General features: G+C 72.0%; 226 protein-coding genes and 2 pseudogenes (2 of these 228 running past the window's edge). 110 read left to right on the plus strand and 118 right to left on the minus strand.

Annotated features, from left to right (window positions below; all coding sequences use genetic code 11):
- Positions 1-371 carry the 3' portion of an STAS domain-containing protein gene (locus F1721_RS11080; protein WP_246154664.1) on the plus strand. 88 nt of this gene lie to the left of the window's left edge, so the window shows 371 of its 459 coding nt (coding positions 89-459); its start codon lies beyond the left edge, outside the window; the stop codon is at positions 369-371.
- Here F1721_RS11080 and F1721_RS11085 read toward each other — a convergent pair.
- Entirely contained in the window at positions 352-1,545 is a 1,194-nt protein-coding gene (locus F1721_RS11085; RefSeq protein WP_150066545.1) for a glycoside hydrolase family 5 protein, read from the minus strand. The genes F1721_RS11080 and F1721_RS11085 overlap by 20 nt on opposite strands.
- Before the next feature lie 231 nt (positions 1,546-1,776).
- Between F1721_RS11085 and F1721_RS11090 the strand changes: the two genes are divergently transcribed.
- Positions 1,777-2,574, plus strand: a complete 798-nt coding sequence (locus F1721_RS11090; RefSeq protein WP_150066546.1) for a thymidylate synthase — start codon at positions 1,777-1,779, stop codon at positions 2,572-2,574.
- The gene (locus F1721_RS11095; RefSeq protein WP_150066547.1) at positions 2,571-3,032 is read left to right on the plus strand and encodes a dihydrofolate reductase; all 462 of its coding nucleotides are present in this window, start codon (positions 2,571-2,573) and stop codon (positions 3,030-3,032) included. The genes F1721_RS11090 and F1721_RS11095 overlap by 4 nt, the downstream gene beginning before the upstream one ends.
- Here the strand turns inward: F1721_RS11095 and F1721_RS11100 are convergent, their stop codons facing one another.
- Positions 3,033-3,890: an SCO6745 family protein gene (locus F1721_RS11100; protein ID WP_150066548.1), complete on the minus strand. Its 858-nt coding sequence runs from the start codon at positions 3,888-3,890 to the stop codon at positions 3,033-3,035.
- A gap of 77 nt (positions 3,891-3,967) precedes the next feature.
- On the opposite strand from F1721_RS11100, the gene F1721_RS11105 reads away from it, so the two are divergent.
- Positions 3,968-4,522, plus strand: a complete 555-nt coding sequence (locus tag F1721_RS11105) for a TetR/AcrR family transcriptional regulator (RefSeq protein ID WP_281288753.1) — start codon at positions 3,968-3,970, stop codon at positions 4,520-4,522.
- A 1-nt stretch (position 4,523) separates the two neighbouring features.
- Here the strand turns inward: F1721_RS11105 and F1721_RS11110 are convergent, their stop codons facing one another.
- The 6 genes from F1721_RS11110 to F1721_RS11135 form a co-directional block, all read right to left on the minus strand.
- Positions 4,524-5,438 carry an aminoglycoside phosphotransferase family protein gene (locus tag F1721_RS11110; RefSeq protein WP_150066550.1) on the minus strand — a complete coding sequence of 305 codons (915 nt, stop codon included), beginning with the start codon at positions 5,436-5,438 and terminating at the stop codon, positions 4,524-4,526.
- Between the two features lie 96 nt (positions 5,439-5,534).
- Complete coding sequence (locus F1721_RS11115; RefSeq protein WP_150066551.1) at positions 5,535-6,308, minus strand: enoyl-CoA hydratase/isomerase family protein; 774 nt, start codon at positions 6,306-6,308, stop codon at positions 5,535-5,537.
- On the minus strand, positions 6,298-7,800 hold the full coding sequence (locus F1721_RS11120) for a tripartite tricarboxylate transporter permease (protein WP_150066552.1): 1,503 nt from the start codon (positions 7,798-7,800) through the stop codon (positions 6,298-6,300). The genes F1721_RS11115 and F1721_RS11120 overlap by 11 nt, the downstream gene beginning before the upstream one ends.
- Positions 7,801-7,819: 19 nt before the next feature.
- Positions 7,820-8,302 (minus strand): tripartite tricarboxylate transporter TctB family protein, encoded by a 483-nt coding sequence (locus F1721_RS11125; protein WP_246154667.1) that lies wholly within the window; start codon positions 8,300-8,302, stop codon positions 7,820-7,822.
- Entirely contained in the window at positions 8,299-9,276 is a 978-nt protein-coding gene (locus F1721_RS11130) for a tripartite tricarboxylate transporter substrate binding protein (protein WP_150066553.1), read from the minus strand. Before F1721_RS11130 ends, F1721_RS11125 begins: the two co-directional genes overlap by 4 nt.
- Before the next feature lie 44 nt (positions 9,277-9,320).
- Positions 9,321-10,538 carry a CaiB/BaiF CoA transferase family protein gene (locus tag F1721_RS11135; protein WP_150066554.1) on the minus strand — a complete coding sequence of 406 codons (1,218 nt, stop codon included), beginning with the start codon at positions 10,536-10,538 and terminating at the stop codon, positions 9,321-9,323.
- A gap of 173 nt (positions 10,539-10,711) precedes the next feature.
- Between F1721_RS11135 and F1721_RS11140 the strand changes: the two genes are divergently transcribed.
- From F1721_RS11140 to F1721_RS11160, 5 genes are read left to right on the plus strand one after another with little or no spacing between them, the layout of a single operon-like run.
- Positions 10,712-11,470 carry a GntR family transcriptional regulator gene (locus tag F1721_RS11140; protein ID WP_246154669.1) on the plus strand — a complete coding sequence of 253 codons (759 nt, stop codon included), beginning with the start codon at positions 10,712-10,714 and terminating at the stop codon, positions 11,468-11,470.
- Positions 11,467-11,997, plus strand: a complete 531-nt coding sequence (locus F1721_RS11145; RefSeq protein WP_150066556.1) for a gamma carbonic anhydrase family protein — start codon at positions 11,467-11,469, stop codon at positions 11,995-11,997. Before F1721_RS11140 ends, F1721_RS11145 begins: the two co-directional genes overlap by 4 nt.
- Positions 11,998-12,055: 58 nt before the next feature.
- A complete protein-coding gene (locus tag F1721_RS11150) occupies positions 12,056-12,535 on the plus strand; it encodes a MarR family winged helix-turn-helix transcriptional regulator (protein WP_150066557.1) in 480 nt (159 codons plus the stop codon).
- Positions 12,532-13,746, plus strand: a complete 1,215-nt coding sequence (locus tag F1721_RS11155; RefSeq protein WP_150066558.1) for an MFS transporter — start codon at positions 12,532-12,534, stop codon at positions 13,744-13,746. The genes F1721_RS11150 and F1721_RS11155 overlap by 4 nt, the downstream gene beginning before the upstream one ends.
- A gap of 57 nt (positions 13,747-13,803) precedes the next feature.
- On the plus strand, positions 13,804-14,922 hold the full coding sequence (locus F1721_RS11160) for an AAA family ATPase (protein ID WP_211840425.1): 1,119 nt from the start codon (positions 13,804-13,806) through the stop codon (positions 14,920-14,922).
- 10 nt (positions 14,923-14,932) lie between these two features.
- On the opposite strand, the gene F1721_RS11165 is transcribed toward F1721_RS11160, so the two are convergent.
- Both F1721_RS11165 and F1721_RS11170 read right to left on the minus strand, forming a co-directional pair.
- Positions 14,933-15,685, minus strand: coding sequence for a putative protein N(5)-glutamine methyltransferase (locus F1721_RS11165; protein WP_150066559.1), 753 nt, complete (start codon positions 15,683-15,685; stop codon positions 14,933-14,935).
- A gap of 707 nt (positions 15,686-16,392) precedes the next feature.
- A complete protein-coding gene (locus F1721_RS11170) occupies positions 16,393-16,653 on the minus strand; it encodes a Prokaryotic metallothionein (RefSeq protein ID WP_150066560.1) in 261 nt (86 codons plus the stop codon).
- Between the two features lie 154 nt (positions 16,654-16,807).
- Between F1721_RS11170 and F1721_RS35315 the strand changes: the two genes are divergently transcribed.
- A complete protein-coding gene (locus F1721_RS35315) occupies positions 16,808-19,798 on the plus strand; it encodes an alpha-mannosidase (RefSeq protein WP_150066561.1) in 2,991 nt (996 codons plus the stop codon).
- 157 nt (positions 19,799-19,955) lie between these two features.
- Positions 19,956-20,936, plus strand: coding sequence for a TerC/Alx family metal homeostasis membrane protein (locus tag F1721_RS11180; protein ID WP_150066562.1), 981 nt, complete (start codon positions 19,956-19,958; stop codon positions 20,934-20,936).
- A gap of 134 nt (positions 20,937-21,070) precedes the next feature.
- Here F1721_RS11180 and F1721_RS11185 read toward each other — a convergent pair whose 3' ends face one another.
- Positions 21,071-22,150 carry a peptidoglycan recognition protein family protein gene (locus tag F1721_RS11185; RefSeq protein WP_246154678.1) on the minus strand — a complete coding sequence of 360 codons (1,080 nt, stop codon included), beginning with the start codon at positions 22,148-22,150 and terminating at the stop codon, positions 21,071-21,073.
- 228 nt (positions 22,151-22,378) lie between these two features.
- Between F1721_RS11185 and F1721_RS11190 the strand changes: the two genes are divergently transcribed.
- A complete protein-coding gene (locus tag F1721_RS11190; protein WP_150066564.1) occupies positions 22,379-22,687 on the plus strand; it encodes a DUF6221 family protein in 309 nt (102 codons plus the stop codon).
- Positions 22,688-22,751: 64 nt separating this feature from the next.
- Here the strand turns inward: F1721_RS11190 and F1721_RS11195 are convergent, their stop codons facing one another.
- Entirely contained in the window at positions 22,752-23,876 is a 1,125-nt protein-coding gene (locus tag F1721_RS11195; RefSeq protein WP_170301451.1) for a serine hydrolase domain-containing protein, read from the minus strand.
- Positions 23,877-24,031: 155 nt separating this feature from the next.
- Here F1721_RS11195 and F1721_RS11200 point away from each other — a divergent pair, with 155 nt between their 5' ends.
- The 7 genes from F1721_RS11200 to F1721_RS11230 all read left to right on the plus strand — a co-directional run bounded on the left by F1721_RS11200 (position 24,032) and on the right by F1721_RS11230 (position 31,671).
- On the plus strand, positions 24,032-24,694 hold the full coding sequence (locus F1721_RS11200; protein ID WP_150066566.1) for a TetR/AcrR family transcriptional regulator: 663 nt from the start codon (positions 24,032-24,034) through the stop codon (positions 24,692-24,694).
- Between the two features lie 244 nt (positions 24,695-24,938).
- Positions 24,939-25,553 (plus strand): putative immunity protein, encoded by a 615-nt coding sequence (locus F1721_RS11205; RefSeq protein WP_246154679.1) that lies wholly within the window; start codon positions 24,939-24,941, stop codon positions 25,551-25,553.
- 1,198 nt (positions 25,554-26,751) lie between these two features.
- Entirely contained in the window at positions 26,752-27,858 is a 1,107-nt protein-coding gene (locus tag F1721_RS11210) for a type III polyketide synthase (protein WP_150066567.1), read from the plus strand.
- Positions 27,858-29,063, plus strand: a complete 1,206-nt coding sequence (locus F1721_RS11215; RefSeq protein WP_150066568.1) for a cytochrome P450 — start codon at positions 27,858-27,860, stop codon at positions 29,061-29,063. The genes F1721_RS11210 and F1721_RS11215 overlap by 1 nt, the downstream gene beginning before the upstream one ends.
- Before the next feature lie 10 nt (positions 29,064-29,073).
- Positions 29,074-29,598 carry a cupin domain-containing protein gene (locus F1721_RS11220; protein ID WP_246154680.1) on the plus strand — a complete coding sequence of 175 codons (525 nt, stop codon included), beginning with the start codon at positions 29,074-29,076 and terminating at the stop codon, positions 29,596-29,598.
- 529 nt (positions 29,599-30,127) lie between these two features.
- Positions 30,128-30,799, plus strand: coding sequence for a TetR/AcrR family transcriptional regulator (locus F1721_RS11225; protein WP_170301453.1), 672 nt, complete (start codon positions 30,128-30,130; stop codon positions 30,797-30,799).
- Positions 30,796-31,671: an alpha/beta fold hydrolase gene (locus F1721_RS11230; RefSeq protein ID WP_150066570.1), complete on the plus strand. Its 876-nt coding sequence runs from the start codon at positions 30,796-30,798 to the stop codon at positions 31,669-31,671. The genes F1721_RS11225 and F1721_RS11230 overlap by 4 nt, the downstream gene beginning before the upstream one ends.
- Before the next feature lie 3 nt (positions 31,672-31,674).
- On the opposite strand, the gene F1721_RS11235 is transcribed toward F1721_RS11230, so the two are convergent.
- Together F1721_RS11235 and F1721_RS11240 are read right to left on the minus strand one after the other, a co-directional pair.
- Positions 31,675-32,070 (minus strand): PaaI family thioesterase, encoded by a 396-nt coding sequence (locus F1721_RS11235; protein WP_425474401.1) that lies wholly within the window; start codon positions 32,068-32,070, stop codon positions 31,675-31,677.
- Positions 32,067-32,789 carry a 3-keto-5-aminohexanoate cleavage protein gene (locus F1721_RS11240; RefSeq protein WP_150066571.1) on the minus strand — a complete coding sequence of 241 codons (723 nt, stop codon included), beginning with the start codon at positions 32,787-32,789 and terminating at the stop codon, positions 32,067-32,069. Before F1721_RS11240 ends, F1721_RS11235 begins: the two co-directional genes overlap by 4 nt.
- 112 nt (positions 32,790-32,901) lie before the next feature.
- Here F1721_RS11240 and F1721_RS11245 point away from each other — a divergent pair, with 112 nt between their 5' ends.
- Positions 32,902-33,471 (plus strand): hypothetical protein, encoded by a 570-nt coding sequence (locus F1721_RS11245; protein ID WP_246154681.1) that lies wholly within the window; start codon positions 32,902-32,904, stop codon positions 33,469-33,471.
- 6 nt (positions 33,472-33,477) lie between these two features.
- Here F1721_RS11245 and F1721_RS11250 read toward each other — a convergent pair whose 3' ends face one another.
- The 3 genes and pseudogenes from F1721_RS11250 to F1721_RS35625 form a co-directional block, all read right to left on the minus strand.
- Entirely contained in the window at positions 33,478-34,113 is a 636-nt protein-coding gene (locus F1721_RS11250) for a response regulator (RefSeq protein ID WP_150066573.1), read from the minus strand.
- Positions 34,110-34,466, minus strand: a complete 357-nt coding sequence (locus F1721_RS35025) for a sensor histidine kinase (RefSeq protein WP_246154682.1) — start codon at positions 34,464-34,466, stop codon at positions 34,110-34,112. The genes F1721_RS11250 and F1721_RS35025 overlap by 4 nt, the downstream gene beginning before the upstream one ends.
- Before the next feature lie 123 nt (positions 34,467-34,589).
- A pseudogene (locus F1721_RS35625) lies at positions 34,590-34,676 on the minus strand (hypothetical protein); the annotation flags it as partial.
- Positions 34,677-34,689: 13 nt separating this feature from the next.
- On the opposite strand from F1721_RS35625, the gene F1721_RS35030 reads away from it, so the two are divergent.
- From F1721_RS35030 to F1721_RS11265, 3 genes are all read left to right on the plus strand, one after another.
- The gene (locus F1721_RS35030; RefSeq protein WP_246154683.1) at positions 34,690-35,301 is read left to right on the plus strand and encodes a hypothetical protein; all 612 of its coding nucleotides are present in this window, start codon (positions 34,690-34,692) and stop codon (positions 35,299-35,301) included.
- 221 nt (positions 35,302-35,522) lie between these two features.
- The gene (locus F1721_RS11260) at positions 35,523-36,590 is read left to right on the plus strand and encodes an FtsX-like permease family protein (protein WP_150066574.1); all 1,068 of its coding nucleotides are present in this window, start codon (positions 35,523-35,525) and stop codon (positions 36,588-36,590) included.
- On the plus strand, positions 36,587-37,270 hold the full coding sequence (locus F1721_RS11265; protein ID WP_150066575.1) for an ABC transporter ATP-binding protein: 684 nt from the start codon (positions 36,587-36,589) through the stop codon (positions 37,268-37,270). Before F1721_RS11260 ends, F1721_RS11265 begins: the two co-directional genes overlap by 4 nt.
- A gap of 50 nt (positions 37,271-37,320) precedes the next feature.
- On the opposite strand, the gene trpS is transcribed toward F1721_RS11265, so the two are convergent.
- The gene (gene trpS / locus F1721_RS11270) at positions 37,321-38,373 is read right to left on the minus strand and encodes a tryptophan--tRNA ligase (RefSeq protein WP_150066576.1); all 1,053 of its coding nucleotides are present in this window, start codon (positions 38,371-38,373) and stop codon (positions 37,321-37,323) included.
- A 198-nt stretch (positions 38,374-38,571) separates the two neighbouring features.
- Positions 38,572-39,318 carry a GNAT family N-acetyltransferase gene (locus F1721_RS11275; protein ID WP_246154685.1) on the minus strand — a complete coding sequence of 249 codons (747 nt, stop codon included), beginning with the start codon at positions 39,316-39,318 and terminating at the stop codon, positions 38,572-38,574.
- Between the two features lie 161 nt (positions 39,319-39,479).
- On the opposite strand from F1721_RS11275, the gene F1721_RS11280 reads away from it, so the two are divergent.
- Complete coding sequence (locus tag F1721_RS11280; protein ID WP_150066577.1) at positions 39,480-40,145, plus strand: CatB-related O-acetyltransferase; 666 nt, start codon at positions 39,480-39,482, stop codon at positions 40,143-40,145.
- Positions 40,146-40,177: 32 nt separating this feature from the next.
- Positions 40,178-40,963, plus strand: coding sequence for an SDR family NAD(P)-dependent oxidoreductase (locus F1721_RS11285; RefSeq protein WP_150066578.1), 786 nt, complete (start codon positions 40,178-40,180; stop codon positions 40,961-40,963).
- A 13-nt stretch (positions 40,964-40,976) separates the two neighbouring features.
- On the opposite strand, the gene F1721_RS11290 is transcribed toward F1721_RS11285, so the two are convergent.
- Both F1721_RS11290 and F1721_RS11295 read right to left on the minus strand, forming a co-directional pair.
- Positions 40,977-41,687 carry a hypothetical protein gene (locus F1721_RS11290; protein WP_150066945.1) on the minus strand — a complete coding sequence of 237 codons (711 nt, stop codon included), beginning with the start codon at positions 41,685-41,687 and terminating at the stop codon, positions 40,977-40,979.
- A gap of 72 nt (positions 41,688-41,759) precedes the next feature.
- A complete protein-coding gene (locus F1721_RS11295; RefSeq protein ID WP_150066579.1) occupies positions 41,760-42,788 on the minus strand; it encodes a LacI family DNA-binding transcriptional regulator in 1,029 nt (342 codons plus the stop codon).
- Positions 42,789-42,905: 117 nt separating this feature from the next.
- On the opposite strand from F1721_RS11295, the gene F1721_RS11300 reads away from it, so the two are divergent.
- The 12 genes from F1721_RS11300 (at position 42,906) to F1721_RS11355 (ending at position 55,469) form a co-directional block, all read left to right on the plus strand.
- Positions 42,906-44,120, plus strand: coding sequence for an amino acid ABC transporter substrate-binding protein (locus tag F1721_RS11300; protein ID WP_246154686.1), 1,215 nt, complete (start codon positions 42,906-42,908; stop codon positions 44,118-44,120).
- Positions 44,121-44,127: 7 nt separating this feature from the next.
- Positions 44,128-45,012: a branched-chain amino acid ABC transporter permease gene (locus tag F1721_RS11305; RefSeq protein WP_150066580.1), complete on the plus strand. Its 885-nt coding sequence runs from the start codon at positions 44,128-44,130 to the stop codon at positions 45,010-45,012.
- Entirely contained in the window at positions 44,996-46,039 is a 1,044-nt protein-coding gene (locus F1721_RS11310; RefSeq protein ID WP_170301454.1) for a branched-chain amino acid ABC transporter permease, read from the plus strand. Before F1721_RS11305 ends, F1721_RS11310 begins: the two co-directional genes overlap by 17 nt.
- Entirely contained in the window at positions 46,036-46,764 is a 729-nt protein-coding gene (locus tag F1721_RS11315; RefSeq protein ID WP_150066581.1) for an ABC transporter ATP-binding protein, read from the plus strand. Before F1721_RS11310 ends, F1721_RS11315 begins: the two co-directional genes overlap by 4 nt.
- On the plus strand, positions 46,754-47,494 hold the full coding sequence (locus F1721_RS11320) for an ABC transporter ATP-binding protein (RefSeq protein WP_150066582.1): 741 nt from the start codon (positions 46,754-46,756) through the stop codon (positions 47,492-47,494). Before F1721_RS11315 ends, F1721_RS11320 begins: the two co-directional genes overlap by 11 nt.
- A 31-nt stretch (positions 47,495-47,525) precedes the next feature.
- Complete coding sequence (locus F1721_RS11325; RefSeq protein ID WP_246154687.1) at positions 47,526-48,680, plus strand: Gfo/Idh/MocA family protein; 1,155 nt, start codon at positions 47,526-47,528, stop codon at positions 48,678-48,680.
- 136 nt (positions 48,681-48,816) lie between these two features.
- Positions 48,817-49,974, plus strand: coding sequence for a dihydrodipicolinate synthase family protein (locus F1721_RS11330; protein ID WP_150066583.1), 1,158 nt, complete (start codon positions 48,817-48,819; stop codon positions 49,972-49,974).
- Positions 49,971-50,861 carry a sugar phosphate isomerase/epimerase family protein gene (locus F1721_RS11335; protein WP_150066584.1) on the plus strand — a complete coding sequence of 297 codons (891 nt, stop codon included), beginning with the start codon at positions 49,971-49,973 and terminating at the stop codon, positions 50,859-50,861. The genes F1721_RS11330 and F1721_RS11335 overlap by 4 nt, the downstream gene beginning before the upstream one ends.
- On the plus strand, positions 50,858-51,514 hold the full coding sequence (locus tag F1721_RS11340; protein ID WP_246154689.1) for a hypothetical protein: 657 nt from the start codon (positions 50,858-50,860) through the stop codon (positions 51,512-51,514). Before F1721_RS11335 ends, F1721_RS11340 begins: the two co-directional genes overlap by 4 nt.
- A 31-nt stretch (positions 51,515-51,545) precedes the next feature.
- Complete coding sequence (locus F1721_RS11345) at positions 51,546-53,840, plus strand: PQQ-dependent sugar dehydrogenase (RefSeq protein WP_150066585.1); 2,295 nt, start codon at positions 51,546-51,548, stop codon at positions 53,838-53,840.
- An 83-nt stretch (positions 53,841-53,923) separates the two neighbouring features.
- Positions 53,924-55,171: an MFS transporter gene (locus tag F1721_RS11350; RefSeq protein WP_150066586.1), complete on the plus strand. Its 1,248-nt coding sequence runs from the start codon at positions 53,924-53,926 to the stop codon at positions 55,169-55,171.
- A 31-nt stretch (positions 55,172-55,202) separates the two neighbouring features.
- Positions 55,203-55,469, plus strand: coding sequence for a YdeI/OmpD-associated family protein (locus F1721_RS11355; protein ID WP_150066587.1), 267 nt, complete (start codon positions 55,203-55,205; stop codon positions 55,467-55,469).
- Position 55,470: 1 nt separating this feature from the next.
- Here the strand turns inward: F1721_RS11355 and F1721_RS11360 are convergent, their stop codons facing one another.
- Both F1721_RS11360 and F1721_RS11365 read right to left on the minus strand, forming a co-directional pair.
- Positions 55,471-56,109, minus strand: coding sequence for a LysE family translocator (locus tag F1721_RS11360; protein WP_150066588.1), 639 nt, complete (start codon positions 56,107-56,109; stop codon positions 55,471-55,473).
- A gap of 77 nt (positions 56,110-56,186) precedes the next feature.
- On the minus strand, positions 56,187-56,861 hold the full coding sequence (locus tag F1721_RS11365) for a DUF899 family protein (RefSeq protein ID WP_150066589.1): 675 nt from the start codon (positions 56,859-56,861) through the stop codon (positions 56,187-56,189).
- A 258-nt stretch (positions 56,862-57,119) separates the two neighbouring features.
- Between F1721_RS11365 and F1721_RS11370 the strand changes: the two genes are divergently transcribed.
- Entirely contained in the window at positions 57,120-58,106 is a 987-nt protein-coding gene (locus tag F1721_RS11370; protein ID WP_150066590.1) for a malate dehydrogenase, read from the plus strand.
- Positions 58,107-58,161: 55 nt separating this feature from the next.
- Here F1721_RS11370 and sph read toward each other — a convergent pair whose 3' ends face one another.
- The gene (gene sph / locus F1721_RS11375) at positions 58,162-59,106 is read right to left on the minus strand and encodes a sphingomyelin phosphodiesterase (protein WP_211840428.1); all 945 of its coding nucleotides are present in this window, start codon (positions 59,104-59,106) and stop codon (positions 58,162-58,164) included.
- Between the two features lie 107 nt (positions 59,107-59,213).
- Here sph and F1721_RS11380 point away from each other — a divergent pair, with 107 nt between their 5' ends.
- The gene (locus F1721_RS11380) at positions 59,214-59,753 is read left to right on the plus strand and encodes a GNAT family N-acetyltransferase (protein WP_150066591.1); all 540 of its coding nucleotides are present in this window, start codon (positions 59,214-59,216) and stop codon (positions 59,751-59,753) included.
- Between the two features lie 6 nt (positions 59,754-59,759).
- Here the strand turns inward: F1721_RS11380 and F1721_RS11385 are convergent, their stop codons facing one another.
- The 3 genes from F1721_RS11385 to F1721_RS11395 form a co-directional block, all read right to left on the minus strand.
- On the minus strand, positions 59,760-60,152 hold the full coding sequence (locus F1721_RS11385; protein ID WP_150066592.1) for a VOC family protein: 393 nt from the start codon (positions 60,150-60,152) through the stop codon (positions 59,760-59,762).
- 28 nt (positions 60,153-60,180) lie between these two features.
- A complete protein-coding gene (locus F1721_RS11390) occupies positions 60,181-60,639 on the minus strand; it encodes a GNAT family N-acetyltransferase (RefSeq protein WP_150066593.1) in 459 nt (152 codons plus the stop codon).
- 171 nt (positions 60,640-60,810) lie between these two features.
- A complete protein-coding gene (locus tag F1721_RS11395; protein ID WP_170301455.1) occupies positions 60,811-62,088 on the minus strand; it encodes an amidohydrolase family protein in 1,278 nt (425 codons plus the stop codon).
- Positions 62,089-62,203: 115 nt separating this feature from the next.
- Between F1721_RS11395 and F1721_RS11400 the strand changes: the two genes are divergently transcribed.
- Positions 62,204-62,614: a RidA family protein gene (locus tag F1721_RS11400; protein ID WP_211840429.1), complete on the plus strand. Its 411-nt coding sequence runs from the start codon at positions 62,204-62,206 to the stop codon at positions 62,612-62,614.
- Between the two features lie 38 nt (positions 62,615-62,652).
- Here the strand turns inward: F1721_RS11400 and F1721_RS11405 are convergent, their stop codons facing one another.
- The gene (locus tag F1721_RS11405; RefSeq protein ID WP_150066595.1) at positions 62,653-63,051 is read right to left on the minus strand and encodes a hypothetical protein; all 399 of its coding nucleotides are present in this window, start codon (positions 63,049-63,051) and stop codon (positions 62,653-62,655) included.
- Positions 63,052-63,260: 209 nt separating this feature from the next.
- On the opposite strand from F1721_RS11405, the gene F1721_RS11410 reads away from it, so the two are divergent.
- Positions 63,261-64,082 (plus strand): pentapeptide repeat-containing protein, encoded by an 822-nt coding sequence (locus F1721_RS11410; RefSeq protein ID WP_150066596.1) that lies wholly within the window; start codon positions 63,261-63,263, stop codon positions 64,080-64,082.
- Here the strand turns inward: F1721_RS11410 and F1721_RS11415 are convergent.
- A pseudogene (locus F1721_RS11415) lies at positions 64,083-65,553 on the minus strand (MFS transporter).
- 114 nt (positions 65,554-65,667) lie between these two features.
- Here F1721_RS11415 and F1721_RS11420 point away from each other — a divergent pair.
- The gene (locus tag F1721_RS11420; protein ID WP_150066597.1) at positions 65,668-68,766 is read left to right on the plus strand and encodes a UvrD-helicase domain-containing protein; all 3,099 of its coding nucleotides are present in this window, start codon (positions 65,668-65,670) and stop codon (positions 68,764-68,766) included.
- A gap of 119 nt (positions 68,767-68,885) precedes the next feature.
- On the opposite strand, the gene F1721_RS11425 is transcribed toward F1721_RS11420, so the two are convergent.
- Complete coding sequence (locus F1721_RS11425) at positions 68,886-69,935, minus strand: exonuclease domain-containing protein (RefSeq protein WP_150066598.1); 1,050 nt, start codon at positions 69,933-69,935, stop codon at positions 68,886-68,888.
- A 156-nt stretch (positions 69,936-70,091) separates the two neighbouring features.
- On the opposite strand from F1721_RS11425, the gene F1721_RS11430 reads away from it, so the two are divergent.
- Together F1721_RS11430 and F1721_RS11435 are read left to right on the plus strand one after the other, a co-directional pair.
- Positions 70,092-70,835 (plus strand): SDR family oxidoreductase, encoded by a 744-nt coding sequence (locus tag F1721_RS11430; protein WP_150066599.1) that lies wholly within the window; start codon positions 70,092-70,094, stop codon positions 70,833-70,835.
- Positions 70,836-70,874: 39 nt separating this feature from the next.
- Positions 70,875-72,026, plus strand: coding sequence for a glycosyltransferase family 9 protein (locus F1721_RS11435; RefSeq protein ID WP_211840431.1), 1,152 nt, complete (start codon positions 70,875-70,877; stop codon positions 72,024-72,026).
- Between the two features lie 6 nt (positions 72,027-72,032).
- Here F1721_RS11435 and F1721_RS11440 read toward each other — a convergent pair whose 3' ends face one another.
- The 3 genes from F1721_RS11440 to F1721_RS11450 all read right to left on the minus strand — a co-directional run bounded on the left by F1721_RS11440 (position 72,033) and on the right by F1721_RS11450 (position 74,695).
- Positions 72,033-72,722, minus strand: coding sequence for a GNAT family N-acetyltransferase (locus F1721_RS11440; protein WP_150066601.1), 690 nt, complete (start codon positions 72,720-72,722; stop codon positions 72,033-72,035).
- Between the two features lie 151 nt (positions 72,723-72,873).
- On the minus strand, positions 72,874-73,641 hold the full coding sequence (locus F1721_RS11445; protein ID WP_150066602.1) for a glucose 1-dehydrogenase: 768 nt from the start codon (positions 73,639-73,641) through the stop codon (positions 72,874-72,876).
- A 31-nt stretch (positions 73,642-73,672) separates the two neighbouring features.
- Positions 73,673-74,695 carry a zinc-dependent alcohol dehydrogenase family protein gene (locus tag F1721_RS11450; RefSeq protein WP_150066603.1) on the minus strand — a complete coding sequence of 341 codons (1,023 nt, stop codon included), beginning with the start codon at positions 74,693-74,695 and terminating at the stop codon, positions 73,673-73,675.
- Positions 74,696-74,817: 122 nt separating this feature from the next.
- On the opposite strand from F1721_RS11450, the gene F1721_RS11455 reads away from it, so the two are divergent.
- Complete coding sequence (locus F1721_RS11455) at positions 74,818-75,699, plus strand: helix-turn-helix transcriptional regulator (protein WP_150066604.1); 882 nt, start codon at positions 74,818-74,820, stop codon at positions 75,697-75,699.
- Here the strand turns inward: F1721_RS11455 and F1721_RS11460 are convergent.
- Entirely contained in the window at positions 75,696-76,730 is a 1,035-nt protein-coding gene (locus tag F1721_RS11460) for an AraC family transcriptional regulator (RefSeq protein ID WP_150066605.1), read from the minus strand. The two genes, F1721_RS11455 and F1721_RS11460, sit on opposite strands and share 4 nt — an antisense overlap.
- 128 nt (positions 76,731-76,858) lie before the next feature.
- Between F1721_RS11460 and F1721_RS11465 the strand changes: the two genes are divergently transcribed.
- From F1721_RS11465 to F1721_RS34780, 3 genes are all read left to right on the plus strand, one after another.
- A complete protein-coding gene (locus F1721_RS11465; protein ID WP_150066606.1) occupies positions 76,859-77,461 on the plus strand; it encodes an NAD(P)H-dependent oxidoreductase in 603 nt (200 codons plus the stop codon).
- A gap of 129 nt (positions 77,462-77,590) precedes the next feature.
- Positions 77,591-78,154, plus strand: a complete 564-nt coding sequence (locus F1721_RS11470; protein WP_150066607.1) for an AAA family ATPase — start codon at positions 77,591-77,593, stop codon at positions 78,152-78,154.
- Between the two features lie 32 nt (positions 78,155-78,186).
- Positions 78,187-78,414, plus strand: a complete 228-nt coding sequence (locus F1721_RS34780) for a DUF4158 domain-containing protein (RefSeq protein ID WP_211840433.1) — start codon at positions 78,187-78,189, stop codon at positions 78,412-78,414.
- Between the two features lie 57 nt (positions 78,415-78,471).
- Here F1721_RS34780 and F1721_RS11480 read toward each other — a convergent pair whose 3' ends face one another.
- Together F1721_RS11480 and F1721_RS11485 are read right to left on the minus strand one after the other, a co-directional pair.
- Positions 78,472-79,593: an epoxide hydrolase family protein gene (locus F1721_RS11480; RefSeq protein ID WP_150066608.1), complete on the minus strand. Its 1,122-nt coding sequence runs from the start codon at positions 79,591-79,593 to the stop codon at positions 78,472-78,474.
- Between the two features lie 52 nt (positions 79,594-79,645).
- Positions 79,646-80,977 carry an MFS transporter gene (locus F1721_RS11485; RefSeq protein WP_211840434.1) on the minus strand — a complete coding sequence of 444 codons (1,332 nt, stop codon included), beginning with the start codon at positions 80,975-80,977 and terminating at the stop codon, positions 79,646-79,648.
- Between the two features lie 162 nt (positions 80,978-81,139).
- Here F1721_RS11485 and F1721_RS11490 point away from each other — a divergent pair, with 162 nt between their 5' ends.
- Positions 81,140-81,724: a CGNR zinc finger domain-containing protein gene (locus tag F1721_RS11490; protein ID WP_150066609.1), complete on the plus strand. Its 585-nt coding sequence runs from the start codon at positions 81,140-81,142 to the stop codon at positions 81,722-81,724.
- A gap of 189 nt (positions 81,725-81,913) precedes the next feature.
- On the opposite strand, the gene F1721_RS11495 is transcribed toward F1721_RS11490, so the two are convergent.
- Positions 81,914-82,546 (minus strand): MBL fold metallo-hydrolase, encoded by a 633-nt coding sequence (locus tag F1721_RS11495; protein WP_246154690.1) that lies wholly within the window; start codon positions 82,544-82,546, stop codon positions 81,914-81,916.
- 25 nt (positions 82,547-82,571) lie between these two features.
- A complete protein-coding gene (locus F1721_RS11500; protein ID WP_150066610.1) occupies positions 82,572-83,435 on the minus strand; it encodes a LysR family transcriptional regulator in 864 nt (287 codons plus the stop codon).
- A gap of 69 nt (positions 83,436-83,504) precedes the next feature.
- Here F1721_RS11500 and F1721_RS11505 point away from each other — a divergent pair, with 69 nt between their 5' ends.
- From F1721_RS11505 to F1721_RS11515, 3 genes are read left to right on the plus strand one after another with little or no spacing between them, the layout of a single operon-like run.
- A complete protein-coding gene (locus F1721_RS11505; protein WP_150066611.1) occupies positions 83,505-84,413 on the plus strand; it encodes an EamA family transporter in 909 nt (302 codons plus the stop codon).
- 11 nt (positions 84,414-84,424) lie between these two features.
- A complete protein-coding gene (locus tag F1721_RS11510; protein ID WP_150066612.1) occupies positions 84,425-85,078 on the plus strand; it encodes a TetR/AcrR family transcriptional regulator in 654 nt (217 codons plus the stop codon).
- Positions 85,066-85,365: a DUF6204 family protein gene (locus F1721_RS11515; protein WP_150066613.1), complete on the plus strand. Its 300-nt coding sequence runs from the start codon at positions 85,066-85,068 to the stop codon at positions 85,363-85,365. Before F1721_RS11510 ends, F1721_RS11515 begins: the two co-directional genes overlap by 13 nt.
- Before the next feature lie 12 nt (positions 85,366-85,377).
- On the opposite strand, the gene F1721_RS11520 is transcribed toward F1721_RS11515, so the two are convergent.
- Together F1721_RS11520 and F1721_RS11525 are read right to left on the minus strand one after the other, a co-directional pair.
- Positions 85,378-85,998, minus strand: a complete 621-nt coding sequence (locus F1721_RS11520; RefSeq protein WP_246154691.1) for a TetR/AcrR family transcriptional regulator — start codon at positions 85,996-85,998, stop codon at positions 85,378-85,380.
- Positions 85,999-86,020: 22 nt separating this feature from the next.
- Positions 86,021-86,422, minus strand: a complete 402-nt coding sequence (locus F1721_RS11525) for an SgcJ/EcaC family oxidoreductase (protein ID WP_150066615.1) — start codon at positions 86,420-86,422, stop codon at positions 86,021-86,023.
- A 30-nt stretch (positions 86,423-86,452) separates the two neighbouring features.
- Between F1721_RS11525 and F1721_RS11530 the strand changes: the two genes are divergently transcribed.
- Positions 86,453-86,701 (plus strand): hypothetical protein, encoded by a 249-nt coding sequence (locus F1721_RS11530; protein ID WP_150066616.1) that lies wholly within the window; start codon positions 86,453-86,455, stop codon positions 86,699-86,701.
- 108 nt (positions 86,702-86,809) lie between these two features.
- Here F1721_RS11530 and F1721_RS11535 read toward each other — a convergent pair whose 3' ends face one another.
- From F1721_RS11535 to F1721_RS34375, 3 genes are all read right to left on the minus strand, one after another.
- Positions 86,810-88,249 carry a carboxylesterase/lipase family protein gene (locus F1721_RS11535; protein ID WP_150066617.1) on the minus strand — a complete coding sequence of 480 codons (1,440 nt, stop codon included), beginning with the start codon at positions 88,247-88,249 and terminating at the stop codon, positions 86,810-86,812.
- Between the two features lie 11 nt (positions 88,250-88,260).
- Complete coding sequence (locus tag F1721_RS11540) at positions 88,261-89,163, minus strand: MBL fold metallo-hydrolase (protein ID WP_150066618.1); 903 nt, start codon at positions 89,161-89,163, stop codon at positions 88,261-88,263.
- 112 nt (positions 89,164-89,275) lie between these two features.
- Positions 89,276-89,443, minus strand: coding sequence for a hypothetical protein (locus F1721_RS34375; RefSeq protein ID WP_170301456.1), 168 nt, complete (start codon positions 89,441-89,443; stop codon positions 89,276-89,278).
- A gap of 93 nt (positions 89,444-89,536) precedes the next feature.
- Between F1721_RS34375 and F1721_RS11545 the strand changes: the two genes are divergently transcribed.
- Positions 89,537-90,427 (plus strand): helix-turn-helix transcriptional regulator, encoded by an 891-nt coding sequence (locus F1721_RS11545; RefSeq protein WP_150066619.1) that lies wholly within the window; start codon positions 89,537-89,539, stop codon positions 90,425-90,427.
- 6 nt (positions 90,428-90,433) lie between these two features.
- On the opposite strand, the gene F1721_RS11550 is transcribed toward F1721_RS11545, so the two are convergent.
- Positions 90,434-91,645 (minus strand): tyrosine-type recombinase/integrase, encoded by a 1,212-nt coding sequence (locus F1721_RS11550; protein WP_246154692.1) that lies wholly within the window; start codon positions 91,643-91,645, stop codon positions 90,434-90,436.
- A 382-nt stretch (positions 91,646-92,027) separates the two neighbouring features.
- Between F1721_RS11550 and F1721_RS11555 the strand changes: the two genes are divergently transcribed.
- The 3 genes from F1721_RS11555 to F1721_RS11565 all read left to right on the plus strand — a co-directional run bounded on the left by F1721_RS11555 (position 92,028) and on the right by F1721_RS11565 (position 94,620).
- A complete protein-coding gene (locus F1721_RS11555) occupies positions 92,028-93,206 on the plus strand; it encodes a coiled-coil domain-containing protein (protein WP_246154693.1) in 1,179 nt (392 codons plus the stop codon).
- A gap of 179 nt (positions 93,207-93,385) precedes the next feature.
- Positions 93,386-93,976: a G/U mismatch-specific DNA glycosylase gene (gene mug, locus F1721_RS11560; protein WP_170301457.1), complete on the plus strand. Its 591-nt coding sequence runs from the start codon at positions 93,386-93,388 to the stop codon at positions 93,974-93,976.
- 155 nt (positions 93,977-94,131) lie between these two features.
- The gene (locus F1721_RS11565) at positions 94,132-94,620 is read left to right on the plus strand and encodes a hypothetical protein (RefSeq protein ID WP_246154695.1); all 489 of its coding nucleotides are present in this window, start codon (positions 94,132-94,134) and stop codon (positions 94,618-94,620) included.
- Positions 94,621-94,647: 27 nt separating this feature from the next.
- On the opposite strand, the gene F1721_RS11570 is transcribed toward F1721_RS11565, so the two are convergent.
- Positions 94,648-94,899 (minus strand): helix-turn-helix domain-containing protein, encoded by a 252-nt coding sequence (locus F1721_RS11570; protein WP_150066622.1) that lies wholly within the window; start codon positions 94,897-94,899, stop codon positions 94,648-94,650.
- 376 nt (positions 94,900-95,275) lie between these two features.
- Between F1721_RS11570 and F1721_RS11575 the strand changes: the two genes are divergently transcribed.
- The 3 genes from F1721_RS11575 to F1721_RS11585 all read left to right on the plus strand — a co-directional run bounded on the left by F1721_RS11575 (position 95,276) and on the right by F1721_RS11585 (position 97,469).
- A complete protein-coding gene (locus tag F1721_RS11575; protein WP_170301458.1) occupies positions 95,276-95,728 on the plus strand; it encodes a hypothetical protein in 453 nt (150 codons plus the stop codon).
- A 211-nt stretch (positions 95,729-95,939) separates the two neighbouring features.
- Complete coding sequence (locus F1721_RS11580; protein ID WP_150066623.1) at positions 95,940-96,476, plus strand: DUF1697 domain-containing protein; 537 nt, start codon at positions 95,940-95,942, stop codon at positions 96,474-96,476.
- Positions 96,477-96,686: 210 nt separating this feature from the next.
- Positions 96,687-97,469 (plus strand): SDR family NAD(P)-dependent oxidoreductase, encoded by a 783-nt coding sequence (locus tag F1721_RS11585; protein ID WP_150066624.1) that lies wholly within the window; start codon positions 96,687-96,689, stop codon positions 97,467-97,469.
- A gap of 9 nt (positions 97,470-97,478) precedes the next feature.
- On the opposite strand, the gene F1721_RS11590 is transcribed toward F1721_RS11585, so the two are convergent.
- From F1721_RS11590 to F1721_RS11600, 3 genes are all read right to left on the minus strand, one after another.
- The gene (locus F1721_RS11590) at positions 97,479-97,925 is read right to left on the minus strand and encodes an SRPBCC family protein (protein ID WP_246154782.1); all 447 of its coding nucleotides are present in this window, start codon (positions 97,923-97,925) and stop codon (positions 97,479-97,481) included.
- Positions 97,922-98,803 (minus strand): sigma factor-like helix-turn-helix DNA-binding protein, encoded by an 882-nt coding sequence (locus F1721_RS35320; protein WP_211840435.1) that lies wholly within the window; start codon positions 98,801-98,803, stop codon positions 97,922-97,924. Before F1721_RS35320 ends, F1721_RS11590 begins: the two co-directional genes overlap by 4 nt.
- 118 nt (positions 98,804-98,921) lie before the next feature.
- On the minus strand, positions 98,922-99,728 hold the full coding sequence (locus F1721_RS11600; protein WP_246154699.1) for an ABC transporter ATP-binding protein: 807 nt from the start codon (positions 99,726-99,728) through the stop codon (positions 98,922-98,924).
- A gap of 215 nt (positions 99,729-99,943) precedes the next feature.
- Between F1721_RS11600 and F1721_RS11605 the strand changes: the two genes are divergently transcribed.
- The 4 genes from F1721_RS11605 to F1721_RS11620 are packed head-to-tail and all read left to right on the plus strand — an operon-like array spanning position 99,944 to position 102,886.
- Positions 99,944-100,975, plus strand: coding sequence for a s-methyl-5-thioribose-1-phosphate isomerase (locus F1721_RS11605; RefSeq protein ID WP_150066628.1), 1,032 nt, complete (start codon positions 99,944-99,946; stop codon positions 100,973-100,975).
- The gene (mtnC, locus tag F1721_RS11610; RefSeq protein WP_150066629.1) at positions 100,972-101,691 is read left to right on the plus strand and encodes an acireductone synthase; all 720 of its coding nucleotides are present in this window, start codon (positions 100,972-100,974) and stop codon (positions 101,689-101,691) included. The genes F1721_RS11605 and mtnC overlap by 4 nt, the downstream gene beginning before the upstream one ends.
- Positions 101,688-102,314: a methylthioribulose 1-phosphate dehydratase gene (gene mtnB, locus F1721_RS11615; RefSeq protein WP_150066630.1), complete on the plus strand. Its 627-nt coding sequence runs from the start codon at positions 101,688-101,690 to the stop codon at positions 102,312-102,314. Before mtnC ends, mtnB begins: the two co-directional genes overlap by 4 nt.
- On the plus strand, positions 102,311-102,886 hold the full coding sequence (locus tag F1721_RS11620; RefSeq protein ID WP_150066631.1) for a 1,2-dihydroxy-3-keto-5-methylthiopentene dioxygenase: 576 nt from the start codon (positions 102,311-102,313) through the stop codon (positions 102,884-102,886). Before mtnB ends, F1721_RS11620 begins: the two co-directional genes overlap by 4 nt.
- A gap of 338 nt (positions 102,887-103,224) precedes the next feature.
- On the opposite strand, the gene F1721_RS11625 is transcribed toward F1721_RS11620, so the two are convergent.
- Complete coding sequence (locus F1721_RS11625) at positions 103,225-103,824, minus strand: TetR/AcrR family transcriptional regulator (RefSeq protein ID WP_150066632.1); 600 nt, start codon at positions 103,822-103,824, stop codon at positions 103,225-103,227.
- 96 nt (positions 103,825-103,920) lie between these two features.
- Between F1721_RS11625 and F1721_RS11630 the strand changes: the two genes are divergently transcribed.
- On the plus strand, positions 103,921-105,411 hold the full coding sequence (locus F1721_RS11630) for a carboxylesterase/lipase family protein (protein WP_150066633.1): 1,491 nt from the start codon (positions 103,921-103,923) through the stop codon (positions 105,409-105,411).
- A 139-nt stretch (positions 105,412-105,550) separates the two neighbouring features.
- Here F1721_RS11630 and F1721_RS11635 read toward each other — a convergent pair whose 3' ends face one another.
- A complete protein-coding gene (locus F1721_RS11635) occupies positions 105,551-106,516 on the minus strand; it encodes a TetR/AcrR family transcriptional regulator C-terminal domain-containing protein (RefSeq protein ID WP_150066634.1) in 966 nt (321 codons plus the stop codon).
- 185 nt (positions 106,517-106,701) lie between these two features.
- Between F1721_RS11635 and F1721_RS11640 the strand changes: the two genes are divergently transcribed.
- Complete coding sequence (locus F1721_RS11640) at positions 106,702-107,400, plus strand: DUF2306 domain-containing protein (protein WP_150066635.1); 699 nt, start codon at positions 106,702-106,704, stop codon at positions 107,398-107,400.
- Positions 107,401-107,448: 48 nt separating this feature from the next.
- Here the strand turns inward: F1721_RS11640 and F1721_RS11645 are convergent, their stop codons facing one another.
- Both F1721_RS11645 and map read right to left on the minus strand, forming a co-directional pair.
- On the minus strand, positions 107,449-108,612 hold the full coding sequence (locus F1721_RS11645; protein WP_150066636.1) for a macrolide family glycosyltransferase: 1,164 nt from the start codon (positions 108,610-108,612) through the stop codon (positions 107,449-107,451).
- Positions 108,613-108,838: 226 nt separating this feature from the next.
- Positions 108,839-109,606, minus strand: a complete 768-nt coding sequence (gene map, locus F1721_RS11650; protein ID WP_150066637.1) for a type I methionyl aminopeptidase — start codon at positions 109,604-109,606, stop codon at positions 108,839-108,841.
- Between the two features lie 54 nt (positions 109,607-109,660).
- On the opposite strand from map, the gene F1721_RS11655 reads away from it, so the two are divergent.
- The 3 genes from F1721_RS11655 to F1721_RS11665 all read left to right on the plus strand — a co-directional run bounded on the left by F1721_RS11655 (position 109,661) and on the right by F1721_RS11665 (position 111,636).
- The gene (locus F1721_RS11655) at positions 109,661-109,939 is read left to right on the plus strand and encodes a helix-turn-helix domain-containing protein (RefSeq protein WP_150066638.1); all 279 of its coding nucleotides are present in this window, start codon (positions 109,661-109,663) and stop codon (positions 109,937-109,939) included.
- A 375-nt stretch (positions 109,940-110,314) separates the two neighbouring features.
- On the plus strand, positions 110,315-110,830 hold the full coding sequence (locus F1721_RS11660) for a hypothetical protein (protein WP_150066639.1): 516 nt from the start codon (positions 110,315-110,317) through the stop codon (positions 110,828-110,830).
- Entirely contained in the window at positions 110,824-111,636 is an 813-nt protein-coding gene (locus F1721_RS11665) for a hypothetical protein (RefSeq protein ID WP_150066640.1), read from the plus strand. Before F1721_RS11660 ends, F1721_RS11665 begins: the two co-directional genes overlap by 7 nt.
- 2 nt (positions 111,637-111,638) lie before the next feature.
- On the opposite strand, the gene F1721_RS11670 is transcribed toward F1721_RS11665, so the two are convergent.
- A complete protein-coding gene (locus tag F1721_RS11670) occupies positions 111,639-112,319 on the minus strand; it encodes an MSMEG_4193 family putative phosphomutase (RefSeq protein ID WP_150066641.1) in 681 nt (226 codons plus the stop codon).
- Positions 112,320-112,399: 80 nt separating this feature from the next.
- On the minus strand, positions 112,400-113,230 hold the full coding sequence (locus F1721_RS11675; protein WP_150066642.1) for an undecaprenyl-diphosphate phosphatase: 831 nt from the start codon (positions 113,228-113,230) through the stop codon (positions 112,400-112,402).
- Positions 113,231-113,503: 273 nt separating this feature from the next.
- Here F1721_RS11675 and F1721_RS11680 point away from each other — a divergent pair, with 273 nt between their 5' ends.
- The 3 genes from F1721_RS11680 (at position 113,504) to F1721_RS11690 (ending at position 115,758) form a co-directional block, all read left to right on the plus strand.
- The gene (locus F1721_RS11680) at positions 113,504-114,469 is read left to right on the plus strand and encodes an aldo/keto reductase (RefSeq protein ID WP_150066643.1); all 966 of its coding nucleotides are present in this window, start codon (positions 113,504-113,506) and stop codon (positions 114,467-114,469) included.
- 87 nt (positions 114,470-114,556) lie between these two features.
- Complete coding sequence (locus F1721_RS11685) at positions 114,557-115,537, plus strand: YncE family protein (RefSeq protein ID WP_150066644.1); 981 nt, start codon at positions 114,557-114,559, stop codon at positions 115,535-115,537.
- Positions 115,534-115,758: a DUF5703 family protein gene (locus F1721_RS11690; RefSeq protein ID WP_150066645.1), complete on the plus strand. Its 225-nt coding sequence runs from the start codon at positions 115,534-115,536 to the stop codon at positions 115,756-115,758. Before F1721_RS11685 ends, F1721_RS11690 begins: the two co-directional genes overlap by 4 nt.
- A 3-nt stretch (positions 115,759-115,761) precedes the next feature.
- On the opposite strand, the gene lplAB is transcribed toward F1721_RS11690, so the two are convergent.
- Positions 115,762-116,811 (minus strand): lipoate-protein ligase LplAB, encoded by a 1,050-nt coding sequence (gene lplAB / locus F1721_RS11695; protein WP_150066646.1) that lies wholly within the window; start codon positions 116,809-116,811, stop codon positions 115,762-115,764.
- An 83-nt stretch (positions 116,812-116,894) separates the two neighbouring features.
- Between lplAB and F1721_RS11700 the strand changes: the two genes are divergently transcribed.
- The 3 genes from F1721_RS11700 to F1721_RS11705 all read left to right on the plus strand — a co-directional run bounded on the left by F1721_RS11700 (position 116,895) and on the right by F1721_RS11705 (position 119,349).
- A complete protein-coding gene (locus F1721_RS11700; protein WP_150066647.1) occupies positions 116,895-118,400 on the plus strand; it encodes an N-acyl-D-amino-acid deacylase family protein in 1,506 nt (501 codons plus the stop codon).
- Between the two features lie 222 nt (positions 118,401-118,622).
- Positions 118,623-118,769: a hypothetical protein gene (locus F1721_RS34380; RefSeq protein WP_170301459.1), complete on the plus strand. Its 147-nt coding sequence runs from the start codon at positions 118,623-118,625 to the stop codon at positions 118,767-118,769.
- Positions 118,770-118,860: 91 nt separating this feature from the next.
- Positions 118,861-119,349: a DUF6194 family protein gene (locus tag F1721_RS11705; protein WP_150066648.1), complete on the plus strand. Its 489-nt coding sequence runs from the start codon at positions 118,861-118,863 to the stop codon at positions 119,347-119,349.
- Positions 119,350-119,392: 43 nt separating this feature from the next.
- On the opposite strand, the gene F1721_RS11710 is transcribed toward F1721_RS11705, so the two are convergent.
- From F1721_RS11710 to F1721_RS11725, 4 genes are all read right to left on the minus strand, one after another.
- Positions 119,393-120,406, minus strand: a complete 1,014-nt coding sequence (locus F1721_RS11710; RefSeq protein WP_150066649.1) for an alpha/beta fold hydrolase — start codon at positions 120,404-120,406, stop codon at positions 119,393-119,395.
- Positions 120,407-120,524: 118 nt separating this feature from the next.
- Positions 120,525-122,687, minus strand: a complete 2,163-nt coding sequence (locus F1721_RS11715; protein WP_150066650.1) for a xanthine dehydrogenase family protein molybdopterin-binding subunit — start codon at positions 122,685-122,687, stop codon at positions 120,525-120,527.
- Positions 122,684-123,646, minus strand: a complete 963-nt coding sequence (locus F1721_RS11720) for an FAD binding domain-containing protein (RefSeq protein ID WP_150066651.1) — start codon at positions 123,644-123,646, stop codon at positions 122,684-122,686. Before F1721_RS11720 ends, F1721_RS11715 begins: the two co-directional genes overlap by 4 nt.
- A complete protein-coding gene (locus tag F1721_RS11725) occupies positions 123,633-124,085 on the minus strand; it encodes a (2Fe-2S)-binding protein (RefSeq protein WP_150066652.1) in 453 nt (150 codons plus the stop codon). Before F1721_RS11725 ends, F1721_RS11720 begins: the two co-directional genes overlap by 14 nt.
- 219 nt (positions 124,086-124,304) lie before the next feature.
- On the opposite strand from F1721_RS11725, the gene F1721_RS11730 reads away from it, so the two are divergent.
- From F1721_RS11730 to F1721_RS11740, 3 genes are all read left to right on the plus strand, one after another.
- On the plus strand, positions 124,305-124,883 hold the full coding sequence (locus F1721_RS11730) for a TetR/AcrR family transcriptional regulator (RefSeq protein WP_150066653.1): 579 nt from the start codon (positions 124,305-124,307) through the stop codon (positions 124,881-124,883).
- 152 nt (positions 124,884-125,035) lie between these two features.
- Positions 125,036-125,986, plus strand: coding sequence for an LLM class F420-dependent oxidoreductase (locus tag F1721_RS11735; RefSeq protein ID WP_150066654.1), 951 nt, complete (start codon positions 125,036-125,038; stop codon positions 125,984-125,986).
- Between the two features lie 44 nt (positions 125,987-126,030).
- Positions 126,031-127,236: a threonine synthase gene (locus F1721_RS11740; protein ID WP_150066655.1), complete on the plus strand. Its 1,206-nt coding sequence runs from the start codon at positions 126,031-126,033 to the stop codon at positions 127,234-127,236.
- On the opposite strand, the gene F1721_RS11745 is transcribed toward F1721_RS11740, so the two are convergent.
- Both F1721_RS11745 and F1721_RS11750 read right to left on the minus strand, forming a co-directional pair.
- Positions 127,237-127,746, minus strand: coding sequence for a GNAT family N-acetyltransferase (locus F1721_RS11745; RefSeq protein WP_150066656.1), 510 nt, complete (start codon positions 127,744-127,746; stop codon positions 127,237-127,239).
- Positions 127,747-127,894: 148 nt separating this feature from the next.
- Complete coding sequence (locus tag F1721_RS11750) at positions 127,895-128,638, minus strand: TetR family transcriptional regulator (protein WP_150066657.1); 744 nt, start codon at positions 128,636-128,638, stop codon at positions 127,895-127,897.
- Positions 128,639-128,778: 140 nt separating this feature from the next.
- Here F1721_RS11750 and F1721_RS11755 point away from each other — a divergent pair, with 140 nt between their 5' ends.
- The gene (locus tag F1721_RS11755) at positions 128,779-129,936 is read left to right on the plus strand and encodes an acyl-CoA dehydrogenase (protein ID WP_150066658.1); all 1,158 of its coding nucleotides are present in this window, start codon (positions 128,779-128,781) and stop codon (positions 129,934-129,936) included.
- A gap of 123 nt (positions 129,937-130,059) precedes the next feature.
- On the plus strand, positions 130,060-130,494 hold the full coding sequence (locus F1721_RS11760) for a DoxX family protein (protein ID WP_150066659.1): 435 nt from the start codon (positions 130,060-130,062) through the stop codon (positions 130,492-130,494).
- Positions 130,495-130,497: 3 nt separating this feature from the next.
- Here the strand turns inward: F1721_RS11760 and F1721_RS11765 are convergent, their stop codons facing one another.
- Positions 130,498-130,968 (minus strand): YkvA family protein, encoded by a 471-nt coding sequence (locus tag F1721_RS11765; protein WP_150066660.1) that lies wholly within the window; start codon positions 130,966-130,968, stop codon positions 130,498-130,500.
- Between the two features lie 135 nt (positions 130,969-131,103).
- Between F1721_RS11765 and murJ the strand changes: the two genes are divergently transcribed.
- Positions 131,104-132,729, plus strand: coding sequence for a murein biosynthesis integral membrane protein MurJ (gene murJ, locus F1721_RS11770; RefSeq protein ID WP_150066661.1), 1,626 nt, complete (start codon positions 131,104-131,106; stop codon positions 132,727-132,729).
- A 4-nt stretch (positions 132,730-132,733) separates the two neighbouring features.
- Here murJ and F1721_RS11775 read toward each other — a convergent pair whose 3' ends face one another.
- From F1721_RS11775 to F1721_RS11830, 12 genes are all read right to left on the minus strand, one after another.
- Positions 132,734-133,459 carry a type 1 glutamine amidotransferase gene (locus F1721_RS11775; protein ID WP_425474402.1) on the minus strand — a complete coding sequence of 242 codons (726 nt, stop codon included), beginning with the start codon at positions 133,457-133,459 and terminating at the stop codon, positions 132,734-132,736.
- Positions 133,456-134,781: a DUF1727 domain-containing protein gene (locus tag F1721_RS11780; RefSeq protein ID WP_150066662.1), complete on the minus strand. Its 1,326-nt coding sequence runs from the start codon at positions 134,779-134,781 to the stop codon at positions 133,456-133,458. Before F1721_RS11780 ends, F1721_RS11775 begins: the two co-directional genes overlap by 4 nt.
- A gap of 64 nt (positions 134,782-134,845) precedes the next feature.
- A complete protein-coding gene (locus tag F1721_RS11785; protein ID WP_150066663.1) occupies positions 134,846-135,025 on the minus strand; it encodes a hypothetical protein in 180 nt (59 codons plus the stop codon).
- A gap of 401 nt (positions 135,026-135,426) precedes the next feature.
- Positions 135,427-136,068 (minus strand): LysM peptidoglycan-binding domain-containing protein, encoded by a 642-nt coding sequence (locus F1721_RS11790; protein ID WP_150066664.1) that lies wholly within the window; start codon positions 136,066-136,068, stop codon positions 135,427-135,429.
- A 572-nt stretch (positions 136,069-136,640) separates the two neighbouring features.
- Positions 136,641-138,968 (minus strand): ABC transporter permease, encoded by a 2,328-nt coding sequence (locus F1721_RS11795; protein ID WP_150066665.1) that lies wholly within the window; start codon positions 138,966-138,968, stop codon positions 136,641-136,643.
- Positions 138,965-139,645, minus strand: coding sequence for an ABC transporter ATP-binding protein (locus tag F1721_RS11800; RefSeq protein WP_150066666.1), 681 nt, complete (start codon positions 139,643-139,645; stop codon positions 138,965-138,967). The genes F1721_RS11795 and F1721_RS11800 overlap by 4 nt, the downstream gene beginning before the upstream one ends.
- Positions 139,642-140,166, minus strand: a complete 525-nt coding sequence (locus tag F1721_RS11805) for a PadR family transcriptional regulator (RefSeq protein ID WP_150066667.1) — start codon at positions 140,164-140,166, stop codon at positions 139,642-139,644. Before F1721_RS11805 ends, F1721_RS11800 begins: the two co-directional genes overlap by 4 nt.
- A gap of 66 nt (positions 140,167-140,232) precedes the next feature.
- Positions 140,233-141,099, minus strand: a complete 867-nt coding sequence (nrfD, locus tag F1721_RS11810; RefSeq protein WP_246154701.1) for an NrfD/PsrC family molybdoenzyme membrane anchor subunit — start codon at positions 141,097-141,099, stop codon at positions 140,233-140,235.
- Positions 141,096-141,956: a 4Fe-4S dicluster domain-containing protein gene (locus F1721_RS11815; protein ID WP_150066668.1), complete on the minus strand. Its 861-nt coding sequence runs from the start codon at positions 141,954-141,956 to the stop codon at positions 141,096-141,098. Before F1721_RS11815 ends, nrfD begins: the two co-directional genes overlap by 4 nt.
- Before the next feature lie 5 nt (positions 141,957-141,961).
- Positions 141,962-145,228 (minus strand): formate dehydrogenase, encoded by a 3,267-nt coding sequence (gene fdh, locus F1721_RS11820; RefSeq protein WP_150066669.1) that lies wholly within the window; start codon positions 145,226-145,228, stop codon positions 141,962-141,964.
- Positions 145,229-145,291: 63 nt separating this feature from the next.
- Complete coding sequence (locus F1721_RS11825; protein WP_150066670.1) at positions 145,292-145,918, minus strand: pyridoxamine 5'-phosphate oxidase family protein; 627 nt, start codon at positions 145,916-145,918, stop codon at positions 145,292-145,294.
- Between the two features lie 90 nt (positions 145,919-146,008).
- On the minus strand, positions 146,009-146,545 hold the full coding sequence (locus F1721_RS11830; protein WP_150066671.1) for a PadR family transcriptional regulator: 537 nt from the start codon (positions 146,543-146,545) through the stop codon (positions 146,009-146,011).
- Positions 146,546-146,656: 111 nt separating this feature from the next.
- On the opposite strand from F1721_RS11830, the gene F1721_RS11835 reads away from it, so the two are divergent.
- Positions 146,657-147,451 carry an alpha/beta fold hydrolase gene (locus F1721_RS11835; RefSeq protein WP_150066672.1) on the plus strand — a complete coding sequence of 265 codons (795 nt, stop codon included), beginning with the start codon at positions 146,657-146,659 and terminating at the stop codon, positions 147,449-147,451.
- On the opposite strand, the gene F1721_RS11840 is transcribed toward F1721_RS11835, so the two are convergent.
- The 3 genes from F1721_RS11840 to F1721_RS11850 are packed head-to-tail and all read right to left on the minus strand — an operon-like array spanning position 147,440 to position 151,150.
- Positions 147,440-148,489 carry a PDR/VanB family oxidoreductase gene (locus tag F1721_RS11840; protein WP_150066673.1) on the minus strand — a complete coding sequence of 350 codons (1,050 nt, stop codon included), beginning with the start codon at positions 148,487-148,489 and terminating at the stop codon, positions 147,440-147,442. The two genes, F1721_RS11835 and F1721_RS11840, sit on opposite strands and share 12 nt — an antisense overlap.
- On the minus strand, positions 148,489-149,370 hold the full coding sequence (locus F1721_RS11845) for a metal-dependent hydrolase (RefSeq protein ID WP_150066674.1): 882 nt from the start codon (positions 149,368-149,370) through the stop codon (positions 148,489-148,491). The genes F1721_RS11840 and F1721_RS11845 overlap by 1 nt, the downstream gene beginning before the upstream one ends.
- A gap of 13 nt (positions 149,371-149,383) precedes the next feature.
- Positions 149,384-151,150: an SDR family oxidoreductase gene (locus tag F1721_RS11850; RefSeq protein ID WP_150066675.1), complete on the minus strand. Its 1,767-nt coding sequence runs from the start codon at positions 151,148-151,150 to the stop codon at positions 149,384-149,386.
- A gap of 100 nt (positions 151,151-151,250) precedes the next feature.
- Between F1721_RS11850 and selA the strand changes: the two genes are divergently transcribed.
- The 3 genes from selA (at position 151,251) to ku (ending at position 155,422) form a co-directional block, all read left to right on the plus strand.
- Positions 151,251-152,540 (plus strand): L-seryl-tRNA(Sec) selenium transferase, encoded by a 1,290-nt coding sequence (selA, locus tag F1721_RS11855; protein ID WP_150066676.1) that lies wholly within the window; start codon positions 151,251-151,253, stop codon positions 152,538-152,540.
- Between the two features lie 73 nt (positions 152,541-152,613).
- Positions 152,614-154,359: a selenocysteine-specific translation elongation factor gene (gene selB, locus F1721_RS11860; protein WP_150066677.1), complete on the plus strand. Its 1,746-nt coding sequence runs from the start codon at positions 152,614-152,616 to the stop codon at positions 154,357-154,359.
- A 100-nt stretch (positions 154,360-154,459) separates the two neighbouring features.
- Positions 154,460-155,422 (plus strand): non-homologous end joining protein Ku, encoded by a 963-nt coding sequence (ku, locus tag F1721_RS11865; protein WP_150066678.1) that lies wholly within the window; start codon positions 154,460-154,462, stop codon positions 155,420-155,422.
- A gap of 84 nt (positions 155,423-155,506) precedes the next feature.
- Here ku and paaE read toward each other — a convergent pair whose 3' ends face one another.
- Genes paaE through paaZ form a run of 6 tightly spaced genes read right to left on the minus strand, consistent with a single transcriptional unit; the run spans position 155,507 to position 161,355 of the window.
- A complete protein-coding gene (gene paaE / locus F1721_RS11870) occupies positions 155,507-156,616 on the minus strand; it encodes a 1,2-phenylacetyl-CoA epoxidase subunit PaaE (RefSeq protein WP_150066679.1) in 1,110 nt (369 codons plus the stop codon).
- Between the two features lies 1 nt (position 156,617).
- Positions 156,618-157,136, minus strand: a complete 519-nt coding sequence (paaD, locus tag F1721_RS11875; RefSeq protein WP_211840437.1) for a 1,2-phenylacetyl-CoA epoxidase subunit PaaD — start codon at positions 157,134-157,136, stop codon at positions 156,618-156,620.
- Positions 157,130-158,020 (minus strand): 1,2-phenylacetyl-CoA epoxidase subunit PaaC, encoded by an 891-nt coding sequence (gene paaC, locus F1721_RS11880; RefSeq protein WP_150066681.1) that lies wholly within the window; start codon positions 158,018-158,020, stop codon positions 157,130-157,132. The genes paaD and paaC overlap by 7 nt, the downstream gene beginning before the upstream one ends.
- 10 nt (positions 158,021-158,030) lie before the next feature.
- Positions 158,031-158,342: a 1,2-phenylacetyl-CoA epoxidase subunit PaaB gene (paaB, locus tag F1721_RS11885; RefSeq protein WP_093145906.1), complete on the minus strand. Its 312-nt coding sequence runs from the start codon at positions 158,340-158,342 to the stop codon at positions 158,031-158,033.
- Positions 158,339-159,310 carry a 1,2-phenylacetyl-CoA epoxidase subunit PaaA gene (paaA, locus tag F1721_RS11890; protein ID WP_150066682.1) on the minus strand — a complete coding sequence of 324 codons (972 nt, stop codon included), beginning with the start codon at positions 159,308-159,310 and terminating at the stop codon, positions 158,339-158,341. Before paaA ends, paaB begins: the two co-directional genes overlap by 4 nt.
- Positions 159,311-159,312: 2 nt before the next feature.
- A complete protein-coding gene (paaZ, locus tag F1721_RS11895; protein WP_150066683.1) occupies positions 159,313-161,355 on the minus strand; it encodes a phenylacetic acid degradation bifunctional protein PaaZ in 2,043 nt (680 codons plus the stop codon).
- Positions 161,356-161,618: 263 nt separating this feature from the next.
- Between paaZ and paaI the strand changes: the two genes are divergently transcribed.
- The 6 genes from paaI to F1721_RS11925 all read left to right on the plus strand — a co-directional run bounded on the left by paaI (position 161,619) and on the right by F1721_RS11925 (position 166,700).
- Complete coding sequence (gene paaI / locus F1721_RS11900; protein ID WP_150066684.1) at positions 161,619-162,020, plus strand: hydroxyphenylacetyl-CoA thioesterase PaaI; 402 nt, start codon at positions 161,619-161,621, stop codon at positions 162,018-162,020.
- Positions 162,017-163,357 carry a phenylacetate--CoA ligase PaaK gene (gene paaK, locus F1721_RS11905; protein ID WP_150066685.1) on the plus strand — a complete coding sequence of 447 codons (1,341 nt, stop codon included), beginning with the start codon at positions 162,017-162,019 and terminating at the stop codon, positions 163,355-163,357. The genes paaI and paaK overlap by 4 nt, the downstream gene beginning before the upstream one ends.
- 37 nt (positions 163,358-163,394) lie before the next feature.
- Positions 163,395-164,015: a TetR/AcrR family transcriptional regulator gene (locus tag F1721_RS11910; RefSeq protein ID WP_150066686.1), complete on the plus strand. Its 621-nt coding sequence runs from the start codon at positions 163,395-163,397 to the stop codon at positions 164,013-164,015.
- Positions 164,016-164,575: 560 nt separating this feature from the next.
- Positions 164,576-165,214 carry a hypothetical protein gene (locus tag F1721_RS11915; protein WP_150066687.1) on the plus strand — a complete coding sequence of 213 codons (639 nt, stop codon included), beginning with the start codon at positions 164,576-164,578 and terminating at the stop codon, positions 165,212-165,214.
- Positions 165,215-165,322: 108 nt separating this feature from the next.
- The gene (locus tag F1721_RS11920; RefSeq protein WP_150066688.1) at positions 165,323-166,276 is read left to right on the plus strand and encodes a phytoene/squalene synthase family protein; all 954 of its coding nucleotides are present in this window, start codon (positions 165,323-165,325) and stop codon (positions 166,274-166,276) included.
- A 100-nt stretch (positions 166,277-166,376) separates the two neighbouring features.
- Positions 166,377-166,700: a hypothetical protein gene (locus F1721_RS11925; RefSeq protein WP_150066689.1), complete on the plus strand. Its 324-nt coding sequence runs from the start codon at positions 166,377-166,379 to the stop codon at positions 166,698-166,700.
- A 196-nt stretch (positions 166,701-166,896) separates the two neighbouring features.
- Here F1721_RS11925 and F1721_RS11930 read toward each other — a convergent pair whose 3' ends face one another.
- Positions 166,897-168,066 (minus strand): S8 family peptidase, encoded by a 1,170-nt coding sequence (locus tag F1721_RS11930; RefSeq protein ID WP_150066690.1) that lies wholly within the window; start codon positions 168,064-168,066, stop codon positions 166,897-166,899.
- Positions 168,067-168,343: 277 nt separating this feature from the next.
- Here F1721_RS11930 and F1721_RS11935 point away from each other — a divergent pair, with 277 nt between their 5' ends.
- Together F1721_RS11935 and F1721_RS11940 are read left to right on the plus strand one after the other, a co-directional pair.
- Positions 168,344-169,168, plus strand: a complete 825-nt coding sequence (locus F1721_RS11935) for an SDR family NAD(P)-dependent oxidoreductase (protein WP_150066691.1) — start codon at positions 168,344-168,346, stop codon at positions 169,166-169,168.
- Between the two features lie 16 nt (positions 169,169-169,184).
- Complete coding sequence (locus F1721_RS11940) at positions 169,185-169,610, plus strand: universal stress protein (RefSeq protein WP_150066692.1); 426 nt, start codon at positions 169,185-169,187, stop codon at positions 169,608-169,610.
- Positions 169,611-169,613: 3 nt separating this feature from the next.
- Here F1721_RS11940 and F1721_RS11945 read toward each other — a convergent pair whose 3' ends face one another.
- A complete protein-coding gene (locus F1721_RS11945) occupies positions 169,614-170,381 on the minus strand; it encodes an IclR family transcriptional regulator (protein ID WP_150066693.1) in 768 nt (255 codons plus the stop codon).
- Positions 170,382-170,534: 153 nt separating this feature from the next.
- Here F1721_RS11945 and F1721_RS11950 point away from each other — a divergent pair, with 153 nt between their 5' ends.
- Genes F1721_RS11950 through F1721_RS11960 form a run of 3 tightly spaced genes read left to right on the plus strand, consistent with a single transcriptional unit; the run spans position 170,535 to position 174,291 of the window.
- A complete protein-coding gene (locus tag F1721_RS11950; protein ID WP_150066694.1) occupies positions 170,535-171,488 on the plus strand; it encodes a U32 family peptidase in 954 nt (317 codons plus the stop codon).
- Positions 171,489-171,545: 57 nt separating this feature from the next.
- Complete coding sequence (locus tag F1721_RS11955; protein WP_150066695.1) at positions 171,546-172,808, plus strand: cytochrome P450; 1,263 nt, start codon at positions 171,546-171,548, stop codon at positions 172,806-172,808.
- A 31-nt stretch (positions 172,809-172,839) separates the two neighbouring features.
- Positions 172,840-174,291: an MFS transporter gene (locus tag F1721_RS11960; protein ID WP_150066696.1), complete on the plus strand. Its 1,452-nt coding sequence runs from the start codon at positions 172,840-172,842 to the stop codon at positions 174,289-174,291.
- Positions 174,292-174,300: 9 nt separating this feature from the next.
- Here F1721_RS11960 and F1721_RS11965 read toward each other — a convergent pair whose 3' ends face one another.
- The 3 genes from F1721_RS11965 to F1721_RS11970 all read right to left on the minus strand — a co-directional run bounded on the left by F1721_RS11965 (position 174,301) and on the right by F1721_RS11970 (position 176,185).
- The gene (locus F1721_RS11965) at positions 174,301-174,519 is read right to left on the minus strand and encodes a tautomerase family protein (RefSeq protein ID WP_150066697.1); all 219 of its coding nucleotides are present in this window, start codon (positions 174,517-174,519) and stop codon (positions 174,301-174,303) included.
- Positions 174,520-174,568: 49 nt separating this feature from the next.
- Entirely contained in the window at positions 174,569-174,742 is a 174-nt protein-coding gene (locus tag F1721_RS34385) for a hypothetical protein (protein ID WP_170301448.1), read from the minus strand.
- Positions 174,743-175,015: 273 nt separating this feature from the next.
- Positions 175,016-176,185 (minus strand): MFS transporter, encoded by a 1,170-nt coding sequence (locus tag F1721_RS11970; protein ID WP_150066698.1) that lies wholly within the window; start codon positions 176,183-176,185, stop codon positions 175,016-175,018.
- 98 nt (positions 176,186-176,283) lie between these two features.
- Here F1721_RS11970 and F1721_RS11975 point away from each other — a divergent pair, with 98 nt between their 5' ends.
- From F1721_RS11975 to F1721_RS11990, 4 genes are all read left to right on the plus strand, one after another.
- Positions 176,284-176,766, plus strand: a complete 483-nt coding sequence (locus tag F1721_RS11975) for a GNAT family N-acetyltransferase (RefSeq protein WP_246154703.1) — start codon at positions 176,284-176,286, stop codon at positions 176,764-176,766.
- A gap of 23 nt (positions 176,767-176,789) precedes the next feature.
- Positions 176,790-177,707 carry a pseudouridine synthase gene (locus F1721_RS11980; protein ID WP_150066700.1) on the plus strand — a complete coding sequence of 306 codons (918 nt, stop codon included), beginning with the start codon at positions 176,790-176,792 and terminating at the stop codon, positions 177,705-177,707.
- A 276-nt stretch (positions 177,708-177,983) separates the two neighbouring features.
- Positions 177,984-180,617: a rifamycin-inactivating phosphotransferase gene (gene rph, locus F1721_RS11985; protein WP_246154711.1), complete on the plus strand. Its 2,634-nt coding sequence runs from the start codon at positions 177,984-177,986 to the stop codon at positions 180,615-180,617.
- Positions 180,618-180,651: 34 nt separating this feature from the next.
- The gene (locus F1721_RS11990; protein ID WP_150066702.1) at positions 180,652-181,353 is read left to right on the plus strand and encodes a class I SAM-dependent methyltransferase; all 702 of its coding nucleotides are present in this window, start codon (positions 180,652-180,654) and stop codon (positions 181,351-181,353) included.
- A 40-nt stretch (positions 181,354-181,393) separates the two neighbouring features.
- On the opposite strand, the gene F1721_RS11995 is transcribed toward F1721_RS11990, so the two are convergent.
- The 5 genes from F1721_RS11995 to F1721_RS12015 form a co-directional block, all read right to left on the minus strand.
- On the minus strand, positions 181,394-181,690 hold the full coding sequence (locus F1721_RS11995; RefSeq protein WP_150066703.1) for a YciI family protein: 297 nt from the start codon (positions 181,688-181,690) through the stop codon (positions 181,394-181,396).
- Positions 181,691-181,710: 20 nt separating this feature from the next.
- Complete coding sequence (locus F1721_RS12000) at positions 181,711-183,048, minus strand: short-chain fatty acid transporter (RefSeq protein WP_150066704.1); 1,338 nt, start codon at positions 183,046-183,048, stop codon at positions 181,711-181,713.
- A 40-nt stretch (positions 183,049-183,088) separates the two neighbouring features.
- Positions 183,089-184,138, minus strand: a complete 1,050-nt coding sequence (locus tag F1721_RS12005; protein WP_150066705.1) for a cyclase family protein — start codon at positions 184,136-184,138, stop codon at positions 183,089-183,091.
- A 61-nt stretch (positions 184,139-184,199) separates the two neighbouring features.
- Positions 184,200-185,531, minus strand: coding sequence for an MFS transporter (locus F1721_RS12010; protein ID WP_150066706.1), 1,332 nt, complete (start codon positions 185,529-185,531; stop codon positions 184,200-184,202).
- A 158-nt stretch (positions 185,532-185,689) separates the two neighbouring features.
- Entirely contained in the window at positions 185,690-186,589 is a 900-nt protein-coding gene (locus F1721_RS12015) for a LysR family transcriptional regulator (RefSeq protein ID WP_150066707.1), read from the minus strand.
- A 130-nt stretch (positions 186,590-186,719) separates the two neighbouring features.
- Here F1721_RS12015 and F1721_RS12020 point away from each other — a divergent pair, with 130 nt between their 5' ends.
- Positions 186,720-187,691 carry a CoA transferase subunit A gene (locus tag F1721_RS12020; RefSeq protein ID WP_150066708.1) on the plus strand — a complete coding sequence of 324 codons (972 nt, stop codon included), beginning with the start codon at positions 186,720-186,722 and terminating at the stop codon, positions 187,689-187,691.
- A gap of 26 nt (positions 187,692-187,717) precedes the next feature.
- Positions 187,718-188,494: a CoA-transferase subunit beta gene (locus F1721_RS12025; RefSeq protein WP_150066709.1), complete on the plus strand. Its 777-nt coding sequence runs from the start codon at positions 187,718-187,720 to the stop codon at positions 188,492-188,494.
- Here the strand turns inward: F1721_RS12025 and F1721_RS12030 are convergent.
- Together F1721_RS12030 and F1721_RS12035 are read right to left on the minus strand one after the other, a co-directional pair.
- The gene (locus F1721_RS12030) at positions 188,482-188,709 is read right to left on the minus strand and encodes a hypothetical protein (RefSeq protein ID WP_150066710.1); all 228 of its coding nucleotides are present in this window, start codon (positions 188,707-188,709) and stop codon (positions 188,482-188,484) included. The two genes, F1721_RS12025 and F1721_RS12030, sit on opposite strands and share 13 nt — an antisense overlap.
- A 1-nt stretch (position 188,710) precedes the next feature.
- Positions 188,711-188,932: a hypothetical protein gene (locus F1721_RS12035; RefSeq protein WP_150066711.1), complete on the minus strand. Its 222-nt coding sequence runs from the start codon at positions 188,930-188,932 to the stop codon at positions 188,711-188,713.
- A 203-nt stretch (positions 188,933-189,135) separates the two neighbouring features.
- On the opposite strand from F1721_RS12035, the gene F1721_RS12040 reads away from it, so the two are divergent.
- On the plus strand, positions 189,136-189,609 hold the full coding sequence (locus F1721_RS12040; RefSeq protein WP_246154713.1) for an ester cyclase: 474 nt from the start codon (positions 189,136-189,138) through the stop codon (positions 189,607-189,609).
- A gap of 4 nt (positions 189,610-189,613) precedes the next feature.
- Here the strand turns inward: F1721_RS12040 and F1721_RS12045 are convergent, their stop codons facing one another.
- The 4 genes from F1721_RS12045 to F1721_RS12060 all read right to left on the minus strand — a co-directional run bounded on the left by F1721_RS12045 (position 189,614) and on the right by F1721_RS12060 (position 195,276).
- Positions 189,614-191,923 carry an ATP-binding protein gene (locus F1721_RS12045; protein ID WP_246154715.1) on the minus strand — a complete coding sequence of 770 codons (2,310 nt, stop codon included), beginning with the start codon at positions 191,921-191,923 and terminating at the stop codon, positions 189,614-189,616.
- Positions 191,924-191,992: 69 nt separating this feature from the next.
- The gene (locus F1721_RS12050) at positions 191,993-192,793 is read right to left on the minus strand and encodes an SDR family NAD(P)-dependent oxidoreductase (RefSeq protein ID WP_150066713.1); all 801 of its coding nucleotides are present in this window, start codon (positions 192,791-192,793) and stop codon (positions 191,993-191,995) included.
- 89 nt (positions 192,794-192,882) lie between these two features.
- Positions 192,883-194,133: an SLC13 family permease gene (locus F1721_RS12055; RefSeq protein ID WP_246154716.1), complete on the minus strand. Its 1,251-nt coding sequence runs from the start codon at positions 194,131-194,133 to the stop codon at positions 192,883-192,885.
- A 33-nt stretch (positions 194,134-194,166) separates the two neighbouring features.
- Positions 194,167-195,276, minus strand: a complete 1,110-nt coding sequence (locus F1721_RS12060) for a PrpF domain-containing protein (RefSeq protein WP_150066714.1) — start codon at positions 195,274-195,276, stop codon at positions 194,167-194,169.
- 125 nt (positions 195,277-195,401) lie between these two features.
- Here F1721_RS12060 and F1721_RS12065 point away from each other — a divergent pair, with 125 nt between their 5' ends.
- Both F1721_RS12065 and F1721_RS12070 read left to right on the plus strand, forming a co-directional pair.
- On the plus strand, positions 195,402-196,364 hold the full coding sequence (locus F1721_RS12065; RefSeq protein ID WP_150066715.1) for a LysR family transcriptional regulator: 963 nt from the start codon (positions 195,402-195,404) through the stop codon (positions 196,362-196,364).
- 99 nt (positions 196,365-196,463) lie between these two features.
- Entirely contained in the window at positions 196,464-197,678 is a 1,215-nt protein-coding gene (locus F1721_RS12070) for an FAD-dependent monooxygenase (protein WP_150066716.1), read from the plus strand.
- On the opposite strand, the gene F1721_RS12075 is transcribed toward F1721_RS12070, so the two are convergent.
- Positions 197,665-198,084, minus strand: a complete 420-nt coding sequence (locus tag F1721_RS12075; protein ID WP_246154719.1) for a cupredoxin domain-containing protein — start codon at positions 198,082-198,084, stop codon at positions 197,665-197,667. The genes F1721_RS12070 and F1721_RS12075 overlap by 14 nt on opposite strands.
- Before the next feature lie 295 nt (positions 198,085-198,379).
- On the opposite strand from F1721_RS12075, the gene F1721_RS12080 reads away from it, so the two are divergent.
- Complete coding sequence (locus F1721_RS12080; protein WP_170301472.1) at positions 198,380-199,705, plus strand: MFS transporter; 1,326 nt, start codon at positions 198,380-198,382, stop codon at positions 199,703-199,705.
- Positions 199,706-199,709: 4 nt separating this feature from the next.
- Here the strand turns inward: F1721_RS12080 and F1721_RS12085 are convergent, their stop codons facing one another.
- The 3 genes from F1721_RS12085 to F1721_RS12095 form a co-directional block, all read right to left on the minus strand.
- A complete protein-coding gene (locus tag F1721_RS12085; protein ID WP_150066717.1) occupies positions 199,710-200,459 on the minus strand; it encodes a GntR family transcriptional regulator in 750 nt (249 codons plus the stop codon).
- Positions 200,460-200,582: 123 nt separating this feature from the next.
- Positions 200,583-201,740, minus strand: coding sequence for an acyl-CoA dehydrogenase family protein (locus F1721_RS12090; RefSeq protein WP_211840462.1), 1,158 nt, complete (start codon positions 201,738-201,740; stop codon positions 200,583-200,585).
- A gap of 106 nt (positions 201,741-201,846) precedes the next feature.
- Complete coding sequence (locus tag F1721_RS12095) at positions 201,847-203,037, minus strand: MmgE/PrpD family protein (protein WP_150066719.1); 1,191 nt, start codon at positions 203,035-203,037, stop codon at positions 201,847-201,849.
- Between the two features lie 213 nt (positions 203,038-203,250).
- Between F1721_RS12095 and F1721_RS12100 the strand changes: the two genes are divergently transcribed.
- Complete coding sequence (locus F1721_RS12100; RefSeq protein WP_150066720.1) at positions 203,251-204,087, plus strand: HTD2 family dehydratase; 837 nt, start codon at positions 203,251-203,253, stop codon at positions 204,085-204,087.
- On the opposite strand, the gene F1721_RS12105 is transcribed toward F1721_RS12100, so the two are convergent.
- The 10 genes from F1721_RS12105 to F1721_RS12150 all read right to left on the minus strand — a co-directional run bounded on the left by F1721_RS12105 (position 204,074) and on the right by F1721_RS12150 (position 215,069).
- On the minus strand, positions 204,074-205,093 hold the full coding sequence (locus F1721_RS12105; protein ID WP_150066721.1) for a hypothetical protein: 1,020 nt from the start codon (positions 205,091-205,093) through the stop codon (positions 204,074-204,076). The genes F1721_RS12100 and F1721_RS12105 overlap by 14 nt on opposite strands.
- A 159-nt stretch (positions 205,094-205,252) precedes the next feature.
- Positions 205,253-206,629 carry an LLM class flavin-dependent oxidoreductase gene (locus tag F1721_RS12110; protein ID WP_246154723.1) on the minus strand — a complete coding sequence of 459 codons (1,377 nt, stop codon included), beginning with the start codon at positions 206,627-206,629 and terminating at the stop codon, positions 205,253-205,255.
- On the minus strand, positions 206,626-207,294 hold the full coding sequence (locus F1721_RS12115; protein WP_211840438.1) for a methionine ABC transporter permease: 669 nt from the start codon (positions 207,292-207,294) through the stop codon (positions 206,626-206,628). The genes F1721_RS12110 and F1721_RS12115 overlap by 4 nt, the downstream gene beginning before the upstream one ends.
- On the minus strand, positions 207,284-208,063 hold the full coding sequence (locus tag F1721_RS12120; protein ID WP_150066722.1) for a methionine ABC transporter ATP-binding protein: 780 nt from the start codon (positions 208,061-208,063) through the stop codon (positions 207,284-207,286). Before F1721_RS12120 ends, F1721_RS12115 begins: the two co-directional genes overlap by 11 nt.
- A complete protein-coding gene (locus F1721_RS12125) occupies positions 208,060-208,977 on the minus strand; it encodes a MetQ/NlpA family ABC transporter substrate-binding protein (RefSeq protein ID WP_150066723.1) in 918 nt (305 codons plus the stop codon). The genes F1721_RS12120 and F1721_RS12125 overlap by 4 nt, the downstream gene beginning before the upstream one ends.
- Positions 208,978-209,002: 25 nt before the next feature.
- Positions 209,003-210,214, minus strand: a complete 1,212-nt coding sequence (locus F1721_RS12130; protein ID WP_150066724.1) for an SfnB family sulfur acquisition oxidoreductase — start codon at positions 210,212-210,214, stop codon at positions 209,003-209,005.
- Between the two features lie 96 nt (positions 210,215-210,310).
- Positions 210,311-211,528 (minus strand): acyl-CoA dehydrogenase family protein, encoded by a 1,218-nt coding sequence (locus F1721_RS12135; RefSeq protein ID WP_150066725.1) that lies wholly within the window; start codon positions 211,526-211,528, stop codon positions 210,311-210,313.
- Between the two features lie 23 nt (positions 211,529-211,551).
- Entirely contained in the window at positions 211,552-212,685 is a 1,134-nt protein-coding gene (gene sfnG, locus F1721_RS12140) for a dimethylsulfone monooxygenase SfnG (RefSeq protein ID WP_150066726.1), read from the minus strand.
- Between the two features lie 351 nt (positions 212,686-213,036).
- The gene (locus tag F1721_RS12145; RefSeq protein ID WP_150066727.1) at positions 213,037-214,209 is read right to left on the minus strand and encodes an LLM class flavin-dependent oxidoreductase; all 1,173 of its coding nucleotides are present in this window, start codon (positions 214,207-214,209) and stop codon (positions 213,037-213,039) included.
- A 218-nt stretch (positions 214,210-214,427) separates the two neighbouring features.
- Entirely contained in the window at positions 214,428-215,069 is a 642-nt protein-coding gene (locus F1721_RS12150; protein ID WP_211840439.1) for a 3,4-dihydroxy-2-butanone-4-phosphate synthase, read from the minus strand.
- Positions 215,070-215,408: 339 nt separating this feature from the next.
- Between F1721_RS12150 and F1721_RS12155 the strand changes: the two genes are divergently transcribed.
- Positions 215,409-216,737 carry an MFS transporter gene (locus F1721_RS12155; RefSeq protein ID WP_150066729.1) on the plus strand — a complete coding sequence of 443 codons (1,329 nt, stop codon included), beginning with the start codon at positions 215,409-215,411 and terminating at the stop codon, positions 216,735-216,737.
- Here F1721_RS12155 and F1721_RS12160 read toward each other — a convergent pair.
- The 3 genes from F1721_RS12160 to F1721_RS12170 form a co-directional block, all read right to left on the minus strand.
- Positions 216,734-217,900 carry an acyl-CoA dehydrogenase family protein gene (locus F1721_RS12160; RefSeq protein WP_150066730.1) on the minus strand — a complete coding sequence of 389 codons (1,167 nt, stop codon included), beginning with the start codon at positions 217,898-217,900 and terminating at the stop codon, positions 216,734-216,736. The two genes, F1721_RS12155 and F1721_RS12160, sit on opposite strands and share 4 nt — an antisense overlap.
- Positions 217,901-217,915: 15 nt before the next feature.
- Positions 217,916-219,115, minus strand: coding sequence for an SfnB family sulfur acquisition oxidoreductase (locus tag F1721_RS12165; protein WP_150066731.1), 1,200 nt, complete (start codon positions 219,113-219,115; stop codon positions 217,916-217,918).
- Positions 219,116-219,284: 169 nt separating this feature from the next.
- Positions 219,285-219,503, minus strand: coding sequence for a hypothetical protein (locus F1721_RS12170; protein ID WP_150066732.1), 219 nt, complete (start codon positions 219,501-219,503; stop codon positions 219,285-219,287).
- 112 nt (positions 219,504-219,615) lie between these two features.
- Here F1721_RS12170 and F1721_RS12175 point away from each other — a divergent pair, with 112 nt between their 5' ends.
- Complete coding sequence (locus F1721_RS12175) at positions 219,616-221,901, plus strand: molybdopterin-dependent oxidoreductase (RefSeq protein ID WP_150066733.1); 2,286 nt, start codon at positions 219,616-219,618, stop codon at positions 221,899-221,901.
- A gap of 299 nt (positions 221,902-222,200) precedes the next feature.
- Entirely contained in the window at positions 222,201-222,716 is a 516-nt protein-coding gene (locus F1721_RS12180) for a lytic polysaccharide monooxygenase auxiliary activity family 9 protein (RefSeq protein ID WP_150066734.1), read from the plus strand.
- A 79-nt stretch (positions 222,717-222,795) separates the two neighbouring features.
- Here F1721_RS12180 and F1721_RS12185 read toward each other — a convergent pair whose 3' ends face one another.
- Entirely contained in the window at positions 222,796-223,716 is a 921-nt protein-coding gene (locus F1721_RS12185; RefSeq protein WP_150066735.1) for an AEC family transporter, read from the minus strand.
- Between the two features lie 211 nt (positions 223,717-223,927).
- Positions 223,928-226,162, minus strand: the 3' portion of a protein-coding gene (locus F1721_RS12190) for an arabinosyltransferase domain-containing protein (protein WP_150066736.1). 933 nt of this gene lie beyond the right edge of the window; the window shows 2,235 of its 3,168 coding nt (coding positions 934-3,168); its start codon lies off the right edge, out of view; it ends in the stop codon at positions 223,928-223,930.

Consider the following 226,162-nt stretch of genomic DNA (forward strand, 5'->3'; position numbering starts at 1 on the left):
TGATCGGGCACGGTTGTTCGTCGGCGTTGCGGTTGGCGGTGGAGTGGCCGGCCTCGGGTGTGGTGGTGGTGCGCATCGGGGGTGAGATCGATCTGGCCACGGTGCCGAGGTTGACGGAGTTGATCCGGCAGCGGTTGACCGCGGCGGCGTTGCGGACGGTGGTGCTGGATCTGTCGGAGGTGTCGTTCGCCAGCAGTGCTGCGGTGGAGTTGTTGTTGCACGTGCAGCGGCGTGCTGAGCATCGCGGTGTGGGGTTGCTGGTGGTTCCGGGTGGTGGTGCGGTGTGGCGGTTGTTGGTGGTGGCGGGGTTGCGGGATCGGTTCGCGTGCCGGGACAGCGCGGCGGAGGCGGTCAGCGAGGCGCGCAGTTGAGGGTGCAGCGGGTGCTGGCGGCGACGTGGTCGGCCAGGGGCGCCCAGGTGCCGTCGGGGTTGTAGGGGCCCCAGGTGCCGGGGTCGTTGGACCAGTACCACCAGCCGACGCCTGCTCGGCGGGCTTCGGCGAGCACGTCGTCGACGTAGTCCAGGGCGCCGGGTTTGGTGGCGTCGAGGCCGAATTCGCCGATGACCATGGGCATGTTGAGGCGGCGTGCGGTGGCGGTGTTGTCGGCGAACCACTTGCGGAGGGTTTCGCGGGTGAGGGTGCGGGTGATGCCGGTGTAGGACTGGCCGGTGTCGAGCAGCAGCGGGTAGAGGTGCGGGGCGTAGGCGAGGCGGGGTTGGCCGGGGCGGGGGTCGGTGAGCTCGGGCAGGGCTGAGGGGATGAGTGCTTGGTTGACGCCGAAGGCCTGGGGTTCGACGAAGATCCAGCGGGTGGGGTCGACTTCGCGGATGGCGTCGATGGTGCGCTGGTAGAGCGGTGCGAGGTGGTTCTTCTCGAAGAAGGGCCAGGGGACGCTGCCGCCCCAGGGTTCGTTGAACAGGTCGTAGCCGAGGACGCGGTCGTCGGTGGCGTAGCGCTGGGCGACGTGCTGCCAGGCGGCGGTGAAGTGCTCGGCGAGTTCGGGGTGTTGTCCGGTGGTGCCCCAGAAGTGGTCGAAGGCGCGCATGACGCCGGGTTGGAGGTAGGTCAGCGGCCAGGGGTCTTGGAGGGTGGCGGGGAGTCCGTCGAAGTGGCTGGCCCAGGCGGGGGCGCCGCCGTTGCGGCCGGTGCCGGTGACGGCCGGGCCCCAGAGGTCTTGGTGCATGTCGAGGACGACGTGCATGCCGGCGCGGTCGTAGGCGGCGATGCGTTCGGTGATGTCGTCGAGGTAGGCGTCGTCGTAGCGGCCGGGTTCGGGTTCCACTTTGGACCAGTAGATGAGCAGGCGGACGGAGTTGGAGCCGATCTTGTCTGCTTCGGCGGTGATGTCGGCGGGGGTGGTCCAGGGCATGGCGTCGGGTGAGTCCTTGGAGCTGTGCCCGTTGTTGAAGCCGTGCGGGATGAGGGGGTTGCCGTCGAGGTCGGTGAGGGGTCGGGGGTTGTCGGTGGCCCAGGCGGGTGTGGCTGCGGTGAGGGTGAGGGCGAACGCGGCCAGGGTGGTGGTCCAGCGGCGGCGGTGGGTCATGGTCGGCGACGGTAGTGGAACCACCACAGAATGTGAAGATGATTCACGAATGCGGAGGAGTCGCTGACCTGCACGGCAACTCGTTCGATCGCGCGGCGGACTGAGCCCGGCCGACCGGTCGTGCTGGAGCCGCCTGGCCGCGTTGAGCGCCAACCCGGCGGCGATGATCTCGATCTCGTGGGCGGACCGGGGTCCCGGGGCCGTCGGGGCGGCTCGTCTAGGCTCGGGGGTATGCCGGACACGCAGTACGAAGACCTCCTCCGCCACGTGCTCGACGCGGGGGCCCGCAAGGACGACCGGACCGGCACGGGGACGCGGTCGATCTTCGGGCACCAGCTGCGCTACCGGCTCTCCGACGGTTTTCCGCTGATCACCACCAAGAAGGTCCACTTCCGCTCGATCGCCTACGAGCTGCTGTGGTTCCTGCGCGGGGACTCCAACGCCAGCTGGCTGCAGGAGCGCGGCGTGACCATCTGGGACGAGTGGGCCGGACCCGACGGTGACCTCGGGCCGATCTACGGGGTGCAGTGGCGGTCGTGGCCGACGCCGGACGGCGGGTACGTCGACCAGATCAGCGAGGTGCTGCGCACGCTGCGGGAGAACCCCGATTCGCGGCGGATCATCGTCTCGGCCTGGAACGTGGCCGACATCCCGCGGATGGCGCTGCCGCCGTGCCACGCGTTCTTCCAGTTCTACGTGGCCGACGGGGAGTTGTCCTGCCAGCTGTACCAGCGCAGCGCGGACCTGTTCCTGGGGGTGCCGTTCAACATCGCCAGCTACGCGCTGCTGACGCACATGATCGCCCAGCAGGTGGGGCTGGAGGTCGGTGACTTCATCTGGACCGGCGGCGACTGCCACATCTACGACAACCACGTGGAGCAGGTGCGCACGCAGCTGGCGCGCGAGGCGCGGCCGTTCCCGACGCTGCGGTTGGCACCGGCGGCGAGCCTGTTCGACTACACCTTCGAGCACTTCTCGGTGGAGGGTTACGACCCGCACCCCGGCATCAAGGCGCCGGTGGCGGTGTGATCGGGCTGATCTGGGCGCAGTCGGTCACCGGTGTGATCGGCCGGGACGGGACGATGCCCTGGCACCTGCCGGAGGACCTCAAGCACTTCCGGTCGGTGACGAGCGGGGCGACGGTGCTGATGGGACGGCGCACGTGGGAGTCGTTGCCGCCGCGGTTCCGGCCGTTGCCGGGGCGGCGCAACCTCGTGCTCTCGCGCACCCCGCAGGAGGGCGCGGAGACCTTCGCGGATCTGGAGCAGGCGCTGGCCGCGGTGTCCGGGGACGTGTGGGTGATGGGTGGTGCGGCGGTGTACCGGGCGGCGCTGCCGCTGGCGGACCGGATCGTGGTCACCGAGATCCGGGAGTCCTTCGAGGGCGACACCTACGCCCCGGAGGTGGGGCGGGCGCCGGATTCGGTCGGGCCGTGGCTGGAGTCCTCGACGGGGTTGCACTACCGGTTCCTGACCTGGGGCTGCTGATCACGGGCGGGTGAACCGCATTCCGATGCCCAGGGTGCTTCGGGGCGGCAGCACTCCGGCGCCGACGGCTTTGTCGAGCACCGGTCGCAGCAGTGCGGCGAGGGTGGCGGTGTCGGCTCCGAGGGCGCGCCAGGGGGTGGCTGCGAGTTCGTCGGTGCGGTGTTCGACGGCGGCGCGGACCTGGTGCCCGGTGTCGGTGGCCTGGCCGGATTCGTCGATCAAGCCGCGGGTGCGCAGGCGCTCGCGTGCGGCGTCCCACTGCTGCTGGCTCCAGCCGCGGCTGGTGAACACCTCGGGTGGTGCCGCCCCGACCGAGGCGAAGGAGACCAGGGATTCGACCGGGTCGAGGTCGTGGTCGCGCAGGGCGGTGAGGTGGCCGTCGCCGCGGTGCTCGCGCAGGATCGTCGCGGCCTGCCACAGCACGAGGTGCGGTTCGTCGGGCCAGGGTTGTGCGGTGTTGGCCGCGGCCAGCGGCCGGTCGTGCACGTCGGCGGCTTCGGCTGCCCGGCGGGCGAGCGCGGCGGCCTGGGGCAGCTGCGCGGGTGTGTCCCGGTAGAAGTGGTCGATCGCCGACAGTCGTGCGGTGAGGATCTGCTGCGGGGTGGCGGTGTTCCAGGCCGCGGGGATGTGTTCGGCGACCATGTGCGGGTCGAAGCTGTAGAAGGCGGTGGTGACGGTGTCGGCGTCGACCGCGCCCAGGGGTGCGGCGCGCCAGGCGAAGTAGCTGGGCCAGCGCGTCTCGACCCGGTAGCCCAGGCGCTGGGCGTGGTCGAAGGCGACGGGTGCGTAGTACAGGACCGCGTGGATGGGTTCCAGCAGCCACCACATCTGGCGGGCGGTGGCGATCTCCTGGCTCATGGGGCCTCCCGATCAGGCATCTTGTCATTGGCAAGATGCCGGTGCCGATCCGGTCTTGTCAATGGCAAGATGGGGGCGTGACGCGTCCCTACCACCACGGCGACCTGCGCGCGGCCCTGCTGTCGGCGGCCGTGGAGATGATCGCCGACCACGGCACGGCGCAGCTGAGCCTGCGCGAGCTGGCCCGCCGCGCCGGGGTCTCGCACGCCGCGCCGCGCCACCACTTCGGCGACAAGCCGGGCCTGTTCACCGCGCTGGCCGCCGAAGGCCAGCAGCTGCTCACCGAGGAACTGCTGGCCGCGGCACCCGACCTGCGCGAGATGGGGGTGCGCTACGTCGGCTTCGCCGTGCGCCACCCCGGGCACTTCGAAGTGATGCAGCGCCCCGACCTGTGGCGCGCCGACGATCCGGACCTGCTGGCGGCCAAGGCCGCCACGGCACGGGCACTGCGCGCCGGGCTACCGGCCGGTCTGGGCGAGGCCGAGGCGGAGCGGGCGGCGCTGGCCGCCTGGTCGCTCGCGCACGGCTTCGCCACGCTCACCCTGTCCGGAACCCTGCCGCCGCAGGTCCGCGACCGCGACACCGCCGAGGCGTTCCGCGAGATCGCGGGCCTGCTCGAGGTGCGGCGCTGAGTCACGGCCCCAGGGGCAGCAGGGTGTCGGCGATGGTGGTCTGCACCGGGTTGAGGCGGGGATGGCCGTCCTCGACGTCCCACAGGCAGTTCTGCAGCACTCGCGCCAGCGACCAGCCCACCGCCCGGCGCCGGTCCAGGCCCAGCACCTCGGTGAGGATCGCGAAGCGGCGGCGCAGCGCGGCGGGCAGGTCCCCGGTGGCCACCATCTGCTCCCAGCGGTTGTCCAGCGCGGGCAGCAGGTCGAAGCCGGGGTCGCCGATCAGCGGCTGCGGGTCGATGGCCAGCCACGGTTCCCGCGCACCGGCCAGGACGTTGTCGTAGTGCAGGTCCCAGTGCAGCAACCGGTCGCCGGGTTCGTCGAGCAGGTCGGTGACGATGTCGGCGCAGCGCCGCAGCAACCTGCCCTCCTCGTCGGTCAGCTGCGCGCACGCCCGCGGGGTGTCTCGCACCATCGCCGCCGCGATGGCCCCCAGGTCCCGCACGCCCGGTGGGGCGGGGGTGGCGTGCAGGCGTTGCAGCAGTCCGGCGAGGACACCCACCGCGGCATCGTCATCGTCCACACTCGACAGCGCGGTCTGGCCGAGGCGTTCCAGCAGCATGCTGCCCGAGTCCGGATCGTGGGCGAGCAACCGCACCGCGCCGCGACCGTCCCAGGCCCGCAGCCCCAGCGGTTCACCGGCGGTGTCGGGGGTGACGGGCTGCAACTTCAGCACTGCCCTGGTGCCGTCGGCGCGCAGCACCGGCAGGACCAGGGCCACCATGCCGTGCTGGGGTGCGCCGTCGGGGCGAAGATCCCACGCCGCCAGCTGCCGCTCGGCCAGCGCGGGCAGGTCGGTGAGCCAGCGGCCGTCACCGAAGATCTCGCGGTGGGTGGCGGCGTAGGACTCCGGGACCACCACAGCCGAATCAGTCACTGAAACTTTCTCCTTCGTCACCGGAAGAATCTCGTGCGGATGGCGAAGGAGCGTCGGGGGCGATCGGGGGCGTCAAAGCATGAGGCCACTGTAGCCTCAGCGGCCCTGCCAGCGGTGCGGGGTCTTGTCCAGGAACGCCCGCACCCCGTGCTGGAAGTCCTGGCTGCCGAACACCGTGCGCACCAGGTCATCACCGTCGGGCAGGTTCGCCAGCCGCAGCCGCCGGACCGCTTCCTTGGCCGCCCACATCGTCAGCGGCGCGTGCTCGGCCAGCCGCCCGGCGATCCCGGCCACGGTGGCATCCAGCTCGTCCACTTCGCACACCTCGGCGAGGAACCCGGCGGCGTGCGCCTCGGCGGCGTCGAACAGGCGGGCGCGCAGCAGCATGTCCTTGGCGCGGGCGGGCCCGAGGTGGAACACCAGCATCGAGTAGGTGTTCATCGCCAGGCAGTTGCCCAGGGTGCGGGCCACCGGCACCCCGAAGCGCCCGGTGGTGGTCGACACCCGCAGGTCGCACGCGGCGGCCAGCGCGATGCCCGCGCCCACGCAGTAACCCGAGATCGCCGCGATCGTGGGCACCCGCACCGCCTCGAGGCGCTCCAGGACGGCCTCCATGCGCTGCTCGTAGGCCACCCCGTCCTCACCGCTGGTGAACTCGGTGAACTGGGAGATGTCGGTCCCGGCCACGAACGCCTCCTGCCCGGCGCCGCGCAGCACCAGCACCCGGATGCCGGGGTCGTCCTCGGCGGTGCGGCAGGCGGCCACCAGCCCGTCGTACATCGCCCAGGTCATGGCGTTGCGCTGGGCGGGCCGGTTGAACACCACCTGCAGCACGGCACCGTCGCGGGTGGTGATCAGCTCATCGGACATGGGTCTCCTCCGGGGATGCGGTGCGCGAGCGCAGGCGTCGCGCCAGGGCGGGGCCGATGAGCAGCAGCAGCGCGGCTGCGAGGATGCTCACCGTGATCGGTTGGGTGGCCAGCAGCCACAGGTTGCCGTCCAGCAGCGCCGAGGACTGCACCAGCGCCTTCTCGAACAGCGCGCCGATGACCACGCCGACCACCAGCGGCGCCATCGGCAGGTCGAAGCGCTTCATGCCGTAGCCGAGGACGCCGAAGACCAGCACCAGCCAGACGCTGAAGAGGTTGTTGTCGATGGCGTAGGCGCCCACGAAGCTGGTGAACAGGATCAGCGGGTAGAGGTAGCCGTAGGGGATGCGCAGCAGCTGCGCGAACACCGGCGCCAGGGGCAGGTTGAGCACCAGCAGGATCACGTTGCCGATGAAGAACGACACCAGCAGGCCCCACACCAGGTCGGGTTGTTCGTCGAACAGCAGCGGCCCGGGTTGGATGCCGTAGACGGTCAGCGCGCCCAGCAGCACCGCGGTGGTGGCCCCGCCGGGGATGCCCAGCGTCAGCGTCGGGATGAAGTTGGCGTTGGCCGCGGCGTTGTTGGCGCTCTCCGGCGCGGCCACGCCCTGGATGGCGCCGTGCCCGAACTGCGCGGAGTTGCGCGAGACCCGCCGTTCGAGGCCGTAGGCCATGAACGAGGCCAGGGTGGATCCGGCGCCGGGCAGGATGCCCAGCCCGAACCCGATGGCGCTGCCGCGGGTGATGGCCCCGGCCGAGTCGCGGATGTCGCGGCCGCGGATCACCAGGTCGCGGAAGCGGGCGCGGATCGGGCGGGCCGCGCCGAGGCGGATCTGGTGCAGCACCTCGCCGACGGCGAACAGGCCGATGACCACCTCGACGTAGGGGATGCCGGAGAGCAGCTCGACGCTGCCGAAGGTGTAGCGGGCCTGCCCGGTGCCGGCGTCGATGCCCACGCAGGCCAGCAGCACCCCGGCGCAGGCCATCGCCGCGGCCCGCAGCTTCGACCCGGTGGTCAGCACCACCATCGTCACCAGCGCCAGCACCATCACCGCCAGGTTCTCCGGCGGCCCGAACTGCAGCGCCACCGACGCCAGCGGCGGCGCCACGGCGGCCAGCAGCACCAGGGAGGCGATCGCGGCGGCGAACGAGCCGATGGCCGCGATCGCCAACGCCGCGCCCGCCCGGCCCTGCCGCGCCATCTGGTAGCCGTCCAAGGTGGTCACCACGCTGGCGGCCTCACCCGGGGTGGACAGCAGCACCGAGGTGATCGTGCCGCCGTACTGCGAGCCGTAGTAGATCCCGGCGAGCATGATCAGCGCGGTCACCGGTTCCACGGTCAGCGTCAGCGGGATCAGGATCGCCACCCCGGTGCTGGACCCGAGCCCGGGCAGCAGCCCGATCACGGTGCCCAGCAGCACCCCGACGAAGCACCACAGCAGGTTCACCGGGGTCAACGCCGTCGAGACGCCCAGCAGCAGGTTGTCGAGCACCGCGATCACCTCCGAAGGGCTAGAACCCGAACACGCCGGTGGGCAGCGGCACCTGCAGCACCACCGCGAACACCCCGTACATCGCCGCCGCCGAGCAGGCGCTCAACGCCACCGCGGGCAGCGGCCGGTGCCCCTCCAGCCAGGTGGAGATCACCAGCACCAGCAGCCCGAAGGCCACCGCCATGCCCAGAAGCGGCACCAGCGCGACGGCCACCGGCAGCAGCACGAACACCCGCCGCAGGATCCACACCCGCTGCCGCGGGGTGCGGCCGAAGTCGTCGACACCGGGCTGCGGCGGCGCCGGGTGGGGCGCGCGCAGCTGCTCGGCCAGCAGCAGCGCCGAGAACACCGCCAGCAACCCACCGGCCACCAGCGGCAGGAACCCTGGGCCGATGCGCGATTCCGGTAGCAGCACGCCGTACCCGAACGACGACACCGCGAAACCCGCGCCCAGCAGCGCCAAACCGCTGAAGAGCACCACCTGCCCGCGTTGCCCGCTCATCGCCGCACCACCTGCGCCAGGGCCTTCTCGCTGTCGGCCAGGTAGGCGGCGAAGTCCTCGCCGAAAGCCACCCGCGGCTGCAGGAACTCCGACGCCACGTAGTCGCGGTAGGCGGGGGACCCGGCGAAGGCGCGGGCCGCCTCCAACCAGAACTCGGTGGCCTGCGGGGACAACCCGCCCGGGGCGATCACACCCCGGAACTGGGCGAAGGACACCGGGATGCCTTGCTCCACCGACGTCGGCACCCCCGCCAGCTGCGGGTAGTCGTAGCGCTGGTCGGCGAACACGCACAGGGCCTTGAGCTCGCCCGCGCGCAGCTGGCCCATCACCTCGCTGGGGTTGAGCGAGGCCAGCTCGACCTGCCCGCCCAGCACTGCGGCCATCGTCTCGCCACCGCCCTCGTAGGGCACGGTGTCGAAATCCGCCCCGGAGAGGCGCTCCAGCTGGGAGAACACCACCGCATCGGGTCCCACCGCGCCGGAGATCCCGGCCAGCACCCGCCGCTGGCGGGACTGGGCGACCGCGTCGGCGCAGCTGGTGATCGGCGAGGACGGCAGCGCCACCAGCAGCGTGTAGTCCTCGCCGAGCTTCATGATCGGGGTGAAGCTGCGGTGGGAGAAGGCCACGTCCACGCTCAGCGGCAGCGACAGCAGCGAGGTCTCGGTGGCCAGCAGGTAGTTCGGCGACCCGGCCTTGGACAGCAGGTAGGAGTAGCCCACCGCGCCCTGCCCGCCCTCCCGGTTGTCGACGTCGACGCGCAGCTCGGGCCGCACCGAGACCAGCCCGTCGGCCATGGCCCGCCCGGAGATGTCGCTGCCGCCGCCGGCGGCGAAGGGCACCACCATCGTCACCGCCCCCACCGGGCGCGGCGCACCGGCGGACTCCTGCCCGGCGCTGCCGAGCGCGCACCCGCCCAGCAGCGCCACCGTGCTCAACGCGGCCAGCACCTGGCGGCCGCAGGACAACGCGCGCATCGCTCCTCCTTGAGCTCGCGTCGCGGAAAAAGAAGGGGGTGGGGTCATTCGCCGGTGGCGATGATCCCGCTCTCGCGCAGCCGCCCCAGCTCCTCGGCGGCCAGGCCCGCTTCGGCGAGCACCTCCAGGGTGTGGGCGCCCAGAGCCGGTCCGGCGTTCTCGCGCCGCGGCGGGGTGTCCGACAGCCGCACCGGCGAGCCGATCTGGCGCACCGCCCCGAGCTCGGGGTGCGGGGCGTCCCAGAAGAAGTCCCGCTGCGCCAGGTGGTCGTCGGTGAACACCTCATCGGTGGTGGCGATCGGCGCGCACGGCACCCCAGCTGTGGTGAGCGCGTCGACGATCTCGGCGGTGGTGCGCTGCGCGGTGGTCTCCTCGATGGCCGGGATGAGGCTGTCTCGGTGCTGGTAGCGGTCGTAGGAGTTGCGGTAGCGGTCGTCGTCGAGCAGGCCGGTCAGCCCCAGCGCGCGGCAGAACGCGGGCCAGGTCTTGGTGGTGGTGGCCCCGACGGTCACCCACCCGTCCTTGCTGCGCAGCGCTTGGTAGGGGGCGCTGTTCTGGTGGGCCGAACCGTGCGCGCGGCCCACCTCGCCGGTGGCGAAGTAGGTGCCCGCCTCCCACACCGCGAACGACACCCCGGCTTCCAGCAGGGACACGTCGACGTGCTGGCCTTGGCCGGTGTGCTCGCGGGTGCGCAGCGCGGCCATCGCGCCCATCGCGGCGTACAGGCCGCACACCAGGTCGCACATCGGCACCCCGACCTTGGTGGGCGGTCCGCCGGGGTGGCCGGTGATGCTCATCAGCCCGGCGCGGGCCTGCGCCATGATGTCCAGGCCGGGCTGGTCGGCCAGCGGCCCGTCCTGGCCCCACCCGGAGGCCGAGACGTAGACCAGGCGGGGGTTGCGGGCGTGCACGGCTTCGTAGCCGAAGCCCAGGGCGGCCAGCGCGCCGGGCCGCAGGTTCTCCACCAGCACGTCGGTGTCGTCGAGCAGCCGCTGCAGCAGCGTGCGGCCCTCGTCGGTCTTGAGGTCCAGCGCCACCGATCGCTTGTTGCGGTTGAGCCGCAGGAACGGGGAGCTGTGCTCGGCCAGGAACGGCCCGGTCTGGCGCACCGGGTCACCCCCGGCGGGGTTTTCCACCTTGATGACGTCGGCGCCGAGGTCGGCCAGTTGCATCGTCGCGAACGGCGCGGCCATGAACGCGCCGATCTCCAGCACTCGCACCCCGTGCAGCGGGAGCGGACCGGAAGCGGGGGAGGCAGTCATGCGCGGCTCCATGAGGTCCGGGAGGAAACCGGGTACCGTGATCGGCATCACTGAATTTTGTCTACAGCAGTCAGATCGGAGCTGACAAGCTTGCTCACCGAGGTTGCTCCGGGTGGACCAGCCGCCCGCGAAGACCACCCGCTGCCCGGCGCCGGAAGGAGACACTGCCGGTCGTGACCGGATCCGTTGACAACACCCCGGCGGTGCGCGCCCCCAGCATCGTCGGCCCGCCCAGCCTGGTGGAACTGGCCGCCACGACCCTGCGCCGCATGATCATCGGCGGTGATCTGCTGTGCGGGCAGCGCATCGTGGAGAACCGGCTGACCCGCGAACTGGGCATCAGCCGCCCGCCGCTGCGCGAAGCGCTGCGGGTGCTCGAACGCGAGGGCCTGGTGCGGCAGGTGCCCCGCAAGGGCGTGATCGTGACCCCGCTGACGCTGCACGACATCTACGAGATCTGCACGCTGCGCGCGGAGTTCGAGCACCTGGCGGTGCGGCTGGGCGTGCCGGTGCGCGAGGCGGCGCGGATGCGGCGCTGCCAGCAGGCGCTGCAGCGGATGAGCGAGGCCGCCGAGATCGGCGACCAGGCGCAGTTCCTGGAGTGCTCCTTCGCCTTCCACGTCGCGGTGGTCGGCCTGTCCGGCCACCAGCGGCTGGAGGAGGCCTACCGGTCGCTGCAGCTGCAGCTGATGCTGTCCATGGCGCTCAACCGCAAGGCCCGCCAGGACCGGGAGAGCCTGGGCCAGGACGTGGCCCGCCACCAGCGGCTGCTGGAGATCATCGACGCCGGGGACCCCGAGGCGGTGCTGGCCGAGCTCGCCGCCCACGGCGACCGCACCTTCCTCGACGGCATCGAGACCAAAGTGGACGGACACACCGACGAGGCGCTGCAGTGGCTGCGGCGGCAACGACAAGCACAGGAGGACACGTGAACCCAGGCCCCACCACCCTCGCCGTCGACGGCATCAGCCCGCAGCTCGACCCGGAGGCGTTCGTGGCCCCGGGCGCGGCGCTGATCGGGCGCGTGCGGCTGGCCGCGGCATCCAGCGTCTGGTACAACGCGGTGCTGCGCGGCGACATGGAGAACATCAGCGTCGGGGAGTCCAGCAACATCCAGGACGGCTGCGTGGTGCACGCCGACCCCGGTTTCCCCGCCCAGATCGCCGCCGGGGTCACCGTCGGCCACAAGGCGGTCCTGCACGGCTGCACCGTGGAGGAGGGCTGCCTGATCGGGATGGGCGCGGTGGTGCTCAACGGCGCCCGCATCGGCGCCGGATCGCTGGTGGCCGCCGGGGCGGTGGTGCTGGAGGGAACCGAGGTGCCGCCCGGATCGATGGTCGCGGGCACCCCCGCCAAGGTCCGCCGCGAGCTGACCGCCCAGGAGCGGGACGCGCTCAAGCTCTCCGCCGAGCACTACACCCAGCTGGCCCGCAAGCACCGCACCGCCCTGGGCCAGTAGCCCAACCCGCCCCGAAAAGACGTAACAGTGCTTGTACAAGCGCTGTTACGTTGGGGCGGTGCCGCACGATCCCACCGCACAAGCCAGCGTCTGGCGGCCGCTGCGGCGACTGCTGAACGACCTCGACGACGAGATCGACCAGTTCTACGCCCAGCGCGGCATCACCGGCGTGCGACTGCGGTTCGTCGGGCCCCTGATCCGGCTCGGCCACCGCGGGGCCATGAGCATCCGCGAACTCGCCGACGCCCTGGAGGTCACCCACTCGGCGATGAGCCAGACCGTGGCCTCGCTGCGCCGCGAAGGACTGGTGCGCTCGGTGACCGGGACGGACGCGCGCACCCGCCAGATCACCCTCACCGACCGGGCCCGGCAGCTCCTGCCGCTGCTGGAAGCCGAGTGGCGGGCCACCGAACAGGCCCTGCGCGACCTCGACGCCGAAATCCCCTACGCGCTCAGCCGAGCGGTGGCCGACCTGCAGCAGGCCCTGGCCCGGCGCCGGTTCCGCGACCGCCTCACCGCCCACCTCCCGCCCTCGTGAGGCTGCTCGACACCCGGCCGCTGCGCGCCAGCCCCGCCTTCCGCCGCCTGTGGTGGGCCGGGGTGATCTCCGCGCTGGGCGGGCAGTTCACCGTGGTCGCGGTGCTGTTCCAGATGTGGCAGCTGACCGCCAGCCCGGTCGCGGTCGGCGCGGTCGGGCTGGTCCAGGCGCTGTCGATGACCGCCGTCGGGCTCATCGGCGGCACCCTGGCCGACGCGCTGGACCGGCGCACCCTGGTGCTCACCGCCACCGCCGTGCAGCTGAGTGCGGTGGTGCTGCTGGCCGTGCACGGCCTGACCGACCTCAGGTCGCAGTGGGTGCTGCTGGGGCTGGTGGCCCTCAACGCCGCCGGCAGCGGGCTGGGCGCGCCCGCCCGCCGGACCTTCGTGCCCCGCCTGCTGCCCACCGACCTGGTCCGCGCGGGCGTGGCGCTGGTCAACCTCAGCTTCCAGGTCGCCATGCTGCTGGGACCGGCGCTGGCCGGGCTGCTGGTCGCGCGGTGGGGGGTCAGCGCCTGCTACCTGCTCGACGCGGTGGCCTTCACCGCCGTGCTGCACGGGGTGGCGCGGCTGCCGTCGATGCGCCCGGACGGCCAGGCCACCCGGCCCGGACCCCGCGCGATCTGGCACGGCTGGCGGTTCATCGCCGCCACCCCGGTGCTGCGCGGGGCGCTGCTCACCGACGTGCTGGCCACCGTGCTTGCCATGCCCGTCGGCTTGTTCCCGCTGATCAACGACCAGCGCTTCGGCGGGGACCCGCGCACCCTGGGGCTGCTGTTCACCGCCGTGGCCGTCGGCGGGATCACCGCGGGCGCAGCCTCGGGCACCATCACCCGAGCCAGCACACCCGGCGTGGTCATGCTCGCCGCCGCGGCGGTGTGGGGGCTGGCGCTGGCCGGGTTCGGGCTGGTGCCCTCGCCGTGGGCGGCGCTGGCGTGCCTGGCCGTCGCCGGTGCCGCCGACACCACCTCGGTGATCACCCGCGCGGCGATCGTGCAGCTGGCCACCCCCGACTCCCACCGCGGCCGGGTCTCGGCCGTGGAGCACATCGTCGGCGCCTCCGGCCCCGAACTGGGCAACTTCCGCGCCGGGCTGATCGCCGAAGCCACCACGGCGGCGATCGCCGCCTGCGCGGGCGGCCTGCTGTGCGCGGCGGGCATCGCGTGGGTGGCGCTGCGCAACCCCGAGCTGCGCCGCTTCGGCGAGACCTGACCCGCCACCGGGAAAACCGTTCGACACCCCCGCGGCACGGGCGGAACAATCCCGCCCGTGCGCAGCGAGCAGACGATCCCCGTGCTGTGGTTGTGCGGGCCGCCCGGGGTGGGCAAGACCGCGGTCGCCTGGCAGATCCACACCCAGCTCACCCGGGCCGGGATCACCAGCGGCTACGTCGACATCGACCAGCTGGGCATGTGCTTCCCCGAACCTGCGGGCGATCCGGGGCGGCACCGGATGAAGACCGCCAACCTCCGCGCGCTGGTGGCCCACTTCCAGACCGCCGGTGCGCAGTGCGTGGTCGTCTCCGGTGTCGTCGACGCCGCGCGCGGCGTGGCGGCGCGGGACATCCCGCAGGCCGAGCTGGTCCTGTGCCGACTGCGCGCCGACCACGAGGAGCTCACCCGGCGATTCCGGCACCGCCAGGGCCACAACGCCGAGGTGGGCGAGGTGCTGCGGGAAGCCGACGCCCTCGACGAGGGCGTGCGGGCCGCGGTGTGCGTGGACACCACCGCCCGCACCGTCGCCGAGACCGCCGCCCTGGTCCGGCAGCGCTGCGGGAACTGGCCCGGCCACCTGCCCGCCCGCACCGGTGCACCGCCGCAGCGCACGAGCAGTGCCGGGGGAGAGGTGCTGTGGTTGTGCGGGCCGCCCGGGGTCGGCAAGTCGGCCACGGGCTTCGCGATCTACCTGCAGACCCTGCAGGCCGGTCGCACCGCGGCCTACGCCGACCTCGACCAGCTCGCCTTCTGCGCCCCGAACGGCGATCACCGGCTCAAGGCCGCCAACCTCGCCGCCGTCTGGGACACCTACCACGCCGCCGGTGCCCGCCACCTGGTCGTCACCGGCCCCGCCGAGGACGACACCGCGATCAAGACCTGCAGCGAGGCCCTGCCCGCGGCGACGTTCACGGTGTGCCGACTGCACGCCGGACCCGAGCAGCTCGCGCACCGGATCATGCTGCGCGGGCAGGGCGGCAGCTGGCCGCAGCCCGGCGATCCGCTCCTCGGCCTTCCCGCCGCGCAGCTGCGCCAAGCGGCTGAGGCGGCTGCCGCGCAGGCCGAGGCGCTGGAGCGAGCCGAGGTCGGGGACCTGCGCGTGGACACCGACCTCCTCACCGCCGAGCAGGCCGCCGAGGAGGTCATCGCCCGCACCGGGTGGCCCGCCCGCTGAACGGGTCCACTCAGGACGGTGCGGACCCGGACACGACGGTGGCGTCGCGCTCCTCGCAGTGCAGCACTCGCGACACCAGTCCCGCGGCGGTGAGCAGCTCGGCGGTGTGCGGGGCCTGGCGGCGGCTGGTCTCGATCAGCACGGTTCCGCCGGGGGCCAGCCACCGCGGTGCGTCGGCGGCCACGCGCTGCTGGACGGCCAGGCCGTCAGCACCGCCGTCCAGCGCCACCGCTGGTTCGTGCAGTCGGGCCTCCGGGGGCATCAGCCCGACCTCACCGGTGGGCACGTAGGGGGCGTTGGCCACCAGGACCTCGACCCGGCCCCGCAGCCGGGCGGGCAGCGCGAAGTACAGGTCGCCCCGGGCGACGCTGGCGGCACCGGGCAGGTTCGCCGCAGCACAGGCCACCGCGGCGGGGTCGACGTCAGCGGCGTGCAGCTCGACGTCCGGGCGCGCGGCCAGCACCGCTGCGGCCACCGCTCCGGCTCCGCAGCACAGCTCCACCACCACCGAACCCGGTGAGGTCAGGGCGATGGCCTGCTCGGCGAGGAACTCGGTGCGGCGGCGGGGCACGAACACCCCCGGCGCCACCGAGATCCGCAGCCCGCAGAACTGGGCCCAGCCCAGCACCTGTTCGAGCGGAAGCCCGGTGACGCGCTGGCGCACCAGCTCGGCCAGCTCGCCGCGGTCACCGGCGGCCTGCTGCAGCAGCGCGGCCTCGTCCTCGGCGAAGACGCACCCGGCCGCGCGCAACGCGGCCACCACATCGAGATCAGGGGAGAACGACGAAGAAATCGTGAGCGCCTTTCAAAGATCCGGTGGGGCGCTCCAGCGCGATCACCGACGCGCTCGGCCGGAGGGGAGCACCCGATCTGCCACAGGGGAAATGGGTCTCACCTCCTCGTCTCGCGCGGTCGGCAGCACACTAGCAACCACCCCGTCGGCGAGGCGAAAGGGCCGGAGAACGGCACTGGGGCCGTGACCTCGTGGTCACGGCCCCAGGCTTGCAAGTCCTGGCAACAGGCCCCGGTTGTCGTTCTCGGTGCCCCGGTATTGCGCTTGCGGCGCGTGCGCCGCCAGCCTGCTGCCTCGACGCCGCCCGGACAGGACCGGGCGGGGCGGGTGTCAGACCCGCGTGTTGCGCTGGCGCTGAGCGCTCGACTGCGGGTGCCGCATCACGGTGCGAGCCCGCTCCATCTCGCGCGCCATGCTGCCCAGCCAGCGAACCAGACCTGCCATCGGGGCGTCCTCCACTACTCCGAGAGGGTTAATCGACGACTCGTCGCCGGTTGTCAAATCCGGTTCCCGACAACCGACGTGAACCGGACCGGAAACGGCCGTCTCACCCGCCATGTCGTTGCAGGTAGTCCCGGTGTTTCACGCAATTCATAACGTATTGGTAACGAAGATCCGAACAGCTCGTGCATCCCCCGATGGGGTGAAGCGGGTTGGGTCGTGCGGACGCCGCGTCATCACCCCGGATGCGCGCCCACGGTGTCCCGGAGCTCCTGGGCCACCGCCACATCCGACTTGCGCGCGCAATGCGCGCAGCAGAAGAACCGGCCGCTGGCCTCCACCCCGTGCCCGAGGATCCGGCACCCGCAGTGCTCGCACACCGGCGCCAACCGCTGCGCGGCGCACTCGAAGCTGTCGAAGGTGTGCACCCCACCACCGGTGGTGCGCACCTCGAAGGTCATCCAGTAGTCGTTGCCGCAAACTTCGCAGGTCGCCATGACAGTCGCCTTTCCGTGCCAACCGGGCCGACACCCGCAGCATGCGAGCCCACCACCGGCCCGGCAACCGCGCCCGGCGCGAGCCGGTGCCACCCACCCCACCGATGTGCCACCATGATCAGCATCACACCCCGCGAACCCTCCGGGAGCAGCCATGCACGACGACCGCCGCATCGTCGAACAACGCCTCGACCGCGTCCTGGCCGAACGACTGCGCCCCGCCCAGCACCGCGACACCGCCCCCTGCGACATCGCAGTCTGGCACGTGCCCGGCGAACCCGTCGACGTCACCGAAGCCCTGCGCGCCGACTACACGCCCACCACCGTCGGCCAGCCCTGGGGACCGGCGTGGGGCACCAGCTGGTTCCGCATCACCGCCACCGTCCCCGAGCACTGGGACGGCCGCACCGCCGAACTCCTCGTCGACCTCGGCTTCGACGACGACCGCCCCGGCTTCCAGTGCGAAGGCCTCGCCCACACCCCCGACGGCACCCCCGTCAAAGGCCTGCACCCCCGCAACACCCACCTGTCGCTGGGCCGCAACAGCGCCGGCAAGACCCGCACCTACTACGTCGAAGCCGCCGCCAACCCCATCATCCTGGGCCTCCGCGGCTTCCAGCCCACCGACCTCGGCGAACGCCCCACCGAACCCGGCCCGCCGCTGTACGTGCTGCGCCGCGCCGAACTCGCCGTCCTCGACCAAGAGGTCTTCGACCTGGTCCACGACACCGAAGTCCTCGACCAGCTGATGCGGGAACTGCCCACCGACTCACCCCGCCGCCACGAGATCCTGCGCGCCCTGGAACGCATGCTCGACCGCCTCGACCTGCACCACATCTCCGCCACCGCACCCGCCGCCCGCGCCGAACTCGCCGAAGCGCTGGCCAAACCCGCCCACGCCAGCGCCCACACCCTCTCCGCCGTCGGCCACGCCCACATCGACTCCGCCTGGCTGTGGCCCCTGCGCGAAACCGTCCGCAAGGTCGCCCGCACCGTCGCCAACGTCACCACCCTGATGGCCAGCCACCCCGACTTCCACTTCGCCATGTCCCAGGCCCAGCAGCTGGCCTGGATCAAGCAGCACCACCCGCAGCTCTACGACCGCGTCCGCACCTTCGTCCACACCGGACAGTTCGTGCCGGTCGGCGGCATGTGGGTCGAATCCGACACCAACATGCCCGGCGGCGAGGCCATGGCCCGCCAGCTCATCCACGGCAAACGCTTCTACCTCGAGGAATTCGGCATCGACACCCAAGAGGTCTGGCTGCCCGACTCCTTCGGCTACTCCGCCGCGCTCCCGCAGCTCATCGCCGCCTCCGGCTCCCGCTGGTTCCTCACCCAGAAGATCTCCTGGAACCAGACCAACCGCTTCCCGCACCACACCTTCTGGTGGGAAGGCATCGACGGCACCCGCGTGTTCACCCACTTCCCGCCCGCCGACACCTACAACAGCGAGATCACCGGCGCCGAACTCGCCCACGCCCAGCGCAACTTCGCCGAACACGGCCGCGCCACCCGCTCCCTGCTGCCCTTCGGCCACGGCGACGGCGGGGGAGGACCCACCCGCGACATGCTCGCCCGCGCCGCCCGCACCGCCGACCTGGAAGGCTCACCGCGCGTCCGCCTGGACACCCCCGCCGAGTTCTTCACCGCCGCCGAAACCGACCACACCGGCCCCGCCGTCTGGTCCGGCGAGCTCTACCTGGAATTCCACCGCGGCACCTACACCTCCCAGGCCAAGACCAAGCAGGGCAACCGCCGCAGCGAACACCTCCTGCGCGAAGCCGAGCTGTGGTGCGCCACCGCCACCATCGCCACCGGCCGCGACTACCCCCACGACGCCCTGGACCGGCTGTGGAAGCAGGTCCTGCTGCACCAGTTCCACGACATCCTGCCCGGCTCGTCCATCGCCTGGGTCCACCGCGAAGCCCAGGACACCTACCGGCGAGTGGCCGCCGAACTCGAGGCCATCACCACCCAAGCCCAGCAAGCCCTGGCAGGCCCGCCCGCCCACCCCATCACCTTCAACGCCGCACCCCACCCCCGCAACGGCGTGCCCGCCCTCGGCGCGGCCACCGTCGAACACCCCACCCCGCCCAGCCCCACCCGCCACCCCGACGGCACCATCACCCTCGACAACGGGCTGCTGCGCGCCACCATCGACACCCGAGGCCTGCTGACCTCGGTCTACGACCACGCCGCCGAACGCGAAGCACTCGCCGCCCCCGGCAACCTGCTGCAACTGCACCCCGACCACCCCAACGCCTGGGACGCCTGGGACCTCGACGGCTTCTACCGCCACCAGGTCCACGACCTCACCGACGTCGACGAGATCACCACCGACGAGCACACCGTCCACATCCGCCGCAGCTTCGGCAGCTCCACCCTCACCCAGCACATCAGCCTGCCCGCCCACACCCGCCGCGTCGACATCACCACCGACATCGACTGGCACGAGACCGAGAAGATCCTCAAAGCCGCCTTCCCCCTGGACGTCCACGCCGACCGCTCCGCCGCCGAAACCCAGTTCGGCCACGTCATGCGCCCCACCCACACCAACACCTCCTGGGACGCCGCCAAGTTCGAGATCTGCGCCCACCGCTACCTGCACGTCGGCGAACCCGGCTACGGCCACGCCCTGCTCAACGACTCCACCTACGGTCACGACGTCACCCGCGACACCCGACCCGACGGCACCACCACCACCGTGCGGCTGTCCCTGCTGCGCGCACCCCGCTTCCCCGACCCGCACACCGACCACGGCCACCACCGCCTGCGCTACGCCCTGCTCGCCGGAGCCGACATCGGCGACGCCGTCCGCGAGGGCTACCAGCTCAACCTGCCCGAACGCACCACCCGCGGCTCCCGCACCGTCGCGCCCCTGATCACCGTCGACAACGACGCAGTGGTCGTCGAAGCCGTCAAGCTCGCCGACGACCGCAGCGGCGACCTCGTGGTGCGCCTGTACGAATCCCGCGGCGGCCGCGCCCACACCCGCCTGACCATCTCCTTCCCGGCCACCGCCGTCACCCGCACCGACCTGCTCGAACGCCCCCTGGCCGAACCCGACGCCACCACCGACGCCCTCGACATCCGGCTGCGCCCCTTCGAAATCCGCACCCTGCGCTTCACCCGCACCACCTGAACGGGCAGACCAGCCCGCACTGCCCGACACTCGGCCAGGAGGGGAGTACTTCACCAAGGCCCGGCCGGTCAGGACGAACAACCCCGGCAGGTGTTCCCGGTCGGCCGCCCACCCCGGGCGAAGGAGACCTCGAACCCACCCAGTTCGAGGAGACCCCGTGCCCACCCCCTCCATCGGCACCCCGTGGCTGTGGGCCACCAGCATCGCCGTCCTGCTCGCCCTGCTGACCACCGACTTCCTCGTCACCCGCAACCCGCACCGGGTGCACCTGCGCGAAGCCATCGGCTGGTCGGCGTTCTACCTCACCCTGCCGCTGCTGTTCGGCCTGCTGCTGTGGGCCACCAGCAGCGGCGAGCACGCGCTGGAGTTCATCACCGGCTTCGTCGTCGAGAAATCCCTGTCGGTGGACAACCTGTTCGTCTTCATGCTGCTGCTCGCCGGCTTCGCCGTCCCACCCGAACTCCAGCAACGCGTCCTGCTCTACGGCATCATCGGCGCACTCGTCCTGCGCGGCGTGTTCATCGCCGCCGGAGCCGCCCTGCTGCAAACCGGAACCTGGGCGTTCCTGCTCTTCGGCGCACTCCTGCTGGCCACCGCCGCCAAGATCCTCCGCGAGGCCATCACCGGAACCGGCTTCACCCACGACGTCGCCGACCTGCGCTCCGTGCGGCTGCTGCGCCGCCTCATGCCCATCACCGACGACTACCGCGGCACCCGCCTGCTGGTCCGCGACAGCGGCCGCACCACCCTGACCCCGCTGGCCGTCGTCGTGGTCGCCGTGTTCGCCACCGACATCGTCTTCGCCGTGGACTCCGTGCCCGCCGTCTACGGCGTCACCGACGACCCCTACCTGGTCTTCACCACCAACGCCTTCGCCCTGCTGGGCCTGCGCGCCCTGTACTTCGTCCTGCACACCACGCTCACCCAGCTCGAACACCTCAGCCACGGCCTGGCGATCATCCTGGCCTTCATCGGCGCCAAGCTCGTCCTGCACTGGGCCCACGGCACCTGGCCCGCCGTACCGCAGATCCCCACCGCGGCCTCCCTCGCGGTCATCGCGCTCGTGCTGGCCACCGTCACCGCCACCAGCCTCCGCGCCCGCCGCACCACCCGAGAAGGACCCGGGAACCAGCCATGATCCTCATCGACATCGCCGCCACCGCGCTGATCCTGCTCGCCCCGCTGATCACCTGCGCCGTGCTCTACGCATCCCAGTAGGGACGAGGAAGGGCCGCGAACCGGGCCCCTCCTCATCGCCCACCACAACCCCGATCAGGCCAGCAACCGCATCCAGGTCGCCCGGTCCACCACACCGCTGACCGCCAGCCCAGCCGCGGCCTGGAACTCCCGCACCGCCGAGACCATCCGGTCGGCGAACCGCGCATCCGCCGGAACGTAACGCCCACCGGAGATCAACAACGCCTGCACCGCGCGCACCGCATCACCGGAGGCACCCGGGCCCACCACCGGCACCAGACCGTCCCACCCGCGACCACCGAACAACCCCGGCTCCGGCACCCGCGTCGCCGAACACGACACACCCGCGGCACCCAGCTCACCGGCCAACCGGCCCGCCACCTGCTGCGTGCGGCCGCCGAACACCCCGTCCACCGGCACCGACTCACCCCGATCCCGCAACAACAACTGCAACGCCGTCACCCGCGGGCCCGCCGCACCCGCCTTCAGCAGCGGCCACACTGCGGGCTGCACCACCGCCCTGCCCGTGGCCGCACCCACCGCCTCCCGCAACTCCGGTAATCGCCCGTAGAGCACCTCACCCGGGCACTCGGTGGCCATGAAGTCCCGGTGCCCGTAGATCTCACCCGGCTCGATGCCGTACTGGGCCACCATGTACGAGCACAACTCCACCAGCGAATCCCACAGCGCGTCCGGCACCGCCGCATCCGTGTAGGTGCCCTCGTTCTCGATGCCCAGCGACACCGAGTTCTGCTCACCCGCGTGCGCGCCCAGCACGTGCTGATCACCCGCGGTCAACACCGGCAGGCTCTTGTGCCGCCCCTCCAACAACCAGCCGCCCCGCGAGTTGGTGAAGTTCTGCCCGGTGTCGATCCACCCGTTGGAATCCATGTGGAAGTCCTGGATCTGCCGCGCCAGCGACACCGCGTGCTCCTTCGAGGTGTCCTCGCTGTTGGGCGTCGCGGTGTGGTGCACCACGATCTTCACCGGCCGCTGGTCGAGCACCTGCACCGGAGAGCTCGGCTCCCGCGCACCCCACTCCGAGGTCGAGGCGATCTCCGGCGCCGCGCGCCGCGACGACGCCCACACCGGAACCCCCGACACCCCCACGGCCGTGGCCGCCAACCCACCGGCCAGCAACACCCGACGAGCCACCCGAACACCGCGCAACACCATGCCGAACTCCCGCAAATCCGACGATCAGATCCGCGCCGACCCTAAGAACCCGCCCCCGCGCACGGGAATTCTTGGCGACAACCCGCCACCAATCCGACAACAACCCACCACCCGGGCAAGATCACCCCGCGACCGACGTCATCATCGAGCCGCCACCACGTCCCTGCCTGTGACCGACCACCACAGCGGACACCAGGAGTGCGACAGATGGACCGGTTCGCCCAGTTCCTGCGCCGCCAGCTGGACATCGACCTCGAACTGCTGCGCCAAGCCAGGCAGGACGCCGAAACCGGCACCCACCGCGCCTGCCTGATCACCCCCATCCGCGGCTTCCGCGAATGCGAGCTCAAAACCCGCCTGCTCACCGCCCACCACCACTGCGGCACCGGCAACGGCCCCTGCGACGCACTGGGGGAGAGCTACCCACCCGAGGACGAACGCGGCTGCCCCACCCGCGCCCTGCTCGGCCTGCCCTACGCCGACCGCCCCGGCTACGCCCCCCGCTGGCGCCCCTAGCAACAACGCACTCGTCAGCGATCGAGACCAAGCACCTGCCCACCGCCGCTTCGACCACGGGCCCTCACCCCGCGCCGTACATCCCGATCCGGTACAATGCCGCGAGCGCCTCATCGATGGGATGCGGCTGCGGCCTGCCCGAGGAATCGAGCCTGCTCCACCGCTGCAGGTTCACCGCGACCGACATCTGCCGCTTCCCGTCGGCCCGGGTCATGGTCAACGTCCCCGCACCCCACACCGTGCCGCCGTGGCCCCAGAACGTGGGCCGCCCAGGCACCTCCGCCGGGTGCAGGCCCAGACCGTAGGCGATCGTCTCGCCCTCCTGGGAGATCACCGGGACGGTGCGCTGCATCTGCGCCAGCGACGACCGGCTGACGATCTCACCGGCCAGCAGCATGCCGAAGAACCGGTTGAGATCAGCCACCGTCGACACCAGCGACGCCGCCGGCCCCACCCACGACATGTCGTAGACGCTGTAATCGCGCGGCGGATCGATCATGCCGAACCACGCCTCGTAGATCCGCGAGTGCGGCCCACCGACGAACGGCCCCGAGGGCATCTCGGTGTCCCGGAGCCCAGCGCGCTCGATGACGGTGCGGGTGATGCACTCCGCGGCCCCCATCCCCGACACCAGCTCCAGGATTTCCCCCAGCAGCAGGTAGTTGGTGTTGGAGTACACCCCAGGAGCACCGCCCGGAGGACCCGCGGCGGGCGCGGCGACCCCCATCCCGATCAGCTCAGCGGAGTCGAACCGCGTGAACCGGTGGTCATCCAGGCTCTCCGGCCGGGTCTCGGCCAGGACCGGGAACGCCCTGAGCGACGGATAGGCGCGGGGGAGGTACTCGGCGAGCCCGCTGGTGTGGTTGATCAACATCCGGACGGTGATCGCATCACCCCGCTGGCCGGGCACCAACTTCGGCACGTAGCGGCCGATCGGTGCGTCGAGCCCGATCTCACCGGCCTCGACCAGCTGCAGCACCGCAGCGGCGGTGAAGGTCTTGGTGATGCTGCCGACCCGGTGCCGCATGTCCGCGGTGACCGGCCGCCCAGTCGCGACATCGGCCACCCCGGCCGCACCGCGCCAGACCTGATCACCACCGCGCACCTCGGCGAACACCCCCGGCACCCCGGCGCGGTGGACGGCCTCCACGGCCGCGTCCAGCCCGGCGAGATCCAGCGGCTCGTCCACGACATGACTCCTTTTCCGCCACACCCGCCGGGCATCACGCGGTTCCGCTGAGAGAGGGGAGAGGCCCCGGGAACCGACCAAGCGCACCCATTATGCACGCAGTGCGTGCAACAGCAAGTGCATCAGCTACGCTGACCCCGGGCGAAAGGGGCGAGATGACAGGCCGACGACGGTGGTCCACCGACGAAATCCTCGACACCGCAGCAGAACTCCTGCGCACCAGCGACGCCGAGACGTTCAGCGTCCGCAAGCTCGCCGCCGCGCTCGGAACCGATTCCTCCAGCCTCTACCGGCACTTCCGCAACAAGACCGAACTGCTGCGCGCCGTCGCCGACCGCATCCTCCTGACCGCCATGAACGGCTACCAGCCCGAAGGCGACTGGAAGCAGCGCATCACCGCCCTGGCCCTGCGCCTGCGGGAGGCCTTCGGCGAACAACCCCAGCTCGCCACCGTCTGGGGCCGCCACGCATCAAGCGGCACCGGATCCCGGATGGTCATGGAAGAAGTCCTGCAAGCCCTGCGCGCCTCAGGCCTGCCCGACGAGGAGATCCCCGCGCGCTACCACCGCATCGCGATCCTGCTCGCCGCGCTGATCGCCGCCGAAGCTGGCATCAGCACGATCACCCCTGAAGAGCACGAACAAGGCATGGAGCTCTTCCGCGTCGCCGTCCTGGGCGCCGACCCCGAACGCTTCCCGGCCCTGGCCCACTTCGCCCGCGACGTCCGCCCCCTCAAAGCAGACCGCCGAGCCGCCTTCGAAGACATCCTCGCCGCCCAGCTCGCCCAGATCGAAGCCGAAAGCGGGGCGGTCAGCTGACGACGCCCACCGGCAGCAGCGCGCCGACCGCGGCGCGGACCGGCGCCAGATCCACAGCATCGCGTGCAACCGCGCGTAGTGCTCCCGGATCGGCGAGTCGACCTCCACCGCCTCCGCGAGCAAGGTGATGAACAACCGCGTGGCAGGGGAGACCGGCCGCAAGCTCTTTGAAAGTTCTGTCCATCTTTCGCGCTGCCGTAGCGAGAAAGGCTCAACCGGATGTTCAACGATACCGTTGAACGGCGTGAACCCGGCCGATGAGAACCTCGCCATCGAACTCAGCACAACCGAGCTTCGTGCCGTCGCGGCCTACGCCGTGAGCTGCGCGGAACCCGCCCTGGCGATCTTCGAGCACGTACGCCCCGACGATCAACGACCACGAGCCGCGATCGAGGCCGCGCAGACGTTCGCGGAAGGCGCCAAGCGAACCAAGCTGATCCGCGACACCGCGTGGGCGGCCCACCGAGCGTTCCAGGAAACCCGCGACGCCGGGCAGGTCGCAGCCAGCGAAGCCGCTCGCGCTGCCGTCGCCGCAGCCAGTGCCGCGTTCCTGCACCCCCTGGCCAAAGCGACCCAAGTCCTGCACATCCTCGGCTCAGCCGCCCACGCGGCCCGCGCCTTCGAACTCCGAGCCGGCGACGAGCACATCGAGAAAGCACGAAACCTGGCCAGCCCCACCGTGGTGAGCGTCCTGACCCGCTACCCACCAGCCCCAGCCGGACGCGGCCGAGCCGGAGAACTGCTGCGAACCCTCGACACAGCACTACGACAACCGATCATTGACGCCCAGCCCGACGAACTCCACGATCAAGGAGAGGGGCCAGCATCTGTCCCTGCAGTCCGAGAAGGGGAGAGGTAGTGCGGCTTCAAAGGGGGGAGATCTTGCACAGGAGCACCAGGGGAGCTGTCGAACCTCGGCCAGCTGAACGACGTTGAGCTGGCCGTGCAAAGCACGCTGGAACCAGCGAACCTCGAGAGCAACCGGCAGCATCGAACCGGTCCGCACCGCGGCTCATCGTTTCTCCATTTGATGGATAATCAACATTATCCATCAAATGGAGAAGTGGGCGGGTTCGGAGGAGAGTCTGCTTCTCGGGGGATCGAGGAACACCCCACCCGTGCCAATCAACCGATGCCCGCGGCTGGATACACCTTCGTCTGGTGCGCGTGCAGCGTTCGTCTTCCGCCGGTCAGTGATCCATCGACGTGGGTGCGCCACGCAGGGCGAAACCAAGGGTTCAGCGGATCATCATCAGGCTAACCCCGGAGCTTGTGGATCATGATGCGCCGATCGGCCCCAACCAACGCCGCAGATGAGTGTCCCCGTTCCATCACCCTGGTTTCGTCACTGTGACGTTAATACCTGGCGGAACCGGGCTCGGCCGAGCGCATCCACCGCGGCCAACCAGGGGGTCATCCGCCGCGACCCGCCAGCGCGCCGGGATTCGGCTGAACCGAAGGACGCTGACCCAGCGCAGGCGCCACACGTGAGCGAGTCCGACGGACACCGGGCCGCATCGCCCCGAACGGTCATCGAGCCGGATGTTCGCCGCGCACATGCGGGACCGAGTCGACCCGCGGTGAAAGCCGCCAGCGAAGGCCCTTTCGGCCTCGTCTCCGCAGGTCGTCAATATGCCGATAATGTACATTATGTTAAGTAACGCGGATCGGCGGTGTTCCCACCCCTCTTCCGGTGTTGCTGTCCGCTCCTCATCGACTGAGCCATCCCGCAGATGCCGTTGTGTGTCGGAGGGTCTTCCCCGCGCCACGGCGCACGTGGCTGACGGTCATGCGTAGGGCGCGGTGGGTTCGACGAAGCTTGCAGAAACCAGGGCAGGACAAGCACGGCTCGCACCTTCGTCCCGCGCGTGATCACGGGTGCTACTCCCCTGGCGCGCCTGTCGTTCGGTCGCGTACTGGTGTCCTCCCATCAGTGGTTTTGCTGGGCGAACGGTGCTCATCCTGGTCGCCGGGGCTCATCGGGCCCCAGATGATGGGAAAGCAGGTTTCCTCTTCGCTGCAGGGCGTCCCGTTCATCCGTACCGATGGAGGTTGTGGTGGCAATTCTGTGCCGACCAGCGGTCGCGGTCCCCGAACACGTCATCACCGTTGAGGAAACCCTCGAACTCGCCGAGCGGGTCCACGCCGGTCATCCGCAGCTCCCGCTCGTGCTGCGCCTGATCAGCAACACCGGGGTGCGCAAGCGACATCTGATCCGGCCGATCGGGAAAACGTTGGAACATCCCGGGTTCGAGGTCCGGAACCGGATCTTCGAGGAGCAGGCCAAGCAGCGCGTCCCCGAGGTGGCCGCGCAGGCCCTGGCCAACGCCGGGCTGCAGGCGGGCGACATCGATCTGCTCGTGTTCGTCTCCTGCACCGGGTTCACGATGCCGTCGATGACGTCCTGGCTGATCAACTCGATGGGGTTCCGCCCGGACACCCGGCAGCTGCCCATCGCTCAGCTCGGGTGCGCGGCCGGAGGTGCGGCGATCAACCGGGCGCACGACTTCTGCACGGCCTACCCGGATCTGAACGCGCTGATCATCGCCTGCGAGTTCTGCTCGCTGTGCTACCAGCCCACCGACCACGACGTGGGATCGCTGTTGTCCAACGGGTTGTTCGGCGATGCGGTGGCCGCGGCGGTCGTGCGGGGTGCTGGAGGCAGCGGTGTGCTGCTGGAGCGCAATGCGGCCTCGCTGATCCCCGGCACCTGCAGCTGGATCTCCTACGAGGTCAAGGCCACCGGATTCCACTTCCGGTTGGACAAGCGGGTCCCCACGACGATGGGCCCGCTGGCACCCGCGCTGCGTGCACTGGTCGACACCCACGGGTGGGACGTCGCGGCGCTGGACTTCTACATCGTCCACGCCGGTGGGCCGCGGATCCTCGACGACCTCTCCCGGTTCCTCGGGGTGCCCGCGGAGGCGTTCCGGTTCAGCAGGGCGACGCTGACCGAGTGCGGCAACATCGCCAGCGCCGTGGTGCTGGATGCGTTGTCGCGGATGTTCGACGAGGGCTCGCTACCAGATCGGGCGCGTGGACTGCTCGCCGGTTTCGGGCCGGGTATCAGTGCGGAGATGGCGGTGGGCAGCTGGCTTCCGGAGGCGGACATCCCCCGGCCCCGTGCCGAGCCGGTGGCCGCGCGAGTGGCGGGAGGTCGCTGATGGGCGGTTGTCCGGCGCGGTTGTACGAGCCGCCGAACATCTCGGGTTTGGGGTTCGAACCGGAGCTGGCCGAGTTCCTGCACGACGAGCCGGTGGCCCGGATCCGGATGCGGTTCGGCGAGGGCGAGGCGTGGTTGGTCACGCGGTACGAGGACGTCAAGTTCGTGACCTCGGATCCGCGGTTCAGCCGGAAGGCGCTCGCGGGCCGGTCGTTCCCGAAGATGACCCCGCACCACATTCCGATGGATCGCGCGCTGAGCTTTGCCGATCCTCCGGAGCACGGGCGGATTCGGCGGGTGGTGGCGAAGGCGTTCGCACCGCGCTCGGTCGAGCTGTTGCGAGGTCGGGCTGAGCAGTGGGTGTCCGAGCGGGTGGATGCCTTGGTGGCGGCGGGGCGGCCCGCCGATCTGGTGGAGCACGTGACCTCGCCGTTCCCGATGGCGGTGATCGGTGAGGTGCTGGGGGTGCCGGAGGCCGATCGGCCGTGGTTCGTCGAGTGCGCGACGACGCTGATGCAGGTGGCGCAGGACCAGGGCGAAGTCGACCGGGCCTATCGGGTGCGGGCGGAGGTGTACGAGTACCTCCACGAGCTGGTCGCACGTCGTCGGGTGCAGCCCCGTGATGATCTGATGTCGGTGCTGGCCGGGGCGCGTGACCGCGGTGAGCTCGACGATGAGGAATTGGGCGCGTTGGCGACCCTGATCGCGTTGAACGGTTGGCACGCGGTTCGGTGCAACAGCTCCTGCATGGTGTACGTGCTGCTGACGGACGTGCGGTTGCGGGAGCGGTTGCTGGCGGACCGGGCGCTGATCCCTCGGGCGGTGGAGGAGTTGCTGCGCTTCATCCCGCACAAGCGGGGTGTTGGCCAGCCGCGGGTTGCGTTGGAGGACGTGGAGATCCGGGGAGTTCGGATCCGGGCCGGTGAGCTCGTGTACGTCTCCTACGTGGCGGCGAACTGGGATCCAGCGGTGTTCCCGGAGCCGGATCGGGTTGATCTCGACCGGGTGGAGGTGCCGCATCTGGCGTTCGGGCATGGTCCGCACTACTGCGTGGGTCCGCTGTTGGCCCGGATGGAGTCGCAGGTGCTGCTGGAGGTGTTGTTGTTGCGGTTGCCGACGTTGCGGTTGGCGGTGGCGCCGCAGGAGGTCGGTTGGCAGCGGGAAGCACTGATCCGGACGCCGGTGGCGCTGCCGGTGGTGTGGTGACCGGGCGGAGGTGTTGCGGGTGACCGGTTTGGTGGTTCCGCCGGGGCGGGGCAAGCGCATCGTCACCGGGGCGCAGGAGGTGACGTTCAAGGTGACGGGGGCGCATTCGCGGGCGTCGTCGAGTTTCGAGGTGGTGGTTCCGCCGGGGTTCGACGTGGGTGCGCATGTGCATGCCCGCAGCGAGGAGTTGTTCTACGTGCTGGAGGGTGAGTTGGATCTGCTGGCGTTCGAGCCGGTGGTGCGCGCTGGTGACGGTTGGCGGGATTGGGAGAGCGACGCCGGTGACCGGGTTTACCGCGCGGGTCCGGGCAGCGTGATGTTCGTGCCACCGGGCTGTCCGCACGCGTTCGCCAACCCGGGGCCCGAGCCCGCGAAGATGTTCTTCCAGTCGTCGCCGCCGTCGCACCACGAGCGGTACTTCGAGGAGTTGCTGGAGATCCTGGAGGCCCCCGGCGGGGTGGATCATGCTGCGGTGGCTGATCTGCGCCAGCGCTACGACATCGAGCAGTTGACCCCGCTGCACTTCGAGTCCTGATCTCGCGCCGAGGGAGTTGGCGGCCCACATGACCCTTCCCCTGTGCAGCACTGCGACGCTGGTTGTGCGCCACTCCCCTTGTGAGTTGGCGAAAGGCGCTGGGCTCCGGGCTTCTCGGTGGCTTGAGGTTCAGTCCGTACGATGACTGAACGTAGTCAGGATGCTGGGGTGGTTGACTCGCTGGTTGGGGTGCCTCTCCCCTGGTTCTGGGAGCGGCTCGGGGTTTCCGTCGAGGATGATTGGGTGTTTTTCGCGCGCAGCAACGGGTTCCGGGTTGCGTTCGAGGTGTGCGGGGACGGTCCTCCGCTGGTTCTGCACCCGGGGATGTTCCAGATCGGTGAGCGCTGGGATCGGGCGGGGTGCACCGCTCCCCTGGCCTCGTCGCACACGGTGATCACCATCGATCCGCTGGGGCTCGGGGCCAGTGATGCTCCGCAGGACGCTTCCGGGTCGAGGTGGGGTCGGCGGGTAGGTGTTTCGTAGTGACCAGATCTGCAATACTGGTCACTACGAGACCTCGGGAGGCGCTGTGCCCCGTTCGACCATTCCCGACCGCGCGAACGTGATCCTGGATCAGGCGCGCGAGATCGTGCTGGAGAAGGGCTACCAGCGCACCACCATCGCTGAGATCGCCCGCCGCGCCGGGGTCGGCAAGGGGGCGGTCTACCTGGACTTCCCCTCCAAGGAGGCGCTGCTGGACGCGCTGCTCGTCCGCTCGGCGCGGTCGCTGACGCAGGCGGTGCGCGATCGGGTGGACCGCAGCGCTCAGCCGGTGGCGCTGTCGGCGGTCTACCGCTTCGGGCTCGAGGCGCTGCTGGGCGATGAGCTGATGCTGGCCTGCTACCTGGCCGACGACGGTGTGCTCGGCGGCTACCTGCGGGAGAAGGGGCCGCAGCGGTACCGGCCACGGATGGACTGGTTGGCCGACTACGTCGCCGAGCTGAGCCGGGCGGGGCTGCTGCGCGCCGATCTGGATCCGGGCGCGGCGTCGCTGATGATGTCGGTGTTCGCCGTGGGGTTGGCGAACGCCTCGGCGACGGTGGGGGCGCTGACCGGGGAGCAGCTGGGACAAGCGGTGGAGTTGATGGCCGGGTTGATCGCCGCCGGGTGGGAGGTCGGTGACGGGGCCGATCCCGCGGCCGCGCACCGGGCGCACATCCGGTTGCTGGAGCTGTTGGCCGACCAGATCGGAGCGTCATGACCGCCGATGTTTTCGCCCGCTACCAGGACGTCTGGCTGCCGCAGGGGCCGTTGCGGGTGTACCGGGCCGGGCCGGAAGGTGCGCCGTGCGTGGTGTTGCTGCATGGGGCGATGCTGGACACCGCGGAGCTGACGTGGCGGCACCTGATGCCGGTGCTGGCTCGTGATCGGCAGGTGGTGGCGGTGGACATGCCGCGGCACGGCGGGTCGCGGCCGTGGGAGGGGCTGGTGGATCAGGCGCGGATGGAGCGTGTGGTCGACGAGCTGCTGGATCACTTCGGGATCTCCCGCGCCGCGCTGGTGGGGTTGTCGATGGGCGGTGGGGTCGGCATCGGGTACGCGTTGGCGCGTCCGGAGCGGGTTTCCGGGCTCGTGGCGATCAACCCGGGCGGGCTGGACGACAAGCGGCCGTGGCAGCTGCTGACGTGGTTGGGGTTGCAGTGGGGTGCGTTGTTGCGCTGGTCGGCGCGGTGGGTGGCCTCGCCTTCACTGTTACGGCGTTCGATGGTCAAGACGTTCACCCAGGGCGAGGGCACCCGGGACTTCGAGGTGCTGATGGGGTTGATCGAGGCCGAGGCGCGGCGGCGGGTGGAGCACGGTGAGCGGGCGCTGGACGACTGGCAGATCGCTGCTTTCGGGCCGTGGCGGATGCGGCTCAACCACACCCTGGTGCTGGCGGGGTTGCGGGTTCCGTCGCTGTGGGTGCACGGGAAGCTGGACACGTTGGTCAGCGAGGCGGTGATGCGGCGGGCGGCGGAGTCGGCTCCGAGGGCGTCCTACGTGGGCATCGACGGGGCCGGGCACGTGGCGTTGCTGGATCAGCCCGATGCGGTCAACGGGGCGATCGTGTCCTTCCTCGACGGGCTGGACTGAGCGCTAGGCGGTCAGGACCGCTTGGGTCTGGGTGGTGTGGCCGAGGCGGCGGCCGGTGTCGTCGAGCAGTTCGGTCTGCACGGTGATGCTGGTGCGGCCCACGTGGAGGGGGCGGCTCACCGCGTGCAGGGTGCCTTCGCGCAGGGCGCGGAAGAAGTTGGTCTTGGACTCGGTGGTGGCGGTACTGGCGCCGTCGGGCAGGTTGAGGTGGGCGCAGATCGCGCCTGCGGAGTCGGCCAGGGTCATGACCGCTCCCCCGTGCAGCACTCCTCCCGCGGTGCAGTGCTGGGGCGCCCAGTCCAGGTGGGCGCGGACCTCGTGCGGGGTGGCTTCGGTCAGGTGCACGCCGAGGGCCTGGGCGAAGGGCATCAGGGCGATCAGCTGCTGGTGGTCGGTCACCGGGCTCCCCCGGTGAGCATCCTGGTGGCGGCGGTGACGAGTTCGGCGTTGTCGGCGGCGATCTGCCCGTCGGGCAGCACGAGGGTGTCCTCCAGGCCGATGCGGGTGGCCAGGCCGCGGCGGGCGGCCACGGCCAGCACCGGCCAGGCTCCGGCGGCTTCGCCGTGCAGGAGGATCGGGGCGGGTGCGGGGTGCAGGCGGGCCAGCAGCGCTTCGGCGGTGGTGGCCGCGCCGCGGGCGGTGAGGTCGGTGACCTCGGCGAGGATGCGCAGCACGCGGTTGCGGTGCGGTGAGCGGTGGAACTGCTGGTCGGCGTCGGTGCCGGAGTAGATGCCAGCTTCCACGCCGATGCCGCGTTCGAGCAGGGTGGCGGCGACGTCGTCGGCGCCGGGTTCGTGCCAGTTGACCGAGGCGTGGTCGGGCAGCACGGTCCAGGCGCGGATGGCCCGGATGCGGGCGGCGGCGTCGGGGGCGGTCCAGGCGCCGGTGGTGACGCCGACCGGGATGCCGGGTGCGGCGGCGCGCACGGCGCGCACGGTGGCGGCCACCAGGTGCGGGTCGAGGCTGTCGGTGCCGTCGGGGGCTTTGGGGTGCAGGTGGATGTCGGTGGCTCCGGCGGCCACCGCGTCGGCGGCGGCCTTGGCCAGTTCCTCCGGGTGCACGGGCAGGTGGAAGTGCTCGCGCGGTGACCGGGCGCCGTTGAGGCAGACCTGCAGCATGGCTCGATTCTCCCCTGGTGGGAGGCTGGTGCGGAAGTTGGCGAACCCGTTTCGTGATCATCTCGCAGCGCTGCCCCACCATCGGTGGATGGCGGCGGCTAGCGTGGGTGGGGTGTTGAGCAAGCGGATCCTGCGTGGTGTGGCTGCCGGGGAGATCACCGAGGCCTACCTGCGCTGGCCCAGCCGGTTGGCCGAGCCGGGCAGCCAGTTGAGCACGGCGGTGGGGTTGATCGGCATCGGTGCGGTGGTGCGGGTCGATCCCGCCGAGCTGACCGATGCCGATGCGCGGCGGGCCGGGTTCGGTTCTGCGGCGGGGTTGCGGTCGTCGTTGGACAAGCACGGGCGGGGTGAGGTGTACCGGCTGGTGCTGAGCTTCGACGGGCCTGCGCCGCAGGTGGTGTCGCAGCCGGTGGTGCTGGGGGTGTCCGAGCGGGCTGCGATCGACCGGGAGCTGGCGCGGTTGGACGTGTCGGCGCCGCGGGGGCCGTGGACGCGTCAGGTGCTGGAGGTGTTGCGGCGGCGGCCGGGTGTTCGCGCGGCTGAGCTCGCCGCGGAGCAGAACCGGCCGGTGTCGCGGTGCAAGTCCGACGTGTGGCGGTTGCGGGAGTTGGGGCTGGTCGAGCCGGTGGCGGACGGGTTCGGGCTCTCGGCGCGGGGGCGGGCGTTCCTCGGCGGTGGCTGATGCGGGTCAGCGGGGGCGGATGATGCCGCGTTGCAGGGCGGTGGTGATGGCTGCGGTGCGGTTGTCGACTTCGAGCTTGTCGTAGATGTGCACCAGGTGGGTCTTGACGGTGGCTTCGCTGATGAACAGGGCTTTGGACAGCGCCCGGTTGGACAGGCCCTGGGCCAGCAGCTGCAGGATCTCCACCTCGCGGGGGCTCAGCGCGGGCTGGGGTCGGCGCAGGTGGCCCAGCAGGCGGGCGGCCACGCCGGGGGCCAGCGCGGTCTGGCCCTGGGCGGCCAGCTGCACGGCTTGGCAGAGCTCTTCGGGCGGGGCGTCTTTGAGCATGTAGCCGGTGGCGCCTGCTTCGACGGCGGCCAGGATGTCGGCGTCGGAGTCGTAGGTGGTCAGCACCAGCACCGGTGGGCCGCCGTCGGCGGTGATGCGGCGGGTGGCGGTGACGCCGTCCATGCCGGTGGGCATCTGCAGGTCCATCAGGACGATGTCGACGTCGGCGCTGGTCAGGGCGTCGAGGGCGGCTTGGCCGTCGGCGGCTTCGGCGACCACGGTCATGCCCGGCTGGTCGTCGAACATGGCGCGCAGGCCGCGCCGCACCACGGGGTGGTCGTCGACGAGCAGGATGCGCAGCGGATCGGCGTTCACCGGATCTCCTCGGGGGTCAGGGGCAGCCGGATGGCCACCGCGGTGCCGTCGCCGGGTGCGGATTCCACGGCCATCGATCCGCCCAGGGCGGTGATGCGTTCGCGCAGGCCGGTCAGCCCGTAGCCGCTGCCGTCCGGGGCGGGGCGGACCGCGGTGGGGTCGAATCCGGTGCCGTCGTCGTAGATGTCGAGGGTGACTTCGGTGTCGAGGTAGCCGAGGGTGACCACGGCGGTGCTGGCGCGGGCGTGGCGGGTGACGTTGGACAGGCTGGTCTGGGCGGCGCGCAGCAGCGCTACTTCGTAGCTGGAGGGCAGTGCGACGGGGGTGCCGTTGGTGTGCAGTCGGCAGTGCACGCCGGTTTCGCGGGCGGTGTTGGCGCACAGCCTTTCGAGTGCTTGCGGGAGTCCGGCGTCGCTGAGCGAGGGTGGGCGCAGGTCGTGGACGAAGCGGCGGGCTTCGTCGAGGTTGTCGGCGGCGGTGCGGTGGGCTTCGGTGATGCGGGCGCGGGCTTTGTCGGCCTCGGGTGGCAGGGCGGATTCGGCGGCGCGCAGCAGCAGGACGATGCTGGAGAGGCCTTTGGGCGAGGGTGTCGTGGATTTCGCGGGCCAGTCGTTCGCGTTCGGCGGCGACCCCGGCCTGGTGCTGGGTGGTGGCCAGTTCGGCGCGGGTGCGGGTGAGGTCGTCGATGAGGGCCTGGCGGCGTTGGGTCTCGGCGTAGATGGCGGCGTATCCCCACGTGATGACGACGGCGACACCGGCGCCGATGATCGGGCCGAGCACCATGCCCACGCTCCAGGTGCCGGTGCGCCAGCCTTGCGCGACCACGACCACGGCGGTGACGACCACGACTGCGACCAGGGCGTGGCGGCCGTGCAGCAGGTGCAGGTGCAGGAAGAACAGCGGGAAGGCCAGCCAGGCGAAGTCGGGGCTGATGGCCAGCAGGGCGGCCCAGACCGCGGTGACCGCGGCCAGCCAGGTCATCGCCAGCCACCGGCGGTGCAGCGAGTGGCGCAGCAGGGCGCCGGTGCCGTAGACGGCGGTGAGCACGAGGGCTCCGGCCACCGCGAGCCAGCCGGTGGGGTGGGTCAGGGCGACGCGGGCGGTGGCGATGGCCAGCAGCAGGAGGAAGCCGGTGTGGAAGGCCAGGCGCACCAGCCGCAGGACGGCGGCCAGGCCCGGGCTGGGTGAGGCGGTGTCGGGCACTGCGGTCACCTTAGCCGCTGGTGCGGGGGTGTTCACCAGGACCTTTCTAGCCGCTGCGGGGTCGGCCCGGCATCGTTCGTTCGGTTGAGTTCGGGCTGCACCGCGCGGCGCGGCGCAAATCAATCCGCGCTGCGATGGCGGGCGGGCCTGCGGCGGTGAGGCTGGGGTGCGGTAAATGCAGACCACGACCGGAAAGCAGAGCACTCGTGTTCCTCGCCATCCGCGACATCCGCTTCGCCAAGGGGCGGTTCGCGCTCATGGGATCCGTGGTGGGGCTGATCACGCTGCTGATCGTGCTGTTGTCGGGACTGACCGCGGGCCTGGCCCACCAGTCCACCTCAGCGATCGCGCAGCTGCCCGCCACCCGCATCGCCTTCGGGGCTCCCGCCGGGCAGGCCCCGGAGAAGTCCTTCGCCGATTCCTCGGTGACCGCCGAGCAGCTGGCCGCCTACCGGGATGCGCCCGGGGTGCGGTGGGCCGAGCCGCTGGGCATCACCCAGACCCGGCTGGACACCCCCGCCGGGGGTGCGGCGGTCACCGTGTTCGGGGTGGCGCCGGGGGCGGGCCTGTCCCCCGTCCCGGTCGTGCCGGGTGGGCTGGTGATCAGCCGCGAGCTGGCCGAGGGGGCCGGGCTCGTGGTGGGTCAGCGCGTGCAGGCCGGTGCCGCGGAGTTGACCGTTGACGGGATCGTCGAGGACGCCTTCTACAGCCACACGCCGGTGGCGTGGACGGCGTTGGAGACCTGGTCGGCGTTGCGGCCGCCGCACGCCGGTGCCGCGGTGGCCACGGTCATCGCCGCCGACGTCGAGGACCCGTCCGCCGCGGATGCCGCGGCCGGGACCGCTTCGGAGACGGTGGCGGGGAGTTTGTCGGGCATCGGCTCCTACTCCTCGGAGAACGGGTCGCTGCTGATGATGCAGGGGTTGCTGTACGCGATCTCGGCGCTGGTCATCGGCGCGTTCATGACCGTGTGGACGATCCAGCGCAGCGGTGACATCGCCGTGCTCAAGGCGCTGGGCGGGGCCACCGGGTACCTGCTGCGCGATGCGCTGGCGCAGTCGGTGATCGTGCTGCTGCTGGGCGCGGGGCTCGGTGGTGCGGTGGGTGTCGGGTTGGGGGCGGCGGCCGCGCAGGTGGTGCCGTTCCAGCTCACCGCCGCCACGACCGTGCTGCCGGTGGCGTTGATGATCGTGCTGGGCATGGTCGGTGCCGCGCTGGCGGTGCGGCGCATCACCTCCGTCGACCCCTTGACCGCGCTGGGAGCCGCCCGATGAGCCTGGAACTGACCGATGTGCGTGTGACCTATCCCGACGGGGACCGGGTGCTGACCGCGCTGGACGGGGTGAACCTGCGGGTGGCCGCCGGGCAGCTGGTGGCCGTGGCGGGCCCGTCGGGGTCGGGCAAGTCCAGCCTGCTGGCGGTGGCCGCGACGCTGCTGCGCCCCGACTCCGGCCGGGTGGTCCTCGACGGTGTGGACGCCGGGGGCTTGTCGGCGGCGCAGCGCGCCCGGTTGCGGCTGGAGAAGGTCGGCATCGTCTTCCAGCAGCCGAACCTGCTGGCGTCGTTGACCGCGGTCGAGCAGGTGCTGGCCACCCACCACATGCGGGGTGGGTCGGTGCGCCGTCAGCGGCGCGCCGCGGCTGAGCTGCTGGCCACCGTGGGGCTGGACGGCAAGCAGCACCGCCGTCCGCACCAGCTCTCCGGCGGGGAGCGGCAGCGGGTCAACATCGCCCGCGCGCTCGCCGGGCGGCCCGCGGTGCTGCTGGTCGACGAGCCCACCGCCGCGCTCGACCACGACCGCGGCCGCCAGATCGTCGAGCTGCTGGCCGAGGTCACCCGCCAGCACCAGGTCGCCACCGTCATGGTCACCCACGACACCGAGTACCTCGACCAGGTCGACGAGGTCGTGGAGATGCGCGACGGGCGGCTGGGCGCGCTGGAAACCCACCGCTGACCCGCGCCGAGGAGCCGCCGGGCTTTCGGTTCCGGCGGCCCCCCGTGGTGTCAGTAGCGGGTGTTCATCGCCTCGCGCACCTCGGCCAGGGTGGTCTCGGCCAGGGCGTTGGCCGCCGCGTTGCCCCGCCGCAGGACCTCGCGCAGGTAGGCGCGGTCACCGGCCAGCTCCGCCCGGCGGGCGCGCAGCGGCGCCAGGTGCTCGTTGACCGCTTCGGTGACCACCTTCTTGAGCAGCGCCGCTCCGCCCGCGCCGATCTCGGTGGCCAGCTCCTGCGGGTCGCGGCCGCTGCACAACCCGGCCAGCAGCAGCAGGCTGGCCACCTCGGGCCGGGTCTGCGGGTCGTAGGTGATGTGGCGCTGGGAGTCGGTCTTGGCGCCGCGGATTTGCCGGGCGGTCTCATCGGCGGTGGCCGACAGCAGGATCGCGTTGCCGCGGCTCTTGCTCATCTTGGTGCCGTCGGTGCCCAGCAGCAGCGGCGCGGGTGAGAGCAGCGCGTCGGGCTGCGGGAACAGCGGCCGGTAGCGGTCGTTGAAGCGGCGGGCGATGGTGCGGGTCAGCTCCAGGTGCGGCAGCTGGTCCTGGCCCACCGGCACCAGGTTGGCCTTGCCGAACAGGATGTCGGCGGCCTGGTGCGCGGGGTAGGTGAACATCAGGCCGCTGACGGCGGCCTGCCGAGAGTGCGCGATCTCGTCCTTGACCGTGGGGTTGCGGCTGAGCTCGGCCACCGACACCAGGCTCAGGAACGGCAGCAGCAGCTGGTTGAGCGCGGCCACCGCGCTGTGGGTGAAGATCGTGGCGCGCTGCGGGTCGATACCGGCCGCCAGGTAGTCCAGCACCAGGTCCTCGACGTGCTGCTGCAGGTGCTCGGCCACGTCGCGGTCGGTGAGCACCTGGTAGTCGGCGATGACCACCATCAGCTCCACGCCCTGCCGCTGCAGGCGCACCCGGTTGTGCAGGGTGCCGAAGTAGTGGCCCAGGTGCAGCAGGCCGGTGGGGCGGTCGCCGGTGAGCACGCGGAACTGCTGCGGCTGCTGCTGGACGAGCTCCTCCAGCTCGGCGCTGCGGCGCTCGGCTGGGGCGGTCTCGATCAGGCTGGTCATGGTTCTCCCGGAACTTGCTCGGTGGGCCTCGGCCGGACACCCCGCCGATCGTGGGAGAACACGAGAACGGGCCGTTCAACCGAACGGCCCGGGACGATGTCGTGCACGAACTGGTGGCCGCTCCTATCCGGAGCGCCACCACGCCTGGCACGAACTGCGAATCACGACAGCCACTGTACTCGCCGGGCGCAAGCGCGCTCAGTCCAGTGCCAGCTTCATCGAGGTTTCCACGGTGGTGAAGCCGAGCTTGTCGTAGGTGCGGCGGGCGGGGTTGCCGAGGGTGACCGCCAGGCCCAGCACCGGCCAGCCCTGCGCTGCGGTGTGCGCGAGCGCCCGCCGCAGCAGGAGACCGCCCAGACCGGCGTGGTCGGGGCCGGGGAGGCGGAAGAGGTCGCCGATCCAGGCGGTGCCGTTGAAGTCGTTGACCACCACCCCGGCCACCACCTCGTTGTCGGCGTCGACCACCAGGGCGCTGCAGTCCAGCAGCGGGCCCAGCACCCGCCCGCTCAGCAGCGGTTGCAGCTCTTCGCTGAGCACCTGCTGGTCGGTGCCGCCGGAGCCGTCGGGGTGTTCCGGCGGGTAGGCCTGGCGCCAGGCGGGCAGCACTGCGGTGGCCGGGCGGTCGCAGGGCACCACGCGCAGCGGTGCCGGGGGCTTCTGCTCGGCCCAGTGCGGTGGGGGTGGATCGCGGAGCAGGTCGCGGTGCATGGTGGCCGCGTGGCGTGTCACGCGTGCACCGCGCTGGGCCAGGTGCTGGCCGAGGTCTTCGGGGACGACGACCTGCCAGCCGGGCAACTCCGCGGCGAGCACCTCGAGCACCGCCGGGCCGCTGGCGGCCAGCAGCCGGGCGGTGCGGGGCACCCCGGTCACCGCCGCGTAGGAGACCGTCGTCTCGCCCCTGCGCACCACCGCGACGCCCGCAGCGGCGCCGTCCTCTCTCAGCACCCGCCCAGGTCTACACCGCTTCTCCCGGCCGGGCAATCGAATTCCGGCCGTCCGCTCCCGGCGCTAAGATCAACAACGCCGGGGCGGGGTGGTGCGGGCCCGCCGGAACGGGACCACCCTGAACCTGCACACCGGCCGCACCGCCCGAGAAGAGAACCCCGATGCCCAACACGCCCGACCCCACCCGCGTGCACCCCACCACCCGGCCGGAGCTGACCAACGTCGCGTTCCTGTCCACAGTGGTCAGCTCGCCGCTGATCGAGGTCGGCGAGTTCACCTACTACGACGACCCGCAGGGCGCCGCGGAGTTCGAAACCCGCAACGTGCTGTACAACTGCGGTCCCGCCAAGCTGCGCATCGGCCGCTTCTGCGCGCTGGCCACCGGGGTGCGGTTCATCATGCCCGCCGCCAACCACCCGATGATCGGCTGCTCGACCTACCCGTTCACGCTCTTCGGCGGGGACTGGGCCGAGGCCACCCTCGACATCGCCGCCGCGCTGCCCGGCAAGGGCGACACCGTGGTCGGCAACGACGTGTGGATCGGCCGCGACGCCACCGTCATGCCCGGGGTGCGCATCGGCGACGGCGCGGTCATCGCCACCGGTGCGGTGGTCACCAGCGACATCCCCGCCTACGGCATCGCCGGGGGCAACCCCGCCCGCGTCATCCGCCGCCGCTTCTACGACGCCGACGTCGCGCTGCTGCAACGCATCGCCTGGTGGAACTGGCCGATCCCGACCATCACCGAGCACGTGCGCACCATCATGGCCGGGGACCCCAAGCAGCTGGCCGACATCGCCCGCCGCGAGGGGCTGCTGGCCGACTGACCCCACCCCGCACAACTGGAGAGGACACGCGCTTGATCGACCCCCGACTGCGCGATCGCGTCGCGGTGATCACCGGCGCCGACAGCCCGCTGGGCATCGGTGCGGCCATCGCCCGCGCCCTGGCTCGCCAGGGCTGCAAGGTCGTGCTGGCCTCCCGGCCGCGCACGCCCCCGGACACCGCCGACCACGTGCGCGATGCGCTGCGCGCCGACGGGGCCGAGGCCGACTCCCTGGCCGTCGACCTCGCCGAACCCACCGCGGCCCGGGCGGTCTTCGACCACGCCGAGAGCTGCTTCGGGCCGGTGGAGATCCTCGTCAACAACGCCGCGCACCGCGCCCCGGACACCTTCCGGCCCGACCCGGTGCGCGGACTGGTCACCGTCGACGCCGATGTCCTGGACGCCCACCACGCGGTCAACACCCGCGCCCCGGCGCTGCTGATCGCCGAGTTCCACCGCCGCCACCTGCGCCGCAAGGCCCGCTGGGGGCGCATCATCAGCATCTCCACCGACACCGCGCCCGGCACCGCCGGGGCGATCTCCCACCTGGCCAGCAAGCACGCGCTGGAATCGCTGTCGCGGTCGGCGGCCACCGAGCTCGGGCCCGCGGGCACCACGGTCAACATCATCGCGCCCGGCCCGGTGCAGACCGGGTGGCTCTCGGAGCACGCCGCCGCCCGCGCGGCCGAGCTCAGCCCGCTGGGCCGGGTCGGGCGCCCCGACGACATCGCCGACCTGGTCGTCTTCCTCGCCTCCCACCAGGCCCGCTGGATCACCGGCCAGACCCTCTACGCGGGCGGCGGCAAGCGCATGCTCTGACCCCGCTTGCGGCTCAGGCCCGGAAGCCGGGGCGGCGCTCGGCCAGCCGGGCGCGCAGCGGCGCGTAGTCGTGGTCCGGGAACAGCCGCGGGAAGAGCTCCAGCATGATCTCCGCGAACTGCCCGGCGACGTCGAACGGGCCGTCCTCGTCCAGCGAGACGTCGGTGAACAGGAACTGCCAGCCGTAGGTGCCCTTGGTGATGCGCAGCGCCTCGAGGTAGCCGGGGTAGTCCAGATCCATCCGGTGGTAGCCCTTGGTCGTCGCGTCGAACCACAGCTCCGGATCGGTCACGCCCGGTTGGACGCGCAGCATCGACAGGTGCCCGACCCCGCCGTGCGGGGTCCCGTCGAAGCAGCGCAGCTGCGAGTACAGCCGCAGCTGCTCGGGCGTCGGGTCGGGCAGGCGCTCCACGAGCGGGCCCGACCGGATCGCCCGGTGGAGGTTGTCCAGGTGGAACTCCCCGGCGATGAGGGATTCCTCCTCGTACTCGGGGTCGGCGATGTCCCAGAACGCCGTGATCCCGGACATGCGCAGGTGGCAGGCCTTCAGCGCCGGGTCCAGCACGATGCCGTCCCGCTCGGCGAGCTCACCGAAAACCCGGTCGGCGTCACCGGACTCGTCCAGCTGCCCCCGGTCGGCGACGTCCAGCCTGATCTCCGGGCAGGTGCGCAGTTCCTCCAGCACACCGAGCCAGGTCGTCTCGTAGGTGGTCAGCTCGGTCATCATCGGTTCCCTCCGCAACGCTGGGGTTGATCAACTGCTGCGACGCGGGGCGGGAGCCGGTGGTTCCCGCGATCACGGCCGCGGTGGCGCGGTCGACTCGCGCACCACCAGGTGGTGGTCGGTGCTGCGGCGGCGGGGCCGGGCCGAGGGTTCTTTGAGGGCCAGCAGCAGCGCCTGCTCGCCCATCCCGGCCATCGGCAGCCGCACCGTGGTCAGCGCCGGGGACAGGTGCTCGGCCACCGCCACGTCGTCGAACCCGGCCACCGACATCTGCTGCGGCACCACCACGCCTTGCGAGCGCAGCGCCGCCAGCACGCCGATGGCCATGTCGTCGTTGAGCGCGACCACCGCCGTGGTCCGCGGGTGCTCGTCGAGGATCCGCAGCGCGGCGCGGGTGCCGCCGTCGCGGGTGAAGGCCTCCTCGACCACCGGCAGATCCGCCAGCCGCATCCCCGCCGCCCGCAGGGCCTGATCGGCGCCGGCGAGCCGGTCGGCGACCGTGGTCAGCGCCGCCGGGCCCGCGGCGAAGGCGATGCGGCGGTGGCCCAGCGACAGCACGTGCTCGGTGATCGACCGGCCGCCCGCGAGGTTGTCGGGCAGCACCGCGTCGGCGCCCAGGTGGTGGCGGCCGATCACCGCGACCCGGCCCCCGGCGTCCTGGAAGGCCTGCAGCTCCCGCTTGACCGGGGCCTGCACCCGGGCATCGACGAACCCCGACCCGGAGATGACGATCGCCCGCACCCGGTTGGCCACCAGGGCCCGCACCTGCGCCAGCTCGGAGTCGGGATCGCGGCCGGTGTGGCCGATCTGCACCGTCAGCCCCCGCTGCGCGGCCACCCGCAGCACCCCGCTGGCGATCTCGGTGAAGTACGGGTCGCCGATCTCGTGCACCAGCAGCCCCACGCTGGTGCTGGTGCCCCCGGCCAGCGTGCGGGCGTGCACGTCGGCGACGTAGCCCAGCTCGGCGGCCACCTCCCGCACCCGCCCGGCGATGGCGTCGCTGACACCGGCCGCGCCGGACAGCGCCCGCGACGCCGCCGCGATCGACACCCCCGCCGCCTGCGCCACATCGACCAGCCGAGGCCTGGAACGCTGCGCCATCAGGGTCTCCTCTCCCCGCCCGCCCGCAGTGACCCTTGTCACCGCGATCACCGGTACCTATTCTGCCGTAAGCGCTTACGAAAGCGCTTACGACATACCCCCGACGACGGGTGGATCATGAAAACTCCACACGGCACCCGACTCGCGGCCCTGCTGGCCGCCACCGCGCTGACCCTCACCGGCTGCCTCAGCGCCGGCTCCCGAGCCGGTCAGGACACCATCCGCATCGGCATCTCGCTGCCGCTGACCGGCGACTTCTCCGAACCCGGCAAAGGCGTGCGCCGCGGCTACGAGACCTGGGCCGACCACGTCAACTCCCGCGGCGGACTGCTCGGCCGCCAGGTCGAACTGCGCATCCTCGACGACCAGTCCAACGCCGACCGCGTCGCCGCCGACTACGAGAAGCTGATCAACCAGGACGGCGCCGACCTGATCTTCGGCCCCTTCTCCACCCGCCTGGTCATCCCCGCCGCCCAGGTCGCCGAGGACTACGGATTCCTGTTCGTCGAACCCGCCGGCGCCGCCGAAGAGGTCTTCCAGCAGGGCTTCGACAACCTCTTCTACGCCGCCCCCGCGGTGGCCGAAGACCACTACGACCACCTCGCCGAAGCGATCCTGGCCATGCCCCCGCACCAGCGGCCCGCCACCGCCGCCTACGCCGTCATGGACGACCCCTTCGCCAAAGGCACCGCGCACGGCCTCAAAACCCAGCTCGAAGCCGCCGGCGTGCGCACCCTCGTCGACGAGCAGTACCCGCCCAACACCACCGACTTCGGCTCCATCGCCGCCAAGATCGCCGACTCCCGCGCCGAACTGCTCGTCGGCGGCACCCAGTACCAGGACGCGGTCAACCTCATCGTCGCGCTGCGCCAACTCGGCCACCAACCGACCATGGCCGCCTTCTCCACCGCCCCCACCAACCCCGAATTCCCCCGCGCCATCGGCCAGCACACCGAAGGCATCCTCTCGCCCACCGGCTACACCCCGGCCGCCCCCTACCCGTCCAACCAGGAATTCGTCGCCCTGCACCAGCAGAAGTTCGGCACCGAACCCACCGAGGACGAGGCCAACGCCTACACCACCGGCCAAGTCGTGGCCGCCGCCGTGCAGGCCGTCGGCTGCGCCGACCCCGACCCCGACTGCCAGCGCCGCCTCGTCGACTGGCTGCGCACCAACCAGGTCGACACCGTCGTGGGTCCGCTGAGCTGGGACGAAACCGGAAAACCCCGCGGCGCGCACCTCATCCAGCAGTACGTCGACGGCCGCATCCAGATCGTGCTGCCCGACCACGCCGCCCAAACCCGCCTCGTGCACCCGAAACCGGCCTGGTGATGCTCCGATGACCGCATCCCTGCTGCTGCAGAGCCTCGTGCTCGGCGTGCTGCTCGGCGGCCTCTACGCCCTGCTGGCCGCCGGACTGACCCTCTACTTCGGCGTGATGCGCGTGGTGATGCTCGCGCACTCGGCGTTCCTGATCCTGGCCGCCTACCTGGCCTGGTGGTTCCACCTGCGCACCGGCCTGGACCCGCTGATCTCCCTGGTGGTCACCGTGCCGCTGTTCTTCACCCTCGGCGTGGGCCTGCAACGACTGCTGATCTCCCGGCTGCGCCCGGCCACCATGACCATGATGTCGGTGCTGCTGACCTTCTCGCTGGCGCTGATCATCGAAGGCACCCTCGGACTGGTCTTCTCCGGCACCCACCGGCGCATCCAGCTGCCCTACTCCGGCGCCGACCTCGTCGTGGCAGGAGCCAGCATCCCGGTGGTCAAGCTCATCGCCTTCGCCCTGGCCGCCCTAGCCCTGGCCGGGCTCTACGCGCTGCTCAAGCTCACCCGCTTCGGGTGGGCGCTGCGCGCCACCATCCAGCACCGCCACGCCGCGCAGCTCGTCGGCATCAACACCGACCGCACCGCCGGGCTGGGCTTCGGGCTCGGACTGGCCACCGCCGCGGTCGGCGGCACCGCGCTGGCCCTGGACTCCACCATCTACCCGTCGTTGCACTGGCACTGGATCGGCCCGCTGATGGCCATCATCGTCGTCGGCGGGCTGGGCAGCGTCGGCGGCGCGGCCATCGCCGCGATGCTGCTGGGCCTGGGGCAGAGCCTGCTGCAACTGCCGCTGGGCACCACCTGGGCGCAAACCCTGTTCTACGTCGCGCTGTTCGCGACGCTGATGCTCAAACCCCGGGGACTGTTCGGAGGCCGACTTGCGCAGCGTTTCTGACCTCCTCCGCCGCATCCGCCCGATCGGCCTGCTGGTGCTGATCGCGCTGGTGCTGGCCTTCCCGCAGCTGGCGCCGGACGCCTTCATCCTGTCGGTCGGCGTGGTGATCATGAGCTACGCGGTGCTGGCCACCTCCTGGAACTTCGTCGGCGGCTTCACCGGCTACATCTCGCTGGGCCACGCCGCCTACTCCGGCCTCGGCGGCTACGCCACCGCCCTGCTGATCACCCGAGCCGACCTCAACCCGTGGCTGGCGCTGCTGATCGGCGCCGTGCTCGTGGCCGCGCTGGCCATCCCCATCGGCATCGCCAGCCTGCGGGTGCGCGGCGCCTCGTTCGTCATCGTCTCCATCGCCCTGGTGCTGATCACCCTGCTGGTGTTCCAGAGCTGGGGATCGGTCACCGGCGGATCCCACGGCCTGCGCGTGCCCCGCCCCTTCGGCGAGGACGTCCTGCGGCCCGAACAGCACGAGCGGTTCTTCTACCTGCACGCCGCACTGCTGGCCATCGCGCTGCTGTGCTGGTGGATCACCGACCGCTCCCGCTTCGGCGCCGGGCTCAAAGCCATCCGCGAGGACGAGGACAAGGCCCAGTCCCTCGGGGTGCCGACCTTCGCCTACAAGCTGGTCGCCTTCGTCATCTCCGCGCTGTTCACCGCGCTCGGCGGCGGCCTGTACGCGCTGTGGTTCGGATTCCTCGACCCGGTCTTCCAGTTCTCCATCCTCGCCGGGTCCTACCTGGTGCTGATGAGCCTGCTCGGCGGCATCCGCAGCCTGTTCGGGCCGCTGCTGGGCGCGGTGGTGGTCGGCTACGCCGTGGAGTTCTTCAAGAACCAGTACGGCGACACCCAGCTGCACCTGGTCGCCCTCGGCGTCCTGCTGGCCGCGGTGGTGCTGTTCATGCCCGACGGCATCATCCCCGCCGTGGGCGCCCAGCTGCGCAAACTGCGGCCGCAGGCCACCTCCATCCGCGAGATCAGCCAGGCCGACCTCGCCGCGCAGCGCACCCCCGAGGAGGCCGCCCGATGAGCCTGCAGACCCACCAGCTGACCAAGTCCTTCGGCGGCGTGCGGGCCGTGGACGCCGCGACCGTGACCTTCCAGCCCGGCAAGGTCAACGCCCTCATCGGCCCCAACGGCTCCGGCAAGACCACCTTCTTCAACTGCGTCACCGGCATGGTCAAGCCCGACTCGGGCACCACCCGCTACCGCGGCCGCGACATCACCCGCACCCCCGCGCACCGCATCGCCCGCGCCGGGATCGGCCGCAGCTTCCAGCTGTGCCGCATCTTCCCGCGCCTGACCGCCCTGGAGAACCTGCTGGTGGCCGTGCGCGCCCCGAACCTGCTCGGACAGCTGGTCCCGGCCCGCCAGCGCACCGACCTCGCGCGGGCTCGCAGCCTGCTGGAACGCGTCGGCATCGAGCACCTCGCCGACGCCCAGGCCCGCGACCTGTCCTACGGGCAGCAGAAACTGCTCGAACTGGCCGGGGTGCTCATGGCCGACCCCGAAACGATCATGCTCGACGAACCCGCGGGCGGGGTCAACCCGGCCCTGCTGGAGCGCATCGGCGCGCTGGTGCGCGAGCTCAACGCCGAAGGCCGCACCTTCATCGTCGTCGAGCACAACATGGACCTGGTCATGAGCCTGTCCGACCACGTCGTCGTCTTCGACCGGGGGCGGCCCATCGCCACCGGCACCCCCGACGAGGTGCGCGCGGACCCGGCAGTGCTGGAGGCATACCTTGGCGTCTGAGCCGCTGCTCGAACTGCGCGACATCGAAGCCGGGTACGGCCGGGCCGCGCTCGTGCTGCGCGGGCTGACCGTGCAGGTGCCCGCGGCCAGCGTGGTGTGCCTGGTCGGCCCCAACGGGGCGGGCAAGTCCACAGTGCTCAAAGTGGCCAGCGGCATGCTCGCCCCGCGCTCGGGGCGGATCCTGCTCGACGGCACCGACATCACCGGCCGCCGCCCGCAGCAGATGCTGGCCGCCGGGCTCTCCCACGTGCTGCAGGGCCACAGCGTGTTCCCGGAGATGTCGGTGGCCGAGAACGTCCTGCTCGGCGCCTACACGCTGCGCGAGAAGTCCCGCGTCGCCGAGCGCGTGGAGTTCGTCAAGGACCTCTTCCCCGTGGTGGCCCAGCGCTGGCAGTCGCTGGCCGGGGCACTCTCGGGCGGGCAGCAGAAGCAGGTCGAGTTCGCCCGCTCGCTGATGGTCAGCCCCCGCGTGGTGCTGCTCGACGAACCGTCGATGGGCCTGGACCCCAAGGCCACCGAGACCGTCTTCACCCAGGTGGCCCGGATGCGCGAGGCCGGGACCGCGGTGCTGCTGGTCGAGCAGAACGCCCGCCGCGCGCTGGAAACCGCCGACCTGGGCTGCGTGCTCGACCTCGGCCGGGTGCACCTGTCCGGCCCCGCCGCCGACCTGCTCGCCGACGACCGCCTGGGCCAGCTCTACCTCGGCAACCACCGCGCCGGCACGTCATGACCCCGCCTTCCCACCCCAGGGAGCCCGCACCATGACCGAGCACACCTACCGCATCCTGATGAACGGCGTCACCGGCCGGATGGGCTACCACCAGCACCTGCTGCGCTCGGTGCTGGCCATCCGCGACTCCGGCGGCATCGCCCTCGACGACGGCGCGCGCCTGCAGGTCGAACCGGTCCTGCTGGGCCGCAACGCCGACAAGCTCGCCCGCATCGCCAAAGCCCACGACATCGCCGAATGGCACACCGACCTGCCCGCCCAGCTGGCCGGGGACGCCCAGATCTACTTCGACGCCCAGGTCACCAGCCGCCGCCACGAGGCCATCACCGCCGCGCTGGCCGCCGGCAAGCACGTCTACACCGAAAAACCCGTCGCCGAATCCGTCGCCGACGGCCAGCAGCTGGTCGAGGCCGCCCGCGCGGCCGAGGTGGTGCACGGCGTGGTCCACGACAAGATCTTCCTGCCCGGGCTGCGCAAGCTCAAACGGCTCGTCGACGCCGGGTTCTTCGGCCGGATCCTGTCGGTGCGCGGCGAGTTCGGCTACTGGGTGTTCGAAGGCGACCTGCAACCCGCGCAGCGGCCCAGCTGGAACTACCGCGCCGAGGACGGCGGCGGGCTGGTGCTGGACATGTTCTGCCACTGGAACTACGTGCTGGAGAACATCGTCGGCCGCGTCCGCGCAGTCACCGCCAAAGCCGTCACCCACATCCCGCAGCGCTGGGACGAGCACGGCCAGCCCTACCGGGCCACCGCCGACGACGCCGCCTACGCCATCTTCGAGCTCGACGGCGACGTCATCGCCCAGATCAACTCCTCCTGGGCGGTGCGCGTGGACCGGCGGGAACTGGTGGAGTTCCAGGTCGACGGCACCCACGGCTCGGCGGTGGCCGGGCTGTTCGGCTGCCGCGTGCAACCCCGCGTGCGCACCCCGCGGCCCAGGTGGAACCCCGACGAGCCCACCACCGAGGACTTCCGCTCGCACTGGGACGAAATCCCGGACAACACCGAGTTCGGCAACGGGTTCCGCGCCCAGTGGGAACAGTTCCTGCTCGACGTCCACCACGGCCGCCCGCACCCCTACGACCTGGCCGCCGGGGTCCGCGGCCTGCAACTGGCCCACGCCGGGCTGGCCTCCTCGGCCCAAGGCCGCCGCATCGAACTGCCCGATGCGGACGGTGCGGCATGAGCAACCACATGCCAACCCGAGCCCCGCTCAACAGCACCTCAGGGGACCGTGACGCAACTCAGCCACAAGAAACCGCACAACGCGAGATCACCTCGAAACGCAACCACCACTGTGAATCGCGGAGAGGCGGAACCGCATGAGCAACCACATCGACCTGCCCACCCCCGGTGGGTGGCGGCGGATCGCGCTGCGCGAACCCCGGGTGTGGGCACCGCATCCGCAGCCGTTCACCTCGCGCGTGGTCTTCGCCGCCGCGCACGTGGTCGCCGACCCCCTCGGCGACAACACCCCCGGCGCGCCCGCGGCCGTGGACTGGGACTCCACCCTGGCCTTCCGCCGCCACCTGTTCGACCACGGCATGGGCGTGGCCGAGGCGATGGACACCGCACAGCGCAACATGGGGCTGGACTGGGCCGCGGTGCAGCAGCTGGTGCGGCGCAGCGCCGAGCAGGCCCGCGCCTGCGGTGCCCGCATCGCCTCCGGCGCGGGCACCGACCACCGCAGCCAGCTGCACAGCCTCGCCGAGGTCACCGCCGCCTACGAGGAGCAGGTGGCCTTCGTGGAATCCACCGGATCCCAAGTGGTCGTGATGGCATCGAGGCAGCTGGCCGCGATCGCCCGCGGCGCCGAGGACTACCGGCAGGTCTACGACGCGGTGCTGCGGCAGGTCGCCGAACCGGTCGTGCTGCACTGGCTCGGCGAGGTCTTCGACCCGCACCTGACCGGCTACTGGGGATCGACCGACCTGACCACCGCCACCGCGGCGTTCCTGGACCTGGTGCGCGAGCACGCCGAGGTCGTCGACGGGGTGAAGGTCTCGCTGCTGTCGGCCGAGCACGAGCGCCAGCTGCGCGCCGCCCTGCCGACCGGGGTGCGGCTCTACACCGGCGACGACTTCCACTACCCGGAGCTCATCCGCGGCGACGGCACCCACCACTCCGACGCGCTGCTGGGCGCCTTCGCCGCCATCGCCCCCGCGGCCTCGGCGGCGCTGAGCGCCCTCGACGACGGCGACCTGGCCACCTACGACGCCGAGATGGCGGCCACCACCGAGCTGTCCCGGCACATCTTCAGCGCCCCGACAGCCCACTACAAGACCGGCATCGCATTCACGGCGTGGCTGGCCGGGCACCAGCCCGGGTTCACGATGCTGCACGGGATGCAGTCGGCACGCAGCCTCGTGCACCTCGCGCGGATCTTCGAGCTGGCCAATCGCGCCGGGCTGCTGCCCGACCCCGAGCTTGCCGCGCACCGCATGCGGTTGTGGCTGCAAGCGGCGGGAGCGATGCGATGAACACCGACGTGCCCACCGGAACCCCCGCGCGCATTCCCACCCCCGAACCCGGCGACCCGCGGCTGGCCCGGCTGGCGCTCAACCAGCGCACCACCGCCAGCTGGACCCTGCCCGAAGCGGTGCGCGGCTGCGCCGACGCCGGGATCGGCACCATCGGCGTCTGGCGCGAGCCCCTCGCCGAAACCGGCGTCCAGGCCGCCGCCCGGATGATCGGCGACGCCGGGCTGCGAGTGTCCTCGCTGTGCCGGGGCGGGTTCTTCACCTCCGGGGACTGGCTGGGTGAGAACATCGCCGCACTGGACGAAGCCGCGGCGCTGGACTGCCCCACCCTGGTGCTGGTGCCCGGTGGGCTGCCCGAAGGCTCCCGGGACCTGAACGGTGCGCGCCAGCGCGTGGCCGAGGCGATCGCCGAGCTCGTCCCGCACGCCCGGGCGCGCGGGGTGCGGCTGGCCATCGAACCGATGCACCCGATCTTCGCCGCCGACCGCGGCGTCATCTCCACCCTCGCCCACGCCCTCGACCTCGCCGAACAGCACCCGCCCGAGGTGGTCGGCGTCGTGGTCGACACCTTCCACCTGTGGTGGGAGCCCGGTGTGCTGGCCCAGATCGCCCGCGCCGGGGAGCGCATCGCCTGCTACCAGGTGTCGGACTGGATCACGCCGCTGCCACCGGATGCGCTGCTGGGTCGCGGCGTGGTCGGCGACGGCCACATCGACTTCACCGCCCTCACCCGCGCCGTGGTCGCCGCCGGATACCGCGGCCCGGTGGAGGTGGAGGTCTTCAACGCCGAGCTCTGGGCCGCCCCCGGCGCCCAGGTGCTGGCCACCTGCGCCCGCCGCCACGCCGAACTCATCGCGCCCCACCTGCCGAAAGGTCGGTCCACATGAGACGACGGACGTTCACCCTGCTCCCAGCCGCCGCGCTGGCGCTGACCACCACCGCGGCCACCTCCGAGGTGCGCATCCGCCCCGGCGACGACCCCGCGCACTGGGCACCGCTGACCCCGCGCAAGTGGGCCTTCGGCCACGGCCAGGTCGTGCTGACCGAACGCGGCGAGGCCCCCGACGGGCCGAGGCGGCCCTACGAGTACGCGACCGTGCGGCAAGGCCCCGCCTTCGGCCCGCTGCGCCTGACCGCCGAGGTCCGCATCGACGAACCCGTCACCCGCAACGACCGCGACGTCGTGCTGATCTTCAACTACCGCTCGCCGACCCGCTTCCACTACGCCCACCTCTCCCAGGACAACACCACCTACCCGCACAACGGGCTGTTCGTTGTCGACGACGCCGACCGGGTGCGCATCGACGACCAGTGGGACGGCACCACCGGCGCGCCACCGGCCATCGACGACACCGACTGGCACCACGTCCGGCTCGACCACGACCCGGCCACCGGCCGCATCGCGGTGCACCTCGACGGCGCACCGCAACCGCTGCTGACCGCCACCGATCGCCGCTTTTCCGGCGGCCGCGCCGGATTCGGGTCCTTCGACAACCACGGGCGCATCCGCGAGGTCACCCTCACCGGCCGCCCGGCCTGACCACCCGCCCCCTCACACCGCTGGAGCCCTCATGGGAGTGCACAGAGGACGGGTCGCCGCGATCACCGCAGCGGTGCTCGCGGCGACCCTGCTCACCCCACCGGCCGCCGCCGACGAGCCGATCACCGACCCCATCCCCGAAGACCCCGCCCCGGCCGAGTTCGGCCTGGTCCTGCAGCCCTACGCGCAGCTGCCCGCCACCGAGCCCACCCCACCGGCCACCGACCCCCGGCTGATCCGCCACAACCGCATCAACCACATCGGCGAAGTCCCCGACGGATCCGGCCGCCGCTACGTGCCCGACCTCAACGGCCCGCTGCACCTGCTCGACGACGGCCAGCAGCACCGCTACCTGGATTTCCGGGAGCGCTTCGAGCACTTCTTCTCCGGCAAGGGCATGGGCAGCGGCTTCGGGTTCGTCACCTTCCACCCCGAGTTCGCCACCAACGGCAAGTTCTACACCGTGCACTCCGAGGGCGAGGGCGCCATCGCCACCCGGCCGCCGACCTACCCCAACCAGCCCGACGCGGTCGTGCAGAGCGTGGTCACCGAGTGGACCGCCGACGACCCGGCCGCCAACACCTTCACCGGCACCCACCGCGAGCTGTTCCGCTACGGCTTCGCCACCTACATCCACGCCGTCCAGCAGATCGACTTCAACCCCACCGCCCGCCCCGGCGACCCCGACTACGGGCTGCTCTACCTGGGGGTCGGCGACGGCGGCATCGGCCTGGACACCGACATCCCGCAGGACTTGAGCACCCCGGCGGGCAAGATCCTGCGCATCGACCCCGCCGGGACCAACGGCCCCAACGGCCAGTACGGCATCCCCGCCGACAACCCCTTCGCCGGGCAACCCGGTGCGCTGGGCGAGATCTACGCGGTCGGCATGCGCGACCCGCACCGCTTCAGCTGGGACCCCGAAGGCGAGCACGCCATGTACCTCGGGCACATCGGCCAGCACGCCATCGAAGCGGTCTACGAGGTGCGCGCCGGGGACAACTTCGGCTGGAGCCAGCGCGAAGGCGACCTCACCTTCCGGCCGGAAACCCAGTGCTACCTCTACCCGCTGCCCCCCGACGACGCGACCTACGGCTACACCTACCCGGTCGCGGCCTACGACCACGACCCGCCGCCGAACTGGCCGTGCAACTCCGACAGCGGGCACGCCATCTCCGGCGGTCAGGTCTACCGCGGCCACGACCTGCCGCAGCTGCGCGGCAAGTACGTCTTCGGCGACCTCGTCGACGGGCGCGTGTTCTACACCGAGGTCGACCAGATGCGCCGCGGCGGGCCGCGCGCCCGCCTGCACGAGCTCCAGCTGTTCGACACCGCAGGCACCCGGCTGCGGATGAGCGACTTCGTCGGCGACGGGCGCGTGGACCTGCGCTTCGGCACCGATTCCCAGCGCAACCTCTACCTGCTGGCCAAGGCCAACGGCATGATCTGGAAGGTCACCGGCACCCGCCCGGCCCGCGACTCCGAGGTCACCGAGCAGGTGCGCCGCAACCTGGTGGCCCACTACGACTTCGAGCACCCCTTCGCCGCCGACGACTCCCGCGAACTGGACTCCGGCGCCTCGGGCACCCTGCTGTCGCTGCTCAACGGCGGGCAGGACATGCGGGTGCGCGACAGCGCGTTCCCCGGCAGCAACAACGCGCTGCAAACCCGGCAGATCACCCCGGACGCCGACGGCAACGACGACTGGAAGGCCGGGGTCTGGGACCCCGGCGGCGTCGCCTCGCTGGAGGCGTTCAACGGCACCGACGGCGCCACCGTGATGGGCTGGTTCAAGATGACCGGCGACAACCCCGCCCCCAACACCACCACACCCGAGCCCGGCGACCGCTACAACGCCGTGGGCCTGGCCGGGGTGCTCACCGGCGACTCCGACGGCCACGACGTGCGGGCCCTGCTGGAACTGATCGAGGTGGACGGGCAGCTGCGGCTGGTCGCGCTGGGCCGCCGCCTCGACGGCGGCGCCTCGCAGACCTTCGCCGCCCGGCCCGACTGGCGCGAACTGCTGCCACCAGGCCAGTGGGTGCACCTGGCGGCGACGTTCGACTACACCACCGGCCGGATGGCGCTGTACCGCAACGGTGCACCGGTGCCCGGCTTCTACACCGACCCCGGGGACCCGTGGCAGGTCGACGGCACCGGCACCACCGCCTCCACCCCGCGCGGCATCAAGATCGGCGGCAGCTTCCCCGGCAACGACCGGGAGCGCAACCCCTGCCACTGCCGCATGGACTCGCTGATGTTCCTCGACACCGCCGCCGACCAGCGCACCATCGCCGAGCAGTACCGCCGCTTCACCCACCGCTGAGCCCCGCGGGGGTGGGCGACAGCGCGCCCACCCCCGCGGAGAAAGCCCGTCAACTGGGAAAACGCGACTGCTAGTGTTCGATCATGACGCGCCTGGCCGATGTCGGCGACTACCGCAAGTTCTGGGCCGCATCGACCACCTCGATCTTCGGGACCTACGTCACCAGCCTCGCCCTGCAGGTGCTGGCCGCGCTCACCCTGCACGCCACCGCCACCGAGATCGGCCTGCTCAACGCCGCCCGCTGGGTGCCCTACCTGGTGCTGGGCCTGTTCGTCGGCGTGCTGGTCGACCGCTACCGCAGCAAACCCCTGCTGGTCGGCGCCGACTTCGCCCGCGCGGTCGTGCTCTGCGCGATCCCGCTGCTGCACCTCGCCGGTCTGCTCACCCTGCCGGTGCTCATCGCCGTCGCCGGGCTGCTCGGCCTGCTGTCGCTGTTCTTCGACTCCGCCGACCAGGCCTTCCTGCCGAAGCTGGTCCCGGTGCGCATGCTGACCTCGGCCAACGCGCGCCTGGAGCAGTCCCACGCCGTCGCCCAGACCACCGGCCCGCTGCTGGCCGCCGCCCTGGTCAAGACCATCGGCGCACCGCTGGCCATCCTGCTCGACGCGATCTCCTACCTGATCTCCGGTGTCCTGCTGGCCGGGATCGGCACCCGCGAGCAGTCCGCCCCGCGCGCGCAGCGGCGCAGCGTGCTCGCCGAACTGCGCGAAGGCGTCACCTGGGTCTACCGGCACCGCATGCTCGCGCCCCAAGCCGTGGCCGGGCACCTGTGGTGGCTCGCGCACAACGTGCTGACCACCGTCCAGGTCCTCTACGTGCTGCGCGCACCGGACAGCGGACTCGGGCTCGGCGAGGTGCAGCTGGGCATCACCTACGCCTGCGCCGGGGTCGGGGCGGTGGCAGGCGGAGCGCTGGCCAACCGCAGCGGCCGCCGCTTCGGAGCCGGGCGCACCGTGGTCACCACCCGCGTGCTCATGCCGCTGCCGTGGCTGCTGGTGCCCCTCACCGGCCCCGGCCCGGCGGCGACCGTGCTCCTGGGGCTCTCGCAACTGCTGTTCTGGGTGCTCATGGGCGTGGAGGGCCCCAACGAGATGGCCTACCGGCAGGCCATCACCCCCGCCCGGCTGCAGGGCCGGGTCAACACCACCATCCGCTCCCTCAACCGCGGCGCGATCGTCCTCGGCGCCCCGCTCGGCGGACTCATCGCCGACGCCACCAGCCTGCGCACCGCGCTGTGGGCGGGCATCGCCGGGCTCATCGCCTCCGCGGCGGTGCTGGCCGCCTCCCCGGCCCGCCACGCCACCCTCCCCGAACCGCAAACCACGAGGTAGACGGCATGCGGTTTCGGCTACCGTGGCGGTTGTGAACAGCCAGCCCGTACCCGGCGGACCGGTGCACGCCCTGCCCGCAGACCTGCGCCAAGCACTGCTGGCCGACGCCACCGCGCTCGCGGCGTGGCACGACATCACACCCCTGGCCCGCAACGAGTTCATCTGCTGGGTCGAGGACGCCAAGCAGGCCGCCACCCGCCAACGCCGCATCCGCCGGACGCAGGAAGAGCTGCTCGAGGGCAAACGCCGCCCCTGCTGCTGGCCGGGGTGCAAGCACCGCGAGCGCAACGGCCGCTAGCTCAGGCCGGACGGGCCCGGCTGCTCAGCAGCTGCACCGCCAAACCCGCCAGCACCGCGCCCATGAAGTAGCGCTGCACCCGCAGCCACCCCGGCCGCCGCGCCAACAACCTCGCCACCGACCCGGCGGTAAGCACGATCAGCGCGTTCACCGACACCGCCACCGCGATCTGCACCGCGCTGAGCACCAGGCTCTGCCCGGCCACCGAACCCCGCGCCGGATCGACGAACTGCGGCAACAACGACACGTAGAGCACCGCGATCTTGGGATTGAGCAGATTCGTCACCAACCCCATCCCGAACAACCGGCCCGCCGAGTGCGCGGGCACCTGCGCCGGGGCGAACACCGACACCCCGCCCGGGCGCACCGCCTGCCACGCCAGCCACAGCAGGTAACCCGCCCCGGCCACCTGCACCGCCGTGTACAGCGCGGGCACCAGCGTGAACACCGCGGCGATCCCGGCCGATGCCGCCGCAGCGTAGACCAGGAAGCCCACCGCGACCCCGGCCAGCGACACCAGACCGGCCCGGCGCCCCTGCGTCAACGACCGCGACACCAGGTAGACCATGTTCGGCCCCGGCGTGAGCACCAGGCCCAGCGCCACCACCGCGATCCCCGTCACCGCACCGAAACCGACCACGCGCCACCTCCGCTCGTCCCGGTGACGCTAAGCGCCCCGCCCGCCAGCGCGAACGGCCAATCCCGCAGGACTGGCCCTCACCCGTAGGTCGGGTACTGCGGCCAGCCCTCGGGGCTGTCCTCCCAGTCCTGCTGGCGTCCGTAGACGGTGCGGTCCATGAACTGCGCCACCGGCAGCACCGCCTCGGTGCCGCGCGCGGTGGTCGCGTAGGTCAGGTAGGGCGTGCCGTCCTTGCGCAGGTAGTACGAGTAGCCGGGCAGCGGGCCTTCGCCGCCTTGCCCGTCCGGCCGCGTCCAACCCCAGTCGTGGTGGTAGGAGGTCCCGGCCGAGGAGACCCACAGGTGCTCCCAGCCCCGCTCGCGGCGGTAGGCCTCCAGCTTGTCGATCGGTGCCTGCGAGATCATCGCGAACGCGATCCCCTCGTCCGCCAGCCGCCCCATGTCGGCGGGCAGGTTGTCCACCGCCCACGTGCAGCTCGGGCACCCCTCCTTCCAGTCCGGGGCGAACATCACGTTCTGCACCACCAGCAGGTAGTGGTCGCCGAACAACTCGGTCAACCGCACCGGGCCGCGCGGCCCGGTGAACACGTAGTCGGCGACCTCGACCATCGGCAGCCGCCGCCTGCTGGCCGCGACCCGGTCGTTGTGCCGGGTGACCTCCTTCTCCGCCGCCACCTGCTCGGCGAGCGCGGCCTCGAACCGGTCGCGGTCGACGACCTCGGGTGCGGCCTGCGGCTGCTCGTGCTTGGACACGATGGGCTCCTCTCCACGCGCTGACCTGCCGGGCCGCGGTGGCGGCCCGCCGGTTGTGACCGCACGCCCCGGTCGAACTCATCGCACCGCGCTCAACCCCTTCCGTGGTGCACCACCCCGGCTGTGGTGATCCCCCGGGAGGCTGAATCGGTCCCGCGGCCGGTCCACTGTGATCCGTGGCGGGCCCGCCGCAGCGCTTCGGCGCTGGGGATAGCATCCGGCTAGGCAATCACCCGGCGAGCAGGAGAACGAAACCTCATGACCAAAGCTCCCGTCACCGTGACCGTCACCGGTGCGGCCGGTCAGATCGGCTACGCGTTGCTGTTCCGGATCGCTTCCGGTCAGCTCATCGGGCCCGACACCCCGATCAAGCTCCGCTTGCTGGAGATCCCGCAGGCGGTCAAGGCGGCCGAGGGCACTGCGATGGAGCTCGACGACTGCGCCTTCCCGCTGCTGCAGAGCATCGACATCACCGACGACGCGCGCACCGCCTTCGACGGCACCAACGTCGCGCTGCTGGTCGGCGCCCGCCCCCGCACCAAGGGCATGGAGCGCGGTGACCTGCTGGAGGCCAACGGCGGCATCTTCAAGCCGCAGGGCGAGGCCATCAACGCCGGTGCTGCCGAGGACGTGCGCGTGCTGGTGGTCGGCAACCCCGCCAACACCAACGCCCTGATCGCCCAGGCCCACGCCCCGGACGTGCCCGCCGAGCGGTTCACCGCCATGACCCGCCTGGACCACAACCGGGCCCTGACCCAGCTGGCGCAGAAGCTGGGCGTGTCGGTCACCGAGATCAAGAAGCTGACCATCTGGGGCAACCACTCCGCCACCCAGTACCCGGACCTGTTCCACGCCGAGGTCGGCGGCAAGATCGCCGCCGAGCAGGTCGAGCAGTCCTGGCTGGCCGACGAGTTCATCCCCACCGTCGCCAAGCGCGGCGCGGCCATCATCGAGGCCCGCGGCGCCTCCTCGGCGGCCTCGGCCGCCAACGCCGCCATCGACCACGTGCACACCTGGGTCAACGGCACCCCCGAGGGTGACTGGACCTCCGCCGCAGTGGTCTCCGACGGCTCCTACGGCGTGCCGGAGGGCCTGATCTCCTCGTTCCCGGTCACCGCCCGCGACGGCAAGTTCGAGATCGTGCAGGGCCTGGAGATCGACGAGTTCTCCCGCGCCCGCATCGACGCCTCGGTCAACGAGCTGGTCGAGGAGCGCGATGCGGTCCGCAAGCTCGGCCTGATCTGAGCCAGACCGCTCGGGGCCGCACCTCCTGCAGCGAGGTGCGGCCCCGAGGTGCTTCCTAGGCCGGGTTGGCGAACACCGGGTAGTGGTCGGAGAAGTCGGTGTAGGTGTAGGTCTGGCCCCACGAGGTCACCGACCACTCCGGCGAGTGCACCGCGCGGGTCTCGGCGACCCACCGCTGCGCACCGTGCCCGGTCAGCGGCAGCACGTGGTCGAGCTGCTGGCCCGGCCAGCCCGGCGCCTGGTGGGCCGCGACCGAGTTGGTCGCCGGGTCGTAGGAGAAGGGGTGCCCGGTGGCCGCCGGTGCGGTCGCGCCCAGGGTGGCCAGCGCCGCGGTGAACTCCTCGGCGGTGGCGTCGATGTTGAGGTCCCCGGCCACGACCACCGCCTCGTCGGCGGGAATCGCCCGGTCCTGGACGAACTTCGCGATCTCGGCCAGCTGACCGGCCCGCACGCCCGGCGCCCGGTCCCCGCAGGCCGGGTCGTCGGCCTGCAGGTGGGTGCCGATCACGTGCACCGGCCCGCTGGGCGAGTCGACGCGGGCGTAGGCGAAGCCCTTGTTGGAGGCCGCGTCCGCGCCGCACCCCGGCGGGAAGACGTACTGGACCCGCTCGGCCACCGGCCAGCGGCTGAGCACCGCCACGCCACCGTCCTCGGGCCGGGTGTCCGAATAGGACCCCAGCGTGGCGTCCCACCCGTCCCGGGAGCGCCCCAGCACCGGGGTCTGGTGCGGGTAGTCCCCGGCGAGGTTGGCCAGCAGGCGCTGCGAGGCCTCGTTGTCGAAGGCCTCCTGCACCACCACGACGTCCTGGCCCTTCAGCACCCCTTCGGAGGCCAGCAGGTCGGCCCGTTCCAGCTGCCCCCAGTTCGGGTACAGCGAGCGCGGCAGCATGAACACGTTGTAGCTGGCGATCCGGGGCCCGTCCGCGTCGGCCGCGACCGACGGGGCGGCCACGCCGCTCAACGCCACCAGCAAAGACGTGAAAGCGATTCGTATCTTCACGGTGGATCATCATGCCCACCCCGCAGCACCCTCCTCCACCACCTGGCGGAGAACGGCCGGGATCAATTCGGTTGCCACCGCTCGGGCCCGGCCAGCAGCATCAGCCCATGAACCGTCCTGCCGAGCAGATCCCCCTGGAAACCGCGGTGCTGCGGCGCTGGCGCAGCACCGACCTGGCCGAGCTGCACCGCGTGGTCACCGAAGCCCTGCCCCACCTGCGCCCGTGGCTGCCGTGGGCGGCCGGGGACTACACCCTGGAATCAGCCGCGCAGTTCCTCCAGCAGTGCCAGGACAACTGGCACACCGGGAAGGCCTTCGCCTACGCCATCACCGTCGACGGCGCCATCGTCGGCTGCATCGCGCTGGAGCGCCGGATCGGCCCCACCGGCCTGGAGATCGGCTACTGGCTGCACCCCGGCCACACCGGCCGCGGCCTGGTCACCACCAGCACCGCCGCCCTGGCCGACCGAGCGCTGGCCCTGCCCGGCATCGACCACGTCGAGATCTGGCACGACGCGGCCAACACCGCCAGCCAGGCCGTCCCACAACGCCTCGGCTTCACCTGCGTCGACCGCCGCAGCCCGCCCCGCGAACCCGCCAGGCCCGGCGAAGCCGGCATCGAGGTCGTCTGGCGGCTGACCCGCTGACCGCGCTCAAGGCGCGGCCGGGCGATCACCCATCCGCGAGGGCTGCAGCAGCGAGAGCACGTTGCCGTCGGGATCGGTGAACGACGTCGCCCGGCCCCACGGCATCTCCTGCACATCCCCGGCCTGCACCCCCGCCGCGCGCAGCTCGGCGACATCGGCGTCCACGTCGTCGGTGTGGAACTGCAGGTGCACCGGACCGCTGAGCTCCAAGCCGCCCACCGGGAAGTCCACCAGCACCACCCCGGACGGCGACCCGGGCGGGGCCACCATCAGGAACCGGCCGTGCGGCCCGGCCACGTCCACCACCAGCTCGAAACCGAGCACGTCGAGGTAGAAGTCCCGGGACTTGGCCTGATCGCTGACCGGAACGGACACGAACTGCAGACGAGAGATGCGCATGACGACACCGTAGGCCGAATGCGCGCACCTACAATTCGAACGCCAGGTGCGGCCGCGACCAGGTGATCTCGCCCTCCGGCGGCACCACGCCGACCCGCCGGGCACCCATCGCCAGGTAGAAGCCCTCCGACGGCGGGTGCGAGACCACGTGCAACCGCCGCAACCCCCGTGCGCGGGCCTGCTCGCAGGCATCGCTGATCAGCAACCGCCCCAGCCCGCGCCCCTGCGCCGCGCCGTCGACGAACATGAAGTCGACCTCGCCCTCACCGTCGGCGCCGCACCCCGGGACGATCACGGTGTGGAAGCCCAGCGGCGGCCCGTCACCGTCGCGCGCCACCCGCACCAGGTGCGCCGCGAGGTAGTCGGCATCGATCCCCAGCTCGGCCACCATCACCCGGTAGCGCCCGTCGTAGGCGCTGCTGGTGCGCACGATCCGCGTCAGCTCCGCGCAGTCGCCGATCGTGGCGTCCTCCACCCGCGTCGTCATGACCACCAGTCAACACCACCCCCACGACAGCGGGCGTTGGCCGTTCCGACGCCACGAACAGGTCACCACACCGACTCGATGGCCTCCTCCAGCGCCAGGATGCGGTGCGGTCCCGCGAGGTGGCGGGTGATGTAGCCGCGCGACAACGACACCCACGCCGCCACAGTGGGTCTAAAGCCAGGTCCGGGCGCGGTCGCCACCGGCCCGCCGCCACACCCGCTCCGCCGCGTCCTGCACCGCGTCGACCTCGACCAGCGGCGTCCCGCCGCGGCGGTGCACCGCGGTGCCGCCGATCATCGTCTCGATCACGTCGGCGCCGGTCGCGGCGAAGGCGATCACCTCGCGCACCGTCGACAGCGGTCCCTCCAGCACCGGCCGCAGGCCGGGCCGCTCCAGGTCGAGCACCACCAGGTCGGCGCGCTTGCCGACCTCCACGCTGCCGCGCTCGGACTCGCAGCCCAGCACCCGCGCACCGCCGAGGGTGGCCAGCTCGATCACCTCACCCCCGCGCAACGCACCCGGCCCGCCGACCGCGCGACTGAGCAGCGCGGCGGCGGTCAGCTCGCGCAGCACGTCCTCACCGCCCGCCCACGCCGCACCGTCGGTGCCCAGGCCGACCCGCACCCCGGCCTCGCGCAACGCCGCCAGCGGCGCGATGCCGTCACCGAGAAGCGCCTCCGAGGACGGTGTGACCACCACCGGGACGTCGTGGGCGGCCAGCAGCTCGACGTCCTCGTCCTCCACCGCCGTGCAGTGCACCGCGTAGAGGTGCTCCAGCAGCCCCATCTCCCGGTAGTGCGCCACCGGTGTGCGGCCGGTGCGGGCGCGCATGTGCTCGTGGCGCTCGCGGGTCTCGCTGACGTGCGCGTGCACGCGTACCCCGAGCTCACCGGCCCAGGCCGCCAGCTCTCGCAGCGCCTCGTCGGTGTTGGCCGGGTCGTTCTCGTTGAGCCCGGCGAGCATCACCTCGGCGCCGGTGTCGCGCACCCGCGCCAGGACCTCGCGCCAGCCGGGCTCGCCCGGATGCACCGCGACCACGCAGGGAAACCCGAGTTCGGCGGCCTGCCGGGCGGCGACTTCAGGGGCGAGGTACTCGTGCAGGCAGCCGCAGGTCGCACCCGAGCTCATCGTCTCGGCCAGCGCCAGCCGGGCGCCGAGCTGCAGCGCCTCGCGGTCGGCGCGCAACGCCTCGTAGAGCCGCCCGACCAGCGGGCTTCGGTCGTTGTCGTCGATGGTGATCGAGGCCAGCGCGGTGCGCAGCAGCGCCGGGGTCGGGTGCAGGTGGGCGTTGGCCAGCCCGGGCAGCACCGCCCGGGTGGGCCGCACCGGCCTCCGGGTGCTGCGGTCGATGTGCGTGATGCGGCCGTTCGCCACAGCGATGTCGCCGACGAACGGATCATCACCGGCTCGGCCGCTGATCACCCACACGTCCCGCAGCACCCGTTCCACAACCAGTCCTCTCCATCGACTGACCACTTCAGACTATTGGGACGGGCAACCGGTTTTTCCCACGGCGAACGCGGAATCCCGGAACATCCCGGACGACGGGCGGTAGCGTCGTGGTGTGTCCAGCAAGATCCGCTTGCTTCGCAGCGCAGCACTGTCCGATGTGGCCGAATACGCCTACGGCGCCGTCGTGCCACCCGATTCCCAGCTGGTGTTCGCCGCAGGTGCCTGCCCGCTCGACGAGGACGGGGTCACCGTCGCGGTCGGCGACTACGCGGGCCAGGCCCGCCAGATGATGCACAACCTGGAAACCGCTCTGGCCGAAGCCGGAGCCCGACTGTCCGATGTGGTCAAGACCACCGTCTACGTGGCCAGCAGCTCCCAGCAGGACCTGGTCGCGGCCTGGCAGGTGGTGCGCGACCACTTCGGCGACCACGACCCGCCCAGCACCCTGCTCGGCGTGACGGTCCTGGGCTACCACGACCAGCTCGTCGAGATCGACGCCGTGGCCGCCCTGAGCGCCAGCTGACCCCGCGGTGGTGCGCCGCTCCAGGCGCGCCACCGCCCTCAAGCGCTTGTCGAGCCTGGTGACGACGCATTCCGCAGGGCGGCCAACTGCTGTGCTGCGTTGGCTCGCTCGGCCCGCAAGCGTTCGGCGGAGTCGGCCCGCACCTTTCTCAGCTCCTCGGCCTGCTGCTGGCGCAGCCCGAGGAGCTCGGTGCGCTGACGGCGCACCTCGGCGCGCGCCTGCTCGGCCGCGCGTTCGAGGTCGGCACGCTGGGCCTGCGCCGCGCGCACCGCGTCCACCGCCCACTGCTGTCCGGCCTCGGCGACCTGCCGGTGGGCTTGCTCCTGTGCCGCACGGATCTCCGCAGCCGCGTCCGACTTGGCCCGCTCGATGGCCGTGCGCGCCGCGGCGATGGCGATCTCGGCTTCGCGGCGGGCGGTTTCGGCGTCCTTGTCCACGGCCTCGCCCCGTTCTCTGCGGGCGCGCTCGGCGCACGATGCGGTGCACGGCCTGGAGGCCGCACCGGGACCAGTGATCGTAGCCAATCCGCCCCGCCCGGGGCGCATGTTGCGGATCGATCGCCCCGAACAGGGCCCAGCACCTCGCCGCACATCCGGCTCGGGGACAATCGGGGGCAACCCGCACGCCCACCTGGAGCACATCCGCGTTGTCCCGCCAGAACCCCACCCCGGCCGATCTCGGGCTGCACGCCGACTGCGGCAGCTGCTTCGGGCTGTGCTGCGTGGCCCTGCCCTTCTCCGCCTCGGCGGGTTTCGCCGTCGACAAGGACGCCGGGACGCCGTGCACCAACCTGCTGGCCGACTTCTCCTGCGGCATCCACGCCCAGCTGCGGGAGAAGGGCTTCTCCGGGTGCACGGTCTTCGACTGCTTCGGCGCCGGGCAGAAGGTCTCCCAGCTGACCTTCGGCGGCCGCGACTGGAGGCAGGAGCCCCAGCGCTCCGGGCGGATGTTCAGCGCCTTCGCCGTGATGCGCCAGCTGCACGAACTGCTGTGGTACCTGGCCGACGCGCTCACCCGCCCCGCCGCCGGTCCGGTGCACGCCGACCTGCGCCGGGCGCTGCGGGACACCGACGAGCTCACCCGCGGTGACGCCGATCAGGTGGCCGCCATCGATGTCGCCGCCGTGCGCCAGGACGTCAACACCTTGCTGGTGCGCACCAGCGAACTGGTCCGCGCCGAGGTCGGCGGCCGCACCGAGAACCACCGCGGCGCCGACCTCATCGGCGCCTCGATGCGCGGCGCTCGGCTGCGGGGCGCGACCCTGCGCGGGGCGCTGCTGATCGCCGCCGACCTGCGCGGGGCGGATCTGCGCTCGGCCGATGTCATCGGCGCCGACTTCCGCGACACCGACCTGCGCGGAGCCGACCTCACCGACGTGCTGTTCCTCACCCAGGCCCAGGTCAACGCCGCCAAGGGCGACGGGACCACGACGATCCCGGCCGGGTTGGACCGCCCCGCGCACTGGTGATCAGCCGTTGTCCGGCCGCAGCAGCGTGATCGCGACGAGGCCCAAACCGGCCAGCACCACCGCGCCGATGATCCCCACGACGTTGATCCCGCTGGTGAAGGCCTGCTGGGCGGCCTCGAGCACACCGGCCGGGTGCTGCTCGGCCAGCGCCCCGGCGAGGGTCTCCCCGGCAGATGCCGGTGCCCCCGACATCTGCGCCTGGTAGATGGCCGTGACGATCGTGCCCATCACCGCCACGCCGAGTCCGACGCCGAGCTCACCGCTGGTCTCCGACAGCGCCGCGGCCGCCCCGGTGCGCTCCGGCGGGGCGCTGCCCACGACCAGGTCGGTGGTCAGCACGCCCATCGGGCTCAACCCGGCGCTGACCAGCGCGGTGGCCAGAACCGCCGCGAGCACCGAGCTGCCGTCGAGGACGGTGAACAGCGCGAATCCCGCCACCGAGAGCACCGCACCGGCCGCGATCGTCCGGGCCGGGCCCCACCGCCGCGCCACCAGCGGCGCCAGCAGCGAAACACCGGCCGAAGCCACGGCCACCACCGTCAGCCCCATCCCGGTCCGCAGCGGCGAGAGCCCGGCCACGCCCTGCAGGAACTGCGGCACGAGGTAGAACACGCCGTTGGTCACCAGCAGCCCCATCAGCAGCAGCACCAGCGCCGTGCTGAAGGTCCGGTTGTTGAACAGCCGCACGTCCACCAGAGGGTCGGCCAGGCACCGCTGACGGCGCACGAAGACGATCCCGATGACCGCCCCGGCGCCCAGCGCCACCAGCGGCACGAGCCCGGGACCGCGGTGGGCGATCTCCTTGAACCCGTAGATCACCGGCACGATCGTCAGCAGCGACAGCAGCACGCTGACCGGGTCCAGCCGACCCGCCTCGCGCGGCCGGTGCTCGGGCAGCAGCCACGGCCCGAGCAGCAGCACCAGCGCCATCACCGGCACGGCCAGCAGGAACACCGAGCCCCACCAGAAGGCCTCCAACAGGATCCCGCCGATGAGCGGGCCGATCGCCACACCCGCGGTGAACGTCGTCATCCACACCGCGATCGCCACCGACCGCTGGGCGGGATCGGTGAACATGGTGCGGATCAGCGCCAGCGTGGAGGGCATCAGGGTCGCCCCGGTGATCCCCAGCAGCGCGCGGGCGGCGATGAGCAGCTCGGCGCTGGGGGGCGAACGCGGCCAGCGCCGAGGCCGCCGCGAAGGCCGCCGAGCCGATCAGCAGCAGTCGGCGGCGGCCGATCCGGTCGCCCAGGGTGCCCATCGTGACCAGGAAACCGGCGATGAGGAACCCGTAGGCGTCCATGATCCACAGCGCCTGGGTGCTGGTCGGGCGCAGGTCGGCGGTCAGGTGCGGCGCGGCGAGGTAGAGCACGCTGACGTCCATGGCCAGCACCAGCAGCGGCAGCGCGAGCACGGCCAGCCCGGCCCACTCCCGCGCACCGGCGCGTCTTGTCGTCACGTCGAGAGCCATGCGCCGATGCTCGAACTTCGACCTATCTCGAAGTCAAGGTGGAATATCCGCACCGGCCGCGACGTTCGGACACCCCCGGCGCGGCGCCGAGCGGGTGGCTGGCAAGATCGCCGGGTGCGCTTCTACGCCGATCTGCACATCCACTCGAAGTACTCCCGCGCCTGCAGCAAGGACTGCGACATCGAGCACCTGACCTGGTGGGCGCGCCGCAAGGGCATCACCCTGGTCGGCACCGGCGACGTCACGCACCCCGCCTGGTTCGCCCACCTGCGCGAGGTCCTCGAACCCGCCGAGCCCGGCCTGTTCCGGCTGCGCGAGGAGCTGGACCGGGAGATGACCCGCAGCCAGCCCGCCAACTGCGAGGGCCCGGTGCGGTTCATGCTCTCGGTGGAGATCTCGACGATCTACAAGTACGGCGAGCGCACCCGCAAGGTCCACCACCTGTGCTACCTGCCCGACTTCGCCGCCGCCGAGGAGTTCAACCGGCGGCTGGGCCGCATCGGCAACCTCGGCTCCGACGGCCGCCCGATCCTGGGCCTGGACTCCCGCGACCTGCTGGAGATCACCCTGGAATCCGGCGACGGCGCCTACCTGGTGCCCGCCCACATCTGGACCCCCTGGTTCGCGGTGCTGGGCTCCAAGGCCGGTTTCGACGCCATCGAGGACTGCTACCGCGACCTGGCCGACCACATCTTCGCCCTGGAGACCGGGTTGTCCTCCGACCCGGAGATGAACTGGCGGATCTCCGCGCTGGACAAGTACACCCTGGTCAGCCACTCCGACGCGCACTCCCCGCCGATGCTGGGCCGCGAGGCCAGCGTCTTCGACACCGACCTGGACTACTTCGCGGTCAAGCGCGCGCTGGAGACCGGCGACGGCTTCGCCGGCACCGTCGAGTTCTTCCCCGAGGAGGGCAAGTACCACCTCGACGGGCACCGCAAGTGCCAGGTGCGGCTGGAACCCGGCGACACCCGCGCGCACGGCGGCACCTGCCCCAGCTGCGGCAAGCCGCTCACCGTCGGCGTGCTGCACCGCGTCGACGCCCTGGCCGACCGCCCCGAGGGGATCCGCCCGCCCGGGGCGGCGGACTTCCGCAACCTCATCCCGCTGCCGGAGATCGTCGGTGAGATCCTCGGCGTGGGCCCCAAGAGCAAGAAGGTCTTCGGGCGCATCAGCGACCTGACCGCCGCCCACGGCCCGGAACTGGCGATCCTGGAGGACGTCCCGCTCGACGAACTGCGCCGCACCGACGCCGCGGTGGCCGAAGCCGTCGAGCGGCTGCGCGGTGGGCAGGTGCTGCGCGACCCCGGCTACGACGGCGAGTACGGCACGATCCGGCTCTTCCAGCCCGCCGAGCTCGCCCGCCTGCGCAGCGGCGACACCCCGGCGTTATTCGACGACGCGCTGTTCACCCCGCAACCGGAACCCCTGGCCGCGCCCGCACCAGCCCCGGCGGCGCCCGCTCCGGCAACACCGGAACCCGAACCACCGGCCGCGACCGGTGACGGCGTGCTGGCCGGTCTGGACCCCGACCAGCGGGCCGCCGCGGCGATCCCCGGTGGGCCGCTGCTGATCGTGGCCGGGCCCGGCACCGGCAAGACCCGCACCGTCACCCACCGGTTGGCGCACCTGGTGCTGGAGCGCGACGTCGACCCCGCCTCGTGCCTGGCCATCACCTTCACCCGCCGCGCCGCCCAGGAGATGACCGAACGCCTGGAGCAGCTCATCGGCGAGGCCGCCCAGCGCATGACCGTGGCCACCTTCCACTCCTTCGGCCTGCAGGTCCTGCGCGAACAGCACGAGCACCTCGGGCTCGGCGCCGACTTCGGCCTGGCCGACGCCGCCCGCCAGCACCAGATCCTCACCACCCTCACCGGCGACGAGCGCAGCGCCCGCCAGGCCGCCCCGCGGCTGTCGCTGGCCCGCCGCACCGCGACCGAGGACCCGCTGCTCGCGGACTACCTGGCCGCACTGCGCGAGGCCGACCTGGTCGACTTCGACGACCTGGTCGCGCTGACCGTCGAGCTGCTCACCAGCCGCCCCGACCTCGCCGAGCACTACCAGCAGCGCTACCGGTGGATCACCGTCGACGAGTACCAGGACGTCGACGAGCTGCAGTACCGGCTGCTGCGGCTGATCGCCCCGGCCGGGGCCAACCTGACCGCCATCGGCGACCCCGACCAGGCGATCTACTCCTTCCGCAGCGCCGACGTCGGGTTCTTCCTGCGCTTCGAGCAGGACTACGCCGGAGCCCCGGTGCTGGCCCTGACCCGCAACTACCGCAGCGGCGCGCACATCCTCGACGGCGCCCTGCGCGCCATCGCACCGTCCACACTGGTCACCGACCGCGCGCTGCAGGCCGCCGCGCCGCGCCAGGCCCACCGCATCGTCAGCCACCAGGCCAGCGACGAACGCGCCGAAGCGGCCTTCGTGGCCCGCACCATCGACCAGCTCATCGGCGGCGCGTCGTTCCACTCGCTGGACAGCGGCCGCGTCACCGGCGACGGGCCCGGCGGGATCGGGTTCAACGACATCGCCGTGCTCTACCGCACCGACGCCCAGTCCCACGCGATCCTCGACGAGCTGACCCGCTGCGGCCTGCCCGCGCAGAAGCGCTCCCACGACCGCCTCTCCGCCCGCCCGGGCGTGGACCTGCTGGTGCGCGAGCTCCAGCACGTCGCCGACCGCTCGGGCCCGGTCACCGAGCAGCTGCGCCTGGCCGCCAAGAGTGTCGCCGACCTCGTCCCCGACGAGCAGCGCCCCGACATCCACACGGCCGTGGAGCTGCTCGGGCCGCTGGCGCAGCGCTGCGGCCAGGACGTGCCGCGGTTCTGCCGGGAGGTGCTGCTGGGTGCCGAGGTCGACACCCTCGACCCGCGCGCCGAGGCGATCTCGCTGCTGACCCTGCACGCCGCCAAGGGCCTGGAGTTCCCGGTGGTGTTCCTCGTGGGCTGCGAGAACGGCCTGCTCCCGCTGCGCTGGCCCGGCACCGAACCCACCGAGGCCGACCTCGCCGAGGAGCGCCGCCTGTTCTTCGTCGGCATGACCCGCGCCCAGGACCACCTCTACCTGACCCGCGCGGCCCGCCGGACCCTCCGCGGCAGCATCCAGGAGCGCGCCCGCTCACCGTTCCTGAACCCCCTCGGCGAGGTCGTGACCGAAGCCGAAACCCCCGCCCGCCGCCCGCGACCGGCCCAGCTCTCCCTGCTGTGACAGCGGAAACCACCGAACGAGGGGGCTTCCCGAACCGGTAGCAGGCTCTCACCTGCGCGACCTGAGCCGACGGCACACGGCGCTGGCCGACGTCGATGCCGGTCGACGCGGTGCCCTGGTCAGGCGCCAGCCGCGAGGTTCTTGGCGAGGGCTCTGGCTTCGGCGACGTTGCCGTGCTCGAGCAGGTCCAGCAGGATCCGGCACTGGGACGACTCCGGGCACTGGGTGCGGTGGTCCACGGCGTAGAAGGCCGTCACGTGCGCGGTCCGGGAATCCGCGCCAGCGGGCAGGTGCACCGAACGGCAGAACGTGGTGGGGTTGGCCGCGATCCAGTTCTCCAGTTCGCGGCTGAGGCGTTCTTCGAGCCGGGGCCAGCACCCCGTCTGGCCGGGCGTGCGCGGAGCGGGCACCGCGCGCGGCGCTTTCAGCGGCCAGCCCTCGGCGTTGGCGCGCACGTCGGCCGCCCGGCGGTGCAGCTGGTCGACCTCGGCCGGGTCGTCGGCGCGGCGCGCCAAGCGCTCCAGGTGGTCGGCGAAGGCGTGCTGGTCCGCCCGGTGCCAGGCGATCTGGTCGCGGTGCAGCTCCGCCAGCGGCCTGGTGCCGATCTTGGCCGGGTAGGCCTTGGCCAGCCGCCACGCCAGGCGGGCGCAGGCCAGGGCGTCGCTGGCGGAGTCGTGCGCGGCGTCGAGGCGCACGCGGTAGTGGGTGCACAGATCGCCGAGGGTGCGCTTTCCCCTGCGGTAGCGGTCCAGGTGCTTGTCCAGGCAGCGCGGGTCGACCACCGGCCCGGCCAGCTCCAGGTCGCGGCCGTGGTGGCGGCGCAGCTCGGCGTCCAGCAGCGACAGGTCGAACGGGGCGTTGAACACGCACAGCGGGGTGGACTCGCACCACGGCCCGGCCAGCGCCCCGGCGACTTCGGCGACCACCTCGGCGGCGTCGCGGCCGTGCTCGCGGGCGTGCTCGGTGGTGATGCCGTGGACCTCGGCGGCACCGTCGGGGATCTCGACACCGGGATCGGCCAGCCACGTGCGCACGTCCGGGGCCCGCCCGGGCACGATGGAGATCACGGTGGCGGTGACGATCCGGTCGTGGGCGGTGTCGGTGCCGGTGGTCTCCAGGTCGAAGGCCAGCAGCGGTCCGTCGGCCCACGAAGGCGCTGAGTTGATCACACCCGCACCGTATCGGGGGCATCCGACGCCCGGACCGGCCCGGGCCCGCGCGAGAACCGGGCATCGGTTGCCACAACGCCGAAAGCGCCCTGTTGCCCGAGGTGGCGGCGGTCTCCTCGACCGAGCCCGGCGCACCCGGCGTGGCATGATCCGGCGATGCGTCCCATCACGATCATCACCGGCGGCAGCCGGGGCATCGGTGCGGCCACCGCGCGGTGGCTGGCCCGCGCCGGGCACGACCTCGTGCTCGGCTACCGCGGCAACCGCGACGGCGCCGAGCAGGTCGCCGCTGAGGCCACCGCGCACGGGGGCCGCTGCCTGCCGGTGCGCGCCGACGTCGGCCAGGAGTCCGACGTGGACCGGTTGTTCGCCGCGGCCGCCGAGCTGGGGACGATCACCGGGCTGGTCAACAACGCCGGGCTGACCGCGCACATCGCCGACCTGGCCGACACCCCGGTGGCGGCGATCCGGCAGGTCATCGACGTCAACTTCCTCGGCACCGTGCTGTGCGCGCGACGCGCGGCGCAGGTGATGTCCACCCGGCGCGGCGGCGCGGGCGGGGCGATCGTCAACATCTCCTCCAGCGCCGCGACGCTGGGGTCCCCGCACGAGTACGTCCACTACGCGGGTGCGAAGGCCGCGGTGGACGCCTTCACCGTCGGACTGGCCAAGGAACTCGCCGAGGACGGGGTGCGGGTCAACGCGGTGGCGCCCGGTCTGGTGCGCACCGACATCCACGCCGGGGCCGGGGTTCCCGAGCGCATCGAGACCGCCGTGTCGCGGGTGCCGGTGGGGCGGGCCGGGGAACCGGAGGAGATCGCCCCGGCCATCGGGTGGCTGCTGGGCCCGGAAGCGACCTACACCAGCGGCGCCGTCCTGCGCGTGGCGGGCGGCTTGTGAGCGCGAAAACCGGTTGCTGCAGCCCCTAGTCTGGGGGCCGTGGGTGAGTCGTTGCTGGTCAACTTCGTCTACTGCCATCCGGTCGGGCACGCCGTGGAGGCGCTGCAGTACGCCCTGGGGTACCGGCGGGCCGATCCGGACCGCCGCATCGGCGTGGTGCTCAACTCCGCGACCGCGGTGCAGCTGACCGACTGGTGCGACGCGATCGACGACGTGTACACAGTGGACATCGACGTGTTCGAGCCCGGCGGTCCCGACGTGCTGGCGCACGTCCCGGCCGAGTGGGACTGGGTGGTCGACGACCCGCGCGGCCACCAGGCCTGGCAGCACCAGTACTTCCCCGGTTTGCAGCACTACTACGAGCTGTCCGCGCAGCACTTCCGCACCACGCGCGGCCACGCGCAGGTCGGTGATCCGCGGCCGTCCTACCAGCGGCGCAACCAGCTCCAGCTGGCGCTGCCGCCGGAGTCCCGGCGGTGGGCGGCCGAGCTGCTGCCCGACCACGACGGTCCCACGATCGCGGTGCTGCCCGGCGGCAGCGCCGAACGCTGGCGCTACCCGTCGCTGGCGTCGTGGCAGCGCATCCTGGAGGCCTTCGCGCAGCGGTGGCCGCAGGTCCGGTTCTGCCTGACCGGCAAGCACGCCGACGACGGCCGCACCAGCACCGGGTTCAGCCGCGCGGAGTTCGAGGCGCTGGCCGAGGTCGCCCCGCACGTGGTGCAGGTGATCGACGTGCCGCTGGAGCGGCAGCTGGCCGCGTTGCAGCGCTGCGACCTGCTGCTGTCCCCGCACACCGGGTTCGCCTTCGCCGCGATGGCCGCGGGCACGCCGTGGCTGACCCTGGCGGGCAACGACTGGGCCGAGTACTACTTCAACCCGGGTGTGCCGTTCCACTCGGTGCTGCCCGACCTGGAGCGCTTCCCCTGCTACCTGCTGCTCGGCAACACCCCCGACCCCGTCGACGACGACGGTCCCCGCGCGCCGAGCATGTCGGCCGCCCGCATCGACGCCGACCTGCCCGAGCTCCTCGACGGCGCGGCCCGGCTGCTGGCGGGCCTGGACTTCGACACCGCGATGCGCGATCACGCCGCCCGTGCGCACGCGCTCTTCGGCGGTCGCCGCGAACTGCTGTACTCGGTGGACGACCTGCTGGCCGACTACCTGCCCGCCGACGCACCCGGCCCGAGGTGAGCGCGGCTACGGCGTGCGGAATCCCCGGAAGGTCACCGGCTTGCGGGTCCGGAAGCCGAGCCGCTCGTAGAGCGCGATGGCTCCGGTGTTGGCCTCGGCCACGTGCAGGAAGGGGCGGTCACCGCGGGCGGTGATGCGCGCGACGAGTGCGCTGATCAGCCGGGCGGCGTGGCCTCGCCCGCGCGCCTCGGGCGCGGTGCACACCGCGCTGATCTCGGTCCACCCCGGCGGCCGCAGCCGTTCACCGGCCATCGCCACCAGCGCGCCGTTGTCCCGGACGCCGAGGTAGGTGCCGAGTTCGCGGGTGCGCGGCCAGAACGGTCCCGGCCGGGTCCGCTCGACGAGGTCGAGCATCTCCGCGGTGCTGTCCGCGCCGAGCTCGACCACGCCGTCGGCGGTGTCGGCGGGCGGGTTCCCGGCCCAGACCATCTGACGTCCGTCGAGGGCGAAGACCGGTTCCCACTCCGGCGGAGGTGTCGCCGGGCTGCTGAACATGTCGGCGAACTCGCCGCGGCCGAGCAGCCGGGCGAGGTCGGCCCACTCCTGCGGCCCCGGATCGGTGGTGACCGCGGAGAACGTCGCCACCCCCGGCAGGTAGGTGGCGACCCGCCCCAGCCGACGGGCGAGGTGCGCGTGGTGACCGCGCAGCGATTCGTCCACCGGGTCGTCGAGCGGGGCGGTGTCGCGGTCGATCATCGTGCTGGGCCTCTCATCTCGTGCCGGGGTCCGAGATGCCATTCTCGGGTTTCGCCGCCGACGCCGTGCATCCCCCTCCTGCGGATCTGGGTCCTGCCGGTGGCCTCTGCGTCGACGCGAATCCCGACTTCGCACGCGTGCTGTGGCCGCGTCAGTGGGCGGTGAAGCCACCGTCGACGGGGAGCGCTGTTGCGGTGACGAAGCTGGCGCCGGGGCTGCACAGCCACAGGACGGCTGCTGCGACCTCGTCGGCTCTGCCCAGTCGGCCGATGGGCTGTTCCCCGATGATCCCGGCCATGGCCTCGGCCTGGTTCTCGACCATGTCGGCGACCATCGGGGTGTCGATGACGCCGGGGCACACGGCGTTGATGCGGATGCCGCGGGGCGCGTACTCGACCGCGGCGCTGCGGGTCAGGCCGATGACGCCGTGCTTGGAGGCGTGGTAGGCCGCGCGCTCGGGCAGTCCGACGAGCCCGCCCAGGGAGGAGCAGTTGACGATGGCGCCGCTGCCCTGCTCTCGCATCGGTCGCAGTTCGTGCTTCATCGCCGCCCAGACGCCGCGCAGGTTGACGGCGTTGACCCGGTCGAAGTTCTCGGCCGTCTCGTCGGCCGCGTCGGTCGGCGGCACCTGGATGCCTGCGTTGTTGAACGCCATGTCCAGGCGGCCGTACTCGGTCACCGCGCGCCGCACCGCCGCTTCCACCTGCTGTTCGTCGGTGACGTCGCAGTCGACACCGATCGCCCGCCGTCCGCGGCTGGTGATCTCCTCGGCTGCGTTGTGGACGGCGTCGCGGTCGAGGTCGACCAGGACCACGGCGGCGCCGGAGTCGGCGAAGGCGCGGGCGGCGGCCAGGCCCATGCCGGAGGCGGCGCCGGTGACCAGGGCCACCTGCCCGGAGAAGTCGTACGTGGGGTTCACGGTGTTCTCCCGTCGAATCGGAATCGGTGGGTCAGGGCTTGAGCAGGGTTTTGATGGCGCGGCGCTCGTCCATCGCCCGGTAGCCCGCTGCGGCCTGGTCGAGTGGGAGGGCGAGGTCGAAGACCTTGCCGGGGTCGATCTCGCGGTCCCAGATGAGCTGGATCAGCTCGGGCAGGAACCGGCGCACGGGAGCGGGGCCGCCGTGCAGGTGCACCCCCGCGAAGAACAGCTCCTCGCCGGGGAGTTCCACGCCGTGGGCCACGCCCACGTATCCCACGTGCCCACCGGCACGGGTGGAGCGGATGGCCTGCATCATCGATTCCTGGGTGCCGACGGCCTCGATCACGCTGTGGGCGCCGTACCCGCCGGTGAGTTCCTTGATCTTGGCCGCGCCCTCGTCGCCGCGCTCTGCGACGATGTCGGTCGCGCCGAACTCGCGGGCGAGCTCCTGCCGCGACTCGTGCCGCGACATCGCGATGATCCGCTCCGCGCCCAGCTGCTTGGCGGCCAGCACAGCGAGCAGGCCGACAGCTCCGTCACCGACCACGGCCACGGTTCTGCCCGGCCCGGCCTCGGCGGCCACGGCGCCGAACCAGCCGGTTCCGAGCACGTCGGAGGCGGCCAGCAGCGAGGGGATCAGGTCGTCGTCCGGCATTCCGGGCGTGGCGACGAGGGTGCCGTCGGCCAGCGGCACCCGCAGGTACTCCGACTGCGCTCCACCGGAGCCGACGAACTCGGCTCGCGCGCACCGCGACTGGTAACCGGCCCGGCAGATCTCGCAGGTGTTGTCCGAGGCGAAGAACGATCCGACGACGAAGTCACCGACCGCGATGCTCGTCACCTCGTCGCCGATCTCGGTGACCACGCCGACGTACTCGTGCCCCGCGGGGGTCGGTTGTGCCACGTCGTTGACGCCGCGGTAGTCCCACAGGTCCGACCCGCACACGCAGGTCGCCGACACGCGGATGATCGCATCCGTCGGCGCGACGATCGCGGGGTTCTCGCGCTCTTCCACCCGGACATCGCCCGGGGCGTACATGACAGCTCCACGCACTTGCAGCATTCCTCACACGCAGATCTCTGGGGTTGCCTCACCACCGTCCGGCACCTCGCGGACGCCTGCCAGGCCCTGTCAGGGACCCCCAGAGCAGACGCGGGCGACCTAGCCTTGAAGGCGTGGAGCTGCAGCAGGAGATCAGGGACTTCCTCATGAGCCGCCGGGCGAGGATCACACCCGAGCAGGCCGGGCTGCCGCACCTCGGAGGCACCCGTCGCGTCCAAGGCCTGCGGCGCGAGGAAGTGGCCATGCTCGCCGGGCTCAGCGTCGAGTACTACACCCGCGTGGAACGCGGCAGGCTCGGCGGCGCGTCCGAGAGCGTCCTCGACGCGATCGCCCGCGCGCTGCAACTCGACGACGACGAGCGCGCCCACCTGTACGACCTGGCGCGCAGCGTCGCGCCCGGCTCACCTCGCAGGCACCCCAAGCGCCCCTCGCCCATCACCGCGTCGGTGCAGCAGGTCCTCGACTCCATGAGCGTTCCCGCCGTCGTGCAGAACGGCCGCCTCGACCTCCTCGCGGCCAACGACCTGGGCAGCGCGCTGTACGCCGACCTGTTCGACTTGGCCGAGCAGCCGCCGAACTTCGCCAGGTACGCCTTCCTCGACCCGCGCGCCGAGGACTTCTACGCCGACATCGACCAGGCGAAGGACCTCATCGTGGCGGTGCTGCGCGCGACCGCCGGACGCGACCCGCTGGACCGGGACGTGACCGGGCTCGTCGGCGAGCTCTCCACCCGCAGCACCGACTTCAGCACCCGCTGGGCCAAGCACGACGTGCACCGGCACTCGCGCGGGCGCAAGGTCATCAACCACCCGGTCGTCGGAACGATGGATCTCGCCTACGACGACTTCGCACTGCCCGGCGACCCGCACGTCTCCATCACCACCTACACCGCGAGTCCCGGCACGTCCAGCGCTGACGGTCTCACCCTGCTGGCGGCCTGGGCCGAAACGCAGAAGCAGCCACAGGCCAGCAACGACGAAGCACGCCGCTCTTAGACGTTCGGACTGCTCGCTCGATCGGACTGGTGCAGGCTGCGGTCGCGAGGCGGTTCCTCAGCTTCGAGACGCCCTGGTTGCTCGCCGGGGGCCGGAGGTGCCGCGCGGGTGCGGCGGTGCTCGCTGGGGGTGATGCCGCGGATGCGTTTGAACGCCGCGCTGAAGCCGAAGGCGTCGGAGTAACCCACGGTGCGGGCGATCTCGGCGATGGTGGCCGTCTCGCGGTCGGCCAGCAGGTCGGCCGCGAGCATCATGCGCCAGCACGTCAGGTAGGTCAGGGGTGGTTCCCCGACCAGGTCGGCGAAGCGCTTCGCCATCGTGGCGCGCGAGACCCCGCACCGGTCGGCCAGCGAGGAGACCGTCCACGGCTCCGCCGGTTCGGCGTGCAGCAGCCGCAGGGCGCGGCCCACCACCGGGTCGCGGTGCGCGGCGTACCACGCGGGCGGCTCGCCGCCGGGCCGGTCGAACCACTCGCGCAGCGAGCACACCAGCATCCAGTCCAGCAGCCGGTCGAGCACGACCTGCTGGCCCGGCGCGTCGATGGCGACCTCGGCGGCCAGCAGGTCCCGCACGGCCCCGGCCGCACCGCCGGATGCCACGCGCAGGACGTCGGGCAGGGCGTCCAGCAGCCGGTGGCCGATCTCGCCCCGCACCGGGTAGGCGCCGACGACCAGCGTCGTCGCCTCGGCCGGGGTACCCGCGCCGCTGTCGTGCCAGCCGAGCCGGTGCAGGGTTCCGCCCTGCTCGGGCGTCGCGCAGTGCTGGCCGCACTCGACCGGCTCGGCCTCGGTGCCGATCTCGTCGACGAAGGAGAACGGTGCGGGGCCCCGCACGATGACGATGTCCCCAGGCGCGAGGTGTTCGGGCGGGCACCCCTCCGGGACGATCCACCCGGATCCCTCCAGCACGGTGCACAGGGTCAGCGGGGCGCCGTCGGTGAAGCGCAACGACCAGGGCGCCGAGAGGGTCGAACTGCCGAACAACGACCCCTGGGCGCGTACACCGCGGAACAGATCAGCGAAGGCGTCCACTCCCGCGAGATTAGACGAACGCACAGGCGATCGAGCTTCTCGCCCATGTGATCGTCGGAGGTGGTGCCGTTGAATCGTGGCTGCGGGCGAGCTCGCCCGCGTGAGTTCCTGCTGAGATGAGATGTCGCATGCGCAGTCTGGTAGTCGTCGCCCATCCCGACCCCGAGTCGCTGACGCACGGGCTCGGCCGTGCGGTGGCCGCTGCTCTCTCGGGCGAGGGCAGGTCCGCCGAGCTGTTCGACCTCGCGGCCGAGTCCTTCGATCCCCGCTTCACCGCGGCCGACCTGCTGCACTACCGCGGCGAGGGGCCCACGCCGCCGGATGTCGCGCGCGAGCAAGCACGGGTGGATCGCGCCCAGCAGCTGGTGCTCGTCTTCCCGGTGTACTGGTGGTCCATGCCCGCCCTGCTCAAGGGCTGGATCGACCGGGTGTTCACCAACGGCTGGGCCTTCGACCACTCCCCGGGCGGGCGTCCGGTCCCCAAGCTCGACCGGCTCAGCGTGCACCTGCTGGCCGTGGCGGGTGGCGATGCGGACGGCTTCGAACGGCATGGTTACACCGAGGCGCTGCGGACTCAGATCGAGCACGGCATCTTCGGTTTCTGCGGGGCCGGGATCGCCTCGGCGCGGATCGTGCACGACGCGGAGTCCACCCCGGCCGAGGTGCTCGCCGCCGAGGTGGACTCCGCTGTGGAACACATCTCGTCGCTGGCGCCGACGCCCTCGCGGTAGGCTGATGGCCCCGGCGCGGCGTCGCCGCTCCTCTCGCCGGATCTGACCGTCCTGCGGTTTCCCCGCCACGTCAGGCGGACGCAATCCCCTCTCCTCGTCGCTGATCGGGACGTGCACCGGGAGGGTGTCGTGTCAGAACGTTTCGTGGTCATCACCGGGGGCCCGGGTGCGGGCAAGACGACGCTGGTCGAGCGGCTGGCGGCCGCCGGGTTCGCCCACGCGCCGGAAGCCGGGCGCGCGGTGATCACCGACCAGGTGGCCATCGGCGGCCGCGCGCTGCCGTGGGCGGACCGGGAGCTGTTCGCCGAGCTGATGCCGGCGCACGACCTGCGCTCCTACCGCCAGGCCCACCGCGCCACCGGGCCGGTGCTCTTCGACCGCGGCCTGCCCGACCTCATCGGTTACCTGCGGCTGTGCTCTCTGCCCGTGCCGGAGCACGTGCGCGCCGCGGCCCACCGCTTCCGCTACCGCCAGCGGGTGCTCATCGCCCCGCCGTGGGAGCAGATCTACCGCCAGGACGACCAGCGCGCGCAGTCCTTCGCCGAAGCCGAAAGCACCTACCAGCACATGGTGGCCGCCTACACCGACTGCGGGTACGAGCTCGTCGACCTCCCGCGCGGCACCGTCGAGCAGCGGGTGCGGTTCGTCCGCGACGAGCTGGGCGTCCACCGCGCCCAGCAGGGGTCGCCGTAGATCCGGGGCGGGACCGGGGTCCGGCCGACCGATTGGGCATCGCGGTCGCGCTGTGTTCGCTGCCCTGGTTGGGGTTCGTTCCCGACGACGTGACATCGGCGCCGCGTGCCGAGGTGGTGCGTCTGGCTGTGCAGCTCGGTGTCGATCCGGGCGTGATCCGGCACTACGGGCCGCAGGACGAAGATCCGCACCGACCGGCTGGTCAGATCGCCTTCGTGCGTTCGCCCATTGCACCGCCCCACAACGTGATTTGCCGGTAACCCGGGGGACCGACAGGACCACCCCCTGGGCGCGGGCTTCTCAGGGGGCACGGACAGTCAGCGGAACAGGCGGAAGAACCCGCGCACCTGCTCGACCAGCGACTCCGGCTGCTCCAGCGCGGCGAAGTGACCACCACGCGGCAGTTCCTCGAACCAGCGCAGGTCGGTGAACCGCAGCTCGGCCTCCCGCCTCGACGGGCGGGTTATGTCGCGCGGGTAGACCGACAGCCCGGATGGCGCGGTGACCTTGTCTCGGAAGCTGCGGAAGCTCTCCCAGTACAGGCGCGCCGACGACGTGGCCGACGCGGTGAACCAGTAGACCGAGATCTCGTCGAGGATCTGCTGCCGCGACACCGCATCCTCGGGATGGCCGTTGTTGTCCGTCCACGCCCAGAACTTCTCGGCGATCCAGGCGGCCTGCCCCGCCGGGGAGTCGGTGAGGCCGTAGCCGAGCGTCTGCGGGCGGGTCGCCTGGATCGCCGAGTACCCCCGGCCGGTGCGCTGGAACTCCTTCTCGGCCTCGAGATTCGCCAGCTCCGCGGGCGTCGGGTCGTCGAACGTGCCCGCCGCCACGGATCCCAGGTTCAGGTGCACGCCGGCGACCCGCTCGGGCGCCACCTCGCCCAGCGCGCCGGACACCGCAGACCCCCAGTCCCCGCCCTGCGCGCCGTAGCGCTGGTAACCCAGCGACACCATCAGCGTGTCCCAGGCGTGCGCGATGCGCGTGACACCCCACCCAGTCGTCGTCGGCTTGTCACTCCAGCCGTACCCGGGCAACGACGGCGCGACCACGTGGAACGCGTCCGCCGGGTCGCCGCCGTGCGCGCGCGGGTCGGTCAGCGGGCCGAGGACATCCAGGAACTCCAGCACTGAACCCGGCCACCCGTGTGTGAGCACCAGCGGGAACGCGTCCGGCTCCGGCGATCGGACGTGCACGAAGTGGATGCCCAGCCCGTCGACTGTGTCGCGGTACTGCGGGAAGGCGTTCAGCCGCTCGGCGAACCCGAAGTCGTAGTCCTCGGCCCAGCTGCGGCACAGCTCCTGCGCATACGCCAGCGGCAAACCCTGCGACCAGTCGTCCACCGGCTCGCGCTCGGGCCACCGCGTCCGTCGCAATCGTTCACGCAGGTCCGCGATCTCGGCTTCGGTGATGCTGACCTCAAAGGGCTCGGCGGGCATGGCAAGGCTCCTTGCTGGTCAAGGCGTTGTCGGATCAGATGCGGGTGGACCGTCATCGCGGGCTCCCCGGTGTGGCGTCGGGTTCGGGGCGGCGGTCGGCGATAGGTCGCCGGGTCAGGCTGAGGACGAGTCCGGCCAGCGGGAGTGCAGCGAGCACGGCGAGGGCCACCGGCACCGGCACGATTCCGGACAGACCCGCGACAGCGGCCGGACCGATCCCGCCACCCAGGGCGTTCATGAAGTTGAGCAGGCCCTGTGCGGTGTCGCGGTCGTCCGCGGCGACCAGGTCCGGCGCGAGGCTCACCAGTACGGCTTGGGCACCGGCGAACCCGCACACGGTCAACGCCGTGCCGACGACAATCGGGATCGGCCCGGTGAAGATCGCGACCACGAGCACGCCGACGACGGTGAGTGCCGCAAGCCCGGCCGACACCTGCCAGCCGGTGAACCGGTCGGTCAAGGTGCCGACCAGCCGCCCGGCCAGCACCGAGCAGGCGGCGGCCGGGACCAAGAGCAGGCCGGCTTCCAGGGGGCCACCGCCCGTGGCCTGCTCGATCAGGGACGGGGCGCGGTACAGCACCCCGTAATAGCCGGCGAAGACGGTCCCGCCGATGAGCCCGGCCGCCGGGAAGCCGCGGGATGCGATCACCCGCCGAGGCACGAACCCGTCGGGCGTGCTTCGCACGCGCCACCACAGTCCCACGGCTGAGAGCGCCCCGGCGGCAGCCACGACGAGCGTGACCAGAGCGGGCAGGCCGACCGAGTGTGCCTGCAGCAACGTGATCGAGGAGCCGGCGAGTACCGACAGCGCGGCCGCTCCGGCGATATCGAGTCGCCCGGTCGAGCCGTTTCGCTCGCCGCTACCGCTCCGCGTCAGCGCGCGCCTGCTCGGCAATGCTGCCAGCAGAAAGGGCAGCGCGAGGACCGGGATCGCGAGCACGGCACGCCACCCGAGCCATGCGGTCACCGCCCCGCCCAGTAGTGTCCCGCACCCCGACGCCGTCGCGCTGGCGGCCGCGATGATTCCCAGTGCGCGGATCCGTTGCCGCCCGGGAAGGGCGGTGGCCGCGGCAAAGACCGCGATCACGGTCGCGCCCGCTCCGGCGCCGCCGATCAGTCGGCCGACGATCACGACGGACAGTGTCGGCCCGGCTCCGGCGAGCGCGGAGCCCGCGGCGAGCGCCACGACCCCGGCGACGAGGACCCGGAAGGGGCTCCAGCGGACCAGCAGCCGACCCGCGACCGGCATCGCGAGCGCGGAGGTCAGCGACCACGCGGCGAGAATCCACGCGGTGGCCCCGAACGGCACCGCGAGCGCGCGGCCGATGGTCGGCAGGGCCACCGACGGCGCTCCCAGTGCCACGTACATCGGCAGCACCAGCATCCCCAGAGTCAGCCCCAGGCGCCGCCCGACCGGGGTGTCGGTTCGCTCCGGTGCCGGGGCCCTTCCAGATGGGATCGTCCGCGGCGTCCCCTGCCGGATATGATGTGACACGCGAAAGCTCATTTGGGTGTAACGCTACGGGGCAGCGGGGAGACACGTCAAATGCAGGATGCGTATTACAGCCCATTGGCGGTCCAGACGGCCGTCGACCTGGCCAACACCTTGAGGCCGATCAAGGGAGAGGACGCGCTGGAGACCGTGGAGCAGCTCCGGGACTTCCTCGACGACCATCCCGCGGCTGAGCCTCCGAGTTCGGCCGCGAACCAGGGGGCCGGTCCGCGGCACCTCACCCGCGCCGACCTGGCGGAAGTCCGCGCGTTGCGCGAGACGGTGCGTGAGGTGCTCGAACGGGCGAACACGGACGCGGACGAAGCTGCGGCTCTGATCAACGACGGTCTGCGTCGCAGCCGCGCCACCCCGGTACTGCGCCACGAGAACGACCGCTGGTGGACCGAGGTCACCTCCGACACCGACCGCTGCGCGGCGCACCTTGCCGCGACTGCGCTCAGCGCACTGGCCTCCGTGATCGCCACGCTCGGTCCCGCTCGTCTCGGCGTATGCGCCGGGCCGACCTGCCGGGCCACCTTCGTGGACCTCTCGCGCAACGGCTCGAAGCAGTACTGCACCCGAACCTGCGCACACCGGGCCAGCGTCGCGGCCTACCGGAGTCGGCGCAACCCGCGTTGAGCGCCGGGCACCTGCCTCTGCCAGGCTGGCTCCGGGGTTTCGCCCGACCCCGCCTTTCTGCCCTGGAGGCGAGTGCACCGATCATCTCGGCGCGTTACGAACCTCGCGGAGTCCCCCGGGCAGCCCCTGCCCCACGCGGGTGAGCACCGGGGGAATTTTCATGCCCCCAGACCGGATCGAACCTGCTGGTCAGGGTCTATCCGCCCGAAATCTCCCGGATACTACGGCGTAGGTGCGGCCTTCGGCTCCCCACTCCCCGAACGGCGGGGTCAGCCCCCGGTCGATCGCCCGGATCGAGGGGCGTCCGATGTGGGCGAAGACCAGCCGCCGGACCCCGGCGCGCGAGGCGCGCCGCGCCGTATCCACAGTGGACGCATGTCCGCCGACCCCACCGGCGAAGCGGATCGGCCGGTCCCAGCCCGCGGCGTCGGCGAACACCAGGTCCGCCCCGGCGGCCCAATCCGGGAAGCGCCAGAACTCCGGCGCCCACACCACGCGGTGCTCGCGGTGCTCGACGAGGTAGCCGAAGGTCGGGTGCGAGGTGTGCTCGACCGGCAGCGGCCGCAGCCGAACACCGGCCGCGCAGTACTCCACGGCACCGGCGGGCACCCCGAGCTCGCGGCTGCGGCGGCGGATCTCCGGCATCAGCTCCGCGCGTTCGTCGCAGACCAGCCACGCGTCGACGTGCCCGCCCCCGGCGTCGACGCCGTCGAGGACCACCCGGTGCCCGGCCCACCGCACCGCCAGCCCGGCAGGGCGGTACCGCGGGGAGTTCATCGCCCCCACGCCCAGCAACGTCATCTGCAGCGCTGCGCACCCCACCCGCCCAGGATGACGCACACGGCGGTCACGGTCGTTCCGGTGTCCCGTAGAGCTCGGTGAGCAGCCCGGTGGCCTTGGCGGCGAGCGGGTGCGGGTCGTCGCGCCACCAGATCAGCCGGACCGGGATCGGGGCGGCGTCGCGCACCGGGCGGAACACCACGCCGGGCCGGGGGTACTGGGTGACGGTGCTCTCCGCGGTGATGCCGACGCAGCGGCCGGTGGCGATCACGGTGAGCCAGTCGTCGACGTCGTGGGTGTACTCCACGGCCGGTCGCTTCTCCGGTGGCCACAGGTCGGGGGTCGTGGTGCCCGAGCGCCGGTCGATGACCACGGTGCGATCGCTGATCTCGGCCATGCGCACGAAGCGGCGCCGCGCCCACGGGTCGTCGGCGGCGATCGCGAGGTGGCGCCGTTCCAGCCCGACGATCACCCCGTCGAAGCGCCGCCGGTCGGGTTCGGTGCGCACCACGGCGATGTCGCAGGCGCCTTCGGCCAGCCCGCCGGTGGCGGAGTTGGTGCGCACCAGCTGCAGTTCGGTCTCCGGGAACAACCGCGCCCAGCGGCGCTGGAACTGCAGGGTGTGGCGGCCCATCGCCGACCAGGCGTAGCCGATGCGCAGCTGGGTGTGCCCGGTGGTGGCTTCGCGCACCAGGTCGTCGGTGTCGGCCAGGATGCGGCGAGCGCGGGCCAGCACGCGCGCACCGGCTGCGGTCGGGGCGACCTCGCGGCTGGTGCGCCGCAGCAGCCGCACTCCGAGGGTGGTCTCCAGCGCGGCCAGGGTGCGCGAGACCGCGGCCTGCGAGACGCCGAGGTCGATGGCCGCGTCGGTGAAGGTGCCCGCGTCGACGATGGCGACCAGGCAGCGCAGCTGCCGCAGTTCCACATCCATGACCAGAGCGTATCGCTGCGGTCCTGCATGCATTTTGCGAATGCGCCCGGCGGGCGCAGGCTGCACCGCATGCAGACCACGACCACAGCTCCCGCGGCGAAGACCGGCCGCGGCGCGGGTTTCGCGATGCTGCTCGGCAGCGGGTTGTCCAACCAGCTCGGTGCGGCGATCGGCTCGATGGCCTTCCCGGTGATCGGCCCGGCCGGGGTGGTGGCGGTGCGGCAGTGGATCGCCGCGGTGCTGCTGCTCGGTGTCGGGCGTCCCCGGCTGCGGGCGTTCACGCCACCGCAGTGGCGTCTGGTGCTGGCACTGGCAGCGGTGTTCGCGACGATGAACCTCGCGCTGTACGCCGCCATCGACCGCATCGGGCTCGGGCTGGCGGTGACGTTGGAGTTCCTGGGGCCGCTGGTGGTGGCGCTGGCCGGGTCGCGGCGGCTGCTGGACCTGGGCTGCGCCGTGATCGCCGCGGCCGGGGTGGTGGTGCTGACCCGCCCCCAGCCCAGCACCGACTACCTGGGCATCGGGCTGGCCCTGCTGGCCGCGGTGTGCTGGGCCTGCTACATCCTGCTCAACCGCGCGGTGGGCCGCCGCCTGCCGGGGGCGCAGGGGTCGGCGGCGGCAGCCGGGGTGTCCGGGCTGGTGTTCGTGCCCGTCGGGGTGCTGGTGCTGGTCGAGCACCCGCCGACCGCGGGTGCCCTGGTGTGCGCGGCAGGTGCCGGGCTGCTGGCCTCGGCGGTGCCGTTCCTGGTGGATCTGCTGGCGCTGCGGCGGATTCCGGCCGCCGCGTTCGGGATCTTCATGAGCGTCAACCCGGTGCTGGCGGCGGGGGTCGGCGTGCTGGTGCTGGGCGAGTCCCTGCAGGTGGCGCAGTGGTTGAGCATCGCGGCGATCGTGGCCGCCAACGCCGTGAGCGTCAGCTCCGGGCTGCGGCGCGGCGCACCCGAGAATATTTTGGAGTCGACTCCAAAAATGGAGTAGAGTGCATCCTCGTGGTCGAGGGATTGCGGGAGCGCAAGAAGCGCCGGACGAGGCAGCACATCAGCCAGGTCGCGACCTCGCTGTTCGTGCAGCGGGGCTTCGACCAGGTCACCATCGCCGAGGTCGCCGCCGCGGCGGAGGTGTCGGTCAACACCGTCTACAACTACTTCCCCACCAAGGAGGACCTGGTCCTGCCGCCCGAGGAGGCCTCGCCGCAGCGGCTGGCCGACATCGTGCGCGCCCGACCCGTCGGGCAGTCCGCGGCCGCGGCGGTGCTCGCGCAGCTGCGCGCGGAGGTGGCCCGGCGGGACCGGAAGCTGGGGCTGTCCCCGGGATTCGGCCCGGTGCTGGCCATGATGCGCGCCGCTCCCACCCTGCTGGCCCGCCTGGAGGATCTGGGCGGGCAGATGACCGAAGCCCTGGCCGCGGTGCTCGCCGAGGAAACCGGCGCGGACGCCCAGGACCCGTTGCCGCGCGTGGTGGCCCACCAGCTCGGCGGCCTGCACTCGCTGGTCTACGCCGAGCTCGGCGCTCGCCTGGCCGAGGGCGTCGAACCCGAGGAGCTGGCCGAGGCCGCGTCGCGGCTGCTGGACGCCATCGAGCACGCACTCGGCGACAACATGCTCACCTACGCCATCAGGGAGGATCGGACGTGTTCCGAGTGACGATCCGCGGCAAGTTCGACGGGATCAGCGAAGCGGGCCGCGAGCAGGTGCGTGCTGCCGCAGGTCCCGCGTTCACCGAAGCGGGCACCTTCACCCACGACGCGAGCGTCTCGACGTTCACCTTCCGCTGCCAGGTGCCCGTCCGCGACGAGGACGACGACGACAAGGTCGCCACCCAGCGCGCGCTGGCCGCGCTGCAAGCCCACGGCCACCCGCACCAGGTCCTGCGCGTGGCGGTGACCGACATGCGCCAGATCAAGATCCGCCGCAAGACCGGCCGGGCTTGAGGGCTTCCCGCGTCAGGCCCGGATGCCGCTGAGGATCGTCACGACGAGGCGGTCCAGGAACTCCGGGGCAACGTCGAGGGGTTCCCCGGCGGGCTGGAGCAGGCGCGGCAGCACGACTTCGTAGCAGGCGCCGACGAGCAGCGCCGCGGCCGCCCCGGTGTCGGCGCCTGCGGCGATGCGGCCGTGCTGTTGTTCGGCGTCGAGGTAGGCGGTGAGGGTTTGGCGGAGGTTGTCGCCCTTCTTCGACCGGGGCCAGCTGTTGAACCGGGCCAGCACCTTGGGCTGGCCCAGCAGTCCGGCGAAGGCCGGCAGGATCCGCTCGTGCAGGTCGAGGATGTGCCGCAGGTAGGCGGCGAGGTTGGTCTCCAGCGGGCCTTCGCCGGGCTGCGGCGGGTCCGGCAGGACCCGCTCGGCCGCTTCGATGTGCGCCAGCAGCGCGTGCGCGAGCAGTTCTTCCTTGTCGGCGAAGTAGTTGTAGAGCACCCCGTCGGCGACCTGGGCCTCCCGCGCGATGGCGCGCACGGTCAGCGCGTCGGTGCGGCGCTGGGCGATGAGCCGCTCGGCGACGCCGATCAGGTGGTCGCGCAGGTCGGGACTGCCGCTGTCCCGGAGCGCGGCTGCGGTGCGCGGCACCTGTCCTCCTCGGAGCTGGGTCTCACGTGCGAATCCGAGTGTTCTGGAAGGTCCGGAACAACCACCGGCCATCCTGTCGGACGGCGACCTTGGTCTGGATGGAGAGGTCCTCGGCGCGGCATTCCCGCGCACCGGGCTGCAGGACGCAGTTGCCGCTGTTGACGACCACGGCCACGTCGTCCGAGACGAACTGCACGCTGCGCTCCCGCGGAGCCGACATCCGGGTCCCGGCCATGAAGGTGTCGAACCCGTGCTGCAGGCTCTCGGCGATGGCGGCGCGACCGCGCAGGTGACCGCCCATCACGTCGACGAAGTCGGCGTCCTCGGTGAAGGTCGCGGCGAACGCCGCCCCGTCGGTGCCCCACGCCTGCACCTGCTGCCGCTCGAGCTGATCCAACGCCGCCCTGTCCGAGTCCCGGGTCATGCGAACCACCACCCCATCCATTGTGAACCGGTGTTCATGAACGAGTGTTCACAGTATGCGGGTGGTGGATCGCGGTCAAGCGCCGATCAGGAGCACGGGCCCGGCGGCATCGACAAGGGCTACTTCGCGCACCAGAAGTACGGCTACGACGAGGACTTGGACGACAACGGCACCGCCGACTGCTCGGATCCCGACGTCAGCCAGCCCACCGGCACGGGCGGTTTCTGCCTGGCGCCGACGGCGGCCCCTACACCACCGAGAACGATTGGTCGCCGCTGAAGGCCGCCTTCAAGGGCGACGACCTGCCGCGATGACGCCGAAATCCGCCAAGCGGACCCCCTTGATCGTTTCGTCACGGTGACGGATTCGATCAAGGGGGTCCGCTGGTCACCACATCGACAGGTCGCGGGCCGTGGTGTTCTCCGATACCGCATCGAAGCGCCGCAGCCGGTTTCCCGTGCCGAACCGCGGCCAGCCGGGATCACCGGTGGCCGCGAAGGACACCCACGCCCCGTGCATCTCCTTCGCCAGCGCCGCTGGCGGCTCCCCCGCGCCGAGCAGCGCCTGCGGGCCGCGCAGGACCGGGAGGTCGAGCAGGTCGAAGACGAAGGGCAGCTCGACCGAGTGCGCCGCACCGAGCTGACCGTCCACAGCGGACGAGCGCCAGCCGAACTCGTAGACGTGCGCGTTGCCGTGGGCTTCGGCCAGCCTGCGGCCACCGACGGTGAACATGGCGTCGCCGAGGATCGCCGACCGCAGCTCGCCGTGCCCGGCGCCAGGCCGCTGCGCCCGGTAGGCGGCGATGAGCGCGTCGGGATCGCGGTGCACGCGGGCGGCGAGTTCTCGCACGTCAGCGGCCGTCGAGGCGGCCAGGCTCCCCTGCGGGGCGAGGTAGAGGTTGCCCTCCTCGGCGGTGGAGCCCACCAGCAGGTCCACCTCGGCCAGGTCGCTCTCGGCGGGCTGGCGCTCCAGCACCACGTCGAACGGGGTGAGGCCGACCAGCGGGTCGAACTCCCCCGCCGTCCGCAGGTCCAGGCCGGTCAGTCCGGGCATGATCTCGACCAGCCGCTCGTCGGGCACGGCGCTGAATCCGGCCGCGGTCGGTTCGACGCCGAGCGCCGCTGCCGCCGCGCGGGTCACCACCGCGGCCTGGTCGGGTGAGAACGCGCCGAGCCCGTTGCCGCTCTGCACGATCGCGCGGCGGAACAGCCCGGTGGCCTCGGCGGTGGCCAGCAACGCGGCGACGAGCGTGGCACCGGCGGACTGGCCGAACAGCGTGACGTTGCCGGGGTCGCCGCCGAAGGCTTCGATGTTGTCCCGCACCCACCGCAGGGCGGCGATGACGTCGAGCAGCCCGCGGTTGCGCGGTGCCCCGGCCACGTCGAGGAAACCGGTGATGCCCAGCCGGTAGTTGAGGGTCACCAGCACCACGTCGTCGCGGGCGAAGGCGGTGCCGTCGGCGAGCGGTGAGCGGGTCGAGCCGGAGATGAACCCGCCGCCGTGCACGAACACCATCACCGGGCGGCCGTCGGCGGCGTGCGGCGACCAGACGTTGACGGTGAGGAACTCCTCGCCCCGGACCCAGCCGGGCCCGAAGAACGGCGACATGTCCAGCGTCGCGAACCCGCCCCGGTTCGGTTGGGGCGCGGTCGGTCCTGGCCGGGTCGCATCGCGGATGCCCGACCAGCCCGGGTGCGGTCCCGGAGCGGCGAACCGCCCGGACCCGCGCGGTGGAGCGGCGTAGGGGATGCTCAGGAAGCGCCGCACACCGTCGTGGGTGCTGCCGCGCACCGTTCCCCCGGTGGTGGCCACGGTGATGTCGGACATGGGTTCTCCTGTCAGATCCGGGCGAACGGCGCCCACGACTTGATGGCGAACTTCTCGCCGTCCCGCACGATCTCGGCGCCTCCGTGCCCGCCGAGGTGCGCGGGCAGCACCAGGGTGTTGGTGTCAGCGGCCTGCCCGAGCAGCCGCTGGCGCGTGGCCCTGGCCGCGGCCGGGTCCTCGCAGAAGCAGCTGTTGGCGGCGGGTTCGACGAACTGCGCGGCGGTGTGCAGCATGTCCCCGACGAACAGCGCTCGGTCGCTGCCCGAGGCCAGGCTCAGCACGGACGATCCGGGGGTGTGCCCGGGTGCTGGCAGCAGGCGCAGGTTGCCGTCGATGACGTGCTCGTCCTCCCACAGCTGGGTCTGCCCGGCGCGGTGCACCGGGGCGACGCTGTCGGCGAAGACGTTCTCGTTGCCGCCGCCCAGCGCCGGGTCGTGGCCGTCGGCGGGGTTCCAGAAGTCGAAGTCCGCGCGCGACATCAGGTAGGTGGCGTTGGGGAAGGTCGGCACCCACTCGCCGTCCACCAGCCGGGTGTTCCAGCCGACGTGGTCGACGTGCAGGTGCGTGTTGATCACCAGGTCGACGTCCTCCGGCTGGACACCGGCCCGCGCGAGGTTGCCGAGGAAGTCGGTCTGGAGGTGGTGCCACACCGGCGAGTTCGGGCGTTCCTTGTGGTTGCCCACGCCGGTGTCCACCAGGATCGTCCTGCCCTCGCTGCGCAGCAGCCAGGTCTGGATCGCGCACACGCAGGCGTCCGCGGCGGGGTCGAGGAAGTCCGGCACCAGCCACGACTCGTGGTCGCGCCAGCTCTGCGCGGGAATCTCGGGGAAGAACTCGCCGGGCGAGAGCCCGACGGATCCGTAGTACTCGATGACGCGGGTGATCGTGACCTCACCCAGCTCGATTTCTCGCATGGCTGCTCCGGGGGTTCTCGGATCGGGATCTCCCCCAGCGTGCGCGCCGCCGCAGCCGGTGAACCAGCCCCGGTCGTGCCTACCACTGGCAGTGGCAGGCAAGCGAATTCCGCTATCGCCGGGCTTGCTCCGCTTCGGTCTCCAGGTCCGCGCGGCTGGCCGCTCCGGCGAGTTCGCCCGCGCGGCACCGGTCGGCCATGTCGGAGGCGCGCAGCGGCTTGCCGTCGTCGTGGAAGTAGCTGCCCGGGTGGTCCGTGAACTCCAGCCGTCGGCGCAGCACCCGGGCCTGGTCGGCGTCCTGACGTCGCTGGCGGCCGTGCCTACCACTGACAGGGGCAGGCTCGCTGGCGGTGGTGAGGGCATAGTGGGGGTCATGAGCAGTTCTGGGCATCTCGGCGAGTTCCTGCGCGCGCGGCGGGCGCGTCTGCGACCCGAAGACGTCGGGCTGGTCACCCCGCCGGGACGCCGCCGGGTCGCCGGGTTGCGCCGCGAGGAACTGGCGCAGCTGGCCGGGGTCAGCGTCTCGTACTACACGCGGTTGGAGCAGCACCAGTCGGTCAACGCCTCCGACGGGGTGCTCGACGCGTTGGCCACGGCCCTGCGCCTGGACGATCACGAACGCGCCCACCTGCGGGAGCTGGCCGCGCAGCGGCCCCGTCCGCGCAAGCGCCCTCCGGTGGAGCGCGTCAAGGGGCTCACCCGCGAACTGCTGCAGTCGCTGAAGGATGTTCCGGCGGTGGTCGTCGGGCGGCGCTGTGACGTGCTGGCGTGGACTCCGCTGGGCCACGCCCTGCTGGCCGGGCACATCGACCCGGCGGCGCCGGAGTGCCCCGGCGAGCGCCCGAACCTGGTCCGGATGCTGTTCCTGGACCAGCACACCCGCGAGCTCTACGTCGACTGGGACCGCAAGGCGCGCGGCCTGGTGGCCAGCCTCCGGTTGGCGGCGGGGCGGCACCCCGACGACGCGCTGCTGGCCTCGCTGGTCGGCGAGCTGTCCGTGAAGTGCCCGGAGTTCGTCGCGATGTGGGGCGATCACCGGGTCAAGCCCTGCGTGGGCGACACCTTCCGGCTGCGCCACCCGCTGGTGGGCGATCTGACCATCACCCAGCAGAGCCTGCAGCTCACCCACTCACCGGAGCAGTCCCTCGTGCTGGTCACGGCCGAGGAGGGCTCCAGCTCGGCCGACACCCTCAAGCTGCTGGGCCAGCTGTCCGCGCGATCCGACCGGGCCCCGGCGGAACTGGCTGAGCCAACACCGCGTTGACGCCCGCTACCGCTGGGGAAGCCATCCGCGGTGCAGTGCCGGGGACAGGTCGTGGGCGGCGGAGAGCGCGAGGTTCTCCGCGTCGTGCAGGTAGCCCTCCGTGGTGGTCAGGGAGGAGTGCCCGAGGTCGCGCTGGACCTGGCGCGGCTCCGCGCCCCGGTTCTTGGCGTGGGTGGCGTAGGAGTGCCGGGCGGAGTGCGGGTGGATCGTCTCGCGCAGGGGTCCGAGGTGGGCGGCGATGAACGCCGCCTGCTCACTGGCGAGCAGTTCCCGCAACCACCGGGCGCGGGGCGGTGGCGCGTCGGCGGGCGGGGCGAACGTGGCGCACAACCGGCGCAGCACGGCTTGGACGTGGGAGACGTGCACGCGCGCCCCGGTGCGGGTGATGAACAGCGGTTCGCGGGTGCGGGCACCGACTTGGCCGGTGCGGGCGGGCACCCTCGCCGGTTTCCGCTCGGCGAGGTAGGCGTCGACGGTGTCGGCGACCGGCGGGGCCAGCGCCACGCGCCGGTCCTTGGCTCCCTTGCCGTGCACCCGGAGCGCAGCTGGCCCGCCGGGTTCCGGTCGGTGGTAGTCGTCGAGGTTGACGCCCACGAGCTCTTCGGCGCGCACGCCGGTGCCGATGAGGATCTCGACCATCGCGCGGTCGCGTCGCCCGTGGCGGTGGCGGTCGGCGAGCAGGTAGGCGGCCAGTAGCAGAGCGCGGCAGGCTTCGAAGGACCACAGCACCGTGCGGGACGGGGTCCCGTTCGGGCGGTTGAGGTGCTGGGCGGCGCGGTCGACCATGGCCACCGGGTTGTGCTCCACGAGTCCTTCCCGGACCAGGTACTTGCGGTAGAAGGCCGACACCGCCGAGAGCATCCGCGCGCGGGTGGCGTCGCTGTACCCGGCTTCGGCCAGTTCGGCGAGCCAGCGCTCGACGTGCTCGACCCGGATCTCGGCGAACGAGGTGAACCCGTTGTTCACGCACCACGGCAGCCATTCCAGGCCGGAGGGCTGCGCGCGGCGGGAGCGGCCGCGGCGCCGGGTCGGGTCCGGCGGCCGGTAGCCGGGCACCCAGTCCAGCGGGATCCCGAGGTCGGTGGCGTAGGCCAGCCGGGTGTTCAACGACGCGTAGATGCGCAGGAACTCCGCGAACCGCTCCCGGCTGGTCTTGTCCGGCTGGCCCAGCGCGGCCACCGCCTTGCTCACCGGCGATTCCTCCCTCGCAACGTCCATGCCTCCGCTCGGCGGGCATGCGCTGTTCCATGATCGAGCATCCGCGGCGGCTCCCGCCGAGCACCTCCTCGCACCGCTCTCCTTTTCGTCACCGTGACCAAACAGTCCGGTGTCTCTGGCTGCTCAGCCTGATTCTTCGGACCGTTTTCTCGGCCCCCTAGTTTTCGTTGCCTCAGACGGCGGCCTTCGGGCCGTCTTCCGATTCGCTGCCGATCCACAGTCGAGATCATATGCATAATCCTCCTTATCCATATGATTCCGACACACCCTCCCATGTCGGCTAGTTCCAGTTTGGATTCTGGAAGATCATGTTAGAGTTTTGAAACTGAAACTAGCCAGTCAGGAAAAGTGCAGGTCAGATCGAGATGGGGTGCCGGAGAGCGTGACGGAACAGCTCGCGGAGGCAACGCGACCAACGGCGCAACTGACTCCGCCCGCGCGGCGGGGCAGCCGGGAGGAACGACGCGCGGAGACCCTGCGCGCTCTGGGCTCCGGCGAGGAAGCGCACTGCGCCTACTGCGGTGATCGGCTACCTCCCCTGCCGCCGCGCGGAGGCCGCCCGACCCCGTACTGCCCGGCCGACCCGGAGCGCTACGGCCAGTGGGGCGCGAAGACGATCACGTGCGCGATGCTCGACGAGCACCGCGAGATCTGGGTGCAGACCTATGGGCCGGACCAGCCCATGACCCAGCTCGACGTGCACACCCTCGACGAACGCCTGACCGCGCTGCAGGCCGTGCTGAACCCGGTCCAGCAGGAGATCGCAGCCCTGCAGTCCCACGCCACCGAAGAGCTCTCCGCCGCGCTCGCCGCACGGGAGACCGCCGACGCCGAGCGCCGCGACGCCGTCGAGGCCGCCCGCGCTGCCGAAGCGGCACGGGACGAGGCCCTTGCGCAAGCCGCGGATTCCCGCGAGGAGGCCGAGGCCGCCCGCATCGCGAAGGACGCCGCGATCCAGCGGGCCAACGAGGCGGCCGCCGCGCGCGATCAGGCCATCGCCGAGCAGGCCTCGGCCCGGCAGGAGGCCGAGGCCGCCCGCACGGACCGCCAGCAGGCTCTGGACCAGGTCGCTGCGGCCCACCAGCGCATCGACGACCTGCAGGCCACCCTGGCCAGCGAACGCGCCAGCGCCCTGGAGCAGCTTGATCTGCTGCGCCGCGAGGAGCAGCAGACGCGTCAGGACTTGCGCACCGCTCTCACCGAGGAGTGGCGCCAACGGCTCGACGATCAGGCCGAGGACTTCGCTCAGCGGCTCCAGGACGCGCAAACCCGCGCCGATCAGCGCATCGCTGATCTGTCCGAGCAGCTCACCCGTGCCACCGAGAACTACGCCACCGCGCTGGCTCCCCTCCACGAGAAGATCTCGGCGCTGCGCAACGAGCTGGCCGCCCAGACCAGCTTCGCGTCCCGCGCCCACCAGCAGCTGGATCAGCTCCGGGACCGCCTCGCCGAAGCGGTGGAGAACACCACCGACACCGAGGCGCTCCGGGAGCACATCCGCACCGTCCTCGCGCACACCGCAGTGGAGACGCCCCCACCGGGCAACGGTGAAAGCCCGTGACCGGAGTCTCCGGGTAGCGCGATCCCGCCCTGCTGCAGAACCGCGTGTTCTCCGGCACCGGCGCGGATTCGGGTGCGTGCAGGGCCCCGCGGGTTGCGCCGGTCGGCGGAGCGGTTGAGGGCGGTCGGGGGGCGTCCGGTTATGGTCCGGGGGTGCAGTGCCGGGACCGGAGGTGGGAGTTGTCGGGGAACCGTCCGAGTGCGCAGGAGCTGGCCGCGGCCGAGGGGGCGAGGATCCCGGACGTCCTCTCCCCCGGTCTGCGGGTGGTGTTCTGCGGGATCAACCCCGGTCTGTGGTCGGGTGCGACCGGGTACCACTTCGCGCGCCCGGGCAACCGGTTCTGGCCCGCGCTGCACGCCGCCGGGTTCACCCCGCGGCTGCTGCAGCCGCACGAGCAGGACGAGCTGCTGGGCCTGGGGCTGGGTATCACGAACTTCGTGGCGCGGGCCAGCGCGCGGGCGGCGGATCTGTCCGACGACGAGCTGCGGGCCGGTGGTGCGGCCCTGGCCGCGAAGGTGCGGCAGTACCGGCCGGAGTGGGTGGCGGTGGTGGGCATCACCGCGTACCGGGTGGCCTTCGGTGAGCGGCGGGCGACCGTGGGCCGCCAGGACCGGTTGATCGAGGGCGCTCAGGTGTGGGTGCTGCCCAACCCCAGCGGTCTCAACGCGCACTGGACGGCGGGCACCTTGGCCACGGAGTTCCGCCAGTTGCGGCAGGCGGCGCTGCCCGAGCCGCTGACCGATCGCCGCGACCACGAAACGCCCTGCTAGGCGTTCACACCTGGAATATCGGGTTGAGCTGGGCGCGTGGTTGCCGGGAGGATCGGCGGGTGCGTCCTGAAGTCGGTGCGCCTTTGGTGCGCTGTGGTGAGTGCGGTGGCCACGAGTACGGTGGCGCGCCGGGGTGCGGGCGGTGTCGGCGCTTGGTGGACGGGATCGTCGAGCAGCAGTGGCGGTGCTTCTGGGCCGACGGTGGTTGGGGCGAGCAACCGGAGGTTGAGGTTGCGCGGTTGGTGGTCGCCGAGCCGGATCGGCACGACTGGCGGGTGGTCGATGCTGCGCTGGACCGGATCACCTGCGATGACTGCGGCGGTCAGCTCAGCCGCGGCCCGGTGGGCTGCGCGGCGTGCGATCTCGCGCACGGGTTCCGCTACGCGGCGATCGAACGTGATCGGCCGGGTGTGCCGCGGGGCAACGAGCACGCGGTTCGGGTCAACGTCTCGGTGGTGCGCCGCCCGCAGGTGACCTCGGAGAACGAGCTGCTGGCGCGCCGGTTGCTGCTGCCGGTGGTGCTCGTGGGGTTGTTGCCGACGATCTCCGAGGCCCAGCGGTTCAGCGCGCGGATCAAGGCCGGTGTGTCGGCGGAGGCCGCGGCGGCGCTGGTCGACGACCTGGTCGCGAGCCGCAGCAGCTGACTGGTGCGGGGCGCCCCGCACCGGGGGTCAGAACAGGCCGGGTTCGACTCGGCCCAGCGCCTCAAGCAGCCGCATCGCCATCGGCTTGGCGGGCACGATTTCGGCTGCTTCGAAGCGGGCGATCTCGGCCTCGGGCACCCCGGCCGCCTCGGCGAGCTTGGCCTGCGTCCAGCCCTGCTCGGAGCGGATGAGGCTGACCAGCCGCACCAGGTCCTCGGTGTCGTGGGGGTGTTCGGTCTCCTGCTCGACCTGCGCCGGGCGCTCGCCGCCGTCTGCCATGGCTGTGCTCCTCGTCGTCGGTGCCCGCGCTGACCTGCCGGGCGGCTGCCGACCACGCTACCGGACCGGATCTTGCCGACTCCGCTGCCGACCACCGGCCCGTGCGGGCGGTGCGCGAGGGGGCGAGCTGCTGGGTTTCGTGCACTGACCGTGGTCGTTCGTGCTGGTCGAGCGAGGATTCCGCGGTTGTCGCTGCGCTGAAAGGATTGTTTGGTTGCGCTGAATGGCGCATTCAGCACTGGGTGTGATCGTCGGAGAGAGCTAGGGAACACGGGGGTGTGCTTTATCTGTCCGTTACCGGTAGGGTCTGATCGGCTGGTTCGGGAGGAGCCCGTTCCGGTGACACTGGCCGTTTGCTCCCGCAGAGTCGATACGGATGACTATTCAAGACGACATTGCTCGACCGTGGTTCCAGCCGGTGGTCCCGTCGGAGGCGCAGCAGCCGCCGCGGCCGGATCCCGGGCCGCCGACGACTCGCATCGTCGGCCAGCTGCCGTTGGACGAGGTGATCGTTCCCGCTCGACCGGTTTCCCCACCCCCGATGGCGGATGCGCCGGAGCGGGTGGAAGTCACCCAGCCCTACATCCCTGCGATCCGTGACGAGCAGCCCGAGTTCGCCAAGCGGCTCAACCCCGAGCCCCCGGCGGCGTCCCCGGTGCTGACGGGCCCGCAACCGGCGGTCGCGCCGCCGGAGCCCAAGCCCGCGGACGAGCCGGTCGCGAAAGCACCGGCGGCGCCGGTGAAGAAGCGCAGCCTGATGCGGCGCGTGGTGCGGCGGATCATCGGACCGGACCTGTTGCGCAAGGACCCGCCGAAGAAGCGGCGCTGATCCCGGGCGTCAACAGCGGTGGCCTTGGCACTGGCGCAGACCTGCATCCTGCGCCAGTGCCAAGGCCACTGTCGTTTCCGGGGTGAACACACGGTGCACGACCGCGAACCGCCTGGTTTCTCCCCGCTTTTCCGGGGTGACGGCCTTGCGCGGTTCGGCTCGGCGTTCGTGAGCCGCGTGGGTGCGGTGGGGGCGTGCGAGGATTGGTGTTGTGCTCACCTGTGTTGCGCTGTTGCGGGCGGTCAACCTCGGGTCTCGGGACAGTCTTGCCATGGCCGATCTGCGTGCGGTGGTGGATGCGGTCGGTGGGCGTGGGGTGAGGACGTACCTGCGCAGCGGGAACGTCGTGTTCTCCACGGCGCGGGACGATCCGCGGGTGGTGGCGCGGGAGGTCCGGGAGCGGCTGGTCGCTGAGCTGGGGTTGGACACGCCGGTCGTGGTGCGCACGGCTGCCGAGATGGCTGCGGTGGCCGGTGGGCATCCGTTCGACGGGCAGGAGGACGACCCGGCGAAGTTGCACGTGGCGTTCTTGGCCGCCGAGCCCGTTTCCGAGCTGGTTCTGCCTGCGGGTTCGCCGGAGGGGGCGGTGGTGCGCGGCCGCGAGGTGTACCTGCACTACCCGGATGGCGCGGGGCGTTCGAAGGTGACCGCCGCTTATCTGCAGCGGTGCTTGGGGGTGGAGTTGACCGCGCGCAACTGGCGGACGGTGACCGCGCTGGCCGAGATGGCGCGCGATACCGGCGAGTGAGTCCGGGCTTGTCCGCGTTGGTGGGGTTCGGGTAGTTTGCGGGCATGCGTTCCTGATCTTGCCCTCCCCCGCTCCGAGGCGTGCCGCCCGGCGGGGTGAACCATGTCTTGGCTGGTCAGGCGTTTCGCGTTCTCCTGTTGTGGTTCCGCTTCTCGGTGCGGCAGCGCGTCTGGTCCCGGCTGAGCGAATTCCACCACCGAGGAGACGATAATGATCAATACCCGCCTTGCCGGTCAGACCGTGCTGGTCACCGGAGGAGCCGGGAACGTCGGGGCGGCCATCAGCCGCGCGTTCGCCGCCCAGGGTGCGCGCGTGGCGGTGCACTACCTCGCGCAGGATCCTCCTGCACCTGAGCAGGTCGAGTGGGCTCACATCACGCCGAGCCGCGGTGCGGCCGAGGAGCTGGCCGCCGAGTTGGGCAACGGGTCTTTCGCCATCAGCGCGGATCTGGCCGAGCCGGGGGCGGCGCAGCGGCTGGTGCGGTCGGTCGTCGAGCGGGCCGGTGCGATCAACGTGCTGGTCAACAACGCGGCGCACTGCGAGGTGCCGGATTCGGTCGAGTCGTTGACCGAGGAGTCGTTGGAGCGGCATTACCGGGTGAACGCGGTCGCCCCGGCGGTGCTGATCGCCGAGGTGGCGCGGGTGCGGCGCGGGCAGGACCCGCTGTCGGTGGTCAACATCAGCACCGATGCGGCGCGGGCGTTTCCCGGGCAGATCGGTTATGGCACGTCCAAGGCGGCGTTGGAGGCGGTGACGCGGTCGACCGCGCTGGATCTGGCGGCGCAGGGCATCCGGGTGAACGCCGTGGCGCCGGGGCCGGTCCAGACCGGGTGGATCGGTGCGGACGCGCTGGCCGAGGTGACCGCGGTCGTGCCGATGGGGCGGGTCGGTGAGCCCGAGGACATCGCCGATGCCGTGGTGTTCCTGGCTTCGCACCAGGCGCGCTGGATCACCGGGCAGGTGCTGCAGGTCGCCGGTGGGCACGCGCTGTGAGCCCGGGGGTCAGCGCGGTGTTGCGGCGAGGGCGGTTTCGGCGGCGTCGAGGATCGTGCGGAAGGCGCGGGTGATCAGCGGCCGGGCGACGGTGCGGGTGAGGGCGCCGCCGATGAGGGGCAGGGCGATTTCGGCGCGGGTCGTCCAGGTCACCTGGGTGGCGCCGCCTGCGATCTCGGTGAAGGTCATGCGGCCGAGTTCGTGGCGGGCGGGTGGCAGGCTGGCGTGGACGACGTATTCGGTCGCGTGTGGACGGTCGTGGTGGGTGATGCGTTCGCGGAACCAGCCGATGAGCCAGAGGTGGCTGCGGATCGCGCCGACGCCGTAGGGGGTGTCGCGGCCGGGGCGGGTCAGGCGGCAGCGCAGGGCCAGCGGAGATGCCGTGTAGTTGGTGGTCGTGGTGAGCCAGTCGAAGACCTCGCCGATGGGGGCGTGCACGACGCGTTGGACGGTCATGGTTTCCACGGGGCAGCTCCTCCTCGGTCGAGCCGGTGCACGGTGCCGGTGTGGTGCAGCTTGTCGGGGTTGCGGATGGCGTAGAGGCCGGTGATCCGGTCGTGGTGGATCTCGAAGGCCAGCAGCCAGTCGGGTCGGCCGCGGGTGCGGAACTGCACGGCGGGCAGGCCGTTGCAGGAGGTGAATTCCGCTTCGGCGCCGGTCGTTTTTCGTTGCGCCACGCCCATGGCGTAGTGGGCGACGGCGTGACGTCCGGTGACTGGGTGTCGTGCGGCGCTGACCTTTCCCCCGCCGTCGGAGATCTGGACGATGTCGGGGGCCATCAGCTCCAGCAGGGCCTGCAGGTCGCCGGTGGCGGCGGCGTGCAGGAAGCGTTGCGCGATCTGGCGGGTTGCCCTGGAGTCGGGTTCGAAGCGGCGCCGCCGGGCGTGGACGTGGGAGCGGGCGCGGTGGGCGATCTGGCGGGTGGCGGTTTCGGTCTTGCCGATGGTTTCGGCGATCTCGGCGTGGGAGCGGGCGCGGTGGGCGATCTGGCGGGTGGCGGTTTCGGTCTTGCCGATGGTTTCGGCGATCTCGGCGTGGGTGTGGCCGAAGACGTCGTGCAGGACGAACACGGCGCGTTCGGTCTGGTTGAGGGTTTCCAGGACCAGCAGCACGGCCATCGACACCGATTCGGCCAGCACGGCGTCCTCGCCGATGTCGGGTTCGGTGCGCACGGGTTCGGGCAGCCAGGTGCCGATGTAGTGCTCGCGGCGGGCTTTGGCCGCGCGCAGGTGGTTCATGGCCTGGCGGGTGACCAGGCGGGCCAGGTAGGCGCGCGGGTGCTCGATGGTGTCCGGGTCGACGGCGCTCCAGCGCAGGTAGCTCTCCTGCAGCACGTCTTCGGTGTCGGTGAACGCCGAGCACTTCGACGTGCTCGACTCGGACTGGGACGGCAGCTTCGCGCGCGGCCTGGACTACCTGCTCGACGGGATCGCGGTGCGGCTGGGGTGATCCTCAGCGGTCGGCGCGGGCGTGCCAGCGGCCGTCGGTGCGGGTGATGCGCACCGGGTGGTCGAAGCACTTGCTGATGTGGTCGGTGGTGATCACCTCGTCGACCTCCCCGGAGGCCAGGCAGCGGCCTTCGCGCAGCAGCACGGCGTGGGTGGTGCTGGCGGGCAGTTCCTCCAGGTGGTGGGTCACCAGCACGGTGGCCAGCTCGGGGTGTTCGGCGCGCAGGGTGTCCAGGCTGGTCAGCAGTTGTTCGCGGGCGGCGAGGTCGAGTCCGGTGGCCGGTTCGTCCAGCAGCAGCAACCGGGGCACCGGCATTAGGGCGCGGGCGATGAGGGTGCGTCCGCGCTCGCCCTGGGAGAGGGTGTTCCAGCGGGCTTGGCTCTTGTCCCCCATGCCGAGCATGCTGATCAGCCGGTCGGCCTGGGCGGACTGCTGCGGGGTGGGGTGCCAGCGCGGGACGAGTTCGGTGGTGTTGGTGGCGCCGGTGAGCACGACCTCGCGCACCCGCAGCGGGCTGGTCAGCGGGTGGCGGGGGTTGACGTGGCCGACGTAGGAGCGCAGTTGCCGCATGTCGACCCGGCCCAGCTGGTGGCCGAGGACCGAGACGCTGCCGCGGGTGGGGTGGTTGACCGCGCCGAGCAGGTTGAGCAGCGTGGTCTTGCCCGCGCCGTTGGCGCCCAGCAGCGCCCAGTGCTGGCCGCGGTGGACCTGCAGGGAGATCGAGCTCAGCAGGTGGTTGCCGTCGCGGACGACGTCGACGTCGTCGACCTGCAGGACGGGGCCGGTGTCGGTGGGGCGGGAGTCGATCAACGGAGGCCTTCTCGGTGCGAACGCTGCGGGCGACGCGCGGGCGGTGTGGTGCGGGGTCGCCGTGGGCAGCGCAGCGCGTCCGGATCGGGGCGGTGATCGCACCTTAACAACGGGTGGCGGCGGCTCCCGCGATGTGGGTTGGTTTGCCGCGGCGCGGGCCGCGCTGACTACGCTGGCCGGGGAAATCGTTCCGCACATCAGTCATCGAGGACTTCATGCCGCCACCTTCCGCGCACCCCGGCTCGCCGACGCTGGCCGACAGCGTGCGACTGGCCGAGGACGGGGTGCACATCCTGGACCGCCGGGTGTTCCCGTTCGAGCACCGCTGGGTGCACGCCCGAACCGTCGACGAGGTCGCCGTGGCGATCGAGGACATGGTGACCCAGTCCTCCGGGCCCTACTTCGCGGTGTTGTGGGGCATGGTGCTGGCCGCCCGGGAGACCGCGGGCGCGGATCCGGACACGGCGCGCAAGCGGTTGCAGGCCGCTGGTGAGCGGCTCATCGCCACCCGCCCCACCAACGACCAGCCGCGCAAGGCCGTGGAGTGGGTCATGTCGGCGGTGGCCGGGGCCGAGGACGTGGCCGCCGCGGCGCTGGCGGGCGCGCAGGCCGGGGACGCCGACTACCGGCGCCGCAGCCGGGAGATGGGGCGTGCCGGTGCCCAGCTGCTGCCGGAGGGCGCGCGGGTGCTGACCCACTGCTGGGGTGATCTGTACCTGGTGGGTCTGGTGGAGGCGCTGCTGGAGGCGGGCAAGCGGCCGTCGTTCGTGTGCACCGAGACCCGCCCGTACCTGCAGGGCGCGCGGTTGACCTCGCACACGCTGGCCGAGATGGGGGTGGACACCACCCTGGTCACCGACGCGATGCCGGCGTCGCTGATGCGCGCCGGGGAGATCGACGCGCTGGTGACCGCCAGCGACCGGGTCACCATGGACGGGCACGTGATCAACAAGGTGGGCACGTTGCAGCACGCGGTGGCGGCGCAGACCTTCGGGGTGCCCTTCCACGCGTTGTGCCACGCCCCGGATCCGCATTCGGCGACCGGCGCGGACGTGCCGATCGAGTACCGCGACGGCGAGGAGGTGCTGCACACGCTGGGGCGGCGCAGCGCCACGGATCTGGTGCGCGGGTTGTACCCGGCGTTCGACGTGACCGATCCGCGGTTCGTGACCACGGTGGTGACCGATCGCGGGGCGTTCGCGCCGGATCGGCTGGCGGCGGGCTACTTCGGGGAGGAGTCGCGGTGAGCGTGCAGGTCGCGGCCCGGTGGGTCGTGCTGGACATCGAGGGGACGTTGACGGCCACCAGCCAGGTGCACGTGGTGCTCTACGACTACGCGCGGCCCCGGTTGGGCCCGTGGATCGACGAGCACGGCGAGGATCCGGTGGTGGCCGAGGCCGTCGCGCAGGTCAAGGCCGAGGCGGGGCTGGAGGCGCAGGCCGGTACCGATGCGGTGGTGGCGGTGCTGCACTCCTGGATGGACGCCGACCGCAAGGCGACGCCGTTGAAGACGTTGCAGGGCCTGATCTGGTCCGAGGGCTACGCCCGCGGTGAGCTGACCACCGACTACTTCCCCGACGTGGTTCCGGCGCTGCGGGACTGGCGGGCGCGGGGTGCGCGGTTGGCGGTGTTCTCCTCGGGGTCGGTGGCCGCGCAGGTGGCGTCGTTCTCGAACACCACCTCCGGGGATCTGCGGGGGTTGTTCGCCGGTCACTTCGACACGGTCAACGCCGGGCCGAAGCGGGAGCGGCCGTCCTACGAGGCGATCGCCGGGCAGCTGGGTGCCGGGGCGGGGCAGATCGCGTTCTTCTCCGACGTGCCCGCCGAGCTGGACGCGGCCGCGGCGGCGGGCTGGCGGACGGTGGGGGTGGCGCGGGCCGGGGAGCCCTTCGCCGAGGCGGATTTCGGTGCGCACCCGGTGGTGTCGGGTTTCGACGAGGTGGAGCTTGAGGTGATCGCGTGAGCGGCGAGCTGGAGCGGGCCGGGGCGGCGTTGGCCGCGGAGTCGGCGCGGATGGCCGGTCTGGGCTGGATGCGCGGCACGTCGGGGAACCTGTCGGTGACGTTGGGGCGTGATCCGCTGCGGCTGGCGGTGACCGCCAGCGGCCTGGACAAGGGTGAGCTGACCGCCTCGGACGTGGTGGTGGTCGACGAGGTGGGCGCGGCGGTGCCCGATCAGCCCCGCCCGGACCAGCGGCCGTCGGCCGAGGCCGGGTTGCACGCGCGGATCGCGGCGGTGGCCGGTGCGGGTGCGGTGGTGCACGTGCACATGCTCTCGGCGGTGGTGGCCGGGCAGCGCTGGCCGCGGGGCGTGGTGCTGCGGGACCTGGAGATGCTCAAGGGCCTGGGGCGCCGCGACGACGATGTGATGACGGTGCCGGTGGTGCCCAACAGCCAGGACATGCGGGTGCTGGGTGATGCCTTCGAGGCGTCCTTCGACGCCGCGACCCCGGCGGTGGTCGTGGCCCGCCACGGGCTGTACGTGTGGGGGCGGGACCTGGTGCAGGCCCGGCACCGCACGGAGTGCTTGGACTGGCTGTTCCAGTTCACCTTGGCCGCGAACGGATTTCAGGAGGGTGTGGCATGACGTTGCTGACTGTGTGGCCGGACACCGACCCCGGCACGGTGGAGGTGCGCACCGAGGAGCCCGGGGAGATCGCTGAGGTCCTCAAGCCCTTCGGGGTGCGCTTCGAGCGCTGGGAGCTCAAGGAGCTGCCCGCCGAGGCGACTTCGGAGCAGGTGCTGGAGGCCTACCGCGCGGAGGTCGACCGGGTCATCGACGCCGAGGGCTACATCAAGGTCGACGCGGCGGTGATGGCGCCGCGCGACGGCGATCCGCAGTGGGCCGAGCAGGCCAGGGCGGCGCGGGAGAAGTTCCTGTCCGAGCACACCCACGACGATGACGAGGACCGGTTCTTCGCCCGCGGCGCGGGGGTGTTCTACCTGCACCTGGAGGACAAGGTGTACGCGGTGCTGTGCGAGGCGGGTGATCTGCTGAGCGTGCCGGCCAACACCACGCACTGGTTCGACATGGGCACCCGCCCGGATTTCGTGGCGATCCGGTTCTTCCACGACGAGGACGGTTGGGTGGGCGATTTCTGCAACACCGACACCGCCGAGCGGTTCCCGTCCTTCGACGAGCTGATGGCTTCGCGCTGAGCTGGGCACCACCGGCGCCGGGTGCGGATTTCCCTTCCGCGCCCGGCGTTCGTCGTTTCGCGGCCGGTGTGCAGCACCGGCACCGGATCGCGGATTCCCGTTCGTCCCGGCCCGGCTGGGGGTGCTGTTGGAGGTCACTGGCGCGCCCTCGGCCTGCCACCGGATCCCGATGAGCACCTCGACGAACGCGCCGAGCTGCTGGACGCCACCTTCCGCGAGGTCGTTGCCGGGCGCGGTGCCGAGGTAGAAGTGGCCGGTCAGGTGATGGCACCAGGCCCGGCCGAGCGGCCGGATTGGAGCTGACCTCGTCCCCATCTGCCCCCGTGTCCGGGGGCAGGTCACGTACTCCTGAACAGCCGGTCCAGATGCACGTCGATCGCGGCGAGCGCGTCCTGGGGCTCGATCACGTCGAGTTCGATCAGGGGGGTGAGGCCGGTGAGGGCGAGGAGCAGGTTGGTCTCGGTCGCCGGGTCGCGGCCGGAGTCGATGTGCCCGTCGGCGATCGCCTGGCGGACCAACTGCTCGACGAGGGCTCGCCCTTGGACGAGGCCGCGGCGCGCCTGCTCGTGCACGGCCTCGTCGTGCAGTGCCTCCAGGACGTAGGCGGCGCTCATCCGGCTGGTCGCGCGGGCGTCGGCGTGCAGGGGGAGCATTTCCGCGAGCGTCAGTCGCAGCACGTCACGGGGGTGCGGACGGTCACCGAGCTTTTCGAGCCCCTGGTGCACTCGCACCGAGGTCTGCTCGGACGCGAAGTCCATGGCGAAGGAGAGCATGGCGGTCCGGGAGGCGAAGTAGTGCTGCAGCTGCCCCAGTGACATGCCTGCCTCCTGCGCCACCACGCGCATCGTCAGCTGTGTGACGCCGCGCTGCTCCACTACCCGCCACAGTGCGCGGGCGATCGCTTCGCGGCGTCCGCGGTGATCCACCTGTTTCGGCATCGCCGGCCCTCCCCCGCATCCCAGGACTGTTTCAATACGGTTGACATAATACACCTGACCTATAACCCTGGGGTCCACTCGAGGGAAGGAATCGTCATGTCCGAACAGCCGAAGGTATGGACGACGGAGGGCGCGGTGCAGGGGCGCTGGCGGCAAGGGCACGCGGTGTTCCGCGGCATCCCCTATGCCCAGCCCCCGGTCGGAGCGCTCCGCTTCGCCGAGCCCGCGCCGCCGCACCGCTGGGAGGGCACGAGGCAGGCGGTCGAGTTCGGCCCCGTGGTGCCGCTGTCCCTGCCGATCGACGTGCCCCCGCAGGGCACCGACTGGCTGACGCTCAACGTCGGCACTCCGGATCCCGGCGCGGCGGGACTGCCGGTGCTGGTGTGGATCCCCGTGGGCGGCTACCTCTCGGCGGCGTCGAGCGACCCGATGTTCGACCCGGCAGCGCTGGCCGGGGCGGGAGTCGTCGTGGTGACCATCAACTGCCGCGTGGGCGCGGAGGGGTTCGCGTTCCTCGACGACGCGCCGCCCAACCGCGGATTCCTCGACCAGATCGCGGCGCTGGAGTGGGTGCAGCGCAACATCGCCGCCTTCGGAGGCGACCCCGGCCGGGTCACCGTGGGCGGGCTGTCGGCCGGTGCGGGCTCGGTCGCCGCCCTGCTGACGATGAAGTCCGCGCGCGGCCTGTTCCGGCGGGCCATCGCCCATTCGGTGCCGGGGTTGCACAGCACCCCAGCGCTGGCACGCCAGGTCACCGCCGCGTTCGCAGACCGGCTCGGCGCGGCGGCCCCCACCGCCGAGGCCCTGCGCGACATCGACCCATGGCACCTGGCCGCCGAGCTCACCTCCTTCAACGCCGGCCTCCACGCGCACCGGGAGAGTTGGGGACGCCTCACGGAGACCGGCACCGCGCTGTGCCCCGTCGTCGATGGCGAGGTCCTCCCGGAAACGCCCTGGCCCGCGCTGACCGGCTCGCGCGCGAGCGGGATCGAACTGCTCGTCGGCCACGCCCGGGACGAATTCCGGTACTTCAGCGTCGTGAGCGGACGGTACGGCACCTTCACCGAGGAGGATGCCCGCGCAGCCCTGGAACTGCACGCCCCGCCGCCGGACGGCGCGCGGGCCTACCGGGCCGCGTTCCCGCAGGCAGGCCCGGAAGAGCTGGTGGAGACGGTGTACTCCGACGCTCTCTTCCGCATGCCGTCGCAGAAGCTGGCCGAGGCCAACGCCGCAGCCGGCGGCACCTCGTACCTGTTCGAACTGCGCTGGGTCGCCCCGGTCCGCGGCGGCATCCTGGGCGCCTGCCACAGCCTCGACGCGCCCTTGGCGTTCGGCACGCTGGACAGCCCCGTAGGCACCCAGCTCATCGGCGAGGAGCCCACTGCCGAGGCCCTCGCGCTCTCCCGCGAACTCCAGGAGGCATGGGTCCGCTTCGTCACCACCGGCGACGCGGGCTGGCCCGCCCACCGGCCCGGCGGGTACCTCACCCGCGTCCTGGACACCGAGTCGAAGACTGTGCCCTACCCCGAACAGGCATCCCGCCGGATCTGGGAGGGTTGCTCCCCTGCCCCCTTCGATCTCCGGTAATTGTCCGGGTCGGCTCCACGACCGCGACGCCGCCGCTCACCTGCCCGTCGGGACAGCGCGAATCGGCCTACAGCCGGCGTGGGGTGGCCGCGGATTGTGTTCGAGTTGGCCGACTCCGAGTCGCGTTAGTGAGGTGTGCTCACCTGCGGCGCGGCCGGGTTGGTTGTCCGGCCGGGGCGGCGGGGCCTCGGGTGAGGTGGTGGGTGATGCCGTCGAGGTGGCGTTGCAGGCCGAACTCGAAGAGCTGGTCGAGGTCGAGGGTGATGCCGCTGGCGGCGGTGGCGGCCAGTTTTGGGAAGCGGCCGCTGGCGAGCAGGGTGTCGAACTCGGCGCGGTCGGTCTCGTGGCGCTGGCGGGTGGTCAGGCCGGTTTCGCGGGTGTACTCGCGTTCCATGGAGCGGCTCATGGCCATGCCGCCGACGTAGCCGTTGAGGCTGACGGCGATGTGCAGGGCGGTGTGCTGGGGCAGGCCGAGCCCGTCGAGGGCGGTCAGCTGCCATTCGAGGTGGGCCATTCCGGTGGGCAGCAGGGGTGGTTCGGCCAGCGAGGTCAGGGCGATCGGGGCCAGCCAGGGGTGCTGCTGGTAGGTGGCCCAGTGCTGGTGGGCGAGCTTTTCCAGGCTGCGGCGCCAGCTGTGGCGGCTGGGTTCGGGCAGCGGGGTTTCGGCGAAGGCGGCGTCGGCCATCAGCCGCAGGAGTTCGTCCTTGTCGGGGACGTGCCGGTACAGCGACATGGTGCCGGCGCCGAGCTCGGCGGCCACGCGGCGCATGGAGACCGCGGTGCGGCCTTCGGCGTCGGCGATGGTGATGGCCGTGCGCACGATGCTCCGCTGGTCGATGTGGGTGTCGGTGGTGCGGGGTGCGCGTCGCCGGGGTGCGCGGTGGGTGGGGTCGGTGACGACGGTTCCTGCGCCGGTGACGGGGTGGACGAGGCCTTCGCGGCGCAGGGCGGCGAGGGCTTTGGTGGCGGTGGCCATGGCCACGCCCCACTCTTCGGTGATCTGGCGGGTGGAGGGGACGCGGTCGCCGGGGCGCAGCTGGCCGGAGTGGATGCGGGCGCGGATGTCGGCGGCGATGCGCAGGTAGGGCGGTGGTTCGGCTGGCATCGCGCTCCCCCGGTCTCGTCGCACTAGTGCACGTGCGGCGGGAAGCGTAGCGCACCACGGCGAACACCCGCGCGCACTAGTTCACTTCGAACCAGTACCTGGCAGTTTCACCGTTCTGGTCGTGGTTTCCCCGCTGCGCTCAATACGGTGTACGCGTTGATGCGGCGTACGCGAGGAGGTTCGTGGTGAGCACGGTGGTGCAACCGGCGGCGGGACGGTCGCCGGTGCGGTGGTGGCGGCGGCCGTGGGTGGGGCCGCTGGCGTTGGTGGCGGTGCTGTTCGTGGTCTACTCGCTGCCGCCGTACCTGACGTTGGACCCGGCGTTGTCGCGGGTGCAGGTACCGGCCGGGGGCGAGGTGCACTACCCGCTGCTGCTGGGGCACGTGCTGTTCGGGTCGGTGGCGATCCTGAGCTGCTGCTTCCAGGTGTGGCCCGCTTTTCGGGCGCGGTACCCGCGGGCCCACCGCGTGATCGGGCGGGCGTATGTGTTCGCCGGGGTGCTTCCGGCGTCGGTGCTGGCGGTGTCGGTGGCGGTGTTCGCGCCGTTCGGGATGGTGGCGGTGGCCAGCAACGTGCTGCTGGGGGTGGTGTGGTTCGGCTGCACGGTGGCGGGCTGGCGCGCGGCGCGGCAGCGCCGGTTCGGCGATCACCGCCGGTGGATGATCCGGTCGTTCGTGCTGACGATCTCGACGGTGACCAACCGGGTGTGGGGACCGGTGTGGGCGGTGGTGCTGGCGCCGCAGCTGCCGACGACCTTCGGCGGCGACGAGGCCTACTTCAGCGCGACCGTGGCCGGGTTGACGACGTGGTCGGGGTGGGTGCTGCCGCTGCTGGCGTGCCAGTGGTGGCTGGACCGGCGCCGCAAGCCCGCCGCAGTGCGGTGAGCGCCCTGGTGCCGCTGACGTCGCGGGGGTCAGCGGCACCAGTGATGCTCAGGCGAGGTGGTTCTCCAGGGCGTCGGCACCTGCCACCGCGCCACCGCAGGAGCGGACGATCTCGCGCATCTTCTCGACGTTGGCGCGGATGCCGCTGTCGGCGGCGACCTCGTCGACGGCGGCGCGCAGCTGCTCGGCGGTGAGGGCGGCGGGGTCCAGGCGGCGGCCGAGGCCGAGTTCTTCGGCGCGACCGGCGTTGATGAACTGTTCGGGCATCTGCGGGACGGCCACCAGCGGCACCCCGGCGTGCAGCGATTCCATGGTGGAGTTCATGCCGGTGTGGGAGACGAAGACGCTGGCGTGGCGCAGCACCGCGGGTTGCGGGAAGCTCGCGCGCACCTCGAAGTTGTCCGGGATCGGCCCGAGCTCGGCGACGTCGACGTCGTGGCCGGTGGACATCGCGACCTGCCAGGGGCTCTCGGCGAAGGCGGCCAGGCACATCCGGTAGAAGTCGGGCCGGTCGTTGAAGGCGGTGCCCAGGGCGATGTAGAGCAGCGGGGCCTGCGGGTCGCGGGGCTGCCAGGGCTGCTGGTCGCGGTCGCCCAGCAGCGGGCCGATGAACCGGTACCGCTCGTCGAAGGTCTCCCCGGCCAGCTGGAACTCGCGCGGCAGGAACACCAGGTTCAGCTCGCCGGAGTCGGGCTGGAACGGCATCACCGGGCGCACGCCGAGCTCGGCGGCGACTTCGGTGATCCGGGCGTTCATCTCCTCGAAGACCCCGGCGCGGAATTCCTCCTCACCGGCCGGGGCGGCTTCGCGCAGCGAGAATTGCTCGTTGGAGGCCATGCTGGGCATCAGCACGATCGCGGGCAGGTTCAGCTCCTCGGCCAGCATGCGCCCGTAGGGGGTCATCATGTCGGCGCAGACCGCGTCCGGCGGGTCGTCCTGGAAGTGGCGGCGCAGCAGCGGGAAGCTGGCGCGCAGGTCGTCGCAGAAGAAGTCCAGCATCATTTTCATGCGTTCCGCGGTCAGCTGGCCGCCGCGGCCGACCTTGGGCAGTTCGACCAGTTCCGCGCCGGTTTCGCGCACGGCGGGGGCCAGCGCGCGGCCCACCGCGTAGCTGACCCGGTGGCCGCGGCGCAGCAGTTCGGCCACCAGCGGCAGGGTCGGGTTGACGTGTCCGGCGGCGGGCACGCTGACGAAGGCGAAATGCTTTTTCATGATTCCTCGGGCGCAATTCCTCGATGACGTGATCGGCAATTCCCAGTATCCGGATGACCACGTCGCGCCGCATGTGGCGTTGATCATCGCCGTGGTGGCGGGAAAGGGGACCTTCGGGGGTTGACGGGAGCGCGATCTGCTCCGCATTCGCCGGGCAGCGCGGTTTCGGCGGGATCCGGGAATCCTTTTTGCGACGATCTGGGTGGAATATTCCCGAGAATAGGGTTCAGAGCGCGGTGAGAATCCGCGGACCGTCGGCGGTGATGGCGACGGTGTGCCCGACGTGGGCGGCGCGGCTGCCGTCGCCGGTGCGCACCGTCCACCCGTCGTCGTCGGCGCAGGTGGCATCGGAGCCACCGGCCAGCAGCATCGGTTCGATCGTCAGCACCAGCCCCGGGCGCAGCGGAACGCCTTTGCCGGGGTGGCCGTCGTTGGGCACCTGCGGTGCCTCGTGCAGGTCGCGGCCGATGCCGTGGCCGCCGAGTCCGCTGGGGATGCCGTAGCCCGCGCTGCGCCCGAGCACGCCGATGGCGCGGGAGATCTCGCCGAGGCGAGCTCCGGGCCGGGCAGCGGCGATGCCGTCGGCCAGGGCCTGTTCGGCGGCCTGCACCAGCTCGGCGTCGCCGGGACCAGGTGTGCCGACGGTGAAGGTGATCGCGGCGGCGCCGACCCAGTCGTGGTGGCGTGCGGCGCACTCGACGCTGATCAGGTCGCCCTCGGCCAGGCGGGTGCGGTCCGGGATGCCGCGGGCGAGGGCGTCGTTGACCGAGGTGCGGATCGCACCGGGGAACGGCCCGGGCGCCCAGCGGGGGTGGTAGCCGTCGAACACCGGCCGGGCACCGGCGTCGGCGAGGACGGTGCGGGCGAGTTCGTCGAGCTCGCGCAGCGCGGTGCCGACCCGGGCGTGCTCGCGCACGGCGTGCAGGGCTTGGGCGGCGATGCGGCCCGCTTCGCGCAGGGCGTCGATCTCGGTGGCGGTCTTCAGCTCGATCACGGGTGGCTCCAGCAGCACTGGCCCAATAACTATACCGATATTAGTATCACGGTCATGGTGCGTGAACCGCTCACCGAGCACGAGCTGCGCCGGGGCGAGCTGCTGGGCCAGGCCCTGCGGGACGCGCGCGGCGAGCGCAGCATGGTCGAGATCGCCGCGACCGCGGGGATCTCCACCGAGACGTTGCGCAAGATCGAGAAGGGCCGGATCCCCACCCCGGCGTTCTTCACCGTCGCGGCGCTGGCCGACGCGGTGGGCCTGTCCCTGGACGAGCTGCGCCGCATCATCCTGGCGGGCCAAGCCCAACCGCGCCACCAACGCATCTCCGCCTAGCCCGATCGCGCCTCGGCGCGGAGTCCTCCTGACATCCAGCGCCACCGCGAGGTTCCGCCACCGCTGGAGCCAACCCCGGGCATAACGCGCGCTTAAGAACAGCTGAAATCACGCTCCCCTGTGGACTGTCCACAACGGAGCGATCAGCACCGTGACACTTCGTGTCCAGCCGTGCGTTTTCGGCTCATGACAGGCATTTCCACGCCCGCGAGGTGTAGATCACATTCGCCTGTTCCCATCGTCGTGCGCACCGGAAACAGCCCTTCCCGCCGAGCTCGGGTTCGTCGTCCGGACACCGAATCGTGATGCGTTCGCTACTATTCGGCCCGCCGGTCGGGGAAAACACGGCACCAACGCGACAAGGAGCTTCTTCCGTTGCCAGCCGAGACCCCTGCCCCGCTGCGCCGCTGGTGGTGGCGCACCCCCGCAGCCGTCCGAGCGCTGCCCGCCGCCGCGCTGCTGGCCGCGACCGCCGCCGCAGGCGTCAACGCCCTGCCCACCTCGGCGAGCCCCGAACTCGCCCAACCGGCACCACCACCCGCAGCTCCCCCACCACCGGCACCACCCACCCCGAGCACCACGACCCCCGAACCACAACCCACCCCGACCCGCAAGACCACCAGCCGCACCCCGACCCCGACCAGCACCCCGACGACCACGCAGCGGCCGAGCCCACCGGCACCGCCGCGACACCGACCCGACCCCGACCGCGATGAGCAGCGCACCACCACGACCACCACCTCCGAGACCCCGGAGGAGGAGTGGCCGCCGGTGGTCACCGAGAACCAGCGCTGCTCCCGCGAAGGCGACGTCGCCCGCACCCCCAGCGGCGCGGCAGCCAGCTGCGAACGCGACGACGACGGCAAGCTGAGGTGGACCACCCGATGGTGAACCCCGACACCGACCGCACCAGCGCCCTGCACATCCTCGAGAACGGGCCCCACGCACCGCGATGCCCCCGCGGCCACGGCCCGCTGACCGCCGGACCCGACGACCAGGCCCCCACCGGCGTCGCGCTGAGCTGCCCGACCTGCGGGCACCGCCGCGACACCGAGGTGTCGATGCTCAACACCCTGCTCAACCCCGGCACCGCCCGCTTCGACACACCCCTGCGCACCGACCCCACCCCACCCCGACCCGAGGTCGACCCGGCCGAGATCACCGCGGAGATCGCCGCGATCCAGACCGACGCCCGCGAACCGCTGGGCAAGACCGCCCCGGAAACCACCCGCGACAGCCTCGACCCCGACCACTTCGACTTCCCCGACGAACTGCCCCCACCCCCGCGCGGTCAGCGCCCCGACGGCACCATCCGCACCACCGGCTGGCTCCAGCTCGGCCGCCACCCCATCAGCTCCGGCATCTGGGCCGCGCTGGCCGGAGCCGCCCCCGGGCTCGCGCTCGTCGACCTCGCCGCCTGGCTACCGCTGGCCCTGCCCGCGCTGACCTGCACCGCCTGGTACGCCACCACCCGCTGGCTGCGCCCGGCCTCCCCGGCGATCAACCGCGAACGCCTCCGCGCCGACGAACTGCTGCCCGGCGACCCCGTCCGCCTGCACGGGCCGATCGGCCCGGTCGGCATCGTCGAACAGGTCACCCCCGACACCGAGCAGCACGTCCGCGTCCGCTTCACCGGCGGCACCCACCGCGTCCTGCCCGCCGACGCCCGCTGCCACCTCGTGCACCTGCGCGCCTGAGATCACCCCGCCGAACCACCCGTCGAACCCCCGACCACCGCATCCGAAGCCGCGGACTCCTTCGGCGGCAGCAGCGCCGAGACGTCCCCACCGGTGTCGTTGACCTTCACCACGAACGGCCGCGTCTCGGTGTAGCGCACCACGCTCACCGAACACGGATCCACCACGATCCGCTGGAACGCATCCAGGTGCATCCCCAGCGCATCGGCCAGCACCGCCTTGATCACATCCCCGTGCGTGCAGGCCAGCCACACCTCCTCGGCCCCCAACCGGCGGTCCCACGCCCGCACCGCGGCCACCGCCCGCGCCTGCACCTGCGCCAACCCCTCACCGGCCGGGAACACCGCCGCCGACGGGTGCTGCTGCACCACCCGCCACAACGGCTCCTGCGTCAACTCGCTGATCTTGCGGCCGGTCCACTCCCCGTAGTCCACCTCGGCCAGATCCGGCTCCACCACCGGCGACAACCCCCGCTCGGCCACCAGCCCCGCCACGGTCTCCCGGCAGCGCTGCAACGGCGAGACCACCACCTCCCGCAGCGGCACCCCCGCCAACCGCTCCACCAGCCCCGCGGCCTGGCCCTCGCCGGTCCCGTCCAACCCCACACCGGCCGACCGGCCCGCCAGGATCCCCGAACCGTTGGCCGCCGAACGCGCATGCCGCAACAAGATGAGAGTCGCCACGTCCGCCGAGGGTAGGCCACCGAGAAACGAACGCGGCCCGCGCCCACCGGGCACGGACCGCGTTCCCCGAACACCTCACCTCAGGGCTGCATGACCCCGAAGCCCAGCAGCGCGAACACCAGCAGACCCAGCACGATCCGGTACCACACGAACAGGTACACGCTGTGCCGCTCCACGAACCGCAGCAGCCACGCGATCACCGCGTAACCGACCACCCCGGCCACCACCGTGGCCACCACCATCTGCGCCACCGACGGCTGCAGACCGTGCGAGGACGGCTCGAACACGTGCGGGATCTCCGACAACCCCGCCGCGAACACCGCCGGGATCGCCAGCAGGAACGAGAACCGCACCGCCGTCGGCCGGTCCAGCCCCAGCGTCAGACCCGCCGTGATCGTGCCGCCCGACCGCGACACACCCGGGATCAGCGCCAGCGACTGCGCGAAACCCATCACCACACCATCGCGCAGCTGCAACCGGTCCTGCCCCCGGCGCTGCTGCCCGAACCGCTCGGCCAACCCCATCAGCACGCCGAACACGATCAGCATCGCCCCGGTGATCCACAAGCTCCGCAACGTCGAGCGGATGTAGTCCTGGAACAACAACCCCAGCACCCCGATCGGGATGCTGCCCACGATCACGTACCACGCCAACCGGTAGTCCTGCGTCCGCCGCACCTCGGCGTTGAACAACCCGCGGAACCACACCGCCACCAACCGCACGATGTCCTTGGCGAAGTAGATCACCACCGCCAGCTCGGTACCGATCTGCGTCACCGCGGTGAACGACGCACCCGCGTCATCACCGAAGAACAACTCCGACACGATCCGCAAATGCCCGGACGACGAGATCGGCAGGAACTCGGTCAGCCCCTGGACCACGGCCAACACCATGGCCTGCAACCACGACAACGAAACCCACTCCAGCACACAGTCGCCGACGAACCCGGCACCCGCCCCACGCGCGGGGCGACCGGAAAGACCGCCCCAAATCTTGCAGCATCCCCCACCTCACCCGATCGCCGCCCTGCCCACCCCGCATCCCCCAGGTCAGCGACCAGTCGATCACCCACCGCAACAACAGCGATCCGGACCAAACCGACCCTGTGATCCGGGCCACCCCGCAGCAGACCCGCCGCCCCAACCTCACCGACCAACGCCCCCGCACCGAATACCCTCCCCACCGTGGAACACCGACAACTCGGCCGCAGCGGCCTCCGCGTCTCCCGCCTCGCCCTCGGCACCATGACCTGGGGGCTCGACACCGACGCCGACCAAGCCGCCGAACAGCTGTCGACCTTCCACGACGCCGGCGGCACCCTCGTCGACACCGCCGACGTCTACCAGGACGGCCACGCCGAAACCATCCTCGGCGAACTGCTCACCCACCACATCCCCCGCGACGAGATCGTCCTGGCCACCACCGCCGCCGCCCGCCGCAAACCCGGCCCCTTCGGCGGCGGCGCCTCCCGCGGCTCCCTGCTCGCCGCCCTCGACGACTCCCTGCGCCGTCTGCAGACCGACCACATCGACCTCTGGCAGCTCCACGCCTGGGACCCCGCCGTCCCCCTCGACGAAACCCTCGCCGCCATCGACACCGCCACCACCACCGGACGCGTCCGCTACGCCGGCACCGCCAACTACGCAGGCTGGCAACTGGCCACCGCCGCCACCCACCAGCGCGCCCACCCCACCCGCACCCCCCTCATCTCCACCCAGCACGAGTACTCCCTGCTCGACCGCACCCCCGAACGCGAAGTCATCCCCGCCGCCACCCACCACGGACTCGGCCTGCTCGCCTGGGCACCCCTCGGCCGCGGCGTCCTCACCGGCAAGTACCGCAACTCCACCCCCGCCGACTCCCGCGGCGCCGGCCCCCTGGCCAGCTACGTCGAACACCACCGCACCGAACGCGCCGCCCGCATCGTGCACGCCGTGCTCACCGCCGCCGAAGGACTCGGCACCCCACCCGCCCACGTCGCCCTCGCCTGGGTCCGCGACCGCCCCGGCGTCACCGCCCCCGTCCTCGGCACCCGCACCACCAGCCAGCTCAAAACCGCCCTCGCCGCCGAAGACCTCACCCTCCCGCCCGCCATCCGCGCCGCCCTCGACGACATCAGCGCCCCCACCGACACCCCACCCCAACCCTGACCACACCACACCGCCCGACCGGCCATCAGGGATGCTGGAACCAACAACCCCGCCACCCGCGGGCCAGCACCACCAAGGAGGGCCTCGTTGCGCCGTCTGGTCATCACGTGCCTGATCGCCACCCTGCTCACCGGCTGCGCGACCGACAAACCCAGCGACCCCCTCCAGGTCACCGACACCCTCACCGCCGCCACCCCGGCCACCTCACCACCCGCCACCACCCCACCGGCCGGCACCGTCCACCCCGCACCCCCCATCCAGCACACCGCCTACGACCCCACCACCCACACCCTCGTGCTGGCCAGCGGACCCACCCTCACCCTCACCAACACCACCACCGGCGCCCAGCAGACCACCACCCTGCCCAGCGCCCCCGCCGCACTGCACCTCGCCGACGGCCAACTCCTCGCCGCCCTCCCCGACACCGACGAGATCGCCCGCACCGACCTGCGCACCGCCCGCACCAGCACCACCCCCGTGCCCGGCGGCCCGGTCTACGCCGCCGACCTCGACCCCGAACGCACCGCCGTCGCCCTGCGCAACCCCGCCACCGTCACCATCCTGCGCAACGGCACCCCCACCGCCACCGCCGACAACCTCCAAGGCCCCGCCCAACTCCTGCCCACCCCCCACGACCTCTACGTCCTGGACCGCCTCACCACCGCCCTGACCCCCATCAACCCCACCACCGGCGACAAAGGCGCAGGCCTGCGCGCCGGAAAGGGCGCCACCAACGCCGTCGGCGACCGCTACGGACGCATCCTCACCATCGACACCCGAGGCCAGGAACTCCTCGCCTTCAGCACCGACCCCCTGGTGATGAAGCAGCGCTACCCCGTCCCCGGCGCCCCCTACGGCCTCGCCTACGACCCCACCCGCGACCTAGCCTGGGTCACACTGACCGCAACCAACGAAATCGTCGGCTACGACATCGCCGGCGGCGAACCCACCGAACGCCACCGGCTGCCCACCATCACCCAACCCAACAGCGTCGCAGTCGACCCCGACACCGGAACGATCTACATCGCCTCCGCCAACGGCGCCGGATACCAGGTGGTGACGCCATGACCACAACCCCGGAAGGGACCCAGACCGACACCGACTGGGAGTACCGGCCGCTGCGCCTGCCCCCGGGCGTCACCCGCCTGAGCGCAGCGACCCAGCTCAGCATCCACGCCGAGTTCTCCGGCTGGGAGCTCTCCCGCGTCCTGCTCTACTCCGACGGCACCCGCAAGGTCTGGCTCCGCCGCAAGCGCAACACCCCGGGGATCCCCGAACTCCTCACCTGAACCTCACGGCACCCGCAACAACCACTCCCGAGTCGCGAACTTCGACTCGATCAACTCCTGCGCCCGCGCGCGCTCGGCATCGGTCACCGGCCCCTCCACCAGCCCGAACCGATCCCGGAACCCCCCGATCAACCGATCGATGATCACCTCGCGCGCCAACCCCGTCTGCCGCCGCAGCGGATCCACCCGCTTCTTCGCGCTCGTCACCCCCTTGTCCGACAGCTTCTCCTTGCCCACCCGCAGCACCTCACCCATCTTGTCCGCATCGATGCTGTAGGACATCGTCACGTGGTGCAGCACCGCACCCGAGGCCAACCGCTTCTGCGCCGCCCCACCGATCTTGCCCGCATCCGACGCAATGTCGTTCAACGGCTGGTACCACACGTTCAACCCCAGATCCCGCAGCACACCCAGCACCCAGTCGTCCAAGAACGCGTAGGACTCCGCGAAACTCATCCCCGCCACCAACGACGCCGGCGCGTACAGCGAATACGTCACCGTGTTGCCCGGCTCCACGAACATCGCCCCACCACCGGTGATCCGCCGCACCACCTCGATCCCGTGCCGCCGCGCCCCCTCCAGGTCCACCTCGTTGCGCACCGACTGGAAGCTGCCGATGATCACCGACGGCGCCGCCCACTCCCAGAACCGCAACGTCGGAGCCCGCCGCCCCGCACCCACCTCCTCGGCCAGCACCTGGTCCAACGCCATGTGCATCAACGGCGTCTGCGGCCCGTCGTGCACCAACCGCCACTCGTGATCACCCCAGTCCGACGCCCGCGACAACGCCCGCCGCACCGCCACCGCGACCGCCTCCGCGTCGAACCCCACCAACCGCGCCCCCACCGGAAGTCCACTGTGGATCCGAGCGGCCAGCTCCACCCCGTCGGCGTCCACCGGCGCCCCGGTCAGCGCCCCGTTGATCGACTCCAACGCCTCATCCGGCTCCAGGAAGAAATCACCGCTCACCCGCACCCCGGACAACCGGCCGTCCACCACGTCCAGATCGACCACGACCAGCTTCCCACCGGGAACCTTGTACTCACCGTGCACCGCGCACACCCCTGAAAATCGACAACTACCACCGACAACATCGCACAACCCCGGATATTCCACCCCACCCGGAGGCCACCACCGTGACCGAACTCCTGCTCACCGGAGCACACCTCGCCGACGGCACCACGACCCCGCTGCGCCCCGCCGACGTCCTCCTGCGCGACGACAGGATCGCCGCCGTCGACACCCCCGGCGCCTTCCCGCCCGACATCCCCCGCCGCGACCTCACCGGCCTCGTCCTCGCCCCCGGCTTCATCGACGTCCACTCCCACGCCGACAACGCACCCCTGCTCCCCACCGACGACACCACCAAGATCCACCAGGGCATCACCACCGAGATCGTCGGCAACTGCGGCTTCAGCCTCGCCCCGCGCAGCCGCGACCACCACGACACCCTCGCCACCTTCCTGCAGCGCCTCTTCGCACCCCTGCAGCTCACCTGGACCGGCTTCCACGACCTGTTCGCCGCCACCGACGCCGCCGGTTACGTCACCAACTACTGCCCGCTGGTCGGCCACGGCACCCTCCGCATCGCCGCCACCGGCATGACCGACGCAGCCCCCGACGACGACGCCCGCCGCACCATGCGCACCGCCCTCGAGGAGGGCATGACCGCCGGCGCCTTCGGCCTGTCCAGCGGCCTGATCTACCCACCCGCCGTCTTCGCCACCACCGACGAGCTCACCGACCTCGCCACCGTCCTCGGCGGCAGCGGCCACTACGTCACGCACATGCGCAACGAGGGCGACGCGCTGCTGGACTCCCTCGACGAAGCCCTGCGCATCGGCGCCGTCGCCGGACGAACCCACATCTCCCACCTCAAGGTCACCGGCCGCCGCAACTGGGGCACCATGCGCACCGCCCTCGACCGGCTCGACCGCGCCCGCCAGCACGGCCAGACCGTCCACCAGGACGTCTACCCCTACACCGCGTCCTCCACGATGCTCACCGCCCTGCTGCCCAGCCACCTCCTCGTCGGCAGCCCCGAGGAGATCCTCGCCCGGCTCACCAGCCCGGCCACCCGCGACGAGATCGCCACCACCGCCAGCCACCGCCACGAAGGCCGCACCCTGGCCGAGATCGCCGAGGCCACCGGCGCCGAACCCGTCGACGCCCTCATCGACGTCCTGGTCACCGAGCGGCTGCGCGCCGCGATGATCCACTTCAGCATGCACGAGGACGACCTCGAACTCGCCCTGGCCGACCCGCGCACCGCCATCGGCTCCGACGGCCTGCCGCCCGGCACCGGCGGCCGACCGCACCCCCGCCTGACCAGCACCTTCCCCCGCGTCCTCGGCCGCTACACCCGCGACCGCGAAGTGCTCACCCTGCCCGAGGCCGTGCACCGGATGACCTGGCTGCCCGCGCAGATCTTCGGCATCCCCGACCGCGGCCTGATCGCTCCCGGCAAGGTCGCCGACCTCGTCGCCTTCGACCCGCGAACGGTCCGCGACCGCGGCGACTACCAGGACCCGCTGCAGCAGCCCGCCGGGATCCCGTGGGTGTGCCAGGGCGGCCGCACCGTCGTCGAGGACGGCCGATACCTCGGCCCCCGCAGCGGAATCCGCCTCACCCCGCGAAGCTGATCGCCGTCGAGGCGATCTTTTCCGGTGTGTGCTGATGTGAGTTCGGGTTCGGGATTTAATTTCGATCAACACTGAAATGATAGAGATCAGTATCGTTCCTGATCAACGTCGATCACCTGCTCGACCGGGCGATTCCGATCAGCCCCTGAGCGGGTCGCGATGCGATCTCCAGTGCCGAGAAGCACCATCGGGCAATCACTTCCGCGTCGAAAGGAGCCGGGCATGACGCTCTCCGACCCCCTCACCGCCCACCAGCGCTACGACTCCTTCGACCCGGACCACGACGACCTCCACCTCCCCGCCCAGGACCGCACCGAGCCCGACCTCGACGATCTCGATGAGAGCCACCTGATCCGCGGCTACGACTGACGCGACAACCCCGATTTGAAGGTTTGACATCGGCAGGCCGGTGATCACGAGCAAAAGTCTCAAAGAGCACTTCAACGATAAAGTTGAAGGCATGGACACCCGCGAGAACACCGGCCTGACCGAGGCCGACATCATCGAGCACACCCGCAACCTGCCCGGCGTCGTGGCGGAAACGGCCGACGAAGCCAGCGGCGCCCCGGAAATCGCCTGGGGCGACACGTTCTTCCACTACGACCCGGAAGGCCGCGACCCCGCCGACCGGCCGTTCCCGTTCGCCACGATCGTCACCAAGGACTACACCGGGTTCGACACCGCCTCGAACGTCGACCGCCCCGGCGTGTACCGCCTCAACATCAACGTCGGCCGCACCGAGTTCCACCGGCTCGTCGGCCACACCCCCGCCGCGCACGCCACCCACCACGACGAGTTCGACTACACCACCCTGGACCAGGTCCTCCCCCACCCCACCTACGCGGCCCAGGGCTGGATCTCGATCCTCAACCCCGGACCGCGCACCGCCGACCAGGCCCTGGCCCTGATCACCCAGGCCCACGCCCGCGCGGCACAACGCCACCGCTGAGCCGCTCCGCGGCTGGCCACCCCGGCCAGCCGCAACCCCGCGCTCACACCTCCCGCGCCAGCAGCTCCCGAAGCGCGCCATCGATGAACGCCGTGTCCACCGGATTCATCCCCGCACCCGCGAAGTGCCCCCACGCACCGGGGATCACCCGCAGCTCCGCCCCCGGAACGCGCGCGACCTCCCACTCGTTGTCCTCCGGCGGGAAGTACAGGTCCTGCTGAGCGGGCATGATCACCGCCGCCGCCCGGATGCCCGCCAGCGCCTCCTCGATCCCGGCGCACCCCGGAGTCGCCCCGAGATCGGCGTTCTGCCAGGTCCACAACATCGCCAGCAGGTTGTTCGCATCCCGCCCGAGGAACAACGCCTCCCAGTACCCGACCAGGAAGTCCTCCAGGCTCCCGTAGTCCAGCTCGGACTCGAAGATCCGCTCCCGGTAGAACTGCTGGCTGAACCCCCACCCCGCGTACACCCGCGCCATCGCCCGCAACCCCGTCGTGGGCTGGGTGTCGTACCAGCCGTCGCGCCACGCCGCATCAGCGGTCAGCGCGGCCTTGACCCCCTCCAGGAACACGATGTTGTGCACGCTGGTCTTCGCCGCACCGCAGAACGGCAGGATCCGCCGCACCACCTCCGGATGGCTCAGCGCCCACTGGTAGGTCTGCGCCGCCCCCATCGACCACCCGGTCACCAGCTCCAGGCGCTCGATCCCCAAGTGCTCGGTGACCAGCCGGTGCTGCAACCGCACGTTGTCGTGCACCGTCACGCGCGGGAACCGCGCCCGGTCGTGCGGCGGCGGCGTGTTGCTCGGCGACGACGACAGACCGTTGCCCAGCATGTTCGGCACGATGATGAAGTACCGCGAGGGGTCCAGCGCCATGCCCTCGCCGATCAGCCACTCGTTGTCGTAGTGCTGACCCGAGTACCAGGTCGGGTACACGATCGCGTTGGACCGGTCCGCGTTCAGCTCGCCGTAGGTCTGGTACGCCAGCTTCGCATCCCGCAGGGTGGCGCCGCCCTGCAGCCGGACATCGCCCAGCTCGAACACCTGGTAGTCCATCGCAGCCCTCCGACCCCCGCGGTGCTCGCGGGAACGACCCGTCCGCCACCTCGACCAGTCTGGGCCGGACCGGGCGCGTGCACCACCGCCGAACACCGGCGGCGGTGCACGCCGGGCCCTACTCCACCAGCAGGTCCTCGATGGTGATCGGGATGTGGCGGACCCGGATCCCCGTGGCGTTGTAGACCGCGTTGGCCACCGCCGCCGCCACGCCGACCGTGCCGATCTCGCCCAGCCCCTTCGACCCGACGGCGTTGTGCAGCGTGTCCGGGTACTGGACGAACTCGACCTCGGCCTCGGGGATGTCGGCGTTCACCGGCACCAGGTAACCGGCGAAGTCACCGTTGGCCAGCCGACCGCTCCCCTCGATCTCCAACGCCTCGTGCAGCGCCGCCGACACACCCCAGATCATCCCGCCGAGCGCCTGGCTGCGCGCCGCCTTCTCGTTGATGATCCGCCCGCAGTCGAACACGCCGAGCATCCGCGACAACCGCGTCTCGCGCGTCCACTTGTGCACCCGCACCTCGCAGAACTGCGCCCCGAACGAGCTGAACGAGTGCTTCGTCAGCTCCTCGCCCGGCGCCGACGAACCGGTCGCCGACAACGACTCGCGGTTCACCGCCCGCAGCAGCTCGCCGAAGCTCAACGCGCGACCGTCCTCGGCCAGCACCCGACCGTCCTCGTAGGACACCTCCGCCCCCTCGAACGGCGCGCCCGGCGCCGACGCCAGGGCCAGCAGCGCATCGATCACCTCGGTGGCGGCGACCATCACCGCCGAACCCGCGCTCGCGGTGGCGGTCGAACCGCCGGACATCCCGCCCGGCGGGAACGCCGAATCGCCCAGCCGCGGCGTGATCCGCTCCACCGGAACGGCCAGCGACTCCGCCCCCACCAGGGCCAGCACCGTGAGCAGACCGGTACCCGGGTCCGCACCGCTGGTCGAGATCACCGCCGTCTCATTCGCCCGCAAGGTGATCTCGACGGTGGCCGGGAACCGCAGCGCGGGGAACATCGCCGTGGCCACCCCCATGCCCACCAGCCAGTCCCCGTCCTCGCGACCGCGCGGCGAGCGCTGCGCCCACCCGAACCGCTCCGCACCGATCTGGAAGCACTCATCGAGGTGCTTGCTGGACCACTGCAGGTCCTTGCCCGGCGGCGCGATCGAGCTGTTCCGCCGCCGCAGCTCGATCGGATCCACACCCAGCTCCACCGCCAGCTCGTCGATCGCGCTCTCCAGCGCGAACGACCCCGGCGCCTCCCCCGGCGCCCGCATGAACGTGGTCGGCGGGATGTGCAGCGGCACGATCTTCTGGCTGACCGCCAGGTTCTGCGTCGCGTACCACTCCCGCGACGTGCCGTGCGAGGTCGGCTCCACGAACGAGCGGTCCGCCGCGGTGCTGCACCACGAGTCGTGCCGCAACGCGATCAGCGTGCCGTCCTCGGCCGCACCCAAGGCGATCTTCTGCACCGTCGCGGCGCGACCGGCCGTCGCGGTGAACACCTGCTCCCGGGTCAGCGCCGCCTTCACCGGCCGCCCGAGCACCCTCGCCGCCGCAGCAGCCAAGTACGCCGGGGCCGAAGTGCGCCCCTTGCCGCCGAAAGCCCCGCCCACGAACGGGTTCAGCGCGCGCACCGACGTGATGTCCACGCCCAGCGCGCTGGCCAGCTCGGCGGCCTGCAGGTCCGAGCCCTGGTTCCCGCTGTAGACGGTCAGCGTGCCGTCCTCCCACACCGCCACCGCCGAGTGCGGCTCCATCGCGGCGTGGTTCTGCGTCGCGGTGCGGTACGTCGCCTCCACCACCACGCTGCTGGCCGCGAAGGCGTCCTCGATGGACTCCACGCCCTCCGCCAGCACCTCGACGTCCTCGGTGCCGGGCGCGTCCTCGGCCGTCGCCAGCCCCTCCTCCAACGACGTCGACGCCGGACGCTCCCGGTAGGTGACCCCGACCAGCATCGCCGCGTCCCGCGCCCGCTCGAAGGTCTCGGCCACCACGAAACCGATCGGCTGGCCGTAGTAGGTGACCTCCCGGTCCTGCAGCGGAACCCAGGACTCGCCGAACAGCGGCGACTGCGGCCTGTTCAGCTCCAGCGGCTCGAACGGCGTGTAGACCCCGAGCACCCCGGGAGCGCTCTCGGCCGCCGCGACGTCCATCGACTCGATCTCGCCGTGCGCGATGGTGCTGAGCACGAGATACCCGTAGGCCGTGCCCGGGAAGTTGTGGTCCGCCCCGTACTTGGCCTGCCCGGTGACTTTCAGCGGACCGTCCAACCGGCTGGTCACAGGCTGCTCCCTTCGGTCAGTTCGAGCAGTGCGCGGACCACCGTCCGCTTCAGCAGCGGCACCTTGAAACCGTTGCCGGACAACGGCCGGGCCCCCTCCGCCGCCACCGACGCCGCGTCCTCGAAGGACGCCTGCGCCACCGGCGCGCCGCGCAGGGCCTCCTCGACCGCGGGCAGCCGCCACGGCACCGTCGCCACCCCGCCGACCGCCACCCGCGCGTCGACGATGCGGGAATCCCGCACGTCCAGCGCCACTGCGGCCGAGCACAGCGCGAACTCGTAGGACTGCCGGTCCCGCACCTTGACGTAGGTGGAGCGCGACGCCCAGTCCAACCGGGGCACCACGACCTCGCTGATCAGCTCACCGGGGCGCAGGTCGGTCTCGACCTCGGGGGTGTCCCCCGGAACCCGGTAGAAATCGGCCAACCGGACCACGCGGCTGCCCCCGGAGCTGACCAGCCGCACCTCCGCGTCGAGCGCGACCAGCGCCACCGCCAGATCGCTGGCGTGCGTCGCCGCGCACGAATCGCTGGTGCCCAGCACGGCGTGCATCCGGTTCGCCCCGGACAGCGCCGGGCATCCGCTCCCCGGATCCCGGCGGTTGCACGGCATCGCGACGTCCCGGAAGTACGAGCACCGGGTCCGCTGCATCAGGTTCCCGCCGATGCTCGCCATGTTCCGCAACTGCTGGGAAGCGCTCAGCAGCAGCGCCCTGGAGATCGCCGGGTACACCCCGGGGTGCGCCGCGACGTCGCTCATCCGCTCCAGCGCACCGATCCGCAGCCCGTCGCCGGTGTCGATGCCGCGCAACGGCAGCCCGTTGATGTCCACGACCTGCGCCGGGGTGAGGACGTCGAGCTTCATCAGGTCGACGAGGGTGGTCCCGCCCGCCAGGAACGCACCCGGTTCGGCCAGCGCCGCTTCGACGGTCGGCGGCGCGGTCAGCTCAAAGGGACGCATCGGATCGCCTCGCTCGTTCAACCGCCGCAACGATGTTCGGGTAGGCCGCGCAGCGGCAGAGGTTGCCGGACATGAACTCGCGGACGTCCTCGACGTCCTGCTCGACCGCCGCGACGGCCGACATGATCTGCCCGGAGGTGCAGAACCCGCACTGCAGGGCGTCCTGGTCGACGAACGCCTGCTGGACCGGGTGCAGCTGCCCCTCCTCGGCCAAGCCTTCCACGGTCGTCACCGGCTGCTTCACGGTGGCGGCCAGGGTCAGGCACGAGAGCACGGGTCGGCCGCCGACGTGCACGGTGCAGGCACCGCACTGGCCGCGGTCGCAGCCCTTCTTCGGTCCGGTCACGCCGAGCTGCTCCCGGAGCGCGTCCAGGAGCGTCACGCCGGGATCGACGCTGAGCCGCTCGGTCGTGCCGTTGATGTCGATTGAGATGTCCACTGGGTCCCTTTCCCGCGGACCGACCCCAGGACGGCCGCGGTGGCGTGGATGATCGTGGTGGGAGTGATGTGGAGACCGGGGCCGGAACCGGTCCGGCCGCGCAACCGACGCTAGCGGATACTTATCCGCTTCGCAAACGTCCACCTGTCCGCAGCTTGCCGCACTCCGCGCGGACCGTGCACTACATTTCAGGCAGCAGGCGGCCAACGTGGAGGGACGATGACGACGGGCTCGGTCAGCCCCCGGCGCGCGGACACCCGCCGCAACCACGAGCGCATCCTCGCCGCGGCGGCGAACGCGCTGGCCACCTCCGGCGAGATCTCGTTCAACGCCATCGCCAAGCAGGCCGGTGTCGGGGTCGGCACGGTGTACCGGCACTTCGCCAACCCGGAAGCGCTCGTCATCGCCGTCTACCGGCGCGAGCTGCAGCACCTGGTCGACGTCGTGCCGGACCTGCTCGCCCGGCACCCCCCGGAGCAGGCCTTCCGCACCTGGATCACCGAGCACCTGGTCCGCTACATGATGACCAAGCGCGGCCTGGCCAAAGCGCTCGGCGCCGCCATCTCCTCGCACAGCGAGATGCTGACGAAGGCGCACGAAGCGATGCGCGGCGCGCTCAGCGCCCTGCTGGAGGCCAACGTCGAGGCGGGCACCGTCCGCCGCGACCTGGAGCCGGAGACGGTCCTGCGCGCCCTGGGCGGACTGCTCTACCTCGACCCCAGCTGCGACTGGCACAGCCCCACCGCGAAGCTGATCGACCTGCTGTGGTGGGGCATGACCCCGTCCACCTCTGGCTGACCCTCGCCCCTTCCTGGCTTTTCGTGCTGTTCTTCGGTGGTGAGATTTAATTTCGATCAACACTGAAACGAAAGACGCAACAAAACTCAATGCGCGGTTCGCTCTGCGGATAACCGGTGGCAGGCGCTGTCCGCTTGCGCCAGCGTGATCCCATGCCCGAATTCCGCTTCGCCTACAACATCTTCAGCCTGGACTCCCCCGAGACCTTCGCCGCGACCTGCCGCCGCGCCGAGCAGCACGGGTACGACACCGTGTTCGCCGGGGACCACCTCGGCATCGCCTCCCCCTTCCCCACGCTCGTCGCCGCGGCGCAGGCGACGGAACGGCTCGCGGTCGGCACCCTGGTGCTCAACGCGCCCTTCTGGAACCCCGCGCTGCTGGCCCGCGAGATCGCCACCACCGACCTGCTCACCGGCGGGCGGCTGGAGGTCGGGCTCGGCGCGGGGCACATGAAGTGGGAGTTCGACGCGGCAGGCATCCCGTGGCAGCCGTTCGGCGAGCGCGCCGACCAGCTCGAATCGCTGATCGCCGAGCTGACCGAGCTGTTCGCCGCCGACGGCTACGAGCAGCAGGCCGCGCTCCGGGAGAACTTCGGCATCCCCGCGCTGCGACCGGTCCAGCGCACCGGTTTCGGCGGCTACGGGCCACCGCTGATCGTCGGCGGCACCGGCGACCGCATCCTGCGGATCGCCGCGCGCACCGCCGACGTCATCGGCATCGCCGGCGCCTTCCAGGTCCCCGGGCAACCGCCCGGCACGCTGCGCCTCGCCACCGCCGCCGAGACCGCCGAACGGGTGCGCTTCGCCCGCGAGCACGCCAGTGACCGCGCCGACCAGGTGCGGTGGCAGGCGCTGTCCCAGGCCGTCGTGGTCACCGACGACCGCCGCGCCGCGGCCGAGGAGTTCCTGGCCAGGTCCGGGCAGACCATGACCGTCGACGAACTGCTCGACACGCCGTTCGTCTTCATCGGCACGGTCGAGCAGATGGCCGAGCAGATCTTGGCCAACCACGACCGCTACGGCTTCACCTACTACGCGGTCCACGGCCCCTACATGGACGCCTTCGCCCCGGTGATCGAACGCGTCCGCGCCCTGAGCGGGTAGGCCGACACCCGCACCGGGTCCTTGATCTAGTGTCCGGTGGTGTGGTGAACGATCTCTCGCTGGCCACCGGCCAGCGCTCGCTGGGCGACCCGGACCTCCGCTACCCCCTGTGGCCGCCGCTGACCCGCGGTTGTCCGGCCAGCAGCACCGACACCACCAGCTACCCCGTCGAGGTCGACTACGACTACGACCGGGTGCCGGTCGAGCTGTTCCAGCAGCCGGTCGGCAGCGGGCTGGACCGGTGGGCCCCGCTGCTGCCGCCGCTGCGGGCCCCCGGCCTCGGCGAGGGCGGCACGCCGCTGATCGAGATCCCCGCCGACGGGGTGTTCATCAAGGACGAGTCGCGGAATCCGACCTGGAGCCACAAGGACCGGCTCAACCGCGTCGCGGTGAGCGCGGCAGCAGGCGTCGGCGCACCCGGCGTCGTGGTCGCCTCCTCGGGCAACCACGGCGCTTCCGCCGCTGCGTACGCGGCTCGCGCCGGTCTACGGTGCGTCGTGCTCACCTCGGCCGAGGCACCGCCCGCCGTCAACTCGTTCGTCCGCTCCTACGGGGCCGTCGTGCTGTCGGTGCCGACTCCCGCGCGCTGGCCGCTGCTGCGCCGGATCGCCGCCGAGACCGGGTTCCACCCGGTCAGCAACTCCACGACGACGCACACCGGCCACGCGTTCGGGCCCGAGGGGTACAAGACGATCGCCTACGAGATCTTCGCCGAGATCGGCGTCCCCGCAGCGCTGTTCGTGCCGACCGGGTACGGCGAACTGCTCTTCGGCGCGTGGAAGGGCTTCGCCGAACTCGTCCGCCTCGGCCTCGCCCCCGCGACTCCCCGGATGTTCGCCTGCGAGCCCGCCGCGGGCGGACCGCTGAACCGCGCCCTCGCCGAGGGCCTCCCGGCGACCTCGGTCGAGATCGGGCCGACCGACGCCTACGGGATCAACTGCCCGGTGGGCGGCTACCGGGCGACCGTGGCGGTGCGGGAGAGCGTCGGGCGCGCGCTGCTGGTCGACGACGCGGAGCTGGCGCAGGCCCAGCAGGACCTGGGCCGCTCCGGGCTCTGGTACGAGCTCTCCTCGGCCGCCGGGCTCGCGGGGTTCCGGCAGGTGCGCGACGAGTTCGACGGACCCGTGGTGTGCGTGGCGACCTCCAGCGGCTTCAAGGACATCGGCGTCGGCGGCGTGCAGCCGGAGGTCGTCGATCCGGACTGGGACGTGGTGCGCCGCAGGCTGCGGACCGCCGACATCGCCTGCTGATCAGCGCCGCCACACCAGCAGCGGCCCGCCCGGCCGCTGGACCTCCCCCGCGACGGCGAACCCGAGCTTCTCCGCTACACGCTGGGACGGCTCGTTGCCCGGGTCGGTCATGATCACCACCGGCCGGTCGGCCTGGGTCCGCTCCGCCCAGCCGACCGCCGCTCGCGCCATCTCGGAGGCGTATCCCCTCCCCCAGTGCGCGGGGCTGAAGCGGTAGAAGAGGTTGAGCACCGGTTCCTCGCCCACGGTGTGGAACCGCAGTCCACCGAACCCGATGACCTGCTCGGCCCCGGGCAGCACCACCGCCCAGTACCCGATGCCGTCCCGCCGCCAGTCGGCCTGCCACTGCGCCAGCATCTCCCCCGCGTCCGCCGCCGACGGCGGGCCGGACGGGTTGAACCGGTGGGTCTCCGGGTCGGACAGGATGGCCACCGCTGCGGGCTGGTCATCGGCGCGGACCCGGCGCAGGACGAGCCGGTCGGTGCGCATCTCATCGGGTTCGAGCGTCACACCGGCGACCGTGGGCCTGGGGTCTGACGTCGGAGCTGTTCTGGGTTCCCGGGCCGAGCTCGAGGTTGAATTTCAGTCAACACTGAAGAGATCGAGCTAATTGACGCTTGAGATGTGACACATCAAGATCGGCACTGAGTGCCGCCTTCTACCGGAGTTCGCGGAGCGCGTCCTCGAGCTGCTTGAGCACCACGCCCGTCGGGGCCGAGGTGCGGACGACGCCCACGACCACGTTCTCCCCCTCGACGACGGACGGCTCCACTGTGGACCGCCGACCGGACAGCGCCTCGGTGACCTGCTCGATCGCCTCGCGCAGCAGGCGCTTGGCGTCCAGCGCTCCCCCGCTCTTCAGCCACTGCCGGAGCACGTGGTTGTGCGCGGCGACCACCGCCGCGGCCGCCACCGCGGCCCGCAGGTCCCCGCCGGGCTCCCCCGCGTAGCGCTCGCGCAGGTAGCGGGCGAACACCCGCTGGTAGCGGTCGATGCTGGCGATCTCCTTGTCGCGCAGCGACGGAACCTCGCGGGTCAGCTCGAACCGCTTGAGCGAGACCTCCGGCTCGACCAGGTACATCTCCAGCACCACCTCGGCGGTGCGCCCGAGCACCACCAGCGGGTCCGCCGCCGGATCGGCGCCCTCGAGCAGCTCGACCACCTCGGCCAGGCGCTCGTCGTGCCCGGGGAACACGACGTCCTCCTTGGACCGGAAGTAGCGGAAGAACGTGCGCCGCCCGACGCCCGCCGCGTCCGCGATCTGGTCCACAGTGGTCGCCTCGAAGCCCTGCGCGGCGAACAGCTCGAGCGCGGCCAGCGCCAGGGCGCTGCGCACCCGTCGGCGGCCGTGCGCGGTTCGACCGGAGCGGCGTTTCGGCGCAGGGGTCACTACCTCGGGCATGGCCGGAATATAGCACCGGCCCGCGTTGCTAGTGGCACTCAGTGCCGTTACGATGGCGGTCGCAATCAGCGTCCGCGAGCTGCGCGGACCGGCGACGGACTCCCCCACCGGGCACGGCGGCGGGAACGAGGAGGCACCCGGTGAACCCGAACTTCGGCATTTACCAGCTGGCCGAGGAGCACGACGCCCTGCGCGAGGCGGTGCGCGACCTGGCCGAGAAGGAGATCGCCCCGCACGCGGCCGAGGTCGACGAGCAGGAGCGCTTCCCCCGCGAGGCGCGCGAGGCGCTGGTCAAATCCGGGTTCGCCGCGGTGCACGTCCCGGAGGCCTACGACGGGCAGGGCGCGGACTCGGTGGCCACCTGCATCGTGATCGAGGAGGTGGCGCGCGTCTGCTGCTCGTCCTCGCTGATCCCGGCGGTGAACAAGCTCGGCACCATGCCGATCCTGCTGTCCGGCTCCGAGGAGCTGAAGAAGCAGGTGCTGCCGTCGCTCGCCTCGGGCGAAGCGATGGCCTCCTACGCGCTGTCCGAGCGCGAGGCCGGCTCCGACGCCGCGGCGATGAAGACCCGGGCCCGGCTCGACGGCGACCACTGGGTGCTCAACGGCAGCAAGTGCTGGATCACCAACGGCGGCGTGTCCACGTGGTACACCGTGATGGCGGTGACCGACCCGGACAAGGGCGCCAACGGCATCAGCGCGTTCGTCGTGCACGCCGACGACCCCGGCTTCGTGGTGGGGCCGAAGGAGAAGAAGCTCGGCATCAAGGGCTCGCCGACCGCGGAGCTGTACTTCGAGGACTGCACCATCCCGGCCGACCGGATCATCGGCGAGCCCGGCACCGGCTTCAAGACGGCGCTGCGCACCCTGGACCACACCCGGCCCACCATCGGCGCGCAGGCCGTCGGCGTCGCCCAGGGCGCGCTGGACGCCTCGCTGGCCTACGTCAAGGAGCGCAAGCAGTTCGGCAAGGCGATCGCCGACTTCCAGGGCGTGCAGTTCATGCTCGCCGACATGGCGATGAAGATCGAGGCCGCCCGCAACATGGTCTACCTGGCCGCGGCCCGCGCCGAGCGCGGCGAGCCCGACCTCGGCTTCATCTCCGCGGCGGCGAAGTGCTTCGCCTCCGACGTGGCCATGGAGGTCACCACCGACGCGGTGCAGCTGTTCGGCGGCGCGGGCTACACCCGCGACTTCCCGGTCGAGCGGATGATGCGCGACGCCAAGATCACCCAGATCTACGAGGGCACCAACCAGATCCAGCGCATGGTCATGGCGCGCAACCTGCTCAAGGGCTGAGCTCGCGATCGGGGGCCGGGCGCGACTCCGGCCCCCGCGCCGACGTGCCCGCGAGCGCTCCGAGATGACCGCGGCCGGTGCTGGCACCAGACTGGTAGGCGCACCCGGACAGGAGGGCACGTCATGCACGCGGTACGCGACTTCTTCGCCTTCATCGGACGGCTCGGCATCGGCATCGTCCTGATCGCGCACGGCTGGCAGAAGCTCGTCGACTACGGGATGGGCGCGGTCGCGGACAGCTTCGCCCAGATGAACATCCCGCTGCCGCAGCTGTCCGCCTGGTTCACCGCGCTGGTGGAGCTGGTCGGCGGCGCCTTCCTGATCCTCGGGCTCCTGCTGCCGCTGGTCGGCATCCTGATCGCCGTCGTGATGGCGGGCGCGGTGTTCTTCGTGCACCTGCCGCACGGCATCTTCTCGCCCGAGGGCTTCGAACTCCCGCTGATCATCGGGGTGGCCGCCCTCGCGCTGGGGTTCAACGGGGGCCGCTGGTCCATCGACCACGGGCTGTTCGGCCGCCGCCGCAGCACCCCGACCGAGCCGGAGCCCAGCAGCACCTGACGGCTACTCCGCTTCGACCTCGCGCTGCTGCCGCGCCGCCAGGTAGTTGCCCGACTCCGCGTACAGGCTGGTCAGCAGCCAGGCGCCGACGCCGATGTCGTCCCCGATGCCCAGCAGCGGCAGGAACTCGGGGATGAAGTCGATCGGCGAGATCACGTAGACGACCGCGATCAGCCACAGCAGCAGCTGGTAGCGCGGCAGCACCGGATTGCGGCCGCGGGCCGTCGCCGCGATCATCCCCGGCACCGCCCGCGCCCTGCGCAGCGGGCTGCCCACCGGCGTCGCCCGGTGCGCGCGGACCGCCGCCAGCAGCGGGACCCGACGGCGCACCGCGGCCGCCGCCCCGGCCAGGAGCATGCCCAGCCCGGCGGCGATCAGCCCGACCGGCAGCAGCCAGCCGCCCGCCGCGTCCCCGCCGTACACCACCGCCACGACCGCACCGGCCACCAGCAGCAGCCCACCGACCACGATCATCGCTCGTCCCCCGTTCCGGACCCGTGCGATCAGGTTGCCACGTCCCGCGCTCGTCCGGCGGATCCGGGTGATCCGTGGCACGGTCGGCGGGAGCTGGTCGACTTCCGCCGGAAGTCGCCGACGCTGGGGAGGAACGTGGTCGACCAGGCCGAATCCCAGGTGCGCGGCACCTCGCTGGCCCGCGCGAGCGCGACGATGGCCGTGGCCACCGCCACCAGCCGGGTCAGCGGGCTGCTGGCGAAGGTGCTGCTGGTCGCCGTGCTCGGCCTCGGCGTGGTCAACGACTCCTACACCGTGGCCAACACGCTGCCGACGGTGGTCAACGAGCTGCTGCTGGGCGGGGTGCTCACCAGCATCGCCGTTCCGCTGCTGGTGCGCGCGCAGCAGCGGGGACAGCGCGAGGGCACCGAGTACGCCCGGTGGATGATCACCATGGGTGGGGTGCTGCTGCTGGTGGCCACCACAGCAGCGGTGGCCGCCGCTCCCCTGCTCACCGAGCTCTACCTGGGCCCGGACACCCGGGCGAACGCGGCGCTGACCACGGCCTTCGCCTACCTCCTGCTGCCCGGCATCGTCTTCTACGGGCTGTCCGCGCTGCTGCAGGCCATCCTCAACGTGCGCGGCGTGTTCGGCACCCCCGCGTGGGCTCCGGTGGTGAACAACCTCGTGGTGATCACCACGGTCGTGGTGTACGCGCTGGTGCCCAGCGAGATCTCCACCCACCCGGTGCGGATGGGTGAGCCGAAGCTGCTGGTCCTGGGCATCGGCACCGCGCTGGGCATCGCCGCGCAGACGCTGATCATGGTGGTGTCGCTGCGGCGCAGCGGCTTCCGCTACCGGTGGCGCTGGGGCTGGGACCGGCGGCTGTCGGAATTCGGCGGTCTAGCTGGCTGGGTGGTGCTCTACACGCTGGTCAGCCAGGTGGGCATGGTGGTGATCACCCGCGTGACCGGCCAGGGCACCCCGGGCAGCGTCGCGACGTTCAACTACGCCTGGCTGCTGTCCCAGGTGCCCTACGGGGTGCTCGGCGTCTCGCTGCTGACCGCGCTCATGCCGCGGATCAGCAAGGCCGCCGCGGCCGAGGACACCTCCGCCTTCGTCGCCGACCTGGCGCTGGGCACCCGGATGAGCTCGGTGCTGCTGATGCCGATCAGCGCGCTGCTGGTCGTCGCGGGCGGCCCGCTCGCGGTGGCGTTCTTCTCGCTGGGCGCCAGCGATGTGGCCGCCGCCGACCGGCTCGGGTACGCCCTGGCCGCGGCCGCGCTCGGGGTGGTCCCGTTCGCCATCACGATGCTCCAGCTGCGCGCCTTCTACGCCATGCACGACGCCCGCACCCCGACCTGGATCAACGTGATCATGGTCGTGGTGCGCAGCGCGCTGTGCTACCTGGTGCTGGCCACCGCGGATCCCCGCGACCTGGTCGTCGGGGTGACCGCAGCGATGTCGGCGAGCTTCGCGGTCGGCGCGATCGCCGGGCAGATCTGGCTGCACTGCCGGGTGGGCCGCCTGCGGACCAGGAGCACACTGGTCGCGATCGGGCGCAGCATCGCCGCGACCGCCCTCGGGTGCGCCTGCTCCATCGCGGTCGTGGCGGCCGTGCGCGGCGCCTTCGGCCCGCTCGGGCCAGCGGCCGACGCGTGGATCTCGCTGATCATCCACACCGTGGTGGTGCTGGGGGTCAGCTTCGCCGCGCTGGCGCTGTTCCGGGCACCGGAGCTGAAGCCCGCAGTCGCCCGGTTGGCCCGGATCGTCCGGCGCTGAGGGCTCACTTGCGGTTGCGCGCGGGCGGTTTGCTCCGCTGGGCGCGGAGGGCCCGCAGTTCGGGCGGGTCCGGCAGCGGCTCCAGCGGCTCGCCGATCGCCCACTCCAGCAGCAGGTCCGCCAGCCTCGGGTTGCGCGCCAGGACCGGGCCGTGCATGTAGGTGCACACCACGTGTCCCCGCACCACGCCCTCGGCGGAGTCGTGCCCGTTGCCGATGCCCCGCACGACCCGGCCGAGCGGGCGCGAGTCGGCGCCCACCCGGGTCCGGCCCAGGTGGTTCTCGAACCCGGTCAGCATCCCGATGCCCATCAGCGTCGACTGCGTCGTGACCTCGCCGATCGCCCGCCCGTCACCGGGTTCGGTGTCGGCGTCGACCAGCCCGAGCCCCTCGTGCCGCGCGCCGTCGCCGGTGACGAAGCTGGTCCCCAGGACCTGCAACCCGCCGCAGACGCCGAGCACCGGGACGCCGCGGTCCACCGCGCTGCGCAGTCCCCGCCCGCGGCGGAGGAACCGCACGGCCGCGACCTGCGCGACGTCCTCTCCCCCGCCGACCAGGTACAGGTCGCAGGACTCCGGCACCGCGTCCCAGGAGGACAGCACCGTCACCGTCTCGCTGTCGATGTTGCGCCACTTCAGCCGCTGGGCCAGCACGATCACGTTGCCCCGGTCGCCGTAGGTGCCCAGCAGGTCCGGCAGCACCAGGGCCAGGCGGACCCGGTCGCGCATCATGACCGGCTCCGGGCGACGAGATCGCGGAACGCGGTGTAGTTGGCGATGATGTCCGGCACCCCGTCCTCGGTCCCGGCCAGGGCGTCGTCCACCGTGGCCGAGACGGTGGCCGGGACCCCGGCGTAGTGCAGCCGCACCGCGAGGTCGAGCGCGCGGTCCCCGGCCAGCCGCACCGGACGACCGCCCAGCAGCTCGAAGTCGACGTCCCAGAGCCAGGACACGTCGTAGCCGTCGGCCTCCCGGCTGTTGACCACCAGCACCAGCGGGTGCTGCTCGGCGGAGACCAGGTCGAGCATCTCCAGCCAGCTCGCCGGGTTCTTCGCCAGCAGCAGGCGCACCGCGCGGCCCGCCAGCCGCACCGTGCCGTAGCGGCCCGCGGCCTGGCTGATCTGCTGGATGCGCTGCACGGCTGCGCCGTGGTCGCAGCCCAGGCGCTCCGCGGCGGCGAGCGCGAACGTCGCGTTGACCCGGTTGACCTGGCCGGGCAGGGCCAGGTCGAGCTCGTAGCGGGTGCCGTCGGCGGCGACCGCGGCATCGGCGGTGACCGTCCAGTCCGCTTCGGGGCGGGACAGGCCGCACTCGCAGCGCCAGTCCCCGTCGGCGTCGCCGAGGAACGCGCCGCAGCGCGGGCAGTTCAGCGCGTCGCCCTTCCAGCGGGCGCCGCCGGAGATCCACGTGACGCCGGGGTGGTCGGCGGCCGCGAACACGATGTTCGGGTCGTCCCGGTTGGCGATCACGTGCGCCCCGGGCGCTCGGGCGAGAGCGCGTCGCAGGCTCTCGGCCACCGTCCGGATCTCACCGACCCGGTCCAGCTGGTCCCGGCTCAGGTTGAGCAGCAGGATCACGGCCGGTTCGAACTGCTCGGTCACCTGCGCCAGGTGCAGCTCGTCGACCTCCAGCGCGGCGAAGGGCGCACCGGGCCGGGTCATCAGCGCGGCGACGTGGCCGTCGAGCATGTTGGCCCCGGTGGCGTTGCTGACCGCCGGGGCTCGCGAGCGCAGCGCCTCGGCCACCATCCGGGTCGTGGTGGTCTTGCCGTTGGTGCCGGTCACCATCACCACGCGCCGACCGAGCGCCAACCTGCGCAGGGCCTGCGGCTGCAGGGCCAGTGCCAGCCTGCCGCCGATCATCGCGCCGCTGCCCAGGCCGAGCCGCCGCGACATCGTGGCGGCCAGCCGTCCCAGGTCGATCGCGATGGTGGTCCGCAGGTCGAGCCGGTGCGCGCCGCGGGGCGGCGGCTGCACCGGTGCGGGCACGACCTGCCAGCGCTGCTGCGAGCGCTGTCCGGTTTCCGGCCCGGTGTCCCGCGTGGTCTCGGCCATGCACCCCTCCCCCTCGATCACCCGCTGCTGCGCGCGGGCTTCCCGGGTCAGCGGGGGCGGCGCGTCACCACCACTCGGCCGCACCCGGTCGCGCCGCCCGTCGCTTCTTCGCCAGTGTGGCCCGGGATCGGCGATACAGCGCGACGATCAGCAGCAGCACACCGGCGGTGATCGCCGCTGGTCCCACCCAGCCGTGCAGGGTGCTGGTCAGCTCGACGAGCGCGGCCTGGTGACCGGTGGACATCGTGGCGTCCCTCCTTCCGCGCGAACTCGCTCCGCCCGGCCGGAGCCGGGACTCGTCGCCGCACATGATCCAGCCCGCACCAGGGCGGACGGGGTGCCAACATGCCGGGAAATCGCCCCATCGGGGACTTTTCACCGCCTCGGGGAACAGCGATCAACCGGCTGATCGGTCAGCATCGGACTGCGCCCGCGGCTGCGAGGGAGGCGGTATGACCCAAGTCCTGCTGCTGATCGCGTTGGGCGGGATCGCCCTGGGCGGGATCGGGTGGACCATCTGGGACATCCGCTCCGACCTGCGCCGCCGCAAGCTGTGACGGGAAACCCCGGACAGCACAAGGAACCCCGCCGGAGAGAGGCAGGCGGGGTTCCTTGTGGATCACCCGGTCGCGCGGACCGGGTGGGTCACTTCACGGTCAGCTGCTGACCCGGGAAGATCAGGTTCGCGTCGCTGATCACGTTGCGGTTCTTGTCGAAGATCGACTGCCACTCGACGCCGAACTTCGCACCGATGGTGCTCAGCGTGTCGCCGGCCTGCACGGTGTAGGTGCCCTCGACCGACACGGTCTTCTTGACCTGCGTCTTGACCTCGGTCTTGGTCTTGGTCTCGGTCTTCTTCGGGGTGACCTTCTTGGTGGTGCTGCTCGAGGCCACGTCCTGGTGCTCGGCGCCGCCGCCCTTGGTCAGCCCGGCCTTCTTGGAGCACACCGGCCAGGCGCCGGGGCCCTGCGCCTGGAGCACGCGCTCGGCGACCGCGATCTGCTGGGCCTTGGTGGCCTGCGAGGCGTTCGAGGCGTAGCTCGTGCCGCCGTAGGCCTTCCAGGTGGAGGCGCTGAACTGCAGGCCGCCGTAGTAGCCGTTGCCGGTGTTGATCGACCAGTTGCCACCGCTCTCGCACTGCGCGACGGCGTCCCAGGTGGACTGGGAGGCGGCGTTGGCCGGCATGGCCAGGGCGAACGGAGCGGCGACCACCGCTCCGGCCAGCGCCACCCGCGCGACGTTGCGGCTGGTGGCGGACTTGCGGTGCTTGCCTCGGGAGAAAGCCATGTTTCGTCTCCAGCAGCGCCTGCTCCTGCACCGGCGGCGGCGCACCGGGCCGATCGGGTTCGGCCTCCGGCGCGGACTGCCTCCGCGGGTCGTCAGGTCCCTGCCCCTGATGCGTGTCGGGGGTCGAGAAGCCCGCGGGGCAGGGTTCGGCGCTGCGGACTTCCGGTCTTGCGGTGTCGGCTCGGGGGTGCCGACGGGGGGCCACGCTACGTAGCAAGATTCCGCAGACCAAACCGTGAGCGGGTGGCCATGGTCACAGAAACGCGGACAAGATCGGCGCGATGTCGGCGTTTTCGCAGCTCGCCCCTTGATCGTTCGGCACGCTAAAAACTCAAAACCGATCACCCAGGGTGAGACATGGCCCACGACTCACCCGATCTAGCGAGTACTGAGCGCGATCAGGCATGTCCGATCAGTTCCGACGACGACGAAAAGGCCGCGAGCCCTCCAGGACCCACGGCCTTTCCTGCCCTCCGGTTCGTGCACCGATGCCGGATTTTGTTTTGGTCAGCACTGAAGTTATGAACAGCACCGACGATCGAAGTCGCGGACAACCGCGGGCCCGCGCCGGATCACTCCGTGCGGAGCCCCTCCGGGCGGGTGGCCCGGCGCGCAGCCGGGAGGCTGAGCGCGGTGACCACCACGACCGCGATCGCCGCGAAGGCCAACAGCCCGAGCATCCCGGGCACGTCGAAGGCGATCTCGTCCTCCTGCGAGATCACCACCACCAGCACCCCCATCAGCAGGCCGGTGACCGCGGCGAGCGCGGTGGCCACGAGCATCGGGACGGCGTTCTGCAGCAGCAGCGACCACGCCATCGTCCGGCGCGGCACCCCGACCGCGCCCAGCACCGCCAGCGGCCGCCGCCGCTCCTGGATCTGCTCGGCGGCCGAGACGAACAGGCTGCACCCGATCAGCGCGAACACCACCAGCGCCCCGGCGAGCAGGGCCAGCCGCGTGGCGGCCAGCACCGCGTCGCGCTCCTGGTCCGGTCGGGTGCGCACGGTGCCGTGATCGCCGCTGGTCATCGGTTCGACCAGGTGTGCTGCCGCCACGTTGCGGACGTGCTCGACGACCTCCGGCGGGGCTGCCGGGTCGAGCTGGAGCTGGATCCGGACCCGGCGCGTGCTGTCCGGGATCCCGGTCGCCGCGGCAGGGGTGACGTACAGCTCGACCTCGCCGTCCCGCGCGACGGGGTTGGCCGGTCGCACGGCGCCGGGAACCGTCCAGGACACCGGCTGCCCGGTGGTCGGCCGGTCCGTCGCGCCGTAATAGCTGTCGAGCAGCTGCAGCGTCGCACCGGCGACGTGCTCCCCGCCCGGTTGCGGGGTCGTGGCGAAGACGTCCCCGTCGGCGCAGTCGGTCACCACGGCCAGCGCGGCTATCTGCGCGCAGTCCGCGATGTGCACGGTCCAGTACGAGTCGGGGTCAGAGTTGCCGTAGCTGAGGAGTTCCGCCGAGCGCACGTCGACCCCGGGCAGCGCCTGCAGCTCGCGCACCGACTGCTGCACCGCCGCCGGGTCCTCCGGGAGCCCGGCGTCGACCAGCACCGAGCCGGTGGCGAAGTCCCGCCCCAGCACGCGTTCACCGGCCGAAGCGCCCACCGATGCGACGAGCGTCTGCAGCGCGATCACCCCGGTCACCACCACCGCGATGGCGCTGACCGATCGGGCGGCGGTCCCGCTGGTCATCTGGAGCCGCCGGACCGCGAGCTGCCACGCCGTGGAGCCACCGCCGAGCCGTCCCGCGATCCGCTCCACGCACCACGGAAGCAGCAGCGGGACACCGGCCAGGACCAGCACGACCGACACGAGGAAGACGCGGAGCGCGGACGTGCCGCCGACGCCCTCCAGGCCGATGACCACCAGCCCCAGGAGCCCGGCCACCACCGGCACCAGCCGCCAGGCCAGCTTCCGCGGCCGCGCCGAGGTCCGGCGGGCGACCTGCAGCGGCTGGACGATGCTGCGCCGCAGGGAGGCCGTGGTGACCAGCGCCGCCAGCGCCGGGATGCCGAGCGTGATCAGCAGCGCTAGCGACCAGACCGGCCGGACATCGGAGCTGAAGATCGTGAGGTCGGCCGTGCCGACGTGCTCGACGACCGGTTTCACCAGCGCGAACAGCACCCAGCCGAGGGCCACGCCGAGCACCGCTCCGGCCAGGGCCTCGCCCACCGCCATCCGGCGCACCTGGCGGCCGGTGGCGCCGACCAGGCGCATCGCCGCCAACCGGCGCTGCCGGGCGGCTTCGGCGAGCCGCGCGGTGGCCGCGACGTAGACCACGATCGGCACCAGCAGCGCCGCCATGCTCAGCAGCAGGATCAGCTGGGAGTTGGTGTCCAGCTGCGCGTCGACCTGCCCGGTCTCCCCGAAGTGGTGGAACACGGCGTTGACCTGGTCGCTGAGCGGCGACAGCGAGTCGCTGCCGACGTAGAAGAACAGCTCACCGGGGCCGGTCAAGCCGTCCTGCCCGATGACGCCCACGACCTCCCCCGGGAGCCGCGGTCGCAGCAGCTCGCCGACCGGGCTCTGCAGCAGCTCCTGCAGCTTCGGGGAGACCACCATCTCGCCGGGTTCGGGATTGCGCGTCAGCCCCGGTGCCACCGGGGCGTCCCCGCGCATGTTCCGCAGCTGCAGGCCTCGGACGGACGAGTCCCCGAACTGCAGCACGTCGCTGTTCGCCACCAGCACGCCCGCACCAGGGGAATCCGCGGCGGCGACCGGGTTGCGCAGGTTCTCCCGCTCGATCCGCGCGGCGTGGACGTTGGGCACCGTCGCCGCGCCCAGCAGCACCGCGACGCCGAGCCCGATGCCCACCGCGGTCACCACGAGCCGCCCCCAGGGCCGGTGGCCGGTGAACGCCAGCCGGAAGCCGAAGGCCAGGTCCTGCAACCAGTTCGTCATCGCGCCACCTCGGCCAGCTCGGTGCTGCCGTCGCGGAGGACGACCTCGCGGTCCGCGTACGCCGCGACCCGCGCTTCGTGGGTCACCAGCAGCACCGCGGCGCCGGTGTCCCGCGCGGCGCGGCTGAGCAGACCCATCACCTGCTCGCCGCCGACCGAGTCCAGCGCGCCGGTGGGTTCGTCGGCGAAGACCACCGCGGGCTCGGCCACCAGCGCTCGGGCCAGCGCGGCGCGCTGGCCCTGACCACCGGAGATGTCGCCGGGGCGGGAACCGGCGACACCGGCGATGCCCAGCTCGTCCAGCCACGAGTCGGCCCTGGCCTCGGCCTCCCGGCGCTTGGTCCCGGCCAGCCGCAGCGGCAGGGCCACGTTCTCCCGCACGGTCAGCTCGGGCACCAGCTGGCCGAACTGGAACACGAAGCCGAACTCCGCGCAGCGCAGCGAGCTGCGCTCGTCGTCGGACAGCGCGGTCAGGTCGGTGCCCCGGTACCGGACGCTGCCGGAGTCGGGCAGCCGGATGCCGGCCAGGCAGTGCAGCAGCGTCGACTTGCCGGATCCGGACGCGCCCATCACCGCGACCACCTCCCCCGCGTCGATCGACAGCGCGGCGCCGCGCAGGGCCGGGGTGGGCCCGAACGACAGGTGCAGGTCCACACCGGACAGCAGCGGTTCGGTCACTGGGAGACCTCCTGGGTGAGCGGTTCGAGTCGGGTCACGGCGAGTTCCAGCCAGCGCAGGTCGGCCTCCAGGTGGAACAGCGCGAAGTCGTGGACCAGCTGCTCGCCCGGTTCGGCTTCGGTCTTGCGGCGGGTCAGCTCGCGCATCCGCGCGAGGTGCGCGCTGCGCTGGCGGTCGAGCACGGCCGTGGCGTCGCGGCCGGAGCGGACCGCGAGGACGATCTTGGTGTAGAGGGTGTTGTGCAGTTCCGCGACGGGCTTCTCCGGGGTGCTCAGCCACTCCTCCAACCGCTCGCGGCCGGACTCGGTGATCGAGTAGCGCTTGCGGTCGGGCCCGTCCCCGGACTCCACCCCGTCGACCTCCACCAGGCCGTCGCGCAGCAACCGGGACAACGTCGAGTAGACCTGGCCGTAGGCCAGCGACTTGGCGTGCCCGAAGTTGGCGTCGTACGCCCGCTTGAGGTCGTATCCGTAACCGGGGCCGCTCTCCAGCAGCCCCAGCATGGTGAGACCGATCGACATGCGGCGAACTATACACTCGATGTATATACCCGGTGTATAGATCTCCGGAAGGACTGAATGCGCAGGTCAGGAGGCGCGTTGCGGGAGCACGGTGTAGCGCGGGTCGCGGGCCGAGGCACGCCCGGCTTCGAAGATCCCGTAACGGGTGGCCGCTGCGGCGGCGTTCAAGCAGAGCCCCGCGGCGGTGCGCGCCAGCCCGCTCCGGCCGGACAGCGCGGCGGCGCCCAGGCCGATGCAGGTCAGCGTCCGCGCCGTCCGCAGCACCGCACCGGCCCTCCCCTGCCGGTAGACCTCGCCGACCAGTCCCGCGCGGCGGTGCATCCGGCGAGCCGCCGCCAGTTCCAGCACCGCACCCGCGATCGCCATCCGCCGCGCCGGTCCGGACTCCTCCGGCGCGGCGAGCATGCCGCACGCCCCGGCGCTGGACACCGCGCTTCCGGCGAAGACGAAGGGCAGCTCCCGGTAGGCCTCGTGCCAGCCCGGCACCGCCGTGTCGGCCAGCAGCACCGCGGTGTAGGTGGTCATGGCGGGTGCGATCAGCCCGGCAGCGGTCGCCGCAGCACGCCCCGCACCGGGGAGCACACCGGTCAGCTCGCTGGCCGCGGCCGCGCCGGACAGCGCCGAGAACGGGGCCAGGATCCAGGAACCGACGCTCAGCGGCGAGGTCGGCTTGAGCACGCGCAGCATGTTCAGGAACCGCGCCGGGCGCCCCAGGTCGTGGACCAGCGCCCCGACGCTGGCGGTCGCTCCCGCCGCAGCGGCCAGGCGACCGGCGCGCGCGAGGCGGGCCCGGCCGGTGGCCTCCGCCAGCACCGCCATCGTCGACGAAGCTCCGGCGACCCCGCCCAGGTAGAGGTAGAGCGGCACGTCCGGCACCTTCCACACCGGCGGCTTGAGCACCGGGCGCCCGTAGTAGGACTCGGCTCCGGTCACCGCTTCCTCCCCGCGAAGCAGCCCGCGATCAACGCCGCCGCGGTCAGCGCGGCGCCCGCCGCGTGCCGCCACATCGACGGCAGGTCCCGCGTGGTCACCACCGGGTCGGGCGGCAGCCCGTAGACCTCCGGTTCGTCCAGCAGCAGGAAGAAGGCCCCGGTGCCGCCGACCCCGTCCTCGGGGTCCTGACCGTAGAGCCGGGCGCTGGTGATCCCCTGCTCGTGCAGCTCGGACACGCGGCGCTCGGCGCGCTCGCGCAGCTCGTCGAGCGGTCCGTACTGGATCGACTCCGTCGGGCACGCGGTCGCGCAGGCGGGCATCAGCCCGGCGCCGAGCCGGTCCTGGCACATCGTGCACTTGGCCGCGCCACCGGTGTCGGGCCGGACGTCGATCACCCCGTACGGGCAGGCGGGCACGCAGTAGCCGCAGCCGTTGCACACGTCGTCCTGGACGAGCACGGTGCCGTACTCGGTGCGGATCAGCGCCCCGGTCGGGCAGACGTCCAGGCACGCGGCGTGCGTGCAGTGCTTGCAGACGTCCGAGGACATCAGCCAGCGCACCTGGTCGCCGCCCATGCCCGGCATCCCCAGATCCACAGTGGACGACGACTGCTCGACGAAGGCGACGTGCCGCCAGGTCGTGGCGCCCAGCGCGCCGGTGTTGTCGTAGGACATGCCGGTGAGGTCGAGGCCGTCCTCTGGCAGCAGGTTCCACTCCTTGCAGGCGACCTCGCACGCCTTGCACCCGATGCACACGCTGGTGTCGGTGAAGAACCCGACGCGCTCGGGGTGGTCGGCCGGGTATCCGGCCTCCCCCGCCGGGTCGGGCAGCGGTCCGCTCAACCGGTTCCGGACCACGGGGCTCACCTCCCTCCGAGTTCCGGGTCGTCGGCGTGCTCCACGCCGGTGCGCTCGGTGATGCCCGCCCGCCTGCGGTAGTCCTCGACGCAGCGGAGCAGCGCCGCACCCCGCGGCCGCCGCCCCGGCCGGACGTCGCAGGCGCCCGCCTTGGTCTCCATGATGTGCACGTTGGGGTCCAGCGCCACGTTGATCAGCTCGTTCGCGGCGTCCCCGGTGGTCAGCCCGTTCGGGCCCCAGTGCCACGGGATGCCGACCTGGTGCACCGTGCGCTCGCCCAGCTGCAGCGGCCGCATCCGGGCGGTGACCAGCACGCGGCCCTCGATGGCGTTGCGGGCGGTGATCACGGTCGCCCAGTCCAGGTGCCGCAGCCCGCGCTCGGCCGCCAGCTCCGGGGAGACCTCCAGGAACATCGCGGGGGCGAGCTCGGACAGGTGCGCCAGCCACCGGCTCATGCCGCCCGCGGTGTGGTGCTCGGTGAGCCGGAACGTGGTGAACACGTACGGGAACACCGCGCTGCCCGGCTCCGCCCCGCTGGGCTGGTAGCGGTTCTCCGGCCGGGAGAGCACCTGGCGCGCCGGGTTGCGCTGCTGCTCGGGGTGCACGCGGTTGGCCACCGGCGATTCCTGCGGTTCGTAGTGCGCGGGCAGCGGGCCGTCGACCAGCCCGGCCGGGACGTAGAGCCAGCCGCGGCCGTCGCTCTGCATGATGAACGGCTCGGTGCCCGCGATGCCCTCCGGTCCAGTGGCCTCCGGGTCGGGCACGAAGTCCGGGCGCTTGGTGCGGTCGAAGTCGGGGATGTCGTGCCCGGTCCACTCGCCGCGCTGCGCGTCCCACCAGACGTAGGCCTTGCGGTCGCTCCACGGTCGGCCGTCCGGGTCCGCCGACGCGCGGTTGTAGAGCAGCCGCCGGTTGGCTGGCCAGGCCCAGCCCCACTCCGGCGCGACCCACGACTGCTCCCGGCCCGGTCGGCGGCGCGCCGCCTGGTTGACGCCGTCGGCGAAGACGCCGCAGTAGATCCAGCAGCCGCAGCGGGTGGAGCCGTCCGCGCGCAGCTGGGTGTAGGACGACAGCGGTGCTCCGTCGGGACCCGAGCCGTTGATCTCCGCCAGCACGGCCGCCGCGCTCGGCTCCTCGATCTCGCCCTCGGTCGGGTAGTCCCAGGTCAGCTCCCGCAGCGGGCGGTCGCGCTCGGTGTCCTGCGCCTTCTGCTGCAGCCGCCGCCCCAGGTGGTAGAAGAACCACAGGTCGCTGCGCTGGTCGTCGGCCGGTTCGACGGCCTTGTGGTGCCACTGCAGCAGCCGCTGGGTGTTGGTGAAGGTGCCGTCCTTCTCGGTGTGCGCGGCCGCGGGCAGGAAGAAGACCTCGGTGCCGATGTCCTCGGTGCGCAGCTCGCCGGTCTCGATCTCCGGGCCGTCCTGCCAGAAGGTGGCCGTCTCGACGAGGTTGAGGTCGCGCACCACCAGCCAGTCCAGGTTGGCCAGGCCCAGCCGCTGCTGGCGGGCGTTGGCGGTGCCCACCGCCGGGTTCTCCCCGATCACGAAGTAGCCCCGGCAGCGGCCCTCGATCTGGTCGATCACCGTCTGGAAGGTGCCGTGGTCACCGGTCAGCCTGGGCAGCCGGTCGAAGCAGAAGTCGTTGTCGGCGGTGGCGTGCTCGCCCCACCACGCCTTGAGCAGGCTGACCAGGTAGGCGCGCATGTTGGCCCAGTAGCCGCAGGCCTGCTCGTCCGGTGCGACGAAGGAGTCCACGTCGAAGTCGGCGTCGGCGTGCGGCATCGGCAGGTAGCCGGGCAGCAGGTTGAACAGCGTCGGGATGTCGGTGGAGCCCTGGATGCTGGCGTGCCCGCGCAGCGCCAGGATCCCCCCGCCGGGACGGCCGATGTTGCCCAGCAGCAGCTGGAGGATCGACGCGGCGCGGATGTACTGCACGCCGACGGTGTGGTGGGTCCAGCCGACCGAGTAGACCACCGCCGTGGTGCGGTCCCGGCCGGAGTTGGCCACCAGCTGGTCGGCGACCCACTGGAAGTCCTCGCGCGGCACCCCGCAGACCTCCTCCACCAGCTCCGGCGTGTAGCGAGCGTAATGCCGCTTGAGCAGCTGGAACACGCAGCGCGGGTGCTGCAGCGTCGGATCGGTGCTGGCCCGGCCGTGGTAGACCGGCCCGCCGGAACCGGTGCGCTCGGGGCGGCTGGCGTCGCGCTCCCGGCCGTGCGGCTTGGTCGGGACCTCCGGGCCGTGGCCGCCGACCGACGGCACCGCGGTGCTGCCCTCGTACTGCCAGCTGGTCGTGTCGTAGCTGCCGACCTCGGCGTCGAACCCGGAGAAGACGCCGTCGAGGTCCTCGGTGTCGCGGAAGTCCTCGCCGACGATCATCGCCGCGTTGGTGTAGGCGACGACGTAGTCGTGGAAGTAGGCGTCGGTGCTCAGCACGTGGTTGATCAGCGCGCCGAGGAACGCGATGTCGCTGCCCGCGCGCAGCGGGACGTGCCGGTGCGCCAGCGCCGAGGTGCGGGTGAACCGCGGGTCGACGTGGATGACGGTGGCGCCGCGCCGCTTGGCCTCCACCACCCACTGGAAGCCGACCGGGTGCGCTTCGGCCATGTTGGACCCCTGGATGAGGATGCAGTCGGCGTTGACGAGGTCCTGCTGGAAGGTGGTGGCGCCGCCGCGCCCGAAGGAGGTGCCCAGACCGGGCACCGTGGAGGAGTGTCAAATGCGCGCCTGGTTCTCCACCTGGATCGCGCCGAGAGCGGTGTAGAGCTTCTTCATGAGGTAGTTCTCCTCGTTGTCGAGGGTCGCTCCTCCGAGGCTCGCGATGCCCGTGGTGCGGCGCAGCGGACGCCCGTCGGCGGTGGCGTCCTGCCAGGTGGCGGCCCGGGTGGCCAGCACCCGGTCGGCGATCATGTCCAGCGCGGTGTCCAGGTCGAGGTCCTCCCACCCGGTGCCGTGCGGGCGTCGGTAGCGGACCTTGCGCTGCCGCAGCGGGGAGGTGACCAGCTCCCGGCTGGCCGAGCCCTTCGGGCACAACCGGCCGCGGCTGATCGGCGAATCGGGGTCGCCTTCGATCTGGGTGACCGCGCCGTCCTGCACGAAGACGCGCTGCCCGCAGCCGACCGCGCAGTACGGGCACACCGAGCGGACCACCGCATCGGCGTACTCGGTGCGGGCCCGCCGGGCGTCGGTGCGCCTCGAACGGGCCGCCGGGCCCCTGCCCAGCGGATCCGCACCGGTCAGCTGCCGGAGCACCGGCCAGCCGAGCCACTCGGCCATCGGATCCCCTCCCTGCACGCGTGCTACCAGGAGAAACCCGACGGCCGAAGGCTGCAAGCCGGGTCAGTAGAGGTGGTTGGCGTACTCGTCGCCGTAGTAGCGCTCCAGCTCGGCCAGTGACTCGTCCGGACGTTCCATGAGCTTGGCGATCTGCGGCCGGGAGGGCACCGCGTCCGGCTGCCAGGTCTCGGGCTTCCACAGCCCGGAGCGCAGGAACGCCTTGGCGCAGTGGTGGAAGATCTCCTCGATCTCGACCACCACCGCCAGCACCGGGCGGTGCCCCTTGACGACCATGTCGTCGAAGAACGGCGCGTCGCGCACCAGCCGGGCTCGGCCGTTGATGCGCAGGGTGTCACCGCGTCCGGGGAGGAAGTAGACGAGCCCGACGTGCGGGTTCGCCAGGATGTTGCGGAAGCCGTCGGCGCGCCGGTTGCCCGGGCGCTCCGGGATCGCGATCGTGGTGTCGTCGAGCACCAGGGTGAACCCGGCCGGGTCGCCCTTCGGCGAGACGTCGCAGGATCCGTCCGCGCCGGCGGTCGCGATCAGGCAGAACGGTGAAGCGGCCAGCCACTGCCGGTCGATCCCGTGCAGCGCGGGGCGCGCCTTGTCCCGCACCCTCTGCAGCGGTTCGCCGATGACGTCCCGCAGCTCCGCCTCCGAGGTGACCTCCACGAGTCCGGCGAGTTCCACGAATCCTCCCGAGATCGACAGCACCTCGACACTACGCCCGACGGGGTGCGTCGTCGCGTGATTTTCGGTCACTCCGCCGCCGCGCGGGAGTCAGCCCCCGGCTTCCTGCTCGAGCTCGGCGAGGGTCTTGCGCAACCACGCCGCATCCGCGCGGCTGGTGGCCGCAGCGATGGTGAGCATGCCCCTGCGGAACCGGTCGGTCATGTCAGCGGCGCGGAGGGGCCGCCCGTCCTCGTAGAAGTAGCTGGCCGGCTGCTCCATGAAGGCCAGCCTGCGGCGCAGCACGCGCGCCTGGTCGGCCGGGTCGGGCAGCGCGCCCAGGAACGCCAGCAGCACCAGGAACGAGTTGCGGTCGGTGATCTCGACCTCCGCCGGTTCGCGCAACCGGCGGAGGAACTCCTCCCGCCCGCTGTCGGTCAGCGACAGCACCTGCCGCGGCACCGCCGACTTGCCCGGCGCCTCGTGCCGGGACACGTGCCCGGCCTTGCGCAACCGGTTGATCGCCGGGTAGAGCGCGCCGTCGCTGACCGGGCGCACGTGGCCGCTCAGACCGGAGATCCGGGTCCGCAAGTCGTAGGCGTGCAGCGGTTCCTCGGCGAGGAACCCCAAGATCGACAGCGTCAGCAAGCGCGTTCTCCCTGTCGTCCGGCGCGGTTCGGCGGCACCACGATAACTCGCTACCTCGAATCGAGATACCTCTGTTAGAGTCTGCGCCGTTCGGAGATCAGGAGGTCACCCGTGCCCGACACCCAGTTCCTCACCACCCCGGCCGGAATGCGGCTCGCGTACGTCGATTCCGGCGGCCCCGGCCGCCCCGTCCTCGCACTGCACGGCGCCTACGGGCGCAGCCGGACGTTCCTCCGGCTCGCCGACACCCTCGGCCCGCGCTGGCGGATCATCGCGGTCGACCAGCGCTGCCACGGCAGGTCCGATCGCAGCGACGACGTCAGCCGCGAGGCGTTCGTCGCCGATGCGGCCGCGGTCGTCGAACAGCTGGGGCTGGCACCAGCCGTGGTGCTCGGGCACTCGCTCGGCGGGATCAACGCCTACCAGCTCGCAGCACGGCGGCCCGAGCTCGTCGCCGCAGCGGTCGTGGTCGACGTCGGCGCCGAACTCGCGGTGCCCGACGACCACTCGCTGGACGACTTGCCCGACCGGTTCCCCAACCTGCAAAGCATGCGCACCGCGCTCGAACCCCTCGTGGAAGCACCGGAGTACTTCCTGGAAAGCGCTGTCGAGGACGACCGCGGCTGGTTCTTCCGGTGGCGCGCGGCCGACATCAGCGAGATCAAGCGCCAGGTGCGCGGCACGTGGTGGCCGGACTGGACCGGCAGCTCACAACCCGTGCTGCTGCTGCGCGGCGCGGACAGCCCGGTGATCGGCCCGGAACTGGCCGAGCGGATGACCCGCAGCCGCGCCAACACCGAGCTGGTGTCGATCGCCGGCGCCGGGCACGACGCCCACCTCACCCACTACCCGGAATTCGCCGCGGCGGTCGGCGACTTCCTCGACCGGGTCGGCTCAGAGGTCTAGGACCACGCGGCCGGCGGACCGGGACACGCAGATCGCCATGTGGTCGTCCGCCGCCCGCGCCCGGTGATCCACCGCGCCGTCGAGGACCCGGACGTGGCAGGTGCCGCAGAAGCCCTGGCGGCACGAGTAGGACACCTGCGGCAGGACCTCGGTGATGGCTTCCAGCGCCGTGCGGTCCGCCGGGACCTCGACCGTGCGCCCGGTGCGGGCGAGTTCGACGGTGAACGGCTCGCCGTCGATGATCGGGGGCGCCGAGAACCGTTCCCAGTGCAGCGAATCCGCCGTGCTGCCGGGCAGGTCCAGCCGCACGCCGGTGATCATCGGGATCGGCCCGCAGCAGTACACCGCGGCCCCGGGCGGGGCGTGCTCGAGCAGTTCCGCGCCGGAGGCGGGGATGCCGAACTCGGTGTCCGGGCGGACCCACACCCGCTCCGGGTCCAGCTCGGCCAGCTCGTCGAGGAACGGCATCGATTCCCGCGACCGTCCGGTGTAGACGAACCGCCAGTCCGCGCCGCGCGCGGCCGCCGTGCGCACCATCGGCAGGATCGGCGTGATCCCGATGCCGCCCGCGATGAACAGGTACCGCTCCGCGGTGATGAACGGGAAGGCGTTGCGGGGCCCGCGGGCGGTGATCCGGCTGCCCGGCCGCAGTTCGTCGTGCACCTCGCGGGAGCCGCCCGCACCGTCGGCGAGTCGCCGCACCGCCACCCGGTAGTACCGCCGGTCGCCCGGTTCGCCGCACAACGAGTACTGGCGGGTGCGCCCCGACGGCAGCACGACGTCCAGGTGCGCGCCGGGCTGCCAGGCCGGGAGCAGCCCCTCTCCGACCAGGCGCAGGCTGACCACGTCGTCGGCTTCGGCCCGGACCTCGGCGACCTCCAGCGGGATGTCGCGGTCCACCGCCGCGATCGGCGGCCGGTTGCGGCGGCTGTTGCGCTGCAACCACTCCATGCCGGTGGCCATCTTGTCCAGCGCCCACAGGAAGCGGTCCGGTCCGCGACCGCTGAGCGCCCGGGGCACCGCGCGAGCTCCGGCCATCAGTGCTCCGCCGCCTGCGCGGCCGGGGACTTGGCCAGGTAGGCGATCGCCTGGCTCGTCGAGCCGTGCTGGGACGGGTGGTACCCGCGCCGGAAGTAGGACGGGACGGCGCGCAGCATCTGCCAGTAGCTGGGCGTCAGGCCGAGCCGCCCGGTGCGCAGCATGTCCCGCCAGCGCGGCTTGCGGCGACCGCGCAGCACCGGGTCGGCGGCCATCAGGTAGCGCACGCCGCGCACCCACAGCACGGCCAGCACCACCATCGCGATCACCATCGCGTGGCTGCGCCGCAGGTAGCTGCCGTCGACGTGCATGTACAGGTCGAAGGCCACCGAGCGGTGCTCGACCTCCTCCGCGCCGTGCCAGCGCAGCAGGTCGAGCATGGTCGGGTCGGCACCGGCCGCGTCCAGCCCCTTCGCGTCGAGCACCCACTGGCCGAGGAACGCCGTGTAGTGCTCGATGGCCGCGATCATCGCCAGCCGCTGCACCAGCCACGACTCGGCGCGGCGACCGCCGTAGGGCCGGTCGCCGAGGACCTTGCGGAACATCCAGGCGACCTGCTCGACGTAGGGCCGGGTGTCCATGCCGTGCGCGTCGAAGTGGTCCAGCACGCCCTGGTGGGATTCGGCGTGCATCGCCTCCTGCCCGATGAAGCCGCGCACGTCCTCCAGCAGCTGGTCGTCCCGGATCAGCGGCAGCGCCTGCTTGAAGACCTCGACGAACCAGCGCTCGCCCTCCGGCAGCACCAGGTGCAGGAAGTTGATCACGTGCGTGGCGAAGGGCTCGCCGGGGATCCAGTGCACCGGCAGCTGCGACCAGTCGAACTCCACGTCGCGGGCCTGCAGCGCGACGCGGTCCGGCTCACCGGGGTCGATGTGGGACATGGTCCGACCTCCTTCAGCGGGGTGTCAGCTCGGCCCGGGCCGCGGCGCGCAGCAGCCCCGGGGTGAGGCGGGAGAGCACCAGCCCGACCTTGGCCTCGGCGGTGACCGGCGCGATCGCGGCGTTGCGGCGGGTGGCGCGCAGGATTTCGGCCGCGGCGCGCTGCGGGGTGAAGTTGCGCCGCTGGTAGAGCCGCTTGGCCGCCTGCTGCCGCCGCGCCTGCTCGGCGTCGTCGGCACCGGCGAAGCGGGTGCTGGTGGTGATGCCGGTGTTGACCAGGCCCGGGCACACCGCGGTGACTCCGATGCCGTCGGCAGCCAGCTCCGCGCGCAGGGACTGGCTGAGGGCCAGCACCGCGGCCTTCGTGGTGCCGTAGGCCGGGAGCAGCTGGGACGGCAGGTACGCGGCGGCCGAGGCGATGTTGACGATCCGCCCGCCCTCGCCCCGGTCGATCATCTGCCGCGCGAACTGCCGGCAGCCGTGGATGACGCCCCACAGGTTGATGTCGATGACCCGCTCCCAGTCGGCGTCCGAGGTGTCCAGGAACGCCCCCGCGAGGCCGATCCCGGCGTTGTTGACCACCACGTCGGGTGTGCCCAGCTCGGCGTGCACCTGCTTGGCGAAGCGCTCCACCGCCGCACCGTCGGCGACGTCCACGCAGTGGGGCGTCGCACCGGCCCCGGTGCGGGTGATCAGCGCGGCGGTGTTCTCGGCGGCGGCCTCGTCGATGTCGGCGACGACCACGTGGGCGCCTTCGGCGGCGAACGCCGCTGCGGTCGCCCTGCCGATCCCGCCGCCCGCACCGGTGACGACCACCAGCTGGTCCTGGAAGTCGCGCCGCCCCGGGCGCACGCGGCTGCGCCGCAGACCGCGCGTCTCGGTGCCGCCCTCGACGTGCTCGACGAGCTCCCCGGCGCACCGGGCGACCAGGTCGGGGCGGCTTCGCGGCAACCAGTGCCCGCCCGGGACGCGGCGGATCCGCAGGTTGGCCACCCACGGGGCGATCTCGGTCTGCATCGGGGTGGAGACGAACGGGTCGCCCGTGGGCGAGAGCACCTGGACCGGGATGTCGGTGCGCCGCTCCCCCGGATCGCCCAGGCGTTCGCGCATGTTCGCCCGGTACAGCGCCAGTCCTCGCACGCCGTCGGACACCGCAGGGCGCGTCGGGTTCTGGGCGGTGCGCGGGTCCAGGCGCTCCAGCGTGCTGATCAGCCGCCCCATCACCCCGGTCCGCCAGGCCAGCTCCGGCAGCGCGGGGAGCTGGAAGAAGCCGATGTAGCCGGAGAAGATCAGCTGGTTGACCAGCTTGCGCAGCGACCGCGGGGTCGGGTGCCGCAGCTTCTCGCGCATCCACCGCCCCGCGTGGTCCAGGCACGGCCCGGAGATCGAGGTGAACGAGGCGAACCGGTGCGCCAGCCGCGGCTCGGTCACCGCGTGCCACGCCTGGATCGAGCCCCAGTCGTGCGCCAGCAGGTGCACCGGCCGGTCCGGGCTGACCAGGTCCGCGACCCGGCCGAGGTCGTCGGCGAGCTGGTCCAGCAGGTAGGCCTCGGTGCGGCGCGGCTTGTCGGACTCCCCCGCACCGCGCACGTCGTAGGTGACCACCCGGAAGCGCCCGGCGAGCGCGGCGACCACCCCGTCCCAGATCGACTGGTCATCGGGATAGCCGTGCACCGCCAGCACGGTCGGGGCCGCCGGATCGCCGTGCTCGCGCACGGCCAACCGCAGTCCGTCGCTGGTGTCGAGCCATCTGCCGGTGTCCGGTTCCCGAGTGCGAGCCATACCCCGGAGCGTACCGACATTGTCAACATTCATTGTCACAGTCGGCGTTGGTTCCAATTTGGACCGCCGCCCGGCGCGGGAGCGCCCTATAGTGCGGGCCATGGCCGACCCGCGGCAGCGCGTGCCCGGCACCGACCGGGTGCTGGCCCACCCGGAGGTGGCCGCCGCAGCTGACCGCCTCGGCCACCGGTTGGTCAAGCAGGCCGTGCACACCGCGCAGCGCCGCGCCCGCGACGGCGAGATCCCGACCTCCGAGGTCGTCGCGGAAACCCTCGCCGCACTCCCGGATTCGGCGTCGAGCAGCCGACCGGTGCTCAACGCGACCGGCGTCCTGCTGCACACCAACCTCGGCCGGGCCCCGCTCTCGCGCGCAGCCGTCGACGCGCTCGGGCGGGCCGCCGGGACCACCGACGTCGAGCTCGACCTGAGCACCGGTCGCCGCGGACCGCGCGGCGCCGCGACACTGGCCGCGCTGCTCTCGGCCGTGCCCCGGGCTGAAGCCGCCCACGTGGTCAACAACGGTGCCGCGGCGCTCGCGCTGGCCGCCACCGCGCTCGCGCAGGGGCGCGAGATCGTGCTGGCGCGCGGGGAGATGGTCGAGATCGGCGACGGTTTCCGGCTGCCCGAACTGCTCACCGCGACCGGCGCGCGACTGCGGGAGATCGGCACCACCAACCGGGTCCGGCTCGACGACTACCGGGCGGCCGTGGGCGCGGACACCGGGTTCGTCCTCAAGGTCCACCCGTCCAACTTCGTGATCAGCGGTTTCACCTCGGCGGTTCCGGTCGCCGCGCTGCGTGGCATCGGCGTGCCGGTGGTGGTCGACATCGGCTCCGGCCTGCTGCACCGGCACCCGGTGCTCCCCGACGAGCCCGACGCCACGAGCGCCCTGGCCGACGGCGCCGACCTGGTCCTGGCCAGCGGTGACAAGCTGCTCGGCGGCCCGCAGGCGGGACTGCTGCTGGGGCGGGCGGAGATCGTCCAGCAGCTGCGCCACCACCCGCTCGCGCGGGCGCTGCGCGTCGACAAGCTCACCCTCGCCGCGCTGGAAGCGACGCTTCGCGGCCCGCGCACGCCGGTCGAACAAGCGCTGCGCCGGGATCAGCGGAGCTTGCTGCTCCGCGCCGAGCGTTTGGCCGAAGCGTTCAGGGCAGCGGGGATTCCCGCCTCCGCCGAGCGCAGCGAAGCGACCGTCGGCGGTGGTGGCGCACCGGGCGTCACGTTGCCCAGCGCGGCGGTCGTGCTGCCCGAACGCTTCGCGGACCTGCTGCGCGGCGGGGCGACACCGGTGCTCGGCTGCGTCGCGCACGACCGGTGCCTGCTCGACCTCGCCGCGGTCCCGCCCGAAGACGACGACGAGCTGCGACGTGCGGTGCTGGCTGTCGCCTGAGGGCGGTGCGTTGGCGGAGCCGGGCCGGGCGTGGCGTAGTGGTCGTACCAGGCCGCGAACGAGGCAGGCACCGATGCACGTCATCGCCACCGCCGGGCACGTCGACCACGGCAAGTCCACGCTGGTCCGCCAGCTCACCGGGACCGACCCGGACCGGTGGGCGGAGGAGCGGCGCCGCGGGCTGACCATCGACCTCGGTTTCGCCTGGACCCGGCTCGCCGACGGCTGCACCACCGCCTTCGTGGACGTGCCCGGGCACGAGCGGTTCGTGCCGAACATGCTGGCCGGGGTCGGTCCGGTGCCCGCGGTGCTGTTCGTCGTCGCCGCCGACGAGGGCTGGATGCCGCAATCCGACGAGCACCTCGACGCCTTGAACGCGCTCGGGGTGCGGCACGGGGTGCTCGCGGTGACCCGATGCGACCTGGCCGACCCCCGCGCGGCGAGCGAGCAGGCCGCGGACCACCTCGCCGGTACGACGCTCGCCGGAATCCCCTGCGTGCCGGTCAGCGGCGCGACCGGTGCGGGGCTCGATGCCCTGCGGACCGAGCTCGACTCGCTGGTCCACCGGCTCCCGGCGGCCGACCGCGACGCCGATGTGCGCCTGTGGATCGACCGGGTGTTCACCGTCCGGGGCGCGGGCACCGTCGTGACCGGCACGCTCACCGCGGGAACCCTGCACGTCGGCGACCACCTCCAGCTGCACCCCGCCGGGATCACCTGCGCCGTTCGCGGCCTGCAAGCCCTCGGCTCACCCGAACCGCAGGTCGGTGCGGTGGCCCGGGTGGCGGTGAACCTCCGCGGCGTCGACTGCGGCCAAGCCCGGCGCGGCGACGCACTGCTGACCCCGGGCCGCTGGCTGAGCACCGAGGTCTTCGACGTCCGCATCCGCCCAACGCCGACGACCTGGCCCGCGGAACTCATGCTGCATATCGGCTCTGCTGCCGCTCCGGTTCGGGTCCGGCCACTCGGACCCGACCACGCGCGGCTGACCTCGAACGTCCCGCTGCCGCTGCGCATCGGTGACCGGGCGTTGCTGCGCGATCCCGGTGGGCACCGGATCCACGGCGGCGTGGACGTTCTCGACGTGCGCCCACCGCCGTTGACCAGGCGTGGAGCCGCGAGGGCCCGCGCTGCCGAACTGGCCGCCATGGACAGCTCCCCCGACGGCGTCGCCGAGCTGCGTCGACGACGCGTGGTCCGCGCCGAGGAACTGCGTGCGATGGGGGCTCCCCCGCCCAGGACGGGTCGGTGGTTGATCTCCGAGGATCACCGAGCCGCACTCGCCGCCCGGCTGGCCGAACTGCTCGCCCAGCACCGGCGGGATGATCCGCTGGCCGACGGGATGCCCGCGGAGGCCGCTCGCCGCGCCTTGGACCTGCCCGATCCGGCGCTGCTGGCGGAGGTCGCCGACACCGCCGGAATCGCCCTGCGAGCCGGGCGGCTGCACGACGAGCGCCCCGACCTGCCCGACCACGTCCGGCGCGGGGTGTCCGCCGTCCGCGAGGCGCTGCTCGACCACCCGTTCCAAGCACCGACTGCCGACGAGCTCTCCGCCTTGGGGCTCGGGGACCGGGAGCTGGCAGCGGCCGCACGCGTCGGCGCGCTGCTGCGTGTCGCTCCCGGTCTGGTGCTGCTGCCCGACGCCGAGCAGGTGGCCGTGGACCGGCTCGACGCGCTGCCCGAACCGTTCACGCTCAGCCAGGCGAAGCGAGCGCTGGACACCACGCGGCGCGTCGCGGTGCCGCTGCTCGAACTGCTCGCGCGCCGGGGTCGGACGCGGCGGCTTCCCGACGGCACGCACCGCGTTGTTTCCCGGTGACCGGTGCAGGAAACTCCGGGGACAGCCCGGGGCGAGTTCTGCGATCTTGCCGCCGCGACCGCATCGTGGACGGCGGGGCGCCGGGCGATGGGAGGCTGCCATGCCGCGCAAGATCTGGACCGGCTCGATCAACTTCGGCCTGGTGACCATCCCGGTCGGCCTCTACGCCGCGACCGAGGACCACACCGTGCAGTTCCACCAGTACGAGCGCGGCACCACCGACCGCATCCGGTACAAGCGGGTCAACGAGCGCACCGGCGAGGAGGTCGGCTACAACGACATCGTCAAGGGGCGCGAGTACGGCGGCGGGGTCATCACCGTCGAGCAGTCCGAACTGGACGAGATCGCCCCCGGCCGCTCCCGCACCATCGACATCACCACCTTCGTCGACCTCGCCGAGATCGACCCGGTGCACTTCCAGAAGACCTACTGGCTGGCCCCGAACAGCAAGGAGCACTTCCGCCCGTACAACCTGCTGCGGCGGGCCATGCAGGACACCGGACGGGCGGGCATCGCGACGTTCGTGCTGCGCGGCAAGCAGTACCTGACCGCGGTGCGCGCCGACACCGACGTGCTGGCGCTGAACACGCTGTACTTCGCCGACGAGATCCGCGATCCCGCCGACCTCGTCGGCGACCAGCCCGAGCAGTCCGGTCCGTCGGCCAAGGAACTGCAGATGGCCACCACCATCATCGAGTCGATGAGCGGACCGTGGGAGCCCGAGGAGTACGAGGACACCTACACCGCGAAGGTCGAGGAGCTGCTCGCGGAGAAGGCCCACGGCGGTGAGATCACCGCCGCCGAGGCCCCGCCGAAACCCACCGACGTCATCGACCTCACCGAGGCGCTGCGGCGCAGCGTCGACGAGGCGCGCAAGGGCCGTGCGCCGCGCCGGGAGGAGGACCTCTCCGAGCTCAGCAAGGCCGAGCTGGACGACCGCGCGAAGGAGCTCGGGATCAAGGGCCGCTCCAAGATGAAGCGCGCCGAGCTGGAGCAGGCGGTCGCCGATGCCAGCGAGAAGCCCACCGGCACCGGCGGTCGCCGTTCCCGCAAGGCCTCCTGAGCCCGGATCGTCGTGCGTGCGGTGACGACCGCGTATCGGCACATGCCCGGTCCCGGAATTCCGCGCGCTGAACGAGTTCGCCGCTCAGGCGTCGAAGTCGATCGTCACCTCGTCGGTGGCCGGCAGGGACTGGCAGGTGAGCACGAAGCCCTGGTCCAGTTCGGAGTCCTCCAGCGCGAAGTTGCGGCGCATCCGGACCTCGCCGCAGGTGACCTTGGCCCGGCAGGTGCCGCAGACCCCGCCCTTGCAGGCGAACGGCAGGTCCGGGCGGACCCGCTGGGCCGCGTCCAGGACCGGGACGTCGCGGGGCAGCGTCATCGGGGTCGTGCGGCCGTCGAGCACCACGGTCACCTCGCTGGTGGGACCTTCGACGGCCGGGTCCTCGTGGTGCGCCGGTTCCGGTGGGGAGTCCTCGACGTAGAACAGCTCCTGGTGGATGCGCTCACCGGACACGCCGCTGTCCCGCAGCACGTCCCGGGCGTCGGTCACCATCCCGTACGGCCCGCACAGCCACCACTGGTCCACCGCCCCGGCATCCACCACGGTGGACAGCAGCGACCGGATCTTGGCCGCGTCCAGCCTGCCGGTGAACAGGTCGGACTCGCGTGGTTCCCGGGACAGGACGTGCACCAGCTCCAGCCGGCTCGGATAGCGGTCCTTCAGATCGGCCAGCTCGTCGGAGAACATCACCGTGCCGCTGCGGCGGTTGCCGTACAGCAGGGTGACGGTCGCGTCGGTCTCGCGCAGCACGGTCGCCGCGATCGAGAGCACCGGCGTGATCCCCGATCCCGCCGCGATGCACACGTGCCGCTCGTGCGCGGTCAGGTCCGGGGTGAAACCGCCGGTGGGCGGCAGCACCTCGACCTGGTCGCCGGGCCGGACCTCCCGCACCAGCCAGTTGGAGAACAGCCCTCCCGCGACCTGGCGCACCCCGATCCGCAGGGCGGCTCCGCGCGGCGCGCAGATCGAGTACGACCGGCGCTCCTCGCGGCCGTCCACGTGGCGGCGCAGCGTCAGCGACTGCCCGGGCCGGAAGTCGAACTCATCGGCCAGTTCCGGGGGGACGTCGAAGCTCACCGCGACCGCGTCCTCGCACAGCCGCTCCACGCTGCTGACGCGCAGCGCGTGGAACTCGGTGCGACGGCGGCGGCCCGCGGCCGGGGCGGGGGCGTCGACGGGGGCGGGAGGGACCACGTCAGATCTCCTTGATGTGCTCGAAAGGCTCGTGGCACGCGCGGCACCGGCGCAACGCCTTGCACGCGGTCGAGCTGAACTGCGAAACCCGCTCGGTGTCCGGTGAACCGCATTGCGGGCACCGGACCTGCGGGCGCGGCGGCGTCAGCGTCAACGGCACCGGACCTGCCGGGGGCCGCGGGGCGGCGCCGGGTGGGGCGATGCCGTAGTCGGCGAGCTTGCGCCGTCCGGCCTCGCTGATCCAGTCGGTGGTCCAGGGCGGGTCCAGCACCGTCCGCACCTCCACCTCGGCGAACCCGGCTTCGTGCAGCCGATCGCTCAGCTCGCTGCGCATCTCGCGCATCGCCGGGCATCCCGAGTAGGTCGGGGTGATGGACACGACCACGGTGCCGTCGTCGGTCATCTCCACGTCGCGCAGGACCCCGAGGTCGGCCAGCGTCAGCACCGGCAGCTCCGGATCGGTGACCGACTCGGCCACCGCACGGGCGCGCCGGAGGTCCGGCTGCGTGCTCGTCACCACGTCGCCTCCGGGTGTGCTCGGGCCAGGCTCTGCATCTCCGCGAGCAGGTAGCCCAGGTGCTCGGTGTGGATGCCGTCGCGGCCGCTGCGCCCGCCGACCCCGGCCAGCGCCGGGACGTCCGGCCGCTGCAGGGTCGCCGCGGTGCAGACCTGGTCGATCACCTCGTCGAACTCGGCGCGCGCCTGCGCCGGGTCGACGCCGATCCCGGCCGCGTCCATCCGCAGCTCGGTCTCGTGCGACGCGAACAGCTCGTCGACCAGCGGCCACACCCCGTCGAGCCCCCGCTGCATGCGGGCGTGCGACACCTCGGTGCCGTCGCCGAGCCGGACCGTCCACTGTGCCGCGTAGTCGCGGTGGTAGGTCAGCTCCTTGACGCCCTTGGCCGCGATCGCCGCCAGCACCGGGTCGCGCGACTCGGCGAGCCGGGTGAACAGCGCCAGCCGCCAGGTGGCGAACACCAGCAGCCGCGCGGTGGTCTCCGCGAAGTCCCCGTTGGGCGATTCGGCCAGCCGCACGTTGCGGAACTCCCGCTCGTCGCGGAAGTACGCCAGCTCGTCCTCCCCGCGCCCGCTGCCGTCGGCCTGCCCGGCGCGGGTCAGCAGCAGCCTGGCCTGCCCCAGCAGGTCCAGCGCGATGTTGGCCAGCGCCAGCTCGTCCTCCAGCTCCGGCGCGCGGGTGACCCACTCGGTCAGCCGGTGCGAGGCGATCAGCGCGTCGTCGCCGAGCATCAGCAGGTAGCGGCTGAACTCGGCACCGTCGACGTCGTCGGGCAGCGCGGTGTCCACGCCGGACAGCGGATCGTCGAATCCGGTGCCGAATGCCCAGCGGGACTCGCCGTCGGGTTCGGCGGCGGTCAGCGCCTCGTAGGCGTTGTCGAACGACATTGAGCCGACCTCACATGTGCGGAACGTTGTCGGGGATCCGGTAGAAGGTGGGGTGCCGGTACACCTTGTCGCCGCTGGGGGCGAAGAACGGATCCTTCTCGTCCGGGCTGGACGCGGTGATCGCGTCCGCCCGCACCACCCAGATGCTCACGCCCTCGTTGCGGCGGGTGTACAGGTTCCGCGCGTTGTGCAGCGCCATCTGCTCGTCCGGGGCGTGCAGCGAACCGACGTGCACGTGGTTGAGCCCCCGCTTGCCCCGGACGAAGACCTCGAACAGCGGCCACGAGGGACGCGGTGCGCCCACCTCGGCGTCCGAACTCATCGCGCGACCTCCTCGCGTGCGGCTTGCTTGGCGGCGTGGGCGGCTGCCGCCTCGCGCACCCACTGCCCTTCCTCGTGCGCGGCCCGGCGCCGGGCCAGCCGCTGCTCGTTGCACGGCCCACCGCCGCCGATGACGCGCTTGAGCTCCGACCAGTCGGGCTCGCCGAAGTCGTAGTGCCCGCGCTCGGCGTTCCAGCGCAGCTCCGGGTCGGGCAGCGTGACGCCCAGCGCCTCGGCCTGCGGAACCGTCATGTCCACGAACTTCTGCCGCAGCTCGTCGTTGGTGTGCCGCTTGATCCGCCACGCCATCGACTGCTGGGTGTTGGGCGAGTCCGCATCGGGCGGACCGAACATCATCAGCGATGGCCACCACCACCGGTCGGTGGCCTCCTGCACCATCTCCCGCTGCTCGGCGGTGCCGCGCATCATCGTCATCAGCAGCTCGTAGCCCTGCCGCTGGTGGAACGACTCCTCCTTGCAGATGCGCACCATCGCCCGCGCGTACGGCCCGAAGGAGCTGCGGCACAGCGGCACCTGGTTGCAGATCGCCGCCCCGTCGACCAGCCAGCCGATCACGCCGATGTCGGCGAAGGTCAGCGTCGGGTAGTTGAAGATCGACGAGTACTTCTGCCGCCGGTCGATGAGCTTCTCGGTCAGCTCGGCGCGGTCCACGCCCAGCGTTTCGGCCGCGGAGTACAGGTAGAGCCCGTGCCCGGCCTCGTCCTGCACCTTGGCCAGCAGGATCGCCTTGCGCCGCAGGCTCGGCGTCCTGGTCAGCCAGTTCCCCTCCGGCTGCATGCCGATGATCTCGGAGTGCGCGTGCTGCGCGATCTGGCGCACCAGGGTCTTGCGGTAGCCCTCCGGCATCCAGTCGCGCGGCTCGATGCGCTGGTCGTGGGCGATCCGCTCGTCGAAGTGCCGCTGCAGCTCGGCGTCCCCGAGCTGGTCGGCCCGCACCGTGGTCGTCATGGTCACTCCTGGGTCTCCGGTCGCTTCGCGACCAGGGTCAGCACGTCGTACTTGGCCACCGAGGCGCCGTCCTGGTTGGTCACGTCCACGTCCCAGCGGACCTCGCCGTGCTCGGCCCCGACCCGCGGCGTGATCTGCTTGGCGGTCATGGTCACGGTGATCTCGTCGCCCGGGTAGGTCGGCGTGAGGAACCGGAGGTTCTCCAGCCCGTAGTTGGCCAGCACCGGGCCCGGGTCCGGGTCGACGAACAGCCCGGCCGCGAAGGAGACCACCAGGTAGCCGTGCGCGACCCGCCCGTCGAAGAACGGGTTGGCCCGGGCCGCCTCCTCGTCGGTGTGGGCGTAGAAGGTGTCGCCGGTGAACTCGGCGAAGTGCGCCACGTCCTCCATCGTCACCCGGCGCGGCCCGGCGACCACCGTGTCGCCGATGCGCAGCTCCTCCAGGTGCTTGCGGAACGGGTGCACGTCGGTGGTGGTGCGCGGGCTCCCGGTCACCCACTGCCCGGTGATCGCGGTCAGCGTCGCCGGATCGGCCTGCACCGCGGTGCGCTGCATGTGGTGCAGGACGCCGCGCACCCCGCCCATCTCCTCGCCACCGCCGGCCCGTCCCGGACCGCCGTGGACCAGCGCGGGCAGCGGCGAGCCGTGCCCGGTGCTCTCCTCGGCGTTGTCGCGGTTGAGCACCAGCATCCGGCCGTGCCGGGACGCCGCGCCCAGCACCACCTCGCGGGCGAAGGCCGGATCGGCGCTGACCACGGATCCGGCCAGGCTGCCCTTGCCCCGCCGCGCGAGCTCGACCGCCTGCGCCGTGCTCTCGTACGGCATCAGCGTGCTGACCGGGCCGAAGGCCTCCACCTCGTGCGGCTGCGGCTGGTCCGGGTCGTCGCAGCGGACCAGCAGCGGCGACAGGAACGCACCGCGCTCCGGGTCCGCGTCGACGACCTCGACGCGCTCCGGATCACCGTGCACGAGGGTGCCCGCTTCCAGCAGCGCCTTCAGCGACCGCCGCACCTCCTCGCGCTGCTCCAGGCTGGCCAGCGCGCCCATCCGCACCCCCGGTGCGGACGGGTTGCCCACGACGACCTTCTCCAGCCGCGCCTTGACCGCGGCGACCACGTCGTCCATCCGATCGGCGGGCACCAGCGCGCGGCGGATCGCGGTGCACTTCTGCCCCGCCTTGACCGTCATCTCGGTGACCAGCTGCTTGACGAACAGGTCGAACTCGGCGCTGCCGGGCTCGGCGTCCGGGCCCAGGATCGAGCAGTTCAGCGAGTCCGCCTCCACGTTGAACCGCACCGAGTTCGCCGCCACCACCGGGTGCGCGCGCAGCCGCTGCCCGGTGGCCGCCGACCCGGTGAACGACACCAGGTCCTGGTCGGTGAGGTGCTCGAACAGGTCGCCGACGCTGCCGCAGACCAGCTGCAGCGTCCCCTCGGGCAGCAGCCCGGAACCGATCATCAGCTCCACCAGCCGGTGGGTCAGGTAGGCGGTCTGGCTGGCCGGTTTGACCAGGGTGGGCACCCCGGCCAGGAACGCGGGGGCGAACTTCTCCAGCGGTCCCCACACCGGGAAGTTGAACGCGTTGATCTGCACCGCGACGCCGCGCAGCGGGGTGCAGACGTGCTGACCGACGAAGGTGCCGCCCTTGCTCAGCGGCTCCACCGCGCCGTCGACGTAGACCGTGCTGTTCGGCATTTCCCGCCGACCCTTGCTGGAGTACCCGAACAGCACGCCGATCCCGCCGTCGACGTCGAACTTCGAGTCGCCGAGCGTCGCCCCCGTGCGCGCCGACAGCGCGTACAGCTCCTCCCGGTGCTCGCGCAGGTGGGAGGCGAGGCTCTTCAGCAGCGCGGCCCGCTGGTGGAAGGTCAGCTCCGCCAGCGCCGGTCCGCCGCGATCGCGGCCGTACGCCAGCGCGGCAGCCATGTCGACCCCGGCCGAGGAGACCCGCGCGACCTCTTCACCGGTCACCGCGTCGTGCAGCGGCACGCCCTCCTCCGCAGGCGCGTGCCAGTCACCGTTGACGTAGCTCCGCAGGGCAGCCATGCAGCCCGACCTCCTCGCGTCCGGCCTCCGCCGGAGTTGGATTTCCTTTACTGACCGTTCATTCGAAAAAGTAGCACGCACGTTCGCCCCGGAACACCACCCGAAGCGGCGAAATCCGCCTTGACCGAGCCAGCAGGACCACTCCGGACGAACTCCCTTGACAGCCCGCCACCGGCCGGGATTAATTACTGACTGTTCGTTCGGCTGCTAGGCGGTGCACAGTGCAGGAACCCAGCGCGACGAGGCGCAATCCGGCTCAGGCGATGTTCGACGAGGACCGCGCTTCGCAGGCGCTGGGCATCGAGCTGCTCGACGTCGGCAGCGGCACCGCCCGCGCCCGGATGACGATCACCGCGACGATGGTGAACGGGCACGGGATCGCGCACGGCGGCTACCTCTTCCTGCTGGCCGACACGACCTTCGCGTGCGCCTGCAACAGCCACGGCCCGACCACCGTCGCGGCCCGCGCGGACGTCACCTTCATCCGCCCGGCGCGGCTCGGCGACCAGCTGGTGGCCCGCGCGGTGGAGCGCACCCGGTTCGGGCGCAGCGGGATCTACGACGTCTCCGTGCACCGCGGCGAGGAGCTGATCGCCGAGTTCCGCGGGCACAGCCGAACGATCGGCGCAGCAGCGACCAGCGAGTCCGAGGGAGCAAGGCGATGACCGCGACCACCGAGGAGCACTCCGCAGCCCGCAGGCTCGGGCCCGCGCCGGACCCGGCCGAGCTGGACCCCGCGGAGCGGTACTCGGCCGACGAGCTGGCCGCGGTGCAGCTGGAGCGGCTGCAGCGGACGCTGCGGCACGCCTACGAGAACGTGCCGCTGTACCGGGCGAAGTTCGACCGCGCCGGGGTGCGGCCGGAGGACTGCCGCAGCCTGGCCGACCTGGCGAAGTTCCCGCACACCACCAAGCAGGACCTGCGGGAGAACTACCCGTACGGCATGTTCGCGGTCCCGCTGGACCAGGTGCGCCGGCTGCACGCCTCCAGCGGCACCACCGGCAAGCCGACGGTGGTCGGCTACACCGAGGGCGACCTGCGGACCTGGGCCGACCTGGTCGCGCGCTCCATCCGCGCGGCGGGCGGCCGGGCCGGTCAGCGGGTGCACGTCGCCTACGGCTACGGGCTGTTCACCGGCGGCCTCGGCGCGCACTACGGCGCCGAGCGGCTGGGGTGCACGGTCATCCCCGCCTCCGGCGGCATGACCGCCCGGCAGGTGCAGATCATCCAGGACTTCCAGCCCGAGATCATCATGGTCACGCCGTCCTACCTGCTGACCCTGATCGACGAGTTCGAGCGGCGGGGCATCGACCCGCGCAGCACCTCGCTGCGGACCGCGATCCTCGGCGCCGAGCCGTGGACCGAGCAGATGCGCCAGGAGATCGAGCAGCGGCTGGACCTCGACGCGGTCGACATCTACGGCCTGTCCGAGGTGATGGGGCCCGGGGTGGCCAACGAGTGCGCGGAGACCAAGGACGGCCCGCACATCTGGGAGGACCACTTCTACCCCGAGGTGATCGACCCGTTCACCGAGGAGGTGCTGCCCGACGGCAGCGAGGGCGAGCTGGTGTTCACCTCGCTGACCAAGGAGGCGATGCCGATCATCCGGTACCGGACCCGCGACCTGACCCGCCTGCTGCCCGGCACGGCGCGGCCGATGCGGCGGATGGCCAAGATCACCGGCCGCAGCGACGACATGATCATCCTGCGCGGGGTCAACGTCTACCCGACCCAGATCGAGGAGCTGGTGCTGCGCACCGACGGGCTCTCCCCGCACTTCCAGCTGGTGCTCACCCGGGAGGGCCGGATGGACAAGATGACCGTGCGGGTGGAGGCCCGGACCGACTGCCCCGCGCCACGGCGGGAGGCGGCCGCGGCCGAGCTGCTGCGCGCCATCAAGGACGGCGTCGGGATCAGCACCGAGATCGCCGTGGTGGACCCGGACACGCTGGAGCGCTCCGTGGGCAAGCTGCGGCGGATCGTCGACCGCCGGGAATCCTGACCGAACGGCCGGTCGACGGGCTGGAATACTCGGAGCCATGGCTGACAACGCTGGACGCGGGAACCGCCGGGGTCGACCGGGGTACGACCTCGGCAGGCTGCTGGACGTCTCGGTGCGCGTGTTCAACGAGCGCGGGTACGAGGGCACCAGCATGGAGGTCCTCGCGCAGCGGCTGGGCATCACCAAGTCGGCGATCTACTACCACGTCTCTGGCAAGGACGAGCTGCTGCGGCTGAGCGTCAACCGGGCGCTGGACGCGTTGTTCGCGGTCGTCGAGGAGGAGGCCGCCACCACCGGCCGGGCCATCGACCGGCTCGAGCACGTCGTGCGCCGCAGCATCGAGGTGCTGGTGGCCGAGCTGCCGTTCGTCACGCTGCTGCTGCGGGTGCGCGGCAACACCCGGGTCGAGCGGCAGGCGCTGGCCCGGCGCCGCGAGTTCGACCTGGTGGTCAGCGAGCTGGTCGAGCAGGCCGAGGCCGAGGGCAGCATCCGCCCGGACGTCGATCCGGCGCTGACCACCAGGCTGCTGTTCGGCATGGTCAACTCGATCATCGAGTGGTACAAGCCGAGCCGCGGGATGCGCGCCGAGCAGATCGCCGACGCGGTGACCAAGATCGCGTTCGACGGCCTGCGCACCGGGGCGCGCAATCCCGCCTGAAATTTCTTCGACAGTTCACGTCACACCCGGGCTCCGGGCCGGTCTCGATCACGTGGGCGTTCTGGAGCGCCCGCGCGCGTGCGGAACGCAGAGGGGATTCCGCTCGCGAAGGCCGCCGGTCGTGACAGGGGTGGATGTGAGTCGCGACCGGCGGCCCCCGCTCCGCCCGCGTGGGCAACTCCCTCACCGGCCATCAGCGCCGAGGTTCTCCAACTTCCTTGCGCGGCAGGGAAAAACGCGGTCTCGGAAGCCCTGGTCCGGCTCTGCAACCACACCGGCCCCAAGCGCCACGACGTCGTTGCGCTCCGGGTTCGCCGGACTCGGCTGAAATCAGCGTGTGGGTGACAAAAGTCCCCTGCGATCTAGCCGCCGGGCCGCTTAGGCTTCCTGCGTTGTGGCCGTTCGGGGCCCGGCGGTCGCCGAGGTGGATCCGCTGAACTGGGGCAGCGCGAGCACGCCCGGGACGACGTGAGCACGCCGATCGCCGGTTCGACAGCCCCGCGGTCCTTCCTCCCTCTCGCCCAGGCGTCGCGGACGAGCACACCCACTTGGAGGCGATTGTGTCACGGCTTGAGTCGATCGCTCGCGCCTTCCTCCGGTACCTCTACGAGGACCACCGGTTCCGCCCGGAGGTCGCGGACTTCTTCGACAGCCCGGCGGCCGAGGCCGCCGCGGTCCAGCCGTCGTGGGCCGAGCTGGCCGACGTGCTGCAGGCGCTGCGCGAGCGCGAGCTGATCGCCACCAGCGGTGAGGGGCAGCTGGGCGCGCCCGCCCGGGCCGGGCTCACCGGCTCCGGTCTGATCTGCGCTGGTCGGCACGACGGCGACATCACGTCCTGGGCCCGGTCGCAGTCGGTGGCCGTGCTGGACGCCCCGGCCGAGCCGGTGGTGCCGCAGGCCCGGTCGGCGATCGAGACGACACCGCGCCGCATCGACTACTCGGGGTTGACGCGGGTCGCCAAGGTGGTGCTGCTGGCCCTGCCGACGGTGCACGCGCGCTACGGCGACACGGTCGAGATCGAGTCGACCGCCCGGCGGCTGTGCGAGGCGACCCGCCAGGAGCAACCGGACGCGGGGCGGGTGCGGCTGCTGGCGCAGCGGTTGCGGTCCGACCTGTCGACCAGCTCGGTCGCCAACACCCTCGGCGTGGTGCTGCTCGACGGCCTGGACGAGGCCCTCGCCGAGAGCGGGCTCGGGTAGGGGCGCCCCCGCGGTCGACCGTCCTCATCGGACCCCGGTAGTGACGGGGTTCACCGCGAGCGGCCACCGTGCGCACACCTGCGCACTCCGTGTGCTGAGATTTCCGGTATGGGAACGGGCACCAGGTCGTCGGCGGCAGCGCGCCGCGAGCTCGACGCCGCCCGCATCCCGCCGCACCTGCGCGCCGCCTACCGGCGGTGCCGGGCGCTCAACGCGCAGCACGGCCGCACCTACTTCCTGGCCACCCGCCTGCTGGCCCCGGCACAGCGACCCGCCGTGCACGCGCTCTACGGGTTCGCGCGGTGGGTCGACGACATCGTCGACGAAACCGGGTCGCGCACGGTGCTGGAGCGCCAGCAGGAGATCGACCGGCTGGACGGCGAGCTGCGCGCTGGTCTGCGCGCCGGGCGCAGTCGGCACCCGATCATCGCCGCGCTGGTCGACACCACGTCGCGGCACGACATCGACCCGGCGCTGTTCACCGACTTCATGGCCTCGATGCGGATGGACCTGACCGTCCGCGACTACCCCACCCGCGCCGCGCTGGACGCCTACGTGCACGGGTCGGCCGCGGTGATCGGGCTCCAGCTGCTGCCGGTGTTCGGGACGGTGTCGCCGAGCGCGGAGGCCGCCCCCTACGCCGCCGCGCTGGGCGAGGCCTTCCAGCTGACGAACTTCCTGCGCGACGTCGCCGAGGACCTCGACCGCGGGCGGGTCTACCTGCCGCTGGAGGAGCTGGCCGCCTTCGGCGTGGACCGCGAGCGGCTGGCGTGGTGCCACCGCGCCGGACGTCCCGACCGCCGGGTGCGGCAGGCCTTCGCCGACCAGGTGGCGCGCACCCGCGCGCTCTACCGCAACGCGGAACCCGGCATCGCGCTCCTCGCACCCCGCTCGCGCCCCTGCGTGCGCACCGCGTTCACGCTCTACGGCGAAATCCTGGACTGCATCGTGGAGTCCGGTTACGACGTGTTCCGCCGCCGGGTGGCGGTGTCCGGACCTCGGCGGTTCGGCGTGGCCGCGACGGCGGTCAGCGCGGTGGTCGCGGCGAGCCTGCGCAGCTGAAGGCATGTCGATCAGCCCGCTCGGGTAACTCATCTGCGTGAGGCCTTCGCCGGTTCGGGCGCATCGGGCCGGAAACCGACGCTGTGGGGAGCGCGACCAGATGAGCAGCGGAACGCCGGGCTGGCGGGACGTCGACACGACCTCCGACCTGATCGAGCAGGCCGGTCGCCGGTTGGAGCGCAGCGCCCGCGAGCTCGCCCGGTCGCCGGAGGCGATCGCCGAGGCGCGGGAGGCGCTGCTCGTGATCACCGCGACCAGCGCTCGGCTCGCCCGGCAGCTGGACGGGCTGGCCTCGGCGTGCAAGCAACCCAACACCACCGAGCCCTCGGCGGTGCACGTCGCGCTCGACCAGGCGGCCGCGGCCGCCGAAGACCTCGGGAACTGCACGAAGGTCGCCGCGCAGGCCATTTACGACGGAGAATGACCAGCGCGGGACGTGCGGAGGGCTGCCTCCGGGCCGATTCCCCGGAGGCAGCCCTCGTCTTGGACAGATTGGTTCCCGTGGCGGTGCCGGTAGCGGAACCTCGGGCGCTCCCTGGACTGCGGCTTGCGACAGGCTCGCGCCGGTGTTGCGGCCCGCCTCGCGGCTGCGGTCGAAGCGGACTCAGCCGTCTAACCGATCACGGTGCCTGGACCAGCCCCGCGCCCACGTCGGTGGCGGGCAGCGGCAGGCGGCGCGCCGTCTGCGACAGCCGCGCCCACAGGCCCCACGCCCGCTCCGCGTGCTGCTGGGCGTACAGCGCGGCCACGCCGGAGACGTGCGGGGTGGCCATGCTGGTACCGCTGAGCTTGCGGTAGCGCTCCGCGCCCGGCCAGCTGGAGTAGACGTCCACGCCGGGGCCGACCAGGTCGACCTGGCCGATCTCGTCGACCGTGCCGGAGGAGAAGTCGGCGATCTGCAGCTGGGGGTCGACCGCGCCGACGGCCATGATCGACGGGCAGTTCGCCGGGTGCCCGACCGGGGCGATGGTGCCGGCCGACCGCTGGCTCTCGTTGCCCGCCGCGGCGATGATCAGCGTGCCGCGCTCCATCGCCCGCTGCGCGACCTTCTCGAAGGCGTCGGAGAACGGCGCACCGGGTTCGGTGGGCGCGCCGAGGGACATCGACACCACCGCGCAGCCGTTGGAGATCGCCCACTGGATGCCGGACAGGATGCCGCCGTCGGTGCCCGAGCCGTCGTCGCCGAGCACCTTGCCCGCGTAGATGCTGGCCTCCGAGGCGATGCCGTAGCCGGGGCCCTCCGAGGAGGTCCGCGGGCCGCAGGACGTCCCGATCACGTGGGTGCCGTGGCCGTGCCCGTCCTGGACGTCCTGGCCCTCGACGAAGGAGCCGGTGACGATGTCGCGGTTGGCGAAGTCGGGGTGCTTGAGGTCCAGCCCGGTGTCGAGCACCGCGACCCGGACGTCCTTGCCGGTGGGCTGGCTGCGGTCGGCGCGCACCGACTGCAGGCCCCAGGTGAACTCGCCGTCCTCGGCGGAGGTCGACGGCTCGCCGATGGCGAACACCCGGCGCTCGGCCTCGATCGCCGCGATCGGCCCGGTCTCGCCCGCCGCGCGCTGCAGCGAGCTGAACTGGTCGTCGTCCGCGCTGATCAGCGCGACGCCGAGGTCGTGCAGGACGATCCCGCCCGCGCTGCGGAACAGCTCGCCGGGCGCCGCGCCGGCGGCGTCGGCGGTGTTGGCGCAGCGGATGCCGGTCAGCCGGGACAGCTCGCGGGTCCCGATGATGGTCGCGTTGTCTTCCAGCAGCACCAGATAGCGTCCGGTGGAGTTCTGCTCGCTGGTGGTCATGGTCGCTCACCTCGGCGGTAGGTTGGGTGGCTCGCCACAGCGTTCCCAGATTTCGCCACAGCGCTCCCAGGTGTATCGCGCACTACGTTGCGTCACAAGCACCCAGCCGGGTAAGGCCTGCACTTTCCGTACTGCGGCTCCCGGCTTCCACCGCGGTTTCCGCTGAACACAACACCTTCGGGATACCACGGACGGGGGCCCGTCCGGCACGACGCGCAGGCGCGGTGCGGCAGCGGCGGCGCACACTGGGGGTAATCGGCGAAGCGAGGAGTCCACCGTGCGCGATCCCGAGCAGCGAACCGTCCTGATCACCGGTGCCACCAGCGGCCTGGGCCGGGCCCTCGCGCACCGGGTCGCCAGCTCCGGCTCCCGGGTGCTCGTCCACGGCCGCGACGCCGAACGCGCCGAGCTGGTCCGGGCGGAGCTCGCGGCCGGTCCGGAGCACGCCGCGGTGGTGGCCGACTTCGCCGAGCTGCGGCAGGTCGGGCAGCTGGCCGAAGCCGTCCGGCGGTGCACCGACCGGCTGGACGTGCTGGTGAACAACGCCGGGATCGGTTCCGGCCCGCCGGGTGCCGGGCGCGAGCTCAGCGCGGACGGCGTGGAGCTGCGCTTCGCCGTGAACTACCTCGCCGGGTACCACCTGACCCGGTTGCTGCGGCCGCTGCTGGTCGCCTCGGCGCCCGCCCGGGTGATCAACGTGGCCTCGGCCGGTCAGCACCCGATCGACTTCGACGACCCGATGCTGTCCCACGACTACCTGGGCTCCCGCGCCTACGCGCAGAGCAAGCTCGCGCAGATCATGTTCACCTTCGACCTGGCCGCGCTGCTGCGCGACAGCGGGGTGACGGTCAACGCCGTGCACCCGGCGACCTACATGAACACCGCGATGGTCCGCGAGGCCGGGGTGAGTCCGGTGAGCACGGTGGCCGAGGGCGTCGAGGCGGTGCTGCACCTGGTCGCCGATCCCGGACTGGACGAGATCACCGGTTCGTACTTCCATGGAACACGCGCCTGCCGGGCGCTCGAGCAGGCTTACGACGAGCAGGCCCGGGCCCGGTTGCGCGAGCTGTCCGACAAGCTCGTCGAGCAGGCCCCAAGCTGACCGGAGGGCTGGTGCCATGAGCGAACGCAAGATCGTCGTCGGCGTGGACGGGTCGGACCCGTCGAAGTGCGCGTTGCGGTGGGCGGTGAAGCAGGCCGCGCTGATCGATGCCACCGTGCACGCGGTCGGCGCCTGGGAGTTCCCGGCCTTCTACAGCTGGGAGGGCGGCCCGATGCCACCGGACGACTTCGAGGAGGCCGCGCGCAAGGCCCTGGACGACACCGTCGAGCAGGTGCAGCACGAGGATGTCCCGACGGTGCCGATCGAGCGCGAGCTCACCCACGGGCACGCCGCCCAGGCGCTGCTGGACGCCTCCGACGGGGCCGAGCTGCTGGTGGTCGGCAGCCGGGGGCACGGCAGCTTCTACGGTGCGCTGCTGGGTTCGGTGAGCCAGCGCTGCGCCGTGCACGCCAAGTGCCCGGTGGTCATCGTCCGGTACTGAAGATCAGTCGCGCTCCGCGTGGCCGAGGCGTTCGGAGAGGGTGGCCGCTCCGTCGCGGATCAGGTCGCTCAGGGCCGCTTCGGTCTCCTCGTTCCAGCGCAGGATCGGCACCGCGATGCTGATCGCGGCCACCACCTGGCCGGTGTGGTCGCGCACCGGCGCGGCCACGCACGCCACCGCTTCGTTGGACTCGCAGTACTCGCGCGCCACCCCGTCCTCGGCGATCCGGTCGAGTTCGGCGCGCAGCGCCTTGCGGGTGGTGATGCTGTGCTCGGTCATCGCCTTGAGGCGGCCCTTGCCGTAGAGCTCGTCGACCTCGGCGCTCGGCAGCGCGGCCAGCAGCGCCTTGCCGACCGCCGTGCAGTGCGCGGGCAGCCGCCGCCCCACGGCGGAGACCATGCGGACCGGGTGGCTGCTGTCGACCTTGGCCACGTAGAGCACCTCGGTCCCCTCGCGGACGCCGACGTGCACCGTCTCCTGGCAGCGCTCGGCGATCTCCTCCGCGACCAGCTGGCCCTCCCGGGCCAGGTCGAGGCGCTCGGCGTAGGCCGAGCCGAGCTGGAAGCCGCGCACCCCGAGGCGGAACTTGTTGCTGCCGCGACCGGCGGGCATCAGGTAGCCGCGTTCGCTGAGGGTGCCGACCAGCTCGTGCACCGTGGTGCGCGGCAGGCCGAGCTGCGCGGTGATCTCCGGCGCGCTGAGCTCGTGGGTGTCCAGGAACAGCTCCAGGACGTCGAACGCCCGTTCCACCGCAGGTACCGCTCGTGCCACCGCTGGTGCTCCTCCCCCGCCGTTCCGGCGTGACCGGTATTTCGAACATCGTATCCGATACCGGCCACCGAACGGAGGTTCCACTTGACCGGTTCGTACCCGGCTGCATACGATTTTCCGAACATCGTTTGGTATCTCGAACGGAGTGGACGAGTGCGCCAGACCCGAGAATTCCTGCGGTCCCAGGGCCTGCCCGGCGAGGACGCCCCGACCACCAGCACCAAGCGGTTCCCGGACGGCGCGCAGTACCGGGTGGAGATCCCGAGCACGGAGGGCCCCGAAGTGCTCGAGGCGGTGCTCGCCGAGGCCGACGCGCGCCAGGTCGTGGTGCACCGCATCTCGCAGGGCAGCGGCGGAATGCTGCTCACCGACGCCGAACTGCGCAGCATGGCCGCCACCGCTGCCGCGCGGTCGGTCGAGCTGAGCCTGTTCGCCCGGCCGGTCGCCGGGTGGGACACCAGCCCGATGGCCACCGCACCCGGGGGCGGGCCGGTCGCCGCGCAGGCGCGCGGCACCGAACAACTCGTGCACGTGCTGGAGGACATCAGGCGGACCGCGGAGGCGGGCGTCCGCAGCGTCCTGATCACCGACCTCGGGGTGCTGCGCACCGCCGCCGCGATGCGCTCGGCCGGTGATCTGCCGCCGGACCTGCAGTTCAAGATCAGCGTCCAGATGGGACTGGCGAACCCGGCCGCGGTGCGCATCGCCGAAGACCTCGGCGCCGACACCTACAACGTGCCCACCGACCTGAGCACCGGGCAGCTGGCCGCGATCCGCGCCGCCACCGACCTGCCGCTGGACGTCTACGTGGAAGCACCCGACGACATGGGCGGTTTCGTCCGGCACTTCGAGATCGCCGAGATCGTGCGCGTGGCGGCGCCGGTCTACGTCAAGTTCGGCCTGCGCAACGCCCCCAACATCTACCCGAGCGGAACCCACCTGACGCCCACCGCGGTGGCGCTGGGCCGGGAGCGGGTGCGCCGCGCCCGGATCGGGCTGGACCTGCTGCACCGCTACGCACCGGAGGCCGTGGCCTCGCAGCTGGCCGCGGAAGGTCTCGCCGTCCCGCAGCTCGACTCCACTGTGGACGGCCAAGCCGGGCGTTGACGCCGGGCGCGCGGCGTTGAACAGTAGGTCCGGACCGGCACCGGCGAAGGAGTCGCGATGGCAGCGCCCACCCAAGTCCCGGACGTGTTCGACCCGCGCAGGTACGCCACGGGCGTGCCGCACGAGGACTTCGCCTGGCTGCGCGAGCACGCGCCGGTGAGCTGGCAGCAGGAGCGCGAGATCGGCGACTGGCCCGGCGGTCCCGGGTTCTGGGCGGTGACCCGGTACTCCGACGTCGTCGCGGTGCTGAAGTCCGCGGGCACCTACTCCTCCTGGCTGGGCGCCACCCAGATCCGCGACCCCGACCCGGCGGACCTGCCGTTCATCCGGCGCATGATGCTCAACCTCGACCCGCCCGAGCACGGGCGGCTGCGGCGGCTGGTCAGCCGGGCGTTCACGCCGCGGCGCGTCGACCGGTTCCGCGCGGCGGTGGCCGAGCGGGCGCGGCTGCTGGTCGACGAGGTCGTCGAGCGCGGCAGCTGCGACCTGCCGGTGGAGGTGACCGACGACTACCCGCTGCGCAACCTCGCGGACCTGCTCGGGGTGCCGGAGACCGATCGCGGGATGCTGCTGGAGTGGACCAACCGGGTGATCGGCTACCAGGACCCCGAGCACTCCGAGGTCGCGCTGGACGCCGACGGCAAGCCGGTGAACCCCCGCTCCCCGGCCATGCTCGCGGACATGTTCGCCTTCGCCCAGGACCTCGCGGCGTTCAAGCGGCGCAACCCGGCGGACGACGTGATGACCGCGCTGGCCCACGCCGAGCTGGACGGTCGCGGGCTGGCCGACGCCGAGCTGGAGATGTTCTTCTTCCTGCTCTCGGTGGCGGGCAACGACACGGTGCGCAGCGCGCTGCCGGGCGGCGTGCTCGCGTTCGCCCGGCACCCCGACCAGCACCGGCTGCTGCTGGCCGAGCCGGAGCTGCTCGATTCCGCGGTGGAGGAGACGCTGCGCTTCCACCCGCCGGTGCTCAGCTTCCGGCGCACCGCCACCGCCGACGCCGAGCTGGGCGGGCAGCGGATCCGGGCCGGGGACAAGGTCGTGGTGTTCCACTGCTCGGCGCACTTCGACGACCGGCAGTTCCCCGACCCGCACCGCTTCGACGTCCGCCGCTCCCCCAACGCCCACGTCGCCTTCGGCGACGGCCCGCACGTGTGCCTGGGCGCGCACTTCGCCCGGCTGCAGCTGCGCACCTTCTACCGCGAGGCGCTGTGGCGGATGCGCGATCTGCAGGTGACCGGGCCGGTGCGGCACCTGGTGTCGAACTTCATCAACGGCATCAAGCACCTGCCGCTGTCCTTCTCGCCCGTCCCGCGCTGACCCGGCCCCGGACTCGGCCTATGGTCGGGCGATGAGCACTGCTGCGCCGCTGCGCTCGCGGTCCGGCCGCTGGATCCTCGTCGCCACGATCCTCGGCTCCGGGGTGGCGTTCCTGGACGGTTCGGTCGTCAACGTCGCGCTGCCCGCGATCGGCCGCGAGGTCGGCGGGGAGCTCAGCGTCCTGCAGTGGGTGCTCGACGCCTACCTGCTCACGCTCAGCGCGCTGCTGCTGCTCGGCGGGGCGCTCGGGGACCGCTACGGCCGCCGCCGGGTGTACGTGATCGGGCTGGTGCTGTTCACCGTCGCGTCGCTGGGGTGCGGGCTGGCACCGACCGGTGAGGCGCTGGTCGTGGCGCGACTGGTGCAGGGCGTCGGCGGGGCGCTGCTGGTGCCGGGGAGCCTGGCGCTGATCAACTCGACCATCCGGCAGGACGACCGCGGCGAGGCCGTGGGCCGGTGGGCGGGGCTGACCGGGGTGTCCTCGGCGATCGGGCCCTTCCTGGGCGGCTGGCTGGTGGACGCGGTGTCCTGGCGCTGGGTGTTCTACATCAACGTCCCGATCGCGGCGGCCGCCCTGCTGGCGCTGCGGCACGTCCCGGAGACCCGGAACCCGCAGGCCGCGGGGCGGCTGGACGTCTTCGGCGCGATCGCGGTCACCGCCGGGCTGGCCGGGGCGGTGTTCGCGCTGATCGAGATCCCGGCCGTGGGCTGGACGCCGCTGACCACCGGGGCCGCCGTCGTCGGCGCGGCGGGCCTGGTGGCCTTCCCGCTGATCGAGATGCGCCACCCGAGCCCGCTGCTGCCGCTGTCGCTGTTCCGCTCCGCGCAGTTCACCGGCGCCAACCTCACCACGCTGGCCGTCTACGCGGCGCTGAGCGGGGCCTTGTTCCTGCTGTCGCTGCAGCTCCAGCAGTCCATGGGCTACAGCGCGCTCGCAGCGGGCATCGCGACGTTGCCGATCACCATCATCATGCTGCTGCTGTCCAGCCGGGTGGGTGCGGTCGCGCAGCGCACCGGGCCGCGAGTGCCGATGACCGTCGGGCCGCTCACCTGCGCGGTCGGGCTCGCCCTGCTGACCTGGGCGGTTCCCGGCAGCACCTACCTGACCGGCGTGCTGCCCGGGGTCCTGGTGTTCGGCCTCGGCCTGTCGATCACGGTCGCCCCGCTGACCTCGGCCGTGCTGGCCTCGGTCAGCGAGGACAACGCCGGGGTGGCCTCCGGGGTGAACAACGCGGTGTCCCGCCTGGCCGGGCTGCTCGCGGTGGCGGTGCTGCCGGTGGTCTCCGGTCTCTCCCGCACCGGGGCAGGAGCCCCGCTGGGTCCCGGGTTCGGCCGGGCGCTGCTGATCTCGGCCGCCCTGTGCGCGGTCGGCGGAGTCCTGTCCTGGCTCACCATCGGCCGCGCGGAGCGCGTGGACACCTATCCGCTGCCCGGCCTCAACCACGCCTGCCAGGACCCCTGCACCTGTCACCAGGAGCGGTGACCCAGGTGCTCAGCCGGTGGCCCGCTTCTCCCGGACCTCCTCGGCGGTGTGGGCCGTGCCGCCGATCGCCCACGCTCCGCTGGGCGTCTCGGTGACCACGACGTGCGTCACCGGTCGCAGCGCTTCTCCTTCGACCGCGATGACCGCTTCGGAGACGCTCTCGACCAGCCGCCGCTTCTCCTCGGCGCTGAACACCCCGGCGATCACCTTGATGTCGACGAACGGCATCGGACAGCTCCCCCGACTTCGAACGATCACGTGCTGATCCGGACTCCGGTCATGCGGCCCGCGCACCGGCGGCCGTCAGGCGCTGCATGCGGAGCAGCCAGAGCTCCAGCTCGGCCAGCTGGCCGTCGAGGGCCTCGCTGCCGTACATGTCCGGACTGGCGCGCAGGGTCATCAGCTCTTCCCAGCGCCGCTCCATCTGGTCGACCAGCTCTCGCACCGTCACCTGCGGCCCCTCTCCCCGAACGAGTCACCGCCGCTGACGGTACGGCGCGGGCGTGCACGCTCGGTAAGGCCAAAAGTCACGGTTTCACCCGATCCTCCCGCGCCGGGGCACCCCATCGCAGCGGTCCGTTGTGGTGTGATCAAGACATGCGAAAAGGGCGCCGAGGGCATCCCTGCGAACCCGACACCAGCCAGATGGGCCTCTGGCGCTGCGACGTCTGCGGGCAGCAGTGGGAGATCCACGGGGTCGCAGGCAACCCGCGGATCCGCAAGGTCAGCCGGGTCGGCTGGTTCTTCGCCAAGCTGCTCGGCTGAGGCGGCCGGACAGCAGCACGATCAGCACGCCCGCGACCGGCACCACGACCAGGCCGAGCCGCAGGCTCACCGCATCCGCCAGCAGCCCGACGACCGGCGGACCGGCCAGCACCCCGAGGCGGTAGAGCCAGCCGACGACGGCCAAGCCCGCGCCCGGCGGCAGTCCCGGCACCGCGTCCGCGGCGTTGAACCCGGCCGGGATGATCGTGGCGATCCCCCACCCGGCCAGGGCGAACCCGATGATCGTGGTCGGGATCGAGGGCCACAGCAGCGCGCCGCCCACCGCCACGACCACCAGCGCTCCCCCGGTCCGCGCGACCGTGCGAGCACCGAAGCGGTCCACCAGCCGATCGCCGGAGAACCGGCCGACGGTCTGGGCCGCCTGCAGCGCGACGAACACCCCGCCGGACAGCGCCGCCGCCGCGCCGAGCGAGTCGCGCAAGTAGATCGCACCCCACGACGCCGCGGTGTCCTCGACCAGCGCGCTCGCCGCGCACAGCGCTCCGAGCGCCAGCAGCACCAGCAGGGTGTGCAGCCGGGGGCGGGCGCGCGGGGTGCCCCGATGCGCGGAGTCGTCCGGCCCGGGGAGCAGGAACGTCCGGCTGGTGATGGCCACCGCGGCGAGCGCGAGGGCCGCCGCCCCGAAGTGCAGCGGCAGCGGTGCTGCGACCCCGGCCGCCAGCGAGCCGCCCAGCCCGCCGATGATCGCGCCGACGCTCCACAGGGCGTGGAACGAGTTCACGATCGACCGCCCGTAGGCGCGCTGGACCCGCAGGCCGTGCGCGTTCATCGCCACGTCGACGACCGCGTCCATCGCGCCCGCCACGAACAACGCCCCGGCCAGCTGCCACCAGCGCGCCGCGAGCCCGATCACGACCAGGTCCGCGGCGAGCAGCGCCGAGCACCACACCGCGACGTTCGCCGAGCGCCACCGCGCCAGCACCGGACCGGCGAGCAGCCCAGCGGCCAGCGAACCGAGCGGGAACGCCGCGATCGCGGTGCCCAGCGCGGCGTTCGACAGGCCGAGCGAGTCCTGCAGCTCCGGGTAGCGGGGCACCACGCTGGCGAAGCTCGCCCCGTTGACCAGGAACAGCGCAGCCACCGCGACGCGCGCTGCGGTCTTCGGCATCGCCGCCCTCCTCCCAAGCACCTCCCGCGATCATGCCGCACCCCGCACTAGAGTCGTCCCCGGAACCCCGAACCCGGAAGTCCACTGTGGAGGGATCTGTGAACGCGCTGGCGACGTTGCCCGTCGGACCGGTCACCTACCAGCTGCGCCGGGCGACCGCCGCCGACCTGGCCGCCGTCGTCGAGCTGCTGGCCGCCGACCAGCTCGGGGCGACCAGGGAGTCGGCCGCCGACCTGGCGCCGTACCGGACCGCGTTCGCGGCCATCGACGCCGATCCGGCGCAACTCCTGCTGGTGGCCACCACCGGCGACCAGGTCGTGGCGACCATGCAGCTGACGTTCATCCCCGGTCTCGCCCGGCGCGGCGCGCTGCGCGCCCAGATCGAAGCGGTCCGCGTGCACGAGCAGCACCGCAGCCACGGCCTCGGCGGCGAGATGTTCAAGTGGGCCATCGACGAGGCCCGCCGACGCGGCTGCGCCCTGGTGCAGCTGACCACCGACAAGCAGCGGGCCGACGCGCACCGCTTCTACCAGCGGCTCGGCTTCACCGCCTCCCACGAGGGCTTCAAGCTCGCCCTGTGACCACCGGCTACGCTGGTGGCGCGATGCGACGCAAGCTCACCTCGCCGCTGCCGCAGCGGCACGGCGTGGACCCGGTCCGGATGCGGCTGCCCCTCGACGGGCGCTGGCGCACCGTCCGGGACCACCTCGTCGACCGGATCCCCAAGCTCGCCCCGGAACGCATCGACGCCATGCTGTCCGAAGGCCGCATCGTCGGCGCCGACGGCCCGATCGCGCTCGACGCCCCCTTCGTCCCAGGGGCGTTCATCTGGTTCCACCGCGACCTGCCGGTGGAGACGCCCGTGCCGTTCCCGATCGAGGTGGTGCACCGCGACGACCACCTGCTGGTGGTGGACAAGCCGCACTTCCTGGCCACCACCCCGCGCGGCGGGCACGTCGCGGAGACCGCGCTGGTCCGGCTGCGCCGCGAGCTCGACCTCCCGCAGCTCAGCCCCGCCCACCGGCTGGACCGCCTGACCGCCGGGCTGGTCATGTTCGTGATCACCCCGCAGCACCGCGGCGCGTACCAGACGCTGTTCCACGACCGGGCGGTGCACAAGGAGTACGAGGCCGTCGCCGGATTCGACCCCGAGCTGCAGCTGCCCCGCACCGTGCGCAGCCGGATCCACAAGCAGCGCGGCGTGCTGGCCGCCGAAGAGGTGCCCGGCGAACCCAACAGCGAGACCCGCATCGAGCTCGTCGAGCACCGCGGCGAACTGGGCCGCTACCGGCTCCTCCCCCGCACCGGCCGCACCCACCAGCTGCGCGTGCACCTGAACGGCCTGGGCATCCCGATCCTCGGCGACGACCTGTACCCGGTGGTGCGCGAGCGCGCCGCCGACGACTTCAGCGACCCGCTGCAACTGCTGGCCAAGGCCCTGGAGTTCACCGACCCGATCACCGGTCGGCGACGCCGCTTCGAATCCCGCCGCACGCTGAGCGCCTGGGCGCAGTCCGCGTAGCGGCCGATCAAGGCCGTCAGCTCGTTCTCGGGAATTGTCCGAACTGGACTCGAATGGCGGGGGAGCACCGCTCCCTCCCACTCTCAACGTATAGCGCAGAGGGGGACTTGCCGCAAGACCCCGGTCGTGCCGCAGAATCTCCCGCCGAGACCGTGAATCTCAGCGCGCGCGGACGCCGAGCCGCGCGGCACACTGGCCGAATGCCATCTCGGTCATCGGGATCTTCGCGCTCGTCCGGGCCGTTTCCGGCCGCGATCGACGTACATGGGAGAAGCAGTGGATGAAACCGGCAGCACCGTCGCGACGTCGTTCTCGCCCGGTCGCTACGTGCTCGGTCTCCGGGAGGTCGACCAGGGCCAGATCTCGGTCGTGGGCGGGAAGGGCGCGCACCTCGGGGAGCTCTCGCGGATCGAAGGCATCGACGTGCCGCCCGGTTGCTGCGTGGCGACCGAGGCGTTCCGGCGGGTGATGGCCGACGCACCGTCGTTCGAGGACCGGCTCGACCAGCTGTCGCAGTTGGACCCGGACGACCGGGACGCGATCGGTGCGCTGAGCGCGGAGATCCGCGGCGTCGTCAGCGGGATCGCCATCCCAGACGACCTGGCGGCCGTGATCACCGCCCAGCTCGCCGAGCTGGGCGAGAACACCGCCTGCGCCGTGCGATCCAGCGCGACGGCCGAAGACCTTCCGACGGCGTCCTTCGCGGGGCAGCAGGACACCTACCTCAACGTCGTGGGGCCCGCGGCGATCCTCGAGCACATCAAGCTGTGCTGGGCCTCGCTGTTCACCGAGCGCGCTGTGACCTACCGGCTGCGGAACGGGTTCGACCACCGCAAGGTCCACATGGCCGTGGTCGTGCAGCAGATGGTCTCGCCGGAGGTCTCCGGCGTCCTGTTCACCGCAGATCCCGTCACGTCCAACCGGAAGATCACCAGCGTGGAGGCGAGCTTCGGCCTCGGCGAGGCGCTGGTCTCCGGTCTGGTCAACGCGGACGTCTACGAGGTGCGCGACGGCGAAGTCGTCGACAAGGCGATCGCGACCAAGCAGCTGGCCATCCAGGCCGCGCCGGGAGGTGGGACGCAGCAGCGGGCGATCGAGCCGGACCGGCAGCAGCAGCCGACGTTGACCGATGCGCAGGCGGTGCTGCTGGCGCAGCTGGGGCGGCGGATCGAGGCGCACTTCGGCCAGCCCCAGGACATCGAGTGGTGCCTGGTCGACGGCGGCTTCCAGATCGTCCAGAGCAGGCCGATCACCACGCTGTTCCCCATCCCGGCCACCGAGGAGCGCGGCAACCGCGTCTACCTGTCCGTCGGCCACCAGCAGATGATGACCGACGCGATGAAGCCGCTGGGCCTGTCGGTCTGGCAGCTGACCACGCCGCGGCCGATGGCCGAGGCGGGCGGGCGGCTGTTCGTCGACGTCACGGAGCGGTTGGCGGCGCGGACCAGCCGCGACGGGCTCCTGGAGCTGATGGGCAAGTCCGACCCGCTGATGCGGGACGCGATGCAGACCGTGCTCGACCGCGGCGACTTCCTCCCGCCACCGGCGGAGGACGTCGCCGCCGAGCCGCCGGTGGGCGGTGGGCCGGAGCCGATCGAGACCGATCCGGCCATCGTCGACGAGCTGATCGCGAGCAACCAGGCGTCCCTGGCCGCCGTCGAGCGCGACATCCGGGCGCACCGCGGGGCCGACCTGTTCGACTTCATCCTGGAGGACCTGGAGGAGCTGAAGCGGCACCTGTTCTCCCCGCGCGGCCACCAGGCGATCATGGCCGGGATGGAGGCCGCGTGGTGGCTCAACGACCGGATGCACGAGTGGCTCGGCGAGGACAACGCGGCCGACGCGCTCACCCAGTCCGTCCCGCACAACGTCACCTCGGAGATGGGGCTCGCGCTCCTGGACGTCGCCGATGCGATCCGCCCGCACCCGGAGGTGATCGCCTTCCTGCGCGACGTCGCGGACGAGGACTTCCTGGAGGAGCTGCCCGCGCTCGCGGGCGGGCGCGAGGCGCGGGACGCCATCCGCGCCTACCTCGACCAGTACGGGATGCGCTGCGTCGGCGAGATCGACATCACGAGGCCGCGCTGGAGCGAGCGCCCCAGCGCTCTCGTGCCCGTGATCCTCGGCAACATCGAGAACTTCGAACCGGGCGCCAGCCGACGGCGCTTCGAGCAGGGGAAGCAGGAAGCGCAGCAGAAGGAGCAGGAGCTGCTGGAGCGCTTGCGGGCCCTGCCGGACGGCGAGCGCAAGGCCGACGAGACCAAGGCGATGATCGACCGGCTGCGGACCTTCACCGGATTTCGGGAGTACCCCAAGTACGGCATGATCAGCCGCTACGCCATCTACAAGCGCGCCCTGCTGGACGAGGCCGAGCGCCTGGTGCGGGCCGGGGTGATCGGTGACGCGGAGGACATCTTCTACCTGAGGTTCCAGGAGCTCCACGAGGTGGTGCGCACCGGAGAGGTCGACCACCACCTCATCCGGCGGCGCAAGGGGGAGTTCAACGCGTACCAGGCGCTCACGCCGCCCCGGGTGCTCACCTCGGACGGCGAGGCCATCGCCGGGTCCTACCGCCGCCAGGACGCGCCGCCCGGCGCACTGCTCGGCCTCCCGGTCTCCACCGGAACCGTCGAGGGGCGCGCCCGCGTCGTCCTGGAGATGACCGATGCCGACCTGGACGCCGACGACATCCTGGTCACCGCCTACACCGATCCCAGCTGGTCGCCGGTGTTCGTCACGATCAAGGGCCTGGTGACCGAGGTGGGCGGCACGATGACCCACGGTGCGGTCATCGCCCGCGAGTACGGCCTGCCGACCGTGGTGGGCGTGGCGAACGCCACCCGGCTGCTCCAGGACGGACAGCGCATCCGCGTTAACGGGACCAGCGGCTACGTCGAGATCCTGTCCTAGAAGTGGGCGGCCGGGCTCTGCCAAGATCAGCGGGGTGACCGATTCAGTGGGTCGTGAAGCGCAGTACGAGGTGTTCGCCGACGAGTTCGCCGACCACGCCGCCAACGGGTTCCACAACGCGCACTACGACCGCCCGGCCTGCCTGGAGCTGCTCGGCGATGTCGCCGGGCGGAGAGTGCTCGACGCCGCCTGCGGGCCCGGCCTCTACGCCGCTGAGCTGGTCGCTCGCGGGGCGCAGGTGGTCGGCTGCGACATCAGCGAGCGGATGGTCGAACTGGCCTCGGACCGGGTGCCGCGGGCGGACTTCCGGGTGCACGACCTGGCCGACCCGCTGGACTGGTTGCCGGACGGCTCAGTCGACCTGGTGCTGCTCGCGCTGGCCCTGGAATACCTGGACGACCGGGTGGCCGCGTTGCGCGAGTTCCACCGCGTGCTGCGACCCGGTGGCGCGCTGGTGCTCTCCCGGCAGCACCCGACCGGCGATTGGCTCCGCCTGGGCGGCAACTACTTCGAACCGCGCGTCGTGGCGGAGACCTGGAGCCGCGGGTGGCAGGTCCGGTACTGGACCACGCCGCTGGAGCTCACCTGCGAGGAGCTGTACCGGGCCGGGTTCGTTGTCGAACGGCTTTGGGAACCGCGACCGACCGAGGCCGCCGCGGCGATCTCCCCGGAGCGCTACGAACGTCTGCACCGGGAGCCGAGCGGATTCCTCGCCATCCGCGCCCTTCCCCGCTGAACGCGCCTGGCCGGGGGCAGTCCCGGCCAGGCACGCACGGTTACAGGTAACCCTGACCGGCCAGGTAGGCCTTGCGCCAGCGGGTGATCTTGACCTCGGCGAACAGCTCGGCCCGGGTGAAGGGGTCCCGCGCGATGAAGTCCTCGGCCTCGGCGCGGGTTTCGACGTCGAGCAGGTAGACGCCGCCGGATGCGGTGTCATCGCCGTCGGCGAGCTTGGCTCCGCAGGCCAGCAGCAGGTCCTTGTGCTCCGCCAGGAACTCCAGGTGCGCGGGCCGGTTGTCCAGCCGCACCTGCTGGTGGTCGGGCTTGTCGAAGGTCTCGATGAAGTAGGGCACTTTCCGCTCCTCCGTGTCCGTCAGCCGAGGAATCCCCACAGCAGGATCGCCGCGATGTAGATCAAGCCCACCCAGAACATCATGATCACCGTGTAGCCCATGACGTCCTTGAGGCGCAGGCGGGACAGCGCCAGCGCGGGCAGGATCCAGAACGGCTGCACCAGGTCGTTCCAGGCGTTGCCGAGCATCACCGACATCGCCACGTCCGGCATCGGGGCACCGATCGCGTTCGCCGCGTCCACCATGAACGGGCCCTGGATCACCCAGTGCCCGCCGCCCGAGGGCGCGAAGAAGTTGATGACGAACGAGCTGATCAGGCCCCAGAAGCCGAGCGTCTCCGGGGTGGAGATGTCCACGAACACCTGCGAGATCGTGCCGACCAGGCCGGACGCGGCCATGATCGCCATGATGCCCGCGTAGAACGGGTACTGCAGGATGATGCCGGAGATGGTCTTGATGCCCTCGCCGAGCTTGGCGACGTAGGCCGCCGGGGTGCCCAGCAGGAGGATCCCCAGGAACAGGATGAAGAAGTTCACCAGGTCCAGGTCCGCGGCGCCGCCGCGGATGAAGTACACGACGACGTAGACCATCCCCAGCGCGCCGATCAGCAGGCTGAGGATCCGGCTGTTGTTCAGCCGGGAGGCCACCGTGACCCCGCCGAAGTCCTCGGACTCCACCGGCCGGGCCTTGCTCTCGGTGTGCAGAGCGGGGTCGATCTCCTTGACCGGCTGGCCCGGCTTGGGGTGCAGCAGCGCGTTGAGGACCGGCAGGGTGACCAGCACCGCGAGCGCGGTCAGCAGCATCGGCGGCGAGAAGATGGTCTCGGCCAGCGCGATCACGCCCATCTTGCTCTCCAGGGCGTGGCCGCTGGTGGAGATGGTCAGCGGGATCGTCGCCGACAGGCCCAGGCCGTACATGGTGAACCCGCTGTAGGCCGCGGCGATGATCAGCGGGTAGTGCACGCCGGGCACCTTCAGCGCCAGCTTCTTCGCCACGATCCCGCCGATGACCAGGCCGAAGCCCCAGTTCAGGTAGGAGCCGACGGAGCCGATCAGGGTCGCCACCGCGACCGCGGTGCGCGGCTGGTGCACCCGGCCCACCACCGCGTTGAGCACCCGGTCGGTGACCGGCGCGCTGGCCAGCACGTAGCCCATCGCCAGGATGACGGCCATCTGCGTGGTGAACGACAGCAGGTTCCAGAACCCGTCGCCCCACGCCTCGGTGATCTCGATGAACCCCTTGCCCTCCACCGTCAGCGCCAGCAGCAGGGTGAGGAAGGTCAGCCCGATCGCGAAGACGAACGGATCGGGCAGGTACCGGCGCATCAGCTCGGTGAAGAAGTTGGCGATCTTGGTCATCAGTGCTTTCCTTGCCGACCGGGGACGTCCCGGTGCGTGATCAGAGGGTGGCGACCGGGGTGACCGGCGAGCCGACCGCTCCGGGGAGGTTCAGCGGCGGTGCGGTGAGCAGGAACCGGCTGCGGCCGCGGGCCCGCAGGTGCTCGGCGAGCGGGGTGAGCCGCCACAGCTCGCCGAGGTGCACGCCGAGCTTGAACAGGCAGTGCTCGTGCAGCGGCAGCACCGCGTTGGGCGCGGGTGCCTCCGGAGCGGGGAAGGCCTCCACCGCGTAGTTGTCGGCGACCAGCGCGGCCAGGCCGGATTCGGTGATCCAGCCCAGCAGGTCCGGGTCGCGCCCGTTGAGGACGGCGCCGAACCCGTGCAGCACCTCGGGGTCCGGGTCGCCGCCCATCGCCAGCACCTGCTCGGCGAATCCGGTGTGCAGGCAGACGATGTCGCCCTCCTCGACCACGACCCCGTCCGCGGCCATGATCTCGGCGAGCTGCTGGTGGCCCACGAGCGTCCGGCCGTCGCCGAGGTGGGCGCGCAGGTCGATCAGCACCGCGCGGCCCTGCACCGCTTCGCGGGCCATGTGGTCGATCCCGAGGGGTCCGGCCGAGGACGTGCTGCGGTCGTGCAACGTCGCCGTGCCCGCATCGTCCAGTTCGGACGGTCCGCGGACGTGCTCGGTGGCGCGGAAGCCGTTGTAGAACACCGGTTCCGGGACCCCGTCGCCGTCGACGTCGAACATCGATCCGGCGTGCGCCAGGGAGTCCCACTGGGTGGAGTACTGCAGGTGCAGGACGGCCAGGTCGTCGCAGAGCACGTCGGTGCGCCCGGGGTGCAGGCGGTCCATCTCGAAGTTGTAGTTGACCTGACCGGCACGCAGGTTCGGGCGCAGCACCGGTGGGAACCGGTTGGGGTTCAGGGCGGTTCCGCCCGGCAGGTCCAGCGGCAGGCTCAGGCAGAAGCTGCGGCCCTCGACGACCTCGGCGACGCCTTCGCGCACCTTCTCCGGGGTGATCAGGTTGAGCCGCCCGAGGTTGTCGTCCGGGCCGAACTCACCCCAGTTGGAGCCCTCCGGGCGCCGCACCCAACGCGGGTTCTCCATCGATACCTCCAAGAACGACGGGTGCGGCTCCCCCGCCGAGGGGAGCCGCACCCGCACGGGATCAGGCCGGGACAGCCTCGGCGCGCGGGCTCTCGGCGTGCGCGCGGTCGTCGTGGTTCGGGCGGCGCAGCAGCAACAGCATGCAGCCCAGGGTCAGCAGCACCTGGAAGATCGCGTAGCCGATCACCGCGGTGATCGAGCCGGACAGGTTCAGCAGGAACTGGCCCACGATCGGCGTGGTGCCGCCGAGGATCGTGCCGCACAGCTGGTAGCACAGCGAGATGCCGGTGTAGCGGACGTGCGCCGGGAACCGGCTGGCCAGCATCCCGGCCAGCGCCGCGTAGTACAGGCAGTGCGGGACGGTCGCGACGGCCACGCCGACCATCGCCAGGCCGTAGTTGTTGGTGCTGATCAGCACGAACATCAGCGGCAGCAGCACCACCTCGGGCAGCAGCATGATCGTCACCGCGCGGGACCAGCTGCGCATCCTGGTGGCGATGACCGCGCCGAAGGGCTGCGCGAAGATCTGCACGATGTTGGCGACCAGGATGATGGTCAGGAACGAGCTCTTGTCGAACTCCAGGGTGCTGGTGGCCCAGGACAGCGCGAAGGTCGACTTGAAGTAGGTGGCCGACAGGCCGATCGTGCAGGCGCCGATGCCCAGCGCCAGCAGCGCCGGGTGCGAGCGCACGACCTCCCAGACCGGCAGCTTGGCGACCTTCTTGCGCTCGATCAGGTTGGCCATCGCGGGCGACTCGGTGACCCGCATCCGGATGAACAGGCCCACCAGCACCAGCAGCGCGGAGGCCAGGAACGGGATGCGCCAGCCCCAGCCCAGGAACGCCTCGTCCGGCAGCTGGCTGATGGCCAGGAAGCTCAGCGTGCTCAACGTGTTGCCGACCGGCGAGCCCTGCTGGGCGAAGGCGCCGTAGAGGATCGACTTGCCCTTGGGCGCGTGCTCGGAGGCGATCAGGACCGAACCGCCCCACTCCCCGCCCAGGCCGATGCCCTGCACCATGCGGATGACCACCAGCAGGATCGGCGCCCACACGCCGATCTGGGCGTAGCCGGGCAGCAGGCCGATCAGGGTGGTCGCGATGCCCATCATCAGCAGCGTGATGACCAGGGTCTTCTTCCGGCCGAGCCGGTCGCCGATGTGGCCGAAGACGATGCCGCCCAGCGGGCGGGCCAGGAAGCCGACCCAGAACGTCGCGAAGGCCACCAGGGTTCCGACGGCACCGTCGAGCTCCGGGAAGAAGACCTTGTCGAAGACCAAGGCCGACGCCGTGCCGTAGATGTAGAAGTCGAACCACTCGATGGTCGAGCCGATGAAGGCTCCGATCCCGGCGCGGTTGGCCGTCCGGCTCTGCTCGCGCGCGTTGACCGCACCCATGCATTCTCCCTTGAAGCTTCGGTGCCGGTGAGCGCTCAGCACGCGCTCGCCTCCCGATGTGACGGGGGCAACGGTGTCACCTCACACCAAGACTGTCCAATACAGAATCAGTGCGACAGCAAGACGCCGCGCTTATCAATCGGCGGCATCGCCCCTGGTCAGAGCGCGGCCGGGGTGGGCAGGGCCTCCTCGGCGATCTCCAGGACGGTGCGCAGCGCCGCCGAGGTGTTGTCGGTGCGCCAGGCCAGCGCCGCGTGCAGCCGGGTGGGCTCGCCCGCCAGCGGCCGGTAGACCAGGCCGGTCTGCTGGATGTGCTGGCAGGAGGTCAGGGTCAGCGTGACTCCGACGCCCGCGGCCACCAGCGCCAGGATCGTGTAGGAGTCCGGCGCTTCCTGGACGACCCGCGGGTTGAACCCGCCCGACACGCACGCCTTGACCAGCGCGTCGCGCAAGGTGGATCCGGCGTTGGCCGGGAAGCTGACGAACGGCTCGTCGGCCAGCTGCTCGATCGCGATGCGGTCCTGCTGGGCCAGCGGGTGGTCGGTGGGCAGCGCGCAGATCAGCTCCTCGACCTCGATCACCCGGGTGCTCACCCCGGGCTGGTTGACCGGGAGCCGGACGAAGCCCAGGTCCAGCGAGCCGTCGGCGACCTTGGCCAGCGCGACGTTGGCGTAGGTCTGCCCGCGCATCACCAGCTCCAGGCCCGGGTGCGCGGTGCGCACCGCGCGGGTCAGCAGCGGCAGCGACTCGTGGCTGGAGGCCCCGGCGAAGCCGACGGTGACCCGCCCGTACTCGCCGCGGCCCGCCGCTTTCGCCGCGCGGACCGCGGTGTCGACGTCCTCGAGCACCGCGCGGGCCGGTTCCAGGAACGACTCCCCCGCGCTGGTCAGCCGGACCGACCGGGTGTTGCGCTCGAAGAGCTGGACGCCGAGCTCGCGCTCCAGCTGCCGGATCTGCTGGCTCAGCGGCGGCTGGGCCATCTGCAGCCGCTTGGCCGCCCGGCCGAAGTGCAGTTCCTCGGCGACGGCGACGAACGCGGTCAGGTAGCGAAGCTCCACGGCAGACCTCGAAATCCGGCGAATCCATTAGCGAGCGCTCTTGATCCGACACTAATTCAGTATTGGACAGCTATCAATGGCGGCTGGCAGCTTGGACCCGATCCGAACCGAACACCGAGGAGCCCCGACCATGGACAACCCGGTCGCCGCGTCGAAACCGCCGGTCCGCAGGCCGGACAAGACCACGACGATGCGGGAGGCGATCGCCGCGCACGTCACCGACGGGGCGACCGTGGCGCTGGAGGGCTTCACGCACCTGATCCCGACCGCCGCCGGGCACGAGATCATCCGGCAGGGCCGCCGGGACCTCACCGTGGCGCGGATGACCGCCGACATCGTCACCGACCAGCTGATCGCCGGTGGCTGCGTGCGCAAGCTGGTGTCGTCGTTCGTCGGCAACTCCACCGCCGGGTCGCTCGGCGAGCTGCGCCGCCGCATCGAGACCGGGCAGCCCGAGCCGCTGGAGTACGAGGAGTACAGCCACTACGGGATGATCTGCCGCTACCTGGCCGGGGCCCAGCGGCTGCCGTTCTACCCGCTGCGCTCCTACGCGGGCAGCGACGTGCCGTCGGTCAACCCCGACATCCGCAAGGTCACCTCGCCCTACCCGGGTCCGGACGGTGCCGAGGAGCAGATCTACGTGGTGCCGCCGCTGAACCCGGACGTCACGATCGTGCACGCGCAGCGCGCCGACCGGGCGGGCAACACCCAGATCTGGGGGCTGACCGGGATCCAGGCCGAGGCCGTCTACGCCGCGCGGAAGGCGATCGTGGTGGTCGAGGAGGTGGTGGCCGACGAGGTGATCCGCTCCGACCCGAACCGCACGGTCATCCCGGCGCACGCGGTGGACGCGGTGGTGGAGTGCCCGGGCGGTGCGCACCCGGCCTTCGCGCAGGGCTACTACGACCGGGACGGCGAGTTCTACCGGAGCTGGTCGCACATCAGCAAGGACCCCGACCGGCTGCAGCGGTGGCTCGACGAGTGGGTCCGCGGCACCGCCGACCACGCCGAGTACCTGGCCAAGCTGGGCGAGGAGACCCGGGAGCGGTTGTCGGTCGGCGAGGCCTGGAGCCAGCCGGTCAACTACGGACGTCGGCAGTGACGCCGACCAGCGCAGGAGGAGTCGAGATGAACGCTGGGTCCAACGCGGCGGTCACGTCGTCCGAGCTGCTCGCCGCGGTCGCCTCGCGCGAGCTGGCGGGCAAGAACACCGTGTTCGCCGGGATCGGGCTGCCCACCCTCGCGGTGTCGCTGGCGCAGCTGACCGTCGCGCCCGACATCGAGATCGTCTACGAGTCGGGGGTCTGCGGCGCGCACCCCTCGCACCTGCCGGAGACCATCGCGGACTCGGTGCTGATCACCGACTCCGAGGCGGTGCTGTCGATGCCCGCGCTGTTCGGGTACGTGCTGCAGGGCGGCCGCATCGACGTCGGCTTCCTCGGCGCCGCGCAGATCGACCGCTGGGGGAACCTGAACTCCTCGGTGATCGGCGACTGGCACGCGCCGAAGGTGCGGCTGCCCGGTTCCGGCGGGGCGATGGAGGTGATGGCCAACTCCCGCGAGGTGTTCGTGGTGATGCGCCGCCACGACCCGCGCTCGTTCCTCGCCGAGCTCGACTTCTGCACCTCGCCGGGCCCGGACCGGGCGCTGCGCGACGGGATCCGGCCGCGCGGGGCGGGGGTCACGCGGGTGATCACCGATCTCGGCATCCTGGCCCGCGACGGCGTCGGCGAGGAGCTGCGCCTGGTGGCCACGCACCCCGGGGTCACCGTCGAGCAGGTCCGCGAGGCCACCGGCTGGGACCTGGCGGTGGCCGACGAGCTGACCACCGTCGAGCCGCCCACCGGGGCCGAGCTCCGGTTGCTGCGCGACGACGTCGACCCGGACCGGGTCTACCTGCGCTGAGCCGGACCGGCCTCGGCGCGCAGCACGGCGCTGAGGCCGGGCTGGTCCCCGGAATCCCGGTGGCGGCGTTCGCACTCGGCCGCGATCGCGCGCATCTCCTGCCGGTAGCGGTCGGCGAGGTGCCACTGGCGCGCCTGGCGGGCGAGGTTCAGCTGGTGCTCGGCGCGGCGCGCGCGGGCGTCGAGGTCTTCAGCGGTGCACCGGTTCAGCAGCATGTCACGCGCTCAACCGTTGCTCGGGGAGCAGGCCGGTGGCGGCCCGCACCGCGTCGAGGTGGGTGCGGTAGACGGTGCGGGCGCTGTCCGGTCCGGGGTTGGCCCGGGTGCCCTGCTGGTCGCAGATCCACGTGCCCAGCAGGAGGTTCCGGTACACGTGCGGGCGGTGGGGGGAGCGGGTTTCGAGCTGGATCGTCGGGCTGCTCGATCGGGGCTGGTACATCGCGGGTCGGGTCCTGGGTCGGTGGGGCGGTACTGCTCCAGACTGGTCCGCCGCTGCCCCGCGGCCGACGGGAGGACTACGTACCCACTACGTATTTCGGGACTTTCGCCCCTGGCCGGATCGCGGTCGGAGCTGCTGCGGGGCGCGGCGGGTAGTCTCGGGTTCGGAAGTCGCAGCCGGGCAAAACGGGGGTTGCCATGGCGATGAGCGATGCACAGCGGATCGAGGCCCAGCGCCGCACGATCGCCGAGCACATCGAGGCCGAGAACGCGCACGACTGGCCGCGCGTGTACGGCACCTTCGTCCAGGACGAGCACGCGTTCTACGACGTCGTCCCGCTGAGCACCCGGTACGCCGGGTTCACCGGGGTGCAGGACTTCTACCAGGTCCTGGACGGCGCCATCCCGGACTTCCGGGTCACGGTGAACGCCGAGTACGACTCCCCGGGCGCCTCCGTGCGGGAGGTGACGATCGACGGGACGCACCGGGGCGAGTACTGCGGGGAGCAGCCGTCGGGTCGGCGGGTGTCCTTCGAGCTCGCCGCGTTCTACCTCTTCAGCCCGGAGGAACCCGGGAAGCTGCTGGCGGAGCGCATCTACTTCGACAACGAGACGGTGCTGCGCCAGATGCGCGGCGAGGAGAACGCGCCGACCGGGATCGGCCTGGCCACGTCGTGAACCGCTAGGTGGCGGCTTCCTGCTGCCCGGCGATCCACGCGGCGATCTGCGTGCGCGAGCCGAAGTCGAGCTTGGTCAGGATGTGCTCGACGTGCGCTTCGGCGGTGCGCTGGCTGATCACCAGCCGGGCCGCGATCTCCTTGTTCGACAGCCCCTGCGAGACGGCTTCGGCGACCTGGAACTCCCGGCGGGTCAGCGGGCCGCGCTGGGGCTCCCGGCGCACCGGTGCCGGACGCGGCTTGCCCCCGACCGCCGTCGCGAGGCCCTCCAGGAGCGGCAGGTTCGCGGTTTCGGCGGCGAGCTCGGCGAACGCGCCCTCCCCCAGCGCCGCGCGCGCCCGACCTTGCGCCCGGTACCGGTAGTCGAGCAGTTGTTGCGCGCCCATCAGCGGGACCCCGACCAGCTGCCACAGGCGGTCGAGGACGCCGAAGAGCCGGGCCGCCCGGTCGTGCTCGCCGCGCGAGACGTGCGACCACGCCAGCACCTCCGCGGCCATGCCGAGGCCGAAGAGGTCGTTGAAGCGGGACTTGATGCCGATGCTCTCCCGCAGGTGCGTCACGGCGTCGTCGGCATCGCCGCGCATCCAGCTCGCCAACCCGCGCACCACCAAACCCCAGGACCGGGTCCACAGCTCACCGGCCTCCGCGGTGATCTGCAGGCACTCCTGGGCGTACCCGCTGGCGCGGTCGGTCTCCCCGCGCAGGCAGGCCACCAGCCCGGCCTGCACCAGCGACATCACCATCGGGCTGGTGATCCTGGGGTGCGTCCGGTGGTAGGACCAGGCCCGCGCGGTGAGCGAGCTGGCCTCCTCCAGGTGCCCCTCGGCCATCGCGTCGACGCCCTGCAGGTGCAGGCCGAAGGCGGCCAGCCCGGCGTCGTTGAGCTGCTCGGCGACCGCGCTGCACCCCTCGGCCGTGGCCCGCCCCCGCACCAGGTCGCCCTGGTGGGAGGCCAGCCAGCTGCACACCCACAGCGCGGTCGCCCGCGGCGCGGTCGGGATGGCGTCCAGCGCCAGCAGGCGGTCCAGCCACTGCCGTCCCTCCGCGATCAGCCCGCAGGCCGTCCAGTAGAACCACAGTGCACCGGCCAGCCGCAGCCCCTCCTGCACCTGGCCCGGTTCGGTCGTGCAGAACTCCAGGGCGGCGCGCAGGTTGTCGTGCTCGGCGGCGATGCGAGCGCGCCACCGGAGCTGGTCCGGGCCGAACCACTCGCGCCCGCCCCGCTCGGCCAGGGCGAGGTAGTGGTCCCGGTGCAGGCGGCGCAGCCGGGTCCGCTCGTCGTCGGCCAGCAGGCCGCGGCCGTACTCGCGGACCGTCGCCAGCAGGCGGTAGCGGGTGGTTCCGGTGGGGGTCCGCTCGCGGGTGAGGATCGACTTGTCCACCAGCGACGCCATCAGCTCCAGCACGGTCTCCGGGCCGAGCCCGGGGCCGCTGCAGACGTCCTCGACCGCCGCCAGGTCCATGCCGCCGGAGAACACCGACATCCGCGCCCACAGCAGGCGTTCCTCCGCCGAGCACAGCTCGTAGCTCCAGTCCATGGTGGCCTGCAGCGTCTGGTGCCGCGGCAGCGCGCTCCGGTTGCCCGCCAGCAGCCGGAAGCGGTCCCCGATCCGCGCCAGCAGCTCGTCCACCGACAGGAACCGGGTGCGCGCGGCGGCCAGTTCGATCGCCAGCGGGATGCCGTCCAGCTCCCGGCACAACCGCGCGACCGCGCCGTCCTGGTCCGGGGTCGGCCGGGAACCCGCGGCCTCGGCCCGCTCGGCGAACAGCCGCACCGAGTTGCCCGCGTCCGCCCCGGCCTGGTGCGCCTCGGTGACCGGGAGCGTCGGCACCACCACGACGTGCTCGCCGTAGACGTCCAGCGGCTGCCTGCTGGTGGCCAGGATCCGCAGCTCGGGAGCGACGTCGAGCAGCATCGTGCACGCCTTGACGCAGCCGTCCAGCACCTGTTCGCAGTTGTCCAGGACGAGGAGGATCTCCTTGTCCTCGACGTAGTCGGCGAGCACGTGCGCCACGCCGCGGGCGGACCAGTCCTGGATGCCCAGCGCCTGCGCCGCGGTGTGCACGACCAGGTCGTCGTCGTGCACCTCGGCCAGCTCGACCAGCCACGCGCCGTCGCGGTAGGAGCGGCCGAGCTGGGTGGCCACGCGCAGCGCCAGCCGGGTCTTGCCGACCCCGCCGACACCGGTGAGCGTCACCATCCGCGAATTGGCCAGCGCTTGCCGGACGTCGACGCATTCCTGCCGACGGTCCACGAAGCTCGTGCGCTCGGCCGGGAGGTTGCCCACCCGCCTGCGCGCCGTCCGACTGGTCACTCCGGTCCCACCAGGGATTGGTTGGAAAACCGTGCACCGCCAGCCTACGCCGCAAGTGCGCGGTCGTGTTCACATCGCGCGGCCGATGGGCACCGTCGGCAGGTCGACCGCGTGGCCGCCGCCGTCGGCGACGAGGACCGCGCCGGTGATGAACGACGCCTCGTCGGAGGCCAGGAACCGGCACACGGCGGCGATCTCGCCCGGCTCGGCGGCCCGGCGCAGCGGGAGGTCGGCGGTGACCGCCGCGTACCCGGACTCGCGGTCGGGCAGGTCGGCGGCCGCGGCGAAGTCTGCCATCTCCTGGTCGGACATCGGGGTGCGCACCCACCCGGGGCAGATAGCGTTGACCCGCACGCCGCGCGGCCCGTAGTCGCGGGCCATGGAGCGGGTCAGCCCGATCAGGGCGTGCTTGCCCACGGTGTAGCCCGCCACCTCGGGACCGGCGAACAGCCCGGCGACCGAGGACATCACCACGATGTTGCCGCGGGCCTCGACCAAGGCGGGCAGCGCCGCCCGGCACATCACGAACGCGCTGTTCAGGTTGCCGTCGAGGCTGCGCCGCCAGTCCTCGTCGGTGGTGTCGGCGACCGCGGACATGCCGTGCCCGCCCGCGTTGACCACCAGCACGTCCAGGCGGCCGAACTCGGCCAGGGTGCGGTCGACGACCGCGCGGGCGTCGGCGTCCACCGACGAGTCCCCCGGCACCGCGAGCGCGCCCGTGGCCGCGGCCACCTCGTCGAGCGGCGCCCGGCGGCGCCCGGTGACGACCACCCGCGCCCCTTCGCCTGCGAGCCGAGCGGCCGTCGCGGCGCCGATCCCGGTGCCGCCCCCGGTGATCAGCACGACCTTGCCGTCGAACGCCTCCGCCACCGCACTTCCTCCGATCTTCGCGCCGAAACCGGGCTCCAGGCTCCCAGATCCCGGCGGCGCAGCCCCGCGTCCGGACGGAGCATTCCCGGTCAGACCGCGCTGGGCAGCACCAGGAAGCACCACGCCAGCACCGGACCGGCGCCCACGATTCCGGCGGTGTAGCCGATGATCTGCTTGTAGAAGCGGTCGCGGTCCACCCCGCGGGCGTTGCTGAGCACCAGGGCTCCGTTGGTGGAGAACGGCGAGGTGTCCACGATCGTCGTGGAGATCGCCAGCGCGGCCACCAGCCCGGCGGCGCTGAGGTGGCTGGCCAGCAGCAGCGGGACGGCGATCGGGATGATCGCGGTCAGGATCGCCGTCGAGGAGGCGAACGCCGACACCACGGCCACCACGAAGCACAGCAGCAGGGCCACGAACAGCGGTGCGCCCATGCCCGCCGCGCCCTGCGAGACGGCCTCGATCGTGCCCGCCTTCTCCAGGATCCCGACGTAGGTCACCATGCCCGCCACCAGCAGGATCGTCGACCAGCTGATGCCATCGACCGCCTTGGCCTGGTTCTTCACGTCGACCAGGGTCAGCGCGGTCGCCGCCAGCAGCGCGAGGAAGCCGATCTCCAGGTGGAACACCAGGGCGCCCACGACCAGCCCGGCCAGCGCCACCAGCGTCAGCGCCTGCCGCCAGGTCAACCGCGCCGCGTCGAGCTGCTCGGCCTCGCCGCCCTCGGCGACCTGCGCGCGCTTGCGGCCGAACCCGCCCAGCAGGAAGAAGGTCAGCAGCGACAGCAGGAAGTTGAACCCGAAGCTGGCCAGGAACAGCGCGGACGGCGCCACCTCCAGCGGGGTCTGGTCGACCATGCCCAGCACCAGCGCGCCGGAGACGGCGATCGGCGAGAACGCACCGGCGTGCGCACCGCTGATCACCATCATGCCGACCATGAGCTGGCTGATGCCGAACCGGTGGGCGAAGTTCATGCCGACCGGGGCCAGCAGCGCCACCGCGGCCGGGGTGAAGGTGCCGAAGGCGGTCAGCACGGCGGCGACGGCGAACAGCACCCACGGGATCAGCGCGGCCTTGCCGCGCACCAGCTTGATCCCGGCCCGCACCAGCAGGTCGATCGTGCCGTTGCGCTGGGCGACCGAGAAGAGGTAGGTGACGCCGACGATCGTGACGAACAGCGAGACCGGGAACCCCTCGAAGATCTCGTCCTCGGAGAGCCCGAGCGAGGCGGTGCCGACGACGAACGCGCCGATGAAGGCGAGGATTCCGATGTTGATGGGCAGCACGGTGGCCACCACGAACATGACGCCGAGGGCGCCGATGGAGATCATTTCGGCAGACATCTTTGTCCTAGGTGATCGGTGATCTGGCGGATGCTAGGCGGGCAGCGGGTCCGGGACCAGGAGGTCGGCCTCGCAGAGGATCCGGGCGGCCCGCTCGACGGTGACCCGGCGCGGCCGCGACCCGACGACGTCGCGGCAGGTGACCGCGACGACCCCGGCCGGGGTCCCGATCCGCAGCACCGGACCGGTCGCGGCCCGCACGACGGAGCCGTCGAGCAGCGCGGCGACGGCGACCCCGACCGCCGAGGTCAGGCCGATGGCCGGGTGCGGGGCGTTCATCGACAGCATGCGCACCGAGACGTCGTAGTCCTCGGCGGCGACCTCGTCGCCGAGCGAGGTCCGGTAGGCGGCCGGTGCTCCGACGATGCCGACCTTCGGCACCGCGTCGTCGGGCGTATCGCCGGGGCGCGACAGCCCCATCCGCAGCGACGCGGCGTGCCGGACCTCGCGCAGCGGGGCCACGAGGTCGCGCATCTCGGCGAGCGATTCCACCCCGCTGAGGCCGATCCCGGCCGCGTCCAGCAGCACCATCGGAGCGCCCGCGTCGACCATGGTGGCCGCGGCGGGTTGGCCGTCGAAGGTGAGCTCGTCGAGCGCCCGGCCGGTCGGGGTGACCGATCCGGTGGTGCGCCCGGCCGGGTCCAGGAACGTCAGCCCGACCGCCACTCCCCCGGCGCGGGTGCCGGGGACGGTCCGGGTGCCGAACTCGTGGACTCGACCGCCGGTGGTGTCCACCTCGGCCTCCAGCACGGCCCCGGTGTTGGTGTTGCGCAGGACCACGCGGGTCCGGTCGCCGGTGACCGGCACGAGCCCGCGGGCCACCGCCCACAGCGCGATGGCGGTGGCGCAGTTGCCGCAGTTGCTGCCCCACTCGACCCGCCGGACGCCGATGCCGACCTGCCCGAACAGGTAGTCGACGTCGATGCCGGGCGCGTCGGAGGCGCGGACGACGGCCGCCTTGGACGTGGTGGGGGTGGCGCCGCCGACCCCGTCGAGCTGGACCGGGTCGGCCGCCCCGTAGGCGTTGACCAGCAGTCCTTCCAGGTCCTGCGCGGTGGTGTCCACTGTGGTGGGCAGGGCCGACTGGTCGAACAGCCAGCACTTGCTGGTGCCGCCGCGCACCAGCGTTGCGGGTACGTGCACTGGAACTTCCTTCTCCTGGGTTCGGTCGGCGTTCACCCTGACAACGCGGAGACTTCAGTACAATGTTCGAGTTCTTACCCTGGCTTAAGCGGAGCTAATAGCTCGTCCACGACGGGAGGGGTCGCGTGCTGGACGTCCGACGGGTGTTGCTGCTGGTGGAGGCCGCCGAGCGCGGCTCGCTGACCGCGGCCGCCGAAGCGCTGATGATCACGCCGTCCGCGGCCTCCCAGCAGATGTCCAGGTTGGAGTCCGAGGTCGGCCAGCCGCTGCTGTACCGGCTGCCGCGCGGCGTGCAGCTCACCGACGCCGGGCGCGCGCTGGCCGAGCGCGGGCGCGCCATCCGGCGCGAACTCCGGGGTGCGCAAGCGGATCTGGACTCACTGGCCACATTGGACGAAGGAACCCTGCGGCTCGGGTCGTTCCCCACCGCGGGGGCCTCGCTGCTGCCGCTGGCGCTGACCCGCTTCTCCCGCAAGCACCCCGGGATCCGCACCACCGTGCGCTCCGCGCTGTTCGCCGACCTGGTGGACCTGCTGCACACCGGCGAGGTCGAGCTGGCGATGCTGTGGGACTACGACTGGAACCGCGTCGACGACGCCTCGCTGGTCGTCGACCACCTGCTCGACGACCCCACCGTGCTCGTCGTCCCGGCCAACTCCGAGCTGCTGGAGGAGGACTCCATCGGGCTGGCCGACCTGGCCGGGCACCAGTGGATCATCCGCGCGGACAACCACCCGGTCGCCGAGGTCCTGCGGCGCAGCTGCCGCCTCGCCGGGTTCGAGCCGATCATCTCCTACGAGTCGCACGACTACCAGGAGGCGCAGGCGATGGTCGCGGCCGGGCTGGGGATCGCGATCGCGCCGCGGCTGGCGCTGACCAACCGCCGCCACGACGTGCGGCTGGTCAACTTCGCCACCGACGTGCCCGCGCCGACCCGGCGCATCCTGCTGGCCCGGCCCGCCAACCGCACCCCGACCCCGGCCGCCGCGGCGATGGCCGACGTCCTGCACGCGGTGTCCCAGAAGTTCACCGACACCAACCTGCACCTGACCCAGCTCGGCACGGTGCGCGCCCGCAGCTCGGGCTGACCGGGCCCCGCCCGGCGCGCAAGGGCATTCGGACACGTTCGGCGGGCGAGCTCGCGGGGTACAACGCAGGAAGCCATGCGTCGTCCGTCGGGAGATCCCATGAAGATCGTGTGCATCGGAGCCGGACCCGCCGGTCTCTACTTCGCCATCTCCGCGAAGCTCCGCGACGCCGGGCACGAGATCTCGGTGGTCGAGCGCGACCCGCCCGGCGCCACCTACGGCTGGGGCGTGGTGTACTGGGACGACCTGCTGGACACCCTCTACATCAACGACCGGGAGAGCGCCCAGCGCATCCGCGCCGCCTCCACCGTCTGGCAGGACCAGGTGGTGGTGATGCGCGGCGGGCGCGCCTACCTCAGCGGGTACGGCTACAGCGTCAACCGGTCCGCGCTGCTGGACGTGCTGGCCCAGCGGGCCACCGACCTCGGCGTGGACGTGCAGTACGAGCGCGCGGTGGACGACCTGGCCGAGTTCGCCGACGCCGACCTGGTGGTGGTGGCCGACGGCGCGAACAGCCGGATCCGGCAGCGCTGCGCCGAGCAGTTCGGCACCGAGCTGGTCCGCGGGAGCAACCCCTACATCTGGCTGGGCACCAGCCGGGTGTTCGAGGAGTTCACCTTCGGCTTCGAGCAGACCCCGCAGGGCTGGATCTGGTTCCACGCCTACCCGTCGGCCGCCGGGGTCAGCACCTTCATCGTCGAGTGCCAGGAGCGGACCTGGCAGGCGCTGGGCTTCGACGAGCTCGACGACGCGGCGACCACCCGCCTGCTGGAGGAGATCTTCGACGAGCACCTGGCCGGGCACGCGCTGATCAGCGCGGCGCGCGGCAAACCCGCGTCCTGGCAGCGCTTCACGCAGGTCTACAACCAGACCTGGCGGCACGCCAACGCGGTGCTCATCGGCGACGCCGCGCACACCACGCACTTCACCATCGGTTCGGGCACCAGGCTGGCCATGATCGACGCCGTGGTGCTCGCCGAGAAGCTGCGCGAGAACGAGCAGACCGGCAACGCGCTCAAGGAGTTCGACGGCGAGGGCCACGCCGCGATGCGGGCGGTGCAGGCCGCCGCGCGCACCAGCATGGCCTGGTTCGAGAACCTCGACCGCTACGCCGACCGGGACGCGGTGGACTTCTGCTTCGCGATGTCCTCGCGCAGCGGCCTGCAACCGCCGTGGCGCTACCAGGTGCACCGCCTGACGCAGAACCCGTTGGTGCGCAAGGGGTTGCGCATCGCCAACACCGCGATGCGGTGGGTGCGGGCGCGGCGCCGGGGCGAGTCCTGGCAGCGCCGGGGCGCGGTCAGCCGACCCTGACGTAGAGCTGCATGCCCTGCTGCCGGTGGTTGCCGACCGGGCACCAGAAGTCGTACACGCCGGGCCCCAGGGTCACCGTCAGGTCGGCCGCACCGCCCGACTGGACCACCGGTGTCCGCACGTCTCCGACCCCGGGCCCGCTGATCTCCAGCGCGTGCGGCGCCCGCCCGGCGTTGACCGCGTGGAAGGTGTAGCGGCCCGGCGGGAGCCACGCGGGCTGTTCGAGCCGGAACTCGACCATCCCGACCGTCACCACCCGCGCGCCGAAACCGGTCGGCGCCGGTTGAGCGGCGGCGGTCGTCGCGCCGGCGCACAGCGCCCCCATCAGCGCGACCACCCCGAACAGCACGGCGAACGCCCTGGGGCGGCGGTGGGAAACTCTGTTCGCGTCCACATCGACCTGCATTGTCCGAACCCCCCTCGGATTTCCGCACCGGTCCGGCGGAGGTCGCCCGGTGGCGCTGGAAGCCCCGACCCGGACCGGGGTCTCGGTGCTGCGGAGCACTCCGGTCCAGCGTAGGACCGCGGGCCGGGCGGCTGGGTGCTGCCGGGACCGGTGGGACCGCAGTGCCGACTCTTGCGGAACCGCCGCGCCGTGACGGGCGGGGCCAGCGGGCCGCCCCGGTCGGGGGCTTCCCCGCCGGAAGGGCCGGTTTCGACTGGCTGCCCCGGTGGTGGGCTGGTGTGATCCTGGCGTGGGTGTGTCTACGGGTGCTCCGTCGGCGGTCCATCGCCGCGGGCGAGCGGTGTTCAGCTGGGCGCTGTGGGACTGGGGATCCGCAGCGTTCAACACCGTCATCTTGACCTTCGTGTTCACCGTGTACCTGACCGAGGGCGTCGCCGTCGACCCGGAGAGCGGCTCCACGGCGCTCGGCGTGGCGCTGACCATCGCCGGGGTGTGCATCGCTCTGGTGGCGCCGGTGACCGGTCAGCGCAGCGACGCGGGCGGTCGGCGCAAGCTGTGGCTGGCGGTGCACACCGCGCTGGTGATCACCTGCACCGCGGGGCTGTTCTTCGTCCAGGACGACCCGTCCTACCTGGCGCTGGGGCTGGTGCTGCTGGCCACCGCCAGCGTGTTCGCCGAGTTCGCCACGGTGAACTACAACGCGATGCTGCTGCAGGTCTCCACCCCGGCCACGATCGGGCGTGTCTCGGGGTTCGGCTGGGGCATGGGCTACTTCGGCGGGCTCATCGCACTGGTGATCGTGCTGATCGGCTTCGTGCAGCCCGACGTCGGGCTGTTCGGGGTGACCGCGGAGGACGGGCTGAACATCCGCGTCGTCGCGCTGTTCTCGGCGGTGTGGTTCGCGGTGTTCGCGCTGCCGCTGTTCGCCTTCGTGCCCGAGGCCCCGTCCTCCGGCGAACCGCTGCGGCACGCCCTGGTGGCCAGCTACGTCGTGCTCGGCAAGCGGCTGGCCTGGATGTGGCGCGAGGAGCGGCGCACGCTGGGGTTCCTGGTGGCCAGCGCGATCTACCGGGACGGGCTGGCGGCCATCTTCACCTTCGGCGGGGTCATCGCGGCGGGCACCTTCGGGTTCAACCCCAGCGAGGTGGTGGTCTTCGCGATCACCGCCAACCTGGTGGCCGGGCTCGGCGCGTTCCTGGGCGGCCGGGCCGACGACCGGTTCGGGCCGAAGGCGGTCATCGTCGCCGCGCTGTTCGGCCTGGTGCTGGTCGGCAGCCTGCTGCTGGTGCTGCCGCCCGGCAAGGCCGCGTTCTGGGTGTGCGGGCTGACGCTGGCGATCTTCCTCGGCCCGACCCAGTCGGCCAGCCGGACGTTCCTGGCCCGCATCGCCACGCCCGGCAAGGAGGGCGAGGTGTTCGGCCTCTACGCCACCACCGGGCGCGCGGTGAGCTTCCTGGGCCCGTTGGCCTTCAGCGGCTTCATCGCCGTCTTCGGCACCCAGCGCGCCGGGATGGGCGGCATCGTCCTCATCCTGCTGGTCGGCCTGATCGCGATGATCCCGGTGCGCTCGCCGGACCGACCGGCCGAGCCGACCGAGATCCCCGCCCCCGACCCCGGGTGAGCGCTCAGCGGACGTTGCGGCGGAGGCGGACCCGGTAGGAGTAGTGCTCCGGGAGGAAGTGGCTGACCGCCAGTTCCACGGGTTGTCCGGTGGTGGACTGGTACATGCGGTCGATGCGCAGCAGGGAGCGGTGCGGTTCGCAGCCGAGCTGCTCGGCGATCTCCGGGGTCGCGGTGCCGACCGTGATGCTCTGCTCGGCCTCGGCGATGGGGTCGGTCAGCCGGTCGTCGAGCAGGCCGATGATGGTCACCCGGCTGCGGGCGCCGACCTCGGTCAGCTCCGGCACCGACTCGACCAGCTTGCCCACCTCGGGCGGCAGGAACACGGTGGTCAGGCAGAACGGCACGTCGTCGTGCAGGCGCAGGAACTCCAGCACGTGCACCCGGTCGGCGGCCAGCCGCAGGCGCCCGGCGGCGTCGAGGTCGACCTTGCGGTGCAGCGGGGTGAGCAGCTGCATCGTGGTGTCGATGGACAGCCCCATCAGGTCGTCGATGGAGCCGAACTGGCGCAGGTACTGCTCCTCGCGGGGCGCGGCGAAGGTGCCGCGGCCCGGGATGCGGTAGACCATGCCCTCGGCGACGAGGTCCTGGAAGGCGCGGCGCACCGTCTGCCGGCTGACCCGGTGGGTCTCGGCGAGCTCGGCTTCGGTGGGCAGGCGCTTGCCCTCCGGGTAGTCGTGCTGCAGGATCGCCGACCGCAACTCGCGCGCCAGCCGCAGGTACGCGCTCTCCTTGCCGTCCGTCCGCGCTGCCACGCCACCACCTCCCAGCTCTCGCCCCCGACCGTAGCGGAACCACCACCGGCACCCGGGCGGAGCCTGGTCGTGAGTGCTGCGCCGTGCTGGAGCACTGTTGCGCACTCACGACCTCAGCGCCGCTCAGCCGTCCAGGCCGCCGCGCTTGACCAGTTGGGCGGCGATGACGTTGCGCTGGATCTCGTTGGTGCCCTCGCCGACGATCATCAGCGGTGCGTCGCGGAAGTAGCGCTCCACGTCGAACTCCGTCGAGTAGCCGTAGCCGCCGTGGATGCGCACCGCGTTGAGCGCGATCTCCATCGCGACCTCGGAGGCGAACAGCTTGGCCATGCCCGCTTCCATGTCCACCCGGCGGCCAGCGTCGAACTCCCGCGCCGCGTGCAGGGTCAGCTGGCGGGCGGCGGTGAGCTTGGTGGCCATGTCCGCCAGGTAGTTGCCCACCGACTGGTGCTGCCAGATCGGCTTGCCGAAGCTCTCCCGCTCCTGGGCGTAGCGCAGCGCGTCCTCCAGCGCCGCCATGCCCACGCCCAGCGCGCGGGAGGCGACCTGGATGCGGCCGGTCTCCAGGCCCTTCATCATCTGCGCGAAGCCCTTGCCCTCGACACCGCCGAGCACCGCGCTCACCGGCGCGCGGTGGTCGTCGAAGTGCAGTTCGCAGCTCTCGACGCCCTTGTAGCCGAGCTTGGGCAGGTCGCGGGAGACCGTCAACCCGGGGCCGTGCTCGACCAGGACGATCGAGATGCCCTTGTGCGCGGGTTGCGCGTCCGGGTCGGTCTTGCACAGCAGGGCGATCAGCTGGGAGCGGCGGGCGTTGGTGATCCACGTCTTGGCGCCGTTGATCACGTACTCCTCGCCGTCGCGGCGCGCCGTCGTGGTCAGCGCTTGCAGGTCCGAGCCGCCGCCGGGTTCGGTGAGCGCCATCGTCGCGCGGATCTCGCCGGTGGCCATCTTGGGCAGGTACCGGCGCTTCTGCTCCTCGGTGCCGAAGTTCAGCAGCAGCTTGGACACCACGGTGTGCCCGCCCATCGCCCCGGCCAGGCTCATCCAGCCGCGGGCCAGCTCCTCGACGATCAGCACGTAGCAGGGCGTGGACACCGGGGTGCCGCCGTACTCCTCCGGGATGGCCAGCCCGAAGACGCCCAGCTCCTTCATCTGCTCGATGAGGGCTTCCGGGTAGGTGTTGGCGTGTTCGAGCTCCGACACCACCGGCTTGGCGGACTTGTCGATGAAGTCGCGCACCGTCTCGACGGCCAGCTTCTCGTCCGCGCTGAGGGTGTCCAATGTGCTCACGGCGGTGTGCTCCAGTTCTGTCGGTCCGGGCCCCGGTGCCCGCGATTTCAATGGAAATCGGAGGTCTGATCTCCGTTGAAATCGCGGCCGGTGGCGTTCAGGTGGCGCGCGGGAAGGTCTTGCGCAGCAGTTCCCGGACCGTCGTCCAGTCGGCACCGGACAGCAGGGCGGGGACGTCCGTGCCGCAGGCCTTGAACTTCTCGGCCAGTTCGGCGTCGGTCGGCGGGCGCGACGGCGCGCCCGGCGGTTGGGCCAGCCGCACGTGCAGGGTCGGGCCGTCGTGCTCCACCTCGATGTCCACCTCGCCGGTCAGCAGACCGTCCGCGCCGGGCGTGTGCTCGAGCTCCACCGCGCGGAGCAGGTCCTGCGCCGCGGTCCGCTCGACGGCTCGGTCGGTGAAGGCGGCGAAGTCCGGGTAGTCGTCCAGCAGCGCGGTCGCGACCGCGTAGGGCAGGCTGAACTTGCCCTCCAGCCCGGTGGTGGGGCGGTCGTGGATCAGCGGGGTGACGGTGGCCTGCGGGGTGCGCACCCGGACCCGGCGCACCTCGCCGCGGACCTGGTCGCGGATTTCGCGCAGCGCGGCGATCGGCCGCTGCATCGCGTAGCAGCACGGGTAGACCTTGATCGCCAGGCCGCCCGGGACCGCTGGGCCGGACAGGTCGAGCTCACCGCTGCCGCCGACGAGCTCCAGCCAGGCGTCCAGCGCGCTCGGGTCGGCGGTGGCCCCGGCCTGCGCCAGCTGCGCGGCGCGCACCCCGGCCTGCGCGGCGAAGCCGACCTGCAGGGATTTGCCGTGCGTTCCGAACGCGTTCTGCACGCCACCGGCCGCGGGGACCGCGAGCGCCATCGCGGTGGCCAGCTGCTCGGCGGACAGCCCGAGCGCGGTTCCGGCCGCCACCGCGGCGGCGGGCGCACCAGCCGTGCAGGTCGCGTGCCAGCCCGCGGAGTAGTGCGACCAGCCGAGCGCGTTGCCCAGGCGGGCCATCACCCCGGCCCCGGCCAGGTAGGCGCGCGCGTCACCACCGGTGGCCAGCACGACCGGGACGGTCACCACGCTGATGTGCGTGGTGGACTCGACGTGCAGGTCGTCGAAGTCCAGCACGTGGCCGACGGCCGCCCAGCGGGCGGCGTCCGGCAGGTCGGCGGCGATCCCGGTCAGCGGGTCGTCCCGCGCGGCCAGGGCGACCGCGGCGGTGTCGAGCAGCGAGCGCTGGGCCAGCGCCAGGTCGTCGGGGCCCGGTTCGAGCTCGGTCGCCCAGTCCGCGAGGGCTTCGGCGATGGATGCCATGGGAACCTTTCCGCCAGCGCGGGGCCGCGCTGTCCGCAATCTTTGTACGGCCAAATACTTCGCGCGGTCAAGGCCGTGCTGCTGCGGATCGAAACCGTTGCGTCAGCGGTATCACCACCCCGGTCGGCCGCCGCACGTTGACGCCGGGAGGTAGGGGGTCGAGACTGGCAGCGAGTTTGTACGGCCCAATTCGGCCAGGCGAGGGAGGAAGCAGTGCCGGGCTTGGAGACCTACCTGCAGGAGTGGCGGCCGGAGCCGCTGGTCGAGACCGACGCCCTGCCCGCGGAACCGTCCCGCGCGCTGGCCGCGGTGCTCGAGACGACCGCCCCCGGCGACGAGCTGCCCCCGCTGTGGCACTGGGTGCACTTCCAGCACTGGCCCCGGCACGGCGAGCTCGGCGCGGACGGGCATCCGACGCACGGGCACTTCCTGCCGCCGATCCCCGACCGGCGGCGGATGTTCGCCGGGGGTCGGCTCACCGTCACCGCTCCGCTGCGCCTGGGGGTTCCGGCCGAGCGCACCTCGTCGCTGGCGAACGTCGTGGTCAAGCAGGGCCGCTCGGGCGAGATGGCCTTCGTGACGGCCCGCGCGGAGTACCGGCAGGACGGCGAGCTCCGGTTCGTCGAGGAGCAGGACTACGTCTACCGCAGCGGGGAGAGCTCGACCAAGAACCCCGACGCCGCCCGGCCCACCGACCTCCCGGTCTCCGACGCGCCGTGGCAGCAGCCCTTCACCGGCGACCCGGTGCGGCTGTTCCGGTTCAGCGCGCTGACCGCCAACGCGCACCGCATCCACTACGACGCGCCGTACGCCCGCGAGGTCGAGTCCTACCCCGGGCTCGTGGTGCACGGCCCGCTGCTGGTGCTGCTGATGACCGAGCTCGCCCGCAGCCGGGCACCCGAGCGCGAGCTCGCCGGGGTCGACTACCGGCTGCGCCGCCCGGTCTTCGCCGGGGACCCGGTGCTGGTCACCGGCAGCCCGGACGGGGACATGGCGGTGCGCACCGCACCGGACCACCTCATGGCGACCGCACAGGTCACCTTCCGCTGACCCGCGCCCAGACGTCGAGCAGCCTCGCCGCCGAACCGCCGACGGGGCCGACCGCGTCCGCCAGCACCTCGGCGGCGGGCAGCTCCGCGCTGTCCACTGCGGACACCGCGGGCGCGGGGTCGGCGATGGTGCTGGAGCAGACCGCCAGCAGGTGCTCCGGCACGGTCAGCGCCGGGTCGACGCAGCCGACCAGGGGCGTTCCCACGGCGGCGATCAGCGGGAACACGGTGCCGGGGATCCCGATCGCCGCTTCGGCCCGCGCCGAGGCCTGCAGCGACGGGGCGTCGCTGATCTCGTAGCGGCTCCACAGCGCCGGGTCCTCGCGCGGGTGCAGGCCGACCAGGATGCGCTTTCCAGCGGCCTGCAGCCGCTCGGCGGCGGCCAGCAGCAGCTCGGTGCCGGGCGCGGCGGACCCGGTGTCGTCGGGGTGGGTGACGCTGGTGAGCACCAGGACCAGGCCCGGTTCCGGCGCGCGCTGCGGCAAGGAGTCCGTCTGCGGCGAGCCGACGACGCGGATCTTCCGGTGGGTGCCCAGATAAGCCGCGAAGGCGCGGGCTTCGGCTGGCGAGGACGCGGTGATCGCGCGCAACCGCGGCCGCAACCGCTTGGCGCGCTCGGTTTCGCGCGGGTTGAGGTAGGCCAGCGAGCTGGCGGCCAGCAGCAGCTTCCGGAAGCGGGACGCGCACTCCGCGGGCCACTCCTCCGCACCCGTCACGACCAGCAGGTCGGCGCGCGGGGCCTCGTCGGGCGTCGCCACCGGCACCGGGTCGTCCGGGGCGGCCTCGGCGCGGTCGGGCACCAGCTGGGTCAGCTGCCACCCGCGGCGGGCGGCTTCGGCGAGCAGCGGTTTGACGTGGTAGGTGCCCCACGGCTCGTTGGTCGCGATCAGCACCCACCTCGGCCGGGCCGCCGCAGCCGTCCCGCCGAGGGCCAGGAGCCCGGCCCCGGCCAGCGCGCCGCCCAGCACCGTTCGGCGCGCGAGCACCGTCCGCTCGTCGTCGTTCATGACCGGAGAAGCTACGCACCCGAACCGACCACGACGTGAACCTGCGGCGAACGCGCGGGTCCGATGAGGACGCAGCGATTTCGCGCGAAACCAGCGGTTCGCGTGCGGACGAGGTGCCGGTTTCGCGCGAAATCGCCAGCCCGACGCCGCGCGCCGGGGTCAGCGGGGTGCGTCCCGGAAGGCGCCGCGGTAGGCCGCGGCCGGGTGGCGCGGGTTCAGCCGGGAGCCGTCGGCGAACAGCTTCTCCCGGAAGGTCCCCGGCCGGTACTCGGTCTGGGCCAGGCCGCGGCGGCGCAGCTCGGGCAGCAGGCCGTCGATCACCTCCGCGTAGCTGCCCGGGATGACGTGGTTGATGATGTTGATGCCGTCGACGCCCGCGTCCTGCCAGCGCTCCAGCTCGTCGGCGATCCGCTCCGGCGTGCCGACCAGCCGCATCCGCTCCGCGCGGTAGCGGACCATGTCCTCGATGGTCGGGTTGCCGCCCGGCACCGAGTCGATGACCGCCTGCAGCACTCCCCTGCCACCTTCGACGTGCAGGTCCTTCAGCGGGGTGTCCACCGGGGCGTCCCCGAGGTCCACGCCCATCCCGCCGAGCATGTGCGCGGCGAGCCCGTCGATCGACAGGTACTCGTCGAAGTCGGCCTTGCGGCGGCGGGCCTCGGCCTCGGTGCTGCCGACCACGAAGGACAGCCCGGCGAAGAACAGCACGTCCGCTGGGCGGCGGCCGCGTTCGGCGGCCTGCGCCCGGACCGTGGTGGTGATCTTCCGGGCGCTGTCCGGCGAACCGGCGAACATGAACACCGCCTCGGCGTTGCGCGCGGCGAACGCCATCCCGGCCGGGGAGGTGCCCGCCTGGAACAGCACCGGCGTGCGCTGCGCCGACGGCGCCACCAGGTGCGGCCCCTCCACCGAGTACCGCTCGCCGCGGTGGTGGATCTTGTGGATCCCCGCCGGATCGGCGTGCGCGCCCGCCTTGTCGCGCAGCAGCGCGCCGTCGTCCCAGCTGCCCTCCAGCAGCTTGTAGACCACGTCGACGTACTCGTCGGCCCACCGGTAGCGCTCGTCGTGCGGGGTCAGGCCGGGCAGCCCGAAGTTGCGGTGGGCGTTCTCCAGCACCGACGTGACGATGTTCCAGCCGGTCCGGCCCCCGGTGAGGTGGTCGAGCGTGGCGGCGCGGCGGGCGAAGGTGTACGGGTGCTCCTGGATCACCGAGCTGGTCCACGCCAGGCCCAGGTGCTCGGTCACCGCGCCGAGCGCGGAGATCATCACCGACGGGTCGTGCGAGGGGATCTGCAGCCCCTCGGTGGCGAAGATGTCCCAGCTGCCGCGGTAGTTGCCGTACAACCCCACCACGTCGGCGAAGAAGATCGCGTCGAACTTCGCCGCCTCCAGCTGCCGGGCCAGGTCGGTCCACAGCGACAGCTCGTCGAACCGGTGCTGCTGGGCGTCGGGGTGCCGCCACTGCCCCTCCAGGATGTGCGAGGTGGTGGCCATGACGAACGCGCTCAGCCGCAGGCGGCTCCGCCGGGCGCTCACCGCCGCTTGTCCAGCCGTCGCACGGTCGCGCTGCCGACCAGCTGGACCAGCTGCACCAGCGCGATCATGACCAGCACCGCCACCACCATCACGCCGGTCTCGTAGCGGTAGTAGCCGTGGCGGATGGCGAAGTCGCCGATGCCCCCGCCGCCGACCAGTCCGGCGATCGCCGAGTAGGAGATGAAGCTGACCACCATGATGGTGATCGAGCCCGCCAGCCCCGGGCGGGCCTCCACCAGCAGCACGCTCCAGATGGTGCGCAGCTTCGACGCGCCCATCGCCTGGGCGGCCTCGATCACGCCCGGGCTGATCTGCAGCAGGTTCTGCTCGACGAACCGCGACAGGTAGGCGATGGCGTTGACGCACAGCGGCACGGTCACCGCGACGGTGCCGACGCTGGTGCCGACGATCAGCCGGGTGATCGGGATCATCGCGATCAGCAGGACCAGGAACGGGAACGACCGCACCAGGTTGACCACCGCGTTGACCACCTGGTGCAACCGCGGCGACGGGCTCAGCCCGCCCGGTCTGCTCACCCACAGCAGCACCCCGACCGGGATCGCGGCCAGCACCGCCAGCGGCACCGTGATCAGCAGCATCAGGCCGGTCTCGCCGAGCGCTTCGAGCATCTCGGGCAGCGCGGCGGTGATCTGGTCAACCAGCACGGCTCTCCTCCAGGTCCCGCCCGGACCGCAACCGGATGCGGTCGTCCACCATGAACCGGGCGATCTCGGTCTCGGGGCGCAGCGGCGAGCCGTCCAGCTCCAGGTGCTCGACGACCTTGCCGCCGTCCATCACCGCCACGTCGTCGGCGATCGCGCGGACCACGTTCATCTCGTGGGTGACCAGGACGATCGTGATGCCGAGCCGCTCGTTGACCTCCTTGAGGTAGCTCAGCACCGACACCGTGGTCCGCGGGTCCACGGCGCTGGTCGGCTCGTCGCACAGCAGCACCGACGGCTCGTTGGCCAGCGCCCGCGCGATCGCGACCCGCTGCTGCTGGCCGCCGGAGAGCTTCGCCGGGTGGACGTCGGCCTTGTCGGCCAGGTCGACCACGGCGAGCGCCTCGGCCACCCGCGCCGCGCGGGCGGCCTTGTCCACCCCGGCGATGCGCAGCGCCAGCTCGACGTTCTGCGCCGCGGTGAGGTTGGCCAGCAGGTTGAAGTGCTGGAAGATCATGCCGATCTTGGTGCGCCGCCGACGCAGCTCGGCCTCGTCCACCGCGGTCAGATCGGTGCCGTCCACCTCGACGGTGCCGGAGTCGGGCCGCTCCAGCAGGTTGATCAGCCGGATCAGCGTCGACTTGCCCGCGCCGGAGAACCCGATGATGCCCTGCACCGACCCGCGCGGCACGTGCAGGTCGACGTCGTCGACGGCGGTCAGCGGGCCGTCCGGGCCGGTGAACCGCTTGGTGACCCCGCGCAAGGTGATCAACGTCCGCCGTCCTTCCACCACTGGCCGAGCTGGGCCTGCGGGTCCTCGGTCCAGGGCAGCGGCGCCCAGTCGCCGTAGAACCGCTTGAAGAAGTCGCGGACCGGTGGGCTCTGCAACGCCGCCTGCAGCGCCCGGGCCTTCTCCGAGCCCACTTCGTCCGGTCGGCCGCCGACCACGATCCGGTAGGGCACGGCGTCGACGTCCTGCTCCCGCAGCAGCGCGGAGTCCTCGACGTCGAGCCCGATCTCGATGGCCTGCCGGGAGAACAGGAATCCGGCGTCGACGTCGGGCAGCGTCTGGGTGAGGGTCTGCTGGTCGACCTCCACGAAGGAGTAGCGGTGCGGGTTGTCCACGATGTCGCGCTGGCTGGTGGTGACCACCTGCGCGCCGTCGCGCAGCTTCAGCCGCCCGGCCTGGGCCAGCAGGTGCAGCGCTCGGCCGTTGTTCGCCGGGTCGACCGGCAGCGCGATCCGCGCCCCGTCGGGCAGCTGCGAGATGTCGTCGTAGCGCGTGGAGTACACCCCGGCCGGGGAGCCGACCACGTAGAACAGCGGCACCACGTCGGTTCCGTTGTCGCGGTTGAAGGTCTGCAGGTACGCGCCGTGCTGGAAGAAGTTGAAGTCGGCCTCGCCGCTGCTGACCGCGTGGTTGGGCTGGACGATGTCGGTGACGTACCGGACGTCGAGCTGCCAGCCCTGGGCTTCGAGCTGCTGGCGGGCGATCTCCAGCGGGTCGTGGTACGGCGGGCTGTCGGTGGCGACGATACTGATGGTGCGCTCGCCGGAGGCGGACCCACCGGCCAGGCCGCAGCCACCGAGGGCCAGCACCAGCGCGCCGATCAGCGCGAGGAACGGGAAGGAGCGGGAGTTCTCGGGCCGCCGCGCGCGGGCGGACCGGTGGTGCGAAGTGGACACTCTCGTCGCTTTCTGCTGGGGCGGGTCAGATCTGGCCGTGCCGGGGCGGCCGGGTGCCGTTGAGGACGTAGCGGCCGATGTGCTGGACCTTCCAGCGCACCGGGTCGTGCAGGGTGTGGGTGCGGGCGTTGCGCCAGTGCCGGTGCAGGTTGGTCTCGGCCAGGCTCGACCTGGTCCCGGAGACCTCGAACAGCGCGCTGCTGAGCTCGACCGCGACGCCGTCGGCGAACACCTTCGCGGTGGCCACCGCGATCGAGGCCGCGGCGGCGGAGTCGGCGTCGAGGTCGGCGCGGGCTGCGTCCAGGGCCGCACCCGCCTTCTCCAGCAGCGCCTCGGCCGCGCGGAGGCGGACCGCCAGCTCGCCGAACCGCTGGATGGTCAGCGGGTCCTCCGCCGCGGTCTCCACCCCGGCCTCGCCCCACGGGCGGCTGCGGGTGCGCACGAACTCGACGGCATCGGCCAGCGCTCCCCCGGCGATGCCCACGTCGATCGCCGCGTGCAGGGCCTGCGCCAGCGCGCCGTGCAGCTGCGGGCGGTCGAAGGTCAGGTGGTGCGGCACGATCCGGTCCGCCGGTACCGGGACCGCGTCCAGCTCGACGGTGCCGCTGGCGGTGGTGCGCTGGCCCATGCCCGCCCAGTCGTCGACGACGGTGACGCCCGCGGCGTCGCGCGGCACGTAGGCGACCTGCAGCCGGTCCTGCTCGTCCTTGGCCAGCACCGGGATCCAGTGCGCCAGCAAGGCCCCGGTGGAGTAGGCCTTGCGCCCCCGCAGGACGAACTGGCCGTCCGGCGCGGGCGAGAGCCGGGTCTGGATGTCCTGGACCGTGCGGCTTCCGGCCTCCGACTGCGCGTTGCCGAACCGCTTGCCCGCCAGCACTTCGCCGAAGAAGAAGCGCTGCTGCTCGGCGGTGCCGTTCTCGCGCAGCACGTTGACGTAGGCGAAGTGGCTCTGCGGGATCTGCGCGATGTTCGGGTCCGCTGCGGCCAGCAGCCGGAAGACCTCCAGCAGCGTCGTCGCGCGCACATCGGCCCCGCCGTGCTCGCGCGGGACGGTGATGGCCAGCAGCCCGCTCGCCGACAGCTCGTCGAGCTCGGCGCGCGGAATCCTGCGCTCGCGGTCGCGTTCGGCGGCGCCGACGGCGAACCGCTGCGCCAGCCGCGCGGCGAGGTCCAGCGCCTCGGCGTCGTCGCGCACCAGGTTCGCCGCGGGACGACTGGCGGGCGGGGAGACTGTCATCGGGAACTCCTCGTGTCGTGCGGTGCGGGTCGTGAGCGCGCAACCGGTGTGGGGCCCGGTCGCGCGCTCACGACCTCCTGTCCCCCTCCGCGGCGGTCAGGTGTACCAAGTGGGTTCGGGCAGTTCGCCGAGCAGCGCGTAGCGCCCGACCTCGACCCGCTTGTAGGCGACGGGATCGTGCAGGCTGTGCGTGCGCAGGTTCCGCCAGTAGATGTCCAGGCCGACCGAGCTGGCCGTCGCGCGGGCGCCGGTCACCTCGAAGATCCGGGTGCTGACCTCCAGCCCGGTGTCGATGATGCGCTGCTTGGCCGCCGCGATGAGCACGGCCGCCTCGCCCCGCTGCTCGGGGGTCAGCGCCTCCCGCTCGGCGTGCAGCAGCGCGGACAGCTGCGCGTTGGCCTTGTCGATCAGCGCTTCGGCGGCCCACAGCTTAGCCTGGAGGTCGCCGTAGGCGTCGAGGACGTAGAACTCCTCCGTCGCGGACTCCTTGTTGTCCCCGCCGTAGGGCCAGGGGCGGGTGTGCTGGGCGGTGTAGGACAGGCCCGCCTCCAGCGCGGCCTGCGCGATGCCGAGGTAGAAGTTGGCGAACACCAGCTGGATCGTCGGCACGTTCAGCGTGTTGTAGGTCAGCGCCTGGAACTGCTTGTCCACGTACCCCGCCGCCGAGGACCACGGCACCCGCACGTCCTCGACGAGCACGCTGCCGGACTCGGTCAGCCGCTGGCCCAGGTTGTCCCAGTCGTCGCCGTAGGTGATGCCGTCCTGATCGGACGGGACGATCGCGAACACGTGCTCGCCGCTGTTCTCCAGCACGCCTTCCAGCACCGTCAGGTCGGAGACCTTGCTGCCGGTGGAGAAGGACTTCTTGCCGCGGAACACCAGCACGTCACCTTCGTCGGCGATGACCAGGTCGTCGTCGCGCGGGTTGACCGCGCCGCCGAAGAAGAAGTTGTTGGCGGTGTACAGCTGCTCGACCGCGGCGATCTGCTCCGGCGTGCCGACCAGCCGGGCCGCCCACGCCCACAGGTAGTGGTAGCCGAGCAGCTGCCCGATCGAGCCGTCGCCCTTGGCGACCTCGCGGACGACCCGGTAGGCGGTCTCCCAGGACTCCCCCGCCCCGCCGTGCTCCTTCGGGCCGAGCAGCGTGACGAGCCCGGAGTCCTTGAGCAGCCGCACTTCCGCGTGCGGGGTGCGGTTGGCCTGGTCCCGCTCGACCGCGTCGGTCGCCAGGACGGCCGCGACCTCCTTGGCCCGCGCTGTCCAGCCCTCGGAGGTGGTCGGGCGTGCGTCGTCGTTCCAGTTCTCGGTGGTCATGGTGGTGCCCCTTCTCCCTGTGATCAACGAGCGTTGCCGACGCCGACGGGGTCGCCGGTGCGGTCGAGTTCGGCTTCGAGTTCGCGGACGATCGGCAGCACGTGCCGACCGAAGTGCTCGACGTCGTCGAGGTAGTGCAGGAAACCGAGCAGCAGGAGGTTCGCGCCGCGCTTCTTGTACTCGACGATGCGGTGCGCGATCTGCTCCGGGGTGCCGATCAGCCCGGTGCGGAAACCGTCGTTGTACTGCACGAGATCGGCGAACTCCGAGTCCGCCCACATGCCCTTGCCGTCCGAAGTGGACTTCCCGGCCTGGCGGACCGCGGCGCGGAAGCCCTCCACGGCCTCCACGTCGGCCTTGTCGATGATCTCGCGCAGCACGTCGCGCGCCTGCGCCTCGGTGTCGCGGGCGATCAGGAAGCCGTTCAGCCCGAACCGGACGGTGCGGCCGTGCTCGGCGGCGACGGCCCGGACGTCGGCGACCTGCTCGGCGAAGCCGTCGAAGTCCTTGCCGTTGCTGAAGTACCAGTCGGAGACCCGCCCGGCCACCTGCCGCGCCGCGGTCGAGTTCCCGCCCTGGAAGATCTCCGGGTGCGGGCGGCCGGGCACCGGGTGGGGCTGCGGGCGCAGGCTGAAGTCGTGGATGCGGTAGAAGTCGCCGCCGAAGTCGAAGTTCGGCTGCGTCCACAGGCCGCGCAGCACCCGGATGAACTCCTCCGTGCGCCGGTAGCGCTCGTCGTGCTCCAGCCACGGTTCACCGAGCCCGGTGAACTCGTCCTTGAACCAGCCGCTGACGATGTTCACCGCGAAGCGGCCCTGGGACAGGATGTCGGCGGTGATGCCGAACTTGGCGAGGATCGCCGGGTGCCACAAGCCGGGGTGCGCGGCGACGATGAGCTTCAGCCGCTCGGTGGCCAGCAGCAGCCCGAGGCTGAACGCGGCCGGGTCGTGCTGCTGCGCGGCGCCGTAGCTGGAGGCGTAGCGCACCTGGCTGAGCGCGTAGTCGAACCCGCTGCGCTCGGCGAGCACGGCGAGTTCCTTGTTGTAGTCGAAACCGAATTCCGTTCGCTGTTCGATCGTGCTGGTGACCAGGCCACCGCTGACGTTGGGCACCCAGTAGGCGAACTTCAGCGGTTCGGCGCGGTGTGCATCGGACATGCTCGTCTCCCGTTGCGCATGGTGCAGCACTGCCGGAAGGCGCGCTCGGTCGGCACGGAAAACGGTTCCGGCAGCGAAAAAAAAGGGGAATGGCGGGCGCGCTTCGAGCGCGGCCGGGAATGCCTAGGCGATCAGAAGTCGAGACAGGACTGCGCGCCGACGCGAGCGAGGTCGACGTGGCGGCGCTTGGTCAGCCGGTCTGCGAAGAACACGGTTCAATGCCACCAAAGACCGGCAGCGGTGTCAACGGGATCGGCGCACTTCCCAACCTCCGGACACCGTCCTCTTAGGACGAAAAAAGACCGCGAGCCCTCCGAGAGGGCTCGCGGTCGTGCGCGACGGGAAGAACGGTCAGGACGCCGCAGCGGGCTCGCGCGCCCCGCCCGCGAACGGGATGCTCGCCGGGGCGCCGTCCGCGGCCCCGGCCGGGTGCCGCCACAGGCCCTTGCGCTCCAGGATCGGCAGCACGCCCTCGCCGAACCAGTACGCCTCCTCCAGGTGCGGGTGCCCGGAGAGCACGAACTCGTCGATGCCGAGCGCGTGGTACTCCTCGATCCGCTCAGCCACCTCGGCGTGGCTGCCGACCAGCGCGGTCCCGGCCCCGCCGCGCACCAGGCCCACACCGGCCCACAGGTTCGGGTAGATCTCCAGGTCCGCCGTCGACCCGCCGTGCAGCTCCAGCATCCGCCGCTGCCCCTCGGACTCGCTGCGCCCCAGGCCCTCCTGCACGCGCGCGATGGTCGCCGGGTCCAGCGCGTCCAGCAGCCGCTGCGCCTCAGCCCAGGCCTGCTCGCTGGTGTCGCGGCTGATCACGTGCAGGCGGATCCCGAAGCGCGGGGTGCGGCCCCGCTCGGCCGCCAGCTCGCGGATCCACCGGATCTTCTCCGCGACCTTCTGCGGCGGTTCGCCCCAGGTCAGGTACACGTCGGCGTGGTTGGCGGCCACGGTGCCCGCCGCGGGCGAGGAGCCGCCGAAGTACAGCGTCGGCACCGGGTCCGGGGTGCGGGTGAGCTCGGCGCCCTCGACGCGGACGTGCTGACCGGTGAAGTCGACCCGCTCACCCCGCCACAGCGCCCGCACGACGTGCAGGAACTCGTCGCAGCGCGCGTAGCGGGCGTCCTTGTCCAGGAAGTCGCCGTAGGCGCGCTGCTCGGCGCTCTCGCCGCCGGTCACCACGTTGAGCAGCAGCCGCTTGCCCGAGTGGCGCTGGAACGTCGCCGCCATCTGCGCGCCCAGCGTGGGCGAGAGCAGCCCCGGCCGGAACGCGACCAGGAACTTCAACCGCTCGGTGACCTCCGCCAACATCGCCGTGGACAGCCAGGCGTCCTCGCACCACGCCCCGGTCGGGGTCAGCGCGCCCTCGAACCCGAGCTGCTCGGCGCTGCGGGCGATCTGGCCGAGGTAGGCCAGCGTCGCAGGCCGGGACCCCGAGGCGGTGTTGGTGGTGGCCACGCCGTGCCCGCCGCCGACGAGGTACCGGCTGTCGCCGTAGGTGGGCAGGAACCAGTGGAAGGTCAAAGACATCAGTCACTCCAGGAGAAGCGGGACCGCCCAGCACGTGGTCGCGAACCCGTCGTGTCCGTTGTGGACGGGAAGAGGGGAACCCCGCGGATCGGACGGGGTGGAACCAGGTCAGGGACGACACGCCTGCGCCGACACGCGGTGGAAGTCCACGTGCCGACGCCTGGTGAACAGCGCCACGACTCGCACGGATCAATCGTGGGGAAGCCGCACCGGAGGTGTCAACCGGCGACCGGGCCATCCCACCTGGCGGACCGCCGGGCGGTGACTGCGGACGCCGGGACGGCCGCGAGGCGCTCGCCCACCGCGAAGGCGGTCAGCTCGTCGGTGGTGGCCATCCGGGTCGGGTCGGCCGGGCTGACCAGGTGCGCGTAGACCGCCGCCGGGGTCAGCCCGGCGAGCCCGACCAGGTCGAACGCCACCTCCGCGAGGCTGTCCCCGCGGTGCCCGGCGATCGCGACCGGCACGACGTGGCCGGGCCGGGTGAAGTCCGCGGGCTCGGCGTGCGGTGCGGCGAGCAAGCGCGCCGTCCTGGCCCGGTCCGACGCGGAGATGCCGGTGCTCACCCCCGCGCTGGCGTCCACCGTGACGCACGCCGTGGCCCCCTGCCGCTCCACCTTCGGCGACATCGGCGGCAGCACCAGCTCGTCGCACCGCTCGCCGGAGAGCGCCACGCACAGGAAGCCCGACGAGTGGCGCACCGCGAAGGCCGTCAGCTCGACGTCGGCGCGCGCCGCGGCGAACACGATGCCGCCCTCGTCGGAGCAGCCGTGCACGACCACCGCGCGTCCGGCCGCGAGCTCCGCGGCCGCCCGGTCGACCGCACCGCCGAGCAGTGCCGTGCTCTCCCGCTGATCGTTCACGTTCTCCCCTTGGCGAACCGGCTCCGGGACGTCTCGATGTCCACAGAGGACGCGATGGCGCACCGACTGCGCCGCGTCGAGCATCGCCCCACCGCGACGCGGAGGTCAACGAACGATCCCACCGTCCCAGCACCTGGAACCGGCGCACCTTCCTTGACACCCCCGCGCAGATCTCCATAGCGTCGCCGCGTGCTCCGAGTGCTGCTGACCTGCCGCCACCACGTGGACCTGCTGCGCGTGGCGTCCGCGGCCTGTGCCGCTTCCTGACCCACGTCCCTCGGAACGCCGACCCGGGCGCGCCCGGACGGCCGCACATCCCCCGCTCCAGGAGGCAGCAGCATGACCGCGACCTCGCACGCCGAGGCACCCGGCACCCGGCAGGTGTCGGACAAGGACGTCCGCACGGTGATCGTGTCCAGCCTGATGGGCACCACCGTCGAGTGGTACGACTTCTTCCTCTACAGCACCGCCGCCGGGCTGGTCTTCGACGAGCTGTTCTTCCCCACCGACAACCCGACCGTCTCCACCGTGCTGGCCTTCGCGACGTTCTTCGTCGGCTTCGTCGCCCGCCCGCTCGGCGGTGTCCTCTTCGGACACATCGGGGACCGGATCGGCCGCAAGCGCACGCTGGTGACCACGATGCTGCTGATGGGCGTGGCCACGGCCCTGATGGGCGCGCTGCCCACCTACGACGACATCGGCCTGCTCGCACCGCTGCTGCTGGTGCTGCTGCGGGTGGTGCAGGGCCTGGCGATCGGCGGCGAGTGGGCCGGTGCGGTGCTCATGGCGGTGGAGTACGCGCCGCCCGGCAAGCAGGCCCGCTACGGCGCGTGGCCGCAGGTCGGCCTGGCCCTGGGGCTGGGGTTGGGCACCGGGTTGTTCGCGCTGCTCGGCAACCTGCTCGACGACGAGCAGTTCCTCGGCTACGGCTGGCGGATCGCCTTCGGGCTCAGCATCGTGCTGGTGTTCATCGGCCTGGTGATCCGCCTCCGGGTCGCCGAAACCCCGGCCTTCGAGCAGATGCGCACGGCGCGCGAGACCTCCCGGACCCCGTTCCTGGACCTCTTCCGAGACCGCGCGGTCCGGCGCAACACGCTGCTCGGCCTGCTGTCGCGCTGGGCGGAAGGCGCTGCCTTCAACACCTGGGCGGTGTTCTTCCTGTCCTACGCGACCACGACGCTCGACCTGCCCCGCACCGACGTGCTGGTGGCGGTGATGGCCGCCGCGATCGTGCTGGCGGTGCTGATCCCGGTGTTCGGCCGGCTCGCCGACCGCTGGACGCCCCGCCGCACCTACACCTTCGGCGCAGCGCTGTTCGCGGCGTCGGTCTTCCCCGCGTTCCTCGCCTTCCAGACCCGCGACCCGCTGCTGATCGGGCTGGTGATCGTGCTGGTGCTGGGTGTCGTGCACGCGGTGCTCTACGCCCCGCAGGGCACGCTGTACGCCCAGCTGGCGCCGGTGCGGATGCGCTACACCGGGATGTCGTTCGTCTACCAGTTCTCCGGCATCTACGCCTCCGGGCTCACGCCGATGGTGATCACGACGCTGCTGGCGGTGGGCGGCTCGCCCTGGTGGGCTTGCGCGTACCTCGTGCTCGCCGGTGCCGTCGGCGCGGGCGCGACGCTGGCGCTGCGCCCGCGCGACCTGCACTTCGGGCGCGACCGCTAAGCGGGTGCCCCGGTGGTCCACCCGAAGACCGGGAGGGCGTCGTTGATCGCGTGGTCGCCCACCGCCCGCGCCTTGTAGATCAGCGGGTTGTGCGCGGTGAGCGTCCGGGCGTTGCGCCAGTGCCGGTCGAGCCGCCGCGCCTCGCTGACCAGCGACGACCCGCCCACCTCGAACAGCTCCGAGGTGGCGCGCAGGACCACGTCGGCGATGGCCACCTGGGCCTTGGACACGTCGTCCTCGGCGGTGATGACCTCGCCCTCGTCCTGCTGGGCCCGCTGCACCGAGGCGACCGCGGCCTCCAGCGTCGCCTGCGCGGCGAAGGCGGCGCTGTGGACCTTGCCGACCACCTGCTGGACCAGCGGGTCGTCCTTGGGCAGCGGGGCGCTGGCGTGGCTGTACGAGCGGCGGCGCTGCTGCACGAACTCGGTGGCGTCGCGCGCCGCCGCGCGCGCCACGCCGACGAGGGAGGCCAGCAGCACGAGCTGAGCCAACGCGGTGTGCAGCCCCGGGCCGCGGTCCCACGGCACGACGTGCGCGGGGTCGACCTCGACGTCGGTGAACTCCACGGTGCCGCTGGCCGTGGTCCGCTGACCGAAGCCGTCCCAGTCGTCCCGCTGGACCAACCCCGCCGAATCGGCGGGAACCCTGGCCACGACCAGCTCGCCCGGAGCCCGCTCGGCCCGGACGGTCAGCCAGTCCGCGAACAGGCTGCCGGTGGAGTAGTACTTGGTGCCGTTGAGCACCAGCCGCCCGTCACGCTCCGACAGCCGGGTGTTCAACCGGCCCACCTCGTGCGGATCGCGTTCGCTGATCGCGTTGCCGACCAGCGCCCCGCCCGCGGCCAGCCGCAGCCACTCGTCCCGTTCGTCCGAGGGCGGCTGCCGGAGCTGCTCCTCGACGAACAGCACGTGCGGCCGCAGTGCCTGCGGCAGGTTGGAGTCGGCCTCGCCCAGCTCCACCAGCAGGCCGAACAGCTCGTCCAGCCCGGCACCAGCACCGCCGAGCCGCTGCGGGACCCGCACCGCGCCGAACCCGGCCGCGCGCAGCCAGCCCACCTCCTCGTGCGGCAGGCGGCGCTGCCGCTCGCGGTCCACCGCGCCGTCGGCGATCCGCTCGAACACCGGGCGGAACCGCGCCGCCAGATCCGGGTTGTCCGTTGGCACCGTGGCCTCCTGTTCTCAGACGATTCCGTTGCGCGGCGGGTGGATCCCGTTGAGCTCGTAGTTGCCCAGGTGCTGGACCTTCCACCGGCGGGGGTCGTGCAGCGTGTGGGTGCGGGCGTTGCGCCAGTGCCGGTCGAGGTTGCGGCCGGTCCGGGCGGACCGGGTGCCGATGAGCGCGAAGATCTCGCTGGACACCGACACCGCGGCGTCGTCGGCCTGCGCGCGGACGGCGGCCACCGCCACCGACGCCTCCGCCGCCCGGTCCTCGGCGTCGGCGGCTCCCGAGTCGATCGCCCGCCTCGCCGCGTCGAGCGCATCGCCCGCCTCGTTCAGCAGCGCCCCGGCCGCGCGGACCCGCAGCGCGAGCTCGCCGAAGCGCTGCACCACCAGCGGCTCGTCCGCGGTGCGCTCGACACCGGCCTCCCACCACGGGCGGCTGAGCTCGCGCACCGCGGCTCCGCCGTCGCGCAGCGCCGCATCGGCGATGCCGACGTCGATCGCGGCGTGCAGGTACTGCCCGAACGCGCCGAAGATCTCGGCCCCGTCGAAGGTCCGGTAGTGCGGCACGACCCGCTCCGGCGGAACCCGGACGTCCTCCAGCAGCACCGTGCCGCTGGCCGTGGTGCGCTGCCCGATGCCGTCCCAGTCGTCCAGCACGGTCAGCCCGTCGGCCCCGGCCGGGACGAACGCCGCGTTGACCCGATCCTCGCCGTCGATCGCGAACACCGGGATCCAGTGCGCGAACAGCGCGCCGGTGGTGTAGTTCTTGGTCCCGCTGATCCGGAAGTCGCCGCCGGGCTGCTCGACCAGCCTGGTCTCGAAGGCGTGCGCGGTCTTCGCACCGGCTTCGGCCAGCGCGTTGCCGAACCGCTTCCCGGCCAGCACCTCGGCGTGGAAGAAGGCCAGCTGCTCCTCGGTCGCGTTGTGCCGGAGCACGTTCAGGAAGAAGAAGTGGTTCTGCGGGATCTGGCCGATGCTGGAGTCCCCGGCCGCCAGCAACCGGAACACCGCCCCCAGGGTCCGGTGCGAGACCTCCGCACCGCCGTGGCGCGCGGGCACCGTGATGCCGAGCAGCCCGCTCTCGGAGAGCTCCTCCACCTCCTCCTCCGGCAGGATCCGCTGCGCGTCCCGCTGCGACGCGCCTTCGGCGAACCGCTCCCCCAGCCGGGCGGCGACGGCGAGCGCCTCCGCGTCGTCGGCGATGACGTTGACCATCGGTCTCCTCAACTGTCGCGGCGAAACACCAAGTGCGCCAATCGGTTCTCGCCCGGACACTACCCGCCGCGACGGTCCGCTCAACCCCGTTCCAGATGCTGATAAGTCCGTTGTGGACTCGGTGTTTCAGCACCGTTAAGCGAGAATCACAACAATCCACTGAGGATGATCAGGCGGACCGGCGGTTGTGGTCCAGCGTGCCAGCCGCGTGCCGCAAGCTGCGGGCCAGCGCGGTCGCCTGGTCGCGGGCCTGCGCCAGGTGCGCGGCGACCGTGGCCCAGCTGGCCAGGTCCCTCCGGGCCTGGTCCGACAGCTCGGCGACCTGCTCGGCGATCGTGGCCAGCTCGGACAGCGCCGTGACCGGGTCGGCGAAGTGCTGCTCGTCCATCGCGGTGGCCCCCTTCGGCTCCCGCCTCCTCCGACACCGCCCATCCTCCCGCCGACCCCCGACAGCTCCGGCGCGGGTTATCGTGCGGGGGGGACGGCCGCAGGAGGGACGCATGACGACCGAACGGACCTGGCTGCCGAGCAGCTCGCACTGGGGCGCCTTCCGCGCCGCGACCGACCCCGACGGCACCCTCCACGTCGAGCCGCACCCCGCCGACCCCGCGCCGTCGCCGCTGCTGGGCAACCTCGCCGGGACCGTCCGCCACCGCACCCGCGTCCGGCGCCCCGCGATCCGCCGCGGCTGGCTGGAGGGCGGGCCCGGCCCGACCGGCGCGCGCGGCAGCGAGGAGTTCGTCGAGGTCTCCTGGGACACCGCCCTGGACCTGGTCGCCGAGCAGCTGGAGCGCACCCGGCGCGAGCACGGCAACGAGGCGATCTTCGGCGGCTCCTACGGCTGGTCCAGCGCCGGGCGGTTCCACCACGCGCAGAGCCAGCTGCACCGCTTCCACAACACCATCGGCGGCTACACCGCCTCGCGCAACAACTACAGCTTCGGCACCTCCCAGGTGCTGCTGCCGCACGTGATCGGCAGCACCGACGCGCTGCTGCAGCACGCCGACAGCTGGCAGACGATCCGCGAGCACACCGACCTGGTGGTGGCCTTCGGCGGCTTGGCCACCAAGAACCTCTCCATCGCCTCCGGCGGCATCACCCGGCACACCGGTTCCGCCGCCCTGCGCGACCTGGGCACCGACGTGGCGGTGATCAGCCCGCTCGCCGACGACGTCCCGCCCGGCTCGTCGTGGTACCCGATCGCCCCCGGCACCGACGTCGCCCTCCAGCTCGGCCTGGCCCACACCCTGCTCACCAGCGGGCACCACGACCAGGACTTCCTGGAGCGCTGCTGCACCGGGTTCGACGTGTTCGCCGACTACCTGCTCGGCGAGCGGGACGGCACCGCGAAGTCCGCCGAGTGGGCGGCCGGGATCTGCGGGATCGACGCCGCGGACATCCGCGCCCTGGCCGCCCGGATGGCCGCCGGGCGGACGCTGATCACGGTGTCCTGGTCGTTGCAGCGCACCGAGCACGGCGAGCAGCCGGTGTGGGCGGGGCTCGCGCTGGCCGCGATGCTCGGCCAGATCGGGCTCCCCGGCGGCGGCTTCGGGCACGGCTACGGGTCGATGGCCGACATCGGCGACGACGCCCCGGTGCTGCGCCCGCCGACGCTGCCGCTGGGCCGCAACCCGGTGTCGACGTTCATCCCGGTGGCCCGCATCGCCGACCTGCTGCTCAACCCGGGGCAGCAGTACGACTACGACGGGCAGCGCCTGACCTACCCCGAGATCCGGCTGGTGCACTGGGCGGGCGGGAACCCGTTCCACCACCACCAGGACCTCAACCGGCTGCGCCGGGCGTTCGGCCGCCCGGACACGGTCGTGGTGCAGGAGACGCACTGGACGGCGACCGCGCGGCACGCCGACGTGGTGCTGCCCGCCACCGTCGCGCTGGAGCGGGAGGACGTCGGCGCCGGACGGCGCGACAGCCACCTGATCGCGATGCACCAGGTGCTCGACCCGATCGGCGAGGCCCGCGACGACTACGACATCCTCGCCGGGCTCGCCCGGCGGCTGGGCGTGCACGAGGAGTTCACCGAGGGCCGCTCGCCGCGCGAATGGCTGGTGCACATGTACGAGCAGTGGCGCAGCGGGCTGGTCGCGCAGGGCCACGACATCCCGCCGTTCGCCGAGTTCTGGGCGGCCGGGGACGTGCGGATCCCGGACGTGCCGCGCCGGGCGCCGCTGGTGGCGTTCCGGTCGGACCCGCAGCAGAACCCGCTGCGCACGCCCAGCGGCCGGATCGAGCTGTTCTCCGCGACGATCGACTCCTTCGGCCACCCGGACTGCCCCGGCCACCCGGCGTGGTTGCCCGCGCGGCAGCGGCGCGGCGGACCGCTGCACCTGATCGCCAACCAGCCGTCGACCCGGCTGCACGGCCAGGGCGACGTGGGCGCGGTCAGCCAGGGCGCCAAGGTCGCCGGGCGCGAACCGATCCGCATCCACCCGCAGGACGCCGCCGCGCGGGGCATCTCCGACGGCGCCGTGGTCCGGGTGTTCAACCACCTCGGCGCCTGCCTGGCCGGGGCCCGGGTGACCGAGGACGTCCGGCCCGGTGTCGTCGCGCTGGCCACCGGCGCGTGGTTCGACCCGCAGCCCGACCCGGTCCGCCCCGGCGAAACCCTCTGCGCGCACGGCAATCCCAACGTGCTCACCGCCGATGTGCCGTCCTCCCGGCTGTCCCAGGGCTGCGCCGGGCAGCACGCGCACGTCGAGGTCGAGCGGTACGACGGCCCGGTCCCCGCGCTGCGCTGCAGCGAGCCGCCGCCGCTGGCCGATTCCTGAGGGCGCGGGCGCGTTTTCGGCGCGCCCACCTCGATTCCCGCGCCACCGCGGCGGATTCGCCGGGACCAGTCAGCGAAGTGGTCCTGGTCCTTTGCAGTGACGTCGTTTCGGGAATGTTGACCGGATTCCGACCCGCTGATTATGGTCCAGACCACACCGCAGCTTCGGGTCGGCCGGTCGACCGGCGGTCGTCGACCACGCCGTTGCTCTCCCGCGACCAGGCGCGTTGCGCCGGACCGCAAGCACCGGGGGGCTCGCTCGGCCGGGAACGGCCCGGCCGGATCGACAAGGGAGTCGAGATGACATCGAAGCGCAAGTTCGCCGCGGCGGCGGTCGGCGCGGCGATCGCGCCCTTCCTGGTGGCCATCCCCACCTCGACCGCCAGCGCGCACGGCTACATCGACACGCCGCCGAGCAGGCAGGCGCAGTGCGCCGCGGGCACCGTCTCCTGCGGGGAGATCAAGTGGGAGCCGCAGAGCGTCGAGGGCCCGAAGGGCCTGACCAGCTGCAGCGGCGGCAACGCCCGCTTCTCCGACCTCGACGACGACAGCAAGGGCTGGACGGCCACCAAGGTCGGCAACTCGGTGAACTTCCACTGGACGCTCACCGCCCCGCACGCCACCACGACCTGGGAGTACTTCATCGGCGGCAACCGGGTCGCGGTGTTCGACGACGGCGGCCAGCGGCCGCCGAACTCGCTGTCGCACACCGTCGACCTCGGCGGCGTCAGCGGCAAGCAGAAGCTGCTGGCGGTGTGGAACATCGCCGACACCGCCAACGCCTTCTACGCCTGCGTCGACCTCGACGTCGGCTGAGTCGTACCGGGCAGCAACCCGGTACGCCGATCCCGCGGGAGTCCGGTGGCGCCAGCCGGACCCCGCGGGATCTCGCCGCTCAGCCGAGCAGCGCGGTGACGGTGAACAGGACCGGGACGGACAGGATCGTGGACAGCAGGATCGACTCGCGGGCCAGGCGCACGCCCACGTTGTAGCGAGATGCGTACACGAAGAGGTTCTGCGCCGCGGGCAGCGCGGAGATCACCACCGCCGCGAACAGCGAAGCGCCCTCCAGCCCGAACAGCCCGGCACCGATCGCCCAGGCGATCAGCGGGTGCACGACCGACTTCAGACCGACCGACAGCAGCACCGGCCAGCGCTCGGCACCGCCCGCGGGCAGCGCGCTGCCGTGCAGCGAGATGCCGAAGGCCAGCAGCACCGTCGGCACCGACAGGTGCCCCAGCAGCGTGATCGGTTCCAGGACCGGGGCCGGGATGCGCCACCCGCCCAGCGAGAGCGCCACGCCGATCAGCGAGCAGATGACGATCGGGTTGCGGAAGGGCGCCAGCACCCGCAACCACGCCGAGCTGCGCTCCCCGGCCTGCGCGTAGTCGATGACGGTCAGCCCGATCGGCGTCATGACCAGCAGCTGGAACAGCATCACCGGTGCCACCAGGGTGGCGTCGCCGAGCACGTAGACCGCGATCGGGATGCCCAGGTTGCCCGCGTTGACGTAGCTGGAGCACAGCGCACCGATCGCGGTGCGGCGGATGTTCCACCTGCGCACCAGGCCGACCAGCACGAACAGCCCGGCGGCGGCGAACGTGCTCAGCGCCGTGACCAGCAGCGGGATCGAGAAGATCACCGAGACGTCGGACTCGGAGAGCATCTTCAGCAGCAGCGCCGGGGTGCCGACGTAGAACGAGAGCTTGGTCAGCGCCTCCCGCCCGCTGCTGCCGAGCGCCCCGGTCCGGCCGAGCAGGTAGCCGATCAGCACGATGGCGGCGATGACGCCGAAGCCCTGGATCACCCCGGACACGGGACCTCCCGCGGCTCAGCTCCGCGGCGTCCACTGCGGACGGTTGCGGCCGGGCGGGGTCCTCGTCGCGCGCGAAGCATTCTTTTCTTCCGTGCTAATGGGTTTCACCGGAGCGGACCGCGCCCTGGTCGATCGCGCGAGCGCCACCCGCACTCTTAGCGATCCTAAGCGATCAGCGCGGCACCGCGAGCATGGCGCTGCTCACAGCCGATCACGTCTTGTCACCGGTCTCCGCGGTCTCCAGCGGCAGCAGGTCGGTCCGGCCGTTGGAGCTGGGCGGACCGCCCGGCAGCTTGACCGCCTTCGGCAGCTCCCCGGGGCTCCACGTGCCCCAGTGCGTCTCCCGGTGCACCACCATCGCCGCGTCGGCGGGCACGGCGTCCGGCTGGAAGGAGTCCACGACGTAGAACACGCCCCAGTCGCGGTGCAGGTCGCCCTTGAGGTAGCTCGGCATCGCCCGCACGCTGGCGGCCACGTTGAGCCAGCCGAACGGTCCCCCGCCGGAGGAGCCCGACCAGCTCTGCCCCATGTCGCGCAGCATCCCGCCACCGGCCACCCGGAACCGCGGCAGCTCCACGATCCCGTGCTGCAGGCTCGCCAGGTTCAGGCACGGGTGCACCAGGGCCGCGGGCCACTCGACGAACGTCGGCGCGTCCCCGGCCACCTCGGTCATGGAGGTCAGCTGCGGGACGCGCGGGGCGCTGAAGGCCAGCCAGCCGCCCTCGTCGACCTTCTGGTCCACCGCCAGCACCCGCAGCTTGGTCGCACCGTCCACGGTGAACCGCAGGTCGCGCCAGGTGCCGCTGTTCTGCACCAGGTCCCGCTTCCCGACGATCTCGAAGCCCTCCGGGGTGTCCCGCCCGAGCTCGACGCGCAGCGAGTTCGCCCCGGTCGCCGAACCGGCGAACTGCAGCACCACCGGGGCCTCGCCCGACGTGGCCTGCGGCGGCAGGTCGTACCAGGGGGTGCGCAGCTCGCCGGTGCCGGTGGCGTCGCGGTCGTAGCTGCCCCACACCGGGGCGTCGTCGCCGCCGAACCCGAACGGCGGCGTCCAGAACTCGGTGCGCGGGTAGCCGAACCGGTGGAAGCCGCGCGAGTCGGCCGCCAGGTAGTCGGCGCCCTCCGGGGTGCCGGTGAGGCGGTTCTCGGCGCTGCGCGGCTGGTCCTGGGACACCGCGAGCACGCCGTGCCGCGGATCGGTCTCGATCTCGACGTAGTCGGACAGCCCGCAGCTGCGCCCGGCCAGCTGCTTGACGTTGTCCGCCCCGAGGCTGTAGCCATCGCGCTGCTTGTGGATCCCCACCCCGAACAGCACCACCTCGCCGACCAGCAGCACCGCGCAGGTGAGCGTCAGCGGGGCCGCGCCCAGCAGCACCCCGCGCCGCCGCGCGTCGGCGGTGACCACCGGCAGCTCGTCGTGGCGCAGGTGCTCGACGACCGCCACCACGGCGGCGACCGCGGCGGCGATCAGGAAGTAGGTGCTCGCGGACCGCCCGTCCAGGCTGGGCGCGCGGTCGAACCACGGCACGCCCCAACCCGAGACGTACCACCACGAGTTCGTCCCGGTGACCGAGAAGGCGCACACGACCATCAGCCCGGCGAAGAACGCGGCCCGGTTGCGGCGCGAGCGCAGCACCGCCGCGCTGGTCGCCAGCGCGGTCAGCGCCGCGACCACGGCCCCCACCCCGGCGAGGACGCCGAAGTGGTGGGTGTGCTTGGTCGGCGTGGCCGCGAGCACCACGAAGCACAGCGCGGCCACCGCGAGCAGCCGACGGCTCGGCCCCAGCGCCGCGCCCCGGATCCGGCCCCGGCGCAGCAGCACCACCCCGCAGGCCAGCACGCACAGCACCACCAGCAGCACCGGGAAGCGCCGCGTCAGCGAACCGTCCGGCCACGGCCCGAACAGCTTGTCGTAGCGGATCAGCTCCTGGTACCAGGACTCGTTCGGCCCGAACTTGGTCTTCAGCGCCACCGAGTCCAGCACCGACTGCAGCGTCTGGTCGAAGAACACCCCGACCAGGATCACCAGGCCCGACGCGGCGATCGGCGCCAGCACCGGCAGCACCCCGCGCTCGCGCACGCGCCGCCACAGCAGCTGCAGCAGCGGCTTGGCGGCCACCACGAACGGCAGCACCGCGACCATGCCGTGCGGGTTCGCCCCCACGCCCAGCGCCGCGGCCACCAGGCCCAGCGCGGCCGGGGTCAGCCGCCGGGTCGCCACCGCGCGCTCGACCGCGCACAGCGCCAGCAGGAAGAACGCCACGACCACCGGCTCCGGCCGCAGGCCGTTGTTGTACGGCAGCCAGAACGCCAGGAACACCGCCGCGGCGGCCCAGCCCGCGGACTCGCTGCGCCGGACCTGCTGCCCCAGCCGCGGCAGGACCCCGCGGCTGATCAGCAGCCAGCTGAGCACCCCGAGGAACAGCGCGGGCAACCGCACCCACGG

It is taken from the genome of Saccharopolyspora hirsuta (genome assembly GCF_008630535.1).
In the GTDB taxonomy this organism is placed as follows: domain Bacteria; phylum Actinomycetota; class Actinomycetes; order Mycobacteriales; family Pseudonocardiaceae; genus Saccharopolyspora; species Saccharopolyspora hirsuta.

Bases quoted from the DNA above. Each gene is read 5' to 3' on its own strand.
- F1721_RS11085 (WP_150066545.1), bottom strand. From the start codon at position 1,545: ATGACCCACCGCCGCCGCTGGACCACCACCCTGGCCGCGTTCGCCCTC.
- F1721_RS11090 (WP_150066546.1), top strand. From the start codon at position 1,777: ATGCCGGACACGCAGTACGAAGACCTCCTCCGCCACGTGCTCGACGCG.
- F1721_RS11100 (WP_150066548.1), bottom strand. From the start codon at position 3,890: ATGAGCCAGGAGATCGCCACCGCCCGCCAGATGTGGTGGCTGCTGGAA.
- F1721_RS11115 (WP_150066551.1), bottom strand. From the start codon at position 6,308: ATGTCCGATGAGCTGATCACCACCCGCGACGGTGCCGTGCTGCAGGTG.
- F1721_RS11125 (WP_246154667.1), bottom strand. From the start codon at position 8,302: ATGAGCGGGCAACGCGGGCAGGTGGTGCTCTTCAGCGGTTTGGCGCTG.
- F1721_RS11130 (WP_150066553.1), bottom strand. From the start codon at position 9,276: ATGCGCGCGTTGTCCTGCGGCCGCCAGGTGCTGGCCGCGTTGAGCACG.
- F1721_RS11135 (WP_150066554.1), bottom strand. From the start codon at position 10,538: ATGACTGCCTCCCCCGCTTCCGGTCCGCTCCCGCTGCACGGGGTGCGA.
- F1721_RS11170 (WP_150066560.1), bottom strand. From the start codon at position 16,653: ATGGCGACCTGCGAAGTTTGCGGCAACGACTACTGGATGACCTTCGAG.
- F1721_RS35315 (WP_150066561.1), top strand. From the start codon at position 16,808: ATGCACGACGACCGCCGCATCGTCGAACAACGCCTCGACCGCGTCCTG.
- F1721_RS11190 (WP_150066564.1), top strand. From the start codon at position 22,379: ATGGACCGGTTCGCCCAGTTCCTGCGCCGCCAGCTGGACATCGACCTC.
- F1721_RS11200 (WP_150066566.1), top strand. From the start codon at position 24,032: ATGACAGGCCGACGACGGTGGTCCACCGACGAAATCCTCGACACCGCA.
- F1721_RS11215 (WP_150066568.1), top strand. From the start codon at position 27,858: ATGGGCGGTTGTCCGGCGCGGTTGTACGAGCCGCCGAACATCTCGGGT.
- F1721_RS11230 (WP_150066570.1), top strand. From the start codon at position 30,796: ATGACCGCCGATGTTTTCGCCCGCTACCAGGACGTCTGGCTGCCGCAG.
- F1721_RS11240 (WP_150066571.1), bottom strand. From the start codon at position 32,789: ATGCTGCAGGTCTGCCTCAACGGCGCCCGGTCACCGCGCGAGCACTTC.
- F1721_RS11265 (WP_150066575.1), top strand. From the start codon at position 36,587: ATGAGCCTGGAACTGACCGATGTGCGTGTGACCTATCCCGACGGGGAC.
- trpS (WP_150066576.1), bottom strand. From the start codon at position 38,373: ATGACCAGCCTGATCGAGACCGCCCCAGCCGAGCGCCGCAGCGCCGAG.
- F1721_RS11280 (WP_150066577.1), top strand. From the start codon at position 39,480: ATGCCCAACACGCCCGACCCCACCCGCGTGCACCCCACCACCCGGCCG.
- F1721_RS11290 (WP_150066945.1), bottom strand. From the start codon at position 41,687: ATGACCGAGCTGACCACCTACGAGACGACCTGGCTCGGTGTGCTGGAG.
- F1721_RS11295 (WP_150066579.1), bottom strand. From the start codon at position 42,788: ATGGCGCAGCGTTCCAGGCCTCGGCTGGTCGATGTGGCGCAGGCGGCG.
- F1721_RS11300 (WP_246154686.1), top strand. From the start codon at position 42,906: ATGAAAACTCCACACGGCACCCGACTCGCGGCCCTGCTGGCCGCCACC.
- F1721_RS11305 (WP_150066580.1), top strand. From the start codon at position 44,128: ATGACCGCATCCCTGCTGCTGCAGAGCCTCGTGCTCGGCGTGCTGCTC.
- F1721_RS11315 (WP_150066581.1), top strand. From the start codon at position 46,036: ATGAGCCTGCAGACCCACCAGCTGACCAAGTCCTTCGGCGGCGTGCGG.
- F1721_RS11325 (WP_246154687.1), top strand. From the start codon at position 47,526: ATGACCGAGCACACCTACCGCATCCTGATGAACGGCGTCACCGGCCGG.
- F1721_RS11330 (WP_150066583.1), top strand. From the start codon at position 48,817: ATGAGCAACCACATCGACCTGCCCACCCCCGGTGGGTGGCGGCGGATC.
- F1721_RS11335 (WP_150066584.1), top strand. From the start codon at position 49,971: ATGAACACCGACGTGCCCACCGGAACCCCCGCGCGCATTCCCACCCCC.
- F1721_RS11340 (WP_246154689.1), top strand. From the start codon at position 50,858: ATGAGACGACGGACGTTCACCCTGCTCCCAGCCGCCGCGCTGGCGCTG.
- F1721_RS11345 (WP_150066585.1), top strand. From the start codon at position 51,546: ATGGGAGTGCACAGAGGACGGGTCGCCGCGATCACCGCAGCGGTGCTC.
- F1721_RS11350 (WP_150066586.1), top strand. From the start codon at position 53,924: ATGACGCGCCTGGCCGATGTCGGCGACTACCGCAAGTTCTGGGCCGCA.
- F1721_RS11370 (WP_150066590.1), top strand. From the start codon at position 57,120: ATGACCAAAGCTCCCGTCACCGTGACCGTCACCGGTGCGGCCGGTCAG.
- F1721_RS11380 (WP_150066591.1), top strand. From the start codon at position 59,214: ATGAACCGTCCTGCCGAGCAGATCCCCCTGGAAACCGCGGTGCTGCGG.
- F1721_RS11385 (WP_150066592.1), bottom strand. From the start codon at position 60,152: ATGCGCATCTCTCGTCTGCAGTTCGTGTCCGTTCCGGTCAGCGATCAG.
- F1721_RS11390 (WP_150066593.1), bottom strand. From the start codon at position 60,639: ATGACGACGCGGGTGGAGGACGCCACGATCGGCGACTGCGCGGAGCTG.
- F1721_RS11430 (WP_150066599.1), top strand. From the start codon at position 70,092: ATGCGTCCCATCACGATCATCACCGGCGGCAGCCGGGGCATCGGTGCG.
- F1721_RS11440 (WP_150066601.1), bottom strand. From the start codon at position 72,722: ATGATCGACCGCGACACCGCCCCGCTCGACGACCCGGTGGACGAATCG.
- F1721_RS11465 (WP_150066606.1), top strand. From the start codon at position 76,859: ATGCGCAGTCTGGTAGTCGTCGCCCATCCCGACCCCGAGTCGCTGACG.
- F1721_RS11480 (WP_150066608.1), bottom strand. From the start codon at position 79,593: ATGCCCGCCGAGCCCTTTGAGGTCAGCATCACCGAAGCCGAGATCGCG.
- F1721_RS11485 (WP_211840434.1), bottom strand. From the start codon at position 80,977: ATGCTGGTGCTGCCGATGTACGTGGCACTGGGAGCGCCGTCGGTGGCC.
- F1721_RS11490 (WP_150066609.1), top strand. From the start codon at position 81,140: ATGCAGGATGCGTATTACAGCCCATTGGCGGTCCAGACGGCCGTCGAC.
- F1721_RS11500 (WP_150066610.1), bottom strand. From the start codon at position 83,435: ATGGATGTGGAACTGCGGCAGCTGCGCTGCCTGGTCGCCATCGTCGAC.
- F1721_RS11505 (WP_150066611.1), top strand. From the start codon at position 83,505: ATGCAGACCACGACCACAGCTCCCGCGGCGAAGACCGGCCGCGGCGCG.
- F1721_RS11525 (WP_150066615.1), bottom strand. From the start codon at position 86,422: ATGACCCGGGACTCGGACAGGGCGGCGTTGGATCAGCTCGAGCGGCAG.
- F1721_RS11535 (WP_150066617.1), bottom strand. From the start codon at position 88,249: ATGTCCGACATCACCGTGGCCACCACCGGGGGAACGGTGCGCGGCAGC.
- F1721_RS11540 (WP_150066618.1), bottom strand. From the start codon at position 89,163: ATGCGAGAAATCGAGCTGGGTGAGGTCACGATCACCCGCGTCATCGAG.
- F1721_RS11545 (WP_150066619.1), top strand. From the start codon at position 89,537: ATGAGCAGTTCTGGGCATCTCGGCGAGTTCCTGCGCGCGCGGCGGGCG.
- F1721_RS11550 (WP_246154692.1), bottom strand. From the start codon at position 91,645: ATGGACGTTGCGAGGGAGGAATCGCCGGTGAGCAAGGCGGTGGCCGCG.
- F1721_RS11570 (WP_150066622.1), bottom strand. From the start codon at position 94,899: ATGGCAGACGGCGGCGAGCGCCCGGCGCAGGTCGAGCAGGAGACCGAA.
- F1721_RS11575 (WP_170301458.1), top strand. From the start codon at position 95,276: ATGACTATTCAAGACGACATTGCTCGACCGTGGTTCCAGCCGGTGGTC.
- F1721_RS11585 (WP_150066624.1), top strand. From the start codon at position 96,687: ATGATCAATACCCGCCTTGCCGGTCAGACCGTGCTGGTCACCGGAGGA.
- F1721_RS11590 (WP_246154782.1), bottom strand. From the start codon at position 97,925: ATGACCGTCCAACGCGTCGTGCACGCCCCCATCGGCGAGGTCTTCGAC.
- F1721_RS11605 (WP_150066628.1), top strand. From the start codon at position 99,944: ATGCCGCCACCTTCCGCGCACCCCGGCTCGCCGACGCTGGCCGACAGC.
- F1721_RS11620 (WP_150066631.1), top strand. From the start codon at position 102,311: ATGACGTTGCTGACTGTGTGGCCGGACACCGACCCCGGCACGGTGGAG.
- F1721_RS11625 (WP_150066632.1), bottom strand. From the start codon at position 103,824: ATGCCGAAACAGGTGGATCACCGCGGACGCCGCGAAGCGATCGCCCGC.
- F1721_RS11630 (WP_150066633.1), top strand. From the start codon at position 103,921: ATGTCCGAACAGCCGAAGGTATGGACGACGGAGGGCGCGGTGCAGGGG.
- F1721_RS11635 (WP_150066634.1), bottom strand. From the start codon at position 106,516: ATGCCAGCCGAACCACCGCCCTACCTGCGCATCGCCGCCGACATCCGC.
- F1721_RS11645 (WP_150066636.1), bottom strand. From the start codon at position 108,612: ATGAAAAAGCATTTCGCCTTCGTCAGCGTGCCCGCCGCCGGACACGTC.
- F1721_RS11655 (WP_150066638.1), top strand. From the start codon at position 109,661: ATGGTGCGTGAACCGCTCACCGAGCACGAGCTGCGCCGGGGCGAGCTG.
- F1721_RS11665 (WP_150066640.1), top strand. From the start codon at position 110,824: ATGGTGAACCCCGACACCGACCGCACCAGCGCCCTGCACATCCTCGAG.
- F1721_RS11690 (WP_150066645.1), top strand. From the start codon at position 115,534: ATGACCACAACCCCGGAAGGGACCCAGACCGACACCGACTGGGAGTAC.
- F1721_RS34380 (WP_170301459.1), top strand. From the start codon at position 118,623: ATGACGCTCTCCGACCCCCTCACCGCCCACCAGCGCTACGACTCCTTC.
- F1721_RS11705 (WP_150066648.1), top strand. From the start codon at position 118,861: ATGGACACCCGCGAGAACACCGGCCTGACCGAGGCCGACATCATCGAG.
- F1721_RS11710 (WP_150066649.1), bottom strand. From the start codon at position 120,406: ATGGACTACCAGGTGTTCGAGCTGGGCGATGTCCGGCTGCAGGGCGGC.
- F1721_RS11720 (WP_150066651.1), bottom strand. From the start codon at position 123,646: ATGCGTCCCTTTGAGCTGACCGCGCCGCCGACCGTCGAAGCGGCGCTG.
- F1721_RS11730 (WP_150066653.1), top strand. From the start codon at position 124,305: ATGACGACGGGCTCGGTCAGCCCCCGGCGCGCGGACACCCGCCGCAAC.
- F1721_RS11735 (WP_150066654.1), top strand. From the start codon at position 125,036: ATGCCCGAATTCCGCTTCGCCTACAACATCTTCAGCCTGGACTCCCCC.
- F1721_RS11750 (WP_150066657.1), bottom strand. From the start codon at position 128,638: ATGCCCGAGGTAGTGACCCCTGCGCCGAAACGCCGCTCCGGTCGAACC.
- F1721_RS11760 (WP_150066659.1), top strand. From the start codon at position 130,060: ATGCACGCGGTACGCGACTTCTTCGCCTTCATCGGACGGCTCGGCATC.
- F1721_RS11765 (WP_150066660.1), bottom strand. From the start codon at position 130,968: ATGATCGTGGTCGGTGGGCTGCTGCTGGTGGCCGGTGCGGTCGTGGCG.
- F1721_RS11775 (WP_425474402.1), bottom strand. From the start codon at position 133,459: ATGATGCGCGACCGGGTCCGCCTGGCCCTGGTGCTGCCGGACCTGCTG.
- F1721_RS11780 (WP_150066662.1), bottom strand. From the start codon at position 134,781: ATGGCCGAGACCACGCGGGACACCGGGCCGGAAACCGGACAGCGCTCG.
- F1721_RS11785 (WP_150066663.1), bottom strand. From the start codon at position 135,025: ATGTCCACCGGTCACCAGGCCGCGCTCGTCGAGCTGACCAGCACCCTG.
- F1721_RS11790 (WP_150066664.1), bottom strand. From the start codon at position 136,068: ATGGCTTTCTCCCGAGGCAAGCACCGCAAGTCCGCCACCAGCCGCAAC.
- F1721_RS11795 (WP_150066665.1), bottom strand. From the start codon at position 138,968: ATGACGAACTGGTTGCAGGACCTGGCCTTCGGCTTCCGGCTGGCGTTC.
- F1721_RS11805 (WP_150066667.1), bottom strand. From the start codon at position 140,166: ATGTCGATCGGTCTCACCATGCTGGGGCTGCTGGAGAGCGGCCCCGGT.
- F1721_RS11840 (WP_150066673.1), bottom strand. From the start codon at position 148,489: ATGGCCGGAGCTCGCGCGGTGCCCCGGGCGCTCAGCGGTCGCGGACCG.
- F1721_RS11845 (WP_150066674.1), bottom strand. From the start codon at position 149,370: ATGTCCCACATCGACCCCGGTGAGCCGGACCGCGTCGCGCTGCAGGCC.
- F1721_RS11850 (WP_150066675.1), bottom strand. From the start codon at position 151,150: ATGGCTCGCACTCGGGAACCGGACACCGGCAGATGGCTCGACACCAGC.
- selA (WP_150066676.1), top strand. From the start codon at position 151,251: ATGGCCGACCCGCGGCAGCGCGTGCCCGGCACCGACCGGGTGCTGGCC.
- selB (WP_150066677.1), top strand. From the start codon at position 152,614: ATGCACGTCATCGCCACCGCCGGGCACGTCGACCACGGCAAGTCCACG.
- ku (WP_150066678.1), top strand. From the start codon at position 154,460: ATGCCGCGCAAGATCTGGACCGGCTCGATCAACTTCGGCCTGGTGACC.
- paaC (WP_150066681.1), bottom strand. From the start codon at position 158,020: ATGTCGTTCGACAACGCCTACGAGGCGCTGACCGCCGCCGAACCCGAC.
- paaB (WP_093145906.1), bottom strand. From the start codon at position 158,342: ATGAGTTCGGACGCCGAGGTGGGCGCACCGCGTCCCTCGTGGCCGCTG.
- paaA (WP_150066682.1), bottom strand. From the start codon at position 159,310: ATGACGACCACGGTGCGGGCCGACCAGCTCGGGGACGCCGAGCTGCAG.
- paaZ (WP_150066683.1), bottom strand. From the start codon at position 161,355: ATGGCTGCCCTGCGGAGCTACGTCAACGGTGACTGGCACGCGCCTGCG.
- paaI (WP_150066684.1), top strand. From the start codon at position 161,619: ATGTTCGACGAGGACCGCGCTTCGCAGGCGCTGGGCATCGAGCTGCTC.
- paaK (WP_150066685.1), top strand. From the start codon at position 162,017: ATGACCGCGACCACCGAGGAGCACTCCGCAGCCCGCAGGCTCGGGCCC.
- F1721_RS11910 (WP_150066686.1), top strand. From the start codon at position 163,395: ATGGCTGACAACGCTGGACGCGGGAACCGCCGGGGTCGACCGGGGTAC.
- F1721_RS11920 (WP_150066688.1), top strand. From the start codon at position 165,323: ATGGGAACGGGCACCAGGTCGTCGGCGGCAGCGCGCCGCGAGCTCGAC.
- F1721_RS11925 (WP_150066689.1), top strand. From the start codon at position 166,377: ATGAGCAGCGGAACGCCGGGCTGGCGGGACGTCGACACGACCTCCGAC.
- F1721_RS11930 (WP_150066690.1), bottom strand. From the start codon at position 168,066: ATGACCACCAGCGAGCAGAACTCCACCGGACGCTATCTGGTGCTGCTG.
- F1721_RS11940 (WP_150066692.1), top strand. From the start codon at position 169,185: ATGAGCGAACGCAAGATCGTCGTCGGCGTGGACGGGTCGGACCCGTCG.
- F1721_RS11955 (WP_150066695.1), top strand. From the start codon at position 171,546: ATGGCAGCGCCCACCCAAGTCCCGGACGTGTTCGACCCGCGCAGGTAC.
- F1721_RS11960 (WP_150066696.1), top strand. From the start codon at position 172,840: ATGAGCACTGCTGCGCCGCTGCGCTCGCGGTCCGGCCGCTGGATCCTC.
- F1721_RS11965 (WP_150066697.1), bottom strand. From the start codon at position 174,519: ATGCCGTTCGTCGACATCAAGGTGATCGCCGGGGTGTTCAGCGCCGAG.
- F1721_RS11970 (WP_150066698.1), bottom strand. From the start codon at position 176,185: ATGCCGAAGACCGCAGCGCGCGTCGCGGTGGCTGCGCTGTTCCTGGTC.
- F1721_RS11980 (WP_150066700.1), top strand. From the start codon at position 176,790: ATGCGACGCAAGCTCACCTCGCCGCTGCCGCAGCGGCACGGCGTGGAC.
- F1721_RS12000 (WP_150066704.1), bottom strand. From the start codon at position 183,048: ATGACCAAGATCGCCAACTTCTTCACCGAGCTGATGCGCCGGTACCTG.
- F1721_RS12005 (WP_150066705.1), bottom strand. From the start codon at position 184,138: ATGGAGAACCCGCGTTGGGTGCGGCGCCCGGAGGGCTCCAACTGGGGT.
- F1721_RS12010 (WP_150066706.1), bottom strand. From the start codon at position 185,531: ATGGGTGCGGTCAACGCGCGCGAGCAGAGCCGGACGGCCAACCGCGCC.
- F1721_RS12020 (WP_150066708.1), top strand. From the start codon at position 186,720: ATGGACAACCCGGTCGCCGCGTCGAAACCGCCGGTCCGCAGGCCGGAC.
- F1721_RS12025 (WP_150066709.1), top strand. From the start codon at position 187,718: ATGAACGCTGGGTCCAACGCGGCGGTCACGTCGTCCGAGCTGCTCGCC.
- F1721_RS12030 (WP_150066710.1), bottom strand. From the start codon at position 188,709: ATGCTGCTGAACCGGTGCACCGCTGAAGACCTCGACGCCCGCGCGCGC.
- F1721_RS12035 (WP_150066711.1), bottom strand. From the start codon at position 188,932: ATGTACCAGCCCCGATCGAGCAGCCCGACGATCCAGCTCGAAACCCGC.
- F1721_RS12040 (WP_246154713.1), top strand. From the start codon at position 189,136: ATGAGCGATGCACAGCGGATCGAGGCCCAGCGCCGCACGATCGCCGAG.
- F1721_RS12055 (WP_246154716.1), bottom strand. From the start codon at position 194,133: ATGTCTGCCGAAATGATCTCCATCGGCGCCCTCGGCGTCATGTTCGTG.
- F1721_RS12070 (WP_150066716.1), top strand. From the start codon at position 196,464: ATGAAGATCGTGTGCATCGGAGCCGGACCCGCCGGTCTCTACTTCGCC.
- F1721_RS12075 (WP_246154719.1), bottom strand. From the start codon at position 198,084: ATGCAGGTCGATGTGGACGCGAACAGAGTTTCCCACCGCCGCCCCAGG.
- F1721_RS12095 (WP_150066719.1), bottom strand. From the start codon at position 203,037: ATGGCATCCATCGCCGAAGCCCTCGCGGACTGGGCGACCGAGCTCGAA.
- F1721_RS12105 (WP_150066721.1), bottom strand. From the start codon at position 205,093: ATGAACGACGACGAGCGGACGGTGCTCGCGCGCCGAACGGTGCTGGGC.
- F1721_RS12130 (WP_150066724.1), bottom strand. From the start codon at position 210,214: ATGACAGTCTCCCCGCCCGCCAGTCGTCCCGCGGCGAACCTGGTGCGC.
- F1721_RS12135 (WP_150066725.1), bottom strand. From the start codon at position 211,528: ATGACCACCGAGAACTGGAACGACGACGCACGCCCGACCACCTCCGAG.
- sfnG (WP_150066726.1), bottom strand. From the start codon at position 212,685: ATGTCCGATGCACACCGCGCCGAACCGCTGAAGTTCGCCTACTGGGTG.
- F1721_RS12145 (WP_150066727.1), bottom strand. From the start codon at position 214,209: ATGTCTTTGACCTTCCACTGGTTCCTGCCCACCTACGGCGACAGCCGG.
- F1721_RS12155 (WP_150066729.1), top strand. From the start codon at position 215,409: ATGACCGCGACCTCGCACGCCGAGGCACCCGGCACCCGGCAGGTGTCG.
- F1721_RS12165 (WP_150066731.1), bottom strand. From the start codon at position 219,115: ATGGTCAACGTCATCGCCGACGACGCGGAGGCGCTCGCCGTCGCCGCC.
- F1721_RS12170 (WP_150066732.1), bottom strand. From the start codon at position 219,503: ATGGACGAGCAGCACTTCGCCGACCCGGTCACGGCGCTGTCCGAGCTG.
- F1721_RS12175 (WP_150066733.1), top strand. From the start codon at position 219,616: ATGACGACCGAACGGACCTGGCTGCCGAGCAGCTCGCACTGGGGCGCC.
- F1721_RS12180 (WP_150066734.1), top strand. From the start codon at position 222,201: ATGACATCGAAGCGCAAGTTCGCCGCGGCGGCGGTCGGCGCGGCGATC.